At 63.5% G+C, this 222,565-nt stretch carries 222 protein-coding genes, 1 tRNA gene, 2 pseudogenes and 1 riboswitch (2 of these 226 running past the window's edge); of the genes and pseudogenes, 107 read left to right on the top strand and 118 right to left on the bottom strand.

What is annotated here, in order from left to right; all coding sequences use genetic code 11:
* Both AC04SF_RS21740 and AC04SF_RS21735 read right to left on the bottom strand, forming a co-directional pair.
* A protein-coding gene (locus tag AC04SF_RS21740) for a phosphodiesterase (RefSeq protein WP_488479448.1) crosses the window boundary here: on the bottom strand, positions 1-547 show its 5' portion. It extends 227 nt beyond the left edge of the window; 547 of the gene's 774 nt are visible here — the first part of the coding sequence; its start codon is at positions 545-547; its stop codon lies off the left edge, out of view.
* A 71-nt stretch (positions 548-618) separates the two neighbouring features.
* The gene (locus tag AC04SF_RS21735; protein WP_096450866.1) at positions 619-1,407 is read right to left on the bottom strand and encodes a 3-hydroxybutyrate dehydrogenase; all 789 of its coding nucleotides are present in this window, start codon (positions 1,405-1,407) and stop codon (positions 619-621) included.
* Positions 1,408-1,630: 223 nt separating this feature from the next.
* Here AC04SF_RS21735 and AC04SF_RS21730 point away from each other — a divergent pair, with 223 nt between their 5' ends.
* The gene (locus tag AC04SF_RS21730; RefSeq protein WP_488479447.1) at positions 1,631-2,419 is read left to right on the top strand and encodes an acetoacetate decarboxylase; all 789 of its coding nucleotides are present in this window, start codon (positions 1,631-1,633) and stop codon (positions 2,417-2,419) included.
* The gene (locus AC04SF_RS21725) at positions 2,412-3,572 is read left to right on the top strand and encodes a patatin-like phospholipase family protein (RefSeq protein WP_488479446.1); all 1,161 of its coding nucleotides are present in this window, start codon (positions 2,412-2,414) and stop codon (positions 3,570-3,572) included. The genes AC04SF_RS21730 and AC04SF_RS21725 overlap by 8 nt, the downstream gene beginning before the upstream one ends.
* A 427-nt stretch (positions 3,573-3,999) precedes the next feature.
* Here the strand turns inward: AC04SF_RS21725 and AC04SF_RS21720 are convergent, their stop codons facing one another.
* Both AC04SF_RS21720 and AC04SF_RS21715 read right to left on the bottom strand, forming a co-directional pair.
* The gene (locus AC04SF_RS21720; protein WP_488479445.1) at positions 4,000-5,610 is read right to left on the bottom strand and encodes an inorganic phosphate transporter; all 1,611 of its coding nucleotides are present in this window, start codon (positions 5,608-5,610) and stop codon (positions 4,000-4,002) included.
* Positions 5,611-5,717: 107 nt separating this feature from the next.
* Positions 5,718-6,932 (bottom strand): ROK family transcriptional regulator, encoded by a 1,215-nt coding sequence (locus AC04SF_RS21715; RefSeq protein ID WP_202352454.1) that lies wholly within the window; start codon positions 6,930-6,932, stop codon positions 5,718-5,720.
* A gap of 221 nt (positions 6,933-7,153) precedes the next feature.
* Here AC04SF_RS21715 and AC04SF_RS21710 point away from each other — a divergent pair, with 221 nt between their 5' ends.
* From AC04SF_RS21710 to AC04SF_RS21685, 6 genes are all read left to right on the top strand, one after another.
* Entirely contained in the window at positions 7,154-8,392 is a 1,239-nt protein-coding gene (locus AC04SF_RS21710) for an extracellular solute-binding protein (protein ID WP_096450874.1), read from the top strand.
* Between the two features lie 77 nt (positions 8,393-8,469).
* On the top strand, positions 8,470-9,354 hold the full coding sequence (locus AC04SF_RS21705) for a carbohydrate ABC transporter permease (RefSeq protein ID WP_475456611.1): 885 nt from the start codon (positions 8,470-8,472) through the stop codon (positions 9,352-9,354).
* On the top strand, positions 9,354-10,199 hold the full coding sequence (locus AC04SF_RS21700) for a carbohydrate ABC transporter permease (RefSeq protein ID WP_488479444.1): 846 nt from the start codon (positions 9,354-9,356) through the stop codon (positions 10,197-10,199). The genes AC04SF_RS21705 and AC04SF_RS21700 overlap by 1 nt, the downstream gene beginning before the upstream one ends.
* Positions 10,196-11,218: an SIS domain-containing protein gene (locus AC04SF_RS21695; protein ID WP_488479443.1), complete on the top strand. Its 1,023-nt coding sequence runs from the start codon at positions 10,196-10,198 to the stop codon at positions 11,216-11,218. The genes AC04SF_RS21700 and AC04SF_RS21695 overlap by 4 nt, the downstream gene beginning before the upstream one ends.
* On the top strand, positions 11,218-12,156 hold the full coding sequence (locus tag AC04SF_RS21690; protein WP_488479442.1) for a PfkB family carbohydrate kinase: 939 nt from the start codon (positions 11,218-11,220) through the stop codon (positions 12,154-12,156). The genes AC04SF_RS21695 and AC04SF_RS21690 overlap by 1 nt, the downstream gene beginning before the upstream one ends.
* Positions 12,143-13,225, top strand: coding sequence for an ABC transporter ATP-binding protein (locus AC04SF_RS21685; RefSeq protein ID WP_488479441.1), 1,083 nt, complete (start codon positions 12,143-12,145; stop codon positions 13,223-13,225). The genes AC04SF_RS21690 and AC04SF_RS21685 overlap by 14 nt, the downstream gene beginning before the upstream one ends.
* 50 nt (positions 13,226-13,275) lie before the next feature.
* Here AC04SF_RS21685 and AC04SF_RS21680 read toward each other — a convergent pair whose 3' ends face one another.
* Positions 13,276-14,289 (bottom strand): amino acid ABC transporter substrate-binding protein, encoded by a 1,014-nt coding sequence (locus AC04SF_RS21680; RefSeq protein ID WP_488479440.1) that lies wholly within the window; start codon positions 14,287-14,289, stop codon positions 13,276-13,278.
* A 124-nt stretch (positions 14,290-14,413) separates the two neighbouring features.
* Positions 14,414-17,470, bottom strand: coding sequence for an aminotransferase class III-fold pyridoxal phosphate-dependent enzyme (locus AC04SF_RS21675; protein WP_488479439.1), 3,057 nt, complete (start codon positions 17,468-17,470; stop codon positions 14,414-14,416).
* 131 nt (positions 17,471-17,601) lie between these two features.
* Between AC04SF_RS21675 and AC04SF_RS21670 the strand changes: the two genes are divergently transcribed.
* Positions 17,602-18,042 (top strand): Lrp/AsnC family transcriptional regulator, encoded by a 441-nt coding sequence (locus AC04SF_RS21670; RefSeq protein ID WP_095201342.1) that lies wholly within the window; start codon positions 17,602-17,604, stop codon positions 18,040-18,042.
* Positions 18,043-18,074: 32 nt separating this feature from the next.
* On the opposite strand, the gene AC04SF_RS21665 is transcribed toward AC04SF_RS21670, so the two are convergent.
* Positions 18,075-18,608, bottom strand: coding sequence for a TetR/AcrR family transcriptional regulator (locus AC04SF_RS21665; protein WP_488479438.1), 534 nt, complete (start codon positions 18,606-18,608; stop codon positions 18,075-18,077).
* A gap of 145 nt (positions 18,609-18,753) precedes the next feature.
* Here AC04SF_RS21665 and AC04SF_RS21660 point away from each other — a divergent pair, with 145 nt between their 5' ends.
* Entirely contained in the window at positions 18,754-20,094 is a 1,341-nt protein-coding gene (locus AC04SF_RS21660; RefSeq protein ID WP_488479437.1) for an efflux RND transporter periplasmic adaptor subunit, read from the top strand.
* Complete coding sequence (locus AC04SF_RS21655; protein ID WP_488479436.1) at positions 20,091-23,174, top strand: efflux RND transporter permease subunit; 3,084 nt, start codon at positions 20,091-20,093, stop codon at positions 23,172-23,174. Before AC04SF_RS21660 ends, AC04SF_RS21655 begins: the two co-directional genes overlap by 4 nt.
* Before the next feature lie 132 nt (positions 23,175-23,306).
* On the opposite strand, the gene AC04SF_RS21650 is transcribed toward AC04SF_RS21655, so the two are convergent.
* Positions 23,307-23,762, bottom strand: coding sequence for a L,D-transpeptidase (locus AC04SF_RS21650; RefSeq protein WP_183463675.1), 456 nt, complete (start codon positions 23,760-23,762; stop codon positions 23,307-23,309).
* Between the two features lie 277 nt (positions 23,763-24,039).
* Positions 24,040-24,294: a hypothetical protein gene (locus tag AC04SF_RS21645; protein ID WP_488479435.1), complete on the bottom strand. Its 255-nt coding sequence runs from the start codon at positions 24,292-24,294 to the stop codon at positions 24,040-24,042.
* A 184-nt stretch (positions 24,295-24,478) separates the two neighbouring features.
* On the opposite strand from AC04SF_RS21645, the gene AC04SF_RS21640 reads away from it, so the two are divergent.
* Complete coding sequence (locus AC04SF_RS21640; protein WP_488479434.1) at positions 24,479-24,649, top strand: hypothetical protein; 171 nt, start codon at positions 24,479-24,481, stop codon at positions 24,647-24,649.
* Positions 24,650-24,716: 67 nt separating this feature from the next.
* Here the strand turns inward: AC04SF_RS21640 and AC04SF_RS21635 are convergent, their stop codons facing one another.
* A complete protein-coding gene (locus AC04SF_RS21635; protein WP_488479433.1) occupies positions 24,717-25,418 on the bottom strand; it encodes a winged helix-turn-helix domain-containing protein in 702 nt (233 codons plus the stop codon).
* Between the two features lie 45 nt (positions 25,419-25,463).
* Between AC04SF_RS21635 and AC04SF_RS21630 the strand changes: the two genes are divergently transcribed.
* Positions 25,464-26,237 (top strand): response regulator, encoded by a 774-nt coding sequence (locus tag AC04SF_RS21630; RefSeq protein ID WP_202353664.1) that lies wholly within the window; start codon positions 25,464-25,466, stop codon positions 26,235-26,237.
* Between the two features lie 106 nt (positions 26,238-26,343).
* On the top strand, positions 26,344-28,431 hold the full coding sequence (locus AC04SF_RS21625) for a PAS domain S-box protein (protein ID WP_202352445.1): 2,088 nt from the start codon (positions 26,344-26,346) through the stop codon (positions 28,429-28,431).
* Between the two features lie 121 nt (positions 28,432-28,552).
* Here AC04SF_RS21625 and AC04SF_RS21620 read toward each other — a convergent pair whose 3' ends face one another.
* Entirely contained in the window at positions 28,553-28,963 is a 411-nt protein-coding gene (locus AC04SF_RS21620) for a hypothetical protein (RefSeq protein ID WP_488479432.1), read from the bottom strand.
* 496 nt (positions 28,964-29,459) lie between these two features.
* On the opposite strand from AC04SF_RS21620, the gene AC04SF_RS21615 reads away from it, so the two are divergent.
* Positions 29,460-30,662, top strand: coding sequence for an aromatic ring-hydroxylating oxygenase subunit alpha (locus AC04SF_RS21615; RefSeq protein ID WP_488479431.1), 1,203 nt, complete (start codon positions 29,460-29,462; stop codon positions 30,660-30,662).
* A gap of 43 nt (positions 30,663-30,705) precedes the next feature.
* Here AC04SF_RS21615 and AC04SF_RS21610 read toward each other — a convergent pair whose 3' ends face one another.
* A complete protein-coding gene (locus AC04SF_RS21610; protein ID WP_488479430.1) occupies positions 30,706-32,124 on the bottom strand; it encodes an aminotransferase in 1,419 nt (472 codons plus the stop codon).
* Between the two features lie 318 nt (positions 32,125-32,442).
* Between AC04SF_RS21610 and AC04SF_RS21605 the strand changes: the two genes are divergently transcribed.
* The 3 genes from AC04SF_RS21605 to AC04SF_RS21595 are packed head-to-tail and all read left to right on the top strand — an operon-like array spanning position 32,443 to position 35,289.
* Positions 32,443-33,360 (top strand): ABC transporter permease, encoded by a 918-nt coding sequence (locus tag AC04SF_RS21605; RefSeq protein WP_095201332.1) that lies wholly within the window; start codon positions 32,443-32,445, stop codon positions 33,358-33,360.
* Positions 33,357-34,178 carry an ABC transporter permease gene (locus AC04SF_RS21600; protein ID WP_488479429.1) on the top strand — a complete coding sequence of 274 codons (822 nt, stop codon included), beginning with the start codon at positions 33,357-33,359 and terminating at the stop codon, positions 34,176-34,178. The genes AC04SF_RS21605 and AC04SF_RS21600 overlap by 4 nt, the downstream gene beginning before the upstream one ends.
* A 37-nt stretch (positions 34,179-34,215) precedes the next feature.
* A complete protein-coding gene (locus AC04SF_RS21595; protein WP_488479462.1) occupies positions 34,216-35,289 on the top strand; it encodes an ABC transporter ATP-binding protein in 1,074 nt (357 codons plus the stop codon).
* Here AC04SF_RS21595 and AC04SF_RS21590 read toward each other — a convergent pair.
* From AC04SF_RS21590 to AC04SF_RS21570, 5 genes are all read right to left on the bottom strand, one after another.
* Entirely contained in the window at positions 35,253-36,563 is a 1,311-nt protein-coding gene (locus AC04SF_RS21590; protein ID WP_488479428.1) for a flavin monoamine oxidase family protein, read from the bottom strand. The two genes, AC04SF_RS21595 and AC04SF_RS21590, sit on opposite strands and share 37 nt — an antisense overlap.
* Positions 36,560-37,636 carry an extracellular solute-binding protein gene (locus AC04SF_RS21585; protein ID WP_488479427.1) on the bottom strand — a complete coding sequence of 359 codons (1,077 nt, stop codon included), beginning with the start codon at positions 37,634-37,636 and terminating at the stop codon, positions 36,560-36,562. Before AC04SF_RS21585 ends, AC04SF_RS21590 begins: the two co-directional genes overlap by 4 nt.
* A 111-nt stretch (positions 37,637-37,747) precedes the next feature.
* Entirely contained in the window at positions 37,748-38,830 is a 1,083-nt protein-coding gene (locus tag AC04SF_RS21580) for an ABC transporter substrate-binding protein (protein ID WP_488479426.1), read from the bottom strand.
* 49 nt (positions 38,831-38,879) lie between these two features.
* Positions 38,880-39,566, bottom strand: coding sequence for a transcriptional regulator BetI (gene betI, locus AC04SF_RS21575; RefSeq protein WP_488479425.1), 687 nt, complete (start codon positions 39,564-39,566; stop codon positions 38,880-38,882).
* Between the two features lie 6 nt (positions 39,567-39,572).
* Positions 39,573-40,361, bottom strand: coding sequence for a methyltransferase domain-containing protein (locus AC04SF_RS21570; RefSeq protein ID WP_488479424.1), 789 nt, complete (start codon positions 40,359-40,361; stop codon positions 39,573-39,575).
* Between the two features lie 277 nt (positions 40,362-40,638).
* Here AC04SF_RS21570 and AC04SF_RS21565 point away from each other — a divergent pair, with 277 nt between their 5' ends.
* Genes AC04SF_RS21565 through AC04SF_RS21550 form a run of 4 tightly spaced genes read left to right on the top strand, consistent with a single transcriptional unit; the run spans position 40,639 to position 45,321 of the window.
* Positions 40,639-42,258: a phytoene desaturase family protein gene (locus AC04SF_RS21565; RefSeq protein ID WP_488479423.1), complete on the top strand. Its 1,620-nt coding sequence runs from the start codon at positions 40,639-40,641 to the stop codon at positions 42,256-42,258.
* The gene (locus AC04SF_RS21560; RefSeq protein WP_488479422.1) at positions 42,245-43,810 is read left to right on the top strand and encodes a phytoene desaturase family protein; all 1,566 of its coding nucleotides are present in this window, start codon (positions 42,245-42,247) and stop codon (positions 43,808-43,810) included. Before AC04SF_RS21565 ends, AC04SF_RS21560 begins: the two co-directional genes overlap by 14 nt.
* A gap of 3 nt (positions 43,811-43,813) precedes the next feature.
* A complete protein-coding gene (locus AC04SF_RS21555; RefSeq protein WP_488479421.1) occupies positions 43,814-45,073 on the top strand; it encodes an aminomethyl transferase family protein in 1,260 nt (419 codons plus the stop codon).
* A gap of 2 nt (positions 45,074-45,075) precedes the next feature.
* Positions 45,076-45,321: a hypothetical protein gene (locus AC04SF_RS21550; RefSeq protein ID WP_096450932.1), complete on the top strand. Its 246-nt coding sequence runs from the start codon at positions 45,076-45,078 to the stop codon at positions 45,319-45,321.
* Between the two features lie 10 nt (positions 45,322-45,331).
* Here AC04SF_RS21550 and AC04SF_RS21545 read toward each other — a convergent pair whose 3' ends face one another.
* The 4 genes from AC04SF_RS21545 to AC04SF_RS21530 all read right to left on the bottom strand — a co-directional run bounded on the left by AC04SF_RS21545 (position 45,332) and on the right by AC04SF_RS21530 (position 48,397).
* Positions 45,332-46,390, bottom strand: coding sequence for a dipeptidase (locus AC04SF_RS21545; RefSeq protein WP_488479420.1), 1,059 nt, complete (start codon positions 46,388-46,390; stop codon positions 45,332-45,334).
* Positions 46,391-46,537: 147 nt separating this feature from the next.
* Positions 46,538-46,837 (bottom strand): GNAT family N-acetyltransferase, encoded by a 300-nt coding sequence (locus AC04SF_RS21540; protein ID WP_095772167.1) that lies wholly within the window; start codon positions 46,835-46,837, stop codon positions 46,538-46,540.
* A 2-nt stretch (positions 46,838-46,839) separates the two neighbouring features.
* Complete coding sequence (locus AC04SF_RS21535; RefSeq protein WP_488479419.1) at positions 46,840-47,460, bottom strand: alpha/beta hydrolase; 621 nt, start codon at positions 47,458-47,460, stop codon at positions 46,840-46,842.
* A gap of 4 nt (positions 47,461-47,464) precedes the next feature.
* Positions 47,465-48,397: a VOC family protein gene (locus tag AC04SF_RS21530; RefSeq protein ID WP_096450938.1), complete on the bottom strand. Its 933-nt coding sequence runs from the start codon at positions 48,395-48,397 to the stop codon at positions 47,465-47,467.
* A gap of 226 nt (positions 48,398-48,623) precedes the next feature.
* On the opposite strand from AC04SF_RS21530, the gene AC04SF_RS21525 reads away from it, so the two are divergent.
* Positions 48,624-50,189, top strand: a complete 1,566-nt coding sequence (locus AC04SF_RS21525; RefSeq protein ID WP_488479418.1) for an alkaline phosphatase family protein — start codon at positions 48,624-48,626, stop codon at positions 50,187-50,189.
* A 94-nt stretch (positions 50,190-50,283) separates the two neighbouring features.
* Here the strand turns inward: AC04SF_RS21525 and AC04SF_RS21520 are convergent, their stop codons facing one another.
* Entirely contained in the window at positions 50,284-51,588 is a 1,305-nt protein-coding gene (locus AC04SF_RS21520; protein WP_488479417.1) for a PRC-barrel domain-containing protein, read from the bottom strand.
* A 286-nt stretch (positions 51,589-51,874) separates the two neighbouring features.
* Between AC04SF_RS21520 and AC04SF_RS21515 the strand changes: the two genes are divergently transcribed.
* Positions 51,875-52,795, top strand: a complete 921-nt coding sequence (locus tag AC04SF_RS21515) for a diacylglycerol/lipid kinase family protein (RefSeq protein ID WP_488479416.1) — start codon at positions 51,875-51,877, stop codon at positions 52,793-52,795.
* A gap of 29 nt (positions 52,796-52,824) precedes the next feature.
* Here the strand turns inward: AC04SF_RS21515 and AC04SF_RS21510 are convergent, their stop codons facing one another.
* The gene (locus tag AC04SF_RS21510) at positions 52,825-52,998 is read right to left on the bottom strand and encodes a hypothetical protein (protein ID WP_202352430.1); all 174 of its coding nucleotides are present in this window, start codon (positions 52,996-52,998) and stop codon (positions 52,825-52,827) included.
* A 155-nt stretch (positions 52,999-53,153) separates the two neighbouring features.
* On the opposite strand from AC04SF_RS21510, the gene AC04SF_RS21505 reads away from it, so the two are divergent.
* Positions 53,154-54,686, top strand: a complete 1,533-nt coding sequence (locus tag AC04SF_RS21505) for a sensor histidine kinase (RefSeq protein ID WP_488479415.1) — start codon at positions 53,154-53,156, stop codon at positions 54,684-54,686.
* 26 nt (positions 54,687-54,712) lie between these two features.
* On the opposite strand, the gene AC04SF_RS21500 is transcribed toward AC04SF_RS21505, so the two are convergent.
* From AC04SF_RS21500 to AC04SF_RS21490, 3 genes are all read right to left on the bottom strand, one after another.
* Positions 54,713-55,171 carry a hypothetical protein gene (locus AC04SF_RS21500; protein ID WP_096450948.1) on the bottom strand — a complete coding sequence of 153 codons (459 nt, stop codon included), beginning with the start codon at positions 55,169-55,171 and terminating at the stop codon, positions 54,713-54,715.
* Positions 55,172-55,182: 11 nt separating this feature from the next.
* On the bottom strand, positions 55,183-55,509 hold the full coding sequence (locus tag AC04SF_RS21495) for an ElaB/YgaM/YqjD family protein (RefSeq protein WP_069090305.1): 327 nt from the start codon (positions 55,507-55,509) through the stop codon (positions 55,183-55,185).
* Between the two features lie 224 nt (positions 55,510-55,733).
* Positions 55,734-56,495: a Crp/Fnr family transcriptional regulator gene (locus AC04SF_RS21490; protein ID WP_488479414.1), complete on the bottom strand. Its 762-nt coding sequence runs from the start codon at positions 56,493-56,495 to the stop codon at positions 55,734-55,736.
* 80 nt (positions 56,496-56,575) lie between these two features.
* On the opposite strand from AC04SF_RS21490, the gene AC04SF_RS21485 reads away from it, so the two are divergent.
* A complete protein-coding gene (locus AC04SF_RS21485; protein ID WP_096450952.1) occupies positions 56,576-57,025 on the top strand; it encodes a response regulator in 450 nt (149 codons plus the stop codon).
* A 36-nt stretch (positions 57,026-57,061) separates the two neighbouring features.
* On the opposite strand, the gene AC04SF_RS21480 is transcribed toward AC04SF_RS21485, so the two are convergent.
* Positions 57,062-57,613, bottom strand: coding sequence for a sigma-70 family RNA polymerase sigma factor (locus tag AC04SF_RS21480; protein ID WP_096450954.1), 552 nt, complete (start codon positions 57,611-57,613; stop codon positions 57,062-57,064).
* Positions 57,614-57,616: 3 nt separating this feature from the next.
* Positions 57,617-57,820 (bottom strand): NepR family anti-sigma factor, encoded by a 204-nt coding sequence (locus AC04SF_RS21475; protein WP_095201308.1) that lies wholly within the window; start codon positions 57,818-57,820, stop codon positions 57,617-57,619.
* A gap of 224 nt (positions 57,821-58,044) precedes the next feature.
* Between AC04SF_RS21475 and AC04SF_RS21470 the strand changes: the two genes are divergently transcribed.
* The 5 genes from AC04SF_RS21470 to AC04SF_RS21450 all read left to right on the top strand — a co-directional run bounded on the left by AC04SF_RS21470 (position 58,045) and on the right by AC04SF_RS21450 (position 61,509).
* Positions 58,045-58,839 (top strand): response regulator, encoded by a 795-nt coding sequence (locus AC04SF_RS21470; RefSeq protein ID WP_096450956.1) that lies wholly within the window; start codon positions 58,045-58,047, stop codon positions 58,837-58,839.
* 205 nt (positions 58,840-59,044) lie between these two features.
* Positions 59,045-59,209: a DUF1328 domain-containing protein gene (locus AC04SF_RS21465; protein WP_027031438.1), complete on the top strand. Its 165-nt coding sequence runs from the start codon at positions 59,045-59,047 to the stop codon at positions 59,207-59,209.
* Positions 59,210-59,398: 189 nt separating this feature from the next.
* Positions 59,399-60,433, top strand: coding sequence for a sensor histidine kinase (locus AC04SF_RS21460; RefSeq protein WP_488479413.1), 1,035 nt, complete (start codon positions 59,399-59,401; stop codon positions 60,431-60,433).
* Positions 60,434-60,853: 420 nt separating this feature from the next.
* On the top strand, positions 60,854-61,180 hold the full coding sequence (locus AC04SF_RS21455; RefSeq protein WP_488479412.1) for a hypothetical protein: 327 nt from the start codon (positions 60,854-60,856) through the stop codon (positions 61,178-61,180).
* An 83-nt stretch (positions 61,181-61,263) separates the two neighbouring features.
* Positions 61,264-61,509 (top strand): YMGG-like glycine zipper-containing protein, encoded by a 246-nt coding sequence (locus AC04SF_RS21450; protein ID WP_096450964.1) that lies wholly within the window; start codon positions 61,264-61,266, stop codon positions 61,507-61,509.
* 98 nt (positions 61,510-61,607) lie between these two features.
* Here the strand turns inward: AC04SF_RS21450 and AC04SF_RS21445 are convergent, their stop codons facing one another.
* The 4 genes from AC04SF_RS21445 to xylF all read right to left on the bottom strand — a co-directional run bounded on the left by AC04SF_RS21445 (position 61,608) and on the right by xylF (position 66,744).
* Positions 61,608-63,248, bottom strand: a complete 1,641-nt coding sequence (locus AC04SF_RS21445; RefSeq protein WP_488479411.1) for a CHASE domain-containing protein — start codon at positions 63,246-63,248, stop codon at positions 61,608-61,610.
* Positions 63,249-63,399: 151 nt separating this feature from the next.
* Positions 63,400-64,212: an ATP-binding cassette domain-containing protein gene (locus AC04SF_RS21440; protein WP_488479410.1), complete on the bottom strand. Its 813-nt coding sequence runs from the start codon at positions 64,210-64,212 to the stop codon at positions 63,400-63,402.
* Positions 64,213-64,226: 14 nt separating this feature from the next.
* Positions 64,227-65,558: a sugar ABC transporter permease gene (locus AC04SF_RS21435; RefSeq protein ID WP_488479409.1), complete on the bottom strand. Its 1,332-nt coding sequence runs from the start codon at positions 65,556-65,558 to the stop codon at positions 64,227-64,229.
* 145 nt (positions 65,559-65,703) lie between these two features.
* On the bottom strand, positions 65,704-66,744 hold the full coding sequence (xylF, locus tag AC04SF_RS21430; protein WP_488479408.1) for a D-xylose ABC transporter substrate-binding protein: 1,041 nt from the start codon (positions 66,742-66,744) through the stop codon (positions 65,704-65,706).
* A 263-nt stretch (positions 66,745-67,007) separates the two neighbouring features.
* Here xylF and AC04SF_RS21425 point away from each other — a divergent pair, with 263 nt between their 5' ends.
* Positions 67,008-68,255 carry an ROK family protein gene (locus tag AC04SF_RS21425; RefSeq protein WP_488479407.1) on the top strand — a complete coding sequence of 416 codons (1,248 nt, stop codon included), beginning with the start codon at positions 67,008-67,010 and terminating at the stop codon, positions 68,253-68,255.
* A gap of 12 nt (positions 68,256-68,267) precedes the next feature.
* Here the strand turns inward: AC04SF_RS21425 and phoB are convergent, their stop codons facing one another.
* The 9 genes from phoB to AC04SF_RS21380 all read right to left on the bottom strand — a co-directional run bounded on the left by phoB (position 68,268) and on the right by AC04SF_RS21380 (position 80,034).
* Entirely contained in the window at positions 68,268-68,957 is a 690-nt protein-coding gene (phoB, locus tag AC04SF_RS21420; RefSeq protein ID WP_032917568.1) for a phosphate regulon transcriptional regulator PhoB, read from the bottom strand.
* 19 nt (positions 68,958-68,976) lie between these two features.
* Positions 68,977-69,684 (bottom strand): phosphate signaling complex protein PhoU, encoded by a 708-nt coding sequence (phoU, locus tag AC04SF_RS21415; RefSeq protein WP_010911897.1) that lies wholly within the window; start codon positions 69,682-69,684, stop codon positions 68,977-68,979.
* A gap of 25 nt (positions 69,685-69,709) precedes the next feature.
* Entirely contained in the window at positions 69,710-70,513 is an 804-nt protein-coding gene (gene pstB / locus AC04SF_RS21410; protein ID WP_488479406.1) for a phosphate ABC transporter ATP-binding protein PstB, read from the bottom strand.
* A complete protein-coding gene (pstA, locus tag AC04SF_RS21405; protein WP_095201300.1) occupies positions 70,510-71,361 on the bottom strand; it encodes a phosphate ABC transporter permease PstA in 852 nt (283 codons plus the stop codon). Before pstA ends, pstB begins: the two co-directional genes overlap by 4 nt.
* Positions 71,362-71,364: 3 nt before the next feature.
* Positions 71,365-72,348, bottom strand: coding sequence for a phosphate ABC transporter permease subunit PstC (pstC, locus tag AC04SF_RS21400; protein WP_488479405.1), 984 nt, complete (start codon positions 72,346-72,348; stop codon positions 71,365-71,367).
* Positions 72,349-72,416: 68 nt separating this feature from the next.
* A complete protein-coding gene (gene pstS, locus AC04SF_RS21395; RefSeq protein WP_488479404.1) occupies positions 72,417-73,472 on the bottom strand; it encodes a phosphate ABC transporter substrate-binding protein PstS in 1,056 nt (351 codons plus the stop codon).
* Positions 73,473-74,005: 533 nt separating this feature from the next.
* Complete coding sequence (locus tag AC04SF_RS21390; protein ID WP_488479403.1) at positions 74,006-78,193, bottom strand: PAS domain-containing protein; 4,188 nt, start codon at positions 78,191-78,193, stop codon at positions 74,006-74,008.
* A gap of 593 nt (positions 78,194-78,786) precedes the next feature.
* Complete coding sequence (locus tag AC04SF_RS21385) at positions 78,787-79,023, bottom strand: hypothetical protein (protein WP_488479402.1); 237 nt, start codon at positions 79,021-79,023, stop codon at positions 78,787-78,789.
* A 105-nt stretch (positions 79,024-79,128) separates the two neighbouring features.
* Positions 79,129-80,034 carry a DUF2865 domain-containing protein gene (locus AC04SF_RS21380; RefSeq protein WP_488479401.1) on the bottom strand — a complete coding sequence of 302 codons (906 nt, stop codon included), beginning with the start codon at positions 80,032-80,034 and terminating at the stop codon, positions 79,129-79,131.
* Between the two features lie 324 nt (positions 80,035-80,358).
* Here AC04SF_RS21380 and AC04SF_RS21375 point away from each other — a divergent pair, with 324 nt between their 5' ends.
* Entirely contained in the window at positions 80,359-80,574 is a 216-nt protein-coding gene (locus AC04SF_RS21375) for a hypothetical protein (protein WP_096450986.1), read from the top strand.
* Positions 80,575-80,711: 137 nt separating this feature from the next.
* Here the strand turns inward: AC04SF_RS21375 and AC04SF_RS21370 are convergent, their stop codons facing one another.
* The 8 genes from AC04SF_RS21370 to AC04SF_RS21335 form a co-directional block, all read right to left on the bottom strand.
* Positions 80,712-81,083 (bottom strand): hypothetical protein, encoded by a 372-nt coding sequence (locus AC04SF_RS21370; RefSeq protein WP_488479400.1) that lies wholly within the window; start codon positions 81,081-81,083, stop codon positions 80,712-80,714.
* 271 nt (positions 81,084-81,354) lie between these two features.
* Positions 81,355-82,215 (bottom strand): glutathione S-transferase family protein, encoded by an 861-nt coding sequence (locus AC04SF_RS21365; RefSeq protein ID WP_488479399.1) that lies wholly within the window; start codon positions 82,213-82,215, stop codon positions 81,355-81,357.
* A gap of 29 nt (positions 82,216-82,244) precedes the next feature.
* The gene (locus tag AC04SF_RS21360; protein ID WP_488479398.1) at positions 82,245-82,826 is read right to left on the bottom strand and encodes a VOC family protein; all 582 of its coding nucleotides are present in this window, start codon (positions 82,824-82,826) and stop codon (positions 82,245-82,247) included.
* A 903-nt stretch (positions 82,827-83,729) separates the two neighbouring features.
* Positions 83,730-84,119, bottom strand: coding sequence for a hypothetical protein (locus tag AC04SF_RS21355; RefSeq protein ID WP_488479397.1), 390 nt, complete (start codon positions 84,117-84,119; stop codon positions 83,730-83,732).
* 1,125 nt (positions 84,120-85,244) lie between these two features.
* Complete coding sequence (locus tag AC04SF_RS21350) at positions 85,245-85,508, bottom strand: PilZ domain-containing protein (RefSeq protein ID WP_096450994.1); 264 nt, start codon at positions 85,506-85,508, stop codon at positions 85,245-85,247.
* Between the two features lie 174 nt (positions 85,509-85,682).
* A tRNA-Glu gene (locus tag AC04SF_RS21345) sits at positions 85,683-85,757 on the bottom strand.
* 90 nt (positions 85,758-85,847) lie between these two features.
* Positions 85,848-86,255, bottom strand: a complete 408-nt coding sequence (locus AC04SF_RS21340; protein WP_488479396.1) for a VOC family protein — start codon at positions 86,253-86,255, stop codon at positions 85,848-85,850.
* Positions 86,256-86,327: 72 nt separating this feature from the next.
* Positions 86,328-86,711, bottom strand: a complete 384-nt coding sequence (locus AC04SF_RS21335) for a fimbrial protein (RefSeq protein ID WP_096450998.1) — start codon at positions 86,709-86,711, stop codon at positions 86,328-86,330.
* Between the two features lie 24 nt (positions 86,712-86,735).
* Here AC04SF_RS21335 and AC04SF_RS21330 point away from each other — a divergent pair, with 24 nt between their 5' ends.
* Both AC04SF_RS21330 and rpoH read left to right on the top strand, forming a co-directional pair.
* Positions 86,736-87,791 (top strand): RluA family pseudouridine synthase, encoded by a 1,056-nt coding sequence (locus AC04SF_RS21330; protein WP_488479395.1) that lies wholly within the window; start codon positions 86,736-86,738, stop codon positions 87,789-87,791.
* Between the two features lie 189 nt (positions 87,792-87,980).
* Positions 87,981-88,892 (top strand): RNA polymerase sigma factor RpoH, encoded by a 912-nt coding sequence (gene rpoH, locus AC04SF_RS21325; protein WP_019861619.1) that lies wholly within the window; start codon positions 87,981-87,983, stop codon positions 88,890-88,892.
* Between the two features lie 83 nt (positions 88,893-88,975).
* Here the strand turns inward: rpoH and AC04SF_RS21320 are convergent, their stop codons facing one another.
* From AC04SF_RS21320 to AC04SF_RS21305, 4 genes are all read right to left on the bottom strand, one after another.
* Positions 88,976-89,848, bottom strand: a complete 873-nt coding sequence (locus AC04SF_RS21320; RefSeq protein WP_488479394.1) for an MBL fold metallo-hydrolase — start codon at positions 89,846-89,848, stop codon at positions 88,976-88,978.
* Positions 89,849-89,992: 144 nt separating this feature from the next.
* Complete coding sequence (locus AC04SF_RS21315) at positions 89,993-90,652, bottom strand: peroxiredoxin (RefSeq protein ID WP_019861622.1); 660 nt, start codon at positions 90,650-90,652, stop codon at positions 89,993-89,995.
* A gap of 163 nt (positions 90,653-90,815) precedes the next feature.
* Positions 90,816-91,178 carry a cell division protein ZapA gene (locus AC04SF_RS21310; RefSeq protein ID WP_096451008.1) on the bottom strand — a complete coding sequence of 121 codons (363 nt, stop codon included), beginning with the start codon at positions 91,176-91,178 and terminating at the stop codon, positions 90,816-90,818.
* Positions 91,179-91,188: 10 nt separating this feature from the next.
* Entirely contained in the window at positions 91,189-91,461 is a 273-nt protein-coding gene (locus AC04SF_RS21305) for a DUF4164 domain-containing protein (RefSeq protein ID WP_006200774.1), read from the bottom strand.
* A gap of 261 nt (positions 91,462-91,722) precedes the next feature.
* Between AC04SF_RS21305 and tkt the strand changes: the two genes are divergently transcribed.
* From tkt to AC04SF_RS21270, 7 genes are all read left to right on the top strand, one after another.
* Positions 91,723-93,714 carry a transketolase gene (gene tkt / locus AC04SF_RS21300; RefSeq protein ID WP_488479393.1) on the top strand — a complete coding sequence of 664 codons (1,992 nt, stop codon included), beginning with the start codon at positions 91,723-91,725 and terminating at the stop codon, positions 93,712-93,714.
* Between the two features lie 212 nt (positions 93,715-93,926).
* Positions 93,927-94,937, top strand: a complete 1,011-nt coding sequence (gene gap, locus AC04SF_RS21295) for a type I glyceraldehyde-3-phosphate dehydrogenase (protein ID WP_488479392.1) — start codon at positions 93,927-93,929, stop codon at positions 94,935-94,937.
* A gap of 195 nt (positions 94,938-95,132) precedes the next feature.
* Positions 95,133-97,016, top strand: coding sequence for a potassium/proton antiporter (locus AC04SF_RS21290; RefSeq protein ID WP_488479391.1), 1,884 nt, complete (start codon positions 95,133-95,135; stop codon positions 97,014-97,016).
* Positions 97,017-97,173: 157 nt separating this feature from the next.
* On the top strand, positions 97,174-98,370 hold the full coding sequence (locus tag AC04SF_RS21285) for a phosphoglycerate kinase (protein ID WP_488479390.1): 1,197 nt from the start codon (positions 97,174-97,176) through the stop codon (positions 98,368-98,370).
* 127 nt (positions 98,371-98,497) lie between these two features.
* Positions 98,498-99,523 (top strand): class I fructose-bisphosphate aldolase, encoded by a 1,026-nt coding sequence (locus AC04SF_RS21280; protein ID WP_488479389.1) that lies wholly within the window; start codon positions 98,498-98,500, stop codon positions 99,521-99,523.
* Between the two features lie 166 nt (positions 99,524-99,689).
* Positions 99,690-100,427: a DUF899 domain-containing protein gene (locus AC04SF_RS21275; RefSeq protein WP_488479388.1), complete on the top strand. Its 738-nt coding sequence runs from the start codon at positions 99,690-99,692 to the stop codon at positions 100,425-100,427.
* 83 nt (positions 100,428-100,510) lie between these two features.
* On the top strand, positions 100,511-101,224 hold the full coding sequence (locus AC04SF_RS21270; protein ID WP_488479387.1) for an SGNH/GDSL hydrolase family protein: 714 nt from the start codon (positions 100,511-100,513) through the stop codon (positions 101,222-101,224).
* Positions 101,225-101,252: 28 nt separating this feature from the next.
* Here the strand turns inward: AC04SF_RS21270 and AC04SF_RS21265 are convergent, their stop codons facing one another.
* Together AC04SF_RS21265 and AC04SF_RS21260 are read right to left on the bottom strand one after the other, a co-directional pair.
* Complete coding sequence (locus AC04SF_RS21265; RefSeq protein ID WP_488479386.1) at positions 101,253-101,414, bottom strand: hypothetical protein; 162 nt, start codon at positions 101,412-101,414, stop codon at positions 101,253-101,255.
* A 113-nt stretch (positions 101,415-101,527) separates the two neighbouring features.
* Positions 101,528-102,481: a ring-cleaving dioxygenase gene (locus AC04SF_RS21260; protein ID WP_488479385.1), complete on the bottom strand. Its 954-nt coding sequence runs from the start codon at positions 102,479-102,481 to the stop codon at positions 101,528-101,530.
* Positions 102,482-102,790: 309 nt separating this feature from the next.
* Here AC04SF_RS21260 and AC04SF_RS21255 point away from each other — a divergent pair, with 309 nt between their 5' ends.
* From AC04SF_RS21255 to AC04SF_RS21240, 4 genes are all read left to right on the top strand, one after another.
* Positions 102,791-102,958 carry a hypothetical protein gene (locus AC04SF_RS21255; RefSeq protein ID WP_096451026.1) on the top strand — a complete coding sequence of 56 codons (168 nt, stop codon included), beginning with the start codon at positions 102,791-102,793 and terminating at the stop codon, positions 102,956-102,958.
* 84 nt (positions 102,959-103,042) lie between these two features.
* On the top strand, positions 103,043-103,633 hold the full coding sequence (locus AC04SF_RS21250; protein ID WP_488479384.1) for a DJ-1/PfpI family protein: 591 nt from the start codon (positions 103,043-103,045) through the stop codon (positions 103,631-103,633).
* A 66-nt stretch (positions 103,634-103,699) separates the two neighbouring features.
* The gene (locus AC04SF_RS21245) at positions 103,700-104,107 is read left to right on the top strand and encodes a hypothetical protein (RefSeq protein ID WP_488479383.1); all 408 of its coding nucleotides are present in this window, start codon (positions 103,700-103,702) and stop codon (positions 104,105-104,107) included.
* Between the two features lie 72 nt (positions 104,108-104,179).
* Entirely contained in the window at positions 104,180-104,899 is a 720-nt protein-coding gene (locus AC04SF_RS21240) for a helix-turn-helix transcriptional regulator (protein ID WP_095201249.1), read from the top strand.
* Positions 104,900-104,959: 60 nt separating this feature from the next.
* Here the strand turns inward: AC04SF_RS21240 and AC04SF_RS21235 are convergent, their stop codons facing one another.
* The 3 genes from AC04SF_RS21235 to AC04SF_RS21225 all read right to left on the bottom strand — a co-directional run bounded on the left by AC04SF_RS21235 (position 104,960) and on the right by AC04SF_RS21225 (position 107,538).
* Positions 104,960-105,652, bottom strand: a complete 693-nt coding sequence (locus AC04SF_RS21235; protein WP_096451032.1) for a DUF1013 domain-containing protein — start codon at positions 105,650-105,652, stop codon at positions 104,960-104,962.
* A gap of 374 nt (positions 105,653-106,026) precedes the next feature.
* Positions 106,027-106,167, bottom strand: a complete 141-nt coding sequence (locus tag AC04SF_RS21230; RefSeq protein ID WP_006327955.1) for a DUF1127 domain-containing protein — start codon at positions 106,165-106,167, stop codon at positions 106,027-106,029.
* Positions 106,168-106,527: 360 nt separating this feature from the next.
* A complete protein-coding gene (locus tag AC04SF_RS21225; protein WP_488479382.1) occupies positions 106,528-107,538 on the bottom strand; it encodes an NAD(P)H-quinone oxidoreductase in 1,011 nt (336 codons plus the stop codon).
* A gap of 122 nt (positions 107,539-107,660) precedes the next feature.
* Between AC04SF_RS21225 and AC04SF_RS21220 the strand changes: the two genes are divergently transcribed.
* The 3 genes from AC04SF_RS21220 to AC04SF_RS21210 all read left to right on the top strand — a co-directional run bounded on the left by AC04SF_RS21220 (position 107,661) and on the right by AC04SF_RS21210 (position 109,490).
* Complete coding sequence (locus AC04SF_RS21220; protein ID WP_096451036.1) at positions 107,661-107,855, top strand: DUF1192 domain-containing protein; 195 nt, start codon at positions 107,661-107,663, stop codon at positions 107,853-107,855.
* Between the two features lie 92 nt (positions 107,856-107,947).
* Positions 107,948-109,195 carry an MFS transporter gene (locus AC04SF_RS21215; RefSeq protein WP_096451038.1) on the top strand — a complete coding sequence of 416 codons (1,248 nt, stop codon included), beginning with the start codon at positions 107,948-107,950 and terminating at the stop codon, positions 109,193-109,195.
* Between the two features lie 31 nt (positions 109,196-109,226).
* Positions 109,227-109,490 (top strand): ArsR/SmtB family transcription factor, encoded by a 264-nt coding sequence (locus AC04SF_RS21210; RefSeq protein ID WP_027041916.1) that lies wholly within the window; start codon positions 109,227-109,229, stop codon positions 109,488-109,490.
* Between the two features lie 36 nt (positions 109,491-109,526).
* Here AC04SF_RS21210 and AC04SF_RS21205 read toward each other — a convergent pair whose 3' ends face one another.
* The 4 genes from AC04SF_RS21205 to AC04SF_RS21190 all read right to left on the bottom strand — a co-directional run bounded on the left by AC04SF_RS21205 (position 109,527) and on the right by AC04SF_RS21190 (position 111,960).
* Complete coding sequence (locus AC04SF_RS21205; RefSeq protein ID WP_488479381.1) at positions 109,527-109,991, bottom strand: SRPBCC family protein; 465 nt, start codon at positions 109,989-109,991, stop codon at positions 109,527-109,529.
* Positions 109,992-110,002: 11 nt separating this feature from the next.
* Positions 110,003-110,338: an ArsR/SmtB family transcription factor gene (locus AC04SF_RS21200; protein ID WP_488479380.1), complete on the bottom strand. Its 336-nt coding sequence runs from the start codon at positions 110,336-110,338 to the stop codon at positions 110,003-110,005.
* A gap of 5 nt (positions 110,339-110,343) precedes the next feature.
* Positions 110,344-111,000, bottom strand: a complete 657-nt coding sequence (locus tag AC04SF_RS21195; protein WP_488479379.1) for a glutathione S-transferase family protein — start codon at positions 110,998-111,000, stop codon at positions 110,344-110,346.
* Between the two features lie 123 nt (positions 111,001-111,123).
* Complete coding sequence (locus AC04SF_RS21190; protein WP_488479378.1) at positions 111,124-111,960, bottom strand: alpha/beta fold hydrolase; 837 nt, start codon at positions 111,958-111,960, stop codon at positions 111,124-111,126.
* 92 nt (positions 111,961-112,052) lie between these two features.
* Between AC04SF_RS21190 and AC04SF_RS21185 the strand changes: the two genes are divergently transcribed.
* The 3 genes from AC04SF_RS21185 (at position 112,053) to AC04SF_RS21175 (ending at position 113,501) form a co-directional block, all read left to right on the top strand.
* The gene (locus AC04SF_RS21185) at positions 112,053-112,574 is read left to right on the top strand and encodes a winged helix-turn-helix transcriptional regulator (protein ID WP_488479377.1); all 522 of its coding nucleotides are present in this window, start codon (positions 112,053-112,055) and stop codon (positions 112,572-112,574) included.
* 77 nt (positions 112,575-112,651) lie between these two features.
* Complete coding sequence (locus AC04SF_RS21180; protein ID WP_095201240.1) at positions 112,652-112,885, top strand: hypothetical protein; 234 nt, start codon at positions 112,652-112,654, stop codon at positions 112,883-112,885.
* 184 nt (positions 112,886-113,069) lie between these two features.
* Positions 113,070-113,501: a GlcG/HbpS family heme-binding protein gene (locus tag AC04SF_RS21175; RefSeq protein WP_488479376.1), complete on the top strand. Its 432-nt coding sequence runs from the start codon at positions 113,070-113,072 to the stop codon at positions 113,499-113,501.
* A 4-nt stretch (positions 113,502-113,505) separates the two neighbouring features.
* On the opposite strand, the gene AC04SF_RS21170 is transcribed toward AC04SF_RS21175, so the two are convergent.
* From AC04SF_RS21170 to AC04SF_RS21135, 8 genes are all read right to left on the bottom strand, one after another.
* On the bottom strand, positions 113,506-113,907 hold the full coding sequence (locus AC04SF_RS21170) for a hypothetical protein (protein ID WP_064981146.1): 402 nt from the start codon (positions 113,905-113,907) through the stop codon (positions 113,506-113,508).
* 156 nt (positions 113,908-114,063) lie between these two features.
* Positions 114,064-115,017, bottom strand: coding sequence for an agmatinase (locus tag AC04SF_RS21165; protein ID WP_488479375.1), 954 nt, complete (start codon positions 115,015-115,017; stop codon positions 114,064-114,066).
* Between the two features lie 32 nt (positions 115,018-115,049).
* Positions 115,050-115,724 (bottom strand): amino acid ABC transporter permease, encoded by a 675-nt coding sequence (locus tag AC04SF_RS21160; protein ID WP_488479374.1) that lies wholly within the window; start codon positions 115,722-115,724, stop codon positions 115,050-115,052.
* Positions 115,721-116,380, bottom strand: a complete 660-nt coding sequence (locus tag AC04SF_RS21155) for an amino acid ABC transporter permease (protein ID WP_488479373.1) — start codon at positions 116,378-116,380, stop codon at positions 115,721-115,723. Before AC04SF_RS21155 ends, AC04SF_RS21160 begins: the two co-directional genes overlap by 4 nt.
* A 103-nt stretch (positions 116,381-116,483) precedes the next feature.
* Positions 116,484-117,341 carry a transporter substrate-binding domain-containing protein gene (locus AC04SF_RS21150; RefSeq protein WP_488479372.1) on the bottom strand — a complete coding sequence of 286 codons (858 nt, stop codon included), beginning with the start codon at positions 117,339-117,341 and terminating at the stop codon, positions 116,484-116,486.
* 7 nt (positions 117,342-117,348) lie between these two features.
* The gene (locus AC04SF_RS21145) at positions 117,349-117,855 is read right to left on the bottom strand and encodes an Lrp/AsnC family transcriptional regulator (RefSeq protein WP_488479371.1); all 507 of its coding nucleotides are present in this window, start codon (positions 117,853-117,855) and stop codon (positions 117,349-117,351) included.
* A gap of 366 nt (positions 117,856-118,221) precedes the next feature.
* A complete protein-coding gene (gene rpmF, locus AC04SF_RS21140) occupies positions 118,222-118,404 on the bottom strand; it encodes a 50S ribosomal protein L32 (protein WP_008834724.1) in 183 nt (60 codons plus the stop codon).
* Between the two features lie 140 nt (positions 118,405-118,544).
* Positions 118,545-119,306, bottom strand: a complete 762-nt coding sequence (locus tag AC04SF_RS21135; protein ID WP_095201238.1) for a biosynthetic peptidoglycan transglycosylase — start codon at positions 119,304-119,306, stop codon at positions 118,545-118,547.
* A 223-nt stretch (positions 119,307-119,529) separates the two neighbouring features.
* On the opposite strand from AC04SF_RS21135, the gene AC04SF_RS21130 reads away from it, so the two are divergent.
* A complete protein-coding gene (locus tag AC04SF_RS21130; RefSeq protein WP_488479370.1) occupies positions 119,530-120,447 on the top strand; it encodes a polyprenyl synthetase family protein in 918 nt (305 codons plus the stop codon).
* 41 nt (positions 120,448-120,488) lie between these two features.
* Here AC04SF_RS21130 and AC04SF_RS21125 read toward each other — a convergent pair whose 3' ends face one another.
* Positions 120,489-121,412: an SMP-30/gluconolactonase/LRE family protein gene (locus AC04SF_RS21125; protein WP_488479369.1), complete on the bottom strand. Its 924-nt coding sequence runs from the start codon at positions 121,410-121,412 to the stop codon at positions 120,489-120,491.
* Between the two features lie 131 nt (positions 121,413-121,543).
* On the opposite strand from AC04SF_RS21125, the gene AC04SF_RS21120 reads away from it, so the two are divergent.
* Genes AC04SF_RS21120 through AC04SF_RS21110 form a run of 3 tightly spaced genes read left to right on the top strand, consistent with a single transcriptional unit; the run spans position 121,544 to position 125,225 of the window.
* Entirely contained in the window at positions 121,544-123,037 is a 1,494-nt protein-coding gene (locus AC04SF_RS21120; protein WP_096451056.1) for a sugar ABC transporter ATP-binding protein, read from the top strand.
* A gap of 9 nt (positions 123,038-123,046) precedes the next feature.
* Positions 123,047-124,114, top strand: coding sequence for an ABC transporter permease (locus tag AC04SF_RS21115; protein ID WP_488479368.1), 1,068 nt, complete (start codon positions 123,047-123,049; stop codon positions 124,112-124,114).
* A gap of 13 nt (positions 124,115-124,127) precedes the next feature.
* On the top strand, positions 124,128-125,225 hold the full coding sequence (locus AC04SF_RS21110; RefSeq protein ID WP_096451060.1) for an ABC transporter substrate-binding protein: 1,098 nt from the start codon (positions 124,128-124,130) through the stop codon (positions 125,223-125,225).
* Between the two features lie 68 nt (positions 125,226-125,293).
* Here AC04SF_RS21110 and AC04SF_RS21105 read toward each other — a convergent pair whose 3' ends face one another.
* The 3 genes from AC04SF_RS21105 to AC04SF_RS21095 form a co-directional block, all read right to left on the bottom strand.
* Positions 125,294-126,313, bottom strand: coding sequence for a LacI family DNA-binding transcriptional regulator (locus tag AC04SF_RS21105; protein WP_244734438.1), 1,020 nt, complete (start codon positions 126,311-126,313; stop codon positions 125,294-125,296).
* Between the two features lie 48 nt (positions 126,314-126,361).
* Complete coding sequence (locus AC04SF_RS21100; protein WP_488479367.1) at positions 126,362-127,396, bottom strand: L-idonate 5-dehydrogenase; 1,035 nt, start codon at positions 127,394-127,396, stop codon at positions 126,362-126,364.
* Positions 127,397-127,465: 69 nt separating this feature from the next.
* Complete coding sequence (locus tag AC04SF_RS21095) at positions 127,466-128,413, bottom strand: 2-hydroxyacid dehydrogenase (RefSeq protein WP_488479366.1); 948 nt, start codon at positions 128,411-128,413, stop codon at positions 127,466-127,468.
* Between the two features lie 78 nt (positions 128,414-128,491).
* Here AC04SF_RS21095 and AC04SF_RS21090 point away from each other — a divergent pair, with 78 nt between their 5' ends.
* The 5 genes from AC04SF_RS21090 (at position 128,492) to AC04SF_RS21070 (ending at position 133,453) form a co-directional block, all read left to right on the top strand.
* Positions 128,492-129,247, top strand: coding sequence for an SDR family oxidoreductase (locus tag AC04SF_RS21090; protein WP_488479365.1), 756 nt, complete (start codon positions 128,492-128,494; stop codon positions 129,245-129,247).
* Positions 129,216-129,752, top strand: coding sequence for a gluconokinase (locus AC04SF_RS21085; RefSeq protein WP_488479364.1), 537 nt, complete (start codon positions 129,216-129,218; stop codon positions 129,750-129,752). The genes AC04SF_RS21090 and AC04SF_RS21085 overlap by 32 nt, the downstream gene beginning before the upstream one ends.
* Positions 129,749-130,639, top strand: a complete 891-nt coding sequence (locus tag AC04SF_RS21080) for an NAD(P)-dependent oxidoreductase (RefSeq protein WP_488479363.1) — start codon at positions 129,749-129,751, stop codon at positions 130,637-130,639. The genes AC04SF_RS21085 and AC04SF_RS21080 overlap by 4 nt, the downstream gene beginning before the upstream one ends.
* Positions 130,636-130,977: a hypothetical protein gene (locus AC04SF_RS21075; protein ID WP_096451072.1), complete on the top strand. Its 342-nt coding sequence runs from the start codon at positions 130,636-130,638 to the stop codon at positions 130,975-130,977. Before AC04SF_RS21080 ends, AC04SF_RS21075 begins: the two co-directional genes overlap by 4 nt.
* Positions 130,978-131,113: 136 nt before the next feature.
* Positions 131,114-133,453 (top strand): response regulator, encoded by a 2,340-nt coding sequence (locus tag AC04SF_RS21070; RefSeq protein WP_488479362.1) that lies wholly within the window; start codon positions 131,114-131,116, stop codon positions 133,451-133,453.
* Positions 133,454-133,459: 6 nt separating this feature from the next.
* Here the strand turns inward: AC04SF_RS21070 and AC04SF_RS21065 are convergent, their stop codons facing one another.
* The 5 genes and pseudogenes from AC04SF_RS21065 to AC04SF_RS21045 all read right to left on the bottom strand — a co-directional run bounded on the left by AC04SF_RS21065 (position 133,460) and on the right by AC04SF_RS21045 (position 137,466).
* Positions 133,460-134,242, bottom strand: coding sequence for a Stf0 family sulfotransferase (locus tag AC04SF_RS21065; RefSeq protein WP_488479361.1), 783 nt, complete (start codon positions 134,240-134,242; stop codon positions 133,460-133,462).
* Positions 134,243-134,277: 35 nt separating this feature from the next.
* A pseudogene (locus AC04SF_RS21060) lies at positions 134,278-134,828 on the bottom strand (phosphotransferase-like protein).
* Between the two features lie 24 nt (positions 134,829-134,852).
* A complete protein-coding gene (locus tag AC04SF_RS21055) occupies positions 134,853-135,707 on the bottom strand; it encodes a transglycosylase SLT domain-containing protein (protein WP_488479360.1) in 855 nt (284 codons plus the stop codon).
* Between the two features lie 5 nt (positions 135,708-135,712).
* A complete protein-coding gene (gene ispG / locus AC04SF_RS21050; protein WP_095201223.1) occupies positions 135,713-136,963 on the bottom strand; it encodes a flavodoxin-dependent (E)-4-hydroxy-3-methylbut-2-enyl-diphosphate synthase in 1,251 nt (416 codons plus the stop codon).
* A 323-nt stretch (positions 136,964-137,286) separates the two neighbouring features.
* Positions 137,287-137,466: a YdcH family protein gene (locus AC04SF_RS21045; RefSeq protein ID WP_010911953.1), complete on the bottom strand. Its 180-nt coding sequence runs from the start codon at positions 137,464-137,466 to the stop codon at positions 137,287-137,289.
* A 240-nt stretch (positions 137,467-137,706) separates the two neighbouring features.
* Between AC04SF_RS21045 and AC04SF_RS21040 the strand changes: the two genes are divergently transcribed.
* Complete coding sequence (locus AC04SF_RS21040; RefSeq protein WP_091578683.1) at positions 137,707-137,910, top strand: YdcH family protein; 204 nt, start codon at positions 137,707-137,709, stop codon at positions 137,908-137,910.
* Positions 137,911-137,921: 11 nt separating this feature from the next.
* Here the strand turns inward: AC04SF_RS21040 and AC04SF_RS21035 are convergent, their stop codons facing one another.
* On the bottom strand, positions 137,922-138,710 hold the full coding sequence (locus AC04SF_RS21035) for an IclR family transcriptional regulator (protein ID WP_488479359.1): 789 nt from the start codon (positions 138,708-138,710) through the stop codon (positions 137,922-137,924).
* A 171-nt stretch (positions 138,711-138,881) separates the two neighbouring features.
* On the opposite strand from AC04SF_RS21035, the gene AC04SF_RS21030 reads away from it, so the two are divergent.
* The 17 genes from AC04SF_RS21030 to AC04SF_RS20950 all read left to right on the top strand — a co-directional run bounded on the left by AC04SF_RS21030 (position 138,882) and on the right by AC04SF_RS20950 (position 153,813).
* Positions 138,882-139,712: a transporter substrate-binding protein gene (locus AC04SF_RS21030; protein WP_171883346.1), complete on the top strand. Its 831-nt coding sequence runs from the start codon at positions 138,882-138,884 to the stop codon at positions 139,710-139,712.
* Positions 139,713-139,785: 73 nt separating this feature from the next.
* The gene (locus AC04SF_RS21025) at positions 139,786-140,451 is read left to right on the top strand and encodes an amino acid ABC transporter permease (protein ID WP_488479358.1); all 666 of its coding nucleotides are present in this window, start codon (positions 139,786-139,788) and stop codon (positions 140,449-140,451) included.
* Between the two features lies 1 nt (position 140,452).
* On the top strand, positions 140,453-141,103 hold the full coding sequence (locus AC04SF_RS21020; protein ID WP_488479357.1) for an amino acid ABC transporter permease: 651 nt from the start codon (positions 140,453-140,455) through the stop codon (positions 141,101-141,103).
* A 4-nt stretch (positions 141,104-141,107) separates the two neighbouring features.
* Complete coding sequence (locus AC04SF_RS21015) at positions 141,108-141,902, top strand: amino acid ABC transporter ATP-binding protein (protein WP_488479356.1); 795 nt, start codon at positions 141,108-141,110, stop codon at positions 141,900-141,902.
* A 68-nt stretch (positions 141,903-141,970) separates the two neighbouring features.
* Positions 141,971-142,432: a RidA family protein gene (locus AC04SF_RS21010; RefSeq protein ID WP_095201216.1), complete on the top strand. Its 462-nt coding sequence runs from the start codon at positions 141,971-141,973 to the stop codon at positions 142,430-142,432.
* A 25-nt stretch (positions 142,433-142,457) separates the two neighbouring features.
* On the top strand, positions 142,458-143,663 hold the full coding sequence (locus tag AC04SF_RS21005; RefSeq protein ID WP_488479355.1) for an aminotransferase class V-fold PLP-dependent enzyme: 1,206 nt from the start codon (positions 142,458-142,460) through the stop codon (positions 143,661-143,663).
* A 132-nt stretch (positions 143,664-143,795) separates the two neighbouring features.
* Positions 143,796-143,999 (top strand): hypothetical protein, encoded by a 204-nt coding sequence (locus AC04SF_RS21000; protein WP_488479354.1) that lies wholly within the window; start codon positions 143,796-143,798, stop codon positions 143,997-143,999.
* A 37-nt stretch (positions 144,000-144,036) separates the two neighbouring features.
* Positions 144,037-144,576 (top strand): sigma-70 family RNA polymerase sigma factor, encoded by a 540-nt coding sequence (locus AC04SF_RS20995; RefSeq protein ID WP_488479353.1) that lies wholly within the window; start codon positions 144,037-144,039, stop codon positions 144,574-144,576.
* Complete coding sequence (locus AC04SF_RS20990) at positions 144,573-145,481, top strand: anti-sigma factor family protein (RefSeq protein WP_488479352.1); 909 nt, start codon at positions 144,573-144,575, stop codon at positions 145,479-145,481. The genes AC04SF_RS20995 and AC04SF_RS20990 overlap by 4 nt, the downstream gene beginning before the upstream one ends.
* A gap of 184 nt (positions 145,482-145,665) precedes the next feature.
* A complete protein-coding gene (locus AC04SF_RS20985) occupies positions 145,666-146,649 on the top strand; it encodes a sugar phosphate isomerase/epimerase family protein (protein WP_488479351.1) in 984 nt (327 codons plus the stop codon).
* A gap of 51 nt (positions 146,650-146,700) precedes the next feature.
* A complete protein-coding gene (locus tag AC04SF_RS20980) occupies positions 146,701-147,753 on the top strand; it encodes a sugar ABC transporter substrate-binding protein (RefSeq protein ID WP_488479350.1) in 1,053 nt (350 codons plus the stop codon).
* A gap of 96 nt (positions 147,754-147,849) precedes the next feature.
* Positions 147,850-149,373 (top strand): sugar ABC transporter ATP-binding protein, encoded by a 1,524-nt coding sequence (locus AC04SF_RS20975; protein WP_488479349.1) that lies wholly within the window; start codon positions 147,850-147,852, stop codon positions 149,371-149,373.
* 21 nt (positions 149,374-149,394) lie between these two features.
* On the top strand, positions 149,395-150,372 hold the full coding sequence (locus AC04SF_RS20970; protein WP_488479348.1) for an ABC transporter permease: 978 nt from the start codon (positions 149,395-149,397) through the stop codon (positions 150,370-150,372).
* Positions 150,369-151,244 (top strand): MurR/RpiR family transcriptional regulator, encoded by an 876-nt coding sequence (locus tag AC04SF_RS20965; RefSeq protein ID WP_095201206.1) that lies wholly within the window; start codon positions 150,369-150,371, stop codon positions 151,242-151,244. Before AC04SF_RS20970 ends, AC04SF_RS20965 begins: the two co-directional genes overlap by 4 nt.
* Positions 151,241-152,140, top strand: coding sequence for a PfkB family carbohydrate kinase (locus AC04SF_RS20960; protein ID WP_488479347.1), 900 nt, complete (start codon positions 151,241-151,243; stop codon positions 152,138-152,140). Before AC04SF_RS20965 ends, AC04SF_RS20960 begins: the two co-directional genes overlap by 4 nt.
* A gap of 102 nt (positions 152,141-152,242) precedes the next feature.
* Positions 152,243-152,740 (top strand): 5-(carboxyamino)imidazole ribonucleotide mutase, encoded by a 498-nt coding sequence (gene purE, locus AC04SF_RS20955; protein ID WP_202352409.1) that lies wholly within the window; start codon positions 152,243-152,245, stop codon positions 152,738-152,740.
* Positions 152,737-153,813 carry a 5-(carboxyamino)imidazole ribonucleotide synthase gene (locus tag AC04SF_RS20950; RefSeq protein WP_488479346.1) on the top strand — a complete coding sequence of 359 codons (1,077 nt, stop codon included), beginning with the start codon at positions 152,737-152,739 and terminating at the stop codon, positions 153,811-153,813. Before purE ends, AC04SF_RS20950 begins: the two co-directional genes overlap by 4 nt.
* 13 nt (positions 153,814-153,826) lie before the next feature.
* Here the strand turns inward: AC04SF_RS20950 and AC04SF_RS20945 are convergent, their stop codons facing one another.
* Entirely contained in the window at positions 153,827-154,246 is a 420-nt protein-coding gene (locus AC04SF_RS20945) for a lysozyme inhibitor LprI family protein (RefSeq protein ID WP_488479345.1), read from the bottom strand.
* Between the two features lie 232 nt (positions 154,247-154,478).
* On the opposite strand from AC04SF_RS20945, the gene ykgO reads away from it, so the two are divergent.
* The 4 genes from ykgO to AC04SF_RS20925 all read left to right on the top strand — a co-directional run bounded on the left by ykgO (position 154,479) and on the right by AC04SF_RS20925 (position 156,991).
* Positions 154,479-154,604: a type B 50S ribosomal protein L36 gene (ykgO, locus tag AC04SF_RS20940; protein ID WP_006327841.1), complete on the top strand. Its 126-nt coding sequence runs from the start codon at positions 154,479-154,481 to the stop codon at positions 154,602-154,604.
* Positions 154,605-154,713: 109 nt separating this feature from the next.
* Positions 154,714-155,322: a tetratricopeptide repeat protein gene (locus AC04SF_RS20935; RefSeq protein ID WP_202352406.1), complete on the top strand. Its 609-nt coding sequence runs from the start codon at positions 154,714-154,716 to the stop codon at positions 155,320-155,322.
* A gap of 135 nt (positions 155,323-155,457) precedes the next feature.
* Positions 155,458-156,525 carry an alpha/beta fold hydrolase gene (locus tag AC04SF_RS20930; protein WP_488479344.1) on the top strand — a complete coding sequence of 356 codons (1,068 nt, stop codon included), beginning with the start codon at positions 155,458-155,460 and terminating at the stop codon, positions 156,523-156,525.
* 1 nt (position 156,526) lies between these two features.
* On the top strand, positions 156,527-156,991 hold the full coding sequence (locus AC04SF_RS20925) for a hypothetical protein (RefSeq protein WP_488479343.1): 465 nt from the start codon (positions 156,527-156,529) through the stop codon (positions 156,989-156,991).
* A gap of 62 nt (positions 156,992-157,053) precedes the next feature.
* Here AC04SF_RS20925 and pyk read toward each other — a convergent pair whose 3' ends face one another.
* Both pyk and AC04SF_RS20915 read right to left on the bottom strand, forming a co-directional pair.
* Positions 157,054-158,490 carry a pyruvate kinase gene (gene pyk, locus AC04SF_RS20920; protein ID WP_488479342.1) on the bottom strand — a complete coding sequence of 479 codons (1,437 nt, stop codon included), beginning with the start codon at positions 158,488-158,490 and terminating at the stop codon, positions 157,054-157,056.
* Positions 158,487-158,951, bottom strand: a complete 465-nt coding sequence (locus AC04SF_RS20915) for a DUF1036 domain-containing protein (RefSeq protein ID WP_488479461.1) — start codon at positions 158,949-158,951, stop codon at positions 158,487-158,489. The genes pyk and AC04SF_RS20915 overlap by 4 nt, the downstream gene beginning before the upstream one ends.
* Positions 158,952-159,221: 270 nt before the next feature.
* On the opposite strand from AC04SF_RS20915, the gene AC04SF_RS20910 reads away from it, so the two are divergent.
* From AC04SF_RS20910 to AC04SF_RS20900, 3 genes are all read left to right on the top strand, one after another.
* Entirely contained in the window at positions 159,222-160,019 is a 798-nt protein-coding gene (locus tag AC04SF_RS20910) for an N-formylglutamate amidohydrolase (protein ID WP_488479341.1), read from the top strand.
* 11 nt (positions 160,020-160,030) lie between these two features.
* Complete coding sequence (locus AC04SF_RS20905) at positions 160,031-160,339, top strand: DUF1244 domain-containing protein (RefSeq protein WP_096458051.1); 309 nt, start codon at positions 160,031-160,033, stop codon at positions 160,337-160,339.
* A 204-nt stretch (positions 160,340-160,543) separates the two neighbouring features.
* A complete protein-coding gene (locus tag AC04SF_RS20900) occupies positions 160,544-161,719 on the top strand; it encodes an MFS transporter (protein WP_488479340.1) in 1,176 nt (391 codons plus the stop codon).
* On the opposite strand, the gene AC04SF_RS20895 is transcribed toward AC04SF_RS20900, so the two are convergent.
* Positions 161,683-162,591, bottom strand: coding sequence for a LysR family transcriptional regulator (locus AC04SF_RS20895; protein ID WP_488479339.1), 909 nt, complete (start codon positions 162,589-162,591; stop codon positions 161,683-161,685). The genes AC04SF_RS20900 and AC04SF_RS20895 overlap by 37 nt on opposite strands.
* Before the next feature lie 115 nt (positions 162,592-162,706).
* Here AC04SF_RS20895 and AC04SF_RS20890 point away from each other — a divergent pair, with 115 nt between their 5' ends.
* Positions 162,707-163,666 (top strand): SDR family oxidoreductase, encoded by a 960-nt coding sequence (locus AC04SF_RS20890; protein WP_488479338.1) that lies wholly within the window; start codon positions 162,707-162,709, stop codon positions 163,664-163,666.
* A 15-nt stretch (positions 163,667-163,681) separates the two neighbouring features.
* Here the strand turns inward: AC04SF_RS20890 and AC04SF_RS20885 are convergent.
* The 5 genes and pseudogenes from AC04SF_RS20885 to AC04SF_RS20865 all read right to left on the bottom strand — a co-directional run bounded on the left by AC04SF_RS20885 (position 163,682) and on the right by AC04SF_RS20865 (position 171,700).
* A pseudogene (locus AC04SF_RS20885) lies at positions 163,682-163,840 on the bottom strand (DUF3309 family protein).
* Between the two features lie 113 nt (positions 163,841-163,953).
* Positions 163,954-167,130: an efflux RND transporter permease subunit gene (locus tag AC04SF_RS20880; protein WP_488479337.1), complete on the bottom strand. Its 3,177-nt coding sequence runs from the start codon at positions 167,128-167,130 to the stop codon at positions 163,954-163,956.
* Positions 167,131-167,204: 74 nt separating this feature from the next.
* Positions 167,205-168,380, bottom strand: a complete 1,176-nt coding sequence (locus AC04SF_RS20875) for an efflux RND transporter periplasmic adaptor subunit (protein WP_488479336.1) — start codon at positions 168,378-168,380, stop codon at positions 167,205-167,207.
* 891 nt (positions 168,381-169,271) lie between these two features.
* A complete protein-coding gene (locus AC04SF_RS20870) occupies positions 169,272-170,402 on the bottom strand; it encodes a patatin-like phospholipase family protein (protein WP_488479335.1) in 1,131 nt (376 codons plus the stop codon).
* A gap of 209 nt (positions 170,403-170,611) precedes the next feature.
* Positions 170,612-171,700, bottom strand: coding sequence for a citrate synthase/methylcitrate synthase (locus AC04SF_RS20865; protein WP_488479334.1), 1,089 nt, complete (start codon positions 171,698-171,700; stop codon positions 170,612-170,614).
* Positions 171,701-171,793: 93 nt separating this feature from the next.
* Between AC04SF_RS20865 and AC04SF_RS20860 the strand changes: the two genes are divergently transcribed.
* The gene (locus tag AC04SF_RS20860) at positions 171,794-172,933 is read left to right on the top strand and encodes a citrate/2-methylcitrate synthase (protein WP_488479333.1); all 1,140 of its coding nucleotides are present in this window, start codon (positions 171,794-171,796) and stop codon (positions 172,931-172,933) included.
* A 15-nt stretch (positions 172,934-172,948) separates the two neighbouring features.
* Here AC04SF_RS20860 and ftrA read toward each other — a convergent pair whose 3' ends face one another.
* Complete coding sequence (ftrA, locus tag AC04SF_RS20855; RefSeq protein WP_488479332.1) at positions 172,949-173,947, bottom strand: transcriptional regulator FtrA; 999 nt, start codon at positions 173,945-173,947, stop codon at positions 172,949-172,951.
* A 108-nt stretch (positions 173,948-174,055) separates the two neighbouring features.
* Between ftrA and AC04SF_RS20850 the strand changes: the two genes are divergently transcribed.
* Positions 174,056-174,478 carry a rhodanese-like domain-containing protein gene (locus tag AC04SF_RS20850; RefSeq protein WP_488479460.1) on the top strand — a complete coding sequence of 141 codons (423 nt, stop codon included), beginning with the start codon at positions 174,056-174,058 and terminating at the stop codon, positions 174,476-174,478.
* 28 nt (positions 174,479-174,506) lie between these two features.
* Here the strand turns inward: AC04SF_RS20850 and phaR are convergent, their stop codons facing one another.
* Both phaR and AC04SF_RS20840 read right to left on the bottom strand, forming a co-directional pair.
* Positions 174,507-175,118, bottom strand: coding sequence for a polyhydroxyalkanoate synthesis repressor PhaR (gene phaR, locus AC04SF_RS20845; protein WP_488479331.1), 612 nt, complete (start codon positions 175,116-175,118; stop codon positions 174,507-174,509).
* A gap of 81 nt (positions 175,119-175,199) precedes the next feature.
* On the bottom strand, positions 175,200-175,427 hold the full coding sequence (locus AC04SF_RS20840; RefSeq protein WP_202352391.1) for a hypothetical protein: 228 nt from the start codon (positions 175,425-175,427) through the stop codon (positions 175,200-175,202).
* Between AC04SF_RS20840 and AC04SF_RS20835 the strand changes: the two genes are divergently transcribed.
* The 7 genes from AC04SF_RS20835 to AC04SF_RS20805 all read left to right on the top strand — a co-directional run bounded on the left by AC04SF_RS20835 (position 175,414) and on the right by AC04SF_RS20805 (position 183,502).
* Positions 175,414-176,592, top strand: a complete 1,179-nt coding sequence (locus AC04SF_RS20835) for an acetyl-CoA C-acetyltransferase (RefSeq protein WP_488479330.1) — start codon at positions 175,414-175,416, stop codon at positions 176,590-176,592. The two genes, AC04SF_RS20840 and AC04SF_RS20835, sit on opposite strands and share 14 nt — an antisense overlap.
* A 91-nt stretch (positions 176,593-176,683) precedes the next feature.
* A complete protein-coding gene (gene phbB, locus AC04SF_RS20830; protein ID WP_488479329.1) occupies positions 176,684-177,409 on the top strand; it encodes an acetoacetyl-CoA reductase in 726 nt (241 codons plus the stop codon).
* A gap of 172 nt (positions 177,410-177,581) precedes the next feature.
* The gene (locus AC04SF_RS20825) at positions 177,582-177,710 is read left to right on the top strand and encodes a hypothetical protein (RefSeq protein ID WP_488479328.1); all 129 of its coding nucleotides are present in this window, start codon (positions 177,582-177,584) and stop codon (positions 177,708-177,710) included.
* A gap of 409 nt (positions 177,711-178,119) precedes the next feature.
* Positions 178,120-181,563: a helicase-related protein gene (locus AC04SF_RS20820; RefSeq protein WP_488479327.1), complete on the top strand. Its 3,444-nt coding sequence runs from the start codon at positions 178,120-178,122 to the stop codon at positions 181,561-181,563.
* Between the two features lie 15 nt (positions 181,564-181,578).
* Positions 181,579-181,965, top strand: coding sequence for an RNA-binding S4 domain-containing protein (locus tag AC04SF_RS20815; RefSeq protein ID WP_096451148.1), 387 nt, complete (start codon positions 181,579-181,581; stop codon positions 181,963-181,965).
* 247 nt (positions 181,966-182,212) lie between these two features.
* Positions 182,213-182,551, top strand: coding sequence for a ferredoxin FdxA (gene fdxA / locus AC04SF_RS20810; RefSeq protein WP_008873823.1), 339 nt, complete (start codon positions 182,213-182,215; stop codon positions 182,549-182,551).
* A gap of 369 nt (positions 182,552-182,920) precedes the next feature.
* Positions 182,921-183,502 (top strand): CarD family transcriptional regulator, encoded by a 582-nt coding sequence (locus tag AC04SF_RS20805; RefSeq protein WP_010911999.1) that lies wholly within the window; start codon positions 182,921-182,923, stop codon positions 183,500-183,502.
* Positions 183,503-183,578: 76 nt separating this feature from the next.
* On the opposite strand, the gene AC04SF_RS20800 is transcribed toward AC04SF_RS20805, so the two are convergent.
* From AC04SF_RS20800 to AC04SF_RS20790, 3 genes are all read right to left on the bottom strand, one after another.
* The gene (locus AC04SF_RS20800; RefSeq protein WP_488479326.1) at positions 183,579-184,352 is read right to left on the bottom strand and encodes an amino acid ABC transporter ATP-binding protein; all 774 of its coding nucleotides are present in this window, start codon (positions 184,350-184,352) and stop codon (positions 183,579-183,581) included.
* A complete protein-coding gene (locus tag AC04SF_RS20795) occupies positions 184,349-185,029 on the bottom strand; it encodes an amino acid ABC transporter permease (protein WP_488479325.1) in 681 nt (226 codons plus the stop codon). The genes AC04SF_RS20800 and AC04SF_RS20795 overlap by 4 nt, the downstream gene beginning before the upstream one ends.
* A 136-nt stretch (positions 185,030-185,165) precedes the next feature.
* On the bottom strand, positions 185,166-185,939 hold the full coding sequence (locus AC04SF_RS20790; RefSeq protein ID WP_488479324.1) for an amino acid ABC transporter substrate-binding protein: 774 nt from the start codon (positions 185,937-185,939) through the stop codon (positions 185,166-185,168).
* Positions 185,940-186,000: 61 nt separating this feature from the next.
* Between AC04SF_RS20790 and AC04SF_RS20785 the strand changes: the two genes are divergently transcribed.
* The 3 genes from AC04SF_RS20785 (at position 186,001) to AC04SF_RS20775 (ending at position 189,270) form a co-directional block, all read left to right on the top strand.
* Entirely contained in the window at positions 186,001-186,249 is a 249-nt protein-coding gene (locus tag AC04SF_RS20785; protein WP_488479323.1) for a hypothetical protein, read from the top strand.
* 16 nt (positions 186,250-186,265) lie between these two features.
* Positions 186,266-187,129 carry an RNA polymerase factor sigma-32 gene (locus AC04SF_RS20780; protein WP_096451156.1) on the top strand — a complete coding sequence of 288 codons (864 nt, stop codon included), beginning with the start codon at positions 186,266-186,268 and terminating at the stop codon, positions 187,127-187,129.
* A 173-nt stretch (positions 187,130-187,302) separates the two neighbouring features.
* Positions 187,303-189,270, top strand: coding sequence for a caspase family protein (locus AC04SF_RS20775; RefSeq protein ID WP_488479322.1), 1,968 nt, complete (start codon positions 187,303-187,305; stop codon positions 189,268-189,270).
* A 69-nt stretch (positions 189,271-189,339) separates the two neighbouring features.
* On the opposite strand, the gene AC04SF_RS20770 is transcribed toward AC04SF_RS20775, so the two are convergent.
* The 4 genes from AC04SF_RS20770 to thiB all read right to left on the bottom strand — a co-directional run bounded on the left by AC04SF_RS20770 (position 189,340) and on the right by thiB (position 194,469).
* Entirely contained in the window at positions 189,340-190,809 is a 1,470-nt protein-coding gene (locus tag AC04SF_RS20770; RefSeq protein WP_488479321.1) for a M48 family metalloprotease, read from the bottom strand.
* Between the two features lie 258 nt (positions 190,810-191,067).
* Positions 191,068-191,844, bottom strand: coding sequence for a thiamine ABC transporter ATP-binding protein (gene thiQ / locus AC04SF_RS20765; protein ID WP_488479320.1), 777 nt, complete (start codon positions 191,842-191,844; stop codon positions 191,068-191,070).
* Positions 191,837-193,462 (bottom strand): thiamine/thiamine pyrophosphate ABC transporter permease, encoded by a 1,626-nt coding sequence (thiP, locus tag AC04SF_RS20760; protein ID WP_488479459.1) that lies wholly within the window; start codon positions 193,460-193,462, stop codon positions 191,837-191,839. Before thiP ends, thiQ begins: the two co-directional genes overlap by 8 nt.
* A gap of 8 nt (positions 193,463-193,470) precedes the next feature.
* On the bottom strand, positions 193,471-194,469 hold the full coding sequence (thiB, locus tag AC04SF_RS20755; protein WP_488479319.1) for a thiamine ABC transporter substrate binding subunit: 999 nt from the start codon (positions 194,467-194,469) through the stop codon (positions 193,471-193,473).
* 43 nt (positions 194,470-194,512) lie between these two features.
* Positions 194,513-194,627, bottom strand: a riboswitch (TPP riboswitch).
* A gap of 88 nt (positions 194,628-194,715) precedes the next feature.
* On the opposite strand from thiB, the gene AC04SF_RS20750 reads away from it, so the two are divergent.
* The 4 genes from AC04SF_RS20750 (at position 194,716) to AC04SF_RS20735 (ending at position 197,891) form a co-directional block, all read left to right on the top strand.
* Positions 194,716-195,360 carry a thiamine diphosphokinase gene (locus AC04SF_RS20750; protein WP_488479318.1) on the top strand — a complete coding sequence of 215 codons (645 nt, stop codon included), beginning with the start codon at positions 194,716-194,718 and terminating at the stop codon, positions 195,358-195,360.
* Between the two features lies 1 nt (position 195,361).
* Positions 195,362-197,182, top strand: coding sequence for an ABC-F family ATP-binding cassette domain-containing protein (locus AC04SF_RS20745; protein ID WP_488479317.1), 1,821 nt, complete (start codon positions 195,362-195,364; stop codon positions 197,180-197,182).
* 167 nt (positions 197,183-197,349) lie between these two features.
* Positions 197,350-197,592: a type II toxin-antitoxin system CcdA family antitoxin gene (locus AC04SF_RS20740; protein ID WP_056576468.1), complete on the top strand. Its 243-nt coding sequence runs from the start codon at positions 197,350-197,352 to the stop codon at positions 197,590-197,592.
* Positions 197,592-197,891 carry a CcdB family protein gene (locus AC04SF_RS20735; protein WP_488479316.1) on the top strand — a complete coding sequence of 100 codons (300 nt, stop codon included), beginning with the start codon at positions 197,592-197,594 and terminating at the stop codon, positions 197,889-197,891. Before AC04SF_RS20740 ends, AC04SF_RS20735 begins: the two co-directional genes overlap by 1 nt.
* Positions 197,892-197,923: 32 nt before the next feature.
* Here the strand turns inward: AC04SF_RS20735 and AC04SF_RS20730 are convergent, their stop codons facing one another.
* Together AC04SF_RS20730 and AC04SF_RS20725 are read right to left on the bottom strand one after the other, a co-directional pair.
* Positions 197,924-199,618 (bottom strand): hypothetical protein, encoded by a 1,695-nt coding sequence (locus AC04SF_RS20730; RefSeq protein ID WP_488479315.1) that lies wholly within the window; start codon positions 199,616-199,618, stop codon positions 197,924-197,926.
* A gap of 75 nt (positions 199,619-199,693) precedes the next feature.
* Entirely contained in the window at positions 199,694-200,992 is a 1,299-nt protein-coding gene (locus tag AC04SF_RS20725; RefSeq protein WP_096451174.1) for an adenylosuccinate synthase, read from the bottom strand.
* 213 nt (positions 200,993-201,205) lie between these two features.
* Here AC04SF_RS20725 and AC04SF_RS20720 point away from each other — a divergent pair, with 213 nt between their 5' ends.
* Positions 201,206-202,138 (top strand): DMT family transporter, encoded by a 933-nt coding sequence (locus AC04SF_RS20720; protein ID WP_488479314.1) that lies wholly within the window; start codon positions 201,206-201,208, stop codon positions 202,136-202,138.
* A 32-nt stretch (positions 202,139-202,170) separates the two neighbouring features.
* Here AC04SF_RS20720 and serA read toward each other — a convergent pair whose 3' ends face one another.
* The 5 genes from serA to glmM all read right to left on the bottom strand — a co-directional run bounded on the left by serA (position 202,171) and on the right by glmM (position 208,670).
* The gene (serA, locus tag AC04SF_RS20715; RefSeq protein ID WP_488479313.1) at positions 202,171-203,772 is read right to left on the bottom strand and encodes a phosphoglycerate dehydrogenase; all 1,602 of its coding nucleotides are present in this window, start codon (positions 203,770-203,772) and stop codon (positions 202,171-202,173) included.
* Positions 203,773-203,836: 64 nt separating this feature from the next.
* Positions 203,837-205,012: a phosphoserine transaminase gene (locus AC04SF_RS20710; RefSeq protein ID WP_488479312.1), complete on the bottom strand. Its 1,176-nt coding sequence runs from the start codon at positions 205,010-205,012 to the stop codon at positions 203,837-203,839.
* Between the two features lie 202 nt (positions 205,013-205,214).
* Positions 205,215-205,997 carry an outer membrane protein gene (locus AC04SF_RS20705; RefSeq protein ID WP_488479311.1) on the bottom strand — a complete coding sequence of 261 codons (783 nt, stop codon included), beginning with the start codon at positions 205,995-205,997 and terminating at the stop codon, positions 205,215-205,217.
* Between the two features lie 239 nt (positions 205,998-206,236).
* The gene (locus tag AC04SF_RS20700) at positions 206,237-207,070 is read right to left on the bottom strand and encodes an outer membrane protein (RefSeq protein ID WP_488479310.1); all 834 of its coding nucleotides are present in this window, start codon (positions 207,068-207,070) and stop codon (positions 206,237-206,239) included.
* Positions 207,071-207,317: 247 nt separating this feature from the next.
* Positions 207,318-208,670: a phosphoglucosamine mutase gene (gene glmM / locus AC04SF_RS20695; protein WP_096451184.1), complete on the bottom strand. Its 1,353-nt coding sequence runs from the start codon at positions 208,668-208,670 to the stop codon at positions 207,318-207,320.
* 369 nt (positions 208,671-209,039) lie between these two features.
* Between glmM and AC04SF_RS20690 the strand changes: the two genes are divergently transcribed.
* The gene (locus tag AC04SF_RS20690) at positions 209,040-209,876 is read left to right on the top strand and encodes a hypothetical protein (protein ID WP_488479309.1); all 837 of its coding nucleotides are present in this window, start codon (positions 209,040-209,042) and stop codon (positions 209,874-209,876) included.
* A 254-nt stretch (positions 209,877-210,130) separates the two neighbouring features.
* Positions 210,131-210,589 (top strand): hypothetical protein, encoded by a 459-nt coding sequence (locus AC04SF_RS20685; RefSeq protein WP_488479308.1) that lies wholly within the window; start codon positions 210,131-210,133, stop codon positions 210,587-210,589.
* Between the two features lie 349 nt (positions 210,590-210,938).
* Here the strand turns inward: AC04SF_RS20685 and ftsH are convergent, their stop codons facing one another.
* The 12 genes from ftsH to ybgC form a co-directional block, all read right to left on the bottom strand.
* Positions 210,939-212,867 (bottom strand): ATP-dependent zinc metalloprotease FtsH, encoded by a 1,929-nt coding sequence (gene ftsH, locus AC04SF_RS20680; protein ID WP_095201160.1) that lies wholly within the window; start codon positions 212,865-212,867, stop codon positions 210,939-210,941.
* Between the two features lie 122 nt (positions 212,868-212,989).
* Positions 212,990-214,363, bottom strand: a complete 1,374-nt coding sequence (gene tilS / locus AC04SF_RS20675; protein WP_488479307.1) for a tRNA lysidine(34) synthetase TilS — start codon at positions 214,361-214,363, stop codon at positions 212,990-212,992.
* 58 nt (positions 214,364-214,421) lie between these two features.
* Complete coding sequence (gene ybgF / locus AC04SF_RS20670) at positions 214,422-215,534, bottom strand: tol-pal system protein YbgF (RefSeq protein ID WP_488479306.1); 1,113 nt, start codon at positions 215,532-215,534, stop codon at positions 214,422-214,424.
* A 179-nt stretch (positions 215,535-215,713) separates the two neighbouring features.
* Complete coding sequence (pal, locus tag AC04SF_RS20665) at positions 215,714-216,220, bottom strand: peptidoglycan-associated lipoprotein Pal (protein ID WP_095201157.1); 507 nt, start codon at positions 216,218-216,220, stop codon at positions 215,714-215,716.
* 245 nt (positions 216,221-216,465) lie between these two features.
* Positions 216,466-216,843, bottom strand: coding sequence for a four helix bundle protein (locus AC04SF_RS20660; RefSeq protein WP_488479458.1), 378 nt, complete (start codon positions 216,841-216,843; stop codon positions 216,466-216,468).
* Between the two features lie 56 nt (positions 216,844-216,899).
* Positions 216,900-218,210: a Tol-Pal system beta propeller repeat protein TolB gene (gene tolB / locus AC04SF_RS20655; protein WP_488479305.1), complete on the bottom strand. Its 1,311-nt coding sequence runs from the start codon at positions 218,208-218,210 to the stop codon at positions 216,900-216,902.
* A 40-nt stretch (positions 218,211-218,250) separates the two neighbouring features.
* A complete protein-coding gene (gene tolA / locus AC04SF_RS20650; protein WP_096451197.1) occupies positions 218,251-219,408 on the bottom strand; it encodes a cell envelope integrity protein TolA in 1,158 nt (385 codons plus the stop codon).
* 7 nt (positions 219,409-219,415) lie between these two features.
* Positions 219,416-219,868: a protein TolR gene (gene tolR / locus AC04SF_RS20645; RefSeq protein WP_454579258.1), complete on the bottom strand. Its 453-nt coding sequence runs from the start codon at positions 219,866-219,868 to the stop codon at positions 219,416-219,418.
* 10 nt (positions 219,869-219,878) lie between these two features.
* Positions 219,879-220,589 (bottom strand): protein TolQ, encoded by a 711-nt coding sequence (gene tolQ / locus AC04SF_RS20640; RefSeq protein ID WP_475456308.1) that lies wholly within the window; start codon positions 220,587-220,589, stop codon positions 219,879-219,881.
* A gap of 257 nt (positions 220,590-220,846) precedes the next feature.
* Positions 220,847-221,161, bottom strand: a complete 315-nt coding sequence (locus AC04SF_RS20635) for a type II toxin-antitoxin system RelE/ParE family toxin (protein ID WP_488479304.1) — start codon at positions 221,159-221,161, stop codon at positions 220,847-220,849.
* The gene (locus AC04SF_RS20630; protein WP_488479303.1) at positions 221,151-221,426 is read right to left on the bottom strand and encodes a type II toxin-antitoxin system ParD family antitoxin; all 276 of its coding nucleotides are present in this window, start codon (positions 221,424-221,426) and stop codon (positions 221,151-221,153) included. Before AC04SF_RS20630 ends, AC04SF_RS20635 begins: the two co-directional genes overlap by 11 nt.
* Before the next feature lie 96 nt (positions 221,427-221,522).
* Positions 221,523-222,005, bottom strand: coding sequence for a tol-pal system-associated acyl-CoA thioesterase (ybgC, locus tag AC04SF_RS20625; RefSeq protein ID WP_488479302.1), 483 nt, complete (start codon positions 222,003-222,005; stop codon positions 221,523-221,525).
* 57 nt (positions 222,006-222,062) lie between these two features.
* On the opposite strand from ybgC, the gene AC04SF_RS20620 reads away from it, so the two are divergent.
* On the top strand, positions 222,063-222,565 hold the start of the coding sequence (locus tag AC04SF_RS20620) for a glycoside hydrolase family 5 protein (RefSeq protein ID WP_488479301.1). The gene runs 748 nt beyond the window's last position; 503 of the gene's 1,251 nt are visible here — the first part of the coding sequence; it begins with the start codon at positions 222,063-222,065; its stop codon lies off the right edge, out of view.

The following is a 222,565-nucleotide window of genomic DNA, read 5'->3' as shown; positions in this document are numbered from 1 at the left end:
GGACATTGCCGTGGCCCGACAGCACGTCGTGGAAGGCATCGGCGTCGGCGAGCCTGACCTCATCGAGCTCCGGCATGTGTATCCGGAAGGGCGGGTGGTGCATGAACAGGAAGGCTGGGCCGTGCGCTTCCCTGAGCTTTTCGTCCAGCCAGTCCAGCCGCGCCGCACACAGCTTGCCCCCGACCTGGCCGCTGTCCAGCGTGTCGAGTAGGATCAGCCGGCCCTCGCTGCCGTCGAAGGCGCTCTGCACGAACCCTTGCTCGGCCGGGGCCTCGGGAAACATTTCAAGGAAAAGCGCCCGATCGTCATGGTTGCCGAGCATCAGCCGGCAGGGCGGCGACAATCGCGCCAGCCTCTCCCGCAACGCCGCATAGGCGGCGCGCTCGCCATCATTGGTCAGGTCGCCTGAGATCACCACCAGTTCGGCGTCGGCATGGTTCTGGCCGATGTCGGCAAGGCAGGCCTCCAGCCTCGCCAGCGGATCGGAGCCGTACAGCAGGCCACCCGGCGCCATCAGATGCGGATCGGAGAGCTGGATGATTTTCATGGACCTGACCGTACCCTTCCCGCCGGCGCCGCGTGACGCCAGCCGGAAAATGCGACGCCTCGACTGACCCTCTACTGTGCCGTCCAGCCGCCGTCCATCGGCAAGGTCGTGCCGGTGATCTGCCTGGCGGCATCCGAGCACAGGAACAGCGTCAGCGCGGCAAGTTCTTCCACGGTGACGAATTCCTTCGTCGGCTGTGCAGCCAGAAGCACGTCGTGCTTCACCTGTTCCTCGGTCATGCCGCGCGCCTTCATCGTGTCGGGGATCTGCTTCTCGACCAGCGGCGTCCAGACATAGCCGGGCGCGATGGCGTTGACGGTGATGCCGTCCTGCGCAACTTCCAACGCCACGGTCTTGGTCAGGCCGGCAATGCCGTGCTTGGCCGAGACATAGGCCGACTTGAACGGCGAGGCGACCAGAGCATGCGCGGAAGCCGTGTTGATGATGCGGCCCCATTTGCGAGCCTTCATGCCGGGCACCACCGCCTTGATGGCATAGAAGGCCGCGAGAAGATTGATGCGGATGATAGCTTCCCACTTGTCGTCGGGAAACTCCTCGATCGGCGCGACATGCTGGATGCCGGCATTGTTGACCAGTATATCGAGGCTGCCGAATGCCGCCTCGGCGTCATGCACCATGGCGCTCACTGCCGCGCCATCCATCATATTGGCGTCGGAGTAGCGGCACTTGACGCCGAAATCCTTCTCGATGCCCGCGCGCTCCTGCTCGATGGCCGCCGGGTCGCCGAGACCATTGATGGTGACATTGGCGCCTTCGGCGGCGAAGGCGCGGGCGATGGCCAGGCCGATACCGCTGGTCGAGCCGGTGACGAGGGCATTCTTGGAGGACAGGGAACCCATGATGATCTCGCGACAAGTGAAGGAGCTATTGGCGCACATGGTTTGTGCACCGCACCATAACAATGGCATGACCATATGTCATTGCGATTACAATGTTGTGATCCTTTGCGAGCGTCTTGAAGCTGGCACTGGCGCGGCGTGACATGGCACTGTCATGCTGCCGTGCAACATAATCCGCCTGCACGTCTCGTATAGATCGTTCCTGAACCAGTGGGTGAGAAGCTTGGAAATCGCCGATGTCGTGAAGCGCGCCTATGCGATGCCGCTGACCAATCCGTCCTTCCCGCCCGGCCCCTACCGTTTCTTCGACCGCGAATACATCATCATCACCTATCGCACGACGCGCGAGGCGCTCGAGGCCGTGGTGCCGGCGCCGCTGGAAATCGACGAGCCGCTGGTCAAGTACGAATTCATCCGCATGCCGGACTCCACGGGCTTCGGTGACTATACCGAGACCGGCCAGGTTATCCCGGTGAAGTACAAGGGCCAGCATGGCGGCTACGTCCATTCGATGTATCTCGACGACGACGCGCCGATCGCCGGCGGCCGTGAGCTTTGGGGCTTTCCCAAGAAGCTGGCCAATCCCAAGATCGTCCATGAAGGCGAGGTGATCGTCGGCACGCTGCACTATGGCAGCGTCCTGTGCGCCACTGGCACGATGGGCTACAAGCATCGCGAAGCCGATCACGATTCCGTGCTCGCAGCACTTGCCGCCCCCAATTTCCTGATCAAGATCATTCCGCATGTCGACGGCACGCCGCGCATCTGCGAGTTGGTGCGCTATTACCTCACCGACATCGCGCTGAAGGAAGCCTGGACGGCGCCCGCGGCACTCGACCTTCGGCCCCACGTCATGGCCGACCTGGCGAAGCTGCCAGTGCTCGACATCGTCTCCGCCGTCCACTTCAAAGCCGATCTGACGCTTGGGTTGGGCGAGGTCGTCCACGACTATCTCAGTGAGCACAGCCGGCTCGCAACCAGCACAACCCAGCCGGAGAGAATTCGTGCTTGAACGCCACCGAAACAAGGAAGCCGCCGCCACCATCGCGGAAATCTCGGCGCAGTATGACCGCGTCGCCCTGGTGTTCCAGGGCGGCGGCGCGCTTGGCGCCTACCAGGCCGGCGTCTACCAGGCGCTGGCCGATGCCGGCTGCGAGCCGAGCTGGCTGTCCGGCGTGTCGATCGGCGCCATCAATGCCTCGATCATCGCCGGCAACGAACCGAGCCGCCGCCTGCAGCGCCTCGAACAGTTCTGGCAGACCATTTCGGGCCGCAAGATCTGGTCCTACACGCCTGAAGGCGACATCTACCGCGACATCCGCAACCGCACCTCATCCTGGATGACGATGACGATGGGCCAGCCCGGCTTCTTCAAGCCGCGCAATCCCAACCCCTGGTTCGAACAGCCGGGCGCCGAGGGCGCCACCAGCTTCTATGACACCGCCGAATTGAAGGACACGCTGGAGAGCCTGATCGATTTCGACATCCTCAACGACGGCAAGAAGCGGCTGAGCGTCGGCGCGGTCAACGTGCGGACCGGCAATTTCGTCTATTTCGACACCGACAAAGTGCGCATCGGGCCCGAGCACATCATGGCCAGTGGCGCGTTGCCGCCGGCCTTCCCGTCGGTCCGTATCGAAGGCGAGTATTATTGGGACGGCGGCATCGTCTCCAACACGCCGCTGCAATATCTGCTCGACCAGGAAGAGGACCGCTCGTCGCTGGTGTTCCAGGTCGACCTGTTCAGCGCCCGCGGCGTGCTGCCGCGCAGCATGCCCGACGTGCTGTCGCGCCACAAGGACATCATGTATTCCAGCCGCACGCGCCAGAACACCGACAATTTCAAACGCATCCATGGCCTGAAGATGCACCTGCTCGACGCGCTCAAGCGCGTGCCCAAGGACCAGCTGACGCCGGCGGAAGAGGCGCTGATCGCCGACTATTCGGACGCCGGCCTAGTCAACATCGTGCACCTGATCTACCAGCACAAGGGCTATGAAGGTCACGCCAAGGACTACGAGTTCTCCGGCACCTCGATGCGCGAGCATTGGGAAACCGGCCTGGAAGACACGCAGCGCACCTTGCGCCATCGCAAATGGCTGACGCTGCCGGCCAACGCTGACGGCGTTACCATCCACGATCTGCACAGGGAAGATCCGACGTAGACTGGCGAAGCCGTTGCCTCTCTACGGTTCAGTGGTGTGAGCCAGGATTCGTTTGAGGGCCGTCGCCAACGTTTGAGACTGGCCGAGGCTTCTAAACTTCGTCATCCCTGGGCGAAGCAGGAGCGAAGCTCCGTCGCGGAGACCCTGGGATCCATTCCGCGACCTTAGCCTTGGAGTGCGGCGGAGCAGAATTCTGAACCGTGGCGGCGCTCGGTCGCGGCATGGATCCTCGGGTCTGCGCCGCGTCGCTACGCTCCTTGCTTCGCCCGTGGATGACGAAGCGATCGACGTTCTGGCCAATTTCCTAGGTATGTTCCACGTCACCAGAAACGAATACGTCCTCGCCTCTTGAACACAGTGTTCGTTCAAAGAAAGAGGCAGCGCCGGTCGCCGGCGCTGCCTCTTGCTGAGAGCTTGTATGCTCCGCTCAGAACACCTGGCGGAAGACGATGAACAGCGTGAAGGCCAGCGCGATCGAGCATGGCAGGGTCAGAACCCAGGCCAGCAAAAGGTTGCGCACCGTCGACCATTGCAGGCCCGAGCCGTTGGCGGCCATCGTTCCAGCGACCCCCGATGACAGAACATGGGTTGTCGACACCGGCAGACCGAGCCGGTCGGCCATGCCGATGGTCACCATCGCCACGAGTTCGGCCGCCGCACCCTGGCCATAGGTCAGATGGCTCTTGCCGATCTTCTCCCCGACCGTGACGACGATGCGTTTCCAGCCAACCATGGTGCCGAGGCCCAGCGCCAGCGCAACCGCGACCTTCACCCAGATCGGGATGAACTTCGTCGCGTTGTCGACGGCCTTGTGGTAGTCGGTGACTGCCTTCAGGTCGGCGTCCTGCATCGGCAGCAGCTTCTTCTTGTCGATCAGCTTGAGCGCCTCGCCGATCAGGTAGATGTCGTTGCGGGCGTTGCTGACCAGATCGGTCGGCACATTATCGACCGATGCGTAGGGCTGCAGCGAAGCGGTGGTGTTGTGGATGTAGGTCTGCAGCGCAACAGTCGTCTGGTCACTCCAGGTCCGGGTGCGCACGGCATCCTGGACGGCCGCCTTCGCAGCCTTGGCATCGGCGACTGTGACACCGGGCTTCGCATATTTGCCCAGCGCGGTCTCGACGTTGACCGAAGCCGCCTTGTAGGCCTCGAGATAGTTGATGTCGGGCGTACGGTTCAGCGCATAGGCCGTCGGCACGACGCCGATCAGGATCAGCATGATCAGGCCCATGCCCTTCTGCCCGTCATTGGAGCCATGCGCGAAGCTGACGCCGGTGCAGGTGAAGATCAGCAGGCCGCGGATCCACCATGGCGGCGGCGCGTTGCCTTTCGGTGCCTCGTAGAGCGCCGGATTGCGGACCAGCAGTTTCATCGCATAGAGCAGGATCGCGGCGGCGAAGAAGCCGATGATCGGCGACACCAAGAGGGTGATGCCGACATTGGTCGCCTGCGACCAGTCGACGCCGCTGGTGGCGCTGCCGGCCGGGGCCATGAACTGGTTGGCGAGGCCGACGCCGATGATCGAGCCGACCATCGTGTGCGAGCTCGAGGCCGGCAGGCCGAGGAACCAGGTGCCGAGATTCCACAGGATGGCGGCGACCAGCAGCGCGAACACCATGGCAAAGCCGGAGGAGGAACCGACCTGCAGGATCAGTTCGACCGGCAGCAGCGACAGGATGCCGAAGGCGACCGCGCCGCTGGAGGTGAGAACGCCGAGGAAATTGAAGGCGCCGGACCACATGACGGCGAATTCGGCCGGCAGGGAGCGCGTGTAGATGACGGTCGCCACCGCATTGGCGGTGTCATGGAAACCGTTGACGAATTCGAAGCCGAGCGCGATCAGCAGGGCGATGCCGAGCAGGATCCACGGCACGGTCTTGGCCACCGCCAGATCCTGGCTCAGCGCATAGCCGACATAGACGATGCCGACCAGCACCAGCACGCCGAAGGCCGGCAGGAACCACTTGGCGCTGCCCGAACTATCCAGCGGATGATCCGGTCTCGGAATGCCCGCCTCACTGGAAATTATGTCCACCATGTCCCACTCCTATTGCATTGCAGCAAAGAACTGGAAAAGACGCTATGTCCGGTCGATGAACCCTGTGTGACGCCAGAAAGGCCTTTGCCCTCGGCGCCCGCTCTCCCTCATGCAGCGCCGGGACTTGTCTTCAGGATTGCCGAGAACAGCGGATCGAAGGCGCGGCTGATCGGCGCCGCGGCCGCACCAAGCGCGATCGACCAGGGATCGGTGGTGCCAAGCTGAAGGCGAGGCAGCATCCTTCCGGGCCGGTCGGCGATCGACGGCAGCAGCGGGTGCATCGCCTCGACAAGCCGGCGCGCCAGTGCCTCCGGCGCGCCGCTGGTCAGGATGACGGTCTGCGGGTCGAAGATCGTCTCGATGAGATGCACGCTCCAGCGCAGATCATGCGCCGCACCATCGATCCAGGCCATCATCTTCGGATCCCCGGCCAGCACCAGAGCGTTCATCTGTTCGTAGATGTCGCTGTCCGCCGGGTTGAGGCCGAGATGCTGGTAGAGCGAGGCCAGCGAGGCGCGGTGCTCGAGCGGCGTCGAGCCGGGGCCGGCCGGCGCCAGCAGCGCCATGCCGATTTCGCCGGCATTGCCATGGCCGCCGCTGTAGAGTTCGCCATTGAGGATCAGTCCGGCGCCGATGCCGTAGCCGACATAGAGGCAGACCGCGTGGTCGACGCCGTGTGCGGCGCCGACGATGCGCTCCGCCGTGGCGCAGGCAGCGGCATCGTTCTGCAGGCCGACATTCAGCCCCGTGCCTCTGGCCAGCGTCTCCAGCAGCGGAAATTTCTGCCAGGCCGGCATCATCCATTTGTCGTCGGAATCCTTCAGACCGAAAGGGCCGGGCATGGCGACGCCGAGACCGACCAGCCGCTTTTCCGACTGGGCCGAAATGCCGGCCAGATCGCGGCGGACACCAGCGATCAGCTCGAGGATGATCTCGACGCCCTTCGACGGCTCATCGAAAGGCAGGTTCGCCTCGGCCCGCGCCTGCACGCTGCCCATCAGGTCGACGGCGACCGCGCGTGTCAGATGGCGGTCGATGTGCAGGCCGATGGCGAAGGCGCCCTCGGGCACCAGCCGGTAGGGGGTCGACGGCTGTCCTCGGCCCTTGCGCACCGCATCGAGCGCGACGACCAGGCCGTCGCTTTCGAGATCCTCGATGATGTTGGAGACGGCCTGCTTGGTGAGCTGCGTCGCCCGCGCCAGATCGGCCCGCGACAGCGCGCCGTTCAGACGCAGCGCCTCGATCATGACACGGCGGTTGTGCGCGCTGGTGCCTTCCTGGTTGGTGCCGCTTTTGGCGCGGATCGGGCTGATGTCGTCCATCGGCGTTTCCCCTCTTGACTCCATTAGAATATTGATCGACTAATTAAGTCAAGCGAGTTGACTTAATGCGAGCCGACCGACCTAAAACAAGATGGCTAAGGCCCCCAGGCCCATCGCCACTGGTCAGCCGGGTAACCATCAGGTCACGCGACAGCGATCCGGGAAGACGATGCGACAAGCCCGCATTGCCGGCCCGTCAACACCGGAAATGGGAGAAGAAGATGCTTAAGACAATCACCAAAACACTGGTCGGCACGGTCTTCGCCGGAGGACTGCTCGTTCCCCACGCCTTCGCCGAAACGACGCTCAACGCGCTGTTCATGGCGCAGGCCGCCTACAGCGAGGCCGACGTGCGCGCCATGACGGACGCCTTCACCAAGGCCAACCCGGACGTCAAGGTCAATCTCGAATTCGTCCCCTATGAAGGCCTGCACGACAAGACCGTGCTGGCCCAGGGGTCGGGCGGCGGCTACGACGTCGTGCTGTTCGACGTTATCTGGCCGGCCGAATACGCCACCAACAAGGTGCTGGTCGACGTGTCGTCGAAGATCACCGACGACATGAAGAAGGGCGTGCTGCCCGGTGCCTGGACCACGGTCCAGTATGACGGCAAGTACTATGGCATGCCGTGGATCCTCGACACCAAATATCTGTTCTACAACAAGGAAATACTGGAAAAGGCCGGCATCAAGGCGCCGCCGAAGACCTGGGAAGAGCTCGGCGCGCAGGCCAAGATCATCCAGGACAAGGGCCTGCTGAAGACGCCGATCGCCTGGAGCTGGTCGCAGGCCGAAGCCGCGATCTGCGACTACACCACGCTGGTCAGCGCCTATGGCGGCGACTTCCTCAAGGACGGCAAGCCGGACTTCCAGAATGGCGGCGGCCTCTCGGCGCTGAAATACATGGTCGACAGCTACAAGTCCGGCCTCACCAATCCGAATTCCAAGGAATTCCTGGAAGAGGACGTGCGCAAGGTCTTTGAAAACGGCGACGCCGCCTTCGCGCTGAACTGGACCTACATGTACAACATGGCCAACGATCCAAAGGACTCGAAGGTCGTGGGCAAGGTCGGCGTCGTGCCGGCGCCGGGCGTCACCGGCATCAGCGACGTGTCGGCCGTCAACGGCTCGATGGGCCTTGGCGTCACCGCGGTCTCGAAGCATCCGGACGAGGCCTGGAAATACATCGAATACATGACCTCGCAGGCGACACAGAACCAGTATGCCAAGCTGTCGCTGCCGATCTGGGCCTCGTCCTATGACGACCCGGCCGTTACCAAGGGCCAGGAAGAGCTGATCGCCGCCGCCAAGCTTGGCCTGGCGGCCATGTATCCGCGGCCGACCACGCCGAAGTACCAGGAGCTGTCGACCGCTCTGCAGCAGGCGATCCAGGAATCGCTGCTCGGCCAGTCCTCGCCGGAAGATGCGCTGAACACAGCTGCGAAGAACAGCGGCCTCTGAGCAGTTTTCTCCGATCACGGGCGGCCTTGTGCCGCCCGTGCTATGTCTGAAATCATGAATGAAGAGAGGCTGCTCCGATGTCGAGCACCTGGATGACGACCCGTGCCTGGTTGCTGATGCTGCCGCTGCTCGTGGTCATGGTCGCCGTCATCGGCTGGCCGCTGGTCGATACGGTCAACTTGTCCTTTACCGATGCCAAGCTGGTCGGCACCGGCGGCAATTACGTCGGCTTCGACAATTACACCAACATGCTGTCGAGCTCGAACTTTTCGCGCACGCTGGTGACCACGACGCTGTTCGCGGTCATTTCAGTTGCCGCCGAAATGGTGATTGGCGTTCTCGCCGCCCTTCTGCTCAATCAGCAGTTCCACGGCCGCGCCGTCCTGCGCGCCCTGATGATATTGCCCTGGGCATTGCCGACCGTGGTCAACGCCACGCTGTGGCGGCTGATCTACAATCCCGAATATGGCGCGCTGAACGCCGCCTTGACGCAACTGCATCTCATCGACGCCTACCGCTCCTGGCTGGGTGAGCCGGGCACGGCGCTGGCGGCCCTGATCGTCGCCGACTGCTGGAAGAACTTTCCGCTGGTGGCGCTGATCGCGCTCGCCGCCCTACAGGCGGTGCCGCGCGACATCACCGCCGCCTCGCTCGTCGATGGTGCGGGACCATTCAACCGCTTCCGCTTCGTCATCCTGCCCTATCTCGCCGGCCCGCTGATGGTGGCGTTGGTTCTGCGCACCATCGAGGCCTTCAAGGTCTTCGACATCATCTGGGTGATGACCCGCGGCGGCCCGGCCAACAGCACACGTACGCTGTCGATCCTCGTCTATCAGGAAGCCTTCTCCTTCCAGCGCGCCGGCTCCGGCGCGTCGCTGGCGCTGATCGTCACCTTGCTCGTCACCGTACTCGCCGTCGCCTATGCGGCGCTGGTGAGGAAGACCGCCGGGAGTGCCGCCTGATGGAACGCAGGAGTCCCGCCTTCACCATCTTCATCTATGCCTGCGCGCTGGTGCTTGCCGCCATCATCCTGGCGCCCATCGCCTGGCTGTTCATCATGAGCATATCGCCGGCCGCAGATCTCGCCGCCAAGCCGCTGCGCTGGTGGCCGAAGGCAGCCGACTTCTCACGTTACCAGACATTGCTGTCGACGGCTGAAAACAGCGCTGGCGCCGCCTTCACCTCGTCGCTGCGCAACAGCGTGGAGATCGCCGGCATGGCGACGCTGGCGGCCCTCGCCTTGGCGATTCCCTCTGGCTGGGCGGTGTCGCGCACGCCGGCGATCGGCTGGTCGCTGTCGATGGTCATCGCCACCTACATGCTGCCGCCGGTGGCGCTCGCCGTGCCGCTCTATATGGGCCTGTCGCATCTTGGCCTGCTCAACAATGTCTTCGGCCTGGCGCTGGTTTATTTGACCATCCTGGCGCCCTTCACCACCTGGCTGATGAAATCCGGCTTCGATTCCATCCCGCGCGAGATCGAGGCCGCGGCGATGATCGACGGCGCCGGCCTGTTCCAGACCCTGCGCATCATCACGCTGCCGCTGGCAGCACCCGTAATGGCGACGTCAGCGCTGTTTGCCGTGCTGCTGGCCTGGGACGAGTTCTTCTATGCGCTGCTGTTCACCTCCGACCAGCGCGCCAAGACCTTGACCGTCGCCATCGCCGATCTGGCTGGCGGCCGTGTTTCCGACTACGGGCTGATCGCCACCGCCGGCGTGCTGGCCGCTTTGCCGCCGGTGCTGATCGGCCTGGTCATGCAGCGCGCACTGATCTCGGGCCTGACCAGCGGTGGTGTGAAAGGATGACAATGACTGCAACTAAACCCCGGCCGGCCGGACTGGCCGCCATCGACCGCGAAATGGCGCGCCAGCACTCGGACGCGCGTGCTTCGTTCGGGAGCAATGCTGCCATGGCTGCAAACGTTGCCGACTCAATCAGGAAGACCGGGCGTCTGCTGCTGCTCGGCATGGGTGGCTCGCATGCCGTCGGGCGCGCGGTCGAACCGCTCTATCGCGGGCTTGGCATCGATGCGCTGGCACTGCCTCTGTCCGAACAGCTCGGCCAGCCGGTGCCGCTCGCTGGCAGGACGGTGCTTATCACCTCCCAGTCCGGCGAGAGCGCCGAAGTCGTCAGATGGTTTGCCGAGGCCGGCAGCGCTGCCAATGTTTTCGGCTTGACGCTGGAAGGCAGCTCTTTCCTCGCCCGCACCGCGCCTTGCCTGATCGGCGCCGGCGGCACCGAACAGGCCTTCGCCGCCACCCGCAGCCTGACCGTGAGCTTCGCCTTGCATCTGGCCATCATGGCTGCGTTGGGTGAGGACCCAGGCGCCGCGCTTGGCGCGCTGGATCAGCCACAGGACAACGACATCACGCAAGCGCTCGCAGCACTGGAAAAGGTGACGAGCATCGTCACCTCGGGCCGCCGGCTGCAAGGCGTGGCCGAAGCGCTGGCGCTTGGTCTTACCGAACTGTCGCGCCTGCCCTCCTTTTCGCTCGAGGGCGGCCAGTTGCGGCATGGACCGATGGAGATGCTCGGGCCGAAGATCGGTGTCATCCTGTTTCGCGGCAACGACCCCACTGCGGAATTGGTGACGGCGATGGCTCTTTCCGTGGTTGAGGCCGGCGCACCGCTCGTTATCTTCGACGCATCCGGGCAATCGCCGGTCGCGGGCGCGGTCACGCTCTCCTTCAAGCCGGCTTCGGGTCTCGCCGCGATCTTCGCCATGCTGCCGGTGGCGCAGCGCCTGATGATCGCCTTTGCCGACAGCCGCGTCGACAATGCCGGCACGCCCGTGCGCTCCACCAAGATTACCAGGAGCGAGTGATGCGTCCGCTTGCGGTGATCGGCAACGTCAATGTCGACCTGATCGTCGGCCCGGTCGCGCCATGGCCGAAGGCAGGCACGGAAACCGTCGTCGATCATGACGATTTGCGCGTCGGCGGACAGGCCGGCAACACCGGGCTCGCCTGGCAGGCGTTGGGCATTGATTTCGAGATCGCCGCCAATGTCGGCGACGACCAGTTCGGCCGCTGGCTGCGTGAGGCGTTCGGTGCCCGCGCCGACAAATGGCCGGTGCGCCAGGAGAGCACGACGCTTTCGGTCGGCATGACCCATCCCGATGGCGAAAGGACGTTTTTCACCACGCGTGGCCACCTGCCCCGCTTCAGCCTTGCCGACGTATTTTCGGTGCTCGACGGCAAGCGGCTCGCCGGTGGCTATGCGTTGCTGTGCGGCTCCTTCCTCACCGATGATCTCACCCGCGACTACGAGGCGTTCTTCGACTGGGCGAACAGGCACGACATCGCAGTGGCGCTGGACACCGGTTGGCCGATGGAGGGTTGGACCCCGGCCAACTGCAAGGCGGCCCGCACCTGGCTCGCGCGCTGTGACCTTGCCTTGTTCAACGAGGTGGAGACCGTGACCCTGGCGGGCCTGCCCGATCCGGTCGAGGCGGCGCGGCAAATCCAGTCCAGCATGAAGAAGGGCGCGACCGCCGTCGTCAAGCGCGGCCCCGAAGGGGCGATCGCCATCGGCCCGGGCGGAGCGCTGGTCACGGCGACCGCGCCCGACGTCAGGGTCGTCGACACGATCGGCGCCGGCGATGTCTTCAATGCGGCCTTCCTGGCCGCACTGGCGCAGGACCAGACGCTGACCGCCTCGCTTGCGGCCGCAACGCAGGTGGCGTCGCGCGCCATATCAACCTTGCCCCGTAACTACGGCGAACCGATGCATCCAAAGGAAGCCACGCATGAGCGCGCTTGAAATCCGCAACATCCGCAAGAACTACGGCAGTGTCGAAACGCTGAAAGGCATCGACATCGCACTGCAGAGCGGCGAGTTCCTGGTGCTGCTCGGCTCGTCGGGCTGCGGAAAGTCGACGCTTCTCAACATCATCGCCGGGCTCGCCGAAGCAACAAGCGGCGACGTGCTGATCGGCGGCCGTTCGATCCTCGGCGTTCATCCCAAGAACCGCGACATCGCCATGGTCTTCCAGTCCTATGCGCTCTATCCGAACCTGACCGTGCGCCGCAACATCGGCTTTGGCCTGGAGATGCGCGGCGTTGCCGCCGACGAGCGTGAAAAGGCGGTGGCAGAGGCAGCAAGATTGCTGCAGATCGAAGCCCTGCTCGACCGCAAGCCGAGCCAGCTTTCCGGCGGCCAGCGCCAGCGCGTCGCCATCGGCCGGGCGCTGGTGCGCAAACCGCAGGTCTTCCTCTTCGACGAACCGCTCTCCAACCTCGACGCCAAGCTGCGCCTGGAGATGCGCACCGAGTTGAAGCGGCTGCACCAGATGCTGCAGACCACCGTCGTCTACGTCACCCACGACCAGATCGAGGCGATGACGCTGGCGACGCGCATCGCGGTGATGCGCGACGGCAGGATCGAACAGCTCGGCACGCCCGAGGAAATCTACAACGAGCCGGCAACGCTCTACGTCGCCGGCTTTGTCGGCGCGCCGTCGATGAATATGCTTCAGGCTACTGTTGCCGACGGCAAGCTGGCCATTGCCGAGTCCGATGTGCGGATCGCCTTGCCAGCCCGCTATGCGAATGCAGCGCGTGAAGGCGCACGGCTGGTCGTCGGCATCAGGCCTGAGGCGCTGCGCGTGGCGACCGCGCTGACGGGTTTGTCATTGCCCGTGGAGATCGAGGTCGTCGAACTGACAGGCCCCGAACTGGTCACGACGGCCCGGATTGGCACGCAACGGCTGACGGCCTGCCTGCCGCCAAGGTCTCAGGTCGCCAAGGGCGAAAAGCGCAGCCTCACCTTCGATGAGACAGCGCTTCGCTTGTTTGACCCGTCGACAGGCAAGGCTCTGCCGACGGCTTGAGAAAGGCCGCGCACGCCTGAACGACATGCGCGGCTTGGACTATCTGGATGTCAGCGCGCCGGCGGTGCGTACATCAGGCCGCCGGCATTCCACAGCGCGTTGATGCCACGGGCGATTTTCAGCTGGCTGGACTGGCCGAGATTGCGTTCGAACATCTCGCCATAATTGCCGACCTTGGCGACGATGTTGTAGGCGAAAGCGGGGTCGAGCCCGATCTGCTTGCCATTGTCGCCCTCGACGCCGAGGAACCGCCGGATTGTCGGGTTCTGCGATTTCAGCGAGGCTTCCGCATTGGCCTGGGTGACGCCCTCCTCTTCCGCCTCGATCAGCGAGAACAGCGTCCAGCGCACCACGTCGAACCACTTGTCGTCGCCCTTGCGAACAGCCGGGCCGAGCGGCTCCTTCGAGATGATTTCCGGCAGCACCGTGAAGGCGGCGGGATCGGTCAGCTTCAGGCGCTGTGCATAAAGCGCCGAGGCGTCGGTGGTGTAGACGTCGCAGCGGCCGCTGTCGAACGCCTTGATGATGCTGTCGGCGGAATCGATGACGACCGCTTCGTATTTCATCTGGTGGGCAGTGAAATAGTCGGCGACGTTCTGCTCGGTGGTGGTGCCTTGTTCCGCGCAGATCGTGGCGCCTGAGAGCTTGAGCGCGCTGTCGACACCGAGGTCCTTGCGCACAATAAAACCCTGGCCGTCATAATAGGCGGCGCCGATGAAGTGGATGCCCATGCCGGTGTCGCGCGACAAAGTCCACGTCGACTGCCGCGACAGAATGTCGACGGTGCCGGCCTGCAGCGCGGTGAAGCGCTCCTTGGTCGACAACGGCACATAGCTCACCTTGTCGGGGTCGCCGAAAACGGCGGCCGAAACCGCGCGGCAGAAATCGATGTCGAAGCCGCTCCATTTGCCCTGGTCGTCCGGCGCCGAGAAGCCGGCGACGCCTTGGCTGACACCGCAGATGATGGAGCCCCTCTGCTTGACGATGTCGAATGTGTCCGCCTTCGCCGGCGCGGCCAGCGTGGCCGATGCGAGCAAGAACGCGGTGATCAATGCATGTCTCATGGTTTCCTCCCTTGATGAGGCAAAGCCTCTCCTGCCGCCGGCGCGTGACGCGCCGGACGTTTCCCAAAAAGTCGTTGCTCCTGAATTCTGCTCACGCACCGCCGGGGCGGTGCGCAGATATGTCCTAAGCCCTTTCCGCCAGAACCGCCGCCAGCGTCTCGTCGACAACGCCGACCAGATGATCGGCATTGGCCCGGCTGAAGATCATCGGCGGGCGCATCTTCAGCACATTGTCATGCGGCCCCTCGGTGCCGATCAGCACGCCGCGTGCCCTCACCCTATCATTGATGCGGCGGGCAAGTGCTGTCGCCGGCGCCTTGCTCTTGCGGTCCTCGACCAGTTCGATGCCGAGGAAGAGGCCCTGGCCGCGCACATCGCCGATGACGTCATAGCGGTCCTGCAAAGCCTTGAACCGCGCCATGAGATAGTTGCCGATCTCCAGCGCATTGCGCCTGAGCCCGTCCCGCTCGATGACATCGAGCACTGCCAGTCCGGCGGCGCAGGACACCGGATTGCCGCCGAACGTGTTGAAATACTCCATGCCGTTGTTGAAGGAGGCGGCGATCTCTGATGTCGTCACCACAGCCGCCATCGGATGGCCGTTGCCGATCGGCTTGCCCATGGTGACGATGTCAGGCGTCACCCCTTGGGTTTCGAAAGCCCACCAATGGCTGCCGACGCGGCCGAAGCCGACCTGCACCTCGTCGGCGGCGCAAATGCCACCGGCGGCGCGCACCAGCGCGTAGACCTCCGCGAGATAGCCTTCCGGCAGGAACACCTGGCCGGCGACGCTGGGGATCGATTCCGCCAGGAACAGGCCGGGCGCGCGGCCTTGTCTGGCCATATCGGCGATCTGCTCGGCGACGCTTTCGGCGAACCGTTTTGCATGTTCGTCGACCGGCCATTCGGCCGGAGCATGGTAGCTGTCGGGAATGGTCGCCTCGAACACATGCGCTGGGCGCCCCTTGCCGCCCTTGCGCTTGTATTTGTAGGGACTGAGATCGATCAGCTCCTGCGTCGTGCCGTGATAGGCCCAGTCGAGCACGATCGCCTCGCTGCGGCCGGTATGGCTCCGCGCCATGCGCAACATGAGGCTGTTGGCCTCGCTGCCGGAGCAGGCGAAAGACGCCACCGACAGGCCGGCGGGCAGCGTCGCCGTCAGCCGTTCGGCATAGGTGACGATGGCGTCGTGCAAATAGCGCGTGTTGGTGTTGAGCTTCGCCGCTTGGCCTGCGATCGCCTCGACAACGTCGGGATGGGCATGGCCGAGATGGCAGACATTGTTGAAGCAATCGAGATAGGCGCGGCCGCGATCGTCGATCAGCCAGACGCCCTCGCCGCGCACGAACTTGATCGGCTCGGAATAAGAAATCGAGAGATTGGGCAGCAGCGACGCCTTGCGCGCGGCGACGATTTCAGGGCGGGAGCGACCATTTTGGCGAAAGGTCTCTGGTGGAATGCCGGCGAGATCGGCGGCATCCGGAAAGAGTTCCTTCCACACGGCGAGATAACGCTCCTCGCCGACCCCAAGGATGTCGCGAGCGGCAAGGCTGGTATCCGTCGATATCTGGAAATGCAGATGCGGCGCCCAGCCGCCATTCTCGACCGGTGTGCCCATCTCGCCGACAAGCGCACCAGCCTCCAGACAATCGCCGGCCTTCAGCCGACGCCCGGCCTCATGCGCCATATGTCCCCACAAGGTCACGAAGGGCGGACAGCCCTGCGGTCTATGCTCCAGCGCCACCAGGCAGCCATAGCCGAGCGGATCCTCCTCGATCTCGACGCTTCTGACGGTGGCGGCGAGCGGCGTGTAAAGCCGCGTCCCCGCCGGCATGAAAAGGTCGAGGCCGAGATGGTTGGCCCGCCGCGCGCCTTCGACGAAACGCGACTGGAAGATGTCGCTGGTGTAGACCGTGCGCGCTTCGCCCCAAGGGCCGATGCCGAGCGCAATGCCATGCTCGGCGCAATAGGCATCCCACCAGGCGGTGGCCTTTTCGGGCTGCTGCGCCGCCGATGTCACCGTCATCGGATTGTGCGGATCGCCGTAAGGCACGAGCGCCTTGGCAAGCGTCGCCGGATGACGGTCGAGGATCGGCGCGAGCTGCAGGCGGTTTGCCGCGATCCAGCCTGTCACGGCGCGCGCTCCGGGAGCGGCCTCGAAGCCGCAGGCATGGCGCAGGATCGCTGTGGCGAAGCGCCGGTTCATCCTGTCCAGGCGACGCAGCAATCGCCAGGCCGGCGCTTCCGAGATCGACAGATAGGGATTGTCGGCGGTGCGGTCCCTGCGCGCGGCCGACAGCGTCACCGAGGTGACGAGGCGCATCGCGATGAGATCGAACAGCAGGTCGAGCTCTTCCTTCCGCAACGGATATTCCGCATGGAAGCCGGCGGCCAACCGTGCGGCGGCGCCGATCGGATCCTCGGCATCGAGGATGGCATAGGCGCAAGCGACGGCAACCTCGGCGATCAGCACACTATGCAAAGCATCGCCGAAATCGATTAGCCCGGCGACACGCTCGGGTCTTTCGGGATCGACGAGCACATTCCAGTCATTGGCGTCGTTGTGGATCACCTGTGCCCGCAAGGCCGGCAGCCGGGCGGCCACCACGGCATCGAAATGGTCGAGGAACCGTTCCAGCAAAGCACGGTCCTGTTCATCGTCAATGTGGTGGAGGCGTTGCCGCGCGGCACCTGCCTGGCGAATGTCCCAATCGAATGACCGCAGCGCGCCCGGATGAATGAAGCCCTGCAGCGCCCGATCCAGCCGGCCGAGCGCGCTGCCGAGGCTTTCGAGCAGCGCCGGCGTGGTCTGGCTCTCGGCCAGCGGTCGGCCGGGCAGCCACGACACCAGACGCACGGCATGATCCCCGCCGCCAGGCCCCTTGGCATGGGCGAGCGAAGCGCCTTGCACCGTCTTCCTCAGACGCGGCACGGCCAGATCCGGGCTGTTGCGCTCAAGATGATCGAACAATGCCGTCTGGAATTCGCTCTCGACGAGTGGTTCGCTGGCATTGACGATTTTCAGGATCCACAGCGAATGGTCGGGGGCGGTCAGTTTGAAATTCCGGTCGCGCTCGCTGTCGAGCGGCGCGGCGGTGCCGGCGATGCCGAAGTGCCGCATCGCGATATCGACGGCCTCGTTCTGCGAGACTTGAGGTGCTGGGTGTGAAACGTTGGTCATTGGGATTCCGGATCTGCTTTGTCCGAGCTTGGCATGGGTCAAAAAATCGGGCATCCGGCAAAGCGTCGGTTGCGCCGGCACAATGACTGCATTGACCGGCACATTAACGGAGCCGCTTGGAGCGTGACGTCATGAAAGAACTGGACGCCAAGGACCGGGACATCCTCGCCATTCTGTCGAAGGAAGCCCGCATCCCGTTGAAGACGCTTGCGGGGCGCATCGGCCTGTCGCGCAGCGCCACCAGCGAGCGGGTGGCTTCGTTGGAAAAGAGCGGCGTCATCAGAGGTTACCGGGCCGATATCGGTCAGATGGACGCCGGACTGGTCTGCGCGTTCCTGCTGGTCACACTGATCCGCACGCCGTCAATCGGCATTCTCGACCAGTTGGCGCGCTATCCCGAGGTCCGGCGCGTGTCGTCGGTGAGCGGCCAGCTCGATCTCATCGTCGAGGTCGAGGTGCCGTCGATCGACAGGCTCAACACGGTGCGTGACCTCATTGCCACGCTCGGCGGCGTCGAGGACCTGACGACCGCAATTGTCCTGCGCCGGGATATAGAACGCGCCGTGGGTTGAATGCCCGTGACAGCGGTCATTTTTGGCGCCACCTATTTGGCGATCTCCAGCAGGGACGAGACCAGCAGCTCGCGCTCGTCCTTCGACATCACGTCGGAATCGAAGAGGTTCATACTGCGCAGCCCCTCGATGGCGAGATAGCAGACCAGCAGCGATTTGAGGTCTTTCGTCTCGCCTTTCAGCCGTTCGAAAAGCTGCCGCTTGAACGTCTTTATCGGCGTCATGAAATCGGGATCCTCGGCAATCGCCGAAAATATCCAGGAGGCCGAGGGCCGCTTTTCCTCGCAATCATTGGCCGACAGCCTGATATAGACGGCGAGCGGATTTTTGCCATCGTCGCTGCTGCTGGCGGTCTCCAGCGCTTGCTCAAAATCGCGCAGATAGCCCTCGACCAGGCCTTGCATCAACTTGGCCTTGGTCGGGAAGTTGTAGAGCAGCCCGCCCTTCGAAACGCCGGCGCGGCTGGCCACCGCTTCCAGCGACAGGCTGCCTGGCCCGGTTTCCCGGGCGACATCAGCCGCTGCGGCGAGAATTTTCTCGCGCGAATTCGGTCGTTGGGCTCTCATGGCGCCTCCCTTCGCAAGCTTAGGCCCAATTGACAAGACCGTCCAGACGGTACAGTAAAGCCGCCATTATTTGAAATCGGGACCTGCGGTCGATATGTGTCCCGATGTCCGAGCTTCGCGCCGGATTTCGACTGAGGGGACTTCCTTGTTCAAGCGCATACTCCGTATCTTTCTCGTCATTGTCGTCCTGGCTGTGCTCGCCATCGTGGTCGGCGGCATTGTCTGGTTCAACTTCTTCCGCGATGGAATGATCAAGCAGTATTTCGCCACGATGAAGCCGCCGGCGGCGACCGTGTCGACGACCATCGCCAAGCCGTCGAGCTGGACCCCGGGCGTCGAGGCGATCGGTACGGTGCGGGCCGTGCGCGGTGTCGACCTGACGGTTGAGACAGCCGGCATCGTCAAGGAAGTCACCTTCCACGCCAACGAGAAGGTGGCGGCAAATGCGGTGCTGCTGCAGCTCGACGATGCGGTCGAGCGCGCCGATCTCGACGCACAGAAGGCGCAGGCCGCGCTCGACCAGGTGTCGCTGACCCGTGCCATCGAACTGACAAGGCGTGGGGTTGGCTCCGACTCGACACTGGACAGCGCGCGTGCTGCGGCCTCCGCTTCGGCATCCCAGGTCACCAGGCTGCAGGCCGTGCTCGACCAGAAGCAGTTGACAGCGCCCTTCGCCGGCACGGTCGGCATTCCGAAGATCGACCTCGGCCAGTATTTGTCGCCCGGCACCGCGGTGGTGACGCTGCAGGATCTCGACACGATGCGGGTCGACTTCTCGGTTCCCGAACAGCAACTGCCGCTGCTCAAGATCGGTCAAACGGTTCGGCTGGGCCTGAGCGGCGCGGACATGCCGTTTGCCGGTGCCATTCGCGGCATCGACCCCAAGATCGACCCGTCCAGCCGGTTGGTGAACATCAGGGCGGAAGTCGCCAACCCCGAAGGCAAGCTGACCCCTGGCCAGTTCGTGCAGGTGCGTGTCGAACTGCCCGAGGAGCAGAACGTGCTGTCGCTGCCGCAAACGGCGCTGACCACCAGCCTCTATGGCGACTACATCTTCGTGGTGCAGCCGGCCAAGCCCGCCGAGGCCGCCCCGGCCAAGCCGGAAGAAAAAGCAGCCGCCGCGGCCACCGACAAGCCGGCGGACACCAAGCCGGCGGATGCGATGAAGCCGGCGGCTGATGCCATGAAGCCTGCCGCCGATGCTGCAAAGCCAGCGGACAAGGCCGCTTCCGATGCCACCAAGCCGGCAGCTGCCGATCCGGCCAAACCGGCGGCGGAGGGCGACAAGCCCGCGCTGGTACTGTCGCAGGTCTTCGTCAAGCCCGGCCGCCGCAATCAGGGCATGGTCGAGATCGTCGAAGGGCTGAAGGCTGGTGAAGAAGTCGTCACGGCGGGTCAGAACCGTCTGTTCAACGGCATGTCCGTCAATGTCGACAACACGATCGATCCGACCAAATCGGCGAACAAGCAGGCCGACCAGCAATGAGCTTTTCCGATCTCTTCATTCGCCGGCCCGTCCTTTCGACGGTCCTTGCCTGCATGATCCTGCTCTTGGGTTTCCAGGGCATCTTCAACCTGTCGATCCGGCAGTATCCGAAGGTTGACGAAACCGCGATCACCATCACGACGTCCTATCCGGGCGCCAGCGCCGACCTGATCCAGGGCTTCATTTCCGCCCCGATCGCGCGCGCCGTCGCCTCGACCGAGAACATCGACTACGTGACCTCGTCCAGCCGTCCGTCCTCCAGCACCGTGACGGTGCAGATGAAGCTCGGGTCCAACCCCGACGTGGCGCTGACCGAGGTGCTGTCCAAGGTCCAGGGCGTGCGCGGCACCTTGCCGGACGCCTCCAAGGATCCGGTCATCGTCAAGGGCACCGGCCAGCAGTTCGCGATGATGTACATCTCGATGCAGAATCCGAACATGACGAAGGAGCAGCTGACCGAGTATATCGAGCGCGTCATCAGGCCCCGCATGTCGACGGTCGAAGGTGTCGCCGACGTGCAGATCTTCGGCGCCCAGCAATACTCCATGCGCGTCTGGATCGACCCGATCCGGCTTGCCGCGCGCGGCGTGACGGCGGCGGAAGTGCTGGCGGCAATCAACAATTCCAACTTCCTGTCGGCGCCCGGCAACACCCAGAACGAATATGTCGTCTCGTCAATCACCGTGCGCTCGACGCTGCAGACACCGGAGGCCTTCGCCGAGTTGCCGTTGCGCTCGACCGACGGCAATGTCGTGCGGCTGCGCGACGTGGCCCGGGTCGAACTCGGCGCGGAAAATACCGACACCAGGGTCTCCTTCAACGGCAAGCCTGGCACCTTCCTCGCCATCTTCCCGACCCCGGCTGCCAACCCGCTGACCACCGCGGCAGCGCTCACCAAGCTCGTGCCGCAGATCCAGGAAACGCTGCCGAAAGGCATGACGATCGAGGTCGTCTACGACGCGACCGGGCAGATCAGCGCGTCGATCGACGAGGTCTTCAAGACCATCGGCGAGGCGGTTGCCATCGTCGTCGTGGTCATCTTGTTGTTCCTTGGCTCGTTCCGCTCGGTGATGATGCCGATCGTCACCATCCCGCTGTCGCTGATCGGCGTCTGCTTCCTGTTGTTTGCGGTGGGCTATTCGATCAACCTTCTGTCGCTGCTGGCCATGGTGCTGGCGATCGGCCTTGTCGTCGATGACGCCATCGTGGTGGTGGAGAATATTCACCGCCACATGGAAGAAGACCACATGTCGCCAATGCAGGCGGCGTTCAGCGGCATGCGCGAAATTGCCTCGGCCATCGTCGCCATGACCATGACATTGGCCGCCGTGTTCGCGCCTTTGGCCTTCACCGGCGGCCTGACCGGTGCGCTGTTCCGCGAATTCGCGGTGACGCTCGCCGGCTCGGTCGTGCTGTCGGGCGTCATCGCCGTCACCATCACTCCGATGATGTCGGCGCGCCTGTTGAAGGCCGGCACGCCTGGCCGTTTCCAGCGCATTGTCGACGGCATTTTCGCGCGGGTCGAGCATGTCTATGAGCGGGCTGTCACCGGCTCGCTGAACTATCGTCCTTTGACGCTGATCATCGTGCTGGCGCTCGTCGGCGTGACCGGCTTCATGTTCACCAAGACTTCGAGCGAGCTGGCGCCTGAAGAGGATCAGGGCTTCCTGCTCTCGCTGGTGACCGCGCCGACCTATGCGACATCGGACTATACCGAAACATATGTGAACCAGATGCTCGGCCTGGTGAGGGATATTCCCGAAACGCGGGCGCAGTTCTCGGCGGTCGCCTTCGGTGGCACGACAAACAGCGCCTTCGTCGGCTTTGCCTTCAAGGATTGGGCGGAGCGCAAGCGCAGTTCGAAGGAACTGCAGGCCGACATCACGGCCCGTCTCGCCAAGGTGGCGGGTGTCCAGGCCTTCGTCTTCGCACCGCCGACGCTGCCGGGGTCCGGTGGCGGCCTGCCGATCGCCCTGGTGGTGCGCTCGACCGGCGATTCCGCGGAAGTGTATAAGGCTGCCGAGCAGATCAAGAACAAGGCGCAGGCCTCCGGCCGCTTCATTGTCGTGCAGAATTCGATGTCCTATGACTCACCGCAGGTGACGGTAACCATCGATCGCGACCGCGCCGCCGCACTCAACCTGCCGATCGCCGATATCGGCCGGACGCTCACGCTGCTGGTCGGCGGCGCCGAAGTGGCGCAGTTCGACCGCGACTCCAACAGCTACGACATCATCCCGCAGGTGCCGCAGCAATTCCGCGACAACCCCGAACGGCTCGGCGAGTATTTCGTGCGCAGCGTGACGGGTGAGATGGTGCCGCTGTCGGCCGTGGTCAAGATTTCGAACAATGCCTCGCCGGCCGCGATCGAACAATTCAACCAGCTGAATTCGTCGACGATCTCCGCACTGCCGCTGCCCGGTGTCACCACGGGCGACGGTTTGAAAGTCCTCGAGGACATTGCCAGGGAGAGCCTGCCCGATACCTTCTTCATCGACTATTCCGGCCAGTCCCGGCAGGAGAAGGAACAGGGCAACACCATCCTGATCGCTTTCGGAGCGGCCGTCATCGTCATCTACCTGGTGCTGGCGGCGCAGTTCGAAAGCTTCCGCGATCCGCTGATCATCATGATGGCGGTGCCGCTGTCGATCTTCGGCGCGATCGTGCCGCTCAATCTCGGCCTCGGCACGCTCAACATCTACACGCAGGTCGGTCTGATCACGCTGATCGGCCTGATCACCAAGCACGGCATCCTGCTGGTCGAATTCGCCAACCAGCAGCGCGAAGCGCATGGCATGCGGCGGCGTGACGCCATCATCGCCTCGGCCAAGGTGCGCCTGCGGCCGATCCTGATGACGACGGCCGCTATGGCGCTTGGCGTCGTGCCGCTGATCACGTCGAGCGGCGCAGGTGCGGCGGCCCGCTATTCGATGGGCCTGGTCATCTTCACCGGCATCCTGGTCGGTACCATGTTCACGCTCTTCGTCGTGCCCATGTTCTACACCTTCATCGCCAGCAAGGACCTGCCGCATCTTGCGGAAAAGCCTGATCCGAAGCTGATGCCGGCATTGCCGGACTGACAGAAAGCTGAAGAACAAAAAGAGGCCGGGAAAAATCCCGGCCTCTTTTTTTGGCTGCGCTCGATACCGCCGGGATGTTCCGGAGGGAGTCCTGAACGGGCGCGGCAGTCCACCGGCCCGTTCCTCAGCCTGCTACTTGACGATGACGATGCTGGTGTTGGCCGGCCCGAAGGTCTCGACAAGCTGGTAGAAATCGGCGGCATTGTCGGGATGCAGCCGCACGCAGCCATGCGAGGCCGGCTGGCCGAGCCGCTTGATGGCATAGGTAGCGTGCACCGCGTAGCCGCCGCTGAAGAACACCGAGTGCGGCATCGGCGCGTTGTCGTACTTCTTCGAATACCACATCTCATGCATGCGCGTCGGCTTGAACGAACCGGTTGGCGTCACATGCGCCCGGTCGCCGGTCGAAACCTTCCAGGCGAAGGTCGGCCGGCCATCGACCGAGACTTCCATGACCTGCTGTGAAAGCGAGACCCGCGCCACAATCTTGTTGGCGGCGTGCGCTGCGTTGGCGCCGAACAGAAGTGCCGTACCCGTCAGCGCGGCGGCGGTGATGTTGATGAGCTTGGCGGAAATGGTGGTGTGCATGATGTCCCCTCTCTGTCTCTGCCGGTCCGGCCGGCTCCAATTCGATGAGCGGCTTATCGCTGCGGCATGTTTCGGACAGATTTCGCGAAATGCTCGTTTGTGTTTCGATTTTGTTTCCTCTGGTTAACAAACCAAGGGGTCATGGCGGCGTCGATCCCGCTCGCAAGCCGGAACGATAGGCAGAACATGGGTATTTTCTGTGAAACGAAAGTTCGAATTGCCTTAATATGAAAGACTCAAGGGCGATCTCGAAACCAACCTGCAACAAAGCGCAGCTTCAGGCGGCATGATCCGGATACGGGCCGGAACGAAAGTTGACGCAACGAAAGCAGACGGCAACGACCATGGGAACGAAATCGAACACGCGGTCCTGGCTACTCAGGATCAGCATCGCGGCGGCGGCCATCGGCGGCGTCGGCACAGTTGCCGGCGGTCCCGTGGCAAGGCTGGCGACGATGACCTCGAGCGAGATCTCTACCCTGCACGTCGCCCTGTTTTCCGCCTCGGTCTGGATTGTTTCCAGCCTGCGCATCGCCCGATTGAAGGCCCTCTGGCGGGTTGGCCTTCGCTTGCTGGCATTGCGCGGCCCCTCCGGCAACTTGCTGCCGAGAGGACCGAAGGCCCGCGCCGCTGCGGGGGGCTCCGTGGGCGGCGCGGGCACTTCGGGAGTTTCCTGAAGCGACCGGCTTCAAATTTGATTTCTGGGAGTTGGAACGATGAAAACGAAATTCGCGGCCTCGGTGCTTTCCGCACTGCTTTATGCGCAGGGCCTGCTGGGCTTTGCCGCCCTTGCCACCGTGCTCCTCAAGGACCGCTCCGCCCACGCAAACGAACTCGTCATGAGCAGCGACATGCCATCGGGCCCGTCGCTGCTGGTTGTACGCTGAACAGCGGGAGCATCGGTGAATGGAAAATCCGATGCTCAGCCAGAATGACAGCCCAGGCGCGATGCCGTCAGTCGGCGAATTGCTGTGGCGGATCGAACCGGTAGCCGGCGCCACGTATGGTGGTGATGGTCTCGGTGTCGAGCTTGCGGCGCAGCCGCACGATGCGCGAATCGATCGAGCGATCGAAGGCATCGGCATTCTCGGCCGGTGCGGCGGCGATGATGTCGTCCCGCGTCAGCACCTTGCGTGGGCTCGCCAGGAACAGCCTGAGCAGCGCCACCTGACCGGGCGAGAGCTGTTCCTCCGTACCGGAGCGGTGCATGACGATGGCCGATCTCAAATCGACGGTCGCGTTCTCCAGCACGATCAGTTCCTGGGTGCCCCTGCCGCGCCGCGAAAGCAGGCCGCCGACACGGGCGGCGAGTTCCCTGACATTGAGCGGGCTTTCGACGACGTCGGCCGCCCCCAGTTCGAGCGCCAGCACCTTGTCGAGGAGATCGGCGGGCCGACAGATCAGGATGAAATCGGGCCCGTCTTCGCTACCCCCGCCTTGGCCGCCATAGCGCCTGAGCAGGTCCCGCCCTTCCGCCTGGCTGAGACTGTCGCCGACGACGACGACGTCGATGCCTTTGCCCGCCAGCAGCGATTCCGCCTCCCAGGGTTGCCGCGCCTGGCGCACATCATGGCCGCGCCGCTCGAGATGGTCAGCAAGTTCGGTCGCCACCACGTCGGCGACGGAAACAAGCGCGATGACGGCCCGTGCTGCCATGTTTTCCAACCATTCCCTTGCAACCGGATATGAGTGCTGGACATGATGTTTATACCCAATCTACTTTCCACTGAAAGTGGCAGCGAGGGCATCGTGCGGGCAAGAATTGTTATCGTCGAGGACGAGCCCGACCTGAGGGACGCGGTAGCCGAATATCTCGGCGCCGCCGGCTATGATGTGGCGACCGCGGAAACCGCGGCCGCCGCGCGCAGCCTGATCGAGACGAAAGCCTTCCATCTGGCCATTCTCGACATCGCCATGCCGGGCGAGGACGGGCTGTCGCTCGGCCGCTGGCTGCGTTCGAAAATGCCGATCGGCATCATCTACGCGACCGCCGCCGGCACGGCGCTCGACCGCATCGTCGGGCTGGAACTCGGCGCCGATGACTATATCGTCAAGCCTTACGAACTGCGCGAAGTGCTCGCGAGGGTGCGCAGCGTGCTGCGCCGCGTTCCACAGCCGACGGAGCCGCTCGACAGGAAAGCCAGGACGGATCGCCGCTCGGTCGTCTTCGGCCCGTTCCAGGCCGATCTCGACGGCAGGCTGGTCACTGGCGTCAACGGCGCGGTGATCGAGATGGCCAAGAGCGAATTCGACGTGCTGGAGGTTTTCCTGACCCGCGCCAACCGGCTTTTGACGCGCGCCGCGATCTCGGAAGCGATCGGCTTCACCGAGGATCCGGAATCGTCGCGCGCCGTCGACATACGCATCATGCGCCTGAGAAAGAAGATCGAGGCGGATCCGGCCAACCCGAAATTTCTGCGCACGGTGCGCGGCGAAGGCTATATCTTCTCGCTGCCGACCGGCGACAGCAACTGAGCGCCAGACCCACAGGGTTCAGGTTCGCAGCCGCTGCTCGCCGGTCGAATGGGGCCGATCGGATTGGTCCGACCGAACTGGCATGATTTTGGAATAGCGGCTGAAAATGACGGGCGAAGCAACAAGCGCGGATATGCAGGGTTTCAGGCAGGGCGCGGCAATGGCGGCCGTGCGCGTCGTTCGCCGGCTGCGCGAGGCCGGCGACTGGCAGCGCGAGATGGACGGCATACTGGAAACCCTTTGCCGGGCCATCGAGTGCCAGCGCGGCATCCTGTTCCGCTTGCGCGAACTGCCGGGCCAAGGCTTTGCCCAGTCGGTCGCCGCCTACTGGATCGACCCTGACTTCGGCGGCGAACTGGCGTCGCCGACCGTCATCATGCAGTCGATCGTCAATTCGGACCCGCTGCTGGAGCGCGTCGCCGAGGACGAACGGCAAGGCAAGATCTTTGCCGGGCATACGCGCAATCTCGAAGGGTTCCTGAGAACCGATTTCGAAAAGCAGAACATCAAGTCGTTCCTGTCGGTTTCGGTCTTCGCGCACGGCCATCTGTGGGGTACGCTCGCCGTCAATGACTGCGTCGACGAGCGCGAGTGGACCGACGAGGAAGAGGCAACACTGCACATCATCGCGCTCGCCATCGGCGACGCCATCGAACACTCGCCTTCAGACGCCCATGCCAGCGAGGTGATCCGCCGCACCATGCTGCAGGCTTCGCTCGATGCCATCATCGTCATCGACGAGGCCGGGTCGATCATCGAATTCAATCCTGCCGCCGAAAAGATGTTCGGCTTCCAGCGCAGCGACATCCTCGGCAAGGACCTGCTCGACACGGTCGTGCCGGAATACTACCGCAAGGGCTATTCCTCGGGCGCCGACTATATGTCGGGCCGTGGCGCGCCGATGGTCGGCCAGCGGCTGGAAACCGTGACGCAGAATGCCGCCGGCGAGGTGTTCCCGATCGAGCTGACGGCGACCGAGATGCGGGTCGCCGACCGCCGCCTGATCTTCGGCTCGATCCGCGACCTGCGCGACAGGCTGCGCGCCGAGGAAGAGATCAACCGGCAGCGCGAGAAGCTGCACCAGAACGAGAAGATGGCGGCGATGGGCTCGCTGCTTGCCGGCGTTTCACACGAACTCAACAACCCGCTGGCGGTGGTGGTCGCGCAGTCGACGCTGCTGCACGAATTCGCCACCGACCCGCAGACCAAGGTGCGCGCCGAGAAGGTGCGTGCCGCCGCCGAGCGCTGCGGCCGCATCGTCAAGAGCTTCCTGTCGATGGTCCGGCTGCATCCGGCCGCGCAGGCCGAGACCGATCTCAACCAGGTGATCCGCGCCGCACTCGAGGTGACTGCCTATGGCGCACGCTCGAGCGGCATCATCATCGACACTGATTTCGCGCCGGGTCCACTGCTGGCCATGGCCGACGCCGACCACGTGACGCAAGTGGCGGCCAATTTCCTCATCAACAGCCAGCATGCACTGGCCGGGATTGCCGGTGACCGGCTGATCAAGGTGCGGACCTTCCGCAGCGATCGCGGCAATCCCGGCTTCTCGGTCGAGGACAACGGACCTGGCATTCCCGAAGCGATCCGCGGCCGCATCTTCGAATCCTATTTCACCACCAAGCCGGTTGGTGTGGGCACCGGCATCGGCCTGTCGATCTCGAAATCGATCATCGAACGGCACAATGGCAATGTCTGGTTCGAGGAAGTGCAGCCCCGAGGCGCGCGTTTCGTTGTCCAGTTGCCGGCCATTTCGGCGGGCATCGCCACCGCGGGCGAGAGCCAGCCACGCTCGAGCGGCCTGCGTCATGCCCTGATCATCGACGACGAGCCTGATGTCGCGGGCTCCTTGTCCGACATTCTCGAATTGATGGGCATCAAGTCGCGGATCGCGCCAGTCTGGGAATCGGGCTCCGCCACCTTGAGCGGCCACATGCCGCCCGACATCGTCTTTTCGGACCTGCGCATGCCCGGCACATCAGGAATGGCCATCTACCGCGAACTGCTTGCCGAGCGGCCCGAGCTGGCACGGCGTTTCGTGCTGGTCACCGGCGATCTGATCGGCGCCAAGGCGGAGATCGAAGCCTTACCGGCGCAGCAGCGGCCGCAGATCCTGGAAAAGCCGTTCAGCACGCTGGACGTGCGCAGCGTGCTTTCATCCATCGCCGAGCAGACCGCTTTGAAAGGCTAAAAAAGAAGCTCCCGGCCGACTTGCGGCGGGAGCTGAATGGAGCGCTGGAGGGAGCGCTCGGGGAGGTCAGAGCAGGAGCCCGAAGAGGGAACCGATTTTCGGGATCATGCTTCGACAAAAGTCAGAAAATGTTGGGCGTGTTGGTCAGCGGCGCGGCATTGGCGATCATGCGGATCGCACGGGCCTTGTGCGAACCGGACTGCTGGGCGATGGCGCGCAGGCAATCGACGCTCTCGGCACCCCAAGCCTGGCCCTTGCAAGCGAAGTCGAGCGTCGGCATCGGCAGGCGGGCGGTCTTGATTGTCGTCGGCGCCCCGTCGACGACGTTGGCCGGCGGGTTCAACGATGCGAAGGCTGGCCCGACTGTCGGCGTAAACGCCATGCCGATGAAGGCGCAAGCAGCCAGCGCCATGAACATGGCCATGGGGTGGTCGCTGGCGCGTTGGCGCAGGGCCAGTTTCGGGCGGCGGTCAGCGCGCTCCGGAGCCTGAAGGCGGTGCTCGCTGCTGATGGTCTCGACTTTCGCATGCATTGTCTTCCCCTTCGCTGCGTTTCTTTTTGATGATGAAACGAACTTAATCGCACTTTGTAACAGCACGAAATTGGGGCGGATCTGGCAATGTAACCAGATTGAAACGGAACTATCGGGCAAATCCGGGCAGAACCGGTCATTCCGGCTCGCATTTCACCGAGGCGGGCGAATCTCGGGCCGACCCGCCAGGCGATCCCGGCTCAAACGTCTGCCGAACAGCCAATCGGACCGAGCGCTGGGAACCCTTTTTGCCTCCAGCGAGGCGTGTTGTTCCTCCGCCCACACGCTTTGTGAAATCGCGCTTGGATGGCGTTTCGGAAACAAGGGCTAACACCCGGATTCTCCGCGATTTTCCTGGCCGGCCGCTGTATCGAATTCAGTCGAGGGCGATGCCTTGGCCTCGCCACGGAATCCTTCGAATTTTCACAAGCCATTGCATTTCAATGAAAAATATGCTTTTATTGAATGATTATTCAACAAAAAGAAGAGACGTTTTATGAACCCGCACCTCCGTGACGTGGCGATCCCCAACGATTGGGACCGGCGGGGACTACCGGGCTGGAGTTATCATTCCGATGCCCTTCTCGAACTCGAGAAGGAACATGTCTTCCGCAATCACTGGCAGATCGTCGGTCATGTCAGCGACGTCCCGAATGCCGGCGACTACCTGACCATGGACGTGGTCGGCGAACGCGCTTTGATCGTGCGCGGCAAGGACGGCGTCGTGCGCGGCTTCAACAATATGTGCCGCCACCGCGGCAGCCGCGTCGTCGCCGACAGCCAGGGCAATTGCAAGAACGCGCTGGTGTGCCCGTTCCATGGCTGGGTCTACAATCTCGACGGCACGCTGCGCGGTGCCGCGCGCCCGCGCTCTTTCCCCGATCTCGACAGAACCGAGTTCGGCCTGATGCAGCTCGACCTCGAAGTCTGGATGGGCTTCATCTTCATCCGCTTCCGCAATGGTGGGCCGCAGCCTTCGGTCGCCGAATTGATGAAGCCGATCGAGCCAGAATTCGCGCACTACAAGGCCGCCGACATGGTGCCGTCCTGGGGCATATGGAGCCAGAAGACCCCGGTCAACTGGAAGTCGGTGCGCGATGTCGACAATGAGGGCTATCACGTCGCCATGGCGCATCCCGCCCTGCAGGACCTTTATGGCGCCACCTATTTCGACGAGCCCTTCATCAACGGCGTGTCGCGCTCCTTCGCCACCTACAACCCGCATGCCGGCCGCCACTGGAGCGTCAGGAACTACCTCAAGATCGCGCCCGAGCCGGCGCATCTGCCGGACTACCTGAAAAAGGCCTGGGTCTATTACGGCATCTTCCCCAACGCGGTCATTTCGGTGATGCCGGAATCCGTGCAGTTCTATCAGGAGTTTCCGCTGTCGACCGGCCAGACCCTGCTGCGCGGCGCCATCTACCGCTACCGCGATGAAAGCCGCGAACAGGCCGCCGCCCGTTACCTCTCCTTCCGCATCGACCGCGACACCATGTCGGAAGATGTCCAGCTGTCGGTGTGGTCGAACGAATCCATGCTGTCCGAAGCCTTCGAGGGGTTTTATCTTTCTGACCTCGAATATGGCATGCGCACCCATCACGACCATCTGCGCAAGTTGCTGCCGGTGCTCGGCCTGGAAACCGCTCCCGAGGAGAAGGACATGTGGAACCTGAACGACGCGCTGAGGTCGCGGTCGTAGCACCTCTTCCTTCTCCCGGTGAAACGGGGAGAAGGAAGAAACCTCACCCTCGCCACACACCTTCACGGCGCAGATCATCCATGGTCCGCGAAATGCCCTCACGCAAAATGCCGACCATGTCGTCGATCTGCTCGCGCGTGATGATCAGCGGTGGCGACATCACGCACATGTTGATCAGCGGCCGCACCAGCAGGCCGAGCTCATGGCAATGCGCGTCGATGCGTTTGCCGACATCCTTGTCGAGCTGCAGCGGATTCTTGCTTTCGCGGTCGGCGACGCATTCGACGCAGCCCATCAGCCCGGCGCCGCGCACCTCGCCGACCAGCGGCAATTCTTCCAGCGTCTTCAGCTGCGCCTGGAAATAGGGCGCGACCGCTTGCGTGTGGGCAAGCACGCCTTCTTCCAGCAGATCGAGGTTTTTCAGCGCCACGGCGCAGCCGACGGGATGGCTGGTGTAGGTCAGGCCATGGCCGAACATCGCGTCGGGATGGTTCGAGCGGCGCAGTTCCTGCAGCAGCCGCTCCGAGATGATGACGCCGCCGAGCGGAAAGTAGCCCGAGGTGACGCCCTTGGCGAAGGTGATCATGTCGGGATCGATGCCGAACACGTCGCCCGAGGCGAAGACATGGCCGAGCCGGCCGAAGCCTGTCACCACCTCGTCGGAGACATAGAGGATGTCGTTTTCGCGGCAGATCTCGCGGATGCGCTTGAGATAGCCGTCCGGCGGGATGACCACGCCGCCCGATGCCTGCACCGGCTCGCCAACGAAAGCACCGATCTTGTCGGCGCCGACACGGGCGACCGTGTCGCGGAACTGGTCGACCAGGAAATCCGTGAAGGCGGCAAGGCTCATGCCGTGCGGACGGCGGAACGGATCGGGCGAGGACAGCTTGATCACCAGCTCGTCGGCGCCGTCCATCCAGTCGCGGTCGCGCGGGCGGCCGTTGAGCGAGGCCGACAGATAGGTCGAGCCGTGATAGGCGCCGCCGCGCGACAGGATCAGCTTCTTCTCAGGTAGGCCGCGCACATTGTTGTAGAACTGCATGAAGCGCAGCGCCGTCTCCACGGCCGAAGAGCCGCCGGTCGTGTAGAAGACATGGCTGAGATCGCCGGGCGCATGGCCGGCGATGCGCATGGCAAGTTCGGCCGACGGCGCGTTCATCGTGTACCAGGGCGTGTTGTAGGACAGCGCCATCGCCTGGTCGTACATCACCCTGGCGAGTTCCTCGCGGCGGTGGCCGACATTGACGCACCACATGCCGGCAGGCCCGTCGATCAGCCGCTTGCCGGTGTTGTCGGTGATGTAGATGCCGTCGCCCTCGCCGATCAGCGCGCGGGCTTCGGCACCGACGGAACCGGCATAAGGCCAAGGCTGGATGAGATGGCGCTTGCCCAGTTCGACGGCATCGTCATCCCCGGGCGCCGCCATTTCGCTCGCCTTCAGATCTCTCACCGCAGCCATCGTCGTCTCCACATCTCTATCAATTTCTTTCGGACGTCAAATTCAGCGTCAAAGCCCGGAAATGGCGGCTTTCTTCCCCTAATTTTGAATGTCCGTTCAATCAATATCTCAGAAATAGCGCTTGATTTCAATCCACGGATGCGCGCATGATGAAAGAAAGCCGGCAAGCTAGGAACGCGACCAGCAAAAGTGGTCACCGGTTTTGCGTCCGATCGCGTTCCAAGGATAAGTGGGAACAACAGTCGGCGTCAGCACAATGGGATGCCGCATGGCGGAAAAGTCCAAGCCCGCAACCGAGATCACCCCCGGAGTCTGGCAATGACGGCGGCCGCGGAAGGGTCGCCCCCGTTGCGCATGACGCGGGCCAGACGAAATGCCCTTCTGCAATCCGAACCCGTACAGGGTTTCGCCCTGATCAGTCCGACCTTTCTCTACGCCCTTATCCTGCTGGTCCTGCCGATCCTGGTGGTCATCGCCCACTCCTTCTGGACGCAGCACTATCTGACCATCGACCGCACCTTCACGCTGGAAAACTACCGCGTCGCGTTGACCGAGCCGATCTACCGCGATCTGTTGTGGCGCTCGCTCTACATTTCGCTGACGGTCAGCCTGTTCACCGTCATCCTCGCCTACCCCATCGCCTACTACATCTCCTTCCATGGCGGCCGTCACAAGAGCCTGTGGCTGTTCCTCATCACCATCCCGTTCTGGACCAGTTATCTCCTGCGCGTCATGTCGTGGAAGGTCATACTCGGCTATAATGGCGTCTTGAATTCCGGCCTGATGGGCCTCGGCATCATCGACGAGCCGTCGACCGCTCTGCTCTACAATTCGAGCGCCGTCATCATCACCCTCACCCATGCCTGGGCGGCCTTCGCCATCCTGCCGATCTTCGTCTCGCTGGAAAAAGTCGACCGCACGCTGGTCGAAGCCGCCACCGATCTCGGCGATGGCCCCTTGCGCTCGTTCCTGCGCGTGACCTTGCCGTTGTCGGCGCCGGGCGTCATCTCGGCGGCACTGATCGTTATGATCCCGACCGTCGGCGATTATGTCACGCCGAAGCTGGTCGGCGGTAAGGACGGTGTCATGATCGCCAACGCCATCCAGGCACAGTTCGGCAAGGCGGCCAACTGGCCATTGGGGGCCGCCCTTTCCGTCACCACCATGCTGATCGTCACGCTGATGGCCGGCGCCACGGTGCTGATCATCCGCGCTCTGCAGAGGCTGGCACGATGAGGGCGCGGCATTTCCTGTCGGGCGGCTGGCTGTCCGTCTATGCCTTCCTCTATATCGTCTTCCTCTATCTGCCGGTGATCTTCCTGCCGATCTTCTCGGTCAACGTCGCCCCGACACCGAAGTTTCCGCTCACCGGCTTCACCCTGCAATGGTATGCGGACCTGCCGCACACACCGGCCTTGCTCGACGCCGCCTGGAACAGCCTGAAAGTCGGCGTCTGCGCCTCGGTTCTCGCCACGGTGCTCGGCATCCTCGCCGCCCGTTCGATCACCCGCTATCGCTACCCCGGCCGCCGCACCATCAACGGCCTGATCATGGCACCGCTGGTGCTACCCGAAGTGATCGTCGCCATCTCGATGCTGCTGGTGATGCTGCAGCTGGGTCTCAGCCTGTCGCTGTTCACCGTCGTGCTCGGCCATGTCCTGATCTGCATTCCCTATTCGATGACGGTGCTCACCTCCGGCTTCGAGGGTTTTGATCGCAGCCTGGAGGAAGCCTCCTCCGATCTCGGCGAAAGCGCCTTCGGCACCTTCCGCCGTGTGACACTGCCGATGGTGGCGCCGGCGATCATCTCCAGCCTGCTGGTCTGCTTCACCATTTCGCTGGACGAGTTCATCATCGCCTTCTTCCTGACCGGCACCGAAGCGACGCTGCCGATCTACATCTGGGGCCAGTTGCGCTTCGCCTCGAAACTGCCGGGCGTTTTGGCGCTGGGCACGCTGCTTCTGGTTGCCTCTTTCCTGTTGATGACCGTTGCCGAAATCCTGCGTCGCCGCGCGGCCAGACGCACCCAGAACGAGGGAGGCCTCTATGCCTGAACAGCCGCAGATCGAGCGCCCCCAATCGGATCGATCCATGATCGAGATCCGCAACGTCACCCGCAGCTATGGATCGTTCAAGGCGCTTGACGACGCGTCCCTGACCATCCGGGAGGGCGAGTTCTTCTCGCTGCTCGGCCCCTCCGGCTGCGGCAAGACCACGCTGCTGCGCATGATCGCTGGCTTCGACAATCCGACCAGCGGTTCGATCGCGGTCGGCGGCCAGCCGATGGAAGGCATTCCGGCCAACCGCCGGCCGACCAACATGGTGTTCCAGAGCTATGCGATCTTCCCGCACCTCAATGTCGAGCAGAACGTCGCCTATGGGTTGAAGCGGCTGAAGCTGCAGGGCGGCGAGGAGAAGCGCCGCGTTGAGGAGGCGCTGGCGCAGGTGTCGCTGACAGGGCTAGGCAAACGGCTGGCGACAGAACTTTCCGGCGGCCAGCGCCAGCGTGTGGCGCTCGCCCGTGCGCTGGTGATGCGGCCCAAGGTGCTGCTGCTCGACGAACCGCTGTCGGCGCTCGACAAGAAGCTGCGCGAGCAGATGCAGGTCGAACTGCGCCGCCTGCAGCAGGCGGTCGGCATCACCTTCGTGCTGGTCACCCACGACCAGTATGAGGCGCTCGCAATGTCCGACCGCATCGCCGTGATGTTCGGCGGCAGGATCGCGCAGGTCGCCTCGCCCAAGGAAATCTACCAGCGCCCGGTCAACCGTCAGGTCGCCGACTTCCTCGGCGGCATGAACTTTGTCAAGGCCGAGATCGTCGAGGAGAACGGCGCCTCGCTGGTCGTCGACACGCTCGGCTTCGGCCGCGTCAAGACCGACAAGCCGAAGGCTTTCGTACGCAATGGCGGCGCCGCCACGCTGGGGATCCGCCCTGAGCGCCTGCGCGTGCTATGGGACAACGCCACGGCAAAATTCGAGGTCGCCGGTAAGGTGGTCGAACGCCATTATTTCGGCGAGATCACCCACCTGATCGTCGAGATACCAGGGCTGGAAAAGCCACTATCCGTGACCGAAACCAACGATTTCGGCGCCGACGACATTCCGGTCGGCACCCCGATCCGCCTCGCCTACGATCCCGAAGCGCTGGTGGCGATGGGGGACTGAAGATCGGCGATGACCTTGCGCGCGGCGATGCGCCCGGCGACGATCGCACCCTCGACATAGCCCGGGAATGACGGCGACAGTTCCGAAGCGGCGAAATGCACTGGCGGCGCACCCGCAAGAATCGTGCGCTCGGCATCCCTCGCCGTCGCATCGATGATGAGATCGCTGTAGGCGCCGCCGCTCCAGCGGTCATGGATCCAGTCACGCTGGCTGAAATCGACACTGTCGGCTGCGCCTGGGCCAAGAGCAGCCACCAGCCTTGCCGTCACTTCCGCGCGCAACGTCGCATCGCTGAGCGCGCGCCATCGCAACGCCAGCGGCCCGCCGACGAAGACGACAAGCGCGGCATGCTCCGCGTCCCTGCTGGCGTCGCAAGCGAACAGCCCCGGCAGGTCGCGCCACATCACCATGCCGCTCAACCCCCGCTCGCGCCAGAATGGCCGGGGATAGCGCACCAGGATCTTGATCACCGCGCCGCTTTCCCAAACGCCAAGCGCCTGCCTCAGAGAGGGCGGCAAGGCCGGTGCGAAAGCGAGTTTCGCGGCTGTCGCCGGCGGCAGCGCGACCAGCACCTGACGCGCATCGATCACGCCATTGCCGGTGACGACACGAACGCCTTGCGGTCCATGCTCGACGCGCGTGACCGGTTCGCCAAGCCGCACTAGGTCGCCGAGATCGCCAGCCAGGTCCTCGGCCAGCGACTGCATGGTCTCGCGCAGGGAATACTGCAGCTCCGGCACTTCGTTGGTGATACGCCGGTCATTGTCGATCAGGTACCAGAGCGGCACCTTGTCCATCGGCAGGCACCACAGGCCTTCGATCATCGAGCGGAAAGCCGTCTTGGCATCGATGGGATCATGCTGCTGTTCCAGCCAGGCCGCGACGCTCATGCCTTTTATCGACGGGTTATCCGGCTCGATGCCGTTCATGCGCTCGCGGATCGCCATCGCGCCGTAATAGGTCTGCTTGGCGTCCCTGGCCGGCATCGGCGGATGGGTGATGAAATCACCCTCGACATAGGTTTCGACGAATGTCTTGCCACGCGCCTTCGCCAACGCCATCACTTCCGGCATGTCCTCGCACAGGAACTGGCCGCCACTGTCGATGCGCTCGCCAAGTCCGTTGTGGCTGGCTTCGACCCGTCCGCCGACGCGGTCGCGCGCTTCGAGCAGCACGAAATCGATGCCGGCTTGCTTCAACGCAAGCGCTGCAGACAGGCCGGTAAAGCCGGCGCCGACGATGATGACGTCGGTTCTTTCCGGTTCGTTCGTCAATAGCCGGCCTTGATCTTCTCGAACTCGTCGACCATGCGCTTCTTCAGCTCCGGCGCGACCGGCTGCTGGAACAGCGTCTTGTCGAGGAACTTGTCGATGTCGTCGAAACCGCGTTCGGCCAGCACCTTGTGGTCGATCGCGGCCATGCCGGCACTGTTGCCATGGCCGTAGCCGAACGTCGTGACCATGTATTTCGAAATATCCGGCGCATTGACCGCGCTCAGGAAATCATAGGCCTGGTCGAGTTTGCCCGGCGCATCCTTCATCAGCACGTAGCCGCACACCCAGGTCGATATGCCTTCCTTGGTGTCGCGGTTCATGGCGACGGGAACACCTTGCCCGCTCATCGCGATCAGTGTCTGGCCCCAGCCCCAGGCAAGGTCGACCTCGTTGCCGGAAAACGCCTGGTCGATCTCGCTCGAATCGGTCCAGTAAAGACGCACATTCTTGTGCACCTGGCGCAGGAAATCCGATGCTTCCTTGAACTGCGCGTCGGTCATCTTGGTCCAGTCCTTCAGGCCGATGACCAGGCTCGCCAGCGCATAGGCATCGTCGACATTGTCGCCGATGGTGACGCGGCCCTTGAATTTCGGATCGGCCAGGATCCGCAGCGACTTCGCCTCGTCGGCCGTCACATTGTCGGTGCGGTAGAGCAGTGCCGTGTTGCCCCAGTCGAACGGCATGAACCAGGCCTTGCCGTCGGCCGTGGTGGTGAGGTTCTTCATCGCCATGATGCCGGGATTGAGATCCTTCCAGCCGGCAATCCGCGAGGTGTCGAGCGGCTGCAGCAGACCGGCGTCGCGCCATTTCGCCACGCTTTGCGAACAGGGATGCGCGATATCGGTCTTGAAGCCCGCCCGCATCTTCTCGAAGGCTTCATCCTCGTCGCCGAAGAAAGCGAAGGTCGGCTCGGCGCCGTGTTTCGCGGTGTAGGCGGGATGCAGCAGCGGATCCTCGTAACCGGACCAGTCGAACACCACGAGATCGCCGCCGCCTTCCGCCCAGGCATAGGCCGCGCCGGCGCCGATCGTGCAGGCGGCGGCAAGCGCAAGGCGGCGTAGCATTGGCGTCATGGCGAAACTCCCCCCATCGCGAAAAGCTGCAGCGAGGTTAGGAGAAATCATCTGCTTTGGCGAGGGTCGTCCGCTGCACCGAGGCGGCAGCGGACGGACCGTGGAGCGAGCTCAATACCCAGCTTTGATCTTCTCGAATTCGGCGATCATCTTCAGCTTGAGGTCGGACGGGAGCGGCGACTGGAACAGCGTCTTGTCGACGAATTTCTGAACGTCGTCATAGCCCTTCTCCTTCAGGATCGCCTGATCGACGCCGGCCATGCCCTTGGCGTTGGCCTGGCCATAGCCCCAGTCCTTGACCAGCACCTTGGCGGTCTCCGGATCGTTGACGGCGTTCAGATAATCATAGGCCTTGTCGATGTTGCCGGGCGCGTCCTTGAACAGCACATAGCCGCAGACCCAGGTCGAGATGCCTTCACTGGTATCCTTTACGGATTTGATCGGCACGCCGGCGGCGACCGACTGCACCGTCGCATCGTTCCAGGCCCAGGCGAGATCGACCTCGCCACCGCTCAGCAGCTGCACGATGTCGGTGGTGTCGGTCCAGTAGGAGCGGACGTTCTTGTGCACCTGGCGCAGGAAGTCGGAGGCCTGCTTGAACTGGTCGTCCGTCATCTTGGTCCAGTCCCTCAAGCCGATGGCCAGGCTCGCCAGCGCATAGGCATCGTCGACATTGTCGCCGATCGACACCCGGCCCTTGAACTTCGGATCGGCGAATACCCTCAGCGACTGCACGTCCTTGGCGTCGATCTTGGAAGAATTGTAGGTGAGCTGCGTGTTGCCCCAGTCCCACGGCATGAACCACGCCTTGCCGTCATCGGTCGTGGCGAGATTTTTCATCGCCATGATGCCGGGATTGAGATCTTTCCAGCCCGTGATCTTCGAGGTGTCGAGCGGTTGCAAGAGGCCTGCTTCGCGCCACTTCGTCACGCTCTGCGAGCAGGGATGGCCAAGATCGGCCTTGAAGCCGGAGCGCACCTTCTCGAACGCCTCGTCCTCGTCGCCGAAGAAGGCGAAGGTCGGCGAATCGCCGTTTTTCTCGACATATTTCGGGTGGAAGCTGGGGGCTTCATAGCCGGACCAGTCGAACACGATCAGGTCCTTGTCGGCAGCGACGGCGAACGCTGCCACCGAAGCCGCAAGCGCGCCGCCCAGCGCCAATGTCAATGTCAGGCGTCGGCTAAGGTTCTTCATGCTGTTCCATCCTCTTTTTGGTCTTGCCGGTCTTGGCGGCCGGCTGTTGCTAACCGTAATGCTTCGGGAAGGCCGCGGCCAAAAAAGCGTTGGCCGCCTGCAAGGCTGTTTCGCGCGTTGTGTCCTCGGTGCCCATCATCAGCCGCAGCCACAGCCCCTCCAGCATGGCAGACAGCGCCAGCGCCATCACCTGCGGCTCATAACCATACGCGCCGCTCTGCTTGAGCGTCGTGCAGAGATCGATGAAGACCTGCTGGTAATAATTGTCGCGCGAACTGCTCAGCGCCTGATAGGTCGGCCGCGACTTGGCCTCGCCCCAAAAGGCCAGCCAGGCGGCGAGCTTGCGCTTGTTGCAGATCGAGCGGTCGAAATCGGCCCACACCAGTTGCTGCAGCTGCCGCGCCGGATCGTCGCCTGCCTTCTGCAGGGAGGCGCGCCAATGCGCCGAATACTCGTCATACATGTGCTGCAGCGTCGCGATCAGCAGCTTTTCCTTGCTCTCGAAATGGAAGTTGACGATGCCACGCGACAGGCCCGCGCCATCGGCGACATCGGCCATCGTCGTCTCGGCATAGCCGCGCTTGGCCAAGGAATCGATCGTCGCCTCGATCAGCTGCAGCTGACGGACCTCCTTCGAAGCCTTGCGGCCGCGCTTTTCGGCATCGCCCTTTTGCGCCGTTTCGGCGGGAATGTCCCTGGCCTCGGAAATCTTCATGGGTGTGACGGTCTCCAGCATTGCCGGCTATCCAACCGGCCTCCAACCGCGCAGATGAGTGGGACGGTGCTCGCCACTGTCAAGCACCTTCTGCATGGCCTCCCAGGTCTTGATATTCTTGTCGACATAGGCCGCGCCGACCGCGGCCGCGGCTCGGGCGTAGAGCGGTCCCTTGAGCCGCGCCAGTTCGCCGCGCGCTACCTCGCGGTACCAAGGACTACGGTCGCGCACGGTGATGTCGGCAAAGCCGGCGTTACGCATCGCCTGCGCGTAGCGCGCCGGCGAGGCCATGGCGAAGGACAGTCCTTCCGCGGCGACATACGCCTTCATCTCCGGTGACGGTTCGCCGTCATGCGAAATCATCCAGTTGGAAGCGGCAAAGACGCCGCCCGGCTTCAGCACGCGGAAGGTTTCGGCGAACAAGGCGTCCTTGTCAGGCACATGCAGCAGCGCGTCCTTGGAGAAGACGACATCGAAAGAGCGATCGGTGAAAGGCAGTGGCCCGGGTGGCGCCTGGATGAAGTCAGCACGGTCCGAGAGCCCGTGCGCGGCGGCTCGCCGTCTGGCCGCCTCGATCACCGGCTGTTCGACATCGAAGCCGGTGGCGTGGGCGGCGCCATGACGCTCGACCAGATGCAAGGTGATGCCGCCGGCCCCACAGCCGATATCGAGGACCGTCTTGCCCCTCAGCGAAAGCCCTTCGACCACCCGGTCGACCTCTTCGGGTCCGCCCGGCGACAGATAGCCCTCGCCCCACAGCGCCTCGAGGAAGCGGATGGCGGTATCGTCATACTCGGCATCTGCTGTTTCGATCATCAGCCCTCGATCCCCAATCGACGAATGCTCAGTTCGAACGCCGGCAAAGCCTAGCGCATGTCAGGGAAAACGCAACATCATTTGTTGAACATTCATTCAGAATGTCTGGACAGAATGGCCGATGCCGTGCCAAATTCCGCGCATTCGGGAACAGATCACGCAAAAATGAACAGCGGGTCGCACAGAGCAATTCCAGGAAAAGTGTGAGCGGTTTTCCCGGGAAATCGCACAGCGCTTTCCCTTGGGAATTGCTTGGAAACAAAGAGACTGGGCCACAATGAAAGCTTGGGACGCGATCATCATCGGCGGCGGACATAACGGCCTGGTCAATGCCTGCTATCTGCAGCGCGCCGGGCTCGACGTGCTGATAGTTGAGAAGAACGACTGGGTCGGGGGCGCCGCCACCAGCCGCGAGCTGACACCGGGTTTCCTCTACTCCAACTGCTCCTATGTCTGCTCGCTGTTCCGCCCGGAAATCATGCGCGACCTCGAACTGCCGCGCTTTGGCCTGCAGGTCATCTCCTATGAGGGCGGCGCGGTGTTCACTCGCGACGGCGACTATCTCGCCAACTACCGCGACCATGATGCGCACCGGCGCGAATTCGCCCGCTTCTCCAGGCGCGATGCCGAAGCCTATGACCGCTACGCCCGCGACGTGACGCGGCAGTGCCGCTTCATCCAGCCGCTGTTGATGCGCACCGCGCCCGACCCGACCAGCCTCAAGCCGCGCGACCTTGGCGAGCTTCTCTATCTCGGCAAGAAATTCGCCGGCCTGTCGGTGGAAGAAATGGCACTGACATTGCGCTTCTGGACCATGTCGATCTCGGAATTCCTCGACGAGTATTTCGAGACCGATGTCATCAAGGCCAACTTCGCTTTGTCCGGCATCATCGGCACCGCGCTCGGACCGATGTCGCCCGGTACGGCTTACGTGCTGCTGCACCACTATATGGGCGAGGTCGACGGCTCGGTCGGCGCATGGGGCTATGCACGCGGCGGCATGGGCGCGGTCACCAAGGCGCTGGCCGCGTCGTTTAAAGCCTCGGGCGGCACCATCCGCACCGGCGCCGAGGTCGACCATGTGCTGGTGACCAGAGGCAAGGCCAAGGGCGTGGTGCTGGCCGGCGGCGAGGAGATCTACGGCAAACTCGTCGTCTCCAACGCCGACGTGAAGCGCACCTTCCTGAAGCTGGTCGAGGAAAAGGAACTGCCCGACATTTTCCTGCGCCGGGTGAAGAACTTCAAGATCCGCGGCTCCTCAGGCAAGGTCAACATCGCGCTCGATTCGCTGCCGGAATTCCCGGCACTGCCGAAGGACTCGCCGGTCTATCGCGGCGACATGCATTTCACCGATTCGATGGAGCGCATGGAACGCGCCTATGATGACTGGAAGGCCGGGCGCTGGTCGGCCGATCCTTTCCTCGACATGGTCATCCCGACCACGCTCGACCCGACCATGGCGCCGCCCGGCAAGCACTTCATGAGTTGCTTCGTGCAATACGCGCCGCCCAAGGTGAATGGCCGCGAATGGACCGATGCCGACCGCGACGGTTTCGCCGAAAGCGTGATTACGCAAATCGCCGAGTACTCGCCGGGCTTCCGCGACCGCATCGTCCATATGGAAGTTCGCACACCGCGCGAGATCGAGGCCGAGGTCGGCCTGACCGAAGGCAATATTTTCCAGGGCGACCTGACCTTCGACCAGTTGCTGTTCAACCGTCCGGTGCCGGGCTATGCGCAGTACCGCTCGCCGGTCGGCGGGCTCTATATGTGCGGTTCCTCGACCCACCCCGGCGGCGGTGTCATGGGTGCGCCCGGCCGCAATGCCGCCGCCGAGATCCTGCGCGATCTCGCCAAATCCACCTCGCATATGAGCCCTGCCCATGACGTCATTTGATGCAATCGTCATCGGCGGTGGCCACAACGGCCTCGTCGCTGCCGCCACGCTGGCCAAAGCCGGCCGCAAGGTGCTGGTGCTGGAAGCGGGCAGCGAAGTTGGCGGCGCCGCGCGCACCGAGGAATTCGCCCCGGGCTTTCGCGCCTCGTCGGTCGCTCATCTGCTGAACCGCCTGCATGCCGATGTGGTGAAGACGCTGGACCTGGAGAAGCATGGGCTGCAATTTGCCCGCGCCGACTTCCTGCCTTCGGTGGCGCTGTCGAAAGACGGCCCATCACTTATGCTGCATGGTGCCTATGGCGAGGTTCTGACCGGCGCCAGCTCTTCGGAACAGTCGGCCTGGAAGGAATTGCGTGCGCAATTGCTGCGCTATGCCGGCATCCTGAAGCCCTTCCTCTCCCGCCGGGCGCCCGATCTCGCCGGCATGTCGCTGCTGGAGACCGCTGCCCTCGGCCAGACCGCGCTGGCGCTGAAGAAGCTCGGCAAGGAAGACATGCGCGACTTCCTGCGCGTGCTGTTGATGAACGTCGCCGACCTGCTCGACGAGCAGCTCAGGGATGACAGGCTGAAGGGCCTGCTCGCTTTCGACGCGACGCTCGGCAGCCATCTCGGCCCGCGCTCACCGACCTCGCTTCTGGGTCTCTACTATCGCCTGGCTGGCGAGACCGGCGGAGCATCTGGCTCTCAAATGCTGCCGAAGGGCGGCATGGGCGCCGTCGTCGCCGCCGTCCGCGCCGCGGCGGAAAAGGCCGGCGTCACCATCCGCACATCGGTTACCGTAGCAAAAATCATCGTCGAGAAAGGCCGCGCCGTCGGCGTCGCACTCGACACGGGCGAGGAACTGCGCGCCAGGACTGTTGTCTCGGCCATCAATCCGGCGACCACCTTTCTCGAACTCGTCGGCCCGCGCGAGATCGACACCGGCTTCCTGCGCAAGGTGAAAAACATCCGCATGAAGGGCGATGCCGCCAAGCTTCATCTAGCGCTCGACCGGCCGCCGCAATTCACCGGTGCCGATGCCACCGCTCACAAGGGTCGACTGGTCATCGCGCCCTCGCCCGATCATGTCGAGCGCGCCTTCAACCCATGCAAGTATGGCGAATTCTCACCCGAGCCGGTGATGGAGATCACACTGCCCAGCCTTGCCGATCCGACGCTTGCACCCGACGGCGCCTGTGTGCTGTCGGCGGTGGTGCAATACGCGCCCTACGCGTTGAAGGAAGGCTGGGCTGCCGGCAAGCCGAAATTCCTCAAGGCTGTCATGGCGCAGCTTGAGGCATACGCGCCAGGCATCGGCAAGAGCGTCCTCCATGCCGAGCTTCTGACGCCGGCCGATATCGAGGCGCGCTATCGCATGCCGGGCGGCCATTGGCACCATGGCGAGCTACAGGCCGACCAGATGCTGATCTCGCGCCCGGTCTCCGGCTGCTCGGGCTACGACACGCCGCTCGAAGGGCTGTTCCTTGCCGGCGCCGGCTCGCATCCCGGCGGCGGTGTCTCCGGCGCTCCCGGCCTCAACGCCGCGCGACGCATCATTGTGATGAAGGGGTAAGCCATGGCTCAGGCAACCAGGAAGAAGCCCGTTGCAAAGGCAGCCGATGCAGGTGTTTCCGCCCGCATCGCCGCGCAACCCCATTTCCGCACGCTGCGCCTCGGCACGCCGTTCCAGCCGCGCATCGATGCGCTGGCCAAGACCCAGGACTGGTACAATTGGGCCGGCTACCGCGCGCCGCATTCACTGTGGGACGAGGAGCTCGAATACTTCGCCATCCGCAGCCAGGCGGCTTTGTTCGACATCTCACCGATGACCAAATACCGGATCGAAGGGCCGGATGCCGAGGCCTTCCTCGATCGTGTCACGCTGCGCGATATCACCAAGCTCAGGCCCGGCCGCGTCCATTACACGGCGTGGTGCGACGACGAAGGTTTTGTCCTCGACGACGGCACGCTGTTCAGGATCTCACCGATACGCTTTCGGCTGTGCTCACAGGAACGGCATCTGCCGTGGCTGCTCGACAGTGCCATCGGATTCGATGTGACGGTCGAGGAAGAAACCGAGGCCGTCGCAGGGCTCGCCTTGCAAGGGCCAACCTCCTTCTCCGTGCTGCGCGATGCCGGCTTCGCCGGCGTCGACAATCTCAAGATCTTCGACCTAGGCGAGTTCGCCCATGATGGCGGCACTGTCACCATCTCGCGCACCGGCTTCACCGGCGACCTCGGCTATGAACTCTTCGTGCCGACCGACAAGGCGCTGAGCCTGTGGGACCGGCTGATGACGGCGGGCGAGCTGCGCGGCATCCGCGCCATCGGCTACGCCGCACTCAATCGTGCCCGGCTCGAGGCCGGGCTGATCGTCGCCAATGCCGACTTCACCACCGCCGAACATGCCATCCGCACCGACCGCTTGCGCAGGCCCGACGAGATCGGCTTCGGTTTCATGGTCGATCCGGAAAAAGGCCATTTCAACGGCCGCCGCGCCATTCTCGAAGCCCGTGCCAAACGCAAGCTGCGCCATGTGCTGGTCGGGCTGGAGATCGAAGGCAACATCCCGGCCGAACACGCCATCGTCTACTACAAGAAAAGCCAGGAGATCGGCCTGGTCAGCGCCGCCATGTGGTCGCCAATGGCCAAGCGCAACATCGCCATCGCCTCGCTGGCGCGGCCCTATGGTGATACTGTCGTGGAAGACCTCTGGGTGGAGATCTACGCCATGCGCGAGCTGCAGTACCAGAAGCTGATGAAGCGGGCCAAGGTGGTGGCGCGGCCCTTCATCAAACTCGACCGCCGCACCGCCAATCCGCCGGCGGATTTCTGACCATGGCCGACGAAGCGCAGCTGGAGGTCGCCGAGCAGTGGGAGCTGGTCAACACGCCGCTCGGCGAGAAATGGTCCGGCCGCACGCGCTATGCCGCCGCCATGTTCTTCTACAAGCGCGACGAGATGAGTGCCGAGACACTCGAAGTCTACCGCATCTGTGCACGGCTCGATTCAGAGAACCCGCTGCCGATCATCCGCGACCGCGGCGTTGGCAAGGACTGGCTGAAAAGGATGGGTTTCGAGTAGCGCCTGCGCGTTATCCAATGGTTCTTTCGAGCATGCTCAACCAATTGCGGTAAGCGATCTTCTCGATCAGCGCCTGGCCGAAACCACGCGCGGCCAGCGCATCGATCAGTTTCGGCAGGCCGGCGACGTCGCCGATGACGGCCGGGATCATCGCGCCGTCGAAATCCGAACCGAGACCGACGCCGTCCTCGCCCAGCGCCTGCAGCAGGGAATCGACATGGCGCACCATGATGTCGAGGCTGGTGTCGGCATTCATGCGGCCGTCCTCGCGCAGGAAGCCGGTGGCGAAGTTCAGCCCCACCATGCCGCCGGACTCGCGTATGGCGCCGAGTTGCCAGTCGGTGAGATTGCGCGAATGGGTGCAGAGCGCATGCACGTTGGAGTGGGTGGCGACCAGCGGCGCGTCGCTGAGACCGGCGACATCGCGAAAACCCTTCTCGTTGAGATGCGAAAGATCGATCATGATCTTCAGTTCGTTGCACGCCTTGACCAGCGCCTTGCCGGCATCGGTCAGCCCCGGGCCGGTGTCCGGCGAGGATGGAAAGCGGAACGGCACGCCGTTGCCGAAGGCATTCGGCCGGCTCCAGACGATGCCGAGCGAGCGCAGGCCGGCGGCATGCAGCACGTCGAGCATGGTGAGTTCAGGATCGATCGCCTCGACGCCTTCGATGTGGAACACCGCGGCGATCGTGCCTTTGGCCATGGCGTTGCGCACATCGCCGGCAGTGCGGCAGACGGCAAGCGCCCCGGCCCGTTCCAGCCGAAACAGGATCGAGGCCATGGCGATCGTCGAGTTGAGCGCATCGGCGCGCGGCACCTCCGGCGGCAGTGGCTCGCTGTCGCTCGGCGCCAAGGGCACGGCGCTGCGCCTGGCCTTCTCGACGGGCGGTGGGAAGATGGCGAACATGCCGCCAGCGAAGCCGCCCGCCTTGGCGCGCGGCAGGTCGATATGACCGCCCGACTGGCCTTCGACGAACAGCTTTTCGACGTCCCTGTCCTTCGACTGATACAGCCTGAGCAGCGTATCATTGTGGCCGTCGAAGACGGGGACGAGGTCGGTTTCGGTCATCAGGGGATCATTCGGTTCGTTTGTCGGCACGGCGAGATATCATATCTAGGCAAGATATCCGGTCGCGGCAAATGACAAAGCCAGCCGGCAGCGGGGACTGCCCCTTTATCCCCCCGCTGCAACCTATCGATGAGGTGCCTGCGCTTCCTACTGCTTCAGCACGTCAGCCCATTCCGCGTGGCGGCGGAACTGGGCGTTGGCGAACGGGCAAAGCGGGATGATCTTCTTGCCTGCCGCGCGGGCATCCTCCACAGCACGGGTGACGAGCCGAAGCCCGGCACCCTGGCCGCGAAACGCATCCGGCACTTCGGTGTGGTCGATGATGATCTGGTGTTCGCCGATCTTGGTGAAGGTCATCTCGGCCTCGGCGCCACCGGGTCCGCGCAGGACATAGCGCCCTTTCGAGCCGCGGTCTTCCAGTTCGATTTCAGGCAGTTGGTCGGGCATGTCTAAACTCCCTGGGCGACCCCGGCGAAAAGCCGTCGGGCCGCTTCGATTTCATTTGGCCGCACCTCGTGCCCGCCTTCGTGCCATTCCACTGTGACATCGGCACCGTCAGCACGCAAATAGGCCTCGAGCCGCGTCGTCAGGTTCGGCGGGCAGATCGGATCGCGCTTGCCGGCGGTCAGCAGCATGTGGCGACCGGCGAGGCTTCCCTTGACCTGCGGTTCGAACGGGATCAGCGGATGCATCAGCACCGTGGCGTCGAACAGCCCGGGCTCGGCGAACACCACGGACGCCAGTATGTTGGCGCCGTTGGAATAGCCGAGTCCAAGCACCGCCGAGGGTTTCGCCGCTTCGACATGTGCCTTGACGAAGGCCGCCATCTTGCTCGTCCCCCGCGCCAGGTCGTCCATGTCGTAGACACCCTCGCCGGTGCGGCGAAAGAAGCGCGCCGCGCCATATTCGGACACATCGCCGCGCGGCGAGATGATGGTGGCCTGGGGCACGAGATCGCGCCCCGGCGACAGAAGCTGGCTCTCGTCACCGCCGGTGCCGTGGAAGACGAAAAGCATGGGGCCGCCCGGCGAACCGGGCAGCACCTTGTGGATGTAAGCGTCCTTGCTCATGGTCTTAGCCTTCCAGCTTCTGCAGATGCTGTTCGAGATAGGGCCGCAAATGCTGGTGCTGCGTCGGCAGCTTCAGCGCTTCGCCCAGATGCGCGGTGTCCTCATCCCTGTCGAACCCCGGCTCGTTGGTGGCGACTTCGAACAGCACGCCGCCCGGCGTGCGGAAATAGATCGCCCAGAAATAGTCGCGGTCGATCACCGGCGTCACCCCATAGCCCGTATCCATCAGCGCCTTGCGCACTTCGAGCTGCTTGGCGCGGTTCTCGACTGCGAAGGCGACGTGATGCACCGAGCCGGCGCCGAGATCGGCGAAGGCCGCGGTCGGCAGCGATTCGATGTCGACGACATCGGCGCCATTGCCGTTCTTCACGGCGAGCCGCCGGACATTGCCGGATTTGTCGACTTCCTCGTAGCCCATGAATTTCAACAGTTCCTCGGTGGCGCCGCCGTCCTTCAGCCTGAGCGAAACCGAGTGAAAGCCACGGATCGCTTCGTCGGCCGGAACACCGCCTTTCGCCCAGGGCGCGCGGCTATCGGCCTTGTCCTCGACGAGCGCGAAACCGTCGCCGTCCGGGCCGGCAAAGCTGAGCCGCTTCTCACCAAAACTCTCCTCGCGGGAAACGCCGCTCACGCCTTCGTCGGCGAAGCGCTTTTCCCAATAGGCGAGTGTGCCTTCCGGCACGGAGTAGACCGTGGTGCCGACTTCGCCGACCCCGTGACGGCCCTTGCCGATGTTGGGAAACGGAAAATAGGTCATCACCGAACCGGGCGTGCCGGCCTCGTCGCCATAATAGAGGTGGTAGACGTCCGGCGCGTCGAAATTGACTGTCTTTTTGACCCGGCGCAGGCCGAGCTTGTGGGTGAAGAAATCATTGTTCTGGCGCGCATCCTTGGCCATCGAGGTGACGTGATGCAGGCCCTTGATCTGGTCGAGCATGTCTTGCTCCTTCCCTTGGTGTTTCGTGCGGCCCTTGCCGCTGTCCACGCCAATATGAGGACACGACCGATTGCGGCAAAGGCGGCAAACACAGAATGGACTGTGCTGTAAAAGTGAACAATCAAAAGAGATTTGTTCACCAATCGACCAATACGGGCGGTCTTGCGCCCTTGCCGGAAATCGGTTCCATGAGTTGCGTTCGACCATGCAGCGAAAGGTACCACGAGTGACAGGAAAAGCCCGGCGCCCGAATGTTCTCCTGATCACTTGCGATCAGTGGCGCGGTGATTGCCTGTCGGCTGCCGGCCATCCCGTGGTGAAGACGCCGAACGCCGACGCGCTGGCCGCCGAGGGCGTGCTGTTCAAGCGCCACTATGGCGGCGCCGCACCCTGTTCGCCGGCGCGCGCCTGCCTCTACACCGGCCTCTATCAGATGAACAACCGCGTCTGCCGGAACGGCACGCCGCTCGACGCCCGTCATGGCAACATCGCCCAGCACGCGCGCAGCATAGGCTACGATCCGACGCTGTTCGGCTATACCGACGTGTCGCTCGATCCGCGCCTGCTGGCGCCCCGTGATCCAAGGCTGAAAAGCTATGAAGGCGTGCTGCCGGGATTCACGGCGCGCCAGCTGCTGCCCGAGCACCAGAAGCAGTGGCTGTCCTGGCTGAAGCTGCAAGGCATCGATGCCAGCGCCGGATTTCCGGGCATCCACCGTCCCGTCGATGAGGAAAACGACGCCGACGCAGTGACCGAGGCGCCGCCAATCTATTCGAAAGACCATACGCCGGCGGCTTTCCTTGTCGGTGAGTTCCGCCGCTGGCTTGGCGAGCAGGAGCAGGCCACGCCCTGGTTCGCGCATCTCTCCATCATCAGCCCACATCCACCCTTCATCGTGCCGGAACCCTACAACACACAATACGATCCGGCCGACGGCCCGGCTTTTCACCGCGCGGAGAGCTGGCGGGCTGAAGCGCAAAGCCATCCCTATCTCGCCTATGATCTCAGCCGGCAGAAACGCTCGAAGTTCCGCCCTGGCGCCGCGGGCAAAGTCCACGACTGGAGCGAGGATGATTTCCGCCGCATCCGGGCGATTTATTACGGCATGATCTCGGAGGTCGACGCACAGCTTGGTCTGATATGGCAGGCACTCAAAGCTTCGGGTTCGTGGGACGACACCATCATTGTTCTCACCTCGGACCATGCCGAGATGATGGGCGACCATTTCATGCTGGGCAAGGGCGGCTACTTCGACGGCAGCTACCACATCCCGCTGATCATTCGCGACCCGCGACATGGCAAGGCGGCTGGCAGCACGGTCGATCGCTTCACCGAGGCGGTAGACATCTTCCCCACGCTTATAGACCTGCTTGGCGAGGCGCCCGAACCGCATCTCGACGGATGGTCACTCAAACCGTTCCTGAGCGGTGGAACCCCCGCCATCTGGCGTGACGCCGCGCATTGGGAGTTCGACTTCCGCTCGATCGCTGATGGCGAAGCCGAAACGCATTTCGGCATTGCCTCGCGCCAGTGCAACCTGGCTGTCATCCGCACCAGGAAATTCAAATACGTGCATTTTGGCGGCGGCTTGCCACCCTTGCTTTTCAACGTCGAGACCGACCCTGGCGAACTGACCAACCTCGCCACCAGCCCCGCGCATCTGTCCACCCGTCTGGAATTCGCCGAGCGGCTTCTCGCCTGGCGAGCCGAACATCTCGACCAGTCGCTGGCGCTGGCGGAGCTGACGGAAAATGGCGTGGCGGGACATGTGAGCAAGGCAGTACGGGAGTAGGGCAGTAAGGCAGTATGTTTGGATACACCGGCACCGACGCCGCACCCTACTGCCCTACTGCCCTACTGCCCTACTGCCCTACTGCCCTACTGCCCTACTTCACAATCATCCGCTGCTGATCGCGCTTCTCGGCATAGCTGCCCTTGTCATAGGCAGGCTGCGCCTCGAGCTGTTCCTTCGTGAAGGTGGTGTAGAGATATTTCTTGCCGTTCTTGTCGGTCATGAATTTGAGATTATCCAGGCCGACCGCCACTTCCTTCTCGCCGATGCCGAGGAAGCCGCCGACATTGACGATCACCGCATCGGTCTTCTTGTCGGGCGTCAGCACGACATCGCCGATCTCCCCGACCTTGGCGTCATTGGCGCCATAGACAGTCGCGCCCTTCAGATCGTCACCCCTGATCTCACCGACTGGCATCTCGGTCAGCGTCGACTTGTCGATGGCCGCGGTCTGTGTCTGGTCGGGAGCGGTGGCATCGGGGGTCGTAGCAGCAGGGGCCTCAGCTGTTTTATCCGCCGGTGCGACAGCAGGAGCGGCCGGAGCCGGCTCATTTGAAGCCGTCGTTGCCGGCACCGGATCATAGGCCTTGCGGTTGAAATCCGGCTGCGCCTGCAGCTCTTCCTTGGTGGTCTGGGCTACCAGCCAGCGGTCGCCGTTCTTCTCGGCCCACTGCGCCTTGTTGAAGTCATAGGTGACATTCTTGGCGCCGAGGCCGAGGAAACCACCGACGCCGATAACCAGGGATTGCGCCTTGCCCTCTTTGCTCAGCACGATGTCGTTGACGCTGCCGATGTTCTGCGCGTCATCGCCGGTACTGTTGTAGACGGTCTCGCCAATGATGTTGGTGGCAAGGTTGCCATCAGCACGCTTTACCGGCTCGGCCGGAGCGGCGGCAGGAGCTTGTGCAGTATCCGTGGCCGAAGGCGCCGTGGGCGCTGCCGCATCCGTCGAAGCGGCGGGGGCCGGCGCGGGTCCATAGGGCTTGCTGTCGAATTCCGGATGCGCCGTCAGTTCGTCCTTCGTGGTCTGGGCAACCAGCCAGCGGTCGCCGTTCTTCTCGGCCCACTGCAGCTTGTCGTAGTCGAAGGCGACATTCTTCGCCCCGACGCCCAGAAAGCCACCGACGCCAATGACGACGGATTTCGCCATGCCGTCGTTGTCGAAGACGACATCGCTGACCTTGCCGATGTTCTCAGCATCATCGCCGGTACCGTTATAGACGGATTCGCCGATGATGTTGGTGACGATGCTGCCTTCGGCGCGCGGCACCGGAGCGGCTGCGGCAGGCGCCTGAACGGCAGGAGCGTCGGCGGGAGCCGGGGTCGTCGCGGTCTGCGCAAAGGCGCCCGTCGCGATCAGCGTTGCGAGTGCGGTCGTGGCTAAAAGGGTGCGTATCATGATAGTCTCTCCTGGTGCGTGATTTCATGCACGCCGCGCCCGATTGAACCGTCGCTGGGAAGACCGGGCGCGGCATCTCCACGGGTTCACAACGTCGTGACCATGCCGTTGTTCCGACAAAACTGGCGTGGATTTCGCGTTGGAAAAACACGCAGCAGTTGCGACGGCGGCTGGTGAACCCGCGTTGAATTGCACCGTTTGCCAACGGAACCTTTCCCGCATCGGCACGTTTCAGCCTGCGGCTGGGTTCCTCCGGCCGTTTTGGACTGACACAACGGAGCGGGGCATGAAATTTGCTGCGGTGCTGAACCGGGATGGCGGCACCTTGCGCACCACCGACCTCGCCGCCTTCTCCGACAGGATGCGTCAGACGCTGGAAGCCGCAGGCCATTCCTTGAGCATTGATGTGGTTGCCGGCAAGGATGTGGTGGAAGGTCTTGACAGTGCCGCTTCGCGCCGTGCCGTCGATGTCGTGCTGGCCGCTGGCGGTGACGGAACCATTTCAGCGGCGGCCGCAAGGCTGATGGGCAAGAAAAAGGCGCTTGCCATCCTGCCGGCCGGCACCATGAACCTGTTCGCGCGTGGCCTCAGCATTCCGCAGTCGCTCGATGCCGCGCTGAAATCCTTAGCTGACGGTGAGATCATCGCCGTCGACATGGCCACCGCCAACGGCCGGCCCTTCGTTCATCAATTCTCGATCGGCATGCATGCCAAGATGGTGCAGTTGCGCCAAGGAATGGAATTCGGCTCGCGCCTGGGCAAGATCGGAGCTTCGGCCAAGGCGGCGTGGGCGACGATCAAGAACCCGCCGGCGATGAACGTCACGCTCACCATCGGCAAGGCTGAGATGACGGCGCGCATCTCAGGCATCGGCGTCACCAACAATCTGTTCGGCGAAGGCCATTTGCCTTATGCGGACAACCCATCGGGTGGCGTGCTCGGCATCTATGTCACAGTGGCGCAGCAGCGCGCTGAGCTGGTGAAATTCCTCTTCAATGTGGCGCGCGGCAAATGGCGCGACAACGAACATGTCGAAATCCATCAGGCCGATCGCACCGTCCTGAAAATCCATTCCGGCAGCAGAAAGTTCCGCGCCGTCATGGATGGCGAACTGGTCAGGCTCGAGCGTGAGACGACGATCGAAATCCGGCCCGGCGCGCTGAATGTTCTGGTGCCGACCAGCATTGCCGAGGCAAAGGCCGCCTGATGCAATCTCGAACGATGACGGCCGAAAATCTAGCCGCTCGGCGCGCTTCCCTGCTGTGTCGCTGGTGTCTTGGTCGCCTCACCGTAGATTTCGGCGATGCCCCAGGCAGCAAAGGCGAGAAGCAGCGCGGCGATCAGGATGCGCAGGCCGTGCCAGCCCCACCGCCCCTGCCGCGCTTTGTCCTGAGGAATGATCTTGGCCATGGCCGGTCCTTGTCTCGCTCCGCGTCCGTGGGCGCGTTCGGCAAATCACGGTCGGGTAACGGTTCCTCGCTAGGATGGTTCCGGGAATGCCACCTTGTCGTGGGCCGATGGATCGGCAAGACGGCGAAGACCGGCATGGGCATTTGGGGATTGGGGTGAACAGCAAGGTGGAAATAGGGGCGAGCCTGCCGGCCGAGGTGGCGCTTGCGGTCAATGCCGAAGACCGGCTGGCCGTGCTGCATGGGCTCGAAATTCTGGATACGGCGGCCGACCCGGATTTCGACCGCATCAGCAGCCTTGCCGCGGCGGTGATGCAGGCGCCGATCGCCCTGGTCACGCTGGTCGATCTCGAGCGGCAATGGTTCAAGTCGTGCTTTGGTCTCGACCAGACCGAGACCGCGACCGACATTTCCTTCTGTGCCCATGCCATCGCCGCCGGCGACGATCCCATGGTGGTGACGGACGCGACGACGGACCCGCGCTTCAAAGCCAACCCGCTGGTCACCGGCAAGCATCATGTGCGCTTCTATGCCGGCGCGCCGATGGTGGTGGCAGGAGCCAGGATCGGCACGCTGTGCGTGCTCGACCGCAAGCCGCATGCCTTTCCATCGCAGGTCAAGCTCGACCAGTTGAAGACGCTGGCCGGCCTCGCCGCCAGCCTGTTCACCTTGAAGGACGCGACCCGCAACGGCGCCATCGCCGAGGCCGCCCTGGCGCGCGAGGAAAAGCGGCGCGCCATCGCGCTCGACGCGGCCTCGCTTGCCAGCTGGGCGTGGGATATCCGCACCGACATGATCGAATGCGATGTCCGGCTGTCGGAACTGTTCAACCTGCCGCGCTCGACCCGTCTGCGGGCGCGCGACATCCTGACCGCCATCGATCCGCGCGACGTCTACCAGACCGAAACCCGCTTTCGCGATGCCCTGTCCGGCAGCGATGACTATTTCGGCGAATACCGGGTGAAAGGCTTTCATCCGCCGCGCTGGGTGGCGACGCGCGGCCGCGTCATCGAGCGCGACGGCGATGGCAAGCCGACGCTGATCTTCGGCGTCAACTACGACATCTCCGAACGCAAGCTCGGCGACGAGCGGCAACGGCTTTTGCTGCGCGAACTCAACCACCGTGTCAAGAACACGCTGGCGACCGTCCAGGCGCTGGCGACGCAGACCGTGCGTCATGCCCGCCAGCCGAGCGAATTCCTCGAGGCCTTCGGCGCCCGGCTTCAGGCGCTGGGCATCGCCCACAATCTCTTGTCCGACCGCGAGTGGCGCGGCATCGGCATCCGCGAACTCGTGCAGATCGAGATCAGGCCTTTTGACACCGCCGACCAGCCGCGCATCACCATCTCCGGCGCCGACCTCTTGCTGTCGCCCGATCAGGCCGTCGGCCTGGGACTTATCCTGCACGAACTGGCCAGCAACGCGCTGCAATATGGATCGCTGTCGATTGCATCGGGCAAGGTCGACCTCGGCTGGAAGACAGAAGGCAGGAAGGGCCACCGGCGCCTAGTGCTGACCTGGCGCGAAAGCGGCGGACCGGCAGTCGCCCCGCCGCAGCGCCACGGCTTCGGCTCGATCCTCATCCGCCGCAGCCTGGCCAAGGTCATTTCAAGCGAAGTGACGCATGAATTCCGGCCGGAAGGCGTCTTCGCCGAAATATCGATGCCGCTGGAAGATCTGTCCAAGTGACGGGACCATAATCCCGGGCGCCGGCGTTACTTCCCCTCCCCGCCATCCGGATCGTCGGGCTTCACATTCTCGCGGTAGATGGCATAGGCGGCGAGCGCCACGGCCGGGCCTAGAATGACGCCGAGACCGCCTTTTCCCTTGAGCAATGCCGGCAACACGGCGAGTGCGGCCGTGATGCCGATCGCCTTCATGTCGGCGCTGCGCCGCCTTGCCTCGCGGCGGGCGCGGGCGCCGGACATCAAGCGATGGATCAGCAGCACGAGCCCTGCGATCACCAGGAAGCCGACACCGAAACCAAGTGCTGTCGCGAACGATCCATAGCGGGCCGCGGCCCAGATATAAGCTGCCCCGACCAGGAAGCCGAGGCCGCAAAATGCCGCCAGAGCGGCAATCGCATAGACGATGGCCGCCATACGCGCGCGACGTATGGCGGCCACGGTTTCACCCGAGGCGAAACCCGAGAGCAGGGATGCCAGCAGACTCATCTGATGCGGAACTAGCGACGCGCGAGCAGCGCGAAGAGGAAGCCGACGCCAGCGGCGATCGCCAGCGACGTCACCGGCTTTTCGCGGACATTTGCCAGCAACTGCGCCTCGATGTCCTTGGCGCTGCCGCGAAGGCTGTCGAACGCAGCCTCGCCCTGGGCGCGCAGCTGCTCAACGCCCTCGGTGGCCGCGCGGCGGGCGGTGCCATAGCCATGCTCGCCGGTCTTGGCCAACTGCTTGGTGAGCTTGTCGATATCGGCCTTCAACTGACGGATGTCGGCTTCGAGGTCCGAATTTGCCCGCGCCTCGTTGGCGGTCTTCCCTGCGGCGGTTGCCATTGCTTAACTCCTTGTGATTGCTCGATTTCAAACGCGCTTTGCGTCTCAAGGTTCCGGCATCGGGACAAACTAGAGCAACTCCAGGAAAAGTGTGAAACGGTTTTCCGTCCGGAGTTACGTCAAAAAAGATAGAGCAGTTCGCTGTTTCTGTGAAACAGTGACCTGCTCTAGCCGAAAACATGCGCGTGTGCGCCAATCGGCAATCCATGGCGAGAGGTGCGTCTTCAGATCAAGGGGCGACGCCCCTCGCCCAGCCCTTCCCAGCCGGCGAGTTGCTTGAGCCCTTCGGAATCGACGATCTCGCAACCACCATCGCGCCAGAGGATCAGCTTGCGATCCATCAGTTTGCGGATCGTCTTGTTGGTGTGAACCAGCGACAGGCCAAGCGTATCGGCGATGTGCTGCTGCGTGATCGGGATCTGAATGGATCGCTTGCCGTTCAGTCCGACGACTTTGGCACGGCTGCCGATGAAGGCGATAAGATAGGCGGCGCGTTCGATCGCGCTGCGGCGGCCGACGCTGAGCAGGTTCTCGTCCAGCATGCGTTCTTCGCGTGACGCGATCCAGGTGATATCGTAGCCGAGGCTGGGATGGTTGCGGTAGAGTTCGTGCAGATTGTCGCGCTCGAAGACGCACAGCAGCATCGGCGACAGGGCCTCGACGGAATGCTGCATTTCCCCCATGACACTGCCTTGCAGGCCGATGAGATCGCCGGGCATGAGGTAGTTGAGGATCTGTCGGCGGCCGTCCGGCAACAGCTTGTAGCGGAACGCCCAGCCTGACAGCACCGTATAGAGATGGGCGCTGTGGCTCCCTTCCACGAGGACCGTGGCGCCCTTGTCGACCGCCAGTTCCCCGGTCTTGAACTTACTGATGAAGGCGAGTTCCTGTTTTTCGAACTCCCGAAAGACCGGCAAGGGCCGCAACGGGCAATTCTCGCAGGGATACTGTCGGCTGGATAAAGCGCGCCCGTTCTGCCCTGACATTTCGACCCCTCTTCGAAAGCCTGCCGGTCAGCAGGTACCTTTAAACGTTTTGCCGGGAGCGGAGTTCCGGGGTAGAAGGCATGTCTTTTTTAAATGACAACACTCGCAATAGCGATCATGACTCCCGGCGTTTCAAGGAGCCTTCAACTGTGCCCACATTGCTTGACGGATTGCGGATTCTTGTCCTGGAGGACGAATTCCTCATCGCCATGGATGTCGAGCAGCTTTGCCGCGACCATGGCGCCCAGGAGGTGGTGATCGCCCGCGACCTTGCCGAGATCGATGGCCGAAAGGTCGCAACACAATTCGACGCGGCCATCGTCGATCTGATGTTGGGCGGCACCTCGACGCTCGAATTCGCCGCCGGTCTGCGTGAGACAGGCGTCCCTTTCGTGTTCGCCTCCGGCTATTCGGACGCGGACGAGATCAAGGCATCCTTTCCGGGGGTAAGGCTGGTCAGCAAACCGTACTCAGGCGAGGATCTCGTCGAAGCGGTGGCGCTGGCCTATGGACGCGGCTCTCCAGGGTGAGATCGATGCGGCCGCATCGGCTCTCTAGACCTCACGTCAATGCCCCGCCGTCCCCGTAACCTGAGCCGAGATCGCATCGGGACCGTATTCGTCCTCGCCCGAAATCTTCAGGATTTCCTGCAGGCGCGTGCGGGCCCTGCTGACGCGGCTCTTGATCGTTCCGACCGCGCAACCGCAGATTTCGGCAGCTTCCTCATAGGAGAAGCCCGATGCGCCGATGAGGATGATGGCCTCGCGCTGGTCCTCCGGCAATTGCTCGAGAGCGCCACGAAAATCCTTGAGGTCGAGTTGGCCGTGCTGGGCCGGATGCACGGCAAGCCTGGCCGTCATGATGCCGTCGCTGTCCTGCACCTCGCGGCCGCGTTTGCGCATCTGCGAATAGAATTCATTGCGCAGGATGGTGAAAAGCCATGCCTTGAGGTTGGTGCCGGGCTGGAAGCTCTCATGCTTGTCCCAGGCCTTGACCAGCGTTTCCTGGACGAGGTCGTCGGCCTTGTCGGCATTCTGCGTCAGCGACACGGCAAAGGCCCGCAAGCTCGGGATTGCCCCAAGCAGATCGGTCTTGAAGCCTTGGGAGACCGCTGCCATGCCTCAGTCCTTTTTCTGTGCGGGTTCGGCCTGTTCCAGCTGGCTGAGCAACTGGGCAAAGCGATCCGGCACATCGTCGGAGACCAGCTCGTCATAATATTGTTTGAGTTTGCGACCGATTTCGGAGTTCGGCCCGAGCGGATCGCCGGCACCGTTCCGGCGCCTGCCCACGGCGCCAGCCAAAATATCTTTCGTCATGTCCTTCATTTCGCCCTTATATTCCCAGCACTCAGGCCGCTCATATTCAACTCAACACAAGGCCAGCGGCACCCTCGTCTGGTTGCCCATCCCAACGCCAAAACGCCGCTCCCGCCTATTCGTTCCATAGCGGCCGGAACTTTTTCGGAGAATCCGCGTTGTATTAGCGGGGCTTGCAATCAGCTTGACCTGCAATCCGTGCAATCACGTCATTCTGAGGGAGACGTCTTATCATGAGTTTATCCGCCACCATCGCACCGCACCTGCCGTTCCTGCGCCGCTTCTCGCGTGCCGTCTCGGGATCGCAAGAGAGCGGCGACGCGCTGGTCGCTGCGATGCTTGAGGCCATCATCGCCGACGTCGACATCTTCCCCGAGGCATCGAGCGACCGTATCGCGCTCTATAAGGTTTTCGCCAAACTCTTCACCTCGGTGGCCATCCGCGTGCCACAGGAGCAGGCACAATCGGCATGGGAGCAGCGCGCCGCCGCCAATCTCAACGCGATCGCGCCCCTGCCGCGCCAGGCCTTCCTGCTGGTTGCCGTCGAAGGCTTCAGCGAGGACGAGGCGGCCGAGATCCTCGACGTCGGCGACGAGCAGTTCTCCGAGCTGCTTGCCCAGGCAAGCAATGAAATTTCCCGCCAGGTGGCGACCGACGTGCTCATCATCGAGGACGAACCGCTGATCGCCATGGACATAGAGGAGATGGTCGAGAGCCTCGGCCACCGTGTCGTTGGAACGGCGCGCACGCACGCTGAAGCGGTGACGATGTTCGGCAAGACGCGGCCGAAGATGGTGCTCGCCGATATCCAGCTCGCCGACGGCAGCTCTGGCATCGAGGCGGTCAACGAGATCCTGTCGTCAACCTCGGTGCCGGTGATCTTCATCACCGCCTTCCCCGAGCGCCTGCTGACCGGCGAGCGCCCCGAACCGGCCTTCCTGGTGACCAAGCCGTTCAATCCCGACATGGTCAAGGCGCTGATCAGCCAGGCGCTGTTCTTCGACCGCCAGGCGAAGGCCGCTGCATAGGACCGCTTCTTTCCGGCAGGAATACCCGACATCAAAGGCCGTTCGATGCGATGCATCGGGCGGCCTTTTTCGCAACCCGATCCATCAACGGAGAATTTCGAGAGCTCCACTGCGAACCATTTGCAAGCGCCGTCTTTTTCAGCAAAGGGTGGAACAAACCACATCCACCCACGTTTTCCCTGCATCATTCGGAAGGAGATGAACCATGCTTTACTGGGCGCTCGTATTTCTCGTGGTGGCGATCATAGCCGGCGCGCTTGGTTTCGGCGGCATCGCCGGCACATCTGCCGGTATCGCGCAGATATTGTTCTTCATCTTTCTCGCCTTCCTGGTCATTTCGCTGCTGGCCGGCCTGTTCAAACGGGCGTGAGGGCGAACACCTATCCGAGCGAACACTGGAAGCCGCACCCCTCAAACGGTTTCCAGCCACCGCCGGACGGAGCCCTTCAAAAGGCACCGTCCGGCGGACCGTTTTAGGGGACAGGTTTCCGGGAAATTTCATTTGGGAACCCATTCCACAGTGAGCCGTTCAGCCTGAGTTGGGTGGACAGATCGACCGATGCGCTCCAGGACTGCAGATAGAACGGAAGGCGCACGGAGCGACGAAGTCATCGCCCTGCACCCGGCGGAAAGTGGCATGCAGCTGGGCCGGGCTCTTCTCCACGCACTGCACAATGCCGGCATTTCCGTTCTCTATCAGGATCGCGAAATGAAAACCGTATGGGCTCGCAACATGCGCGCGCCCTGGGCTTCGGACAATTCCGACAGCAATGGCATTTTGCCGATGGCGCAGGCCGATCGCATCAGCGCCGCCAAGCGCGATGTGGTCGCGACCGGCAATCCAGAGCGACTTGAGATCAGTGTTCCGGTCGAGAACGGCGTCCGCTGGTTTCAGGTTTGGGTCGATGCCGACCGGGGCGACGCCGGTGACGTGCAAGGTGTCGTCACCACCATGGTCGAGACGACCGAGCAGAAGCGGCGCGAACAGACACTGACAACACTGCTGCGCGAGGTCAGCCACCGCTCGAAGAATCTCCTGGCGATCATCCAGAGCATCGCGACTCAGACCGGTCGCTATTCCGATGGCATCGGCGACTTCCTGACGCGTTTTCGCGGCCGGCTGCAGTCGCTGGCCTCCTCCCAGGATCTGGTGACGTCCTCGAACTGGCGCGGTGCGGCCCTTCATGAACTGGTGACGAGCCAGGTCGGCCGCTACGGGACGAACACGTCGCACGGCCTTCGCTTCCGGGGCGCCAATCCCTATCTCAATCCCAATGCCGCGCTGCATATCGGCCTGGCGATGCATGAGCTCGCCGTCAACTCGGTCAGCTACGGCGCCCTGTCCCGGCCGGATGGATTCGTCGAAGTGACCGCCGATCTCGACACCGCCGCCACTGGCGAGGTCGCCCTGTCGCTGACATGGGCCGAGACCACAGGAGCCAATGGCGGCCGGGGGACTCAAAAGCGTTTCGGCAGCGTCGCGCTGGAGCGGGTGGTGCCAGCGTCGCTCAGCGGAACCGCGAGCCTCGACATCGCGGACGGCCGCCTTGAATACCGCCTTGTTGTCCCGCACAGCAATTTCGAGACGCAGTGAGTGGCCCGCGGCAAGCAACGATCCTTAACCGGCTGTTCACCATAAGAGCGGATGTTGTTTTACCCAGATACCGCTGCAACACCCCGGGTTGCGGCACGGTGTGGGAGGAATGCTTGACAGTCGCCGACATGAACAGACTGGAACAGGCCGCCCGTGTTTCGATGGCGAATTTCAGGATCCCGAAGCATCCGCGGGCCCGCTTTCCCCGCCGCATCACACCTTGCTGTGGGGCGTCGTCCTGGCGGCGGCCGCGACAATTCTACTCATCGGGCTGTTCCAGCTGACCTGACCGAAATGCCCGCTGGCACCAGTGCCGCTGTTTAACCCCTTGCAGCGCTGGCTGTATTCGCGTGTCCACCCCGACCGCTCAGGAACTTTTGGCCGATCTGGGCCGTTATTGTGGCGAGAGGACATGTCGCCATGGAACACATCGCTGCATTGTTGCTCGTCATCGGTTGCAGCAATTCGATGACCGAGTGCCACGAACTGCAGGTGCCAGTCAGCGTTTTCGAAACCGCCGACGAATGCACCGCCGAACGCCCCTTCGCCCTGGGCGACGTACAGGGACAGGCGCAGCATATTGTCGCCAAATGTCTCGCCGTCGATCCCGCGCTCGAGGATGACTATGATCAGATCGTCTGGAATGTGCGTCCCGATGGCAGCCTCGAAGCTTCGCTTGCCATTTCCAGCCTGGTCATGGCATCTAACGCAGTACGCCCAGAAAAAGACTATCCTAGCCAACAATAAATTCGAGCAGCAAAGGCCGTCATTTCGTGCTAAATGGCTGTTGGAGCTTACCAAAGTGTGGACACAAAGTGAGGAGTGACTCTATGCGGAAGATGATTATTGCCATGGTTGCGGTGGCCGCTCTCAGCGGCTGCACGTCGACCGAGCAGGACGTCGTTGGCGGCGGCTTGATTGGCGCCGGTATCGGCGGCCTGGTCGGCGGCGGCAAGGGCGCGCTGATCGGTGCGGCTGTCGGTGCCGGTTCCGGTCTGCTGGTTCGCAAGCTGCAGAACGGCTATTGCCAGTATCGCGATCATCGCGGCCGGATTTACACGGCGCGCTGCAACTAATCCGGCGATAGTCGAAACTTCGATCCGGAGGCCGGCCCGCCGGCCTCCGGATTTTGCATGTATTGGCGTTTGATTGCCATCCGCCTGGCTGTTCGCCGTCAGACTATCAGCGGGATACGTATTTCCACCTTCAGACCATCGGCCTGAAAATCGCGTTTGATCGTGCCACGCAGCTCTCGCGTGACGTTGAGGTCGATCAGCTTGGTGCCGAATCCGGTCTCGGCTGGCGCCTCGACTTTTTTCTTCCCGGCCTCCCGCCAGTTCAGCGCCAGCGTCCGCTCGCGCCCACGCCCTTCCACCGACCAGTCCACCTTGAGCGCCCAGTCGCTCCTGAGCGAATTGGCGGAATTGCCGGCTTCGCCATATTTCAGCGCATTGGTTGCCAGCTCATGGAAGGTCAGGCCAAGCGCCTGCGTGGTGGTCTCGTCGAGCAGGACCTCCGGTCCCGACAACAACCCCGCAGGCAGGTCCTTGCCGAACACCTGGCCAAGCTCGATGCGCAGGAGATCGGCGAGATCGGCCTTCTGCCAGCGCGAGCGCGTCAGCATGTCCTGAGAGGCCGCCATTGCCTGCAGCCTGGCCGAGAAGGACGCCGAGAACTCGTTGACGTCGGTCGCCCGCGAAGCCGTCTGCCGCGCGATCGCCAGCACCCTGGTGATCGAATTCTTGATGCGATGCTTCATCTCCTGCAGCATCAGATCCTTTTCGAGCAGGCTTTTTTCGGTCGTCTCGTGCAGGCGCGATGCCGCCTCATAGGCCCGCTCCTGATAGCGCGCCACCAGCGCGATGGCGCCCGCCGCCAGCAGGCCGAACAGCCCCAGCATCACTGGGATGGCGCGCGACGACGGCTGCGAGAAGGCGCTGGTCGGCCTGAACAGCACCGTCCACGGGCGGCCTGCCACCGTGATCTTGCGGGTGACCAGCAGCCGATCGCCAAAGGCAGAGGCAGGCGGCGTCTCCGACCGGAACAACAGATTGTCGCTGTCCGCCGCCCCGTCATAGATCTCGGTGTTGACCGGCAGCAGCGGCGCGCGGCTGAGTGCGATTTGGAACAGGTCGCGGGCCCGGAAGGCCGCATAGAGAAAGCCCGCGGTCGAGGATCGTGACGCGTTGATGACCTCCGGCGCGGTCTCGACGTTGAGCCGCACGAAGACCAGGAAGCCGGGGAAGGTCTGCGTCGCCCCGGTGCCTTGTCCCAGCTGCACCAGCCCGCTCGCGTGCTGCTGGTCATCGGCCATCGCCTTTTCGATCGCCGCGCGCCGAACCGGTTCGCTGAACATATCGTAGCCGATACTGGCCTGGTTGGACGGATCCAGTGGCTCGAAGAGCATGATGGGTGCGCGCCAGGGCTGCGTCGTTTCCGGATAGACCGGATGGCTGACGCCAAAATCGTGGAGGATGTCGCGCTCGACCGCCGCCTCGTCGCCCGTCTTGACGAGTCCGAGGAAGCCAATACCGCGCAGGCCGGCGAAATTGTTGTCGACATCCAGCGCGTTGAAGAACGCCTTGAACTCGTTCTGCGAGATGTCGCCATTGCGGGCGTCGAACAGCGCCTGCGTCGACCGCAGCAGCGACAAATGCAGGTCGATACGGCTCTCGATCCGGTTGAGCGCATCGTCGGCCGCCGCTTCGAACTTGATGCGGGAGGCCTCCTGCGTCGCGAAATAGGCGAACCCCGCCATGGTCATGCTGATCAGCGCAACGGCGATGAACGCGACAATCGGAAAAAGTTTCTTCAACGGATCATGCGGTCCATGAGCAATACCGGACCTTTATGGGCAAGTCGCCGGGCCAACACAATGGCAAGGCCAAGCCATCGCGATCACTGGCATATCACGTAAGCGGCAACCGGCCATGCCGATCAAGCCCATACCGGGCGGCCGGCAGCCCTCAGGCGGCGATTCTCAGCGCGCCCGGCCCGGGAATGGCACCTGGAGGGCACTTGCCCAGGATGATCATGCCGAGCACCTCGTCCTGGGTGACATCGGTGGTGCGCGCGGTGCCGACGACCTGGCCGTTCTTCATCACGCAGACCCGGTCCGCCAACTCGAACACATCATGAATGTCGTGGCTGATCAGGAAGATGCCGATACCGTCGGATTTGAGCTGCTTGACCAGTTCGCCGACCTGCGCGGTTTCCTGCGGACCAAGGGCGGCCGTCGGCTCGTCCATGATCAGGATGCGGGCGTTGAACAGGATTGCGCGCGCGATCGCCACCGATTGCCGCTGTCCGCCGGACAGCTTGATCACCGGCTCCTTGAAGCGCTGGAAGCGCGGATTGAGCCGGCCCATCACCTTGCGCGCCTCGGCCTCCATCGCAACGTCGTCGAGCGTGCCCCAGCCGGTCATCAGCTCGCGGCCGAGGAACAGATTGGCGGCGGCGTCGACATTGTCGGCCAAGGCGAGTGTCTGGTAGATGGTCTCGATACCGTATTTCTTGGCGTCGCGCGGATTGGCGATCGAAGCCTCCTCGCCATTGACGAAGATCTGGCCGCCGTCGCGCTTGTAGGCGCCGGACAGGATCTTGATCAGCGTCGACTTGCCGGCGCCGTTATGGCCGAGCAGCGCCACGACCTCGCCGGGGAAAAGATCGATCGAGGCATCGTCGACGGCGCGAATGCCGCCAAAGGCGATCGAGATGTTGCGCATGTCGATCAGCGGCGTACCCGTGGGGGCAGTTGCGGGAGCGGTTTTGTCGGTCATGATCGTTTTTCCCCCTAAACCCGCTTGCGATAGACGGTGTCGAGCCACACCGCGATGACCAGCACCGCGCCGACCACGATGCTCTGCAGCGGCGAGTCGATGCCGAGCAACACCATGCCCGACTGCAATGACTGCATCAGCAGCGCGCCCAGCATGGCGCCCATCACCGTGCCGGCGCCGCCGGCGAGCGACGTGCCGCCGATGACAGCGGCGGCGATGACCAAAAGCTCGTCCAGCGTGCCCAGAGCATTGGTCGATGCGTTGAGCCGGGCCGACGAGATCGCCGCGCTGATGGCGGCCAGCACGCCCATGATCATGAACACCTTCATGGTTACCCAGCGTGTGTTGATACCGGCGAGTTCGGCTGCCTCCGGATTGCCGCCGATGGCAAAGACATAGCGGCCGAAACGCGTGCGCTTGGTGATGAAGGTCATGATGATGCCCACCGCCACCGCCATCAGCACCGGTATGGCAATGCCATGCGCGATGAACAGCCCGCCCTCGGGAACGGTAATGCCGTTCTGCTGGGCGTACTGGCGCACGATGCCGATCGGCCATGGATAGGAATTGGCGATCCAGACGGCGCCAAGGATAGCGGCGCAGGCAACCACGCCAAGCAAGGTCTCGGCCCAAACGGGGCGCAGCGGAAAGTGGAACCGCTTGCGCTGCGACCTGCCGTTGAGCAGCATGAAGGCGACCGCCACGCAGGCGACCACACCGACGATCCAGCTGGCGGTGGCGCCGATCGAGCCGCGTGGTCCGCCGCCCATCAACTGAAAGGTTGTGTCGAGCGGCGCGACCGTGCGCCCGCTGGTGATCAGCCACGCCATGCCGCGCCAGACCAGCAGGCCGCCCAGCGTCACGATGAAGGCCGGAACCTCCATATAGGCGATGATGAAGCCCTGGAATGCACCGATCAGGAGACCAAGCACCACGCCGGCCGTCAGCGCGATGATCCAGAGCCAGGGATTTCCAAGCTGGAAACCAACGACACGGATCAGGAATTCAGCCTGCGCCACACCCATGATCATGCCGATCACGCCTTCGACGGATCCGACCGAGAGGTCGATGTTGCGCATGACGATGACCAGCACCATGCCGGTCGCCATGATCGCGACTGAAGAAGTCTGCACCGACAGGTTCCACAGATTGCGCGGCGTCAGGAAAAGCCCACCCGACAGGATGTGGATGCCGACCCAGATGACCAGCAGCGCACCGACCATGCCAAGCATGCGCGTGTCGAGTTCTGTAGCCTTGAGGAACCGTCCAACTGCGCTGAGTTCGGATGCACGCGCCTTGTCCGCCGCCGTGCTGCCGACCGGTTGATTAGAGGTCGTGTCGGTCATGCTATCCTCCCACCGGTTTACCGTCTGGCGCGGATGCCGGAACATGGATGCTATTTGCTTTCCGCAGTCATTTGAAGCGGGAAGCCCCTTGAGAAACGCCGCGGCTTATGGGCCGCGGCGTCGATATCGAACAGTATTGCGCCGTCTAGTTGCAGGCCGCGACGCTGCCGGCGGCGACGCCCGCGCAGACTTCGTCCTTCTTGATCCAGCCGGCGTCGATGACAACGTTGAGATTGTCCTTGGTGATGGCGACCGGGGTCAGGAACAGCGACTTGACGGTGTTGCCGCCAGGCGTCGTGAAGTCCTTTACGCCGGCGATGTCGGTCATCTTCTTGCCGTCGGCCAACTGCGAGGCGATCTCGGCGGCGTTCTTGCCGAGTTCGCGCGCGTCCTTCCACACCGACACGGTCTGGGTGCCGAGCGCGATGCGGTTCAGCGCGGCATGGTCGCCGTCCTGGCCCGACACCGGCACGGTGCCGGCGAGACCTTGCGCCGTCAACGCTGCGACGACGCCGCCGGCGGTACCGTCATTGGCGGCTACCACGGCATCGACCTTGTTGTCGTTGGCGGTCAGGAACTGCTCCATGTTCTTCTGGGCGTTGGCGGGCAGCCAGCCGTCCGTATAGGCCTCACCGACATTCTTGATCTTGCCACTGTCGATGGCCGCCTTGAGCACTTCCATCGAGCCCGAGAACAGGAAGTCGGCATTCGGATCGGAGCCCGAGCCCTTGATGAAGACGTAATTGCCTTCCGGCTTGGCCTTGAACACGGCACCAGCCTGCAGGCGGCCGACTTCCTTGTTGTCGAAGGTCAGGTAGAAGACGTCCTTGTTCTCGATCAGGCGGTCATAGCCGACGACCGGGATGCCTTCGTCCAACGCCTTCTGCACGGCCGGGCCGATGGCCGAGGCGTCCTGCGCCAGGATGATCAGCGAATTGGCACCCTGCGAGATCAGGCTTTCGACATCAGTAAGCTGCTTGCCGGGATTGGACTGCGCGTCGGCGGAAATGTACTTGTCGCCAGCAGCCTCGATCGCCTTCTTCATGGCGGCTTCGTCGGTCTTCCAGCGCTCTTCCTGGAAGTTGGACCACGAAACGCCGATAACCTTGTCCTTCGCCTGCGCGACCGACGCAAGCGTCAGCGACATGGCGACACCCGCCAGGATGGCGGCTGTGAATCCCTTCATGATATTCCTCCCTGCGCCGCGTATGGCGCGACCAAACTGGCCCTAAGGCCGGCACAGAGGCTCTATTTTTTCGAGCCTCGAAAAAACACTGATCCAACACCGGAACGCTGTCAACAACGATTCTGATGGATTTTGATGTCCCCGCGAATTTTTTTCGAGCCTCGGAATAAATAAATGACAGGACGGGCCGCTTCTGCCAGTATTTGACCATGTCGCATGCGGCGTTCGAGGAACCGCGGCGACTGGGGAGGATGTGGGAAAACATGTCGGTCGGAATCCGTCACGACGATCTGCGCCGGCGCAACCGCGCCATGGTGATCGCGGCCGTGCGCCGGGCCGGTCGGCCCTCGCGCACCGAGATCGCCGCGACCACCGGCCTCAGCCATTCGACCATATCGGCGATTTCCTCCGATCTGATCGGTGAAGGCATCCTGGCCGAAGGCAAGCCGAGCGAGGCCGGCTCGCTGAAGCGCGGCAGGCCGCAGGTCGGCCTCGGCCTCAACTCGGAGGCCGCGGCCGTCATGACCGTGGTGCTGTCGCTGAATTTCCTGTCCGTCGCCGTCATCGACTATGCCGGCCAGGTGGTCTCGGAGGAACAGCGCCGGCTGGACACGCTGACCATGTCGCGCGAAGCGCTGATCGGCGAATGCGTCGCCATCGTGCGGCGGCGCCTCGAGGATCCCGATATCGACGTGCGCAGCGTCGCCCGCATCGCACTGGCAATACAGGGCATCACCGACACCGAGGCCCGGGCGATGCTGTGGTCGCCGATCACGCCGCAGACCAACATCGCCTTCGCCGACATACTCGAGGCCGAGTTCGGCATCCCCGCCACCATGGAAAACGACTGCAACATGATGGCGGTGGCGCTGCGCTGGCGCGATCCCGAGCGCTATCGCGACGACTTCATCGCCATCCTGCTTTCGCACGGCATCGGCATGGGCCTGGTGCTGAAGGGCGAGCTGTTCACCGGCACCCATTCCTCGGGCGGCGAGTTCGGTCACATGATCCATCGGCCCGGCGGCGCGCTTTGCCGCTGCGGACGCCGCGGCTGCGTCGAGGCCTATGCCGGCAACTACGCCATCTGGCGCAACGCCAGGCAGCTTGGCGAGGACACCGAGCCGGTCGCCGACGTCAGCGACGCACAGATGCGGGCACTCGCCGCCACCGCACGGGAAAGAGACGGGCCTGAGCGAGAAGCCTATCGCAAGGCCGGCGAGGCATTGGGCTATGGCCTCGGCAGCCTGTTCGCGCTGATCGATCCCGCGCCCGTCGCCATGGTCGGCGTCAGTGCCGCCGCCTTCGACCTGATCGAGCCGGCATTGCGCGAGGCGATCGCGCAGACCGCCGGCGGCCAGCACTCGAAATCGATTTCCTTCGACACCGAACCGAACGAACTGCCGCTGATCCGCGAAGGCTGCGCCATGCGCGCGCTGACCTTCGTCGACCAGGAGATTTTCGCGCCGGGCGTGCAGGCAAGGGCGGGCGGCGTGGGCAAGAACGTGGCCTGAAACCGCTCGCGATCAATCCTCGCGGATCGCGTAGCCCGCGCCGCGAATGGTGCGGATGACGTCGGGCATGCGGCCATTGTTGACCGCCTTGCGCAGGCGGCCGACATGCACGTCGACGGTGCGCTCGTCGATGTAGATCGTCTCGCCCCAGACATTGTCGAGCAGCTGGCTGCGCGAGAACACGCGGCCGGGATGGCGCATCATGAATTCGAGCAGGCGGAACTCGGTCGGCCCAAGCCGTATCTCGCTCTTCTTGCGATAGACCCGGTGCGATTCGCGGTCGAGCACGATGTCGCCGACCTTGAGCACGCTGGACAGCACTTCCGGCTTGGCGCGGCGAAGCAGCGCCTTGACTCTTGCCATGAATTCCGGCGTCGAAAACGGCTTGACCAGATAGTCGTCGGCGCCGGTGGAAAGTCCACGTACACGGTCGCTTTCTTCGCCCCGCGCGGTCAGCATGATGATCGGCAGCCGCTCGGTCTCGGGCCGCATTCGCAGGCGCCGGCAGAGTTCGATGCCGGACACCGCAGGCACCATCCAGTCGAGCACCAGAAGGTCGGGCACGTTCTCCTGGAGCCGGATTTCGGCTTCGTCGCCGCGCGGCACCACCTCGACCTGGTAGCCTTCGGATTCCAGATTGTAGCGGAGCAGCACCCCCAGCGGCTCCTCATCCTCCACCACCATGATGCGTGGCGCGATCATCGACTGGTTACCCCTGCGCTCAGGCTGCCGGCGCTGACATCGCCGTCTCGTCCTGTTTTGGACGATTGGCGGGCAGCTGCGTGCCGGTCAGGACATAGTACGCATTCTCGGCGATGTTGGTCACGTGGTCACCGATGCGTTCGAGATTCTTGGCGCAGAACAACAGATGCGTGCAGGCCGTGATGTTGCGCGGATCCTCCATCATATAGGTCAGCAGTTCACGGAAGACGGAGGTGTATTTGACGTCGATACGTTCGTCGTCGGCGCGCAACTTCGCCAGTGCGGCGGCATCGCGCGCCGCATACTCCTCGATCACGCCCTGCACCTGGATCAGCACCAGCTGCGCCATGGCGTCGATGGAATGCGACAGGTCGCGCGGCGTGGCGCTGAGACCGACGGTGCCGACGCGCTTGGCGATGTTCTTGGCAAGGTCGCCGATGCGTTCGAGGTCGCCGGCCATGCGGATCGAGCCGACTACATGACGCAGATCGTCGGCCATCGGCTGGCGCTTGGCGATCAGCGTGATGGCACGGTCGTCGAGTTCGCGCTGGCGCGCGTCCATGATCGCGTCGTCGGAGACCACGCGCTGGGCCAGCGCATTGTCGGAATTCAGCAGTGCCTTGGTGGCGCCGCCGACCATCGAGCCGGCGAGGTCGCCCATGTCGCTGATCAGCCTGCTGATCTGTCCGAGATCCTCGTCGAAGGCTGCGACTGTGTGTTCGGCCATGATCCTGGTCCTCGTATGCGTGCGATCAGCCGAAGCGGCCGGTGATGTAGTCTTGCGTGCGCTTCTCGCGAGGCGACGTGAAGATCTTCTCGGTTTTGTCGAACTCGACCAGTTCGCCCAGATACATGAAGGCGGTCTGCTTCGACACGCGCGCCGCCTGCTGCATGTTGTGGGTGACGATGACGATCGTGTACTCGGCTTGCAACTCGTCGATCAGCTCCTCGATCTTGGCGGTCGAGAGCGGGTCGAGCGCCGAGGCCGGCTCGTCGAGCAGGATGACTTCCGGCTTCACCGCCACGGTGCGGGCGATGCACAGCCGCTGCTGCTGGCCGCCCGACAGGCTGAGGCCGCTGGCGTTGAGCTTGTCCTTGACCTCGGTCCACAGTGCCGCGCGCTTCAGCGCCTGCTCGACACGGCCGTCCATCTCGGCCTTGCTGATCTTGTCATAGAGCCTGACGCCGAAAGCGATGTTCTCGTAGATCGACATCGGGAACGGCGTCGGCTTCTGGAACACCATGCCGATCTTGGTGCGCAGCAGATTGAGGTCCTGCGAACGGTCGAGAACGTTCTGGCCGTCGAGCAGCACCTGGCCCTCGGCGGTCTGCTTGGGATAGAGCTCATAGATACGGTTGAAGACGCGCAGCAGCGTCGACTTTCCGCAGCCCGAAGGGCCGATGAAGGCGGTGACGCTGCGCTCGGGCAGCGACAGCGTGATATCCTTCAGGGCCTTCGACTGGCCATAGTAGAAGTTGAGGTTCTTGACCTCGATCTTGGCCTTGGCCACCGCCTCGGCGGCGATCGTCATGTCTGGAGACAACATCTGGCTCATTTGTCCTCTCTGCGTCCGGTCAGGCTGCGCGCAAAGATGCTGAGCGCGAGAACCGTCAATGTGATGATGAGTGCACCGGTCCAGGCCAGCTGCTGCCATTCCTCGTAAGGGCTGAGAGCGAACTGGAAGATGGTGACAGGCAGGCTGGCCATCGGCGCGTTGAGATTGCTCGACCAGAACTGATTGTTCAGCGCCGTGAAAAGAAGCGGTGCGGTCTCGCCGGAGATGCGCGCGATCGCCAGCAATATGCCGGTGACGATGCCGGAAAGTGCCGCGCGGTAGGCAACCGAGCGGATGACCACCCAGCGCGGTGCGCCGATCGCGGTGCCGGCTTCGCGCAGGGCGTTGGGCACCAGATTGAGCATGTCCTCTGTGGTGCGCACCACGACCGGGATGACCAGGATGGCAAGTGCTACGGCACCGGCGATCGCCGAGAAATGCCCCATTGGCCGCACCATCAGCTCATAGACGAACAGGCCGATGATAATCGACGGCGCCGACAAAAGGATGTCGTTGATGAAGCGAACCACGGTGGTGAGCTTCGAGAAGCGGCCATATTCCGCCATATAGGTGCCGGCCAGCACGCCGATCGGCGTGCCGACGATGATGCCGATGATGGTCATCACGATGCTGCCATAGATGGCGTTGAGCAGGCCGCCGGCATCGCCGGGCGGTGGCGTCATTTCCGTGAAGACCGAGAGGGAGACGCCGGCGAGGCCCTTGTAGAGCAGGGCGCCGAGGATCAGCGCCAGCCAGGCAAGGCCGATGCCGGCGGCGACGACGCACAGCGTCATCATCACGCCATTCTTGCGCTTGCGGCTCTGGTGAAGCGATGCGGCTGTCGACATCGGTCAGGCTCCGGTGCGGGCGTCAATGCGCATCAGCATGTAGCGGGCGATGGCAAGGATCATGAAGGTGATGACGAACAGGATCAGGCCGAGCGCCACCAGCGAGGAGGTATAGAGATCGCCGACCGCTTCGGTGAATTCGTTGGCGATGGTCGCCGAGATCGTCGTTGCCGGCGCAAACAGCGATGTCGAGATGCGGTGCGCGTTGCCGATGACGAAGGTCACCGCCATGGTTTCGCCGAGCGCACGGCCGAGCGCGAGCATGACGCCGCCCATGATGCCGATGCGCGTGTAGGGAATGACGACCCGGCGCGTGACTTCCCAGGTCGTGCAGCCGATGCCATAGGCCGATTCCTTGAGCACCGACGGCACCGTATCGAAGACGTCCTTGGTGATCGAGGTGATAAAAGGCAGGATCATGATGGCCAGGATCATCGCCGAGGTCAGCAGGCCGATACCGTAAGGAGGGCCGGCGAACAGGCTGTTGAGGCCCGGAATGTCGTGGAAGACGCTGATGATGAAAGGCTGCACCGTCGTCTGCAGGAACGGCGCCAGCACGAACAGGCCCCAGATACCGTAGATGATCGAAGGGATGCCGGCCAACAATTCAACCGCCATGCCGATCGGGCGTCGCAGCGGGCGCGGGCAAAGCTCGGTGAGGAAGATGGCGATGCCGATGCCGAGCGGCACGGCGATCAGGATGGCGATGGCCGAGGTGATGATGGTGCCGTAGATCGGCGCCAGCGCGCCGAACTTCTCCGTCACCGGATTCCAGCTTTCGCTGGTCAGGAAAGAGAAGCCGAAGGTCGACAGAGCTTGCCATGAACCGGCTACCAGCGAGATCGCAACACCACCGAGCAGGACCAGAACCAGTATGGCTGCGGCGCGGGTCATTCCGTGGAAGATCGAATCGGTCAGCGCGAACCGTCGAACGGTGGCGTCGCGCGAACCTCTAACGGCTGGCAAGGCTTCCTGGACAGCGCTCATGTCAAGCTCGGCTCTTTCAAGTTGATGGGAAAAGGAGCGCCGCGGGCGCGGCGCTCCTTCGGAGGATATTACTCGCCGGCATAGACGGGCTTGCCGTCGGCCTGGATGTCGGCCTTCCACGAAGCCTTGATCAGGTCGACGACGCTGTCGGGGATCGAGACGTAGTCGAGCGCCTTGGCGGTTTCCTTGCCGTCCTTGTAGGCCCAGGCAAAGAACTTCAGCGCTTCGCCGGTGGCAGCGGCATCATCCGGAGCCTTGTGGATCAGAACCCAGGTCGAAGCAGCGATCGGCCAGGTGGTGTCGCCAGGCTCGTTGGTGATGATGACGTTGAAGTTCTTGGCAGTCTTGAAGTCGGCATTCGAAGCGGCAGCGCCGAAGGATTCGAGCGACGGCTCGACGACCTTGCCGGCTGCATTCAGCATCTTGGAGTAGGACAGGTTGTTCTGCTTGGCATAGGCGTATTCGACGTAACCGATGCCGCCGTCGGTCTGCTTGACGGTGTTGGCAACGCCTTCGCTGCCCTTGGCGCCGACGCCCGTCGGCCATTCGACGGCGCTGTCCGAACCGACCTTGTCCTTCCAGTCGGGCGAGAGCTTCACCAGATAGTTGGTGAAGTTGAAGGTGGTGCCCGAGCCGTCCGAGCGATGCACGACGGCGATCGCGGTCGACGGCAGGGTGAGGCTGGGGTTCAGCGCCTTGATCGCGGCATCGTCCCAGGTGGTGATGGCGCCGAGATAGATCTGGGCGAGGGTCTTGCCGTCGAGAACGAGTTCGCCCGGCTTGACGCCGGTGAGGTTGACGATCGGCACGATGCCGCCCATCACCATCGGGAACTGCACGAGGCCGTTCTTTTCCAGATCGGCGTCGGACATCGGCTTGTCGGTGGCGCCGAAGGTCACGGTCTTGGCGATGACCTGCTTGATGCCGCCGCCGGAGCCGATCGACTGGTAGTTGAGGCCGATGCCGGTATCCTTCTTGTATGTGTCGGCCCACTTGGCGAACACCGGATAGATGAAGGTCGAGCCGGCGCCGGAAAGGTCAGCTGCCATTGCTGCGGAAAGGGTGAAGGTAGACGCTGTAGCCATTGCAATCGCAACGGCCGCTGAGCGGATGAAATGTCTCATGTGGCCTGCTCCTGTTCGGAAGATGGTCTCTCGGCGCCATTCCTAACCAGCGCCCGCTGAGGCCAATAGACTTGGATTATTACAGTCGCATGACAGTTTCATGTCAGCCCGGTAACGCGTCGCGGGCACTCGAAAAGGCGGCGGCGTCGGGCGGTTGCGGCCCGATCCGAGTTTGCCGCGGGAATCAGGGGCTTGAGCCATCCGCCGGCTGCAGCCGCCGCCGGATTCGGCGGGGCTTTCCCAGGTGAAGAAAATCCGGACGGGAGCGCGTTGCTCAAGGCCAGAGCGTGTCGTGGCCGGGCCATCGCCAAAAACAGGTCCGTTGGGGTAGGTTGACGCTGTCTCTTGCCGGCGGTCGCTGCTCCCGCCCGTAACTGCAAGGGCGGAATTCGATTTTGCTATTGTTCCGGCTCGGCGCCGCCTTTGGTATGGTGCGATCGCACCATAGGCATTGCACGCAGCGGTAGCAGCAAATCGGCGATTGATTCCCTCGGCTTGCCTCTTCCGATCCTTGGGACCGGGCGACGCGGGTGCTATCCCGCGTTGCGCTGGACCTGGCGGCTGGCGCCGAGCCAGCGCTCGACTTTCTCCAGCAAGGCCCTGGGGCTGATCGGCTTGGGCAGGTAATCGTCCATGCCCGCCTCCAGGCAGCGTTCGCGATCGCCCTTGAGCGCATGCGCGGTGACGCCGACAATCGGCACATGCGTGCCGGTTTCCTGCTCCAGTTGGCGGATCGCGGCCGTCGCCTCGAGCCCGCTCATCTCCGGCATCGACACATCCATCAGGATCATGCACGGATTGAGCTTGCCGAAGGCGTCGAGCGCCTTGCGGCCATTGCCGACGATCTCGAAACCATAGCCGGTCTCGCCGAGTATCTGGGTGAAGACCATCTGGTTCACCTCATTGTCCTCGGCCACGAGTATATCCAGCCTGTGCCCGCCACCGCCCGTGGCAGGCAGCCTCGGGCGAACCGGCGGCGGCTGCAATTGCGCGCGTTGCTCAGACAGCGCCGCCGGCGGCCGCTGGGGAGCATCGAGCCTCTCGGTCGCAAGCTGCTGGACCGGACCGTCCGTGGTGTGGCGATGGCGCTGGATGGTCGCCACCAGCGTCTCCAGGAGCACGGAGGAGCGCGCCGGCTTGATCAGCTGGGCGTCGATGCCGAGATCGCGGTAGCTGGTGTTGGCGAGCGATTGGTCGACCGAGGTCAACATGATGATCGGCGTGTCGGCAAGGCCTTCGGTGTTGCGCACGATGCGCGCCATTTCGGCGCCGCTCATCTCGGGCATCTGGTAGTCGAGAACGACGCAATCGACGGGCACGCCATAGGCGGCGGCGGCGATCAGCACCTTGAGACCCTCGGCGCCGCTTTCGGCCGCACAGGAATCGAACGTCCACGAGGTCATCTGCTCAGTCAGGATGGCCCGGTTGACGGCATTGTCGTCGACGATCAGCACGCGTGAGCCCGTCACGTCCACCGGCATGATGCGCTGCCCGTTCTGCTGTCCCGCCCTGGGCAGCGTCACGGTGAACCAGAAGGTCGAGCCCTTGCCCTCGGCGCTCTCGACGCCGATCTCGCCGCCCATCAATTCGACCAGCCGTGAGGTGATGGCAAGGCCCAGCCCGGTGCCCTCGTGCCGCCGTGTCGAGGAGGTATCAACCTGGCTGAATTTTTCGAACACCAGTTTCAGTTTTTCCTCAGGGATGCCGATACCGGTGTCGGTGACCGAGATCGTCAACCTGGTTCCGGCGGGGACCCTCTCGCCGGTCACATCGACGAGCACATGGCCTTCATCGGTGAATTTCACCGCATTGCCGAGCAGGTTGGTGACGATCTGCCTTATGCGCCCGACATCGCCGATGAACAGGCTTTCGAGCCTCGGCTCGACGCGCACGATGAGTTCGAGGTCCTTTTCCTTGGCCCGCGTCGACACCAGCGTCGCCACATCCTCGATCGCCTCGGCAAGATTGAAGGGCGCCGGATCGAGCACCATCTGGCCGGCGTCGATCTTGGAGAAGTCCAGGATGTCGTTGATGATGGTCAGGAGCGCGTTGCCCGACTTGACGATGATGTCGGTGAACGTCTTCTGTTTCGGATCGAGATTGGATTTGGCCAGCAGTTCGGCCATGCCCAGCACGCCGTTCATCGGCGTGCGGATCTCATGGCTCATATTGGCGAGGAATTCCGACTTGGCGCGGTCGGCGAGCACGGCGCGCTGGCGCGCCTCGCTGAGTTCCGCCTCGCGCATCTTCAGTTCCGTGATGTCGGTGGTCGATCCGATCAGGTAGAGCGAACCGTCCGACGCGATCATCGCGCCCTTGCGCGCGAACTGATGCCTGACGCTGCCGTCGGGGAGTGTCACGCTCTCTTCGATCTCCTGGGTGTCGCCGGTGCGCAGCACCGCCAGATCGCCGGCCACAAAAGCCTCGCCATCCGGCCCGAAAATCTCGATGTCGGTCTTGCCGATCGCATCTTCCCTGCTGAGACCGGTCAGATCGCACCAGCCCTTGTTGACATAGAACTGCCTGAGGTCGGAGCGCTTGGCGTAGATCGACACCGGTACATTGTCGATCAGGCTGCGGAACACCTCGTTCTCGCGCATGCTCTCTTCCAGAGCCCGCTCGCGCGCCTTGACGTCGGTGATATCGGTGCTGGAGCCGACCAGATGCACCGATCCGTCAATGGCCACCAGGCGGCTCTTGCGCGTCATCAACTGCCGCACCGTACCGTCGCGATGGGTGACGGGCTCCTCGACCTCGAGGCCCTTGCCGGTTACGACGACCTCGGTGTCGTCATGGCTGTAGCTTTCCGCGTCTTGCGTGCCGAACAGCTCGCGGTCGGTCCGGCCGATGACGTCTTCCTTGGCAAGGCCCGTAATCGCGCACCAGGCCTTGTTGACGAATTCGATGCTCAGATCCTGCGCCTTGATGAAGGCGGCCACCGGCAGCTCGTCCATGACATGCCGGAACAGATCGATCTGGCGCATCGAGTCGCGCAGCGCCGCCTCGCGGCTCTTGATGTCGGTGATGTCGACGCGCACGCCGATAAACGTGCCGTCCTCGGTGCGCATGTCGTAGACTTGGTACCAGCGACCATCGGCATTGAGGCGCTCGTAGGACGAATTTGGCAGATGGTAGCGCGCCAGCACGCCGTCGGCCCAGCGTTCGGTGTCGACGTCGTAAAGCTTGTCGAGCTCGGGATCGCCACACGAGCGGAAATAGCCGACCGCATGGCCGAACTCCAGCGCCTCGCGGAAGCTACAGCCGGGCTGCCAGACGGGCTTCAGCGCCGGCAGCGAGTCCTGCAGCTTGCGGTTGGCGAAGACGAACTTGTCGTCGCGGTCGTAGATGATGACGCCGGCCGGCAGCGATTCCAGCACGCTGGCGAGATGCTTGCGCGCATCCTGTGCCTCGGTCTCGCGGCCCTTCATGTCGGTGACGTCGACATAGGAAATGAGCCGCTTGTCGCCAGGCAGCGGTGCCAGCGATGCGACAAGCGTGCGCCCGTCATTGTGCGGCAATTGTCGGGAGCCGGCGATGCCGGCCCTGATTTCGGCTTCGCGCTCGGCGGTGTGGCGTTGCCAGGCAGCGTCGTCGGCGCCGAAAGGGTCGATGCCGCGGCTGGCTTCCATCAGCTCGCGGAAGGCCGAGCCGATGCCGGCGCGGTCGGGATCGATCCTCCAGAAATCATAGAAGGCGCGATTGATGACTTCGGCACGCATATCGGCATCGAGGACGAGAACACCAATCGGCATCTCGTCGACCATGGTGCGCAGATTGACGAATGTCTCGGCGATCTTGGCGTTGGCGCTTTCGATCTCGGCATCGCGACGCTTGAGTTCGGTGACCTCATAGTAGGTCAATAGCCGCTTGCCACCGGACAGCGCCGTCACCGAGAACATCATCGTCCTGCCGTTGGCATGGACAAATTCGCGTGGCGCGACGGAGCCGGCGCGAATCTCGTCGATACGGGTGGCGAGGTAGCGCTGCCACGGCTGTTCGTCGATGTCGCCATAGATGCCATTGCGGCGGTTGAGTTCCATCAACTGGCTGAACGGAGCGCCGACGGTCACGGCATCCTCCGGAATCCTCGACAGGTCGCGATAGGCCCTGTTGACGATCAGTGTGTCGAGCTTGGCATCGAGAAGCACGACGCCCATGTGCATGGCGTCCATCGTCCGTTCCAGATCGGCAAGATGCCGGTCTGGTTCGCTGCCCGACAATGGGTTCTGCTCCACGGTCTCGAAGGCGCTGGCCAGTGCCGTGACGTTGCGGCCTATGCCGCGATAGCCGACAAATTTTCCTTCGCCGTCAAACCTTGGAAAGCCTGACGTCAGCACCCAGCGGCAGTCGGCGCCGCCTCCCTTCAGCTCGTAGACGAAGTCGCGAAACGGCCGGCGTGCCTGCAGATCTTCCAGATGCGCTGCCGCGCTGTGGTTGCCCTTCAGGACCGGGCTGAGGAAATCGAAGCGGAACCGGCCAAGCACATCGGCCGGATCGATGCCGGTGGCCGCCTGGTAGGTGGGGGAAAGCCAGGAGAACCGCAGTTCGGCGTCGGTCTCCCAGACCCAGTCCGAGCCTGCCTCGACCAGTTGGCGAAGCGCGTCGGTCGAATCCATATCTGCGCAATCCATGTCCGCGCATGGTGACGCATCGCCGCGATGCACCGCCATGCCAAGCCCACGCTTGCCGCGCGCGCCGATTGCTTCGTCCGCTTCCGCCATGCTGTCCCCACCCCGAAAATCAAGGCCGAACCCTCCCTCCGCGGTTCGTCGGCGGAATGTGCCCGAGAAGCATTAACGATCCGCTAACCTTAACGGCGCAACCACCGCGTTCCTCCTGCGTTATTCAGTCCGGTTGTCGGGCGGACCAAGGCCGCGTTATAAGCCCGTGCAGGGGTGTTGCTTATGATCGGACGGATAGGGCCTTTCTTGCTGGGCGTGGTGCTGCTTTTTGGCAGTGGCTGTTCGCGCAGCTATGACGGCACGGTGATCATTCCGCGGCCGCTCGACGCCAGGCGCTTCTGGGACCGGCCGCCACCCAATATCGACTACGCCCCGCCGGCCGACAGCGGCGCCTTTCCAGTTCCGCCACAGCCGCCACCCGGACGACTTTCTGACCGCAGGGTTTTGAGGCCTGCCGTGCATAGACGGCACCAGACGAGATTTTCGCCGCCGCCTCCCCCGCCCTCGGACTCGGATTCGCAAAAGCAATTGGCATGCAGGAACGTGAGCGCGCCAGGCCAACGGGTTCGCATGGTCTGCGAATAGGAGCAATTCAGGGAAGCTGCCCGCCAGAGCCTCACAGAGGACAGGCCCTACAGCGATGCCGCGCCCTTCTTCGGTTCCTTTGCGCCCAGCTTGTCGAGCGCAAGACGAACCTGGCGCAGATCGTCCTGCCAGCCGTCATCGTCGCTCATCGGGCTCTCTGACGCGGCCCGCTGCAGGCCGCGCGCCTCGGATTCGATCTCACGCAGTTCGGCGATCTTCTCGTCATTGGTCAGGGAGCCGTCTTCGACGATCTCCAGAACCCGCATTTCCCTGAACGTGGCCATGGCGTCTCTCCTGGCTGGTGTCGATCACAACGCCGGGAGCACGCCGCTGTTCCAGTCAGATCAGGCTCGTAGCCCTGCAAGCGGCAGCATCGTCGCAACCAGTGGTCATTCAGCCGGGAAGAAGGCCGGGCCGACCACGCGCACCGGCCGCTTGCCGGCCGCGATCGACTGCAGTTGGGCGACACCTGCGGTCTCTGTGCCGGATTGCGGGATCGCCGCGACGTTGCCGAAATCTGGCTTTGGCTGTGGCAAAGGAATGACGGCGTTGGTCATGTTTGTCGGCGTCACCGTCCTTGCCCGCAATTCGGCAACGCGCTGGTAGTAGCGCTTGACATCGCAGGCCTTGAAATTGGCGTCGTCGCGGTAGCGGAAAGCCGACGGCAGTTCGGTATAGGGTTTGCGCGTATCGAGCGCGACCATCTTTTCGGTTTCAAGACTGGCATCACTGAGCGTGTAGAGATCGACGGCCGGATCATCGCAGATGTAACGGCACTGATCGGCCATATCCTTGACATCGTCGCTGCCAGCAAATTGCGACTTTGGCGCGGGGAAGAAATAGCCATCCGACAGGCGCACGCAAAACAGCATCGCATTGCCGGCATAGATCGCTCCGCCGGACTGGGTCTTCGGCGCCGGGCGCTCCTTCGCCCCGGACGTGCAGCCGAGCGCCGCGAGCCGCGCCTGCAGGCCCGAAATGTCTCGGCCGGAATTGGATGCGGCCGCCATCTGGCGCTGCACCTCCGTGCGGTTTCTGGTAAGGTCGGCGCACGCATTGAAGAAGCCGCCCGTGGCGCTTTGCGCTGTGCATCTGCGTTGCCTTTCCAGGCCCTGGATCGCCGCAAGCTGGCGGCGCAGCTGCGCCAGTTCGGGGCTCGTGCCCCCACCGCGGCCGCCAGAAAGCAACTGACCTCTGATCGCGCTGCAACTATCCGCATAGGAAGACGCCGTACCGAGTGCAGAGGAAACCACCGTCACCAGCGCGATCATCATGAGAGACCAGATACGGATCATCGGGACAACATTGTCCTTGTTGCCGACGGACCGGCATCACATTCTTTCGACTTTGGTAATCTTCGACTAAATGAGCTATATCTAATACTATAAGAGTTATGACCTAAGACAGACCTTCATCTATTGTAATAGAATGACCCCTGTAAATTCGATATTACATTTTTATTTCAAGATTGAGACGAACCGGAAAACAAATGCGGCCAGTCCGGCGGCTGTCGAAAGCGCTTGGCCACAGGCTCTGGCGAACGATCAATCCGGCGTTACCGGCACCTGACCTTGAAACCTTCGCCTGACTGCCGCGTTGATGGGCAGAGGAGAACGCAGATGTCGATCCACTTCACGGTATCGGAACTGACAAGAAACATTTTCCATTCTCTCGGGCTGGATCACGAGCGCGCGCCACGACCGCTCAATCCCGAGCAAAACCTGTTGCTTGAGTGCTATCTGGCCGGACAGATCCCGGAATCGGCCTGGAGCGACTACGTGTTCGAGACACCGGATCTGGCACGGCATGCCGAGGTTCGGCGCCTGAGCCATTGAGCAATTGGTTATGGAAGCCGGCCTGGCGGAGGCGCAAGCCTTACCAGGCAATCTGTCCGAAAGCTTTCCCTCGCCCATGGACGTCAGGGACATACAGTCAATTGCCTCCCTTTCTCGCGGAAAGGTCGGCAAGATAGCTATTTCTTCGGAGAAACCAGTTGCAACGTGAAGACGTTGCCGCCAATGCCTTGCGCCAAAGCCGATGAAAAAGGCAGGGGCGTGCAATTCTTGACGGCGGCAATGGCCGCGTCGATGAACGCCTTCCGCGCCTTGTCATCGCCGGCGACCTTGGCGGCGGTTGGCCGTGGCGGACCAATCAGAGAGCCGTCGCGTTTGAAGCTGAAGCTCAGGGTTACCGTCGAATTCCCGGCGTCCGCCGGCGGTGTCCAGCACGCTTGGATCGCGTCCCCGACATCATCCATTGTGTTGAGCGTCGCGGCTTGCGAAGGGAGGAGCGTCCCAGCCAGCATTCCACCGGCGATCATCAGCATTGCCGCCACGCATTTCATCGCAAGCCCTCATCTCACTCCAGGTCGGCATTCCAAGCCGAATCCGTTGGAAGCGATGTTAGAGCCAGCGTCGGCGATGACAATATCCCGATGCGAAAAGTTGATGCTCTGGCGTTGGCTGATCACCGTTGCGCGATGTGCCGGCACAAGGCCCGAAAAAAGCAAAAAGGCCGGCACGGAGCCGACCTTTCCTTCCACCGATCGTGCGCCAGTACATCCGTGGTCGCGCGGTGAATTCCTGCCAGTAGACAGGGCTTTGGTTAACGAACCCTTAAGCTGAAGCCTTTGCCTGCGACCTCACATAGGCGATGTAGCCACGCACGTCGCCGGCCGGCTCGGAGTAGGCCTTGCCGAGCTTCTTCTCGATTGCCGCCATATACTCCTTCGCCCATTTGGGCAGCGGGTAGTCGATGACCGCCAGGAACTCGAGCGTCGCCGCCAGCCTTATGTCGGCGATCGACGGGTTCTTGCCGCCGATGAACGGCTTGCCGTCCCTGAAGAAGGAGTGGAAGACTTCGAGCGGCTCGGCGATCGCGGCCATCGCGGCCTTCTGTGCTTCCGACTTCTTGTCGGGATGAGCATCGCTGTGGCCGACCTCGCCGGCATATTGCGGGAACCCCAGCGCCGGGTAGGTCGCGCGCGCCACATAGGGGTAGAGCGTGCCGATCAGGTAGAACATGGCGCTGTCAACCATCGCCCGCTTGGCCGGCGCCTTCGGATAGAACTTCTCCAGCCCGTGCTTGTTGGCGAGGTACTGCATGATGGCGCAGCTTTCCCACAGCACGCCCCTGGGCAACCCCTTGTCCTCGATCATCGGTGTCAGATGCGCCGGATTGCGTGCCATATATTCAGGCGAACGCGTGTGGCCCCAGGCGTCGGTCTCGGCGGCGTCGAACCCGGCCGCGCGGGCAAACACCCGCACCGTCATGTTGTTGACGCTCGGCTTCAGCATGCTGAGCTTCAGCGCCGGCTTTTTCGCCGGCTTGGCCTTGGCGGTCTTCGGCGCCGACTTTTGGGCAACGGCTTTCGCGGTTGTCTTCACCGCCGGCTTCGCCGCCACTTTTGCCGTAGCGGCGGCTTTCGGCTTTGCCCGGGCAGCCGATTTCCCAGCGTTCTTCACTGTCTTTGCCATTATTATCCTCCCTGTGTTTTTGTTGGCCGTCAGTATGGATTCTTCGGCGTCCGGTCGTCCGACAAGGTCGCACGCGAGCTCTCGACAAGCGCCTGGATCGCGTCGGCGAGATGCACCTCGGCAATGTTGTAATTGCCGCGTCCGACACGCAGCCTGTGCGCCTGCATCAGCACGTCCGCATGGGTGAAACCCGCCGGCGGCTCGAAGCGATAGGAGGCGAGTTCGATCAGCAGGCCAAGCGGATCCTCGAAATAGATCGAATCCATGAAGCCGCGATCCTTGACGCCACTGTGCTTGATGCCGCGCTCATCGAGCCGGGCGACTGCCTGCAGGAAGGTGACACGCGACACCGCAAACGCGATGTGGTGGACGCAGCCCGGATCCGTCGGCGTGCGCCGCTTCTGCGGCGTGCGGCTCTCATCGGTGAAGACGGTGATCAACCGGCCGTCGCCCGGATCGAAATAGAGATGGCTTTCGCTGGCCTTGTCGAGGTTGGGCTGCTCGAAGATGAACGGCATGCCGAGCACGCCTTCCCAGAAATCGATCGAGGTCTGGCGCCCGGCGCCGACCAGCGTGATGTGGTGAACGCCCTGCGCTTGCAGCTTCTGCATTGGCCTTCTCCCCGTGGCCTCGATTGCCCGTCAGGATCCGCCTGGCATCCGGCATTCTCTGTGCCGCTTGAGCCGTGCCTCGAAATCCATGACGTGATGCTAATGCAATCGGCCCCGCCGCGCCAGCGGCGAGCCCTATCGTTGCAACGGTGAAACCGCTCTTGGCCGTAAAAGCCTGCAGGACGTATCCAAGAGATGGCGGACGCGATCGCAATGCGGAAGCCGCCCTCATCGCGTCCTTATCGAAGCGGCGGCTACGCGACGGCCTTGAGCTCAGCTTCCACCAGCATCCCCAGGCCGCCACATTCGGCGCACGCGATGGTCTTCCCCGGGCAACTGATCTGGTGCGTCCCTTGCGGGCAGCAATGCCCTTTCGACGCAGACCATCTCGAGCAATCGAAAACCTTGCCGCCGCCATGGCAGCGCGAGCAAATCATCTTCTCTGACGCCATTCCAACTCTACCCAACCCAAAATCCACGTAGCCGCGGATGCTACCCCCGCGCCGTAAGTAACAGGGATCGTTGCGCTTTCAAGCGTCGCGGCCTGACTTAAATTGGGGGTATTCGGGGCACGCGGGCCGCCGCGCTTTCGCGGGCCTCGCCAATCCCTCCCGGCCAAACGCGATCCGCACGGGTGCGTGCCCGAGTGTTGTCCAGGCCCTCTCTACGCGCTGAGAGGATGGCCACGAAATGGATAGGGCTGTTTCCTTCATCTGTTCGGCCGATGCGCCATCTCATCCTGAGGACTACATTGAAGATGATCCTACGGATCAATGAGTAGTCCGAAGCCAGTCCCCTTTTGCGGCTACTCCAAGGGCCCCGCTTGACTCCCGGTCGGCGGGGCTTTCCGTGCAGTCAACAGGACGACCTTGCGGCGTAACAGCGGTTGGTCGCGCAGCCCGATCAAAGATTGAAGACGTGCGAAGCGGTCAGCCCGGCCAGCAGCACGCCCGCAAGGAGAGCGATGATCGAGGCGAGGAACCAGCGCAGCGTGACCTGATAGACCGGCTCGTCGTCGTCGCGCGGGAGCAGCGAACGCCACAGTGCGACGAGTTGCAGGACGATAGCGAGCGCGAGCAGGAGCGTCGCCAGGATCGAGGCAGCCGTCCATCCGCCATCAGCTTCGAAATTCCAATACCGCAGGAAGAGGAGCGAAAACCCCAGCAATACGGTGATCGCCGAGATCACACCCTGTCGGTAGCCGGCGGGCAAGGGAACTCTGCGCGCCTCGATTGCCTGAAGACCCGGCTCGATGGCCTCATCGGGATCCTGACGCTTGGGTGGGTCAATCATGAAGGCAACATCTATCTTGGCGGGCCCTTGGACGTCGGCGCAGGTCTTGTTCGATCGATACGACCGAGGAAGCCTTGCGGGCTGCCATCTTCATCCGTGCGCCTTCCTCGCGCAAGGTGAACGACTTGAAACGATCGACAGCTGGGAGTCCGACCAGACACATGGTTGACGCGCCTGTTCAAATTGATTCTCTCGGGGATCGGGGTTTTACAAGCCTGTCGCCCGCGCCCAACTGTGCACCGGGCCTCGGTGCCAAGTCCTTGAGCCTTCATCACAACGAAGGACGACATGCGTAGCCAGCCATGGAATCCATTCTGAGATATTCGCGGAGAATTTCTAAGGTGGAAGCAGTAGGCCTTTACCGTTGCCCAGGAAATCCGCCCTTCGCCTGCATCCTGGAGAAGGCCAAATGCAATTACATGGCCCAGGAAGCCTACCGCGCTGGTGGGCTCAAGCCGGACTTTGACGCATTGCCGTGGGAAGCTGACTACAGGGCAGCAAAACAAAAGGCCTAGGAGCGAAGACCTGCTCTATGTGCCCTTTTTCCCAGAAATCGCACCGACTCGCAAACTGCAGTTCATTAGCGTGAACTTAATTAGGTCCGCGAAATTTTAACGAATCGTTGACCGCGCTGTCCTATTTTGGAACAGCGCGGTCAACCCCAACCTGACCGCGCAGGCGGCTCCGGCAATCCAGCCCCCGCCGCACTGTCGGAGCCGCTACCACACTCGTCTAGAATACCAGCAATGGTTGAATCAACAGTTACCGCACGTGCTTTCCAGTGCGCTGTCCCAAACATTAGACTTTGATGAAAAGGGTGGGCATGCGCTGGCTGGTTAGCCAGCCCCTATCAAGTACATCAAGAGACCCACAATGGCGGCTACCGACGCTCCGCTGATAAGCAACGGCAGGCGGCGGCGCTTGCCTCGTTTGACTGGCCTTCCGTCTGCGGCGGCATAGGCACTGTAAATGAGCCGGCCGTCCTCTCCGAACCGATCGCTATTTGGGTAAGCCTTTTTTGGCTTAGATCCCGGTCGAAGTATTCCATGGCCTAGCCCCGGATCACGATCCTTGCCGGCAGTTTAGAGCTGTCCTCTTAGCCACAGCCGTTGTCCGCATCCTGTTTCAATAGATCTGCACACCAAGCCGCTCGTTTTTTCTCCACCGCACGACGGCTCGATATCTAGCGTCATCCGCGGGGATGTGAAGAACGAACCGGTCAGGAATAACCACGCCCGGATCCACTCGTAACTCGGCACCGTGAGCGTGCTGATTTCTGACGGAGCACCGGATGGTCGCATCTTCAGTGATGATGGTCCCGTCTTTTAGGACAGCACTCCGAGGATGCGAGCGCCGCTCAATTGGCGGATCGTCAGGGCCGCTGCTCATGGTCTCATTCCTCGAAACACCGCGATTCATTTAGCTTGCGCTGAAATAGTTCCCAAAACCAAAAAGCCCGCCGGCCGGAGCCATCGGGCGAATGGGGCGTATGCGGCTCGATGGGTGCAAAAATGCCCCCCACGGAAGGCATATTTGACGGTTTTTGCAGGTGCTTGAAATCTCTGGTACGCCCAAGGGGAATCGAACCCCTGTTCCCGCCGTGAGAGGGCGGTGTCCTGACCGCTAGACGATGGGCGCGTTCAAGAACCGGCGATATAGGCTGACGGCTGGGAAAAAGCAACTGGGGTTCGACGGCTTTACTGCAGCGAGGGAAAAGCAGCCCACAGGTTACCGCTTGGGCTCGATCAGGTCCCAGAGATTGCCGTGAAGATCGGCGAAAACCGCGACCGTGCCATAGGGCTCGAAACGCGGCGCCTCGCGGAATTCGACGCCCTTTGCCAGCATCGCCGCATGGTCGCGGGCAAAGTCATCGGTTTCGAGGAACAGGAAAACCCGGCCGCCGGTCTGGTTGCCTATGCTTTGCCTTTGCGCCTCGTCGGACGCCTCGGCCAAGAGCAGCCTGGCGCCTTGCCCGTTGGCCGGCGCGACCGTGACCCAGCGCTTGCCGCCACCGAGATAGACGTCTTCGAGAAGCAGGAAACCCAGCAGCCCGACATACCAGGCGATCGCCTCGTCATAATTGGCGACGACCAGCGCCACGGTTGCGACACGGCGATGTTCGGCGAAGCCTTTCATGCCTGAGGCCTGTTCATTGGTTGCGGTCGGTCATTTCTGCGACAAACTTGTTTGTCGTAGTGTTGCGGCCGGTCATTTGTTGCGAATGGCGAACTGGCCGATCAGACGGCGCTCTGCGATATCGTAGACGAAGATCGCACGGCCGCCGTCGGCGAGCTCGGCGTCGATCGAGATGCGGTTGCCGGACAGCGACTGGCTGACCACTTTGGCGCCGACCGGCAGCACGATGTCGCCGCTGAGCGGCTCGCCGGCGGGTGCCTGGATATCGCCGGCCAGTTGCGCACTTGTGGGCGGAGCGTTGCGCGCTTTGTAGACAAGGGCCCCGATCACCACCATAAGGGCGACAAACAGCAGGCCGAGATTGATGCCCATGAAGCGGATGAGCTTCTTGCGCACCTTTTCAGCTTCGGCGTCGAGCGGCTTCTCCTGGTCTTCGTCGGCAATCGGGCTGGCCATGGCAAAACATTCCGGAATTTTTCAATGAGCGCTCATAACGAAGAGGCCCCTGAATTGATAGAGGACCAATTCATCGCGGCAGCGCCCACCGTGCTGGTGGCGGGACCGGATGCGGCTGGCCAGCGCCTCGACCAATGGCTGGCCGCCAGCCTCGGCCCTGATATGTCCCGCAGCCGCGTGCAGATGTTGATCAGGCAAGGCGCGGTCTCTATTGACGGCAAGCCGGTCGACGAAACCAAGCGCAAGATGAGCGCGGGCGAAAGCGTATCGGTTGCCATGCCGGAGCCCGAGCCGGCCGCGCCTGCGGGAGAAAACATCGCGCTCGACGTGCTCTATGAGGACGACGCACTGATCGTCATCAACAAACCGGCCGGGCTGGTCGTCCATCCCGGCGCCGGCAACTGGACCGGCACGCTGGTCAACGCGCTGATCCATCACTGCGGCGACAGCCTGTCCGGCATTGGCGGGGTGCGCCGCCCGGGCATCGTGCACCGTCTCGACAAGGAGACCAGCGGCGTCATGGTGGTGGCCAAGACCGACCGCGCCCATAAGGCGCTGTCGGAAGCCTTCGCCGATCACGGCCGGACCGGCGATCTCGAACGCGCCTATCTGGCTTTGGTCTGGGGCATACCACAGAGGCCGACCGGAACAGTCGATGCGCCGCTCGGCCGGGCCGCCGACCGGGTGCGCCGTGCCGTGGTGCCGGAAGGCCGCGACGACGCCCGCCATGCCGTCACCCACTTTGCCGTCCAGGAGCGTTTTGGCGAAAAACAGCAGGAGTTCGCCACGGCAAGCCTGGTCGAATGCCGGCTGGAAACCGGCCGCACCCACCAGATCCGTGTCCACATGGCCCATATCGGCCACCCGGTGATCGGCGACCCCGATTACGGCCAGGCCTTCCGCACCAAGACCAACCGGCTGCCGGAACCGCTGAAAAATCAGGTCAAGGCATTTTCCCGGCAAGCTTTGCATGCCTGGCTCCTTGCATTTCGCCATCCCGATACCCATTTACCCATGAGGTTCGAGGCGCCGATACCGGGGGACATGGAGGAACTCGTCGGCGGCTTTCGCAATCTCTGAACCAGCCATCAAAAAACCTGACTGGCATTGTTCACTTCAGCGTGACACACTGTTTCGTGTTGAACAAATGTCTGTCTTTTCTGGTTTTGTTCCTGTATATACGTGACGTCGCGAGCGAGCCTTTGGGTGCTCGCGTCACATGCCCGCCGCGTTTCGGGGGCATCACTCCAATAGAGAGGGGGCGCTATCATGGCCCAGTCATTACCCAGTATCGTTTCCGGCGAAGGTGGCCTCAGCCGCTATCTGGAAGAAATCCGCCGCTTTCCCATGCTTCAGCCGCAGGAAGAGTACATGCTCGCCAAGCGTTATGCCGAGCATGAAGACACCAGCGCTGCGCACAAACTCGTCACCAGCCATTTGCGGCTCGTCGCCAAGATCGCCATGGGCTATCGCGGCTACGGCCTGCCGATCGGCGAGGTGATCTCGGAAGGCAATGTCGGCCTGATGCAGGCCGTCAAGAAATTCGAACCCGAGCGCGGCTTCCGCCTCGCGACCTACGCCATGTGGTGGATCAAGGCCTCGATCCAGGAATACATCCTGCGCTCGTGGAGCCTGGTCAAGATGGGCACGACCGCCAACCAGAAGCGGCTGTTCTTCAACCTGCGCAAGGTGAAGGGCAAGATCCAGGCGCTGGATGACGGCGACCTCAAGCCCGACCAGATCGCCGAGATCGCCACGCGGCTGAACGTTTCCGAAGCCGAAGTGGTGTCGATGAACCGCCGCCTGTCCGGCGACGCTTCGCTCAACGCGCCGATCCGGGCGACGGAAGGCGAATCCGGCGAATGGCAGGACTGGCTGGTCGACGACCACGAAAGCCAGGAAGAGATGCTGATCGAGCAGGACGAGCTGGAAAACCGGCGCGGCATGCTGTCAGGCGCTCTTGCCGTGCTCAATGAGCGCGAGCGGCGCATCTTCGAGGCCCGTCGCCTCGCCGAGGAGCCGCTGACGCTGGAAGAGCTGTCGGCCGAGTTCGACATCAGCCGCGAGCGCGTGCGCCAGATCGAGGTGCGCGCCTTCGAGAAGGTGCAGGATGCCGTCAAGGCCGCCGCCAAGCGCCAGACCCAGGCGCTGCGCACCATCGAGGCCCAACCGGCGGCTTAAAGCCAGGTTCGGCAACAAAATGAAAAAGGCGGCGCCAGGAAACTGGCGCCGCCTTTTTCGTCCCTGGCCGCCGAGTTGCGACCTCAAAGCGAGTCCAGAGGAAACTTCAGATACCGCCTTCCATTGGCTTCCGGTTCCGGCAGCCGTCCGCCATTCATATTGACCTGCAGCGCATGCAGGATCAGCCTCGGCATCGGCAATGTCCGGTCGCGCGCCTCGCGCAGCGCCACGAACTCGGCCTCGCTGTGGGCGGCAACGAGATGGATGTTCGTTGCCTTCTGCGCGGCCACCGAGCTTTCCCACAAGGGCTCGCGGCCGCCGGCCTGATAGTCATGGCCGACGAAGATTCGCGTCTCGTCGGGCAAAACCAGTATGTCCTGGATCGAGCGCCAAAGCCGGGCGGCACTGCCGCCGGGAAAATCCGCCCGCGCCGTGCCGCTGTCGGGCATGAACAGCGTGTCGTGCACGAAGGCGGCGTCGCCGACCACATAGGTGATCGAGGCCAGCGTATGCCCGGGTGAGAACAGCACTTTGACCGGAAGGCTGCCGATCGCAAACGTCTCGCCTTCCCTGAACAGCCTGTCCCACTGCGAGCCGTCGGCGGGAAAATCCGGCCAGTTGTAGATCACCTTCCACAGCTTCTGGACATCGACGATCCTGTCGCCGATCGCTATCAACGCCCCTGTCTTCTGTTTCAAATAGTGCGCTGCCGAGAAATGGTCGGCATGCGGGTGGGTGTCGAGGATCCACTCGAGCTCCAGCCCGCTTTCTCCGATGAAATCGAGCACCGCATCAGCGCTCTTCGTAGCCGTTGCGCCGGATCTCTCATCGAAGTCGAGGATCGGATCGATAATGGCGCACCGCTTCGTCGCCGGATCGGTGACGACATACTGGATGGCCCCGGTCGGCTTGTCGTAAAACCCCCTGACCATTGGCCTGGCCAAAGCTACGTCCACTTCCGGCTCCCTCACCCATCGCGGCAGGAACGATTTTCTCTACCGGCACCCATTGTGAGTATGGTTGTCCACCCCGGCGAGCCAGTCAAGCATGACTTGGCTCACAGGGGCGGAAAAGCCAGAAACTGTTCCGATAACGCTGTTTCAGGCGGAGGGCTGCTTGGTCTTCCTCAGATAGGGCAGGATGGTCTCGAAGGCGCCAAAACGCTTGATCGCATCCTCGTTGGAAACGGCGGCGGTGATGATGACGTCCTCGCCCTGCTTCCAATTGGCCGGCGTGGCCACCTGATGCTTGGCGGTGAGCTGCATGGAATCGACCGCGCGCAGGATCTCGTCGAAGTTGCGGCCCGTGGTCATCGGGTAGGTCAGCACCAGCTTGATCTTCTTGTCCGGCCCGATGACATAGACCGAACGCACGGTGGCGTTGTCGGCGGGTGTGCGGCCTTCCGAGGTCTCGCCGGCGCCGGCGGGCAGCATGTCGTAGAGCTTGGCGACCTTGAGGTCCTTGTCGCCGATCAGCGGATAGTGCACCGTCTGGCCGGTCGCCGTCTTGATGTCGGCCTGCCATTTGTCATGGCTTGCAACCGGATCGACAGAGATGCCGATGATCTTGACGTTGCGTTTCTTGAACTCACCTTCCAGCCCGGCCATGGTGCCGAGCTCGGTCGTGCAGACCGGGGTGAAATTCTTCGGGTGGCTGAACAGGATCGCCCAGCCGTCGCCAATCCAGTCGTGAAAGCTGATCGTCCCTTGCGTGGTCTCGGCGGTGAAATCCGGCGCGATATCGTTGATGCGAAGGCTCATGGTTCCTACCCCTGTGAATGCCGCGAGTTGGCGGGCTCCCACCTTTTATCACTCCCTCGGCGACGTTCAAAACGGTGAGGTCGCCCGGCAGCGGTGCAGGCCGCGAAAAAATTTCGCCTTTTCTTGGGGAATGTAGAAATTTCGCTGTCGGCGTCGGTAATGTCTAGGATTTCACCGCCAGCGACGTCGCCAGATCTTCCATGCGCTGCGCCAGCGCGCCAAGCGCGGTGGTCAACACGCTGTCGCTCTTGTCGGCCTTGGTCAGCGCCTCGTCGCGCGTCTTGCGCAAGGTCAGCACTTCGCTTTCCATGCCCTTGACGCGTTTCTGCAGTTCCGAGAGTTCGTCCATCACCATGATGCCGGCCATAACGGTCAGCCGCTGGTCGCCGATCTCGCCGAAGGAATCCTTCAGGTGAGAGACATAACGATCGAAGCGTTCGGCGAGATCGATCAGATGCTCTTCCTGACCCTCGTCGCAGGCCATGCGATACTGCTTGCCGTCGATTGAAACCGTGACCTGTGCCATGGGCCAGCTCCTATCTGTCCAACACGGCGCGGATGGTTTCCATGGCGGTCACCAGCCGTCGCGATACTTCCTTGTTGGCGTCTTCCAGCCGTTCGGCGCGCGCTTCGGAATTGTCGAGTTCCTGCGCCAACCGGGAGCGGTCGGCATTCATCCGCTGCACTTCGGCCTCGGCTTCCGAGTAATCGCGTTCATGCTCCAGCTTGGCCGCGACGGCGTTTTCCAGCCCCTCGATGGCCTTGCCCAGCCTGGCGATGACTTCCTTGAGCGTGGTTTCCCCGGTCATGGCCTTCGTCCTGTGCCCTGCCCATCACCGAATCGTTCGCGTTCAGAACGCGTTATCTCGGAAACATTAGGCACCGGGTGAAGGCAACGTCAACAAAGCTCTCGCGACTGTCCCCTGCTAACGCTAATGTAGGCCCGCCGCCAGCATCACAAGACCGGCAAATCTGCACCCGATTTGTTGACTAAAAGCCCGCGCCTGCTATGTGTCGCGCACCCTTTTCAAGGCTCTCCCAAGCCCCAAACCCCCACCTTTGGAGGAACCATGACGTCGCGTGAACAACATGACCGGATGGCCAATGCGATCCGCTTTCTCTCCATGGATGCCGTCGAGAAGGCCAATTCCGGCCATCCCGGCCTGCCCATGGGCTGCGCCGACATTGCCACGGTGCTGTTCACCCGCTTTCTGAAATTTGACGCCAAGGCCCCGCATTGGCCCGATCGCGACCGTTTCATCCTGTCGGCTGGCCATGGCTCGATGCTGCTCTATTCGCTGCTGCATCTGACCGGCTACGAAGACATGACCCTCGACCAGATCAAGCACTTCCGCCAATTGGGTTCGAAGACGGCAGGCCATCCCGAATACGGCCATGCCACCGGTATCGAGACGACGACCGGCCCGCTCGGCCAGGGTCTCGCCAATTCGGTCGGCTTCGCGCTCGGCGAGCGCATCATGAACGCCGCCTTCGGCAACGACCTCGTCAGCCACTACACCTATGTGCTGGCCGGCGACGGCTGCCTGATGGAAGGCGTTTCCCAGGAAGCCATCGCGCTGGCCGGGCATCTGAAGCTCAACAAGCTGATCGTCTTCTGGGACAACAACAACATCTCGATCGACGGCCCGGTCTCGCTCGCCGACAACACCGACCAGGTCGCCCGCTTCCAGGCCTCCGGCTGGAACGCCAGCCACATCGACGGCACCGATCCGGAAGCCATCGCCTACGCCATCGAGGCCGCCCGCCATTCCGACAAGCCGACGATGATCGCCTGCAAGACGACCATCGGCTTCGGCGCCCCGACCAAGGCCGGCACCAACAAGGCGCACGGCTCGCCGCTCGGCGCCGACGAGATCGCCGGTGCGCGCAAGTTCTTCAACTGGCAGTCGCCGCCCTTCGAAATTCCGGCCGACATCCTCGACGCCTGGCGCACCGCCGGCAAGGCGGGCGCCACGCAGCGCGCAGACTGGGAAGGCCGCCTCGCCAAGGCCGAGCCGAAGCTGAAGGCCGAGTTCGAGCGCCGGCTCAGTGGCAAGCTGCCGTCCAATTTCGACGCAGTCATCGCCGACTACAAGAAGAGGCTCTCGGCCGACAAGCCCAAGGTCGCCACCCGCAAATCGTCGGAAATGGCGCTGGAAGTCATCAATGGTGCGGTGCCGGAAACCATCGGCGGCTCCGCCGACCTGACCGGCTCCAACAACACCAAGACCAGCCAGACCAAGAACATCACGCCGGACGATTACGGCCAGCGCTATGTGCACTACGGCATCCGCGAGCACGGCATGGCCGCTGCCATCAACGGCCTGACGCTGCATGGCGGCCTCATCGCCTATGGCGGCACCTTCATGTGCTTTTCCGACTATGCCCGCCCGTCGATGCGGCTTTCCTCGCTGATGGGCATCCGCTCGATCTTCGTCATGACCCATGATTCCATTGGTCTGGGCGAAGACGGCCCGACCCACCAGCCGGTCGAGCATCTGGCGGCCCTGCGCGCCATCCCGAACCACAATGTCTTCCGCCCGGCCGACGCGGTGGAGACCGCCGAATGCTGGCAGATCGCGCTCGAATCCGAAAAGACGCCGTCGACGCTGGCGCTGACCCGCCAGAACCTGCCGACGGTACGCACCGAACACTCGGCCAAGAACCTGAGCAGCCAGGGCGCCTACGAACTGGCCACGGCCAACGGCGAGGCGGCGGTGACGATCTTCGCCACCGGTTCCGAGGTCGAGATCGCGCTCGGCGCCCGCGACTTGCTTGAAAAGCACGGCCACCCGACCAGGGTCGTCTCGGTGCCTTGCTTCGAACTGTTCGACAAACAGAGCGACGACTATCGCAAGAAGACGATCGGTAACGCGCCGATCAAGATGGCAATCGAGGCCGGCATCCGCCAGGGCTGGGATCACCTCATCGGCTCGGATGGCATCTTCGTCGGCATGACCGGCTTCGGCGCCTCGGGCACGATCGAGCAGCTCTACCCGCATTTCGGCATCACCGCCGAGGCGGCGGCCAAGGCGGCGGAAGCCCGCCTGCACGCCAAGTAAGGCTGTGCATGCCGCCCAAAACTGCGTCGCGGTTTTGGGGATAGCGGCAGCACAAAACAAAAATGCTCCGGCGAAACCGCGCAAAGCGATTTCGCCGGACTGGCCCAACCTAATCGATTTAAATTCATGTCGCTGCGGCTGGATTCTTTGCCCATCCGCCGCTATGAAGCTGCGGACCCATCGTCAGCCTTCCAGCTCCCAGGGAGAGAAAAATGACTGTCAGAGTTGCCATCAACGGATTCGGCCGCATCGGCCGCAACATCCTGCGCGCCATCCACGAATCCGGCCGCAAGGACATCGAGGTCGTCGCCGTCAACGATCTCGGCCCGGTCGAGACCAATGCGCACCTGCTGCGCTACGATAGCGTGCACGGCCGTTTCCCGCATGAAGTAAGCGTCGATGGCGACCAGATCACCGTCGGCAAGGAAAAGTTCAAGGTTACCGCCATCAAGGATCCGAGCCAGCTGCCGTGGAAGGAACTCGGCGTTGACATCGCGCTCGAATGCACCGGCATCTTCACCGCCCGTGACAAGGCCGCCGCGCACCTGACCGCCGGCGCCAAGCGCGTGCTGGTCTCGGCACCTGCCGACGGCGCTGACCTGACCGTGGTCTACGGCATCAACCACGACAAGTTGACCAAGGACCATATCGTCATTTCGAATGCGTCCTGCACCACCAACTGCCTGGCGCCGCTGGCCGCCGTGCTGCATGAGACGGTCGGCATCGAAAAGGGCATGATGACGACGATCCACTCCTACACTGGCGACCAGCCGACGCTGGACACCATGCACAAGGACCTCTACCGCGCCCGCGCCGCCGCCCTGTCGCAGATCCCGACCTCGACCGGTGCGGCCAAGGCAATCGGCCTTGTGCTCCCCGACCTCAAGGGCAAGCTCGACGGCATCTCGATCCGTGTGCCGACCCCGAACGTCTCGGTCGTCGACTTCAAGTTCATCGCCAAGCGCGCCACGACGATGCAGGAAATCAACGAGGCGGTCATCGCCGCCTCCAACGGCAAGCTGAAGGGCATTCTCGGCGTCACCCATCACCCGAATGTCTCGATCGACTTCAACCACGATCCGCGGTCGTCGATCATGGCGCTCGACCAGACCAAGGTGATGGACGGCAACTTCGTTTCGGTGCTGTCCTGGTACGACAATGAGTGGGGCTTCTCCAACCGCATGGGCGACACCGCGGTCGCCTTCGGCAAGACCATCGCCTGATCGCGAACCCATCTTCTCGACACTTGAAACGCCCGGCTTCGCCCGGGCGTTTTCATTTGCCGGAGCAGCAACGCAGTACTGTCCGAAAATCAGCGGCTTCAGCCAAAAAACCACCCTCCCGCCTTGCACTGGTCATGCCTTCGCCTCACTCTCCCTTGAATCGGAAGACAGAGGAATTCTAGGGGCAAATCACGGATGGAGCATGCGATCTATCTCGTTACGCTGGTTGGCACGGCGCTTGTTGTCGCCGCCGCGTTTTCGAGCCTGATCGCTTTCCGCTTCGGCGCCCCTCTCCTGCTGCTCTTTCTCTGCATCGGGCTCGCCACCGGAACCGACGGCCTTGGCATCGAATTCGACAATGCCCGCATCGCCTATTTTGCCGGCTCACTGGCGCTGGCGGTCATCCTCTTCGATTCCGGTTTCGGCACGCCGCTTAACGCTTTGCGGCAGGCAGCGGGGCCGGCGCTGTCACTGGCGACCTTCGGCGTGCTTCTCACCACCGGCCTGTTCGGCGCCGCCGCCCACTACCTGCTCGACCTCAGCTGGCTGGAATCCTTCCTGCTCGGTGCCGCCGTCGCTTCGACCGATGCGGCGGCGGTGTTCTTCCTGCTGCGCGCCGGCGAGATCAATCTGCGCGAGCGCGTGCGCTCCACGCTCGAAGTGGAATCCGGCACCAACGACCCGATCGCCATCTTCCTCACCATTACCCTGGTCGAGATCATCGCCGCCCACGCCAATCCCGAAGCCAATGTGCTCGCCACCAGCTTGATCCTCGGCTTCCTCGTCAATATGGGCCTCGGCGCCATTGTCGGCGTGCTCGGCGGCCTTGCCATCGTGCGCCTCGTCGACCGGCTCAATCTCGACCATGGCCTGCTGCCGATCTTCGTGCTGACGCTGTCGCTGATGATTTTCGCCGCAGCCGGTGCGATTGGCGGCTCGGGCTTCCTGGCGGTCTATATCGCCGGCCTCATCGCCGGCAATTCCGACATCCGCGCCGTCACCATCCTCAAGCGCTTCCAGGACGGCATGTCGTGGCTGGCGCAGATCATCATGTTCCTGATCCTCGGCCTGTTCGCCACCCCCTCGCAATTTCCGGCGATCATGGTGCCGGCGATTGCGCTTGGCCTGTTCCTGATGTTTGTCGCGCGGCCAATCGCCGTCTGGCTCTGCCTGATCCCGTTCCGCCTGCCGCGCCCCGAAGTCGCCTTCGTCTCCTGGGTCGGGCTGCGCGGCGCGGTCTCGATCCTGCTCGCCATCACGCCGCTGCTCGGGGGGCTGGAGAATGGCCGCACCATCTTCAACGCCGCCTTCATCATCGTTCTGGTCTCGCTGGTCATCCAGGGCTGGACCGTCGGCCCGCTGGCGCGTCGCCTTGGCCTCATCGTGCCGGCGCGGCTGGGACCGCTGGACAAGGTCGAGCTTGAACTGCCCGGCTCCGCCCATCACGAGCTTCTCGCCTATCGCGTGGCGCATGGCAGCCCGGTGGCGCGCGGCGAGCGCATTCCACGCTGGGCACGGCCCTCGCTGGTGCTGCGGGACGGCCGCTCGATGCGCTTCCAGGATATGGGTCGGCTCGCCGCGGGCGACCAGGTCTACATCTTCGTGCCGGACCGCTATCCGCGCCTGCTCGACAAGCTGTTCGCCAGCCGTGCGGTGGTCGACCCGGAAGATGCTGATTTCTTCGGCGCCTTCGCCGTCGACCCGGCGCGCTCCGCCGCCGAACTAGAAGCCGCTTACACACCGGGCCTGACCGAGGCGGAGCAGAAGCTCACCGTCGGCGCGCTGGTCACGGCGCGGCTTGGCGGCCATGCCGAATATGCCGATCGCGTGCTGATCGGCTCGATCGAGCTGATCGTCAGGGATGTCGACGACAAGGGCCGGATCACGGGTCTCGGCCTCTCCTTCGAGCCGACCGCGCCGGTGGCGCGGGTGCCGGTCTTCCTGAGCGCCGGCGAGATGGGCGACCGCCTCAGCGCCTTCATCCGCAACTGGCGCAAGCCGACCGAGACGCAGGGGGAAGCCGCTCAGGCGGATGCTCCCCCTGAACCGCCGGTCGAGAAGGCAACGACCGGGAGCTGACAAGGGCGATCGTTTGCCTCGCCGCATCCTCACGGCACGATCTTCACGGACTATGTCCCCGCCCGCCTCAAAATTTCGCACCGCACCGCGGCCAAAGCCTTGCATCGGCGTTGGCGCGGGGTATGGTCCCGGCGATTTTCCGAGGAAAGGGACCGGCATGGCTGCCTTCAAGACACTAGACGACATCGGCAACATCAGCGGCAAGCGCGTGCTGGTGCGCGTCGACCTCAACGTTCCCGTCGCCGACGGCAAGGTCACCGACGCCACCCGCATCGAACGCATCGCGCCAACCATCGCCGAACTGTCGGGCAAGGGCGCCAAGGTCATCCTGCTTGCGCATTTCGGCCGGCCCAAGGACGGCCCCTCGCCCGAATTCTCACTAGAGCCGATCGCCAGGGCGACGGCGCAGGTGCTCGGCCGTCCCGTCGGCTTTGCCTCGGATTGCGTCGGCGACACAGCGGGAAGTGCTGTTGCCGCCATGAACAAGGGCGACGTGCTGCTCCTGGAAAACACCCGGTTCTACAAGACCGAGGAGAAGAACGATCCGGCCTTCACCGAAAGGCTCGCCGCCAATGGCGACATCTTCGTCAACGACGCCTTTTCGGCGGCGCACCGCGCCCATTCCTCGACGGAGGGACTGGCGCGTCTGTTGCCCTCCTTCGCCGGCCGCACCATGCAGGCCGAGCTCGAGGCGCTGGAGAAGGGCCTGGGCAACCCGGTCCGCCCGGTCGTCGCCATCGTCGGCGGCGCCAAGGTCTCGACCAAGATCGACCTGTTGATGAACCTGGTGAAGAAGGTCGACGCGCTGGTCATCGGCGGCGGCATGGCCAACACTTTCCTTGCCGCGCGCGGCACCGATGTCGGCAAGTCGCTGTGCGAGCATGACCTGGCCCCCACCGCCAAGCAGATCATGATCGAGGCGGCCGAGGCCGGCTGCGCCATCATCCTGCCGGTCGACGGCGTCGTCGCCAGGGAATTCAAGGCAGGTGCTGCCTGCGAGACGGTCGCCATCTCGGACGTGCCGGCCGACGGCATGATCCTCGATGTCGGCGAAAAGACCGTGACGACGATCGGGGAGTGGATCGACCGCGCCGCGACATTGGTCTGGAACGGCCCGCTCGGCGCCTTCGAGATCGAGCCGTTCGATCACGCCACGGTTGCCGCGGCAAAACACGCTGCCGCGCGCACCAAGGCCGGCAAGCTGGTTTCCGTTGCCGGTGGCGGCGATACGGTGGCGGCGCTCAACCATGCCGGTGTCGCCGACGACTTCACCTATGTCTCGACCGCCGGCGGCGCCTTCCTGGAATGGATGGAAGGCAAGCCACTGCCCGGCGTCGATGTGCTGAAGAAGTAGGCCCCGGCGGGATCGACGACGCGGCGGACGGCGCCCGAAACTTTCAATCGATTCGAGCTTTCCGATGCCATTCCTTTGGCGGTAGACTTCCGTTAAGCGCGGAACGAACCCCTCCAGGAGAAGCATGATGAGCGAACGTCTCGAAGACATTGCCGCCGCGATCGTGGCCAACGGCAAGGGCCTGCTGGCCGCCGATGAAAGTTCCGGCACCATCAAGAAGCGTTTCGACGTCATCGGCGTCGAATCGACCGCCGACAGCCGTCGCGACTATCGCGAGATGATGTTCCGCGCCAAGGACGCGATGACGAAGTACATCTCCGGCGTCATCCTCTATGACGAGACCATCCGCCAGAAGGCCGCCGACGGCACGCCGCTGGTCGACATCATCAAGGCATCAGGCGCCATTCCCGGCATCAAGGTCGATGCCGGCGCCAAGCCGCTGGCCGGCTTTCCCGGCGACACCGTCACCGAAGGCCTCGACGGCCTGCGCGAACGGCTTGCCGACTACTACAAGCTCGGCGCCCGCTTCGCAAAATGGCGCGCGGTGATCGACATCGATAACGGCAAGGGCGTGCCCTCGGCCAACTCGATCAATTCGAACACCCATGCGCTCGCCCGCTATGCGGCGCTTTGCCAGGAAGCCGGCATCGTGCCGATCGTCGAGCCGGAAGTGCTGATGGACGGCGCCCACAACATCGACACTTGCTACGAGGTTTCCAAGGCGACGCTGATCAAGCTCTATGATGAACTCCATGCGGCCGGCGTCGTGCTCGAAGGCACGATCCTCAAGCCTAACATGGTGCTGTCGGGCAAGAAGTCGGGTACTGTGGATAGCCCCGAAAAGGTCGCCGAGATGACGATAAAACTGTTCCGCGAGACGGTGCCGGCGGCAGTGCCGGGCATCGCCTTCCTCTCCGGCGGCCAGGAGGACGAGGAGGCGACCGCCAACCTCAACGCCATCAACGCCATCGGCCCACACCCGTGGAAGCTGACCTTCTCCTATGGCCGTGCGCTGCAGGCCGCCCCGCAAAAGGCGTGGAGCGGCAAGACCTCGAACGTCGCCGCCGGCCAGGCCGCCTTCACTCATCGCGCCCACATGAACTATCTGGCGGCGCTCGGAAAATGGAAGGCGAGCCTCGAACAGGCCGCCTGATCCCAGCTCTTTCGTCTTCTTCGAACCCGGGCCAATGCGCCCGGGTTTTTTGTTGCCTGCGGATTTGGGGGAAGACCTCCTCATTCCTATTTCCTCTGGGCGTTGCCGGCGATGTCGGTTTGCGCCCATCCCGAACGTCCTTGGGATGAGAGACAGGGAGAGGTTCATGCATCGCAACAAGGTCGTTTCACGCGAAGACTGGTTCCAGGCGCACAAGGCACATCTGGCCCGCGAGAAGGAACTGACGCGGCTTCGCGAGCGCGTCGCGGCCGAGCGGCGTGAATTGCCCTGGCTGAAGATCAGGAAGGACTATGTCTTCGAGACCGAACAAGGGCCGAGGAAACTGGCCGATCTGTTTGGCGCAAACAGCCAGCTGATCGTCTACCACTTCGTGTTCGCGCCGGGTTCCAATCATCATTGTGAAAGCTGCGCCTTCGTCGCCGATCATATGGACGGCGCCAACCAGCATCTTAGGCATCATGATGTGTCGCTTGTCGCCGTATCGCGGGCGCCGCTCGCCGAGCTCTTGCCCTACAAGCAGCGCATGGGCTGGAAGTTCGACTGGGTGTCTTCCTATGCCTCGGACTTCAACTTCGACATGCAGGTGTCCTTCACCGACAAGCAGATCGCATCCGGCGAAGCGGTCTACAATTTCGAAACACCGGTGCTGACGTCGAAAGACCTGCCCGGCACCACTGTCTTCCACAAGAGCGAAACCGGTGACCTTTTCCTGACCTTCATGTCACGCGCCCGCGGCAGCGAACAGTTCATCGGCGCCTATCAATATCTCGACATCGCACCGAAAGGCCGTGACGAGACCGGTCCTTACAGGACCTCTATGGACTGGGTGCGGCTACACGATGAATATGGAAACAGGTCGCGACAGGACGACGTATACCCCTAGGGCACCGGCCAGCGATGCGAGTATCCGTTCACGGCGGACGAAACATGCGCTAAGCCTGCCGCAGATCATTCCACGGTATCGCCATGCGTTTCCCCGCCCTTCTCACCTGGCTCGCCTTTCCCGTTTATGTCTGGCAGGGGCTCGGCGTTCGCCGCCGCACCTCGCGCATGCTACCGGCACAGGGGCCGGTCATGCACGAGATATCAGGCAAGGCGCCTGATATCGCGCTTCTGGTGCTGGGCGACTCCTCCGCAGCCTCGGTCGGCATCGGCAATTCGGAAAACGGTCTGGCCGCGCAACTCGCCGTGCTGATTGCGCAGCGTACCGGTTGCGCCGTGCGCTGGCGCGCCGCCGGCTTCAATTCGGCGACGTCAGGCCAGATCCGCGACCATGTCCTGCCCAATCTGTCGGCCGATCCGTGGACGCATATCGTGCTTGCCATCGGCACCAACGACACCAAGAATTTTCACTCGGTGCCGCGCTTCAAGAAGGAGTTCGGCGGTTTGCTCTACGCGCTGCGCGCCAAATGGCCGGAGGCGCGCGTGGTGTGGTCGCCGGTGCTCGAATTCACGCGCGCACCGGCCATGCCGCCGCTGCTCGGCAAGATCCTCGAAATCCGCGCCACCGCAATGAACCGGATGGGTGAACGCCTCTGCCTGGAGCGCGGCGCAGTGCCGGCGCCACGCCTGCCGATCACCAATCCTGAAGAGGGTTTTGCTTCTGACGGGTTCCACGCCTCGGAGGCAGGTTACCGCGCCTGGGCGGAACACCTCGTCGACCAGGTGCTCGCCGGCTGAACACCGACAGCCGATGCGGCCTGCTGGCTTATGTCAAATGCCCGAGCACGGCGGCCAGCGAGATCGCGGCCATGGCGAGCAGCGCCAGCTTCCAGAAATCGCCGCGTCGCTTGAGACCGGGCCAGCCGATCGGTTTGATCAGCTGGATGATCATGAAACCAATGATCACAAGGGCGAGGAGTTTCGTCATGCCGCCTTTGACCAGCAACGCCGGCGCCTGTCAAAGCGGTTCGTTCGGTCGCTGACAAACAACAGGCGCCGCGATCCCGAACCGGAATGCGGCGCCCGCCTTTAGGGAGCGGTCTACCTCAGCGGCTTGAGACCGGCCTCGATCGAGGCGCGCTTCGGTTCGAGGAACGGCGGCAGGGCCAGGCTTTCACCCAGCGTCTCCAGCGGCTCGTCGGCGGTGAAGCCCGGCCCGTCGGTGGCGATCTCGAACAGGGTGCCATTCGGCTCGCGGAAATAGAGCGAGCGGAAGTAATAGCGCTCGACCTCGCCGCTCGACGGCAGGCGGAATTCGGCCAGACGGGCGGTCCATTGATGCAGCGTCTCCTGGTCCGGCGCCCTGAAGGCCACGTGGTGAACCGCACCAGCGCCTTGCCTTGCTGGCGCCAGGCCGGGCTGCACGGCGACATGAAGCTCCGCCGCCGCCCCACCGGCGCCCATTTCGAAGACATGGACCTGACCCTCGCCATCCGGAGAGGCATAGTCGCGGACCTTGCGCATGTTCATCACCCGGGTCAGCACCGCTTCGGTGTTGGTGATGTTGGGGACGCTGATGACGATCGGCCCGAGCCCGCGGATCTGATGCTCGGCCGGCACCGGGCTTTGCGCCCATGGATGGCTGCCGCCCTTGCCACCATCGCTGATCAGCCGCAGGCGCTGGCCTTCGGGATCCTCGAAATCCAGGCTGGGATAGCCGCCAATGTCGGCAATCTCTCCTGTCACGATGTTTTCGGCGGCAAGGTGCTGCTTCCACCAGGTAAGGCTCTCCAGACTGCCGACCCGGAGACTGGTCCGCGCGATGGAGTGGGTGCCGCGCCGTTCGCGGCCAACCGGCCAGTCGAAGAAGGTAAGGTCGGTACCTGGCGTCGCTTCACCGTCGGCATAGAAAAGGTGGTAGGCCGATGTGTCGTCCTGGTTCACCGTCTTCTTGACCAGCCGCAGGCCCAGTACCCTCGTGTAGAAGTGAAGATTACCCGGCGCATTGGCGGTGATGGCGGTCAGATGGTGGATTCCTGTCAGTTGCAGGCTCATGGTCGTCTCCCTGGTTTTGGGGAAGAATTTTCTCCCTTCATATCAGAACTGCGGTCACGCCGCTGAAGGTCGCCTATCCTGACGATCCGTCGCCGTATGATGAACAACACCGCACATATTGTCACGCCTATGGTGAACAATACGGCTCCTCGGCTTGCTGCAGCAAAGGCGCGACGGCATCGAAAAACAAGGCTTTCCCTTAGGAGAAGCGCCGAGCGCAACTATCGCTGAGCGCCTGACATCCTCCTGACAGACTGCTGTCAGGAGGGGTGTGCGATAGTGTCTCCATCAAAAGAGAGGAGACTGGTCATGAACGGTTACACCATTTTGCGCGGCATGCAGCACTATGTCGGCAAGGTTCGCACCATGCGCAACGAAATCCGCACCCAGCGTTTCATGAACTCGCTGCCCGCGGACATCCGCAAGGATATCGGCTGGCCGGATATGTATGCGGAACGTCGCTCCCACGGCAATTGAGGCGAATTTTTCGACGTCGATATTGGACATGGGCGCGCCAATGCCCAGATATGGCTACGGCGCGCCGAGGGATGGAGCGAGCTTATGCCCGATCAGAAGACAATCGGCTTCCTTTTCATCGAAGGTTTTGCCGACTGGGAATATGGGCTGCTTGCGGCCTCGGCGGTCGAATGGTTCGGCGCTCGCGCCGTTTCGTTGACGCCCGAAGGCAAGCCCGTGACCGGAATCAGCGGTTTTCGGCTTACGCCCGACCGTTCGGTCGGTGTCGAAGAGAATGCTGATCTTGACGCAGTCGCCATCATCGGTTCCGACCAGTGGGCGGGCAAGACGCCGCCGGATGTCGCCCAACTGCTCAATACCGTGGCAGCGCGCGGCGGTGTGGTTGGCGGTATCTGCGCCGGCACGCTGGCGCTGGCCCGGGCCGGCATGTTCGAAAGCGCCAGGCACACCAGCAATGGCCGCGACTGGATCAACGGCCATGAAGCCGGCTATGCTGGCGCCAGCAACTATCAGGACGTGCCGCACGCGGTCGCCGACGGCAAAATTGTTTCCGCTCCTGGTTCGGCGCCCGGCACCTTTGCCCTTGCCTTTCTGAACACACTCTATCCCGACCGAGCCAGCGATCTCGCACAGATGCGAACGCTGTTTATCAGGGAATATGCTGAAGCCTCCTGACAGTATGCTGTCAGGAGGCGCATGCGATGGTGGGATAATGCGCATGGCCGGCCGAGAGGACGATCGATGAAAAGTTGGAATGACAGGCTGAACACGCCTGGCATCAACGGCGTGAAACCGACGCCGCGCACTGTGGGTGACGTGGTCGAGGGCCAGCCGATGCTGGTGCCGACCGCTCGCCAGGTTGACGATTTCATCCGCTCGATTCGCGCAGGCGTCGAGATGGATATCCGTGCGTTGCGCACTGCCCTTGCCATCGAACACGGCGCCGAAGTGACATGCCCGGTCACAACAGGCTATCATCTGCGCACGGTTGCCGAAGCCGCCAGGGAAGACTTGGAGCGCGGCATGACGCTGAGCGACGTCGCCCCCTTCTGGCGCGTGCTCAATGCGAAGACGCCGACAACGAAGAAACTGTCCTTTGGCGCGGAGTTCGTTGCCGCTCAGCGCAAGCGCGAAGGACTGAAACCGTAATGCATGTCATCTGCAAGTGGGCCTGGTTCCGGGGCCACGGCATGCATAGAGATAAAACTGGGGAAGCAAACGATGCGCCGCGCCGACAGGCTCTTTCAGATCGTGCAGCATCTGCGTGGTGGCCGTCTGGTCACCGCCCAGAAGCTCGGCACGTGGCTCGAGGTTTCCGAGCGAACGATCTATCGCGACATAGCCGACCTGCAGTCGACTGGGGTGCCGATCGACGGCGAGGCCGGTGTCGGCTACATGATGAGGGAAGGTTTCGACCTTCCGCCGCTGATGTTCACGCGTGACGAGATCGTGGCGCTGGTTGCCGGCGCTCGCATGGTGCGTGCCTTTGGCGGTGCCGCCATGGCACGCGCCGCCGACGAGGCGCTGGTCAAGATCGGCGCCGTGCTGCCCGACGCCGAAAAGGACCGCATCGCCCGCACCGAGATTCACACACCGATGTGGGTGGTGAGCGACGCCGCCCGCGAGGCGATCGACCTGATCGAGCGCGCGGTCGAAAAACGTCAGGTGCTGACCATCGACTATTGCGACGAGGCCGGCCGCGGCACCGCGCGCGACATCAGGCCGCTCGGCCTGTGGTTCTGGGGCAAGGTGTGGACGCTGGTCGCCTGGTGCGAGATGCGCGACGACTTCCGTGCCTTCCGCATCGACCGCATCGCCTCGGTGGTGATCGCCGGCCGCATCTTCAAGCCGGAGCGCGGCAAGCAGCTCGCCGACTTCTACCGCGCCGTGGAGCGCAGCGAGGACTATGGCATGGCGCCGGACCGCGTGGCACGAAGCTGAGACGACCGGACCACAAAAAAGCCCGCTCGAAGCGGGCTTTTTTGATGAGTTCGCGACACCTTACTCTTCGTCGGTGTCGGGGGTCTTCGACTTCAGCGCCGAGAGCTTGGCGAACACGGCGTTGGCGTCGAGTTCGGCATCCTCGTCCTTCGGCTTTTCCGGAGCCGGCACCAGGCGCTCGGTCAAGGCCGCCGGCAGCAGCGTGTCGCCGACCGGCTGCGCCTGCTCGCGGCCACGCGAGGCGCGGTTGACTTCCATGTCGAGGTCGATCTGCGAGGCGAGACCCAGCGTCACCGGGTCCATCGGCTGCAGATTGGCCGAATTCCAGTGCTTGCGTTCGCGGATCTGCTCGATCGTCGACTTGGTGGTGCCGACGAGACGCGAAATCTGCGCGTCCTTGAGTTCAGGATGGTTGCGCACCAGCCACAGGATGGCGTTCGGCCGGTCCTGGCGCTTCGACAGCGGCGTGTAGCGCGGACCCTTGCGCTTGGATTCCGGCACCCGCACCTTGGGGTCGGAAAGCTTCAGGCGCTGGTTCGGGTCCTTCTCGGCGCGCGCGATCTCGTCGCGGGTCAGCTGGCCGGTCATGATCGGGTCCATGCCCTTGATGCCTTGCGCCGATTCGCCGTCGGCGATCGCCTTGACCTCGAGCGGATGCAGCCCGCAGAACTGCGCGATCTGCTCGAACGAGAGCGCGGTGTTGTCGACCAGCCAGACGGCGGTCGCCTTGGGCATCAGCAGCGTATTGGCCATTTAAAAAATCCTTCTCGTTCGCCCGCGTTCCCGCGCGGGCGGTGGTTTAGAGCCACCAAAATGGGAAATTCGCGGCCTGTATAACCGTTCCCTTGCTGTTTCGCAATGTTTTTGGACGCGCGGTCGCCCCGACGCGTTCCGGAGCCGGCAAGCGCATTCGAATGCCTTGACCTCAGCCAAGGGCCCGGAGCTTTTGAGCAGGACACAGAAGCGCTGCGCGCGCTCCTTGAATAGGCGGGCAATCGGCCGGCCCCCCAAAAAAGACAAAACCCGCTGGACAAGGTCCAGCGGGCTCGGAACCGGAAACGGGAAACGTCTGCGACGGCTCTACTTCTCAACACGTGCCCGGCCCCGCGGCCGGGTCGTGCTTGATATCAGATCGCCTGACGGGCGATCCGTTCGATGTCGGCGCGGTTGATGCCGAGATCGTTCAGCTGACGAGCGTTGAGCTTGTTCAGTTCACGCACGGTCTCGTTGTACATGCGCCAGTTACGGAAAGCGCGGATCGGGTTCATGGTAGTCCTCCTGATGGGGTGTTCGTTTCGATGCTGCACAGATAGTGATCATCGATGGGGACTTGAACGGCCGATTTTGCATAGCAATGATGCAAATGCTGCATTGCACCATTAAGCCTCTGTTCATCTCGTAGGCAGTCCTCGGCTCGGGACGTGTCGAGATCAGGTCAGGCCGAGTCGAAAATGATGGCTGCCGGGGTCGCCCTTGCGACGAGCGGAGCGTACTTAAGTACGTGAGCACCGGCCTGCGCCGGCCGTAGCCTGAACTGCCACGACCACTCATGAGTGCTTCGGCCGGCGAAGGCCTGAAGCTCAGGAAGCCATCATTTGCAGGCCGGTCTGACCTGAAATCGGCACGTCCTAACCGACGTCGAGCACGATCTTGCCGATATGCTCGCCCTCCTCCATCCGCTCATGCGCGCGCCAGGCATCGGTGAGCGGGTAGATCATGTCCATGACAGGTGCCACCTTGCGCGTGCCGAGCAGCGGCCAGACCTGCGTCTCCAGCGCCGCCGCGATCGCCGCCTTGAACTCGACGGTGCGCGGCCGCAGCGTCGAACCCGTATGGGTCAGCCGCTTGACCATGATCTTGGAAAAATCGGCGCTGGCGACGGCACCGGCCTGCACCGCGATCTGGACGATGCGACCCTCGACGGCGGCGGCCTCGTAGTTTCGCTGGACATAGTCGCCGCCGACCATGTCGAGGATGACATTGGCGCCCTTGCCGTCCGTCGCCTCCTTGACCGCCTTGACGAAATCCTCCTCGCGATAGTTGATCGCGCGGTCGGCGCCGAGCTTCAGGCAGGCATCGCATTTTTCCTTGGATCCGGCGGTGGTGATGACATAGGCGCCAAAGGCCGAAGCCAGCTGGATCGCCGTCGTGCCGATGCCGGACGAGCCGCCATGCACCAGCAGCGTTTCACCCTTTTTCAGGCCGCCGCGTTCGAACACATTGTGCCAGACGGTGAAATAGTTTTCCGGTACCGCCGCCGCTTCCGTATGCGTGAAGCCTGCGGGCAGCGGCAGCACGCTGCCGGTGTGAACCTTGACATATTCGGCATAGCCGCCGCCGGGTGTGAGCGCACAGACCCGGTCGCCGATGCGCCAGCGCGATATCTCGTCACCAAGGGCTGCCACTTCGCCCGAGACTTCGAGGCCCGGCAGGTCCGATGCGCCGGGCGGCGGCGGGTAGGCGCCCTTGCGCTGTTGCACATCAGGGCGGTTGACGCCGGCGGCATGCACCTTGATCAGGATCTCGCCGGGGCCGGGTTGCGGCACGTCGCGCGTCTCCGGTTTCAGCACCCGTGGGCCACCCGGCTCCGAGATTGCGATCGCCGTCATCCTCGCCGGAATTTTCTGTCCGCTCGCCATGAAGTTTCCCGTCTTTCCTCGCCGCATTCTTACCGGCTGTTTGCATCCACACCCTTGCCCTATGTATGCTCATTGCCAAATCAGGCAAATGGCCAATCTGGTGTGGCGGAGGAGGAGCAGCGATGGCGATCTTCGACGACGAACCCAAGAAGAAAGCGCGTCCGCACGAGATCGGGCAGGATCTGTCGCTGCTTTCCGTCGGTGAACTGTCGGAGCGCATCGGCATACTGCGCGAAGAAATCGCCAGGCTGGAAGCCGAGCTCAAGGCCAAGGACAACACCAAATCGGCCGCCGAGGCACTGTTCCGCCGCGGATAGTGGACCGGGGCGGGACGGCTCGCCGCTGAAAAGCCGGAATGCGACTGTCTTCAGACCCTGCCACCCCTTTCAGAGTCCAGCCGGATCAAAAAATGCTCGCATCCTACCGACCGATCCTCTCCCTGCTTCGCGGCACTGCCTTTCTGCTCGCGGCATCGGGTCTGCACGGGCTGCTGTTGCCTCTGCGCGGCCAGGTGGAAGGGTTCTCGACCGCATCGCTCGGCCTGATGGGCACCGCCTGGGCCGGCGGCTTCGTCACCGGCTGTTTCTTCGCGCCGCGCCTTGTGCGCCGCGCCGGGCATGTACGCGCCTTCGGCGCCTTTGCCGCGTCCGGCGCCATCGTGGCGCTGCTCACCGGCCTGATCATCGACGAATATGTCTGGATCCTGTTGCGCGCCTTCACCGGCTTCACCATGGCCGGCGCTTTCATGGTCATCGAGAGCTGGCTGAACGAGAAGGCCACCAACGAGAACCGCGGCACCGTCTTCGGCCTCTATATGATGGTCACCTACGCCTCGATCATGGGCGGACAGATGATCGTCGCCGGCGGTGATGTGAAATCGGCGTCGCTGTTCATGATCACCGGCATCCTGTTCTGCCTGTCGCTGATCCCGACCGCGGTTTCTTCGGCATCACTCCCCAAGCCGCTGCAGGACGTCAAGCTCGACGTCAAGGGGCTCTACGCCAACTCGCCGGTGTCGGCCGTCGCTTGCCTGTTGGTCGGTATCGCCAACGGCGCCTGGGGTACGCTGGGTGCCGTCTACGGCGCCCGTATCGGCATCTCGACGCCTGAGATTGCCCTGATGATGAGCTTGGTGGTGGTTGCTGGTGCCGCGATGCAGCTGCCGGCCGGGCGCCTGTCCGACAAGACCGACCGCCGTTTCGTCCTGGCCGGTGCCGCTTTTGGCGCGGCGTTGGTCGCACTCCTGGTCTTCCTCTTCGAGCCGCGCTCCGCCGTCTTTGTCATCGTCTTGACCGCCGCTTACGGCGCCTTCGCCTACACGCTCTATTCAATCGCCGTGGCCCATGCCAACGACCACGCCCGTGCGGAGGATTTCGTCAAGGTGTCGGGAGGCTTGCTGCTGCTTTACGGCTTCGGCACCATGATCGGCCCTTTGCTGGCAGCGGCGCTGATGGGCTGGATGCGCCCGGAGGGACTGTTCCTGGCGACCGCCTTCGCGCATCTGTCACTGGCCGGCTACACGCTGCTGCGCATCAGCCGCCGCGCTCCGGTGCCGATCGGCGATCGCGACGCCTTCAAGACGCAGCCGGCCGACCGCTCGGTGACGCCGGAAGCATTGCGGCTTGATCCAAGAAGAAAAGCAGAAGCAGACAGTTGAGATTCGAAGAACTTTGCCTCACAAATGAGGCATGATGTTTTCCGACGCCTTCATGGCGATCGCCGACCCCAATCGGCGCCACCTCCTGGAAGAACTTCGACGCGGTCCGAAGACCGTCAACGAGTTGGCGGCCGGCTTGCCAGTCTCACGCCCGGCCGTATCGCAGCATCTGAAAGTGTTGCTCGACGCCGGACTGGTCAACGCCAAGGCTGAAGGCACGCGGCGTGTCTATACGGTAAGCAATTCCGGCTTCCTGAAGCTCAACATCTGGCTCGATCAATTCTGGGAAGCTTGATCTTTTCGCCCTTTATCATCGACATCGCCACGACGATCAGGCTTGTATTTTCAGGAAGGCGCCGAGCGCATCGAGCAGTTCGCCTGTCCCATGCTCACGCGTGGCTGAGGTGTCGTGGCCGTCGAGGAAGGCGCCCTGTTCTGTCATCACCAGCCGCGTGCCCCCCGCTTCGGCTACCAGCTCGATCGTCGCCAGTGACACAGAGACGCGGGTTTGATCGAACAGCAGCTCATAGCTGTAGACGATGCGCTGGTCCGGAACGATGTCCTGATAGACCGCGTTGAAGAAATGCATCTGCCCATCGCTCGGGCATCCCGCATTGGCCTCCTTACCCCCGACACGGAAGTCCATGTCATGCCGGCTGGGCATCGGGTCATGGGGATCGACGAACCAGCGCCGCTTGGCCTCAGGATTGCTGAACGCGGAGAAGACCCTTGCGGGCGCCGCCGGATAGAAGCGCTCGACGACGAAGGTGGAATGGACGACGGATCGTTGGCTCACAGAGGTTTCCTTCATGTTTCGTCTTTGGTTTGCGCCAGAAAATCGCCAAGCCGATCCAGCCGGCGTTCCCAGACGAGGCGCCGTTCGTTGATCCAGTGCTCGGCCGCTCTTAGCGCCTTGGGCTCGATCTGGCAGGTGCGCACGCGCCCCAGTTTTTCCGAGCGTACGAGGCCGCTCGCTTCCAGCACGTTGAGGTGCTGGACGACGGCCGACAGCGACATCGCCAGCGGCTCGGCCAGCTGGCTGACCGAGGCGGGGCCACGCGACAGCCGGTCGACCATCTGCCGCCGCGCCGGATCGGCAAGCGCCTGGAACATCAGGTCGAGCTGGGCGGGATCGTGCAGCATCGCGGTCAGCCGTTATTGTACGGGAAGAACTTGAAGTAGGGCTGCGCCTCCTCGATCACCCTGGCGAAGGCGGCGCGCTGCAGCAGCCGGTCGTGATAGCGTTTCACGGCCGGATATCTGTCGCCGAACGGCTCGACCTTGTTGGCATAGAAGAGCGCGGGCGACGCCGCGCAATCGGCCAGGCTGAAGGCGTCGCCCACCGCCCAGTTCCTCGACTGCATCTCTTGTTCGACGATGGCGTAGGAATTGCGCAGCTGGCCACGCGCCTGCTCGACGCCGAACGGATCGGTCTTGTCATGCGGCCGCAACCGGTCGCCGACGATCTTCTGCATCGGCTCCTGCACATAGAAATCATAGAAGCGGTCGGCCTGGCGGACCGCCAGCGCCGCATCGATGTCGGCGGGAACGAGTTCGACCGACCCCGGATAATGCGCGGCCAGATATTCCACGACGATGGTCGATTCCAGCACTGTGCGGTCGCGTGCATCATCGCGCAGCGCCGGCATCTTGCCGGTCGGTGAAATCTTCAGGAAAGCCGCGCGCGAGTGTTCGTCGCCAAGGTCGACGATGACCGGGTTAAAGGCCGTGCCGTTCTCATAGAGCGCGATCAGCGGCTTCCAGCAGAAAGAGGCCAGGGGGTGGAAATGCAGCGTCAGGGACATTCTTTGCTCTTCTGTTTGATGGTTCGTCGATGGGCGGGAGATATGCGCCCGCCAAGTCAATACTGAAGCGCTTACTTAACTATTGCGACATGCCTTGTCCGTCAAGACCGACCCCATGAAATCTCAATTGGACCTGATATGCGAGACGATGGCGGCTTCGATGTCGGGCCAGTCTTTCGGATGCAGTTCATGGCCGCCGCCCGCGACGCGAAGGAGTTTTGCGCCGGTGACCGTTTTGGCCAGCGCCTCGCCGTGCTCGACCGGAAAGATCGGATCTGATGTGCCATGGATGACCAGCAGCGGCGCCGCCATCTCCGGCAAGCGGCCCCTCCATACATCGCCACCCTTGAGCGAAAAATGATTGGTTGCGCTCAGGAACCCGCCGGAGCGGTCGTAATCCTGCTCGATGAAGGCCCGCATCCGGTCCTCGTCGAATGGATGCGCGGTGCTGGCGATCGCCCGCGCATCCTTGACTACGAAATCGATCACCTGGCCGTGGTCCGACCAGTCGACATCGGCGCTCGCGGCCGAATGCTCGATATAGGCGTCGGTCGTCTGTGGCAGATGCGAGGTGTCCATTCCCACCGGCGAGCTGCTGATCACCGTCAGCGACGCGACGCGGGAGGAATGCTTGAGCGCCACGAGCTGCGCGATCATGCCGCCCATCGACATGCCGGCGACATGCGCCTTGCCGATGCCATGGCTGTCGAGCACGCCAACTGCATCGTCCGCCATGTCGTCGAATGTGTAGGGCGGTTTGCCCGGCGGATATTTGGTCGAGCGGCCGGTATCGCGATTGTCGTAACGGATCACGTACAGGCCGGCATCCGCCAACTCCCGGCAAAATGCCTCCGGCCACCACAGCATCGAGGCCATCGCGCCCATGATCAGCAGCAGCGGAGGATTTTCAGGGTCGCCGAAGGTTTCGGATATGATCTCGGGGCGATTGATCGTCGTCATCACAAGGCCTCCTCATCTGCTTGCATTTTGCAATCGGTTGCACCATAATAAAACTGATACGATAATGCAACCGGTTTTGTGGAGAGAATCGAATGAGCCTCGATCGCCGGTCCGGCTGCCCGATCAACCTGTCGCTGGAAGTGTTCGGCGACCGCTGGAGCCTGATCATCCTTCGCGACATGATTTTCGGCGGCAGGCGGCATTTTCGCGAACTGCTCAACGGCTCAATGGAAGGCATTGCCTCCAACATCCTTGCCGACCGGCTGAAGCGGCTGATGGAACTTGGCATGCTGACCAAGGCCGACGACCCATCGCACAAGCAGAAAGCGATCTACAGCCTGACCGAGATGGCCATCACGCTGGTGCCGATCCTGGCCCATCTCGGCGCCTGGGGCCGGGTCTGGCTGCCGACCACCGAGGAACTCTCGATCCGCGCCGAGCTCCTGGAGAAGGGCGGCCCGCCACTATGGGAGAAATTCATGGACGAGTTGCGCCATGAGCATCTGGGTATGCCACTCGACACAGCGTCCGGCCCTTCTGTCCGCGCGACCCTGCAGGCCGCCTATCAAGCCGTGGTCGCCGGCAAGGCTCTCGTCGCCAGCCCGGCCGCGTAACCAACTATTTTCCCCCGTTGAGAGCCCGGCTCTGCTAGAACAAGCGGAAACCACAATTCACGGGATTGGATAAGGTCTTGGTTGAGAACTCTCGGGATGCTGCCCGCGCGCGCGCCGATTTGCGCTTCAAGAAGCAGGAAGAGGCGGCGACCGTCCGCCAGAAGGCGATGGCGGAATATGCCGCCGAGAGCGACGCCCGCAAGGTCAAGACCGACAAGCTGAGGGCGCTCCGGCTCGCCAAGGAAGCCGAAGACCTCGCCAATGCGCCGGCAGTGCCCGCCAAGAAACCTGCACGCGCCAAGAAGAAATAACGCGCCGCTTTCAAACTAGCCCGAACCGGCCGGCGCTGCTCGCCTGCTGATACAGCCGTTCGACGGCGCCACCCGGGCAGCGGCCCTTCGTTCCACCGCTTCACGAGAAGCAATTTCAACCGAAAACGGGATTGCTTCGGCCGGCTGGCCGCCGATGATTGTCCCTTTCCAACAGGAGATTGCCATGACCGCACTGCCGCTCGAAAAAGCCCGGCAAATCATCGATGCCGCCTTCGCCAAGGGCGCCGATCTCAAGCTCAAGCCGCTGGGCGTCTCGGTGCTTGACGCCGGCGGCCATCTCGTCGCCTTCCAGCGCCAGGACGGTGCCTCGTTCCTGCGCCCGCAAATGTCGGCCGGCAAAGCCTATGGCGCGCTGGCCATCGGCATGGGTTCGCGCAAGGTCGAGGCCTTCGCCAAGGAGCGCCCGCATCTGGTTGCCGGCATTTCCGACGTGTCGGGCGGACGCGTGCTGCCGGTGGTCGGCGGCGTGCTGATCCGCGACAAGGCCGGCACTATTGTCGGCGCCGTCGGCATTTCAGGCGACACCTCGGACAATGACGAGACCGCGGCCATCGCCGGCATCGAGGCCGCCGGCTTCACCGCCGATCCGGGCTGAGTTCTTAGTTGAGATTGATGTCCCGGCTTGCCGATCGCATCGACACCGCGAACCCGGCCATCACATCGAACAGCGCGATGATCATCAGCGTGAAGAAGATGGAATGCGCCGCGCCCTTGACCAGCAGGAACTCGACCAGGAAAGCGACGAAGACCAGCGTCGACAGGAGATGGTCCATGATCGAGGCGCTGGTCGTGCGCGCCGACTTCACCATTTCGAGGAACAGGAAGATCAGCCCGATCAGTATCATCAGGTCGCCGAGCGTCATCGAAAACACCCCGCCCGACATCATGCGGAACGAGAAGATCTCGCTCGCCCAGGGATCATCACCACCGCCGAAAATTCCGAGCAGGCCGAGATTGTAGAGAATGAAAGGCACGATCAAAAGCGGGACGGCACCGAACATCTGGCGTCTCCATATGGGGGCACCTTCTGTAGAATGCGCCACAGGCACGCCGTCAAGATTTTTCGTAAAAAGCCGCAAACACGGTCGAAGACCGGATGCAACAACCATGTCAGCCGGTTTGCCCGGCTGACATGGAGCAAGCGTGAGATAGCGGGCTCAGCGCTTGAAGTAACCGGCGCGCACGGCGGCGCCGATGACGTTGAGGATGATATGGCCCGCCGTCATCGAAGTGATATCGTTGACATCGCGCGCCGGTGCGATCTCGACGATGTCCATGCCGACGAGACGGCCCTTGCCGACCAGCCCCTGGATCAGCTCGATCGTCTGTCGGTAGCTGATGCCGCCCGGCTGCGGTCCTTCCACCGCCGGCATGACCGCCGGATCCAGTCCGTCGGCGTCTATGGTGAGATAGTAGCGGCCGCCGTCGGGAATGCGCTTCAGGAGCGCGGCGGTGCCGATGTCCTGCCATTCATTGGTGGTGATGATGTTGGCGCCGTAGGCGCGGGCCGCCTCCACCTCCTCGGTGCGCGCACTGCCCTGGCCACGAACACCTACCTGGAAGATATCCTTGATATGCGCCATCTCCGAGGCCCGGCGGATGGTGCTGGAATAGCCCTCCTTGACGCCGTTGACATTGTCGCGCCAGTCGAGATGGGCGTCGAGCTGCACCAGCGTGATCGGCCCTTCGCGGTCGAGCGCCCGGAAGATCGGGATCGGAATGCCATGGTCGCCGCCGATGGTGATCGGCAGCGCGCCGGCGGCGAGGATCTTGCGGATCGCGGCTTCGGCTCGACCGTAGTGCCCAACATGATCGGCGGCATTGCCGGGCACGTCGCCGACATCGACCACCTTGATGTCCTGGCCGGCGAAGACCGGCCCGCCGATGTCGAAATCATAGCGGTCGAGCGACTGGCTGATGCGCTGCGAGGCGCGCCGCACCGCCGTCGGCGCATTGGTCTGGTCGTTTATCAGCTCGTCGATCGTGTAGGGATCGCCATAGGGCATGCCGATGATGGCGACATCGGCCTTCAGCGTGTCGAGATCCTCGACCAGTGGGAAGTTCAGGAATGTCTGGAAGACATCGCGCGGCGCGGTGGTGAGTTTGGACATGGGGTCTCCTCTCGTGTTGAAGGCTTTTTGGATCAGGCGCCACGGCGGGGTGCGAGATGCGGCTGCAGCCTGTGCTCCAGGCTGCGCGAGATCGCCGCCACAAGGGCGGTCAGCCCCCAGTACAGCAATGCGATGGCGGTGAAGATCTCCACCGGCGAGAAGGTGCGGCCGATGATGTTCTGGGCCATGTAGGTGAGTTCGGGCACGGTGATCGCCGACAGGATCGCCGATTCCTTGATCAGCGTGATGGTGAGGTTGGTGGCCGCCGGCAGGATATAGCCGAGCACCTGCGGCACGAGGATTTTTCGGAATATCGTGAGGTAGCGCAGCCCCAACGCATAACCTGCTTCGACCTGGCCATAAGAGATGGACTGGATCGCGCCTCTGATGATCTCGGCGGAATAGGCGCTGGCATAGGCCGACAGCGCGCCGATCGACACCGCCACCGGCGAAAGCCGGATGCCTAACATCGGCAAGGCGTAGAACAACAGGAAAATCTGGATCAGGAACGGAATGTTGCGGAAGATTTCGACATAGGCCGAGACGATTGCCGTTGGCAGCCGCCCGCCCCGCAGCCTGACCAGCGCCAGCACGACGCCAAGCGCGAAGCCGAGCGGCAGCGACACAGTGCACATCAACACCGTGTTGCCAAAACCTTTGGCCAGGATCTGCCAATTGTCCGCGATGACGGAGAAGTCGAACGTCATGCGCGCGCCCCTTTCGCCTTGCGCTCCAGATGCCGGGTCAACAGGCTGCAGGAGAACAGCACGATGAAATACAGCACCGCCGCGACGCAGAACGCCTCGACCGGTCGGTAGGTGACGTTCATGATGTTCTGCGCGGTGCGGGTCAGCTCGACCACGGCGATCACCGACAGGATGGATGACGCCTTCACCAGCATGGTGAACTCGTTGACCATCGGTGGAATGATGGCGCGGAACAGCTGCGGCATGATGATCTTGAACCAGGTCACCACCGGCTTCAGGCCAAGCGCCTTGGCCGCTTCATACTGGCCGGCGGGAATGCGCGTCAGCCCGGCCCGCAGGATCTCGGCGACGAAGGCCGCACTGTTGAAGCTGAGCGCCAGCACACCCGCTAGCAGCGGCGGCAGATCGATGCCGACCAGGCCCGGCAGCACATAATAGACGACGAAGATCTGCACGATCAGCGGCGTGCCGCGGATGAAGCTGGTGTAGAGCGCGCCGATCCAGCGGAGCACGCGCCAGTGCGACCGGCCGCAGGCGAGCAGGCCGAAGCCGATCAGCGTGCCGACCAGGAACCCCAGCAACGAGACACCGAGTGTGATGCCGGCGCCAGTCAGGAATTGCGGCAGGAAGGTCAGCGTCTTTGAAAAATGGAACATTTTTCAACTCGAACGGAGGAGCATCGTCTGGCGTCGGCGCGGGCGATAGCCGCGGCAACTCATCGCTCACGCCGCGCCAGACCCGTTTAAGGCTCGAAAGAACTCAGAGCGCGCCGGGCGGCAGATAACCTTCGGCAGGCGTCTTCATCTCGAAACCAAACCATTTCAGCTGCAGTTCCTTCAGCTTGCCGCTGTCCTTCAGCTCGCCGATCTTGGCATTGATGAATTCGCGCAAATCCTTGTCCTCTGGCCGCACCACCCAGGACAGATAGGAGAATTCGCCGATCGAGCCGACCACTCTGTAGGTGTCGGGGACGTTCTTCATCAGCACCGCCGCCGAAGGCGAGGCGATGACAATGGCATCAACTTGACCGGAGGCGAGAGCGACATGCGTCTCGGGGAAGGAGGTGAACAGTTTCAGTTCGCCGACACCCTTGCCGCCCTTGTCCTTGAGCTCCTTGTCATAGGCCTCGATGATCGGCTGCACGGAGGAGGCAAGCTGCGTCGCCACCACCATGCCGTTAATGTCTTCCGGCTTCTTGATGCGCTCCTCGTCGGCGCGCACGACGATGACGTTTTCGAACGAGCCCGTCGGCCGCGTGTAGGCATATTTCGCCGCTCGCTCGGCATTGATGCCGGTCGACGTCGCCATCAGGTCGAACTTCTTGGCCAGCAAGCCCGGCAGCAGCCCCTGGAACGGCAGGTTGAGCTGGTCGAGCTTCACACCGAGCTGGCTGACGACATAGTCGAGAATGTCCTTGTTGTAGCCGACTATCTGGCCGTCGCGGACGAACTCGAACGGCTCGAACGCGGCCTCGGTACCGACGACGATGGTGCCGCGCTGCTTGATCTGGTCGACAAGCCCATCGGCATGAGCGGCGGATGCGAAGGACAGGAAGAGCGGCGCGGCGGCAAGCAGAGACAGGACGCGGCGGCGCGATGCGGAAAAGAACTCACCCATTTTTTTGTTACCCTCTTTTTTCTTCGGTTTTGCTGCGCTGGTAAGCCCGGCCCGAGTGCTTGAACACGCGGCCGATCATGTAGCTCTCGGAATCCTTGATCCCGGGAACGTTCGCCAGTTCGCCGACCAGGAAGTCGTGCAGGCTGGTCGTCGACGGCAAAGTGAGCTGGATGATGATGTCGAACGGTCCCGTCATGGCGTAGACGCTGTCGACGAACGAGTACTCGGACAGTCTGCGGGCAACGCTGATGATGTGTTCGCGGTCGACATCGAGCCCGACAATGGCCGCGATGCCGACATCGCTGCGCAGGGGCCGCACGACCGCCTGGATGCAGATATCCGGGTCCTCGAGTACACGCGCCATTTTGCGCCGCACCGTCGCTTCGGTAACGCCGATGCGCTTGGCGATATCGACGCTCGACATCCGCCCGTCGACCTTGAGCTGGGAAAGCACCGCCTGTTCGGTGTCGTCGAGATCACTCGTACTGACGAAATCCCACATGTAATTCCCCATTTATGTCGATTTCCGACTAATATTTTGAAAATTGCATAAGAAATCGTCACATGCAAGCCCATGCAGATCGGAAAACATCGTGCTCTGGATGACGGCTGCGCAACCCGGGTGGCGAGCAGTTCGATTTAGGGAAGTTCGATTTAGGGAAAGTCGTGTCGGCCGGTATCAGCCTGTGAAGGCCCGCACAGACAACTGGCCGGCCTTGCCTGGAGGATGCGCGGCGAAACCATGCGCAACAGGATCAAGCCGGGAGGCGCCGACGATGCCGGCTGAGATGCGGGAGGCAGCGAGCCATCGGACCGCCAAACGCAAAAGGACCGGCCAGAGGCCGGTCCTTTGTAACTCAAACCTTGGGAAAAGCTGGTCTCAGCTTTCCTTGGGGGTCAGCACCTGGCGACCGCGATACATGCCGGTCTTCAAGTCGATGTGGTGCGGGCGGCGCATTTCGCCGGAATTCTTGTCCTCGACATAGGTCGGGGCCTTGAGGGCGTCGGCCGAGCGGCGCATGCCGCGCTTGGACGGAGAGGTTTTGCGTTTCGGAACGGCCATGGATATGCTCCACTACATGGTCAAAAGCCCCGCCCGCCCTCGTGAAAGGGCCATGTCGGGGCCTAAATCTGAGAAAGTCGGGTGCCTATACACGCCCTGTGCCGTTTTGGCCAGCGCTACCATGAACTTTTTTGTGCCGGCTATTCGAGACAGCCGACATAAGCACCGGAACGACCTGCCCTGCGCTCTATCAGATTGGCGAGCCGTCTCAGGCCCGGCCCGGGCTTTGCCGGATTGCGGGCGATCGGATTGGGCAGGGTGACGGCAAGAAGTGCGGCCTGCCGGCGCGACAGCTGTTTTGCCGAAATGCCGAAATGATGCTGTGCCGCTGCCTCGATGCCATAGATGCCCGGCCCCCATTCGGCGATGTTGAGATAGATTTCCATGATGCGGCGTTTCGACATCACGGCGTCGAAATAGACAGCCAGCGGCAGTTCGACGACCTTACGCACCGAGCCCAGCGGGCGCGACCAGAGAAAAAGGTTCTTCACCGTCTGCATGGTGATGGTCGAGGCGCCGCGCGTCGCCTCGCCGGCCAGCGCATCGTCGACGACGCCGCGCAATTCGCCGAGATCGACACCGCGGTGAAAGCAGAATTGCCCATCCTCCGACATGATGACCGAATGGGCCAATACCGGCGCCACATCGTCGATCGACACCCAGCGCCGGTCATAGCCGGAGAAGGTCGCCAGATCCTTCAGCATCAGCGTCGACACCGGATGCACGAAGGACGGCAGGTAAAGGAAGGTCAGCACCGTCGGAATCAACGCCAGTACGGCGGCCACGACGATACCGCGCCGGACCCAGCGCCTGAGATTGCGGCGGTTCACGCCTCGCGATCTCGTCGCCATGTCCAGCTTTTCGGTTTCATGATCGACGATCGGTTCCGCCAAGCCGCCCAACCCGTGCCAGAGAGCTCGTTTTGAAACGCGCTCCTGTGAGTCATATGACGGCGTTTTTCGAGAACCGGAGCGGAGCGTACATTTGAGTACGTCAGCACCGGAAGCGCAGAAAAAGCCTTCAGATGACCGCAGGAGTAGAGTTTCCAAACGGGCTCTTACTGCTCCGGCATAATGGCGCTTGCCTTCTTGCGCAACGTCTGAGTGTCGGCTACCGGTCCCGGCCATGACGAATGACGACGAAATGGCGTTCGAAATGGCGCTCATCCGGCGGGCGGCAGCCGTCGAGGTGCTGCTGCGGCGGTTGCTCGACGACCGCCCGCTTTCGGGCGAGATCGCGCGGCCCGACCGGCTGATGGCGGCAATGCGCCATGGCGTGCTGAACGGCGGCAAGCGCCTGCGCCCGTTCCTGGTCATGGAGAGCGCCGCGCTGTTTTCCGCCGATGGCGAAGCCGCACTTCGCGTGGCGGCGGCACTTGAATGCGTGCATTGCTATTCGCTGATCCATGACGATCTGCCGGCGATGGACGATGATGATCTGCGCCGCGGCCAGCCGACCGTGCACAGGGCCTTCGACGAGGCAACCGCCATCCTGGCCGGCGACGCTTTGCTGACGCTGGCCTTCGACATCATCGCCGATGAGGCGACCGTGCTGCCGGCGGAGCGGCGAGCTGCTCTGGTGCTGGCGCTTGCCCGGGCCGCCGGCGCCGGCGGCATGGTCGGCGGCCAGAAGCTCGACCTCGAAGCCGAACAGACACCGCCCGACGAGTCCGGCATCATAAGGCTGCAGGCGATGAAGACCGGCGCGCTGATCCGCTTCGCCTGCGAGGCCGGCGCCATCATTGCCGGCGCTCCCGCCGAGGATCGCGAAAGGCTGGCCGAGTTCGGCTCGGCGATCGGCCTTGCCTTCCAGCTTGCCGACGACCTGCTCGACCTGACCGCCGACGCCAGCCAGATGGGCAAGGCGACCGGCAAGGACGCCGCCGCCGGCAAGGGAACGCTGGTGGCGCTGCACGGCGCGAATTGGGCGCGCAGCCAGCTGCACGGCCTTGTCGGCCAGGCGCACGCGCTGCTCGAGCCCTATGGCGACAGGGCAGCGCTGCTGAAGGAAGCCGCGACCTTCGTCGCGACGCGCAACAGCTGAGTTCTGGATCTGGACTTGCCTGCCTGGCAGGACAGGCAGGGCTATCCCCGCCCCGCGCCATTCGCCACGACATATACCGCGTAGAGCGACTGTCGCGCCGTGATGAACAGGCGGTTTCGCTTGGCGCCGCCGAAAGTGAGGTTCGCCACCGTCTCCGGGATGCGGATCTTGCCGATCATCGTGCCGTCGGGGTCGAAGCAATGGACGCCGTCGCCGGCACCTGCCCAGACGCGGCCTGATAGATCCACCCTGAACCCATCGAACAAGCCGGCTGTGCAGGTCGCCAAGACGCCGAGCTCCTTGAGCGCGCCGCTCTCGATGGCGAACTTGCGGATGTGCCGTGGCCCGCCCTTCTGGTGCGTGACGCCGGTGTCGCCGACATAGAGGATGGTTTCGTCCGGCGAGAAGGCGAGGCCGTTGGGCTTCGCCATCGTCGAGACGACGCGTGTCACTGCGCCCGTTGCAGGGTCGGCGCGGTAAACGTGGCAACCCTCGATCTCCTGCTCGGCGCGGTCGCCCTCATAGTCGGTCGCGATGCCGTAGGGCGGATCGGAAAACCACACCGTGCCGTCCGAACGCACCACCACGTCGTTGGGCGAATTCAGCCGCTTGCCCTCGAAGCGGTCGGCGATCACCGTGATCGACCCGTCATGCCCGGTGCGGGTGACGCGCCGCGCCCGGTGCTCGCAGGTGACCAGCCGCCCCTCAGTATCGACTGTGTTGCCATTGGCATTGTAGGCCGGTGCGCGAAACACCGAGACGGCGCCGCTGGTGTCGTCGTAGCGCATGATGCGGTCATTCGGGATGTCCGAAAACACCAGATACCGCCCGGCCGCGAACCAGGCCGGACCCTCCAACCAGCGCCCTCCGGTCCACAGCCGCTCGACCGCCACATGGCCGACGAAGCAGCTCTCGAACCGCTCGTCGAGAACCTCGAAGCCCGCGCCTTCTATATCTGCGAACATGCCTCGCCCTCCACGAAACCGGTCTATCGATAGCCCTCGCGGCGAGCCATTTTCAAGACTTGACCTGCAAAAATGTTAGCGATAACATCGACGCCAATTCAGTCCGTTTGCTTGGCTTGGGAGGGCCATAGATGCGGCCCAAGCTCATCGAATTCATTGACATCTCCAAGCGCTTCGGCGGCACCCTGGCGTTGAAGTCGGTCTCGCTCGACATCCACGAGGGCGAGATCGTCGCGCTGCTGGGCGAGAACGGCGCCGGCAAGTCGACGCTGATCAAGACGCTGGCCGGCATCTACAGGCGCGACCAGGGCGCGATCCGCTTTCGCGGCGAGGACTATCACCACCGCCCGCCCCGGCCCAACCAGCCGCAGAAGGTCGCCTTCATCCATCAGGATCTCGGCCTCATCGAATGGATGACGGTGGCAGAGAATGTTGGCATGGCGCAGGGTTTTTCACGCCGCTCGGGCCTGATCGACTGGCGCGACACCGAGCGTCGTGCCGAGCGCGCGCTGGCGCTGGTCGGCTGCGCCTTCGATCCGGCGACGCGCGTCCAGGATCTTTCCCGCACCGAGAAATCGCTGGTGGCCATCGCCCGCGCGCTCGCCACCGAAGCCGACGTGCTGGTGCTCGACGAGCCGACGGCAAGCCTGCCGGCGGATGAGGTCGAACGCCTGTTCCAGGCGCTGCGGCCGTTGCGCGAGCGCGGTGTCGGCATGATCTATGTCTCGCACCGGCTGGACGAAGTGTTCCGCATCGCCGACCGTGTCGCCGTGATGCGCGACGGCCGCATGGTGGCGGTCAAGCCCGTCACCGAGACGACGCCGCAGGAACTGGTCGATCTCATCGTCGGCCGCCCGGCGCATCAAATGTTCGCCAAGTCGCGCTGGCAGGACGGACCCGAGCGGCTGAAGGTCGAGGATCTGCGCTGCGGTAGCGTCGGTCCGGTTCGCTTCGAGGCGCGATCGGGTGAACTGCTCGGTCTGGTCGGCCTGCGCGGCGCAGGACAGGAGGCGGTCGGCCGCGCGCTGTTTGGCGCCGAGCCTTTCGACGGCGCTGTTTCGCTCGACGGCAAACGCCTCGATCTGTCCTCGGTCGGTGCGGCCCTTGCCGCCGGCGTCGGCCTGATCGCGCGCGACCGCACCGAGGAGTCGGTGGCGCTGTCGCTGTCCGTGCGCGAGAACATGTACCTCAATCCGTCGGCGGTCGGCCGCGGGCTCTTCTCCTTCATGAAGCCGGCGCAAGAGAGCGAGCTGACGCGGGAACTCGGCGCGCGCCTGGGGCTGAGGCCAAACGACCCGCATCTGCCGATCGAGGCGCTCTCCGGCGGCAACCAGCAGAAGGTGGTCGTCGGCCGCTGGCTAGCGACGGGCCGCAAGCTGCTGATCGCCGAGGATCCGACGGCGGGCGTCGATGTCGGCGCCAAGGCAGAAATCTACCGACTGATCGCGGCGGCCGTCGAGGCAGGGCTGGCGGTCATCGTCGTGTCCACGGATTTCGAGGAGGTCGCCCATATCTGCCATCGCGCCCTTGTCTTTTCGCACAACCGCATCGTGCGCGAACTGGCCGGCGATGCCCTGACGACGGCGGCGCTCATCCATGCCGCCTCCGTGTCCGAAGCCGCCTGAGGAGGATCCATGAACTCGATCAAATCGACGGCGCTGGAGCCGACCCGCTCGGAACTCTCCGGGCTGAGTTTTGGCCAGAAGGCGGCGCGCTATCTGCCGGTCTACGGCCTGCCGATCCTGACGTTGCTGCTTATCCTGCTGTTCTCGCTGCTCTTGCCGCGCACCTTCCCGACACTGCTCAATTTGCGCTCGATCATCTCCGACAAGGCGATCATCGCGCTCTTGTCGCTGGCGGCGATGATCCCCATGGCTTCGGGCCGCATCGACCTGACGGTCGGCTACGGCATTGTGCTCTGGCATATATTGGCTATCAGCCTGCAGACCGCCTTCGGTGTCCCCTGGCCGATCGCGGTGCTCATCGTCATCCTGCTCGGCGTCGTTACCGGCTTCATCAACGGCCTGCTGGTCGAGGTGGCGCGCATCGATTCCTTCATCGCCACGCTCGGCACCGGCACCGTGCTCTATGCCTTGGCCATGTGGTACACGGGCGGCCGCCAGGTCGTCGGCATGCTTCCCGACGGCTTCCTCGCCCTCAACGGCACGATGCTGTTCGGCCTGCCGATCACCGGCTACTACGTGATCGTCCTGGCGCTGGCGATGTGGCTTGTGCTCGAATACATGCCGATCGGCCGCTACCTCTACGCCATCGGCGCCAACCCCAAGGCCGCCGCGCTCAACGGCATACCGGTGCAGAAATTCGTCATGGGCGCCTTCGTCGCCTCCGGCGCGCTGACCGCGCTGGGCGGCGTGCTTCTCGCCTCGAAGCTACGGATCGGCCAGGCCAGCGTCGGCCTCGAATATCTGCTGCCGGCGCTGGTCGGCGCCTTCCTCGGATCGACCACCATCAAGCCCGGCCGCGTCAATGTCTGGGGCACGATCATCGGCGTCGTCATCCTCGCCGCCGGCATTTCCGGCATCCAGCAGTTCGGCGGCTCGTTCTGGGTCGAGCCGCTGTTCAACGGCGTCACCTTGCTCGTCGCCATCGGCATTGCCGGCTACGCGCAGCGCCGCCGCGGCGCGGTCGTGCCGCCTCCACCAGCCACCAGCCAACCAACAAAGACAAATGACTATGCTTAATGGGAGAAGAAACATGCATCGCAGAACAGTCCTTCAGCTCGGCGTCGCCTGCTTGGCGCTCGGCATCGCCTCGACCGCGCTGGCCGACCCGATGGCCGACGCCAAGGCCGTCGTCGACAAATATGCCAGCAAGGTCGACAAATGGGACGGCCCGACGACCGGACCGAAGGGCGCCGCCGGCAAGACCATCGTGGTGCTTGGCGCCGACATGAAGAACGGCGGCATACTGGGCGTCACCAAGGGCGTCGAGGAAGCAGCGGCGGCTCTCGGCTGGACCGTCAAGACGCTTGACGGCGCCGGCTCCATCGGCGGCCGCACGGCGGCTTTCGGCCAGGCGCTGGCGCTTAATCCCGACGGCATCATCATCAACGGCTTCGACGCCGTCGAGCAGAAGCCGGCAATGGAGCAGGCGAAGGCGGCCAAGATCCCAATGGCGGCATGGCATGCGGCACCGACGGTCGGTCCGATCGACGATCTCGGCATCATCGCCAACGTCTCGACCGATCCGATGGAAGTGTCGAAGGCGGCGGCCGACTGGGCCTTTGTCGACGCCAAGGGCAAGCCTGGCGTCATCATCTTCACCGATTCCACCTACCAGATCGCCATCGCCAAGGCGGACCGGATGAAGAAGGAGATCGAGGATCTCGGCGGCAAGGTGCTCGAATATGTCGACACGCCGATCGCCGAGACTTCACAGCGCATGCCGCAGCTCACCACCTCGCTGCTGCAAAAATATGGCGACGCCTGGACCCATTCGCTGGCGATCAACGATCTCTATTTCGACTTCATGGGCCCGTCGCTGGCGGCTGCCGGCAAGTCGGGCACCGACGCGCCAATCAATGTGGCGGCGGGCGATGGTTCCGAATCCGCCTACCAGCGCATCCGCTCCAGCCAGTTCCAGAAAGTGACGGTGGCCGAGCCGCTGAACCTGCAGGGCTGGCAGCTCGTCGACGAGCTCAACCGCGCCATGGCCGGCGAGAAATGGTCGGGCTACATCTCGCCGCTGCATGTGGTGACATCGGACAATGTCGAATTCGACGGCGGCCCGGACAACCGCTTCGACCCGGGCAACGGCTATCGCGACCAATACAAGAAGATCTGGGGCAAGTAAGCTCCGCGGCACATAAACGGGCAACGGCCGGCGGTCATCCCGCCGGCCGTTGCATTTCTTCCAAAAGTTCAAGCCGTGTGGCGCACGATCACCTTGGGCGTCATGCCCACCACCACCCGGTCGTCGGCCGCGCGGCGATCGTTGAGCAGGTCGAGCACCAGCTCGGCCACCCTGACACCGATCTCATGTGCGCCGACATCGATCGTGGTGATCGAAGGCACCGACTGCTCGGCGAGGTCATAGGCGCCGAAGCCGGCAATCGCGACGTCCTCGGGGACGCGGATGCCGCGTCGCACGCATTCCATCAGCGCGCCGAAGGCCGAGAGGTCCGACACGCACATCACCGCCTGCGTGTCCGGCCAGCGCGAGATCATTTCGACCATGGCGATGGCGCCTTCGCGCATCGAAATCGGCGGCACGCCCGAGGCGATGACGCGCGACGCGTCGAGGCCTCTATCCTGCAGCGCCGCCACGAAGCCGCGCCGGCGATCGAGGCCGCGCGTGTCGCGCGATGTATCGCCGCCGATGAAGCCGAGCCTCGAATAGCCACGCGCGACGAAATGGTCGACCATCAGCCGCCCGGCCTCGGCGTTGGAGAAGCCGACGACGTGACCGATCGGATCCTCCGGCAGGTCCCAGGTCTCCACCACCGGCACGCCGGCATTCTCCAGCATCTTGCGGCAGCGTGGCGTATGCCGGCCACCGGTGACGATGATCGCTTCCGGCCGCCGCCTGAGCAACTGGCCGACCAGCCGCTCCTCCTCCTCGACATTGTAGTCGGTGAAGCCGAGCAGGATCTCCAGCCCGCTGTCGCGCAGGCCCTCGGTCATGCCGCGCACAGTGTCGGCGAAATTGGCGTTATTGATCGAAGGGATCGTCACCGCGACGAAACCGGACCGGCGCGACGACAGGTTGGCGGCGATGCTGTCGAAGACATAGCCGAGCTCGTCCGCCGCCCTTATGATCCGGTCGCGCGTGTCGGCGCTGATGGAGGTATCGCGTTTGAAGGCGCGCGACACTGTCATTGTCGAGACGTTGGCGCGATGCGCGACATCGGCCATGGTCGGGCGTTTTGACGAAGGCTGCATGGCCATACGTTATCGATATCACTGCGGAATGCAACGCGCCGCCGCGGCTCACGAGAAGGCGATCTGGACCTTCATCGCCTGGCTGCGGTCATTGGCGAGTTCAAAGCCGGACAAGGCTTCGTCGCAGGCCACGGTGTGGGTGATCAGCGGCTTCACGTCGATCAGTCCCTTGCGCATCAGCTCGACACCTACGGCGAATTCCGGATGGAAGCGGAACGACCCGTTGATCGACAGTTCCTTGGTGGTAACCGCTGACATCGGCAGGGCCATCTCAGCGCCGCCGAGGCCTAGCTGGACGATGGTGCCGCGCGGGCGCAGCGCCGCGATGCCTTGCGCCAGCGCCGCGGCGGCCCCCGAGCATTCATAGAGGATGTCGAACGTGCCCTTGTCGGCGAGATGGGGGGCGAGCCCTTCCGGGTCGATCCGCGTGTTGATCGTCTTGTCGGCCCCGGCCCGGACCGCCATCGCCAGCGTAAAATCGGTGATGTCGACGGCGACGATCTCGGCGGCGCCGGCACGCCGTGCGCTGAGGATAGACAACAGGCCGATCGGCCCGCAGCCGGTCACCAGCACGCGCTTGCCCAGCATCTCGCCCGCCCTGCGCGTCGCGTGGAGACAGACCGCCAGCGGCTCGGCCATCGCCGCCTCGCCGGCGCTCAACCCGTCCGCCGGCACGCATTGCAGCGCGTCCGCCACCAGCATTTCGCGGAACGCGCCCTGTATATGCGGGAATGGCATGGCGCTGCCGTAGAAGCGCATGTTGAGGCACTGGTTGTGTATCCCTTCGCGGCAGTAGCGGCAGCTGTAGCAGGGCCGCGACGGCGAGACCGCGACCAGCTGGCCAGGCTGCAGCCCGCCGACGCCGGACCCAAGCTTTTCGATGACGCCGGAGACCTCGTGGCCGAGGATCATCGGCTCCTTGAGCCGCACCGTTCCGAAGCCGCCGTGATTGTAATAGTGCAGGTCGCTGCCGCAGATGCCGCCGGCGGCGAGACGCAGCAGCACCTGGCCCGCTCCCGGCTTCTCGGCCGGGCGGTCCTCGATGCGCAAATCCTTGGCGGCATGGATGACGATCGACTTCATGGCAGGCGAGCTCCTCGGGCAGGTCCAGGAAGGCTGTGCAGCGTTTCCCTCCGGAGTTGAGATTAGGAGTTAAAGCACCGGCGTGAGCAGCGGCTGGCCGGCAAAATGGGCGGCGAGGTTGTCGCGCACAAGCTTGCCCATCGCCTTGCGCGTTTCGACCGTGCCCGACGCATGGTGCGGCTGCAGCAGCACATTGTCGAGCGCCAGAAAACGCGGATTGAGTCTGGGCTCGCCTTCGAAAACATCGAGTGCGGCGCAACCGAGTGTCTCGTTCTCAAGCGCGTCGAGCAGCGCATCCTCGTCGATGTTGGAAGCGCGCGAAATGTTGATCAGCATGCCGTCCTCGCCGAGTGCCGCGATCACATCCTTATTGACGATGTGGCGCGTCGCGGGCGACGCGGCAAGCGTCACGAACAGGAAATCCGAACGCTCGGCCAACATGACCGGATCGGCGATGAACTCCCAGCTCGGCGCGAAATCCTTGCGTGTTGGGCCCGAGTAGGCAATGTCCATGCCGAAGCCGGCGAGGCGTTTGGCCACTTCGTGGCCGATGCGGCCAAGACCGAGCACGCCGGCCCGCCGCCCCCAGACGCGGCGCTGCAGCGGGTAGAGCCCCTTGGCCGCCCAGCTGCCGTCGTGCACCCAACGTTGCGCCCCCACCACGCCACGCGAGAGGGCGAGCATCATGGCGATCCCGAGATCGGCGACATCGCCGGTCAGCACATCGGGCGTGTTGGTGACACGCACGCCCCGTTCCCGGCATGCCGCGAGATCCACCGCGTCGAAACCGACGCCATAGACGCTCACGACCTCGAGCGAAGGACAGGCCGCGATCATGGCCCGGCTGGCGCCGAGTTCTCCGCGCGTGGCGATGGCGCGTATCCGCGGCCCAACCTCGGCGAGGAAGGACGGCTTGTCGGCTGCATCGAAATAACGGTGGACAATGAAGGCCTGGTTGAGTGGCTCCTCGTCCCACGCTGGATAAGGTCCAATCTGAAGGATGTGAGGCCGCTGCATCGGTATTCGCTCCAATTGACTTGACAGCAATGTTATCGATAACATAACAACATTCAACGACGAGAGGCAATCGGGAAAATGTCGTCCACTCTGTTCGATCTCACGAGGCGCACGGCGCTCGTCACTGGCTCCTCCCAGGGCATCGGCTTTGCGTTGGCCAAGGGCCTGGCCGAAGCCGGCGCCAGGGTGGTCCTCAATGGCCGCGACGCGACAAAGCTCACCGCGGCGGCGGCACGGATACCAGGGGCGCGAACACTCGTCTTCGACGCAACCGACCATGCAGCGGTCCGCTCCGCCATAGACGGTTTCGAGCTCTCCGGCGGGCAGATCGACATACTGGTGAACAATGCCGGCATGCAGTTTCGCGCGCCGCTCGAAGATTTTCCCGCCGATGCGTTCGAGCGCTTGCTGCAGACCAATGTCGCCAGTGTCTTCCATGTGGGCCAGGCGGTCGGACGCCACATGATCGGCCGCGGCCGCGGCAAGATCATCAACATCGCCAGTGTGCAGACCGCACTCGCTCGCCCGGGTATCGCACCCTACACCGCGACCAAAGGCGCGGTCGGCAACCTGACCAAGGGCATGGCGACCGACTGGGCCAAACATGGTCTGCAATGCAACGCCATTGCACCGGGCTATTTCGACACACCGCTCAATGCTGCCCTTGTCGCCGACCCTGACTTCAGCGCATGGCTCGAAAAGCGCACACCGGCCGGCCGCTGGGGCAAGGTCGAAGAACTGGTCGGGGCCTGCGTCTTCCTCGCTTCCGACGCCTCGTCCTTTGTCAACGGACATGTCCTCTATGTCGATGGCGGCATCACAGCGTCGATCTGATCCGCCGCGCCGCATGATCATCATGGGCGTTGCGGGGTCGGGCAAGACAACGATCGGCGAAGCGCTGGCTCGCGCGATCTCGGCGACCTATGTCGATGGCGACCAGCTGCATCCGGACGCCAACATCGCCAAGATGAGCGCCGGCATTCCGCTTGTCGACGCCGACAGGTGGCCGTGGCTGGCAAGGGTCGGCGAAACCCTGAGGCCAGGCACGATACCCATCATCGTCGGCTGCTCGGCGTTGAAGCGCGCCTATCGTGATTTCATCACCGAACAGGCCGGCGCACCGGTGCTGTTCATCTATCTCGACGGTTCGCGCGAACTGATTTCTCGTCGCATGCGCGAACGCACCGGCCACTTCATGCCGACAAGCCTGCTCGACAGCCAGTTCGCGACGCTGGAGATACCGGGCAAGGACGAGAATGCAATCAGTGTGGTTATCGACGCGCCGCTCCAGGAGATTGTCGCGGACATAACAACGAAATTCGAGGAGCGGCCGTCATGACCAGCAAAGTCGCATTGATTGGCGCCGGCGCCATGGGCGGGGCGATCGGCGAGCGCCTGCTCGCCACCGGCAATCGCCTCGCCGTGTTCGATCTCGACAAGGTCAAGGTCGAGGCGCTGGTCGCCAGGGGCGCGACCGCCATGGCGAGCGCGGCCGAGGCCGCCGGTGCGTCCGATTATGTCATCCTCAGCCTCAATTCGGCGGCGATCGTGCGCCGCGCAGTGTTCGGTGACGGCGGCGTGACGGCTGGAGCGAAGCCTGGCTCGCTGATCATCGACATGTCGTCCATCGACCCCGATGCGACGCGCCAGCTCGCCGCCGACGCAAGCGAGAAGGGTCTGCGCTGGGTCGACAGCCCGCTCTCGGGCGGCGCGCCGAAGGCGCTGACCGGTGAATTGACACTGATGGCCGGCGGCGAGGCCGAGGACGTCGCGGACGCCCACAAGGTGCTGCGCGACGTCGCGGCCAATTACACCCATATGGGCCCGGCCGGCACCGGCCAGACGACCAAGCTGATCAACCAGGTGCTGTGCGCGCTGAACTTCATGGCCGTGGCGGAGGCAACGCGGCTGGCGCTGGATGCCGGCGTCGACGTGCTGAAGATCCCCCAGGCGTTGAAGGGCGGCCGCGCCGACAGCGCCATCCTGCAGGAATACCTGCCGCGCTTCGCCACCCGTGACTACCGGCGCACGGGCCGCATCGACAATATGGTGAAGGATCTCAATGCCGCGCAGGATCTGGCGCGGCGCACGCATACGGCGATGCCGCTGACAGCCGTCTGCGCCGAAGTGCACAGGCTGCTGACGGCTGCCGGACTGGGCGACGAGGATCAGGCCGCATTGATGGAATTTTTCCGACGCAACGACGACCAGGAGAACCGGACATGATCACGCGTTATGCGCTGTTTGAAGGCAAGGTGAAGGACGGGCAGACCGCGGCATTCCGCCAAGCTGTCCTCGACACCGTGCTGCCAAAGTGGAAGGCGTTTCCCGGCGCGCTCGACGTGCGCGTCAGCTTCGCCGAAAAGCGTGATGACGGCGCACCGGAATTCCCGCTGATCCTGGCGATCAACTACCGCGACATGGCAGCCGTCGACGCGGCCCTTGCCAGCCCCGTCCGCGCCGAATCGCGCGCCGCGACCGAAGCGGTCCTGGCCAGATATTTCGAGGGCCGCATCCACCATCACGTCACGATCGCCAACGAATTCCCCCTGGCCGCAGCGTAGTGGCATCGCCGGTTCCGGCCCCGGTTCGCTTCCTGGCGGGCCGTCTCAGCAATCGGACAGGCGCGCCAACGAAATCTTAATGTAAATGAAGCGTAATCCCGGTCGTTAAAATAATGCGTATGTGTTGGGGTTGCGCATGCCGGAATATTCTTCCTTCATCCGGTTTGTCCGGATTCGCTATCTTTCAGGATTGCTGATTTTCGCGCTGGCTTCCACGGCCATCATGTTTGCGCTCAACCGTGTCAATTCCTTCCGTCATGAGGTCGATGCGCTGAGCAGCAACCTCGTCGTCTTCACCCGCGACCTGCGCAACGCGACCAGCTTCGCCGAGACGACGGGTTCGGCCTGGCGCAACGAAACGCGTGACGCGCTGACCGCATCGGCGCGCGACCATTCCGAACGTCTGACCAGCGAGATCGACACGCTGACCGCCCAGTTCGCCGCGCTGCGCTCGCGCCTGTCGGCCAAGACCATCAACGAACTCGAAACCGCCTCGGTCAACGGCGACCTGTTCTGGTCGGCGCACGATATGGTGCGCAATTTCAACCTGATGTCGATGGCGCAAAAGGCCGATGAATGGAGCTATCGCGAGATCCGCAACCAGAACGATCTGTTTGTGCAGCCGATGCTGGTCCGTGTCCGCACCGCCATGGATGAAGAGCGCCATCTGGCCGACGCATCCAGTGACCGGTTGCTGTTGTGGGCGAGCGGCCTGTTGTTCGGCGTCCTGGCCATCGTCGCCTTCTGGATCTTCCGGCCGATGGAGCAGGCGATCCGCCGCGCCTTTGCCCAATCGGCCGAGTCCCTGTTCAAGGCCGAGGCCGCCGATCGCGCCAAATCCGAATTCCTGGCCAATATGAGCCACGAGATCCGCACGCCGATGAACGGCGTGCTCGGCATGGCCGAACTCCTGGCCAAGACCGAACTGACCCCGCGCCAGAAGACCTTCACTGACGTCATCGTCAAATCCGGCAATGCGCTGCTCACCATCATCAACGACATCCTCGATTTCTCCAAGATCAATGCCGGACAGCTCACCCTGGACCCCGCTCCTTTCCGCCTCACCGAAGCGGTCGAGGACGTGGCGACGCTGGTCTCGGCACGCGTCGCCGAAAAGAACCTCGAACTGATCGTGCGTGTCGATCCGCGGCTGCCGGCCCATGTCGTCGGCGACGCCGGCCGCTTCCGGCAGATCGTCACCAACCTGGTCGGCAATGCGGTGAAGTTCACCGAGAAGGGCCATGTGCTGATCGACGTCGGCGGCGAGACCGTCAACGATGTCGTCCAGCTCAGGCTGCGCGTCGAGGACACCGGCATCGGCATCCCGGCCGAGAAACTGCAGAACGTCTTCGAGAAATTCGCTCAAGTGGATGGATCCTCGACCCGGCGTCACGAAGGCACCGGCCTTGGCCTTGCCATCGCCGCCCGCCTCGTCGACCTGATGGCCGGCAAGATCGGCGTCGAGAGCGAGATCGGGCGCGGTTCCGTCTTCTGGTTCGCGGTGCCGCTGCCCGTGCATCATGCCGAGGCGCGCGACGCGATCGTGCCGGTGGACGTCACCGGCGCGCGCGTGCTGGTCATCGACGACAATCCCGTCAACCGCGAAATCCTGCTCGAGCAGCTCAGAAGCTGGAGTTTCGACTGTGCCGCCGCCGAAAGCGGCGCGGTGGGGCTCGCCTTCCTCGATCGAGCCTGCCAGCTGGGCGCCAGCGTCGACTGCATCATCCTCGACTACCAGATGCCCGGCATGAATGGCGCCGATGTCGCCCGGGCGATCGCCGCCGACAGCCGGCTGTCGGCCATCCCGATCGTCATCCTGACCTCGGTCGACCAGGTCGATTTCGGCAAGATGATCATCGATTTCGGCATTGCCGCGCACCTGACCAAGCCGGCGCGCTCAGCGGTGCTGCTCGGTACGGTCATCTCGGTCATCCAGAAGGCCCGTTCGCAGGTCGGCAAGGCGCAGTTCATCCGTGAGCCGGTCCAGCCGATGCCGCAGCCGGCTCCACCGGCCTTCACCGTCATCCGCGGCCCCGCCATACCGGTTGCCACCGCGCCGGAATCGGCCGTCACACCGAACGGTCCGATCGACATCCTCATTGCCGAGGACAACGAGGTGAATCAGCTGGTGTTCGGCCAGATCCTCAACGGGCTCGGTCTGAGCTACCGCATCGCCGGCAACGGCCGCACCGCGGTCGAGATGTACCGGTCGCTGCATCCGAAACTGATCCTGATGGATGTCTCGATGCCCGAAATGAACGGCTATGAGGCGACCCGCGCCATCCGGACGATCGAGACCTCGTCGGGCGGCCACATCCCGATCATCGGCGTCACCGCGCACGCGCTCAAGGGCGATCGCGACAAGTGCATCGAGGCCGGCATGGACGATTATCTCCCCAAGCCGGTTTCGCCCGACCGCCTCGGCGCCAAGATCGGCACATGGCTCAGCGAAACGGTGGTGGCCAAGACGGCCTGATCCCCGTCACTGCGTCAGGCCTGCCGCGTCCAGACGGTAGCGGCGCATCCAGTCGAGGCTTGTCTTGTCGGCGAGCCTCGCAACGCCCGGCCGCACATCTCTAGCATTCGGAGGCTGAACGCCGAGGGCCTCGCAGACGGCTTGCAATGTCGCCGCCGGGTCGGCGGAAAGATGCTCATAGCCAATCCGCAGCGGGGTCAGGCCTTGCGCCGCGAACCAGGTAGTCCAGGCTTTATCATAGGCTTCGAGCTCGGCGAGTTCGCCTTTGATCCGCTCGAAATCATAGTGCGGTTCTTGCGCCGGCGCGACCCTTTCGATCTCGGTGCCATCGGGAGCGATGTGCCAAAGGCCGGTCTGCTCCGCCTTGATCAGCGAGACAGCCTGCGCAAGCTTATTCTCGCGCGACAGGTGGATGTAGAGGATACGGCCAAAGGCCTTTGCGAAACGCGCTGTGTCCGACGCAAGCCCGGGGAAAATCCGGTCGAGGATTGCCGAAAGCTCATCCAGGTTTTCGCGCATCAGGCGCAAACCGAAGACGCCCGTTCCGCCCTTGCCGGCGGCGATCGCCGCATCGAGATAGGCAATGTTGAATTCAAGCTCGCCCATCGTGTCGCGGCCGGGCAATTTCCACTCCTGCGCCCACTCCGCCACATCCTGCCGCCGATAGAAGGAATGCGGATCGCCTGATGTCCCGGTGGCTGCCAGGAGCTTGCACAGCAAAGTGCTGCCGGTTCTCGGCGTACCGCAGATAATGTAGGCGTCGAACATCCAGCTGACCTCGTCGTTCATCGCAGGCAGGGCGACCCCGGCCGGTCCGCCGTCGCCTATAGTCGAAATTGTTGCTGGATGCGACGGGCACATTCGAGCGGTGTGAACCGGTCGGTGTCGACTTCGAGGTCGTAGCATATGCCCTTGTGCACGCGCTCATACTGCCAGCGCGCCAGCCCCGGCAGCCTGTCCGCGCGCTGGGCTTCGCGGGCTTCCAGAACCTCCAGCGGCGCCATGACGCCGACCAGATGGAGATCGAAGGCCGACAGCAGTTCGACATAGTCCGACACTTCGCCGCTGCACGCCACGTCGTCGATGATCAGGTTGTTGCCCTGCCCCGCCATGGCGGCAATGGCGTGGCGCATGCCGCGCAGGGTCTTTTCGCCCACCGGTCCGGTCCGGATCACGACCGACGGCTTGCCGTCGCGTTGAACGGTTTCGTAGGAGAAACCATCGGCATGGTCCTGCAAGGCATCGGGCAGCATTTCGAGAAAACTGTCCATCTGACATGCAGGAACGGCGCGGCGGTTATTGTCTGCAACGCCCTGGCGATCGAGCTTTTGCCGGCACTGCCGACGCCGTTGAGAAGAACGATCCTGGCTGTCATCGTCAAACGCCCTCTCGGATCGGACTACCGGTTGCGCACCACCACGCACGCCCCGCCGACGCTCTGCAGTTTTTGGCAAATGACATTGGCGGCGGCACGATCGTCGATCCCGATCCTGACCGCATAGATGCCGCGCCGGCCGATCGGCGTGCGCACCCGGCTGACCACCGGGTCATGGCCGGCGAGCAGCGCTGGAAACCGGCTCCTCACCCTGAGCCACTGGCTGACTGCCGCACTGCGGCGGAAATTGCCGGCCACCTGTACGCCCCAGGGTTTGACGTTGATCGAAGCCATCGCAACGGTCTGCGACATGATGACAGGCAGCTTGCGGCAGGCGACGGCAAAATCCGCCTTGGCATCGAGCGGCTCGATCTTTCCGGCATAGGCGGGGTCAGTGAACTTGTCGACCGGCTCGCCCATGACATCGAAAACATAGCTCTCGGTCTCCATCGGCAGGAAGCCGCCCGAGCCAAGCCAGCGCGACACCCGGCTCTCACCGGCATTGTAGGCGGCCGCGGCCAGACCAAGATTGCCGTAGCTGGTCTTCATTTCGGCGAGATATTTCGCCGAGGCCGGGATCGCCTGGTTGATGTCGAAGGAGTTTTCGAGCCCCCGCATCTTGGCGGTGCCCGGCATGAACTGGGCGATGCCTTCGGCGCCGACGGGGCTGACGGCATTGGGATCGAAACGGCTTTCCTTCCAGATCAGCCTGGCGAAGAAATCCCGGGGCAGGCCGTTCTGATCGGCATGCGCCTGGATCAGGTTGCAGACCTTGTCGATCAGCCGCTGCTTGGCCGATTGCGGTGGGTCGGCCTGAACGAGTGTCGACCAGGCCAGCCCGCAAAGCAAAATCAGCGTTGCCAAGAGGAAACGCTGCATCGCGGCTACTCGGCCGCGGCCTTGCCGCGACCGAACCGTTGCTCGATGTAGTCGGCGACCATTTTCTCGAAATCCGCCGCGATAGACGGCCCACGCAGCGTCGCCGCCTTCTTGCCGTCGACGAAGACGGGCGCCGTCGGCGTCTCGCCGGTGCCGGGCAGCGAAATGCCGATATCGGCATGTTTGGACTCACCCGGTCCGTTGACGATGCACCCCATCACCGCGACCTTGAGATTCTCGACGCCGGGGTATTTTTCGCGCCACACCGGCATGTTCTTGCGCAGATCCGCCTGGATGTTCTGGGCGAGCTCCTGGAACACGGTTGAGGTCGTGCGGCCGCAGCCGGGGCAAGCGGCGACGATCGGCACGAACTGCCTGAAACCCATGGTCTGCAGCAGTTCCTGCGACACCTGCACCTCGCGCGTGCGGTCGCCATTCGGCTCCGGCGTCAGCGAGATGCGGATGGTGTCGCCAATGCCTTGCTGCAACAGGATGCCCATGGCGGCGGACGACGCAACGATGCCTTTCGAACCCATGCCGGCCTCGGTGAGGCCGAGATGCAGCGCATGGTCGGAGCGGGTGGCAAGCTCGGTATAGACTGCGATCAGGTCCTGCACGCCGCTGACCTTGGCCGACAGGATGATCTTGTCGCGGCCAAGGCCGATCTCTTCGGCCATCTCGGCCGACAGGATCGCCGACTGCACGATCGCCTCGCGCGTCACTTCCTGCGCCGTCAGCGGAAAACCCTTGTCCTGGTTGTCGTCCATCAGCCGGGTCAGAAGCTCCTGGTCGAGCGAGCCCCAGTTGACGCCGATGCGCACCGGCTTGTCATGTTTGATCGCCATTTCGACGATCGCGGCGAACTGCCGGTCCTTCTTGTCCTTGAAGCCGACATTGCCGGGATTGATGCGGTATTTCGCCAGCGCCTCGGCGCAGGCCGGATGGTCGGCGAGCAATTTGTGCCCGATATAATGGAAGTCGCCGACCAGCGGCACGTTGATGCCAAGCCGCTGAAGCCGCTCATGAATGCGCGGCACGGCTGCGGCACTCTCGTCGCGGTCGACGGTGATGCGCACGATCTCGGAGCCGGCGCGATGAAGTGCCGCGACCTGCGCGACTGTCTGGTCGATGTCGGCCGTGTCGGTGTTGGTCATCGACTGCACGACAACCGGAGCGCCGCCACCGACGACCACGCCACCGACATCGACGCCGACCGAGGTGCGGCGGGGGAAGGGAAAGGAAAAATATCCGGTCATGCCGGCAGCCTTTTGTCTCTGGGGCCTTGCCCGTCCATTTGGACGCGCAAGCACTCCCCGGGGGCCGATGCGCTGAAGTCCGGGCATGAGGTGGAGGAGCAAAGATGGCTTGTCAATGGCGACAGGTCGCCACTGGCAGCAATTGATCCCGGCCGGGGGCATGAAACAGGGCATGACCCGGCGATGGCCGAGGTGCAAAATGGATCTGAAGGATATTAGCTGCGGCTTATGACTTGGCGCTAAAAATCAAAACCCGACATACCGGCGGCGATTGCCGCCGGCAAGGAAGAAGACCGCATAGTGGCGGCTATGTCAGTCGGGCATCAATGCGTGGTCGGTTGCGCTTTCAGTTTCTCAATCGCATCCTTGAGTGCCAGCTTGCGTCGCTTGAGATTCACGATTTCGAGGTCGTCCACCGACGGGTGGTTCATCGCGTCATCGATTTCACGTTCGATGTCGCCGTGTTTCCGCTGCAACTCATCAAGATGGGAAGCAAGAGACATGATTGGTTCTCCCTTTCATGGTTTCCTCGATTGCTGCCGTCAAGGCGCGTCCACCGCAGGCTCGCTTCTGTGACGGCACAATGACACTTTGCCACCTTCCGACTGCGATGTCGAATGCTGCTTGGTAGCATTCCACGACAAGGTGAAATGTGATATGGGCTGCGCGCCGGTGGCAGAAATTGCCGCCCCCGCCCAATCAGGCCCAGCTTTTGGGCGCCGCAGACGTGCAGACGGTAGAGAATGTCCGATCAGGAACAGGCCGATATTCGCCTCGAATTTTCCCGGCTGAAGCAGGAACACGCCGATTTCGATGCGGCGATCAACGCGATGATCGCCACCAATTGCGACCCGCTGCAGATCCAGCGCATGAAAAAGAAGAAGCTGGTGCTCAAGGACCGGCTGATGGCGCTGGAAGACAAGATCATTCCAGACATCATCGCCTAGCCGTCTCTCGCCTATCCGCCGATCGAAAGCCTGGCCGCGCGGTCGCGCAGCAGGCCGATGAGGTTGCCTGTCCGTTCCTCGGACGTATCGATGGGAACCACCAGGCACATGGTCGCCTCCACTTTGCCCGGCGCTGAAAACACCGGCACGGCAAGACATTTCGTGTAGGCATCGACGAGGCCCGAGGTCACGCAGTAGCCGGTCACCCCAGCCTTGGCGATGTCGGCGATGAAATCGTCGAGCCGCAGCTTGCGGCCGTCGGGCAGCACCAGATCGTCTTCCGACACCATGGCTTCGATCTCGGCCTTCTCCAGTCCCGCCAGCAGCAGCCGGCCCGATGCGGTCCAGGGCAGCGGTATCTGCAGACCGGTGGCGGAGCTGATACGGAACGGCCTGGTGCCGGGGCTGGAATGGACGATGGTGTAGCGGCCGCTCTGCAGCATGCACAATTCCGAGGTCTCGCCGGTTTCCCGCGACAGGTGGTCGACCTCCTGGCGCCCGCGCCGCAGTAGATCATTGCCGCGCACATAATCCATCCCATAGAGATAAAGCTTCTTGCCGAAATAGACGCGGTTGCCGTCGCCAGCCATTTCCAGCAGGCCGGCATCGACCAGCGATCGCACCAGCGTGTAGGTGGTCGAACGCGGGGCATTCACCCCCTTGGCAAGGTCGCCAATGCCGATCGCCCGCTGCGTCGTGTGCAGAAAGTCCAGGATCTCGAGCACCCGGTTGAGGCCCTTCTCGCGGGAGGCCGTCGTCTTTTCGTCGGCCGAAACGGCCAAGGCATTGCCATCTTGCATTGTCGATTCCTGGTGCTAGTATCTGTCTTGTACAGGATACATGCGTCTCTTGTAAGAGACAATCTTATGATAATCACCGTCGCGTGTATTGCCTGTGCGTAGGGGAACACAACACGAAAGGAGGTCGCCGTGAACGACACATCCGGAAGACGTGATTTTCTGAAATTGGGAATGGCGGGACTGGCGACGGCCGGCGTGCTGGCAACCGTCGATGCCCAGAAGGCCGCCGCCCAGGCCGCATCCGACAGCCTGCTGCGCACCGTGCTCGACCGCGGCAAGTTGATCGTCGGCACCGGCAGCACCAATGCGCCGTGGCATTTCGAGAACGATGCCGGCGAACTGGTCGGCATGGATATCACCATGGGGCGCATCCTGGCCAAGGGCCTGTTCGACGATCCGACCAAGGTCGAGTTCGTCATGCAGGATCCGGCGCAACGCATCCCCAATGTCACCACCAACAAGGTCGACATCACCATCCAGTTCATGACGATGACGGCGCAGCGCTCGCAGTTGATCAACTTCACCCGACCCTACTACGTCGAAGGCGTTGCTTTGCTGACCCTGCCCACCGCCGAGAACAAGACCTTCGACAAGCTGCTTGCCGGCGGTTCGGCGACGCGCATCTCGATCCTGCAGAATGTCGATGCCGAAAGCTCCGTCCACTATGCCCTGCCGCAGGCGCAGGTGTTGCAGATCGACACCCAGGCCAACGTGCTGCAGGCGCTGGAATCCAAGCGCGCCGACGCGGCCGCCGTCGATCTGTCCACCGTGCGCTGGCTCGCGTCGCGCAATCCGGACAAATATTTCGACGCCGGCAAGAGCTGGTATTCGATGCTCTACGGCGCGGCCTTGCGGCAAGGCGATCTCGACTGGCTGACCTTCGTCAACCAGACCTTCACCATCGCCATGTTCGGCCATGAATCGGCGCTCTACGATGCCGCCTTCAAGGATTATTTCGGCCAGGAACCGCCGGCGCGCCACCCCGGTTTCCCGGTCATCTGATCCCGGATCGCGGAAGGGCGGCATTCCAGCCCTTCCGCAATCCATTCGACGCCCTTCACACTGAGGCGGACGCATGGGCTATGCCCTCAATTTCAACCTGATCTGGCGGCATTTCGACAAGCTGTGGGGCGGACTGCTGCTCAGCCTCGAGCTTGCCGTGATTTCGATCGCCATCGGCACCGTCATCGGTCTGGTGCTGGCGGTCTGGTATGTCTCGGCCGGACGCGTCGTGCGCGCGATCATCGCCGCCTATGTCGAATTCATCCGCAACGTGCCGCTGATCCTGCTCGTCTATCTCGTCTTCTACGGCGTGCCGACCGTGGTCGACCTGGCCTACAGCGCGCCGACCTCTTTCGTCCTGACGCTGTCTGTCTATAGCGGTGCCTATCTGGTCGAGGTGTTTCGCTCGGGCCTCGAAGCCGTCCCGCGCGGCCAGCTCGATGCCGGCAAGGCGATTGGCCTGACGCCCTGGCAGAGGCTCATCCATGTGCGCCTGCCGACCATGCTGCGCATCACGCTGCCGGCGCTGTCCAACACCTTCATCTCGCTGTTCAAGGACACCTCGATCGCCTCCGTCATCTCGGTGCCCGAACTCACCTTCGGCGCCCAATGGATCAACTTCAACACCTTCCGCATCGTCGAGGTCTATCTGGTCACGACGGCGATGTATCTGCTGACCGGCTACATCCTGCTTTTCGCGCTCAGGCTCGTCGAGCGCCGGTTCAGGGCGGCGCGCTGACATGGCAAGCCAGATCCTCTACGCCCTGCCTTTCCTCGCCAAAGGCTTCGCCGTGACCCTTTGGGTATCGCTGCTGGTCGTCAGCCTGTCGCTCATCGCCGGCGTCCTGCTTGGCGTCGGCCTGGTCTACGGCCCCGCCCCCTTGCGCTGGGCGGTGCGCATCTTCAGTGACACCATTCGCGGCATTCCGATCCTGGTCTTGATGTTCTTCGTCTATTACGGCCTGCCTGCGATCGGGCTGCATCTGCCGTCCTTCTGGGCCGCCGTTCTGGCGCTGACCCTGTTCAAGACGGCGCAGGTCATCGAATACCTCAGGGGTGCGGTCGGCTCGATCCCAAAAGGCCAGTCCGAGGCCGCGATGGCGATCGGGCTGACCTTCCGCCAACGGCTCACCTACGTCATCTTTCCGCAGGCATTCAGGCGCTTCCTGCCGCCCTGGATCAACGGCGTCACCGACGCGGTCAAGGGCAGCGCCCTGGTGTCGCTGCTCGGCATCACCGATTTGATGCAGGCCATCAACCAGGTCATCGGCCGCACCTATGAGGCGATGCCGCTCTATATCCTCGGTGCGCTCATCTATTTCGCGGTCAACTACGCGCTCTCGCTCGCCAGCCGGCGGCTCGAGCGGCGTTTTTCTTTCATTCGGGAATAGCATGATGTCCGACGCTGCAAATGCCAGTCCCGCCCTGCTCGACGTGCACGATGTCTCCAAGGCCTTCGGCTCCGTCGAGGTGCTGCGTTCCGTTAGCCTTCAGGTGAACCGCGGCGAGGTGGTGACCGTCATCGGCCCCTCGGGCAGCGGCAAGACCACGCTGCTGCGCTGCGTCAACTTCCTCGAAAGCTATGACTCAGGCTCGATCCGCATCGACGGCAAGGAGGTCGGCTACCTCTCAGCCGGAACGCACCAGCGCCGCAGCGAACGCGACTTGGCCAGTATGCGTGCCGAGACCGGCATGGTGTTCCAGAGCTTCAACCTGTTTCCGCATCTGACGGCAGCCGGCAACATCATGCTGGGCTTGACCAAGGTGCGGGGCAAGAGCGCGACCGAGGCACGCCAGGCCGCCGAACACTGGCTCGGTCGCGTCGGCCTTGCCCATAAGGCTGACAGCCTGCCAGCCGAACTCTCCGGCGGCCAGCAGCAGCGCGTCGGCATCGCGCGTGCCGTGGCCATGGAGCCAAAAATCCTTTTGCTCGACGAGATCACCTCGGCGCTCGACCCCGAACTGGTCGGCGAGGTGCTGGCCGTGGTGCGCAGCCTCGCCGAGGACGGCATGACCATGCTCATGGTGACGCACGAAATGGCCTTCGCCCGCGACGCTTCGAGCCGCATCGTCTTCATGGCCGATGGTGGCGTCAGCGCCGTCGGCCCGCCCAAGGAGATCCTCGCGGCGGAGACCAGCAACGAGCGCCTCCGCACCTTCCTGGCGCGCTTCCGCGCCTCGCATTTTTGACATTGGACGGCCGACGCCGCCCATTTTGAACATCGGATGGCTGAAGCCATCCAAGGGAGCCTTCTTCCATGACACCTTACATCCGGCTCGCCGAACTCGGCCTGACGTTGCCCGAGCCGCCGACGCCCATCGCCAACTTCGTCACCCATGCAGAGAGCGGGCGATTGATCTTCCTGTCCGGACAGGGGCCGCTACGCGCCGACGGCACGCTTTGCACCGGCAAGGTCGGCGAGGATGTCACCGTCGAGCAGGCTTACGAGCATGCGCGCCTGACCGGCCTCAACCTGCTGGCCGTCATGCATGCCGCCGCCGGCGATCTCGGCCGCATCGTGCGCGTCGTCAAACTGCTCGGCTTCGTCAACGCGACGCCGACCTTCAGCGACCATCCGAAAGTGGTCAATGGCTGTTCAGACCTGTTCGCCGATGTGTTCGCTGATATTGGCGGCCATGCCCGCTCGGCGATCGGCGTCGGTTCGTTGCCCGGAAACATCACTGTCGAAATCGAGGCGGTCGTCGAGATCGCCGCCTGATCTGCCACTTACGGGATTTGCTGACATGAAAACCACTTCCTCCGCCGGTTCCAACACCACCATCCGCGAACGGTTGGGCTTGCGGCCGATCATCAACGTATCCGGCACCATGACCGCGCTCGGCGCGTCGATCATCGTCCCGGAAGCAATCAGCGCCATGGCCGAAATGGCCTCGCAATGGGTGGAGATGGACGACCTGCAACGTGCCGCAAGCACAGTCGTTGCGCGCCTCACCGGCGGCGAGGCCGGCTTCATCACCGCTTGCTGTGCCAGCGGCATCACCATGGCGATCGCCGGCGCGATGACGGGAAACAACCTGCTCGCCATCGAACGCCTGCCCGATGATACCAGTGGCCTCAAGTCGGAGGTTGTCATCCAACTTGGCCACATCGTCAATTACGGCGCCCCGATCGACCAATCGATCCGCGTCGCCGGCGCCAAGGTGGTGCCCGCCGGCACGGTCAGCGTGACGCAGGACTATCATGTGCGCGAAGCGATCAACGACCGCACGGCGGCTGGCCTCTATGTCGTTGCCCACCACACGGTGCAGTACGGCATGCTGTCGCTGGAGGAATTCTGCGAAATCTGCCACGCCAAGGGCGTGCCGGTGATCGTCGATGCCGCGTCCGAATATGATCTGCGCGGGTTCCTGGCGCGCGGCGCCGACGTCGTCATCTACAGCGGCCACAAATTCCTGAGCGGGCCGACCAGCGGCATCGTCACCGGCCGCAAGGATCTGGTGCGATCAGCCTATCTCCAGAACCGCGGCGTTGCCCGCGCGATGAAGGTTGGCAAGGAAAGCATCGCCGGCACCATGGCGGCACTGGAAGCTTGGGAAAAGCGCGATCACGCCGGCATACGCAAGCGCGAGGAGGCTGCGCTCAATCTCTGGAAAGACGCTTTGCAGGGGCTGCCGGGCATCTTTGCCAAGATCATTCCCGATCCAACGGCCAATCCGCTCGACCGGCTGCAGATCTTCGTATCGCCGGAAAGCCGCTTCAGCGCCGCCGGCCTCACCTCGGCGCTGGCCGCGGGCTCACCGCCGATCATCGTGCGCAACCACGAGGTCGAGCGTGGCCACTTCTTCCTCGACCCTTGCAACCTGCATCCCGGCGAAGCGGAGATCGTCGCCGAACGCCTGCGGGCCACACTTACCGCGAAGGACCGCCCGGCCGATGCGATGAAAGCCGCACGCAAGGATTCGTCTGGCGTCTTGAAGTGGCCGGACTGAGCGCCAAGTCAACAGCCCCAAACACCAGTGATCACGCGACTGTGATCAGCCGGATTTGCGGGCGGCGGGAATAAACCGTCTCCGCGACAGGTCTGCTCGGCATACGCCACGTCTGGCGTTGAGGAGACCGGCATGCCGCATCATTGCAAGGACGGCGAATACGGCTACGGCGTCGGCCGTGGCTATACGCTGGGCAGCATGAGCGTCGTCAGGCTCTCCTTTGTGGCGCTTGACACCGGTGACGCAGATGAATTCACTTTCAGCAAGGCAGGTGGTTCTGCCTGTTCCCGGGGGCTTTGGCCCTGCGAGCAGCGCAAGGTCGCCGTCGCATCTTGAGGCGGCACGGCCCGGAGTATCGGATCATGGTGCTGCTTTGAGCGAGAGGGCCCTGGCAGAGCGCTTCAACCAAGTGGTGCTGCCGCATCTCGGCGACGCGCTGGCGCTTGCGCGCTGGCTGACCGGCAATGCCGCCGACGCCGAGGATGTCGTCCAGGACGCCTGCATCAAGGCGCATGCCGGCATATCAGGCTATGCCGGCGGCAACCCCCGCGCCTGGCTGCTGACCATCGTGCGCAACACCTCCTACACCTGGATGGCACGCAACCGGCCGCGCGCCATGATGGCCGTCGGCGACCTCGGCGATCTCGACGACATGGCCGCCGCACACGGCACCAGCCTGCCGGACGAGGACGGCCCGGAGGCGAGCCTGATCGCCAGGGCCGATACGGCGGCACTCGAGGCGGCGATCGCAGCCCTGCCGCAGCCGTTTCGCGAGACGCTAGTGCTGCGCGATATCAATGGCCTCAGCTACCGCGAGATATCGGCCATGCTTGCCGTGCCGATCGGCACGGTCATGTCCAGGCTGGCCCGCGCCCGTGGCCTGCTGGCGTCTGAACTGGGGAGAGCGTCATGACGCACGACGACGGACTGCCCAATGATCCCGAAGGTATCAGACTGATGATCCATGCTCTTGTCGATGGCGAGCTTGATGCGGCGGCCGCACTTGCCGTGGAGCGGCGCATCGCCGCCGACCCCAAGCTTGCCGCGGAGCACGCCCGCATTGTCGCCTTGCAAGGCGCGGTCAGCCGTTTGCCGCGCCCCGATGTCAGCGACGCGTTTCGGGTCCGCATCGCGTCGATCGGCATGACGGGCGCCAAACGGCAGGAACAAGCCGAGACGGCCGAGCGGCAGCGGGGCACGCCATCGGCATTGCCGGGATTGATTGCGGGTGCTGGCGGCGGCCAGAGACGAGAAGCCGGAACACGTCCTTCCCAGGCGCGGCCATCGCCAAAGGCACGCCGCTTCGGTTCGTTCGACTGGCGCGCCATGGCCGCATCGATCATGATCAGCGCGGTGCTGGCCAGCGGGGCGACGCAATGGGTAATGCAGAGCGGCGTCGATGATGGCTTTGCCGCGGCGGTCGCCAGTGGTCATCGCCGCAGCCTGCTTGCGGCGAGCCCGATCGACATCGTCTCGTCTGACCGCCACACCGTCAAGCCATGGCTCGACGCCCGCATTGGCGTCTCGCCGCCGGCACCCGACCTTGCCCAGGACGGCTTCGCGCTGATCGGCGGTCGGGTCGAGGTGATATCAGGCCGGCCGGTGCCGGCCCTGGTCTACCGCCACCGCGAGCACCTGATCACGCTGGTCGCCGAGCCGCAGCAGGGCGGCAAGACCACCAAGCCGGACGACCTTTCGTCCGGCGGCTTCTCGATGGTGCACTGGAGCGACGGCGCCTTCTCCTACTGGGCGATCTCGGACATGGAGCGCCCCGAACTCGACGACTTCGTCGCCCGCTTCCGCAAAGCGGCGGTGTGACGGCAATCCTGCCCCGTTGTTGATCCTATCGCTCTGAGGCAGTCGCCCGACGGGGAGGCTGCCGGCGCGCCCGTGCGCTCAGCCCCGGCTGCAAGCCATGTCAACGGCCTCGTGGACTTTCTCAAAATAATAACTTTACAAATATTCGTATTTGTGTGAAGTCATGGCGACTTAAGGATCGCCCATGACAGCCAATCGTTTCGCCACGCGCCTGAATTCCTTTGCCTCGCGGCCGCAGGCCGAATGGCCTGATCTTACCGGCAAGCCGTCGCTGATGCAGATGGCGGCGCGCGCCGCCAAGGTCGAGGGGCTTACCGATCTCGACCTCAACTTTCCTGACCATGTCAGTGAAAAGCCTGCGGAAATCGCCCGCAAACTAGGCGATCTCGGGCTTTCCATCAATGGCTTTGCCATGCGCTACTATTCCAACCCCGCCTTCAAGCTCGGCGCCTTCACCAATCCCGATCCGCTGGTGCGCCGCGAGGCCATTGACCTGACCAAGGCCGGCATCGACGCCACGCGTGAAGCCGGCGCCAGCCTGATGACGCTGTGGCTGGGACAGGATGGCTTCGACTATGCCTTCCAGGCCGACTATGTGACGCTCTGGCAACACGAAATCGATGGAATTCGTGAAGTCGCCGCACATGATCCCGGCTGTCAGATCAGCCTGGAGTACAAACCCAACGAGCCGCGGTCCTATTCGCTGATGCCGGATGCCGCGACCACCTTGCTGGCGATCCGCGAGGTCGGCCTTCCCAATCTCGGCGTTACCCTCGACTTCGCCCATGTGCTCTATGCCGACGAGCAGCCGGCCTTTGCCGCCGCCCTCGTCGCCCGGCACAGCAAGCTTCTGGGCGTGCATCTCAACGACGGCTACGCCAAGCGCGACGACGGCCTGATGGTCGGCGCCGTGCACACGCTGCAGACGATCGAATTGTTGCGCCAGATCCGGCGCGACGGCTACGCCGGCGCCATCTATTTCGACACCTTTCCCGACATGACCGGGCTCGATCCGGTGCGCGAATGCGAAGTCAACATCGCCACCGTCAAGCGCATGCTCGGCGTCGTCGAGCGGCTCGACCAGGACAACCGTCTGTCATCCGCCATCGACCGCCAGGACGCGGTCGCCACGCAGGCCATCGTCCAGGAGATCATGCTCGGGGCCTGACCGCCGAAGCTGCTCAACCACACCGCCGTTTTCAAACCAGGGAGGAAGACAATGAAGTTTCTGCTAGCCGCCGCCACCGCCACGCTGATGGCGCTCGCCATCGCGCCGGCCTTTACTGCCGATCTTGCGCCGCTCAACTCAGACACCGAGAAGGATCGCATCGACTGGTCGCAGCTCGAAGCGAAGTTTGGCGCTTTCCCCAAGCTGCCCGCAGGCACCAAGGCGGGCGCCGTCTCCAAGACGCTGACCAATGAATACTGGCGCTCGCTCGGCGAGGGCTACAAGGCCTTCGGCGACAAGGTCAGCGTTCCCGTCGTCTACCAGGCGGCTCAGAATGAGGGCGACCAGCTCGGCCAGCTCACCATCGCCGAAGGCCTGGTGACGCAGGGCTACAACGTCCTGCTCGTCTCGCCGCAGACCGATTCTAACCTGCAGCCGATCATGGAACAGGCCAAGGCCGCCAACGTGCCTGTGGTCAACGTCAACGACGCCGTCATCCCGCAGGCCGAGCACTATGTCGGCAATGTCCAGCGTGACAATGGCGTGCGCGTCGCCAAGTGGTTCATCAAGAACCGGCCGAATGGCGGCAAGGTTGCCATCGTCGAGGGCCAGGCGGGCGTCTATGCCGCCGTCCAGCGCACCGACGGCTTCAAGGCCACCATCTCCGAGGGCGGCAAGTTCCAGGTCGTCGCCAGCGTGCCCGGCAACTGGGATCGCCAGACGTCCTATGACGCGGCCACCAACATCCTGCAGCAACATCCCGACCTGATCGGCTTTTATGCCAACAATGACGGCATGGCGCTGGGCATCGTCGAGGCGGTCAAGGCCGCCGGCCTGCAGGACAAGGTCGCCGTGTTCGGCACCGACGGCATCTCCGACGCCTACGCCTCGATCCGCGCCGGCGAACTGACCGGCACGGTCGACAGCTTCCCGGTGCTGACCGGCGAGGTGGCGCTTGAAGCGGCGTTGCGCCTCGTCGCCGGCCAGAAGCTGCCGCGCGTCGTCGCCACGCCACAAGCGCTGATCACCAAGGACAATGCCGACCGCTATTCCGGCCCCGATGCACGCAAGGCGCTGCTCGAGGACGCGGCCGCCGGCCAGTAGGGCATCGCCCCTATCCCTAGGACAAAGGCGGGGCGGCGGGTGCCGGCCAGGGCGTTTCGCTCCCGGCTGGCACCCTTGCCCGCGGAACAGGATCCCATGTCATCCCGGCTGCAATTCGACGGCATTTCAAAGGACTTTCCGGGCGTGCGGGCACTGAGCGACGTGTCCTTCTCGATCGGCGCCGGCGAAATCCATGGCCTGCTCGGCGAGAATGGCGCCGGCAAGTCGACGTTGCTGCGCATCCTGTCGGGCGTCTATCGGCCAAGCGCCGGACGCGTGCTGATCGACGGCGTGCCGGTGGCGCTCACCAACCCGGTCGCGGCGCGAGCCGCCGGGATCGCCATGATCCACCAGGAACTGCAGCAGGTGCCACGCCTCAGCGTCGCCCAGAACATGTTCCTTGGCCATCCGTTGACGCGCGGCGGGCTCTTCGTCGCCAGACGCGAGCAGGAGCGCCGCGCCGCCTCGGCCCTTGCCGCGCTCGATGCCACCATCGATCCGGCGGCTCCGCTCGGCAGCTTGAAGGTGGCGCAGCGGCAGATCGTCGAGATCGCCCGCGCGCTGCTCGACCGCGCCCGAATCGTCGCCATGGACGAGCCGACATCCAGCCTGACGCCGAGCGAGTTCGAGCGGCTGGCCGAAGTCATCAAAGGCCTCGCTCGCGACGGCGTCGCCGTCGTCTATGTCTCGCACAAGTTGGACGAGGTGTTCGGCATCTGCCGGCGCGCCACCATCATGCGCGACGGCGTCGTCATCGAGTCCGCCGATCTGCCAGGGGTCTCCGAACAGGCCGTGGTGTCGATGATGGTCGGCCGCGAACTTGCTCAGGAAGAACACCGCTCCCACGCCACCAGGGATGTCAGGCTCGGCGTGCGCCGGCTGTCCTCGCCGAAGGTCCGCAATATCTCCTTCGACCTCCATCGCGGCGAGGTGCTGGGCATTGCCGGCCTGGTCGGCTCGGGCCGCACCGAGCTGCTGCGGCTGCTCGCCGGCGCCGACCGCGCCTCGTCGGGCACCGTCGAGATCGACGGCAAGGCAGTCCGGCTGTCCAGCCCGCGCGATGCGATTGCCGCCGGCATCGGCCTGGTGCCGGAGGAGCGCAAGCGTGAAGGCATCGTGCCGCTGCGTCCGGTCACCTCCAACATGGCGCTCGCCTCGATGGGCGTCTTCGCCAGGCACGGCGTCATCGACCACGCCAGGCTGAGGCGCGTGGCGGGGGAGAAGATGAAGCGGGTCAATCTCAGGCCCTTCCTGCTCGACCGGCCTATCCGCCTGTTCAGTGGCGGCAACCAGCAGAAGGCGATCATCGGTCGATGGCTGGCAGCGGGAACGCGGATCCTGCTGTTCGACGAGCCGACGCGCGGCATCGATGTCGGCGCCAAGGCGGAAATCTACCATCTGATCGAAGAGCTCGCCGCTGAAGGCCACTGCGTTATCGTCGTCTCTTCCGAACTTCCCGAGGTGATCAGGCTCGCCGATCGCGTGCTGGTGATGCGCGAGGGCGCGATCGCCGCCGAGCTCGACCGGGCAAGCCTCAGCGAGCAGGCGATCGCCGCGCACGCCATACCCCAGTCGCAAGGCCCAGCCGGCCGGTCAGGCGCGCAAGGAGCCGGCGCATGAAAAAGAAGAACAGGATTGCCCATGTCTGACCTATCGCAAGCTGTACCGGCGCGGCCGGGCGCTGCCATCCTGCACCGCTTTTCCATGCGCGACGCCGGCACGCTGATCGGCCTTCTGGTGATCCTCGCTGTCTTCGGCGCGCTGGTGCCGGGCTTCTTTGCCGAGCGCAACCTGATCAATATCCTGCAGCAATCAAGCATCAATGCCTGCCTGGCGCTGGGCATGACGCTGGTCATCATCTCCGGCGGCATCGACCTGTCCGTCGGGCCGACCGCAGCGCTCTCGGCCGTCATCTCGGCCTCGATGCTGGTTGCCGGCGTGGCGTTTCCGCTGGCCATCGCCGCGGGCTTCGTCATCGGGTTGCTCTGCGGCCTCGTGAATGGCGTGCTGGTCGCCTATGTCGGGCTGCAGCCCTTTATCGTCACGCTGGGAACGCTGAGCACCTACAGGGCACTGGCGCTGATCTATACCGGCGGCAATCCGGTGCTCGGCCTGCCCGCCAGCTTCCGCGCCGTCTTCAACGGCTCGCTGTTCGGCCTGCCGCTGGCGGTCATCATCGTCGCCTGTGTGGCCGCCATCGCCTGGATCGTGCTGAAGAAGACGCCGTTCGGCGAATATCTGCTGGCCGTCGGCGGCAATGAGGAGGCGGCCTACATTGCCGGCGTGCCGATCGCCCGCACCAAGATCGCCGCCTACATGATTTCCGGCCTGCTGGCCGCTCTTGCCGCGCAGATCCTGATCGGCCGGCTGGGTGCGGCCGAACCCATTCTCGGCAATCTCTGGGAGCTCGACGCGATTGCCGCGGCGGCCATCGGCGGCGCATCGCTGATGGGCGGCAAGGGCAGCATCGTCGGCACCATCCTCGGCGCCGTCATCCTCGGGGCCATGCGCAACGGTTTGACGCTGATGAACGTGCAGTCCTTCTATCAGCTCTTGGCAACTGGTCTTATAATCCTCGCCGCGATGCTTATCGATCGTGTGACGAGGGGGCGTGGATGACCTTGAGCGGGCTGGACCTGAAAGCGGTAGGACCGCGCATCCGCATGATGATGCCGCATCTCACCCCGCTGGAAGCGAAGGTGGTGGAAACCGTCTTCGGCCGGCGCGGCTTCGATGAGACGATCCCGCTGAAGCAGATCGCCGAGGAGTCCGGCGTGTCCGAGGCGATGGTGGTCAAGATCGCCAAGAAGCTCGGCTTCTCCGGCTATCGCGACTTCCGCACCGCCGTCTATGAATACAGCCGCCTGCCGACGGCCGAGATGCATCAGGAACTGTCGTCCGACGACAGTTCGGCCGAGATCGTGCAAAAAGTGTTCCGCACCTCCATCCAGGCGCTGGAGGAGACGCTCGCCATCCTCGATATCGAGGATTTCGACCGTGCCGCCGAGCTGCTCTTCCGGGCGAAGAACCGTGATTTCTATGGCGTCGGTGGTTCGGCGCAGATCGCACGCGACGTCTCGCACAAATTCCTGCGCATCGGCATCCGCGCATCGGTCTACGACGATTCGCACATGATGCTGATGTCGGCCTCACTGCTCGGCGCTGATGACATTGCCGTCGGCTTCTCGCATTCAGGCAATACGTCGGCGGTCATCGACGCCATCCAACTCGCCCGCAAGAATGGCGCCCGCACGCTGGCCATCACCAATTACGACAACTCGCCGCTGGCCCAGATCGCCGACATCGTGCTGTGCTCGACCGCGCAAGGCTCGCCGCTGATGGGCGAGAACGCGGCGGCGCGCATCGCCCAGCTCAACATCCTCGACGCGCTGTTCGTGGCGGTGGCGCAACGCGACTACCAGGCGGCGGAGCGCAATCTCGGCCGCACCATGTCGGCGGTGACATCGAAACGAAAAGACCGGGGCTCATGAGGCCATCGACAACCCCGCTCGTCACTGTCTTCGGCAGCCTGCATTACGACATCATGGTCGACGCCCCCGACCGCCCGCGCAAGGGCGAGACGGTGACCGGCCATGCCTGGCACCCGAAATGCGGCGGCAAGGGCGGCAACCAGGCGGTTTCAGCAGCACGGGCCGGTGCGAGATCCGCGATGATCGGCGCCGTCGGTGACGACGATTTCGGCCGCGCGCTGCTGGCCAATCTCGATCGCGGCGGCGTCGACCGCAGCTTCGTGCGGGTGGCGCCGGGCGCCGGCTCCGGCATGAGCGTGGCGATCTTCGACGCAGGCGGCGATTATGGCGCGGTGATCGTCTCGGGCAGCAATCTCACACTGGGCGACGCCGACATTGCCTCCGCTTACAACATGATCGCCCAGACTGCGGTGCTCCTGTTGCAGAATGAAGTACCGGAATACGCCAGCTTTGCGGCCGCGCGTGCGACGAAGGCGCAAGGCGGCCGCGTCGTGCTCAACGCCGCCCCGGCGCGCAAACTCTCGGGCGAATTGATCGCGCTGGTTGACATCCTTGTCGTCAACGCCATCGAGGCGGAATTCCTGGCCGGCGTGTCGGTGGTCGAAACGCTCGACGGCGCCGCGCAAGCGGCGCGGCTTCTGACCGATCTCTGCCCCGTGGCGATCGTCACGGCGGGCGGCGAGGGCGTCGCCTGCTGCGACAGGACCGGCGAGGCCTTCGCTCTTCCCGCCATCCCGGTCAAGCTTGTCAGCACCCATGGCGCGGGCGATGAATTCGTCGGCGCGCTGGCCGCGGCACTTGCCCGTGGGCAGGACATACGGGCGGCCGTCACCGCCGCCAACGCCGCGTCGGCCCTGCTGGTCTCGACGCCCGAGGCCGAGCGTCAAAGCCTCTAGTGGGCCGGTTTCCGCCTTGCCGGACTGCAAGCAGGCCTGCCTATCCTTGCGGCCTCGCGCGAATTCCGCTAAGGCGCGCCTTTGTCGCCGGGGAGCAGAAGCTTGAACGACCAACGCGCCGACGTCGCCATCATCATGGGCAGCCAGTCCGACTGGGCAACGATGCGCCAGGCGGCCGAAACGCTGGAGGCGCTGGGCGTTCCGCATAAACGGCTGATCATCTCCGCGCATCGCACGCCTGACAGGCTCTATGACTTCGCCAAGGGTGCCAAGGCCGCCGGCTACAAGGTGATCATCGCCGGTGCTGGCGGCGCAGCGCATCTGCCTGGCATGACGGCGGCAATGACGCCGCTGCCGGTGTTCGGCGTGCCTGTCGAATCGAAGGCGCTGTCGGGACAGGATTCGCTGCTCTCGATCGTCCAGATGCCGGCCGGCATTCCGGTGGGCACACTGGCCATCGGCAAGGCCGGTGCGGCCAATGCGGCCCTGCTGGCCGCCGCCGTGCTGGCGCTCTACGACGACAAGCTTGCCCAGCGCCTGGATGCCTGGCGCGCCTCGCAGACCGCCAAGGTCGCCACTGAGCCGACGGATACGCCGTGAGCCTGCCCGCCGGATCGACCATCGGCATCATTGGCGGCGGCCAGCTCGGCCGCATGCTGGCAATGGCCGCCGCGCGCCTCGGCTACCGCACCATCGTGCTTGAGCCGCAGGCGGATTGTCCGGCGGCACAAGTCGCCAACCGGCAGATAACGGCCCCCTATGACGACCCGGTCGCCCTTGCCGAACTGGCGGCGGCAAGTTCCGTCGTCACCTACGAGTTCGAGAACGTGCCGGTCGCGGCGGCAGAAGCGCTTGCCGCCAAGGTTGCGGTCTATCCGCCGGCGCGCGCGCTTGACGTGGCGCAGGACCGGGTGAGCGAAAAGACATTCCTCAACGGCATCGGCATCGCCACCGCCGGGTTTCGTCCGGTCGACATCGACGAGGAACTGACGGCGGCGCTGAAAGCGTTCGGCGGCAGCGGCATCCTGAAGACACGGCGCATGGGCTATGACGGCAAGGGCCAGCGCGTCTTCCGCAACATGGAAACGGGCGGTTTTGCCGGCACCTGCGAGGCGATGGGCAATGTCCCGCTGATCCTGGAGGCCTTCGTGCCGTTCGAGCGCGAGATTTCGGTGATAGCCGCGCGTGGGCTGGACGGCACGGTGGCCGCCTACGATCCGGCCGAGAATGTCCACCGCCACGGCATTCTCCACACTTCGACGCTGCCGGCCAATGTCAAACCCGAAACGGCTGAGGCGGCGCGGGCGGCGGCGGCGAAAATCCTGTCGGCGCTCGACTATGTCGGCGTCATCGGCGTCGAATTCTTCGTGCTGGCCGACGGTTCGCTGCTGGCCAACGAGATCGCCCCGCGCGTCCATAATTCCGGCCATTGGACCGAAGCCGCCTGCATCGTTTCGCAGTTCGAGCAGCACATCCGCGCCGTGGCCGGCCTGCCGCTCGGCTCCCCGGATCGCCATTCCGACTGCGTGATGGAGAACCTGATCGGCGACGACGTGTTGCGTGTGCCGGCCCTGCTCACTGAGCCCGATCTGATGCTGCATCTCTACGGCAAGGCCGAGGCGCGGCCCGGCCGCAAGATGGGCCACTTCACCCGCATCAGCCCGCGTACTTAATTCGCCTACGAGCCTATTGCACCTCGTCGCTGTCCTCGTCGGAATTGGCGCAGCTCGCATCGCCTTCCTCGCAATTGGCTGACGCGGCGAGCTGCTTGATGCGCTCATTGGTCAGCCTGGTCAGGCATTGTGAAACCTCCATCGCGTGGATGGAGCCGCCGGCGCTGGCGGCGGTGGTGTGCGCGCATTCGGCGTCACGGAAGGCGATCCAGGCGCGTTGTGCCGCCTGCAGCAATCTTTTGCTGTCGGCATCGTCGGAACTGATCAGGTTCTGATAGGCCGCATTGAGCCTGGCGTCCGCGGCCTGATAGTCTTCGCCGGCGCAGATGTTCATCATCTGCTGGCTGTCGTCGGAGCGGTCGCATTCCTGCGCGCGTGCAACCGATGCTCCCGCCAGCAAGACAAGGCAGGCAGACAGGAATATTCGGCGCATGGTCATCCCCCAAATCACTTGAAACCAAGGCATCATCCCAGCCCGCCTGGGACCGTGCAATGCCGAGGGAGCCGACATGGCGGATATTTGATGATATGGGGGTGTGGAGCACGCTTGCGGTTGACACGGACAAGGCTCCTCGTTTATGAGCCACCCACCGTTGAAAAGGCGCGTCTTCTGGCGCGCCTTAAAATTTCGACCCGGGACCGGGTCCACACCGACAGGCAAGACCATGAAGATCAAGAATTCGCTCAAGGCGCTCAAGGCGCGTCACCGCGACAACCAGCTGGTTCGCCGCAAGGGCCGCGTTTACATCATCAACAAGACCGCCCCGCGCTACAAGGCGCGCCAGGGCTGAGCTTTCGGCCGGAGGCTTTTCGCCTCCGCCCATTGATGCTTGTCGGCCTGCCGACCTTCTCGCGCTAAAATCACTTTGCTGTTCCGCCGCCCGGGACTAGGATCGGGCGATGCGGATTCTTTTTGCATTTTTGATAGCTCTCCCTGTTTCCGGCGCAATAAGCGTGCCGGTCTGGGCCGCGGACGATCAGCCCGCAGCGCCGGCTGCCCCGGAGGCTCCCGCCGCGCCGATGACCAAACAGGCCCGGCTCGACAAGCTGTTCTCCGACCTCAAGCGCGAACGCAACGAAAAAGCCGCCGAACGCATCGCCGGCAACATCTGGAGCGAATGGTTCCAGTCCGGCAGCGCCTCGATCGATCTGATGATGCTGTGGTCGCAAAAGGCGATGGATAACCAGAAATTCGACGTCGCGCTCGATTTCCTCGACCAGGTGGTGACCTTGCAGCCGACCTATGCCGAAGGCTGGAACCGGCGCGCCACAGTGCATTTCATGATGAAGAACTACGGCAAGTCGATGGCCGACATCGACCGCACGCTGCAGCTCGAGCCGCGCCATTTCGGCGCGCTGTCGGGTCTGGCGCAGATCATGGCACTGACCGGCCACAAACAGTCGGCGCTCGAGGCTTGGCAGAAGGTGCTGGCCATCTACCCGATGATGCGCAGCGCCCAGGACCAGGTCGCGACACTTTCCGAAGAGCTTGCTGGCGAGGGAATTTGATCCCTGAAGGGAGTAAGGGAATAGAGCAGTAAGGCAGTAGGGGTACCTCGGAACACTCACCCTACTGCCCTACTGCCCTACTGCCCTACTGCCCTCCCCCAAAACCAATCCCGGCCCACCTCCGTATATCCCCGCATGAACCTGATCTACGCCGCCTTCGCCTTCCTTCTCGCATTCATCCTTGTCCTGGTCGGCATCACCCGTGCCGGCTCGTGGCTTATCGAGCGTCGCTATCAGCCGATCGGAGAATTCGCCGATATCAACGGCGCCCGTATCCACTATGTCCACATTCCGGCACCCGCCAATGCGGAGCTGCCAGCGATCGTCTTCATCCACGGTGCCAGCGCCAATCTCAGGGATCAGATGCTGCCGCTGAGGCCACTGCTCGAGGGCCGGGCCGAGATGCTGTTCTTCGACCGGCCGGGTCATGGCTGGTCGGGGCGCGGCCCTGGCAACAATGAGGATCCGTCGGCGCAGGCCGCCACCATCGCCGCCCTGATGGACCGTCTTGGCATCAAGAAGGCGATCATCGTCGGCCATTCCTTCGGCAGCGTGGTGACGGCGGCTTTCGGCCGCGAGCATGCCGACAAGACGCTCGGTCTCGTCTTCCTGGCGCCGGCAACTCATCCCTGGCCGGGCGGCGCGACATCCTGGTACTACGATCTGACCACCGTTCCGGTGATCGGCCGGCTGTTTTCCGAGACATTGACCTATCCGGCCGGAACGCTTCAGATGGCCGATGCGACGACCTGCGTGTTCTCACCCAACAAGGTGCCGGACAACTATCTCAACACAGCCTCGATTCCGCTGGTGTTGCGGCCTGCAGCCTTTCGCGCCAACGCCGCCGACGTCGCCGGGCTCTATCGTTATGCGCTTGGCGCCGCACCGCACTACAACCAGATCACCGCGCCGACCATCGTCATCTCCGGCGACCGCGACAAGGTCGTCTACGCCCATATCCATTCCGTCGGCCTGGTACGCGACATCTCGGGCGCTGAACTCGTCTGGGTACACAATCTCGGCCACAAGCCGGACTGGATCGCCGCCGACCTCGCCGTCGGCGCCATCGAGAAGGTCGCCGGCAAGGATATCGACCTGGAGGCGATGGCCAGGACGGTCGAGGCGCGGATCGCCGGCGATGCCTATGGTGCCGGCAGATGCGCCGACATCAAGGAGCCCAAGGCCGAACTTGCGCCGACCTGACATGTATGTCCTCAAGCATGGCATAAAGAGAAATCCGGAGAGACGATGGGCGCTGCCGGATCGCATCTTCTTCGGTTACGGCGCATGCCACATTCTTGCAGGTGTTTTCCTCAAGCATCGCCCTCTTAAAGGATTTCATGCAGAACGGATCATTCCGGCCGAGAGCTTCGCGGGAAACCATATCTACGTGACGAACGGCGTCATCGCTTTCGACTACCACAGTTACTCCGGCCGCGACCGCCTCCTGGACCATCATCGAAGGGGCTGGGCCTCCCACAGCGCCGGTTGGCACTGCACGATCGAGAAGGTCGATTTCAACTTGCTCGACACGGCCGAATTAAATCAGCGCAAGATGCTGGGTCCGGATCAGTATCTGTATGACGCCGTTCTCCGTGCGCGCCGGTTTCTTCAACGCATAGACCACGCTGGAGCTGCGGCAAGAGCGCTCAGGATCGCGACGGCTTGAAGCCATTCGGGCCGCACTCTTGAAAGGCGCTCGGCCAATGTTTCCGTGAAGGATGAACCGCTCTAACGGCTGCCTTGCGTTTCCGACCCGACATAAGCGATGCGCAGCATGTTGGTCGAGCCGGGTGTCCTCAGCGGCACGCCGGCCGTGATGATGACGCGGTCGCCCGGCTTGCCGAAGCCTTCTTCCAGTGCAATGCGGCACGCGCGATTGACCATGTCGTCGAGGTCGATGGCATCGGGCGAGACGACGCAATGCGTGCCCCACAAAAGCGACAGCCGCCGCGCAGTGTTGAGGATCGGCGACAGCGCTATGATCGGCACCTGCGGCCGTTCGCGCGCGGCGCGCAGCCCGGTGGTGCCGGACGCCGTGTAGGTGATGATCGCCGACAGTTTCAGCGTCTCGGCGATCTCGCGGGCGGCCAGTGAAATGGCGTCGGCGCCTGTCGCTTCCGGCTCGGAGCGCTGGGCGTTGATGATGCCGGCATAGGTTGGGTCGGTTTCGACCTTGGTGGCGATGCGGTTCATCATCGCCACGGCCTCGACCGGATAGGCACCCGCAGCCGATTCCGCCGACAGCATGATGGCGTCGGCGCCCTCGAAGACGGCGATCGACACGTCGGAGACTTCGGCGCGGGTCGGCACCGGGGCCGTGATCATCGATTCCAGCATCTGCGTGGCGACCACCACCGGCTTGCCGGCGCGGCGCGCGGCGCGCGTGATTTGCTTCTGGATGCCGGGCACGGCTTCCAGCGGCATCTCGACGCCGAGATCGCCGCGGGCAACCATCAGCGCGTCGGACAGCTCGATGATCTCAGCCAACCGGGCAACGGCCTGCGGCTTTTCGATCTTGGCCATGATAAGCGCCCGGCCGCGCGCGATCTTGCGCGCTTCAGCCAGATCTTCGGGGCGCTGCACAAAGGACAGCGCGATCCAGTCGACGCCCGTGGCGAGCACCGCGTCGAGGTCCTTGCGATCCTTCTCGGTCAGCGCGCCGACCGGCAGGTCGGTATCGGGCAGGCTGACGCCCTTCTTGTCGGAAATCGTGGTGCCGGCGACGACGGTGCAGGTGATCGACTTGCCGTCGCTCTTCACGGCCTTCAGCTCTAGCTTGCCGTCGTCGATCAAAAGACGGTGACCAGCCTCGACCGAACTCAGGATTTCCGGATGCGGCAGGTAGACCCTGGTCGACGTGCCGGGCTCGGGATTGTCGTCGAGCGTGAAGGTCTGGCCTGGCGTCAGCACTTCCTTGCCATTGGCGAACTTGCCGACGCGCAGCTTGGGCCCTTGCAAATCGGCAAGGATGCCGATCGGCCGGCCGACCTTTTCCTCGACGGCGCGGATACGGCCGACCAGCGTGCGCATCAGCTCGTGGTCGGTATGGCTCATATTGATGCGGAACACATCGGCGCCCGCTTCGAACAATTTCTGCAGCATCTCCTCGGAGGAGGATGCCGGACCGATTGTGGCTAGGATCTTGACCTTGCGGCTGCGTCTCATTGACTATTTGTTCCCGGGGCGGCTGGTGCGCCTCCCGTTGCGGGCTCATCGGTCAGCTGGACCATCCAGCTTGCCTGCTCGCCCGTGTCATATTCCTGAAATCCGGCGCGCTGGAAGCCCCGGGCGACGCAGTCGTTTACGCCGGCGATCTTGAACTCTTTTTCAGCCACGCACATGTTGATCGGGCCGTCCCAGCGTCCACCGCGCTCGGCGTCTTCTGCATAAAGATAGTAAAACCTTGATGACAGCGGCCCTTCGATCAACGTCTTGCAGCTCGATCCTTCGATGTGCCACCAGCCTTCGGTGATCCAGCCGGCCTTGGCGCGATAGCCGATGCCGACGCCGACCAGGTTCTGCGTGGCGTTGCAGACGCGGAAATCGGCGCGCGCCGGCGAGGCCATCACCATCGCCGACAGGCCAACGGCCACGGTCAGGAACGGCAAGGCAAAGGCAGAGCGCATGCGCTGCCTGCCGGCGGAACCCATCCGAAAACCCCTCAAGAACCACATCTGCATCTCTCTGCGCCCCTTTTCGGAAAAGTCCGGGCGCATGTCAACGCGCCGTTTTGACCAATTCCAATCGATTTAGGAAGGCTCCCGGCGCACTATCCGTCGCCCCTCGCCAGATTTCAGCGGAAACCTTGGCCAAACAACGGCATTGCGCACACGTCGTCTTCGTGGAATGACGATAGCACCCTCCCCGGAAGCCAGCGAACAGACCATTTCCCGCCAATGACCCGATCCACAGTTTTCGCGCCTTTCGACATTGTCGAGGGCGACCGCAAGCGGGGCATCGTGCTTCTGGCCGATCATGCCCGCCGCGACCTGCCCGAGGACTATGGCAGCCTCGGCCTGCCCGCGGCAGAATTCGACCGCCACATCGCCTATGACATCGGCGTTGAAATGGTGACGCGTGAACTCGCCGGCTTGCTCGACGTACCGGCGGTCATCGCCAATTTCTCGCGGCTGTTGATCGATCCCAATCGCGGCGAGGACGATCCGACGCTCATCCGCCAGCTCTATGACGGCACCGTGGTGCCGGGAAACTATCCCATCGCGCCAGAGGAGCGCGAAAGGCGGCTCGACCGCTTCTACCGTCCCTACCACGACGCGGTCGGCGCCATGATCGCCTCGGTGGCGCAGGCTTCCGGCCAGGCGCCGTTCATCTTCTCGGTGCATTCCTTCACGCCGGCCATGCAGGGCAAGCAGCGGCCCTGGCATGTCGGCATCCTGTGGGACAAGGACGACCGGGTGGCGCGGCCGCTGATCGACATGCTGGCCGAGGACAAAAACCTGATCGTCGGCGACAATGAGCCCTATGACGGCGCGCTGCGCGGCGACACCATGTTCAAACACGCCATCATCAACGGCTACGCCCACGCGCTGATCGAGATCCGCCAGGACCTGATAGCGGACCAGAAGGGGGCGATCGCCTGGGCCGAGCGTCTGGCGCCGATCGTTGACGCCATCGACCGCCGTCCCGATATACATGTCGTGAAGATGTTCGGCTCGCGCACCGGGCCGCTATGACGGAGGTTTCGATGACCGAACTCAGCGACGAGCAGAAGCGCGACTTCGAGGCCGCCGCCTTTCGCCGGCTGGTCGAGCATCTCAGGGAACGCAGCGACGTGCAGAACATCGACCTGATGAACCTCGCCGGCTTCTGCCGCAACTGCCTGTCGAACTGGTATCGCGAAGCGGCCAATGCCGAGGGCGTCGATCTAAGCAAGGACCAGTCGCGCGAGATCGTCTACGGCATGCCCTATGCTGAGTGGCAAGCGCTCAACCAGACCGAAGCGTCGGATGCCAAGAAGGCGGAGTTCGAGGCCAGGCGGCCGAAGGATCATTGAGCACACGCCGGCGGGCATTGCCGGCCAATACCACGCGCCTTCGAGGGGCGTTTTCGCTAATCTCCAACCTAGGGAAGCTCGCCAACAACGATGTCGGTTCTATTTCGGCCTTTGGTCCAAGCACTTCCTCAAGTCCAGTTCTTGACTACGAATTGAATCGATCTAATTTGCCGCGCAAAGCCAATTTCGGACCGGATTCGCCTTATGAACGCGCAAAGCGCCATGCAGACTGCCATTCGCGGACGATGGGCCGTGGCCGCCATTTTCCTTGCCAATGGCTTCCTGACCGGCAGCTGGGCGCCGCAGATCCCGGTGTTCCTGACCCGGCTCGATATCTCGAAATTCACGCTTGGCCTGCTGATCCTTTTGTTCGGCGCCGGCGCGGTCACCGCGATGACCTGGTGCGGCCACCTGATCTCGAAACATGGCTCGCGCACCGTGCTGCGCTGGTTCGGTCTTTGCGGCAGCCTCGGCCTGCTGGTGGTGGCGCTGGCGCCCAACGTGCCGCTGGCGGCCATCGCCATGTTCATCTTCGGCGGCTCGATCGGCGGCATGGATGTCGCCATGAATGCCAATGCGGTGGTGGTCGAGCGAAAATTGTCCCGCGCCATCATGTCCTCCTCGCACGGCTTCTGGAGCCTCGGCGGTTTCGCCGGCGGCGCGCTTGGCGGCTTTGCCATCCAGCACTACGGCCACCTCGCCCATGCCGCGGTGGTGACCGTGCTTGCCTTCGCGGCGATCGCGACTGCCGTCGGCTACCTCATCGCCGAGGACAGACCGCAAGCGGCCGAGCATCATAAATTCACGCTGCCGGCAAACCCGCTGGTCTACCTGATCGGCCTGATGGCGCTTCTGACGATGGTCTCCGAAGGCGCCGTGCTCGACTGGGCGGCGCTGTATCTCAGGCAGGAACTTGGCGCCGACCTTGCCGTCGCCGGTCTTGCCTACGCCGCCTTTTCCGGCGTCATGGCGATCATGCGCTTTTTCGGCGACGGCGTGCGCAACCGTTTTGGCGCGGTGACGACGCTGCGCGGCTCGGCCATTGTCGCCGCCGCCGGCATGCTGGTTGCCGGCCTGTCGCCGTCGCCCTGGCTCGCCATCGCCGCCTTCGCCCTTTGCGGCTTCGGCATCGCCAACATGGTGCCGATCATATTTTCGGCCGGCGGCAACCAGGAAGGCATCTCGTCGGGCACCGGCATGAGCGTCGTCACCACAATGGGCTATTCCGGTATTCTGGTGGCGCCGTCGGCGATCGGTTTCGTCGCCGAACATTCCAGCTTCGGGCCGATCTTCATCGCCATGTCGGTGCTGCTGATCGTCGTCTTGCTGATGGCGGGGCTCGCTCAGCGCGCCGAATTCGCGCCCGCCCCCGCCGAATAGCGTTTCAGGTCCTCATGGAGAAAATCCGCCACGCGGCGGATGCGCACGCTGCTGCGCACATCGCGATGCATCGCCAGCCACACCGGCAGGCTTGGCAGCGGCAGGCCAGGCAGCACCTTCTCCACCAGCGGATCGCGATCGGCCAGCGGCTCCTGGCCAAGACCGATGCCGTTTCCCGCCCGCACCGCCTCCCAGAGGACGATCTGGTTGTCTGCCCTGAAGCGGAAACTGCCACGGGTGACAGGGATGCCATGCTGGACAAAGCCCCTGATCATCTCGTCGCTGCGGTCGAAGCCGATCAAGGGGTGATCGACGAGGTCCGCCGGCCCGAGCGGGCGGCCGCGCCTCTCGAGATAGGAAATGGCCGCGCAGGCGCAGAGTGGGATATCGCAGACCTTGCGCGCCACCAGTTCGTTCTGCGCCGGCTTGACCATCCGGATAGCGATGTCGGCGTCCCGGCGCAACAGGTTCTCGACCTGGTTCGAGGCAACGATCTCGACCTCGATGCCGGGTTCCTCGATGCCGAGCCGCGCCATCATGGCGGGCAGCGCATAGGCCGCCACCACCTCGCTGGCGGCAATGCGCACCGTGCCTTCGATAGCCTCGACCGAGCCCAGCGCCAGCCGTGAGAAGGCGCTCGCCTGCTCGCTGACCGCCTTGCCGCGCTCGAACAGCGTGGCCCCGGCTTCCGTCAGCGCATAGCCGCTCCGCCCCCGCCTGAACAGCGTGACGCCAAGCGCCTGCTCCAGCTCGCCGATGTGTCGGCCAAGCGTCGGTTGGCTGGCCGACAGTTTTCGCGCCGCGGCCGACAGGCTGCCGGTTTCCGCCACCGTGACGAAGCTCTTGATCAGGTTCCAGTCGATGTCATCCATTCAATAATGAATATCAAACCTGCATCCATGGTCAATTTCAATTCATCGATGAGGCAATCATATTCGCCCTGCAAACACCGACACGGACTGCAACCACCAGCCAGGAGAACTCAAAATGACTAAGATCGCAATTCTCGGCGCCAATGGCCGGCTCGGCCGCGTGGTTGCCAAAGCCTTCATCGACGCGGGCTTTGATGTCCGCGCCATCACCCGCACCGGCAAGGTGCCGGTCGAGCTCGAAGGCGCCACCGCGGTTGCCGGCGATGCGCTGGACCGTCAATCGCTCATCCGCGCCACCGAGGGTGTCGATATCATCTTCAACGGTCTCAACCCGATCTATACCGACTGGGGCAAATGCCTGCCGATGGCCGAAAGCGTCATGGCCGCCTGCCATGCCAACAATGCGCTGCATCTCTTTCCCGGCACGGTCTACAATTACGGCTCGCCGATGCCGGCAGTGATCACGGAAGACACGCCGTTCCATCCAACGACAGAGAAGGGCCGCATCCGCTGCGCCATGGAGGATCTGTTCCGCCGCGAGGCCGACGCAGGCCGGGTGCGCACCATTCTGCTGCGCGCCGGCGATTTCTTCGGCGGCACCGGCAGCGGCTCCTGGTTCGACCTGATCGTCGCCGCCAAGATGAGCAAGGGGGTCTACACCGCGCCCGGCCCGGCCGATCTGGTGCACGAATGGGCCTACCTGCCGGACTTCGCCGTGGGTTTCGTCGCACTCGCCAAGAATCTCGACAAGCTCGGCTCCTATGAGGCGCTGAACTTTCCGGGCCATGCGGTCATCGACCTGCAGATCAAGGCCGCCGCCGAGAAGGCGCTTGGCCGGCCGCTGAAGATGACCTCGATGCCCTGGTGGGTGCTGCGCGCCGGCAGCCCGTTCGTGGCGATGTGGCGCGAAATCGTCTCGATGTCCTATCTGCGCTTCGAGCCGCACCAGCTGGCCTCGACGCGGCTGGAGGGCATCATCGGCGAAATCCCTCACACGCCACTGGATCAGGCGGTCGCCGAGGCCCTGGAGGATATCGGGATCGCCACCGTGAGCGGCGTTTCGAAAGCTGCCTGAAGGCGGCGCGCCAGCTCAAAGCCGGCCCATCAGCAGCAACACCAGAATCACCACCAGCACCACACCAAGAATGCCCGACGGTCCATAACCCCAGGAGCGCGAATGCGGCTAGGCCGGCACCGCGCCGATGAGGACAAGGATCAGGACAATGATGACGATGGTGGTGATTGGCATGAGACTTCCCCGCGCATTGTTTCAGGGCAATGTCTTCACATTGCCCGGGGGGAACAATGCAAAAGGCCGCCCGGTTGTTCCGGGCGGCCTTTGCCGTTCAGATCGGGGTCTGTCTATTCGGCCGCCTTGGGGAAGGCGATCGCGGGTTCTGCGCCGGCATCCACAGTCGGTGCGTCCGACGAGATCTCGCCCTTGCCGCGCCGGAACAGCCGGCTGATCAAGCCGCGCCTTGCGCCGGGCTTGACCTTGGCGCGGGTGAACACCATCAGCATCGACGGAGTCACCACCAGCGTCAGCACCGTGGCGAAGGACAGGCCGAAGACGATCGCCGAGGACAGCGAAATCCACCACTGCGTCGACGGCGCGTTGATCGTCGTCTCGTGATGGAAGATTTCCAACCCGAGTCCGAACGCGATCGGCAGCACGCCGAGAATGGCCGACACCGCCGTCAGCACCACCGGTCGCGCGCGCTCGCGGCAGGTCTGCAGCACCGCCTCCATCTTGTCCCAGCCTTCTTCACGCAACCGGTCATAGGTGTCGATCAGCACGATGTTGTTGTTCACCACCACGCCGGCCAGCGCGATGACGCCAATACCCGACATGACGATGCCGAACGTCTCGCCGGTTATCAACAGCCCGAGGAACACGCCGATCGTCGCCATGACCACGCAGGACAGCACCAGCCAGACGCTGGTGAACTTGTTGAACTGCGCCAAAAGCACCAGGAAGATCAGGAAGATCGCCGCACCGAAGGCCTTGCTGAGGAAGGCGCTGGCTTCCGCGCTGTCCTCGTTCGAGCCGGCCAGCTTCCAGCGGATGCCGCTGCCGAGATTCATGTCGGTGACGGCCTGGGTGACCTCCTGCTGCACGGCGGCGACCTGGGCGCCGGCGGCGACGTTGGCCTGCACCACCACGGTGCGGGCGCCGTCGATGCGGTTGAGGATGCCGACGCTCGGCTTCGCCTTGCGGACGACGAAGTTCGAAATCGGCACCGATCCTTGTGAGGTCTGCACCCTGAGCTCGTCGAGCGTCGACAGCGTGCGCCGATCCTCCGGCAGACGCAGCCGGATATCGACCGCCTTGTCGGCGCCGGCAGGCCGGTATTCGCTCAGCTTCAGACCGTTGGTGACAAGCTGCACCACCGTTCCGACCGAGGTCGGGCTGATGCCATATTGGGCAGCCTTGGCGCGATCGACCTCGAGTGCCCAGTCGACGCCGGGCGGCGGCAAGCCATCGGAAATGTCGATGACGCCGGGCACCTTGGCGATACGCGCCGCCACGGCACGCGCCTTCTCGTCCAACCCCTTGGGATCGACGGCCGAAAGCCTGATCTGGATCGGCTTGCCGGTCGGCGGGCCGGCTTCCGGCACGCGCACCTCGACGTCGACGCCGGGAATGCCCGCCATGACGCCACGCAGATCGTTCAGGATATCGTTCGCCGATTTGCGCTCGCGCCAGTCGATGAATTCGTACTGGATGACGCCGACGACGTCTTCGGGCACGTCCTGGCCGCCGCCATCGGACTTGCCGACGCGGGTATAGACCGACTTCACGCCTGGCCAGCCGAGCAGCCGGTTTTCGGCAATCTTGGTCGCCGTGTCCATTTCGGCCAGTGAGAGGTTGCCGCGGGCATGCACATAGAGCAGGCCGTAGTCGGGCTCGACACTCGGGAAGAACTCGACGCCGGCGCCATACTTCGAATAGCCAACGAAGATGCCGGCCAGCAACATGACGGTGAGCACCATCACGGTGATGGGGAAGCGCACCGCCTGCTTGACGACAGCCATGTACCAGCCGTCGCGATTGTCATCGGCGTGATGCTCCGGCGCCTTGGCGAAGATCGCGCCCAGCGTCGGCGCGAAGACCAGCGCGTAGAGCATCGAGGCCGACAGCGTGACGATCAGCGTGATCGGCATGTACTTCATGAAGTCGCCGATGATGCCGGGCCAGAACAGCAGCGGCGAGAAGGCGGCGATGCGCGTCATCGTCGCCGCTATGACCGGACCGGCCATGCGCTTGGCGGCAAGCGCGAAGGCTTCCTGTTTGGGCATGCCCTCGCTCATTCGTCGTTCGGCAAACTCGGTGACGATGATGGCGTCGTCGACCAGCATGCCGACTGCCAGGATCAGGCTGAACAGCACGATCATGTTGATCGTGTAGCCCATCATCGCCAGCAAAAGGATGCCGATCAGGAAGGACGACGGGATGGCGAGGCCAATGAGCAACGAGGCGCGGCCCGACAGCGCGTAGAGGATGACGATGAACACCAGGATGACGGCGATCATCACATGGTTCTGCAGGTCGCCGAGCAACTGGTTGACGAAGACCGACTTGTCCTGCGTGTAGGTGACATGCATGCCCTCGGGCATCGTCTTGACGAAGGTATCGGACACCTCCCGCACCTTGGTGAGCGTGTCGATCAGATTGGCGCCGATGCGCTTCTTCACCTCGATGGCGATAGCCGGCTTGCCGTTGAGGCGCGTGATCGTTGTGGCGTCGGCGAAGGTCGAGCGTATCGTCGCGATGTCCTTGGCCTGCACCACGGCATTGGGGCCGGCAACCACCGGCAGCGCCGCCACATCCTCCGGCGTCTCGATCAGCGACGGCACCTTGACGGCGTATTTGCCCTCCGACCCTTCGATGTTGCCAGCGGCGACCAGGCTGTTGGAAGCACCAACGGCGCCAATCAGCTGGTCGAGCTGCAAGCCGTAGGACGACAGCTTCATCGGATCGATGACGACTTCGACGAGATCGTCGCGCGAGCCCTGGAGCGAACCTTCGAGAACGCCGGGCACTTCCTCGATACGGTCACGCAGTTCGCGCGCGGCGGCAGCCAGCACGCGTTCCGGCAATTCGCCGGACAAGGTGACGACGAGCACCGGGAATTCGGAAATGTTGACCTCGGTGACGACAGGCTCCTCGGCCGCCTGCGGCAGGTCGGCCTTGCCGTCCTGCACCTTGGAACGCGTATCCTGCAGCGCCGTCGCCAGATTGGTTTGCGGCTGGAACTCGACCAGCACATAGCCCCCGCCCTGGAAGGCGGCCGAGCGCATTTCCTTGAGGCCTTTCAGGCTCTTCAGCTTGCTTTCCATCGGCCGCAGCAGAAGGCGCTCGGAATCCTCCGGCGAAATGCCTTGATAGATCAGGCTGACATACATCATCGGAATCGGAACGTCGGGTTCCGCTTCCTTCGGTGTCGACTGATAGGCGACCCAGCCTGCAATCAGCAGGAAGACCAGGACCGAGATGGTCAGGCGGGCATTGTTGATTGCGAGTCTGACGATATCCATGACTTCTGCCTGCTGTTGATTTCGGCGAACGGACGGTCGTCGCCGGGCCAAGGCCCCGCGCCGGCGCCCCTGCGCTACTGCGTCCCAGCGGTGGCTTCGCCGATCAGCTTGTTGATGGTCGCTTGGTCGGCCTCGACCGGCTTGACCTCATCGCCTTCCTTCACCAGCTCCTGGCCGGCGACGATGATGCGCGCATCGACCGGGATCCCGCCAAGCACGAGACCGGTCGGCGTGTCGTCGACGAGGTCGATCGGGAAGAACGCCACTTTGTTGTCCTTGCCGACGGCGCGGATGCCCAGATCGCCCTTGTCGCCGAGCGTCACCACCGAACGGGGCAGCAGGACAGCATCGGTCGGCAATGCGCTGAGCTGGATTTCCGCCGTCATGCCGGCCGGCACCGAGCCATCGCCATTGGGGATGGCGACCTCGATACGGAAGGTGCGGGTCGCCGACGACGCGTCGCGGCTGATGTAGCGCACGGTGCCTTCGACGGTCTGGCCGCTGACCAGCCGCACATTGGCCTTGTCGCCAAGCTTGAGATAGCCGAGGTCGCGCTCGCTGATCTCGCCACGCGCGATCACCGGATCGAGCTTGAGGATGGTCGCCACCTCGCCGCCCTGCATGACGGAGCTGCCGAGTTCCACCGGCACCCGGTCGATGACACCGTCGAACGGCGCTTTCACTTCGTTTCGGTCAAGCTCGGCCTGCGCGGTATCCAGCTGCGACTGCGCCAAGGTCAGATTGGAGCGGGCGGTGTCAAGCTGCAACTTGGGCAGATTGCCTGATTTCATCAGCCGCAGCGACGCGTCCAGTTCTGCCTGGCGCTGAGCCACGAGTTGCTTGGCATTGTCGACCATCGAGATCTTTTCCTCGGCCGCCAGCATCAGCACCAGATCACCGGTCTTGACGTGATCGCCTTGCTTGACCGGCAGCTTGTCGATGACGCCGGCGACGCGGGTGGCAAGCACGGCGCGCTTGTCGGCCTCGGTCAGCCCGGAAATGCGGATGGCGCGCGCATAGGTCTTGCGCGGTGGCGTCACCACGGCAACCGTGCGCAGCGGCGTCTTCGGTTCGGCTTCCGCCGTCTTCGGCTTGCTCGCATCCGGCGCCTTGCCCTGCTCGACTTCGGCCGCCTTGGCCCTGTTGGCCGCTACGCTGCCGACCGATGAGAATTCGCCTGTCCCCATCCACGCCGCGAAACCAATGAGCACAACAATGGCTGCAAGCTTGTGAAACCTGATTTTAGGCATCGTCATTTTTCCACTGCGGGTTCGGCCAGCACCGCGCCTTCATGACGCGGGCGCGTCGCCGATATGGGTGCGCGCCTGACCGTGTTCAATTTGCCGTGATAGGCGAGCGTGCTTCTACATCAAAGTTGCACTGCAATATAGTCCGAAAGTTGCAGCAGCATTGCGTAGCCGGGCAAGGTGTGGCCGCCGCGAAACTGTTCTCGACTTGCTAAAATACCGGTTCAGCGGACTTGCAGCCGGCTGATGATCTGCCCTCCCAAGACCAGTCCCGAACGACCGATCCGTCATTGCCGACAAGCAACGCGATGCTCGTCGAAATACCGGCGTCATCACCCACCGGACTATTTACCCTTGATGCGGATTTTGACCGACTGGCCAGATCACTTTCGGTCAACGAAGGACATCAAGCTCCAGCGACGTGTCGCCTGACCAATACATTGGAATTGCTCGGAAAATGTCACGATGTGCCAATCAGGCGGAGATTGCCCGAGGCCGGTTCGTTGATATTGAACCCGGCGTCGGGAGCGTCGGCACCCCACGGCACTGGAGCGTCTGAGATCGGGGTGGCCCCCGGTTCGCGAGGTGACGCGAACACGGTGCGGCTGCGGAAGCTCAGGCCATTTTCCGTGTCAATTCGCAGGACTGGTGTCGATCGTTCCGCTCACGATTTTCCAGCCACACTGTCCGACCGCGCTCGGCATCGTGGGAATGTTGGTGGCAGCAGGCGTCAGCATGATGAAGCTTCCTCCACACGCGAAGGTTGTCGCCTTGCCGGATCGCCCCACCCGCTATTCCGATTTCCGGAAGACCTCGCTGATGGTCTTGATCGATCCGGAGATAGCCGGGCAGCGGCTGACCAGATCGGCTATTGCTCCTTCGGCGCCGGCGGGTTCAGGCCCGGCGGCGCTCCGCTTCTGGGTTCTTGCGTGCGGCGAGGAACTCCTTGACCCGGCGGCCCGGTGCGGGACCGCGCACCGGTTTGTAGCCGTCATCGAGTTCACCGGAGAGATCGAGCGTCGGCCGCTTACCGACCGCGTCGTAATTCTCGTCCAGCCAGTCGCTGGCGGCGGTGCGGCCGAGATCTCTGAGATAGGTCAGGAACGCCCATTCAGCATTGACCTTCGACGATGCCGACAGGTCCTTGAACGCCTCGTCGGCATCGATGCGGTGCATGCGGATGTCGCGGTACTCGCCATGCGGCAGCCGGCCGGCGGCGATCAGTTCCTTGACGAAGGCGATCGAGCGGAATTCGCGCAGCAGCCCGGCATTGAAGGTGATTTCGTCGATGCGATTCTGTATCTCGTTGGCGCTCCTGGGCGTTCCCTCGCGCACCACCGGATTGATCTGCACCAGCAGCACATCCTCGGTCGCCGCCGTCTTGAAAAACGGGAACAGCGCCGGGTTGCCGCCATAGCCGCCATCCCAATAGGGCACGCCCTTGATCTCGACGGCGCGGAACAATTGCGGCAGGCAGGCCGAGGCCATCACCGTGTCGAGGTCGATCTCGCCATCGGAAAACACCCGCAACTGTCCGGTCTCGACATTGGTGGCGGAGATGAACAGCTCCATCGACTTGCAGGCACGGACATTTTTGAAGTCGATCTCCTGCTGCACCACGTCGCGCAGCGGATTGAGGCCGAGCGGGTTGGCGACATAGGGCGAAAACACCCGCGACATGGTGTCGAAGACGACGTAGCCCGGCGTGTTCTCGATCGACCAATTGCCCCAGGCGACATCCCACGGCATGCGCTGCACCGGACTGAACCGGCCTTTCGCCGCCACGGCGCGCCAGAAATCGTCGAGCTTCTTGCGCGCGCCCTCGACCCCACCGCGCACATATCCGTCGGCCAGCGCCACCGCGTTCATGGCGCCGGCGCTGGTGCCGGACACTGCTGCGATCTCCAGCCTGCCATCCTCCAGCAGGCGATCCAGAACGCCCCAGGAGAAGGCGCCATGCGAGCCGCCGCCCTGAAGCGCGATGTTGATCTTCTTCTTTTCCTCCGCCTTGCCGTTCTTCGTCATGGCGTTCCTGTCATGCTGATGCGCCAGCCTGCCCCAACGTCATTGAAGGAAGCAGTCATTGGCGGCCTATGTTGCAGTGCAGCATATAAGGACGAACCAAGGCAAGAACACGAACACGGTCGCGTGATCACATGAAATTTCGGTCATACGAAAAAGGCCTCTCCACCCAATGCGGAGAGGCCTCAGATCTTTAGAAACAGAAATGAACTTCAGGCAACCAGGTCCGGCACCGGACCAACATAGTGCGATTGCGGCCGGATCAGCCGCCCCGTCGTCTGCTGCTCGCGCGCATGGGCAATCCAGCCGGAAACGCGCCCGGCGGCGAAGACATTGCTGAAAGCCTGTGGCGGAAAACCCGCCGCTTCCAGCACCAGCGCGGTGTAGAATTCGACATTGGTCTGCAGCGCGCGCTGCGGCTTGGCGATCCGCAGCACCTCGAGCGCCGTCTGCTCGACCTTTTCGGCGAAGGCCAGCCGGCGGCCGGTCTCGCCCTCGCCGCCCAGCTGTCGCACCACCGCCTTCAGCACATCGGCGCGCGGATCGCGCACACGGTAGATGCGATGGCCGAACCCCATGATCCGCCTGCCCTGCGCGATCTCGTTGCGCAGCCAGCCGGCCGCATCGCCATGCGCCTTGATCGCGTCAAGCATCTCGATCACCGGGCCGGGTGCGCCGCCATGCAGCGGCCCCTTGAGCGCGCCGAGTCCGGCCAGCACCGACGAGGTCAGGCCGGCCAATGTCGAAGCGACGACGCGCGTGGCGAATGTCGAGGCGTTGAGGCCGTGGTCGCAGACCGTCACCAGATAGGTGTCGAGTGCTTTTGCCAATGCCGGCGACGGGACGGAACCCCTCAGCATCCGCAACATGTCGGCGGCATGACCGGCCTTGCCGTCCGGCGCGATCGGCTGCTCGCTGCGCTGCAGGCGCAGCAGCGCCGGCGTCAGCACCGCCGGCGCCGCGATCAGCCGCAAAGCGTCCGTCAGCGTCTCGCCATCCGGCAGCAGCGCCATACCGGCGCGCATGGCGCTGTAGATTTCAAGCGGCGCCAGCAAGGACAGCGAAGGTTGGAGCCGGTCGAACACCTCGACACGCGCCTCGCCCAGTCTCACCGCCAGTTCGGCATCGCCAGGCAGATCCTCGAAGAAGCCATCCAGCAACAGGCGAACAACCTGCGGATAGGTCCATCGGCCGGCCAGTTCCGGCAACGAATGACCGCGGATCGTCAGGCGGCCGCCCAGACCATCCACGTCGGACAGCACGGTTTCCGCCGCCACCACATCATCGAGCCCATTCGCCATAGCCTTGTCTCCTTGAAGCTTTTCCGGATCGGAGATAAGGCTGGGCAACACAAGCATCAATCTTGATCAATAGAATCAATATCAGAGCCAAAGATGTCTGAATGGTTGTCACGGGAAGAAGCGCTGGAGAGGCTCAAGGTGCGGCCACAGACGCTCTATGCCTATGTCAGCCGCGGCCGCATCGGCATGCGTCCGGATGAGGCCGACCCGCGCCGCAGCCAGTATCGCGCCGACGACATCGCGGCGCTGGCAACACGCCGGGCGCGCGGACGCAGCCCCTCGGCCATCGCCGAAAGTGCCATTGCCTGGGGCGAGCCGTCGATCGCAACGGCGATTTCCACAGTCTGGCACGGTCGCCTCATCTACCGAGGGCAGGACGCCGTTTCGCTCTCCAAATCGGCGACTCTGGAGGAAACCGCCACTGTGCTGTGGAGCCTGGCTGAACCGGTGGCTTTCAAGGCGCCGTCGTCGCAGACACCTCATCCAGTCGGCCGCGCCTCGGCCTTTGCACAGCTTGCCTTGCTTGCCAGTCAGGGGAGGCCTTCTCTTGGACGCAGCGCCGCCTCGCTGTGCACCGAGGCCGCGCAAACGGTGGGAGCGCTGGCTCAGTCGCTGGGCGCCGCAGCCGGCAAAGAGCCCGTCCATCTGCGGCTGGCGCGAGGCTGGTCGGTGGATGATGCCGGCGCGGAAGCCATACGGTGCGCCCTTGTCCTGCTTGCCGATCATGAACTCAACGCATCGACCTTCGCTGCCCGCGTTGCGGCCTCGACCGGAGCCTCGCCTGCCGCATGCCTGCTGGCGGGCCTGGCAACGCTGTCCGGCCCGCGCCATGGCGGCGCCGGCGAGGCTGTGATGCAGCTCGCCGAGGATGCCGCAAGACACGGCGCCGATGCAGCGATCCGGCGCTGGCTCGGCCACGACCGGCCATTGCCGGCATTCGGCCATCCGCTCTATCCCGACGGGGATCCCCGTGCCACCGCACTTTTGGCCGCTATCCCCGTCGACGAGACACTGCAGCAGTTGGAAAAGGCCGCAATTGCCATGACCGGCACGCGGCCGAATATCGACTTCGCCCTGGCTGCGCTGACACGCAGTCTCGGCTTGCCGCGCGATGCGCCGTTCCATCTGTTCGCGCTGGGACGCAGCGTCGGCTGGGCCGCGCACATGGTCGAACAGATCGTCAGCGGCAGCATCATCCGGCCACGCGGCCGCTATGAGGGACTATTGCCCTGACGGCGTGCGAAGTCGTCAGGCGGAGTTGGCATTGGTCCCGAACCGCGCCCGATAGGCGGCGGGCGTGGTGGCGAATTGCCGGCGGAAGTGATGCCGCAACGTCGCCGTCGCGCCAAAGCCGGCCGTCTCGGCAATGCGCTCGATCGGCAGGCTCGTGTCTTCCAGCAGCATGCGCGCCCGCGAAAGCCGCTCCGAAAGCAGCCAGCGGGCCGGCGTGACACCGGTCGCGGCGGCGAAGCGGCGCAGAAATGTTCGCTCGCTCATTCCAGCCAGGCCGGCCAAAGTGGCAACAGAATAGTCGGCGGCGATGTCAGCGCGCATTCTGTCGATCAGCGGCCCGAGCCGGCTGCGTTCGTGCGGCTCCGGAACGGAACTCTCGACATACTGCGCCTGGCCGCCATCCCGATGCGGCGGCACGACCAGGCGGCGTGCCACCATGTTGGCCGCCTTGGTGCCGAAGTCGCGCCGGACCAAGTGCAGGCACAGATCGATGCCGGCCGCGCTGCCGGCCGATGTCAGCACATTTCCCTCATCGATGTACAAGACGTCAGGAACCACGGTGATGTCCGGGTACATCTCCCTCAGCCGCTCGCTGTAGCGCCAATGCGTGGTTGCCTTCTTGCCTGACAGCAGCCCGGCCGCGGCAAGCACGAAGACGCCCGAGCAGATGGACAGGATGCGCGCGCCCCGCTCATTGGCCTTGCGAAGCGCTTCGATCAGCAAGGGCGGCACTGGACACTCCACACCGCGCCATCCCGGCACGATCACCGTGCCGGACTCGCCGATCAGGTCAGGTCCGCCGTCGGCGACGATGCGTACACCGCCCATTGCGCGCATTTCGCCGGCGTCGATGCCGGCGACTGCGAAACGGTACCAATCCGCACCCATCTCCGGCCTGGGCAAGGCGAACATCTCGGCCGCCACGCCGAACTCGAACGTACACAGCCCGTCATAGGCGACAGCAACGACAAGCCGATTGGGAGGGAGCGGTTTGGCAGGCGGCATATTTGGCATGATCTTGACGATATATGGCAAAGCTGCCAGCTGCAATCGCCTGGCTCGGTGCGCTACCTCAGCTCCATCAAAAGTGATGGAGACCAGCCCCATCAGAGATGGAGACCCATAATGAGCTATGTGACAGACATTCCGGCGGCAGCATCGGAAATCGCCCGGGACCATTTCCTGCACCGGCTTTCCGTCGAGACCGACTGTTCCGACGTCGCCGCGACCCTGCGCGCCGGCGAGCCGGACTTTGTGCTTCTGCATGTGGTCGGTTCGCCTGATGCCTATGAGCGCCGCCATGTACCCGGCGCGCTGCATCTGCCGCACCGTGAGATATCGGCCGAGCGGATGGCAGAATGGCCGGCAGGCACGCTGTTCGTGGTCTATTGCGCCGGCCCGCATTGCAATGGCGCGGACCGGGCGGCGTTCAAGCTGGCCAGCCTCGGCCTGCCGGTCAAGATCATGATCGGCGGCATAACAGGCTGGCAGGACGAAGAGCTGCCTTTCGCCTCAGGCAAGGAGCCTGGTGCTCTGCGGGCGTGATCCGAACGCGTAGCCGTGCCTTACCGGCTCACGACATCGTGTCGAGCTTGCGCTGCATCGCCGCGATCTGGTCCTTCAACTGCTGCAGATCGTCGGACTTCTCCGGCGGCGCATCCTTCCTGGCCGGTTCGGCGGGAGCCGCGGCCGGCGCCGAGCCTGTGGGGGGGAAAGGCGTGAACAGCCGCATCGCGTTCTGGAACATTTCCATGTTGCGGCGTGTCTGTTCTTCCAGCGCCTTGATCGGCGTCGCAATTTTCATGACGTCCAGCGGCGACTTGCCGATTGCGCCCTTCATCTGCTCGCGAAACCGCTCCTGCTCCTTGGAGAAAGCGATCATCGACTGTTCGAGGAAGCTCGGCACGATCATCTGCATCTGGTCGCCGTAGAAGGCGATCAGCTGGCGCAGGAACGGGATCGGCAGCATGTTCTGCCCATCCTTGTTCTCCAATTCGAAAATGATCTGGGTCAGCACCGGATGCGTGATGTCGTCACCGGTCTTGGCGTCCTGGACGGTGAACTCCTCGCCTTTCTTGACCATCTCGGCCAGATCCTCGAGCGTCACATAGGTGCTCGTCCCCGTATTATAGAGGCGGCGATTGGCGTATTTCTTGATAATGATCGGATCGTCTTTTGCGGCCATCTGCATCCTCCCCGGACACCGGCGCGCCTGAGTAAGCAGCCGGTAACGATTGCGCCCTTTTCGAGGATATGCGCAAAAGCCTCATAATTCCAAGCAGTTTGTGCAGTGCGGGATCACATAATGCTGCATAGCAGGCAAAATATGCTGCGCAGCAGCGGCCAGCCTGCCGGCACGGCGACGCGTGACCTGCTTGGCGCGCATGGGCGCCATGCCGATTTCCGGTTTGACTTGGGGTTGGGAAAGGGCAAGAAAAGTCCTCAACGACAGAACAACACCTTGAAGTCTGGAGAAGAAAATGTCCGATTCCATCGTCATTGCCAGCGCCGCGCGCACGGCCGTCGGCTCCTTCAACGGCGCTTTTGCCGCCACCCCGGCTCATGAACTCGGCGCCGTCGTCATCAGGGAGCTTTTGTCGCGCGCCGGTGTCGAGGCCGCCGAGGTCGACGAGGTCATCCTCGGCCAGGTGCTGACCGCGGCTCAAGGGCAGAACCCGGCCCGCCAAGCCTCGATCATTGCCGGCCTGCCCAAGGAAACCACCGCTTGGGGTCTCAACCAGGTTTGCGGCTCGGGCCTGCGCGCCATTGCGCTCGGCATGCAGCAGATCGCCACTGGCGACGCCAAGGTGATCATCGCCGGCGGCCAGGAATCGATGTCGCTGTCGCCGCACGCCGAGCATCTGCGCGCCGGCGTCAAGATGGGCGACTACAAGATGATCGACACCATGATCAAGGACGGGCTGTGGGATGCCTTCAACGGCTACCACATGGGCAACACCGCCGAGAACGTCGCCCGCCAGTTCCAGATCACCCGCGACGACCAGGACCAGTTCGCGCTGGCCTCGCAAAACAAGGCCGAGGCCGCGCAGAAGGCAGGCAAGTTCAAGGACGAGATCGTCGCCTTCACCATCAAGGGCAGGAAGGGCGACACGGTCGTCGACCAGGACGAATACATCCGTCATGGCGCCACACTGGACGCCATGACCAAGCTGAAGCCGGCCTTCGACAAGGATGGCACGGTGACCGCCGCCAACGCTTCCGGCATCAATGATGGTGCTGCCGGCGCGCTGCTGATGAGCGAAGCCGAAGCCGCAAGGCGCGGCATCACCCCGCTGGCGCGCATCGCGTCCTGGGCAACCGCCGGCGTCGATCCAGCGATCATGGGCACCGGACCCATTCCGGCCTCGCGCAAGGCTTTGGAAAAGGCCGGCTGGTCGGTCGGCGATCTCGACCTTGTCGAAGCCAACGAAGCCTTTGCCGCCCAAGCCTGCGCCGTCAACAAGGACATGGGCTGGGATCCTTCGATCGTCAACGTCAATGGCGGCGCCATCGCCATCGGCCACCCGATCGGCGCCTCGGGCGCCCGCATCTTCAACACGCTGGTCTACGAGATGCGCCGGCGTGGCGCCAAGAAGGGCCTTGCCACGCTCTGCATCGGCGGCGGGATGGGCGTCGCGCTCTGCGTGGAAGCGCTCTGACAAAAACTGAAGATGGGCGGCGCGAGCCGCCCGTTTCCTATCCAGTGCCTGCTAAGCCCGACAACAGGGCGATTTCAAAAAGGGGAAATGCATGACCAAGGTTGCAATCGTCACGGGTGGATCGCGCGGCATCGGCGCGGCGATCTCGATAGCTTTGAAGAACGCCGGCTACTCGGTTGCCGCCAACTATGCCGGCAACGACGAGGCGGCGGCGAAGTTCAAGGCCGAAACCGGCATTCCGGTCTACAAATGGTCGGTCGCCGACTATGACGCTTGCGCTGCCGGCATCAAACAGGTCGAGGCCGACCTCGGCCCGGTCTCTGTGCTGGTCAACAATGCCGGCATCACCCGCGATGCCATGTTCCACAAGATCACCCGCGACCAGTGGAAAGAGGTCATCGACACCAATCTGTCCGGCGTTTTCAACATGACGCATCCGCTGTGGAACGGCATGCGCGAGCGCAAGTTCGGCCGCGTCGTTACCATCTCCTCGATCAACGGCCAGAAGGGCCAGGCCGGCCAGGTCAATTATTCCGCCGCCAAGGCCGGCGATATCGGCTTCTCGAAGGCGCTTGCGCAAGAGGGTGCTCGCGCGGGCATCACCGTCAACGTTATCTGCCCCGGCTACATCGCCACGGAGATGGTCAAGGCGATCGACGAGAAGGTGCTCAACGAACGGATCATCCCGCAGATCCCGGTCGGCCGCCTCGGCGAGCCGGAAGAGATCGCGCGTTGCGTCGTCTTCCTCGCTTCCGAAGATGCCGGCTTCATCACCGGCTCGACCATCACGGCCAATGGCGGCCAGTACTTCGCCTGAGACGTCCAGCGGCTTCAACCCGTGACGAACGGACCGGGAAACCGGTCCGTTTCCAATTGACGCCCAGGAGCCAAAACGCCTCACCGCGGCGCGATGACCCAATCCGGCACGCAAAGGTTAATGGCGACAGCGGCGTCTGTGCGAACCCTGTGGCCAAGCCTGTGGATTGTCGGTGGATAAGCTGTTCACAACACAAGATATTGAGGGAACAAAACGGGAAAATAGCTTCGGCGCTGCTTTGTCGCCGATTCGTTCCGGCTTTGAGCAGAAGTTAACGTTAATGGCCCGGAATCCGCTGTAGCTGCTTAACGCTCAGTTCAGAAAGATTAACAATTTCATAATCTTGAGCGGCGGACGCCGGGTCGCTGCCCTCGTTGCCCGGCAAAGGTTAAGGGCAGAGATCGCCCAGCATAAAACGGGCCAGTTCGACGATTCAGCATGTGGTGAGACTCATGGTCACAAAATCCATATGTAGCCGTGAACAAAAGCTGAATCTGAGCGAGTCGCCGATTCGTCGCTGATTCGTTCCAGACTCGTTCCATCAGTTAAGCAGCAGCCAATTTAGCGCCAGACAGAGTTGCCCTTCGAGCCGCCGGTGGAACATTCCGCTTTCGCTTCGCGCCCGAAATCCCTATGTGTCGCCTGTCATACGCGCCAGTTGAGGCACGCTCCCGACAACCAGAGGCCTGAAAGCCCATATTTCCGAGCCGATGAACATCCAGCCCAAACACACCGAGCCGCTGATCCTGTCGGGCCGCGACGTGACCGCCGTGCTTGGGCCGACCAACACCGGCAAGACCCATCTCGCCATCGAGCGCATGGTGGCGCATGAGACCGGCATCATCGGCCTGCCGCTCCGGTTGCTGGCCCGGGAGGTCTACACCCGCGTCTGCGAAAAGGTCGGTGCCCACAAGGTGGCGCTGATCACCGGCGAAGAGAAGATCCAGCCGCCAGGCGCCAAATATTCGGTCTGCACCGTCGAAGCCATGCCGCGCGAGACCGACGCGGCCTTCGTCGCCATCGACGAGGTGCAGCTCGCCGGCGACCTCGAGCGCGGCCACATCTTCACCGACCGCATCCTGCATCTGCGCGGCCGCCAGGAAACGCTGCTGCTGGGTGCAGCCACCATGCACGGCATCCTGCAGCGCCTGCTGAAGGGCGTCTCGGTGGTGACGCGGCCGCGGCTGTCGCACCTGGCCTATGCCGGTTCGAAGAAACTAACCCGCCTGCCGCGGCGCACCGCGATCGTCGCCTTCTCCGCCGACGAGGTATATGCCATCGCCGAGCTGATCCGCCGCCAGCAGGGCGGCGCCGCCGTCGTGCTCGGGGCGCTCTCGCCGCGCACCCGCAACGCCCAGGTGGCGCTGTTCCAGTCGGGCGATGTCGACTATCTCGTCGCCACCGACGCCATCGGCATGGGCCTCAACCTCGATCTCGACCATGTCGCCTTCGCCCAGAACCGCAAATTCGACGGCTACCAGTATCGCAATCTGACGGCGGCCGAGCTTGGCCAGATCGCCGGCCGCGCTGGCCGGCATCTGCGCGACGGCACCTTCGGCGTCACCGGTCAGGTCGACCCGCTCGACGAAGACCTGGTCAAGAAGATCGAGAGCCATGATTTCGATCCGGTGAAGGTGCTGCAGTGGCGCACCGCGCATTTCGACTTCGCCAGCCTCGATGCGCTGAAGCGCTCGATCGAGACCAACGCACCGGTCGAGGGCCTGACGCGCGCGCTGCCGGCGGTCGACGCACAGGCGCTCGAATATCTCTCCCGCGACGGCGACATCCGCGCTCTCGCCACCGATGCCAAGCGCGTGGCGCTGCTTTGGGAAGCCTGTGCTCTGCCTGACTACAGGAAGATCGCGCCGGCCCAGCATGCCGACCTCATCGCCTCGATCTACATGGATCTTGCCCGCCACGGCCATGTCGACGAAAACTACATGGCCGAGCAGGTGCGCCGCGCCGACACCACCGAGGGCGACATCGACACGCTGTCGCACCGCATCGCCCAGATCCGCACCTGGACATTCGTGTCGAACCGGCCCGGCTGGCTGGCCGATCAGGCACACTGGCAGGAAAAGACGCGCGAAATCGAAGACAGATTGTCGGATGCGCTGCATGAGCGGTTGACGAAACGCTTCGTAGACCGCAGGACTTCCGTCCTCATGCGGCGCCTTAGAGAAAATACCATGCCTGAAGCCGAAATTAGTCCTACCGGAACCGTCCTTGTCGAAGGCCATCATGTCGGCGAGTTGCAAGGGTTCCGCTTCACCGCCGACCAGACCGCCGGCGGCGAAGACGCCAAGGCCGTGCGAACGGCCGCGCAAAAGGCGCTGGCCGCCGAATTCGAGGCGCGTGCCGAACGTTTTGGCGCCTGCGCCAACGGCGACCTGGCGCTCGGCTCGGACGGCACGCTGCGCTGGATCGGTGCGCCGATCGGCACGCTGGTCTCCGGCGAAGACGCGCTGAAGCCGCGCCTGGTGTTGCTGGCCGACGAACAACTGACCGGCCCGGCGCGCGACAAGGTCGCCGCGCGTGCCGAACGGTTCGTCAATTTCCAGATCGAGTCGCTGCTGAAGCCGCTGGTCGACCTGAAGAACGCCGACCAGATTTCCGGTATCGGTCGAGGCATAGCCTTCCAGCTGGTCGAGAATTTCGGCCTCATCAACCGCCGCGACATCGCCGAGGAGATGAAGTCGCTCGACCAGGAAGGCCGCGCGGCACTGCGCCGGCTCGGCGTGCGCTTCGGCGCCTACCATGTCTTCGTGCCGGCGCTGATCAAGCCGGCGCCTGCCGGGCTGGTGACCTTGCTGTGGGCGCTGAAGAACGACGGCAAGGACAAGCCTGGTTTCGGCGACGTGGTCCACGCGCTGGCGTCGGGCCGCACCTCGGTAGTGATCGATCCGGCCTTCGACAAGGCCTTCTACAAGCTTGCCGGCTACCGCAATCTCGGCCGCCGCGCCGTGCGCATCGACATATTGGAACGGCTGGCGGACCTCATCCGTCCGGCGACCAACTGGAAGCCCGGCCTCGGCCAGCGTCCGGACGGCGCCTATGATGGCCACTCCTTCATGGTGACGCCGCCGATGATGTCGATCCTCGGCGCCACCGCCGACGACATGGAAGAGATCCTGAAAGGTCTCGGCTACCGCGCCGAGCCGAAGCCGGCGACCGAAGTCAAGGCTCGGCTCGAGGCGCAGGACACTGCCGCACGCGAAGCCGCTGCAGCAAAGCTTGCGGCGGAAGAAGCCGCACGCGCCGAGCAGGCCAAGGCGGCGGAAGCCGCGGCAACGGATGCAGCCGCCGAAGCGGCGGTCGAGGGTTCGGAGCCGGCTGTTGCCGAGACCGCCATCGAAGCGCCGGCCGAAGCCATCGCGGAAGTGGCGGCGGAGCCCGTCGCGGAGGAGCAACCGGAAACTCCGGCCGAAGCCGTGGAAGAGCCCGCTACAGAGGCCGCTGTTGCCGAAGTGGCTGCTGCCGAGCCAGAGGCGGAAGCCATTGCTGACGTCAGTGTCGCTGAGGGCGCCGACGCCCTAACCTCCCCCTCGATGGGGGAGGTCGCGGCGCGAAGCGACGCGGGTGGGGGTGATGGCGCCAACGATTCAGGCAGTGCTGACGGTACCGCCGCTCCCCCCACCCCGGCGCTGCGCGCCGACCCTCCCCACGAGGGGGAGGGTGAAGTGGCCGAAGCGCCCAAACCGATCCTGCTGTGGCGCCAGGGTCGTTTCGAACAGCGCCCCCGTCATCACGAAGGTCGCAACAACCGCCAGCGCAACGGACAAGCGCGCGGCCGAAACAATGCCCCCACCGATGCCGCCGGCGCACAGGCCACGGCTGCTCCCGGAGAACGTCCCGAGGGACGACGCGATGGCGCCGGCAAGCCGCGCTTCGATCGTTCGAAGTTCAAGCCCAAGCCGCAAGGTGAAGGCGAACAGCGCCGCGACGGCCGCCCGCAAGGCGAACGTCCCGAGCGCCGCGAAGGCCGTCCCGACTGGAAGGGTGGCCGGCCCGAGGGCAAGGGTGGTCCCGATCGCGGCAAGGGCGGCGCAAAGCCGGCCTTCCAATCAAAGCCGCGCGAGGAACGTCCAGTGCGCTTCGACCCGGATTCGCCCTTCGCCAAGCTTGCCGCCTTGCGCGACCAGCTGAAGAAGTAGGCTCGGTGTGGTTCGATGGTTGCTGAAGGCCGCCAGCGCATCGACAAATGGCTGTTCTTCTCGCGCGCGGTGAAATCGCGCTCGCTGGCGGCGAAGCTGGTTGTCGCCGGGCGGGTGCGCATCAATCGCGACAAAGCAGCGCAGGCCTCCGATCTGGTCAAGCCGGGCGACGTGCTGACCATCACGCTCGACCGCCGCATTTTCGTCTGGAAGGTGCTCGGCGCCGGGGTCAGGCGCGGCCCGGCTGAGGAAGCCCGCACCCTCTATGAGGACATGTCGCCCCCGCCGACGCCGAAGGGCGAGGTGCTTCCCGATGCCATCCCGGCGCTGCGCGAGGCCGGCAGCGGCCGCCCGACCAAAAGAGAGCGCCGGCAGACCGACCGTTTGCTTGGCGAAGAGTGAGACCTGCCGGCTCTAAAGTGAGCCGATCTCAGGCCAACGGCGGACGCGCGACGGAACGGAACCCGGCAAACAAGCCGCTCCACGCGACATCGCACGCCCTTGTCGCGCCTGCGGCCTGGAATGCCATTCCTGAAACGCCGAAGCCGACGGGCATCGCCACCCTTGCAAGCGATGGGCAAAGGCGTTACCTCACGGAAAAAGCCCAAGAAAACTGGCCCATTAAGCTGGGACATCCCGGAGCCGACCGATGACCTATGTCGTGACCGACAATTGCATCAAGTGCAAATACATGGACTGCATCGAGGTCTGTCCGGTCGACTGTTTCTACGAAGGCGAAAACATGCTCGTCATCCATCCCGACGAGTGCATCGACTGCGGCGTCTGCGAGCCCGAATGCCCCGCCGACGCGATCAAGCCCGACACCGAGCCCGGTCTCGACAAATGGCTGCAGATCAACACCGAATATGCCGAGAAATGGCCCAACATCACCGCCAAGAAGGAACCGCCGGCCGACGCCAAGACGTTCGACGGCGAGGCCGGCAAGTTCGAGAAATACTTCTCGGCCGAGCCCGGCGAAGGCGATTGACAATACAGCCGTAAAGGCTTGTATGACGCAGCGTAACGGGCACACTGGATTAACCGCCTTGACAGGCGGCGATTGGTTGTGGCCTTCGCTTATGCAGCAAAACCTTGATTCTTCCGACTTTTTGTGTTACATCAGCCAAACATGCCGGTGACACAACGTCGATTTATGGCGCAGACGCCCCAAATCACTGAAAGGTGAAAATCCCATTCCGGACCAGAGCGATCTGGGCCAGGCGGTCGCAGTTCGTGCGGTTTGCCGGTCCCGGCCTTTCCGGTGGGTTCATCTGTTGTGCGGCTAACGATCGGTTTCCCCGGTCGCACGAGTTCAGCCGGCACCGCCGCCGGCCCACAACAAGGAGTTCAGGGCGTAATGGCAACGATCACCCCACAGAAGAAGTCCACTGGTGCGCGTCATGGTTTCAAGACCGGCGAATACATTGTCTACCCGGCGCATGGCGTCGGCCAGATCGTGTCGATCGACGAGCAGGAAGTGGCCGGCCATAAGCTGGAACTGTTCGTCATCGACTTCCAGAAGGACAAGATGCGCCTGAAGGTGCCGGTCGCCAAGGCGACCTCCATCGGCATGCGCAAGCTGTCGGAAGAGGACTATGTCGAGCGTGCGCTGAAGGTCGTGCAGGGCCGCGCCCGTGTCAAGCGCACCATGTGGTCGCGCCGTGCCCAGGAATATGATGCCAAGATCAATTCCGGCGACCTGATCTCGATCTCGGAAGTCGTGCGCGACCTCTATCGCGCCGACAACCAGCCGGAGCAGTCCTATTCCGAGCGTCAGCTTTACGAGGCGGCACTCGACCGCATGGCCCGCGAGATCGCGGCCGTCAACCGCATGTCGGAAACCGAAGCCGTGCGCCTGATCGAGGTCAACCTCAACAAGGGCCCTAAGCGCGGCGCCAAGGCCGACAATGAGGAAGCCGAGCAGGAAGAAGCTGCCTGATCTTTTGAGCCTATAAGTTCACGAAAAACCCGGCCTCGCGCCGGGTTTTTTGTGTCTCAGACAAGGTAAGGGCCGCCTACGCCTGGCCGCCACCCTCCTTCTCCGCCTCCTGCTTCAGCGTCGCGATGAACCGCTTCGTCCGTTCACGCTCCGGATTGCCGAACAGCACGGCGGATGACCCCTTCTCGACGATGACGCCGGCATCGAGGAACACCGCTTCCTGCGCGATCTTGGAGGCAAGCCGCAAATCATGCGTCGCCATCACCATGGTCGTGCCTTCGCTGGCAAGCTTGCCGAGCACGTCGACCACCTCTTGCGCCAGTTCCGGGTCGAGCGCCGAAGTCGGCTCATCGCAGAGCAGCACCTTTGGCGACGGCGCCAAGGCGCGGGCGATCGCCACGCGCTGCTGCTGGCCGCCCGATAGTGTGGCCGGCCAGGCATCGGCCTTGTGCGCCATCCCGACCTTTTCCAGCAGAGCGAGCGCCCGCTCGCGCGCCTTCTCCGTCGGCCATTTCAGCACCGTCACCAGCCCTTCCATGACATTCTCGATCGCGGTGCGGTGCGGGAACAACTGGAAGTTCTGGAACACCATGCCAGTCTGCAGGCGCAGCCGCCTGATGTCGGAGGCCGGCACCTTGACGCCCGGACGAAACTCAAGCGTCTCGTCGCCGATCCGCACCGTGCCCGAGGTCGGGATTTCCAAGAGGTTGATGCAGCGCAACAGCGTGCTTTTGCCGCCACCGGAGGGGCCAACCAGCGCGGTGACGCTGCCTTCGGCGATGGCGACGGTCACGCCCTTCAGCACCAGATTGTCGCCGAAGCGCTTCTCGATATCGGTGAGCCCAATCATGCGCGTGCCTCCAGGAAGCCGCCATAGCGGTTGAGCCTGTCCTCCAGCCGCGTCTGCAAGGCCGACAGCACCGAGCTCATCGCCAGATAGAGGATCGCCGCCTCGACATAGAGGATCAGCGGCTCATAGGAGGTGGCGACGATACGCTGCGCCGCCTGGAACATTTCCGGCACGGTGATGGCGGCGGCCAGCGATGTGTCCTTGACCAGCGAAATGAAGGTGTTGGAGAGCGGCGGCACCGCGACGCGTCCGGCTTGCGGCAGGATGGTACGCCTCATCGCCTGGCTCCAGGTCATGCCGATCGAATAGGCCGCTTCCCACTGGCCCTTCGGCACCGAGCCGATGGCCGCGCGGATGATCTCCGACGTGTAGGCGCCGATGTTGAGCGTGAAGCCGATCAACGCCGCCGTGAAGGCGTCGAGCAGAATGCCGACCGACGGCAGGCCGTAAAAGATCAGGAACAGCTGCACCAAAAGCGGCGTGCCGCGGAAGATCCAGACATAGAAGCGCACGACCGCGACAAGCGGCTTCGGCCCGAACAGCCGGCCGAGCGCTGCGCCCAGTCCGACGGTCAGCCCGAAAACGAACGACAACAGCGTCAACGGCACGGTGAAGATCAGCGCGGCCCAGAGCAGCGAAGGCAGCGACTCCAGCATCAGTTGCAGCCAGTGCGACACGAAAGACCCTCCAGGATGGTCGAGACGGCATCATTGAAACGCGAACGCGGGCGCCATACCACGACAAAAGCGGCGAGCCGTCAAAAGACGCTCGCCGCTGAGTGTTTGCGGGACCGTGGCCGGCCCACTCGAAAAGTTACTTCGAAACGTCCTGGCCGAAATAGGTATCGGCGATCTTCTTGTAGGTGCCGTCGGCCTTGATATCGGCCAGTGCCTTGTTGATGGCCGCGACCAGCTCGGGATCGCCCTTGCGCACGATAACGCCGGAATAGTCGGCGTTTTCCTCTTGCGCGGCGATCTTCACATTGGCGTCGGGCTTGTGCTTCTTGAAGTCGAGGAACGACAGGCTGTCATTGATCGTGGCGTCGGCGCGGCCGGTGAGCAGCAGCTGGATCGACTGATCGAAGCCGTCGGTGCCGACGAGTTCCGCGCCGTTCGTCTCGGCCAGCTTGCCGAAGTTGGAGGTCAGCGACTGCGCTGCCTTCTTGCCCTTGAGATCGGCGAAAGTCTTGATGTCGGTGTTGTCGCCGCGCACGATCAGCACCGCCTTGGAGGCGATGTAGGGATCAGAGAAAGCATACTTGGCCTTGCGGGCGTCGGTGATGCCAACTTCGTTGATGACAGCGTCATAACGGCTGACGTCGAGGCCGGCGATCAGACCGTCCCACTTGCCTTCGAGGAACTCGACCTTGACGCCGAGCTTGTCGCCGATTGCCTTGGCGATTTCGACGTCGAAGCCGACCAGGGCGCCGGAAGCGTCATGATAGGTGAAGGGTGCGTAGGTGCCCTCGGTGCCGACCTTGAGGGTCCCGGCCTGCTTGATCTGGTCGAGATTGGCGCCAGCGTGGCCAGCGGTGACCGCCAGGGCCTGCAGCGTTCCGGCGACGATAAGCGACTTGAGCCATTTCATTTTTTTGTGATCCCGTCCTTGGCCTGATGTCAGGCTTGTTGTGAGGACTGGAAAATGACAGATGCCGGTCGAAAGAATAAGGAACCAGATTTCAAAAACAAAGAAGTCCAGAAACCAAATTCTCCAAAAGCGATTTTTCGCAGCGTTTGAGGACTCCCGGCAACCGCATCGAAATCGCCCGGACGGCATCGCTCGCCTGCCCGCGCCAGCGGAACCTTTCTCGCGCATGGCAGTTTTGGCTGTTCTAGGGCGCGACGCCGCAATTTCAACCGGTGCCCTGCCAGTTCGTAACGTCGGCTATATCGCCTGAGCCAGGGGAGCGCCTCATGATGGAAGACACGGCAGGACGGATCATGGTCCGCGCGGCAATGAAGGCTCCCTACCTCGAACGCGATGAGGAACATCGGCTGGCCTTGCTCTGGAAGGAAGACAACGACCAGAACGCGTTGCACTGCATCACCGTCGCCCATATGCGGCTGGTCATTTCCATGGCCTCGAAATTCCGTCATTACGGCTTGCCGCTTGGCGACCTGATCCAGGAAGGCCATGTCGGCCTGCTGGAGGCCGCCGCCCGCTTCGAGCCCGAGCGCGAAGTGCGGTTTTCGACCTATGCGACATGGTGGATCCGCGCCTCTATGCAGGACTACATCCTGCGCAACTGGTCGATCGTGCGCGGCGGAACGAGTTCGGCGCAGAAAGCCCTGTTCTTCAATCTGCGACGCCTGCGCGCCCGGCTGGCGAATGGCGCGGAGCCGCTCTCCAACACAGCGCTCTACCACGAGGTGTCGGTTGCGCTTGGTGTCTCCGAGGCTGATGTGGCGATGATGGATTCACGGCTGTCCGCGCCCGACTCCTCCCTGAACGCGCCGCTTGCCGATGATGCGGGCGCCACCGAGCGGATGGATTTCCTGGTTTCGGACGACCCCCTGCCCGACGAGATCGTCGGCGACAAGATCGATGTCGCGCGTCGTTCCCTCTGGCTGAAAGCGGCTCTCGCTGCCCTCAACGCCCGGGAGCTTCGCATCATCGAGGAACGCCGGCTGACCGACGAAGGCGCCACGCTCGAAGCCCTCGGCGAAACGCTGGGCATTTCCAAGGAACGCGTCCGCCAGATCGAGGCGCGCGCCATGGAAAAGCTGAAGCTGGCGCTGGTGAAACAGAACCCGGAATTTCTGGCGACGGCCGCCTGACGGCAATAGAACGATTCGAGATTTAAAATATAAGATTTATCTTAAATAAAATATGTCGCTGTAGCGGGGGATTCTATTCTTTTTAAGCTTGCGGATTGTGATTTCTCTAAAAGATCCAGGCATGGCAAAAAGCCTCTTTGGGCTACCAGACCATAACAAAGGTGGGTTTTGCCATGCTGAAACGCTACTCGTTCCTTGCGGCCTTGATTATCATGAGCCTCTCGACGCTCGACGCTCGCGCCGATCGAAGGATTGCGCTGGTGATCGGCAATTCGCAGTACCAGCAAATCCCGGCGCTCAAGAATCCGGACAAGGACGCCGAGGACGTTTCGAACACGTTCCGGCAGGCCGGCTTCGACGTGTTCGTCGCCAAGGACGTGACCAAGCTCCAATTCGAAGAGAAGTTCCGCAACTATCTGGCCGCCGCCGACGGTGCCGATCTCGCCGTCGTCTATTATTCCGGCCACGGCTTTCAGATCGGCGGCGAGAATTTCCTGATCCCGGTCGATGCGTCGCTGAAGGATGCGGCCGACATGGAGGTCCAGACAATCAGGCTTGACGACGTGCTGCAGCAATTGCGCACGAAGTCGAAGATCCAGATGATCATCCTCGATGCCTGCCGCAACGATCCGTTCCCGCGCAAGGACTACTGGCTGCGCGACCAGTTGATCGTCTCCGGCGGCACCGGGCTCGCGCAGGTAACCGGCTCGCAGAATGCGCTGATTGCCTTTGCCACCGAGCCCGGCGCTGTCGCTTATGACGGGTCCGGCGATCTTAGCCCCTTCTCATCGGCCTTTTCCCGCCGCGCGCTGGCGCCGAACCAGGAAATCCGCGCCGTCATGGCGGCCGTGCGCCGCGACGTGGTCAAGGCGACCAATGGCAGGCAGGTTCCGTGGGAGAATTCCTCGCTGATCGACGATGTCGTGCTGATGCGCAAGGCGGAGCAACCGGCGCCGCCGGCGCCCGACGCCCAGCAAAGCCAGCAAGTGGCGGAGCGCGGTATCCAGGCCGCCGCGGCCGCCGAAGCTATCGAGAATCGCGACATCAGCGTCCCGGTCGGCGTCGGACCGGTTGCGCTGAAGCTGGATTTTCCGGCCAAGGATGTTTCGACCAGCCTCAAACTCGCCGGCTATCCGGCAGTTGGAACGCTGTCCCTGCCGGATCGCGTCCTGTCGCCACAGTCGAGCCTGATGGCCGCTGAAGTCGGCCAATTGCGCTACGAGCCGCAGATCGGCTCGGCGGCTCCCGTCGAGATTGGCTTTCAGATCCGCGCCGGCGACGCGTCCAAACAGGCGACGACGAAGCTGTCGCCGAGCGTCGACCCCTGCGACCAGGCCGCCGGCGAGCCGCTCGACCTGCAAGGCGTCGGCCCCGGCCGGTTACCGAACGAGATTGCAGGCGGCGCGGTCGTGGCTTGCGAGGCGGCGGTGAAAGCCTATCCCGATGTCGCCCGCTTCCGTTACGAACTCGGGCGGGCGCTGCTGGCCGCCGGCAACATCGACGAGGCCAGGAAGGCCATCCAGGAAGCGTCCGACAAGGGACACGTCCGCGCCGTCTACGAGCTCGGCTACCTCGCCTCCTCGGGAATAGGGATGCCCGTGGATGCCACGCAAGCGAATGGTCTCTATTCGCAAGCGTCCGACAGGGGCGACCCCTACGCCATGAGCGCGTGGGGCCGCGCCCTGTTCAATGGCGTCGGCGTCCAGCGCGATACCGGCAAAGGGCTTGACCTCATGCTCACGGCAGCAGCGATGGGGCATATCGGCGCCATGAATGATCTTGCGATGATCTTCAAGGAAGGCCGCAATGGCGTGCCCGCCGATCCGGCCCGTGCCTTGGCTTTCCTCAAGGCCGGCATCGAGCGGCAAGAGGCCTATTCGATGGGCGTTCTCGGTCTTTCGCCCGGGCCAAGCACGCTGACGGTCGCGGCGTGCACGCCCAAGGTGGTGACGAAAATCATCACTAAGATAAAGGTGATCCGTACACCTGTGCCAAAAGCGCCGCCGCCGAAGATCGGCAAACCAAAGGCTCCGATAGTGCCAGGCGAAACCGGATCAGCGCCCTGGCGTGGCGGCAATAGCGGCGACCACGACCACAACACCGGCGGTGGCAATACCGGCGGTGGCAATACTGCCGGATGAGCCACGCCATCGCCGCACAAGCAGTGTCGAAACTGACTATTCCGCAGCGGCCTGAACGCCGACGCCGACTTACTTGTCGGTGACGATCTTGACCTTGTCGCCTGCCGAAACCGCAGCCCCTGGCGACAGCGCATTGAGCACCCGGAACAGGTCGAGCTTGCGGTCGACGCCGACCATCTGCGCGGCGAGTGAGCCCATGGTCTGGCCCGGCTGCACGGTGAGCACACGGATATGCAGCGGCTTCAAGGCCGCCTTTTCCGCAGGACTGAGGATACGAAACGACCCGCTGACCGAGCGCGCCACCGTCTCCAGCGAGGAGCTGGCCGACGGCGCCGCGGTCAGCAGCCGGTAGACCTGACCGCCGGCGCGGATCACCGCGATATCGAACTGCCAGCCTTCCGCGCCGGCATGCGCGGTCGCGGCCTCGTTGCCGTTGATGGTTTCCTGCTTGACGGTGCTGTCGTCGAGACCGGCCACCCAGCCGCTTCTGATGTAGTCGGTCAAGGCGCGGTTCTTGTCGATCGAGACGCCGTCGAAGCGGATCGCAATGTCGCCCGGCCCCGTCGCCGTCACCGCCGCCGCCGAATTGTCGATGATGAAACCGTCCGGCACCGTGAAGGAGACGCCGAGGCCCGGATGCAGGAAGGTCTCGCCGCGCACATAGCCTTCTTCCGGCGTATCGCCATAGAGCAGGCCGTCTATGCCGGCGAGGAAAGAATCGCGGTCGCGCGTGCCGACCCCGGGCATGCCGAACTGGCGGGCGTGACGCTGCGCCAGGTCGATACGCTGTGGCGTGTTGGGGTGCGTCGCCAGGAAGTCGAGGCTGGCATCGGTGGCACCGCTGATCGAGCGGAAGTCGGTATAGGCCGACATCGATTGCAGGAAGCGGCCAGCGGCATAGGGATCGTAGCCGGCTTCGCCGATCGACTTGATGCCGATGGCATCCGCCTCCAGCTCCTGGTTGCGCGAGAACTGCGCCAGCCTGAGCTTGCCGCGGATCAATGCCGCCTTGGCGGTCGGGCTGTCGCCGAGCACATCCGAGACCACCTTGGTCGCCAGGCCTTCCTCGGCCTCCAGTTGCTGACGCTGCAGGCCGTGATTGGCGGTGACGTGGCCCATCTCATGCGCGATGACGGCGGCGAGTTCCGACGAATCATTGGCGAGCGCCAGCAGGCCGCGCGTGATGTAGAGATAGCCGCCCGGCAGTGCGAAAGCGTTGACGTTCGGCGAATTGAGAATGGTGATGCGATAGGTCTGGGTCGGGTTCGCTGACACCACGGTCAGATTGCCGACCACCTTGGCAACCATGCGCTCGAGCTTGGGATCGGAATACTCGCCGCCATAGGTCGCCAGGATGCGCGGATGCTGCGCCTTGGCGAGTTCGGCAAGCTTGTTGTTGGCGCCGACATTGTCGACCGTGATCGGCCTGTCGGACGGCTGGAAGCCGGACTCCTGGACTTCCGGAGGCGTGAACATCTGGCAGCTTGCCAAGGCCACGGCAAAGCCGGCCAGCGCCAGAAAGCGCGCCAGGGGGTTCATTCGTAGCTTGTCAACGCCGATCGCCAGAACGGCTTCCTTTCAGGTCCCGGCGCATGACCACGAAAATCGGGGGCGATCCTCGGAACCCATCATGCGCTAAAAACAAACTTCTACAGCATCCGTCGCGCGTCCCTCGGGGCGTGCGGCGGATGCTGTAGGCAAATCACGGCTTGTGCCGACCAGTAGGGCGGACCTAGCCACACTACTTCTGCCATGGCAAGCAAGCGCCCCATCGCCTGTAGTCGGTTTGACCGTAAATTATGTCGGCTTCCGGGCAATATCTCGTGATACCGCATTCCCGGCACTTTCACCGACGTAGCGCCGGAACACCTCTGGCCCCGCCCCGGCAAAGAAATCGTCCGCGCTGCCGGTGGCGGCGACTGCACCATTGTCCAGAAACACCACGTTCTGGCCGATTCGGTGGGCATCCTGAGGTTGATGCGTGACGAACAGCACTGTCATACCACGTTCGGCATGCAAGCCGGCAACCAGATCGAGCATGTCGTCGCGCAAGGCGGGTCCGAGCGAGGCAAAGGGCTCGTCGAGCAGAAGCACCGGGCGATCGCGCACCAGCACACGCGCCAGGGCGACGCGTTGGCGCTCACCACCGGACAGTTCGCGCGGTAGGCGTTTTTCCTTGCCGGCAAGGCCGGTGCGCTTCAACGTCTCGGCGATGGCGCTTCGATCGGCTTCGGTCAGCCGCAGCGATGGCGAGCGGCCGAGCCCGACATTCTGCTCGACTGAAAGATGGGCAAAGAGATTGTTTTCCTGGAACACCATCGACACCGGCCGCGCAGCTGGCGGCGCGGCGCCGACATCGGCCTCGCCGATCAGCACTCGGCCGGACTGCGGCGTCTCGAAGCCGGCGACCAGGTTGAGCAACGTCGACTTTCCCGAACCGCTCGGCCCCATAATGGCGGTGATTTCCGCCGCGGCGAACGCGACATCGAAGGCGAGCGGCGCCTCGCCATAGCTGAACGAGACCTTATCCAGCCGTACCGAAACGCCCTTCCTGTCCACCGCCCCGTCAGACATTACGGACCTTTTCCCTTCCCAGCCAATCCGCAGCCAGCACCAATGCGAGGCAGACCAGGCCAAGCAACAGCGCCAGGCCGGCGGCGTCCTCGGTGCGGTAGCTGCCCATGCGCGCCAGGAGAAGGTAAGGCAAGGTCTGCACGGAATCACTGCCGAACAGCGCTATGACGCCGAGATCGCCAAGCGACAGCGCCATGGCGAAAGCAAAGGCTGTGGCGAGCGGACGGCGCAGGGATGGCCAGTCGACCAGCCGTAGCCTCGCCCAGCCGGAGATCCCGAGTTGCGCGCAGAGCCGCTCATGACGCTCGCTCGCCGCGTCATAGGCAGGGCGAACGGCACGCAATGCAAAGGGCATCGCCATGACCGCATTGACGGTAACGACCATGACCGGCGCGATGGCAAAGACGTCGCCGACGTGGCGCAGCAACAGGAACCAGCCGGCGCCGATGACGATCGGCGGCACGACCAGGACAAAGCCGGCGCCGGTATCCGTTGCATGTTCGAGCAATGTCCTTGGACTGGCGCGGCGGCTCAGCGCCAGCGCCCTACGCGCCATGGTCAATGCCAGCGACAGCATCACCGAAAGCAGCGCCGACAGGAAGGCGAGCACCGCACTGGTCAGCGTCGCTTGCCGGACAGTCGCCTCGCCGGCAAGCCGGCCGAGGTCGGCGCCCAAGCTCGCAACTACGGTCGCGGCCATCGGCCCGACGACGAACAGCAGCGCCAGCACGATCAGCGTGGCGTTCACTGTGGTCTCGGTCCCGTTGACGGAGAGATAGCGGCGCGGCGCCACCGGCAGGTTGGTATCGCCGACGACATTGGCGCCAAGCCGCGTCAGCGCCAGCACCACGATGAAGGTCAAGGCGATCTGCAGCACTGTCAGGGCGACGGCACGCGCCGGATCGAAATCGAAGCGCAGCGCCTGATAGATGCCGACCTCCAGCGTCGTCGCGGCCGGCCCACCGCCCAGCGTCAAAACGATGGTGAAGGAGGTGATGCAGAGCATGAAAACCAGCCCGGCGACGCCGGGCAAAGCAGCGCGTAGCGTCGGCCACTCGATCAGCCGGAGCGCCGGCCGCGCGCCCATGCCAAGCTGGCTGGCCAACCGCCACTGGTCGGCAGGAATGGTCTGCAGCGCCTCGAGGAACAGCCGCGTCGCCAACGGCAGGTTGAAGAAGACGTGGGCGACGAGAATGCCGGACAGGCCATAGATACCTGGCCAGCCCTGGCCGCCGACGGCGCTGAACAGGCCGGCAAAATAGCCGGCGCGGCCGTAAAGCGCCAGGATGCCAAGCGCCGCGACGATCGCCGGCAGCGCCAGCGGCACGGCGAAGAGCTGCAGGATGAAAGCGCGGCCGAAAAAACGCGGATGCCGCGACAGCGCGCGTGCTACAAACAGGGCCGGCCCGACAGAAAGCAGAGTCGAAAGGATTGCTTGCCAGAGCGTGAAGCGCACGACCCGTAGCAGGTAGGAATCGAAGGCTGCCCAGGCGCCCGAGAAGTCGTGGGCGCCCTCGACCAGTAGCCCGGCAAACGCGCCGCCGATCAGCAGCGCGATTGCGGCAAGGGCGATGATGCCGGCGGTAATGCGGGGATCCGTTGGACGCGCCGGCGCCATCGCGTTGCCTATTTGCTCATCACCGCCAGCCATTCATCGACCCAGGCCTTGCGGTTGGCCGCGACCTCTTCGGGGCTGAACAGCAAGGTCTTGGTCGGCTTGACCAGCTTGTCGAAGGCCGGGTTGAGCGGCTTGTCGGTCTTTCCAGCCGGGAACATCCAGTTGGTCTCGGGGATGGCATCCTGGAATTTCGGGCCGGTCATGAAGGCGATGAATTTTGCCGCCAACGGGTTCTTGGCGCCGGTCGTGGTGATGCCAGCGACCTCGATCTGCAGATACTCGCCTTCCTCGAAGGAAGCCGCCTGGTAGCGCTGCGTGTTCTCCGCGACCATGTGGTAGGCCGGCGATGTTGTGTAAGACAGCACCATCGGCGCCTCGCCCTTGGTGAACAGGCCATAGGCCTCGCTCCAGCCCGGCGTCACGGTGAGCACCTTTGTCTTGAGCTTGGCCCAGGCTTCCGGCGCCTTGTCGCCATACACCGACTTCACCCACAACAGCAGGCCGAGGCCGGGTGTTGAGGTGCGCGGATCCTGGATGACGATCTTGTCGTCGGCACTGCCTTCGACCAGCTCCTTCAGGCTCTTGGGCGGCGTCTTCAGCTTCTGCGTGTCATAGACGACAGCGAAATAGCCGTAGTCGAAGGGCACAAACGTATCGTCGGTCCAGCCGCCCGGCACGTTGACATCGGAGACCGCACCATGCGGTGCGAACAACCCGCTGGCCTTCGCATCGGCGGTGAGATTGGTGTCGAGGCCGAGCACGATATCGGCCTTGGTCGACGCCCCTTCGAGCTTGACGCGGTTGAGCAGCGCCACGCCATCGGCGACCGAGACGAACTCGACATCGCAGCCGCATTCGGCCTCGAATTCCTTCTTCACCACGGGGCCGGGACCCCAGTCGGCGGTGAAGCTCTCATAGGTGTAGACGGTGAGCTTGTCCTTGGCCAAGGCCGGCCCGGATAGCGCCACGACCATGGCGGAAACAAGAGAGTATAAAAGCGTGCGCATCGGCGCCTCCTTCGTTCGAATTGAAAGGAATTGAGGCGTCGGACTGTCCGAAACGTCTAATCCCTCCGCCGGTACAAACCGGATCAGGTTCAGCGGGTTGGCGAGATTGCCTCTCAGCCGGTCCGCGAAGATCGCGTCCGGCACCCCGTTAGAGCGTTTCGACACATAGGCCCGGCCGAGGAACCGCGCAAGTGGCAGTTTGCCGGCCTTCCGTTTCCGCTGCCGGGCTGGTACAGGCCACCAGATATGAGCACATTCACCATCCTGCTTGGCGGCGATCTCATCCGCACGCCCCGGCTCGACCGCCATGTCGAAGGCTCGCGCGTCATTGCCGCCGACGCCGGCATCGGCCATGCGCGGCTGCTCGGCCTTGTGCCGGAACTGTGGGTGGGCGATTTCGATTCGGTTCCGGCCGATCTCCCCGCCGACCTCGCCGCCGTGCCTCGCCGGACCTTCCCGGCGGAGAAGGACAAGACCGACGGCGAACTGGCGGTCGCCGCAGCCCTCGAGCGCGGCGCGACTCGTCTTGTGCTGGCGGGTGCGTTCGGCGGCAAGCGTGCCGACCACGCCTTCCTGCATCTGGCGCTCGGCCTGCGGCTGGCCGAGGCCGGAACGGATGTGCTGCTGACCAGCGGCGCCCAGGAAGGTATCCCCCTGCTGTTGGGAACGGCCGGCTTCGACTATGCCGACGGCACGCTGTTTTCGATCCTCGGTTTTTCCGAGCTTGCCGGCCTGACCGTCACCGGCGCGAAATGGCCGCTGAACCAGGTCGAGGTGGCCTTCGGTTCGTCACTGACCATCTCCAACGAGGTTCGGGGCCGCCTCGAGATCGCGCTCGGCCACGGCCGCGCACTGCTGCTCGCGCATCCGTATCCACTACCTGAAAGCTGACATGGCCCCGCCCCTTCTCAATCTCGACGGGATAAAACTGACCTTCGGCGGCACGCCGCTGCTCGATGGCGCCGCCTTGACGGCTTCGGCCGGCGACAAGATTGCCCTGGTCGGTCGCAATGGATCCGGCAAGTCGACGCTGCTCAAGATCGCCGCCGGCCTGATCGAACCGCAGGAGGGCGAGGTGTTCCGTCAGCCTTCGGCGACCGTCCGCTATCTGCCGCAAATGCCAGACATGGACGGTTTCGCCACCGTGCGCGCCTATGTCGAGGCGGGGCTGGGGCCTGCCGACGATCCGTACCGCGCCAGCTATCTGATGGAGCATCTCGGTCTCACCGGTGAGGAGCGGCCGGGCGATCTCTCCGGCGGCGAGGCGAGGCGCGCCGCCCTGGCCCGTGTCATGGCGCCGGAGCCAGACATTCTGCTGCTTGATGAGCCAACTAACCATCTTGATCTGTCCGTCATCGAATGGCTCGAAGAGGAGCTCGTGCGCACCTCATCGGCGCTCATCGTCATCTCGCACGACCGCCGCTTTCTCGAGCGCGTGTCGCGCGCCACTGTCTGGCTCGACCGGGGCCAGACCCGCAGGCTGGACAAGGGTTTCGGCCATTTCGAGGAATGGCGCGACCTGGTTCTGGAAGAGGAAGAGCGCGAACAGCACAAGCTCGGCCGCCAGATCGTGCGCGAGGAACACTGGCTGCGCTACGGCGTGACGGCGCGGCGCAAGCGCAACATGCGCCGGTTGGGCGAGTTGCAGACCATGCGCCAGCGCTTCCGCGGCCATCGCGGTGCCGAAGGCAACGCGACCATGGTGGCGAGCGACGCCGCCGAATCCGGCAAGCTGGTGATCGAAGCGAAGAACATCGAGAAGAGCTTTGGAGACCTCACCGTGGTCAAGGGTTTCTCGACCCGCATCCAGCGCGGCGACCGCGTCGGCCTCGTCGGGCCGAACGGCGCCGGCAAGACGACGCTATTGAAGATGCTGACCGGCGAGATGAAGCCGGATGCCGGCTCGGTGCGGCTCGGCACCAATCTTGAGATCGCCACGCTCGACCAGAAGCGCGAGGCGGTCGACCCGCAGGAGACGCTGGCGCAATACCTCACCGACGGGCGCGGCGAAAACCTCGTCATCAACGGCGAACAGCGCCATGTCGTCTCCTACATGAAGGACTTCCTGTTCAAGCCGGAGCAGGCGCGCACGCCGGTGCGCGAACTGTCCGGCGGCGAGCGGGCGCGACTGATCCTGGCGCGCGTGCTGGCGCGGCCGGCCAACCTCCTGGTGCTCGATGAGCCGACCAACGATCTCGACATGGAGACGCTGGAACTGCTGCAGGAACTGGTCGCCGGCTTTGCCGGCACCGTCATCCTGGTCAGCCACGACCGCGATTTCCTCGACCGCACCGTAACCAGCATCATCGCGCCGGACGGCGGCGGCCGCTGGGTCGAATATGCCGGCGGCTATTCCGACATGCTGGCGCAGCGCGGCGGCACAAGGCTCGACGACCGCAAGGTGCGCACCAAGGCTGAAGCCGGCGATGCACAGTCGCCAGGCAAGAGCGAGCCGGCAGCCCCGAAAGGCGCAGCGAAGAAGCTGTCGTTCAAGCAGAAATTCGCCCTGGAATCGCTCCCCAAGAAGATCGAGGCGGTGACCGCGTCGATCTCGCGGCTGGAGAACAACATCGCCGACCCGGCCTATTACGAGCGCGATCCGGCCTCGTTCCAGAAGACCATCGCCGCCCTCGACAAGGAGCGCGCGACGCTGGCGGCGCTCGAGGAAGAGTGGCTGGTGTTGGAGATGTTGCGCGAGGAGATGGAGGGGTGAGGAGCGTTCGGCCGTAGGCCGATCAAACGACAACGACTTTGTCTGTTGAAGCGACGATCGGTGAAAGCCCGGTTCGCCTTCAGGCAAAGCTCACCCGAAACCGTTCACTCGATTATTGCCTCAGTGCGGGAATGCGCATACATTATGCGCATGTTGCGGAGGCTATTATGCGTAAGATTGCCCTGAATGCGATCCGGCAGCCAGCCAATCTGTCGATCGATTCGAACCTCATGAGGGAAGCCAAGGGGCTGGACGTGAATGTCTCACGCGCCGCGGAAGCTGGCATCGCGGAGGCGGTGGCGGCTGAAAAAACGCGGCTGTGGAAGCTTGAGAACCGGGCCACGATGGACGCCTGGAACGACTACGTCGAAAAGAACGGCATCCCCTTGGAAGAGTACCGGCAGTTCTGATGCCCCGCTATGATGTCTTCGCCGGTCGGATCGAAGGCAACTATCTGCTCGACGTTCAATCCGACCTGCTCGACCATTTCAAGACGCGGGTAGTCGTCCCGCTGCTGCCGGTCGCAGCGGTGCCGCCGCCAATGCGAAAGCTTCATCCGATCTTCGAGATCAATGGCCGGAAGCTGGTCATGGCAACACACCTGATTGCCACCATTCCGGCAAGCGAATTGGGGGAAAGTCGGCTGAACCTGACAAAGCACCACGACGACGTCGTCGCCGCGCTCGACATGCTGTTCCAGGGCTTCTGAACGAAGGCGACAGCCGAGCGAAACGCCCATCGTCAGCCTGCCGTCTTGGCCTGCCAGGCCTTGATCGCCTCGTCGAAGACCTTCTCGCCGGGAATGCCTTTTTCCATGGTCAGCAGCGCCCGCCGTCCGGTCTTGTAGACCACCGGCACATCGATCCAGTCCTGGCCGCGCAGCAAGGTCATGTTGGCGTCCTCGTCGGCCTTGGTGTCGTTGAGCGCAACGAGGAAGAAGCCGTCGGCGATCTTGGCCGGAATGCCGATCAGCGGGCTGCCGGCATCCTGCTCCGAACTCTTCATGGCGACCCGCAATATGTTGTCGACACCACCGCCCTCGAAACCGTCGGGCGTCAGGAAGATCATCTCGATGATGTGGCTGGCCGGCAGCGTCTGGTCGGTGTTGCGGCGGATGGTCATGCGCAGCTGGATGTCCTTGCCGGGAATGGTCGCCTCGGCGCGGATCGCCGGCTCGGGCGGCAGGTCGCCGCCGGGCGATTCCTGCACCAGCGACCAGACGATGCTGCCGGGCTCGGCCGAACCCTGCGCCGTGCTGGTGCGCTCCTCATAGAAGATCGCCTTCTGGCCGACCGGCACCGAGCTTGCCGTCGCTGGAGCGGCGGCCGCCGGTGCTGCGGGCGCAGCGCCTGTAGGTGCTGCCGGCGGCGTGGCGGCAGCATCGGCCGGCGCCGCCGGTGCGGTTCCGTTAGCAGGCGGGGTTGCGGCGGGGGCGGTGCCTGCCGCAGGCGCAGTCGCCGCAGGCGCAGGTGCGGCTGCGGCTGGTGCCGCCGCGGCCGGCGCGGCTGCAGCCGGTGGCGGCGCGGCCGGCGCATTCGTCGCCGATGGCGGCGTGGTCAGCGCGGCGACGGATTCCCCCTCGCCTATGCCGGTTTGTCCACCGGCCGGGCCGGGGTCGGTCTCGCCGCCTTCAGGCGTCAGCCGCTGCGTGAATTTCGTCGCTTCGGCGCCCGCTGCAGGTGCCGGCGGCGTCGCCGCCGCGTCGGTCGCCGGCTTGGCCGGTGCCGGTTTCACCGGTTCGGTCTTGGCAACAACCTTGCTGCCGCCCAGGCCCAGCATCTTGCCGAAAGCATCCTTGTTCAGCCAGATGCCATAACCGCCGCCGGCAACGACCAGCAAGGCAACGACCGCGGCGATCAGCCCGCCATAACTGCGCTTGCGCTCGGCCGGACGCAGGCGCTGGAACGTATCAGCCGCCGCCGGCTCGTCGTCATTCGGGAAAACATCGGCGCGGTCATCGTCCTGGTCCGTATCCATGCCCGGCAAGGCATGGTCGGCAAGGTCGGGGGCTACTGGTTGCACCGGCACAGGCTTTTGCCAGCTTGGCTCGACCTTGGCGGCGGGCGGCGGCGCGGGCCGATAGGGCTCGGGCTTCGCGACTGGCGGCGCCGGCCACGCCGGCTCCGCCTTCACCGGCTGGCGCGTGTGGCTCGGCTGGTTCTTGTTGCGGTCGATCGAGGAAAAGATGTGTTCCAGCTCGGCAAGCGGATCCGTTTCCGGCACGCTCTTGGCATAGTCGCGCTCGACGCTGGCAATGGCGTCTTCCAGCGAGCGCTTCTGCTTGGCTATGACCTCGGCGGCCAGCGGCGGCGAATATTCCGCGAGCTTCTTTGCCAGCGCGGAACGGGCACCATCGTAGGTCCGTGTGCGCGTTTCGGGCGTCGGCTCGCCGTATTTGTCGAGCGCCTTTTTCAGAACAGCAACGAAATCTGCCATGCTTCAGTCGACCTGTATTTTGCTTCCGCGCCGGCCCCCGCAAATCAGCCGCTATGCCCGGAAAGGCTTCAGAAACTAGTCTTGAAACGGATCGGTCACAAGTATCGTGTCGTCCCGTTCCGGGCTGGTGGAGAGGAGGGCGACCGGCGCACCGATCAACTCCTCTATGTATCGGACATATTTGACGGCCTGGGCCGGAAGATCGTTCCAGCTGCGCGCGCCGGCGGTGGTGCCTTTCCACCCTTCCAGCGTCTCGTAGACCGGTTCGACACGGGCCTGTGCGCCCTGGCTGGCCGGCAGATAATCGATCATCTCGCCGTCGAGGCGATAGCCGGTGCAGACCTTGATCTCGTCCAGCCCGTCGAGCACGTCGAGCTTGGTCAGCGCGATGCCCTTGATGCCGTTGACGGCGACGGCCTGGCGCACCAGCACCGCGTCGAACCAGCCGCAGCGGCGCTTGCGCCCGGTAACGACGCCGAATTCATGGCCGCGCGTGCCGAGGAACTCGCCGATCTCGTTTTTCTGCTCGGTCGGGAACGGACCTTCGCCGACGCGCGTCGTGTAGGCCTTGGTGATGCCGAGCACATAGCCGATGGCGCCCGGACCGACGCCGGAGCCGGCGGCGGCCTGTCCGGCCACCGTGTTGGACGAGGTGACGAACGGATAGGTGCCGTGGTCGATATCGAGCAGCGTGCCTTGCGCGCCCTCGAACAGGATGCGCTCACCGGCGCGGCGCTTGTCGTCGAGGATCTTCCAGACACGGTCCATATAGGGCAGGATCTCATCCGCGACCGAGGTCAATTCCGCCATGATCGCGTCATGCGTGACTTCGCCATGGCCAAGCCCGCGGCGCAGCGCATTGTGGTGCGTCAGCAGCCTGTCGACCTTCAGGGGAAGCGTTTCCAAATCCGCCAGATCCATCACCCGCACCGCGCGCCGACCCACCTTGTCCTCATAGGCGGGACCAATGCCCCGGCGGGTCGTGCCGATCTTCGTCCCGGAATTTGAGGCGGCGTCCTCACGGAATCCGTCCAGCTCCCGGTGCAACGACAGGATAAGCGCTGTGTTTTCGGCTATTTTCAGGCGATCCGGCGTCACGTCGACACCCTGCGCCTTGAGCTTCGCCACTTCCGCCACGAAAGCATGCGGATCGAAGACGACGCCATTGCCGATGATGGACAGCTTGCCCTGCCGCACGACGCCGGACGGCAACAGCGACAGCTTGTAGACCTTGCCGTCGACGACCAGCGTGTGGCCGGCATTATGGCCACCCTGGAAACGCACCACGACATCGGCACGCTCCGACAGCCAGTCGACGATCTTGCCCTTGCCTTCGTCGCCCCATTGCGAGCCGACGACCACCACATTGGCCATGTTTCTTTTCCCTTGAGACGCCGCCGAGCGGCTTGGATATGGTTCGAAACGACAGGCCTCTATAGCGTCAAGACCTCGCGAGTGCGACCTTTCTTTGCCGCCGAAAATGCCCTGAGGCACAACAATTTTCGGCTTTGACATCATTTACTTGGACAGGCGGGGGCAATAGGCCGGCAAACACCGCAGCGCATCCGCCGCGGCCGGAATCCCGCGATGCATCGACACGCCTACTTATTCCTGCTGCTCACCACCTTGCTGTGGGGCGGCAATTCGGTGGCCGGCAAGCTCGCGGTCGATCATGTCTCGCCGATGATGCTGGTCTTCCTGCGCTGGATGCTGGCGGTGGCGATCCTGCTGCCGATCGGCTGGCGCACGATCCAGGAGGACTGGCCGGTGGTGCGCAGGCACTGGCTCGTTCTGGCCGCACTCGGCGCCAGTGGCTTCACGCTGTTCAACACCATCTTCTACACGGCGCTCAATTACACGACCGCGATCAACGTCTCGATCGAACAGGCGGCGATGCCGATCCTGATCATCGTTGCCAATTTCATCTTCTTCCGGCTGCGCGTGAACTGGGCGCAGATCGCAGGCGTCGTGCTGACCATTGCCGGCGTCATCCTGACCGCTTGCCACGGCGACCCGCGCCGGCTGCTGACACTGGAACTCAATTTCGGCGACGCCATCATGCTGGTGGCGGTCATCCTTTACAGCGGCTATTCGGTCGGCTTGCGGCTGAAGCCGGCGATGCGCTGGCAGAGCCTGATGCTGGCCATGTCGATCGCCGCGCTCATCACCTCGCTGCCCTTCTTGCTGTGGGAGGTCGCTGCCGGCAAGGTCATCGTGCCCGACGCGCGCGGCTGGACGGTCATCGTCTACACCGCGATCGGCGCGTCGGTCATCTCGCAGATAACTTACATCAGGGGCAACGAACTGATCGGCGCCAACCGCGCCGGCCTGTTCATCAATCTGGTGCCGATCTTCGGCACGCTGCTTTCGGTGCTGATCGTCGGCGAGACGTTCCAGCTCTATCAGGCACTGGCGCTTGTGCTCGTGCTGGGCGGCATCGGTCTCGCCGAATACAGCGGGCGCAAGATGGCGATGACCCCGCCGTCAAGGCGCGCTGAGCAGCAAGAAGGCGCGACATAGGCCGCACCTTCCGATCTTGGCAAAAAGCCGGATCAGATCCCGCCCACGTCGAACTGCAGCCGTTTGGCCGAGTCGATCGACTTGTGCGCCCGTACCTGCTCCAGCACTTTTTCCGGGAATGGCGCGTCGAGATAGAGCAGCGCGATGGCGTCGCCGCCCGGCCGGTTGCGGCCAAGCTGGAAGTTGGCGATGTTGACGCCGTTTTCGCCGCACACCGTGCCGAGCAGGCCGATGATGCCGGGCGCATCGGCATTGGTGGTGTAGAGCATGTGCTGTCCGACCTCGGCGTCGAGGTTGATGCCCTTGATCTGGATGAAGCGCGGCTTGCCGTCCGAGAAGCAGGTGCCGGCGATCGACCGCGTCATGTGCTCGGTCTTGACGGTGAGCTTGATGTAACCGTCGAAGACGCCCGACTTGTCGCGCTTGACCTCGGCGACGATGATGCCGCGCTCTTTCACCATGATCGGCGCTGACACCATATTGACGTCGGCGACCTGCGGCCTGATCAGCCCGGCAAGGGTGGCACTGATCAGCGCGCGCGTGTTCATCGTCGCCGTCGAGCCGTCGAACAGGATCTCGACCTCCTTGATCGGATCCTCGGTGACCTGGCCGACAAAGGCGCCGAGCACTTCGGCGAGCTTGACGAAGGGCTTCAGCCGCGGCGCTTCTTCCGCCGTGATCGACGGCATGTTGATGGCGTTGGAGACCGCACCCTTGATCAGATAGTCGGCCATCTGCTCGGCGACCTGCAGCGCGACATTCTCCTGCGCTTCCGCCGTCGAGGCGCCGAGATGCGGTGTCGCCACCACGTTTTCCATGCCGAACAGCGCGTTCTGTTCGGCCGGTTCGACCTCGAACACGTCGATGCCGGCACCCGCCACCTTCCCGCTCTTCAGCGCCGCGATCAGATCGGCCTCGACGACCAGCCCGCCGCGCGCGCAATTGATGATGCGCACGCCGTTCTTCATCTTGGCGATTGCCGCGGCATCGATGATGTTGCGCGTCTTGTCGGTCAGCGGCGTGTGCAGCGTGATGAAGTCCGCGCGCGCGAACAGCTCGTCGAGCTCGACCTTGTCGACGCCGAGCTCCTCGGCACGCTTGTCCGACAGGAATGGGTCGAAGGCGACGACATGCATCTTCAGGCCGACGCCGCGCGTCGCCACGATCGAACCGATATTGCCGCAGCCGATGACGCCCAGCGTCTTGCCGGTGATCTCGACCCCCATGAAGCGGTTTTTCTCCCACTTGCCGGCATGGGTCGAGGCGTTGGCCTCCGGGATCTGTCGCGCCAGCGCGAAGATCATCGCGACCGCATGTTCGGCCGTCGTGATCGAATTGCCGAAGGGCGTGTTCATCACGATGATACCCTTGCGGCTCGCCGCCGGTATATCGACATTGTCGACGCCGATGCCGGCGCGGCCGATGACCTTGAGGTTCGGGGCGGCGTTGATCAGCTTCTCGGTGACCTTGGTCGCCGAGCGGATGGCGAGGCCGTCATACTGGCCGATCACTTCGAGCAGCTTTTCCTTGTCCTTGCCGAGGTCGGGCAGATAGTCGACCTCGACGCCGCGATCCTTGAATATCTGCACGGCGGTGGGAGAAAGTTTGTCAGAGACGAGAACGCGGGGCGCCATGGCGGCCTCCTTGAAATGGGGATTGATCCGGGAATGGGCGGCCCGCAGGCCGCCACGGAAAGTCTCAGGCCGCCGCCTTCAGCGACGCCTTCTGCGCGGCGAAGGCCCAGTCGAGCCAGGGCAGCAGCGCTTCGAGATCTGACGTCTCGACCGTCGCGCCGCACCAGATGCGCAGACCGGGGGGCGCGTCGCGATAGGAACCGATGTCATAGGCGACGCCTTCCTTGTCGAGCGCCGAGACCAGCCCCTTGGCGAAAGCCGCCTGCCCGTCGGCGTCGAGCGCCGCCACATCGGGATCGGTGAAGGACAAGCAGACGGACGTGTTCGACCGCGTCGCCGGATCGACTGCGAGATGGCCGAGCCATGACGACTTGTCGACAAAACCGTCGAGCACGGCGGCATTGGCATCCGCTCTGGCAATCAACGCATCGAGGCCGCCGGCCGACTTCGCCCATTGGAGCGCGTCGAGATAGTCCTCGACGCACAGCATCGACGGCGTGTTGATGGTCTCGCCCTTGAAGATGCCTTCGATCAGCTTGCCGCCCGAGGTCAGGCGGAAGATTTTCGGCAGCGGCCATGCAGGTTTGTAGCTCTCCAGCCGCGCGACAGCGCGGGGCGACAGGATCAGCATGCCGTGTGCGCCCTCGCCGCCAAGCACCTTCTGCCAGGAGAAGGTGACGACATCGAGCTTTTTGAAATCGAGCCTCTGCGCAAACGCGGCCGAAGTGGCATCGCAGATGGTCAGGCCGCCGCGCGCGGCAGGAATGAAATCGCCGTTCGGCACGCGCACGCCCGATGTAGTGCCGTTCCAGGTGAAGACCACGTCACGGTCGAAGTCGATCTTGGCCAGATCCGGCAGGTCGCCATAGCCGGCCTCGAGCTTACGCACGTCTGGCAGCTTCAACTGCTTGACCACATCGGTGACCCAGCCGGAGCCGAAGCTTTCCCAGGCGACCATGTCGACGCCGCGCTCGCCAAGCAGCGACCACAGCGCCATCTCGACGGCACCTGTGTCCGACGCCGGCACGATGCCGATGCGGTAGTCGGCGGGAACCTGAAGGATTTCGCGCGTCAGCTCGATCGCCTGTTCGAGCTTGGTCTTGCCGATCTTGGCGCGATGGGAACGGCCGAGCGCGGCATTTTCGAGCGCCTCGACCGACCAGCCGGGACGTTTTGCGCAGGGACCTGAGGAGAAATTGGGGTTTGCCGGACGGAGTCCGGGCTTCGTATGCGTCGTCATCGTGGTCTATCCTTCCAGATAGTGGCCCCTCGTTGGGGAGGGGTGGCCCACGGACGGCGATATGCGTTCAGGCGTCGGGCGTCAAGAGGAAAGTTTTTGTCGCTGCCGGGATACCGGCGAATCCGTGATCAGGATCGCGTGATTTCAAACGCAAACGGCGGACCGCAGGGATCCGCCGCCAAAATGCTGATCTATCCCGGGCCTACCAGAGATCGTAGCGTAGCCCGACCTTGACCTGGTGATTGCTGATTCCCTTCTTGAGCGGAAAGGAGGTCAGGCTCTCGGCCGTCACATACTCCGCGCTCGGGGCGGAAAAATACTGATAGCCCAGATCGACGGAAACATTCTTCGTCACCTGGTAGGCAAGGCCCGCATTCAGCGTATAGGCGAGGGAATATTTTGTCGCATTGTCCTGCACGCTGAAACTGTTGGCGGGGACATTATTATCCGTGTAACTCGCCGAAAGCTTGTGCGTGCTGCGGACGACCCCGATGCCGGCGCCGAGATAAGGCGTGATTCCGACATATGTGCCGAGATCGACATAGCCATTGAGTATCCCCGAGAAGGCATAGTTCTTCAGCGATCCCGATCCCTGGGTCGGAAATGTCGGCAGTGCGACGACGGCTGAATCGTCATAGCTGAAGCTGGCGTTGTTACCCGGCAAATAGCCGAAGTTGAGATCGGCGCGGAGGTAATCGTTGAAATGATATCCGAAGCCTACGCTCGCGAAATATGCGTCTTCGCTCTCACCAAAGCTTTCATTGTTGATCGTTGACGGGAAGGTGAAATCCCCATTTTTGAAGCTCTTCTGCACCAGATAGGAGACGTCGCCGCGCAGATACCAGCCGGAGCCGACCTCGACCGGCACATAGTCGGGGGCCTGGTCGGCGTAGATCGGCGGATCGTAGTCGGCGGCGAATGCCGGTGTCAGCGGCAAGAGGCCGAGTCCGGCAAGCGCCAGCACAATACGCGATGTGAGTGTCATGGTCCCGACTCCCGGATTTGGCGACACCTGCAATCAACACGGCAGCCATCGTTTCAGAAAGCATTGTTAACCATAGTGGTTAAGTCACAGTTAAGGCTAACAGAGCGTTAGCGAATTCATTTCAGCTAATGCAGACGCCCTAAATTGACCTTGCTTTCCAAACACTTCATTGGCGACAGCTCGAACGAAAACCGCCCGGTCAAGCCGGGCGGTTCGAGACCATTCGAGGATGGAAAATCTTACTTGGTGTAGATCGGCTCGGGCTCGGGCTGGTAGGCCACGACGGGGGCCGCGCAGCCATTGTTGCCGCCGAACTGATAGCGCAGGCCGCCGCGTACCTCGTGCGTGTTGATGCCACGGTCGAAGCCTGGGCCGGAGCTGGTCACATCCCATTCGAACATGCGGCCGCCCTGGATATGGGAGAAGCGGTAGCCCGCATCGAGGATGATCTTGTCGGTCAAGCAGTATGAGGCACCGGCCATCAGAGCATAGGCGAAGCGCCAGTTGGATGCTCCGGGGTTGGTCTCGGTGGTGTTCGGGTCACTGACAGTATCCCACTTGACGTGCGCGCCACCGATACCGGCGCCGACATAAGGCGTGATGCCGTGCCAGGTACCGATGTCGACATAGGCGTTGGCGAGCAGCAGGAAGGCGCTCATCTTCGACACTTCGGTCGAGGTCGAGACGAGATCCGAGGTACCGCCGTTGAAGTTCGACTTGAACCAGTAGTCGGCGGTCACGTCAGCGCGCAGATGATCGCTGATCTTGTAGCCGACGCCGCCGCCGAGCGAGAAGCCGCCCTTGAGCTTGCCGTAGTCGAAACTCTTGCCGCCGGGCGTGACCGAGCAGTTACAGGGATCGACGGTGTAGGTCATGTAGTCGATGCCGCTCACATAAGACTTGTGATAGTCGAGGTCGCCACGGATATACCAGCCGCCAACGTCGACCGGCTGCTCGTAGACCGGCGGCGGTGCTTCTTCGACCTGCGGCTCAGGCAGGTCGGCTGCGAACACTGGCCAGGCCAGGCCCGCGAACAGCAGCGCGAACAGGGCCTTTCTTGCTGTATTGAACATGCTTGTCACCCCTAGGAACCCTCGGAACGCGATCGCGTCCGAATGAGATTGGCTTTCAAGCTTGGATAATGAATTGGAAAAGTTAAAAGGCGTTTAACCCTGTCGATTAACCACGAATCTCTAAAATTCGAAGGATTCGGGGATGATTTCGACAGTCTGAGGTCAGTTCCCGGCCAACAAAAAAGCCCGCCGGAAGGGCGGGCCTCGATGCAATCAGCGGCGTGGCGTGCCGCGGGCGCGCCGGAGATCAGGCGGCGCTGCGGGTCTCCGAAATGACCTCGACGATGTCGTTGACGACGGCCTCGACCAACTGCGGATCGTCGCCCTCGGCCATGACACGGATCAGCGGCTCGGTGCCGGACGGACGGATGACCAGCCGCCCGGCCTTGCCGAGACGGTGGCGTGCATCCTCGATGGCGGCTTTGACCGGAGCTTCCTCGAGCGGCTTGCCGCCGGCGATACGGACATTCTTCAGGAGTTGCGGCACCGGTTCGAACTTCTTCGACAGTTCGCTGACCGGACGGCCCTGGCGCTTGATGCAGGCCAGCACCTGCAGCGCCGATACGAGGCCATCGCCGGTGGTCGAGAAATCCGATAGCACGATGTGGCCCGACTGCTCACCGCCGACATTGAGCCCGTGCGCACGCATGTGCTCCACGACGTAGCGGTCGCCAACCTTGGTACGGTGCAATTGCAGCTTCATGTCGCCGAGGAAGCGTTCGAGGCCGAGATTGGACATGACCGTCGAAACCACGCCGCCGCCGGCAAGCCGTCCACTCTGGTGCCAGGACTCGGCGATCAGCGCCATGATCTGGTCGCCATCGACGATCGTGCCATTCTCGTCGACGATGACGACACGGTCGGCATCGCCATCGAGCGCGATGCCGATATCGGCGCGCACTTCGTGCACTTTCTTCTGCAGGCCGGCCGGATGGGTCGAGCCGCATTCCTTGTTGATGTTGAAGCCGTTCGGTTCGACATTGATGGCCACGACCTCGGCGCCAAGCTCCCACAGCGCCTCGGGCGCCACCTTGTAGGCGGCGCCATTGGCGCAATCGACAACGATCCTGAGGCCCGAGAGCGACATCGAGCGCGGCAAGGTGCGCTTGGCGAATTCGATATAGCGGTCATGCACGCCGTCGACGCGCTTGGCGCGGCCAAGCCCGTCGGAATCGGCGAGTGCCAGATCTATATCCTTGTCGAGCATGCTCTCGATGCGCTCTTCGATCTCGTCAGAGAGCTTGTAGCCGTCCGGCCCGAACAGCTTGATGCCGTTGTCGTAATAGGGGTTGTGCGAAGCCGAGATCATGACACCGATATCGGCGCGCAGTGAACGCACCAGCATGGCAACGGCCGGGGTCGGGATCGGGCCGAGCAGGAACACGTCCATGCCTGCGGCGCAAAGGCCGGCCACCATCGCATTCTCGATCATGTAGCCGGAAAGCCTGGTGTCCTTGCCGAGAACGACACGATGGCGGTGGCTGCCACGCTGGAACGAAAGGCCGGCGGCCATGCCGACGCGCATGGCGATTTCAGCGGTCATCGGAAACTTGTTGGCGCGCCCGCGAATGCCGTCGGTGCCGAAGTAATTTCCTGCCATGCTAGTTGGAGTCCCTGACGGTTCTTTTGCCGGCATCTCATGCCACAATTGGCCGATGCGCCATGATCACATTGTGTGATTATATGTTACCAATCCTTAGAAAATCATTGTTGTGCGCTGCACACAACAAGGCCGCAACCCAACATGCTGGCACTGTGGCACGGCAATATACCAGTTCTGCGAGCTATTCGGCGCAGCTGCACGCGGAAAATCTTGTTTTCAACCCGGTAAGGGACAATGATTTCATCACCTTATCGGGAGAACCGAGCTTCCGGCGATATATACCTCACTTAGCATCTGGCGCAACCGATCGTTGAGCGTTATTGATTCGCCGGGACGTATAATGGGCTGCTGCAACGGAGAAACGCTATGCTCATCCACCGACTTGCCACTTTGACCGGCCTTGCCGTAGCGACGTTGTTCCTGGCTGCGCCAGCCAACGCGTTGACCATGGCCGAATGCAGCACGAAGTATAACGCCGCCAAGGATGCGGGGACACTTGCCGGACAGACCTGGAACCAGTTCCGCAAGGCACAGTGCGGCACCGACGCCGCGGCCACCACGGACACCAAGCCGGCAACGACCAAGGCTGCCGAAACCAAGCCGGCCAAGGCCGCCAAGCCTGCGGCCGCGGCGGCCGACAGCACGGCCAAGGGCCTGACGGCCAAGGAATGCAGCGCCAAGTACCAGGCGGCAAAGGCCGCCGGCACGTTGAACGGCATGAAGTGGAACGACTTCCGCAAGGCTGAATGCGCCGCCGGCGCATCCGCCGCCGCCGACACCACCAAGCCGGCAACCACCAAGGCCGCCGCGGCTGCCGCCGACGGCAAGGGCCTGACGATGGCCGAGTGCAGCGCCAAGTACCAGGCTGCCAAGACGGCCAACACGCTGAAGGGCCAGAAGTGGAACGACTTCCGCAAGGCCGAATGCGGCGCCGCTGCCTCGGATGACGACAGCGTGCCTGCTCCGAGTGAAGCAAATTACACCAAGGAGCCGGCAAAGCCGACGACGGTTGCGCCCAAGGGCGTCACCTTCCCATCCGCGATCTCGCCGAAATATGCCAGCGAGACCCCCGGAAAGGGCCGCATGCATACCTGTCTCGACCAGTACTATGTCCTCAAGGACGCCAATGCGCTTGGCGGCCTGAAGTGGATCCAGAAGGGCGGCGGCTTCTACAGCCTGTGCAACGCCAAGCTGAAAGGCTGATCGCCTAGTTATTCGAAGAAGGAAGGCCCGCGCATCGTGAGATGCGCGGGCCTTTTTGTTGCGCGTTTGTTGCGCGCGAAGACGCTTGCGGCTCCGCTCGCATCTGCATGTGTCGGGAGCGACCGGCATCATCAACCCGCCCACACTTCCCACCGGCAGGCTTTATGAGTAGCTCGCAAAGATTCCGATTGAACATATACGGAACAAACAGTATACAAAAAGACATCGAACTCACTATCAACCAGGAGGGTCTTATGTCCAGTTTGAAGTTGGCGGTATTGGCTGTGACGGCATTGGTTGCGTGGGGCGTCGCCCCTGCAAGCGCACTGACGATGAAGGAATGCGGCGAGACCTATCGGGCAGCCAAGGAAGGCGGCACTCTGAACGGCATGGACTGGGCCGCTTTCCGCAAGGAGAAATGCGCGACGTCCGCTGCGGAGAGTGTCAGCTCGGACGCCGTCAAAACCGCGCTGCAGCCGAAAAAGGAAAACGGCGCGGCGGTCGCCCCCACTGTAGCGCCGGCGGGCGTGACATTCCCGACTACCCTCGCTGCCGAGTTCAAGACCGAAAAGCCCGCGAAGGCGCGGATGAAGACCTGCCTGCAGGGTTATCACGGCAACAAGGAGGCGGGTACGTTGAACGGCCTTCGCTGGATCCAGAAGGGCGGCGGTTATTACAGCCTGTGCAATGCGCGGCTGAAAGCTGAATCATAAAAGTCGAATACAGCAGATAAACAATTCACCGTTTTTCCTGCAGACGTTGGGCCGTCATCCTCGGCTTGTCGCGAGGATCTGCTGTCGGGCGACATCTGGGCGCCGGTATGAGTTGGCAACCGCCAACTCGGTTGCGTTGGCAGGTCCTCGCGACAAGCCGAGGATGACGCTCCAACGTACGTCCGGTGCGTCTCCTGAGGCAATGTCGCCCAAAAGTGGTTCAGTTTTGGGGACAACGACATGCATAAAAACAAAGACTTGAAGCGCGTCGCCTGAATCCCGTCGGGAATAGCGTCAAACGAAATAGTAGAGCGCTTCTGCGTTCGGTGAAACGGTGAACCGCCCTGGTCTAGCTCGACGGCTGTGGCTCCATGCCGCCTTCGGGCTCTGGGCCCTTCTTGCGGCGGCCGCCGGACTTCGGCACGGCCGAGCCACGGCTGGGCGGCGTGTCGTCGCCAAGGTCGCGCGCCGGCTTCTCGCCGGCGATCAGCTGCTTGATCTCGTCGCCCGACAGCGTCTCGTATTCGAGCAGGCCCTGGGCCAGCGCGATCCATTCCTTCTTCTTCTTGGTCAGGATGGACTTTGCCGTCGAATAGGCCTCGTCGATCAGGCGGCGCACTTCGGCGTCGATGATCTGCGCGGTCTCTTCCGAGATGTTCTGCGTACGCGCCACCGAATGGCCGAGGAACACCTCCTCCTGGTTGTCGCCATAGGCGACGTGGCCGAGCTTGTCGGAGAAGCCCCAGCGCGTGACCATGGCGCGCGCCAGCTTGGTTGCCTGCTCGATATCGGAGGAAGCGCCCGAGGTGATGTTCTCCTTGCCGAACTTGAACTCCTCGGCGACGCGGCCGCCCATCATGATTGCGAGGCGCGAGATCATGTACTTATAGCTCATCGAATAGCGGTCGCCTTCCGGCAACTGCATGACCATGCCGAGCGCCCGGCCACGCGGGATGATGGTGGCCTTGTGCAGCGGATCGGCCGACGGCACGTTGAGCGCCAGTATGGCGTGGCCGGCCTCGTGATAGGCGGTCAGCTCCTTCTCGGCCTGGGTCATGGCCGACGAACGGCGCTCGGCGCCCATCATGATCTTGTCCTTGGCGTCCTCGAACTCGGCCATGGTGACGAGGCGCTTGTTGCGCCGCGCCGCCATCAGCGCGGATTCGTTGACCAGGTTCATCAGGTCGGCGCCGGAGAAGCCCGGCGTGCCACGTGCCACGACCTTGAGGTCGACATTGGGCGCCAGCGGCACGTTGCGCACATGCACCTTGAGGATCTTCTCGCGGCCGACGATGTCGGGGTTCGGCACCACCACCTGGCGGTCGAAACGGCCCGGCCTGAGCAGCGCAGGATCGAGCACGTCGGGGCGGTTGGTGGCTGCGATCAGGATGATGCTTTCGTTGGATTCGAAACCATCCATCTCGACCAGCAGCTGGTTCAGCGTCTGCTCGCGCTCGTCATTGCCGCCGCCGAGGCCGGCGCCGCGATGGCGGCCGACGGCGTCGATTTCGTCGATGAAGATGATGCAGGGGGCATTCTTCTTGGCCTGGTCGAACATGTCACGCACGCGGCTCGCGCCGACGCCGACGAACATCTCGACGAAGTCCGAACCGGAAATGGTGAAGAACGGCACGTTGGCTTCGCCGGCGACCGAGCGGGCGAGCAGCGTCTTGCCGGTGCCGGGAGGGCCGACCAAAAGCACGCCGCGCGGAATCTTGCCGCCGAGGCGCTGGAACTTCTGCGGATCGCGCAGGAATTCGACGATCTCTTCCAAATCTTCCTTGGCCTCGTCGACGCCGGCGACATCCTGGAAGGTGACGCGGCCATGCGCCTCCGTCAGAAGCTTGGCTTTCGACTTGCCAAAACCCATCGCACGCCCGGATCCGGACTGCATCTGGCGCATGAAGAATATCCAGACGCCGAGGATCAGGATCATCGGCAGCCACGAGATCAGGTAGCCGAACAGCGAATTGGAACCGTCGGTCTCAGGCCGCGCATTGATGGTCACGTTCTTGTCCTGCAGCCGCGAGACCAGCTGGGGATCGCCGGGCGAATAGGTCTGGAAGCTGGTGGAATTGTCGGTGTAGGTGCCGGTGATGCGTGCGCCCGCAATGGTCACCGTCTTGACCCGGCCGGCCGCGACATCCTGCAGGAACTGCGAATAAGGCACATCGCTCGAAGCCCCGCGCGTCTGCGGCGTCTGGAACAGATTGAAAAGCGCGATGAGCAGGACCGCTATGATCGCCCAGAGCGCGAGATTGCGATAGTTCGGATTCATCAATTGTCCCGTTGGCGTCCGCACGCGGACAGCATCATGAGAGGAAACTTGGGCCTAACATAGGGAGAGCGTCTCCCCTTGCCAAGCAGAACAGCACGTCTGGGTTAAGCTTTCGACCACCATCAATCGGCACTGTGGCCGCGCAATGGCGGAGCGGGAAGCGGTGACGCTCCGATCAGCCCTGCTGCGGCCCGCGCCGGCGCCAGATCGAAGGACGGCAGGAAGCGGGCAAAAGGCGACACGACCGGCCGTACCGCGAACCCTGGCGACCCCGGTTCGCCCTGCGGCAGACGAGGATTTTCAAGGGCTTGCCGCGATGCCGGTTCCGCAGCCAAAGCGGCGCGCATCAGGCTCGCCGGAGTTTCTCCATCATCGACCGCCAGCCGCTTCGCTGCTGCCGCACCCAACGGAGCGATCAACAATACGCCTGACCTGTCGTTCAATGTGATGTGGCGGCGGCCGTCCCACACGGTGTTGTCGGCGACCGTGGCAGCCTGCGGCAAACCCCGCGCCTCGCGGCGCATGAAGAGGCCGGCACGCCGGAAATCGACCACGGTCCGCGACAATGTGGCGCAAAGAAATCCGGCCTTCAGCCGGCCGAACAATGCCTCGCTACGCGCCTGGTCCGGCAGAAAGGCAACGCCGCCGGCGGTGCCCAGCAGGATACGCAACGCGTAGATGGCCGCCCGATTGTCGTCCACGGTCAGCAGAGCGGGATCGAGGCGGATGAGGCCGATGGCTGGCTGGCTGGCGAAGCGATGGATCAGATCGGCGGCGCCGGCGCCAAGCTGCCTGCGTTCGACGGCGGCCTGCCCGGCGAGCAGCAGCACATCCTCGATACGCCCGACAGTTTCGCCGGCAACAGCGGCGCGCACACGCGGCCGCTCGAAGGCCTCGTCGATATTGGTCGGATCATCGGCCCAGCCGACATGCTCACGCCGCAAGAAATCGCGAAGCGCCGAGCGCCGCGTGCCCAGAAGCGGGCGAACGATCCACTCGCGCCAGTCATAAAGGGTGGCCGGCGCCATGCCGGCAATCCCGCGGCCCGCCATGAAGGCAAACTCTCGGCCCTTATCCCGCGCCTGCCGCATCAGCACCGTCTCGGCCTGGTCGTCGGCGGTGTGGCCGGTCACGATCAGGCCGATGCCTTCCGCGCGCGCCGCCTGTGCCAGCAAATGGTAGCGCGCTTCCCGCGCCGCCGCCGGCAGACCAGTCGATGGTTTGCTTCCGGCCCAGACCAGGGTGCGGTGGGCAATGCCACGCTCCAGGCAAAGCTTCGCTACAGCTTGCGCCTCGGCTGCCGAGCCCTGCCGCAAGCCATGGTCGACCGTCGCTGCCAGCAGCTTCGCGGACGGCGCGGTTCGGTCGAGATGCTGTTTGAGAAGAAGAAGCAGGGCGGTCGAGTCGCTGCCGCCGGACACGGCCGCGACGGCGCCGTGGGTAAAATCGATATGCGAAAAAAGTCCGGTCGAAAGATCAGGCTCGGTGTCGAGCATCAACGCATGTCGACCAAAAGTGGTCCCAGCTTTGGGAATAAGACATGCCTAGGAAAAATCAGCACGCAGCCAGAGCCTTCTCCTGCTTGACGCGTTCCTTGAGTGCATTGGAGATATCGGGGTAGCGCTTGCCGACTTCGCTGAAGGTGGCGCAGGCAACATCGTGCTGCTTGAGACCGACCAGCGACACGCCGAGCTTCAACAGCATGTCGGGCGCCTTCTTGGCCTTCGGGTAATCCTTGCTGGCGGCGAGGAAGACTTCGGCTGCGTCGCGGTATTTCTGCTGGCCAAGCAGCGATTCACCCAGCCAGTAATGCGCGTCCGCCGTCTTGGCATCCTTGGGGAAGCGTGAGATATGATCGCGGAAACCCTGTTCGGCGGTGCTGTAATCGCCCGACAGGATGAACTGATAGGAATTGCGGTAGAGCTCTTCCGGGTCCTTGGTGGAAGGCAGCGCCGCGACGATCGTGCCACTGGACTTGCCGGCCTTGGCCGGTGCCTTGGTGGCCGGGGCAATATCTTGCGTCGGCGCGGTCGACTGGGTGTTGCCGCCGGCATCGATCACATTGCCGTTCTTGTCGACGGTGATGGAACCAAAGGTCTTTTCTGGCGCGCCGGTGCCCGGGATCACCTTGCCTGGATCGCCATCAGGTGATTCGACGATGACGTCCTCGACCGTCTTGCCCCCAGAGGATGCAGCAGCGCCGGCATCGGCGGGCGCGGCACCGGCATCGGCCGGTGCCTGCGTTGCCGGGACCGCGGCCATGTCGGTGTTGGTGTCAGTGGTTGCGTCGGACTTCTTCTTCGGCGCCGCTGGCGCCTGTCCGCCCTGCGAGCCGCCTTCCAGTTGCTGGAAGCGGAACTCGTTGTCTTCCTGCTGCTTGCGGATTTGCTCCTGCATCTGCAGGACCTGGAAATTAAGTTCCTCGATCTTGCCGTTCATCTGGCGCAGTTGGTCTTCCAGGCTTGTGACGGCAGTAGGATCGGACTGCACCATCTGAACCTGATCCGGGTTCTTCTTTTCACCGAAGAGCTTCGGCAATTCGATGCTGGGCAGATGGAAGGAAAACCCGCTGTCGGTTGATTGCCCCGTGCCGCTAGCCCCCAGGGCTGTGACGCCTGAAAGGAGCAGCAGCGCAAGCGTGCCGCCCAGAACCGATCTCAAATGCATGTGCCTCTCGCCGTGTGTCGTTGGTCTGTTTCGCGCCTTCCAACCAGAGTGGGACCAGCCAAGCGCCCTCGGCTCATAGCAGGGCGCGAGACTTCGGCCAAATTTTGTTTCGGACACCCAGATATGAAAAAGGCGGCCCGGAGGCCGCCTTTCGCGAAGCTGTGTTGTATTTTTGCCGATCAGGAACCGGCGCCGCTGAGCGTGGTGACGGCGCGGCGGTTCTGCGACCAGCAGGAGATGTCGTCGCAGACAGCGACCGGACGTTCCTTGCCGTAGGAAATCGTCTTCAGGCGGCTGGAGGCGACGCCCTTGGAGACCAGGAAGTCGCGGGTGGCGGCGGCGCGGCGGGCACCGAGCGCCAGATTGTATTCGCGCGTGCCGCGCTCGTCGGCATGACCTTCGACGACGATGGCGTACTGCTTGTACTGGTTCAGCCACTGCGCCTGGCGTGAAAGCGTCTGCTGTGCGTCAGCCCGGATCGAGGTCGAGTCCGTGTCGAAGAAGATGCGGTCGCCGATGTTGACGGTGAAATCCTGCGCCGAACCGGGCGTTGCGGCACCGGCGCCGTTGAGGCCAAGGTCCGCGGCGTTGTTCGGCGTCTTCTTCGAGGCGCAACCGGTGATGGCGAGCATCGCCACCAGCGCGATCATGGCCGGGTTTCTGGTAAGTGCTGCGATACGGCCCATGCCGCCTCTCCTTCGTATTTCGAGTGATCGTATTCGAGTGATTTCGTTGATCACCCAGTAACCACGTTTGGGTTAACCGGCATTCAAGAAACACGGTTAAAAATTGGTTTAGCTGCCCGCCCGCAACCTCTTGATCCAAGGCCACAGTTGGCGCGGACCCTAGGCGGAAATACGGCCAAAACGCGACGAAGGCATGGAAAGTGAGGAATTGAAGAACTGGGGAATTGAAGAAAAGAAGCGACAAATCACTTCAGCTTCTCCCTCAGATTCACCAGCATCCCATAGATCTGGGCATAGGATTGCAGCCATTCATCCAGTTGCGCCTGCGTGATGTACCCAAGGTCGAATGCGTAAGAAATCCACGTCTCGACCTCGCTGCATGACCCCAGGGCCATCGAGATGAATCGCGCGAATTCGGCCTTGGAGGGGGCCTGCTTGGCAAATCCTTCAGCCAGATTGGCGCAGATTCCCTTGCTGGAACGACGCAACTGATCGGCCAGTGCATATTGCTCAATCCTCGGAAAAGCGAGCGTGGCCTTATGGACGCCAAGAGAAACCACATAAGCCCGCTTGTAGACCTCCAGGTCCCTGGCCCGTTGAATGTAGCTCCCCACCTTCTCCATCACTTCAATTCTTCAATTCCCCAGTTCTTCAATTCCCCAGTGCCTCAATTCCCCTGCTATTCCAACAGCGGCGACCAGGCCGGGTCGGACGCGAAATTCGAGGTCGGGATTGGCTGTTCGTTGCGGCCGGTGAGGTCGACCGAAACCAGCTTCGGGCCGCCATTGGAGTCGCGGAAGAACATCAGCACGCGGCCGTTCGGCGCCCAGGTCGGCCCTTCCTGCTGGAAGCCGGACGACAGGATGCGCTCTCCCGAGCCGTCCGTCTTCATGACGCCGATCTGGAATTCGCCGCCGGTCTGCTTGGTGAAGGCGATGAGATCGCCGCGCGGCGACCACACCGGCGTCGAATAGACGCCATCGCCGAAGGAGATGCGGGTCTGGCCCGAGCCGTCGGCGCCCATCACATAGATCTGCGCGCGGCCGCCGCGGTCAGAGGTGAACACCACCTTGCTGCCGTCAGGCGAATAGGAGGGCGAGGTGTCGATGGCGGTCGAGTTGGTCAGCCGCGTCGTCGAGCGGCTGCGCAGATCCATGGCGAAGATGTTGGAATTGCCGTCGTCGCGCAGCAGGCTCATGATCACCTTCTGGCCGTCGGGCGAGAAGCGCGGCGCGAACGTCATGCCCGGGAAATTGCCGACCAGTTCGCGCTGCCCGGTCTCGATCTGCAGGAGATAGACGCGCGGCTGGCCGCTTTCATACGACATGTAGGTGATTTCCTGCCTGTTCGGCGAGAAACGCGGCGTCAGCACGATCGAGCGGCCATCCGAGAGATAGCGGACATTGGCGCCGTCCTGGTCCATGATAGCCAGGCGCTTCTTGCGCGCATTCTTGGCGCCGGACTCGTCGATGAACACCACGCGCGTATCGAAATAACCCTTCTCGCCGGTCAGCCGCTCATAGATGGCGTCGGCGATGATGTGGGCGACACGACGCTGGTTGGCATCATTGGCGAAGAACTGCTCGCCGGCCATCTGCTGTCCCGCAAAAGTGTCCCAAAGCCGGTACTGCGCGCGGATGCGGCCATCGGCTTCCTTGCTGACACTGCCGGTCACCAGCGCCTGGGCATTGATCACCTTCCAGTCGTCGAAGCGGGGGGCTGCGTCCGGGTTTGAGATCTTCTCGATGAAGGCGCTCTTGTCTATCGGCGCGAATAGGCCGGAACGCTTCAGATCAGCAGTGACGATCTGGGATATCTGGGCGCCAAGCGCGTCGCCACCCTGGAAATCCGTGATGGCGATCGGCAGCGGCTCGACATTGCCCTTGTTGACGTTGAGCTCGACGAGCGCCCATGCCGGCATGGGGATTACGGCCGTCATGCCCAGCGCCATGGCTGCAATCGTCAGGAGCGGCTTGAGGAAAGATCTCATATCTTCTCGCTTCTCTTCTCTGATTGGGTTGACGCCAGGCCTAAAGGCCGAGCATCTCCCTTGGATCGAAAGTGACCCGGATGTCGTTCCAGATATCCTGTTTGCCGGCAGGAACCTGCAGGCCGGCCACGTCGCATTTCTGAACCGCGCGAACCGCGCTTTCATCGAACTGCCGGTTGCCGCTCGACTTTTCGACGGACGGGCGTCCGTCGAGCTTGCCGGAGTTGTCCAGGTTGAAGCGCACGACGACGACGAAATTTTCCGAGCCTTCCAGCCCGACCGGCAAGGTCCAGCAACCGCCCAACTGGCTTTCCAGGGCGCCCTGCTCCGACTTCGACAACTTCTGGCCCTGATCCTTGTCGCCGCCGAGCGAGGCCTGCTGTGTCGAGCGCTTGGCGCCGCCGCCGGATGGCTTCTGCTTGTCGAGGAGAGCGGAGATCTCGGCAGCGTTGAACTGCTTGTCGTCGGATTTCGGTTTCGACGAGGCTTCCTTGACCGGCTTGTCGGCATCCTTGCGTTCCGGCGCCTTGGCGCTTTCAGCCTGGGCCGGCTGCGGCTTCGGCCGTGCCTCAGGTGCCGGCGCCGAACTCGGCAATTGCGTCTCTTCGGTCGGCGGATCCTTGGCTATGGCCTCGGCGACGGCATCCGGCTTGACCTCGGGCGTCGGATCTATTGCCGCGGTCTTGTCCTGCGGCGGCGGGGTCGGCGCCGGCTTGGCCGGCGTCGGCTTGGGCTCGGTCTGCTTGACCGGCTCGGGCTTGACCTCTTCCTTGGGCGTCGGCGCCGGCGCCACTTCCGTCGCCGGAATGGGCTTCGGCTTTTCCTGCGGCTTCGGCACGTCCTCGGTCTTCGGCTTTTCTTTCGGAGTCGGCGCCGGCGGCGGAGCCGAGGTCGTGTCGACCGGCTTCGGTTTGGCCTCCGGCGTTATCGGCTTGTCGGTGTCGACGCTGTTTTCGCCGATCTTCTGCGAAGCCGGCACGATGTCCGGACGCTGCGTCGGCAGCGGCGCCGGCTTTTCATGCATCACGGCCTTCTTGTCGCCCTGCAGCGTCTGCGCAATGGCTTCCATCGGCACGATATCGACCGCGACGGACTCGACATCGGCGGACGGAAGCGCTGCCGGCGCCGACAGCGTGAACAGGCCGAAGGCCAGCACCGCCGTATGTAAGATCACCGATGTGGTGAGGCCGGTCTTCATCTCGCGTCTATTGATCCTGTTCCTGCAGCGAAACCAGGCCGATATTCTTGTAGCCGGCGGCCGAAATGCGGGCCATCACCTTCATTGCCGTGCCATAGTCGGTGGACTTGTCACCACGGATGAAGATGCGCTCCTCGTAGCCGGTCTTCGAGATCGCCTGTAGCTTGGCCACCAGCTCCTCGATCGGGATCTCGGTTTCCTGCAGGAATATCTTGCCCGTGGCATCGATCGAGACGGTGATCGGCTGCGTATCGGCATTCATCGCCTTGGCCTGCGTGTCAGGCAGGTCGATCGGCACGCCGACTGTCAACATCGGTGCCGCAACCATGAAGATGATCAGCAGCACCAGCATCACGTCGACCATCGGCGTGACGTTGATCTCGGACATCAGCCCATGGTGGCGGCCGCGCCGCCTGTGGCCGCGCCCGCCGCGTCCCGCCATGCCTACGGACATACCCATCAGCTACTCCTCAGGCCTTCGGCGCGACTTTTTCATCGATTTGGCGCGAGAGTATGGCGGAGAACTCGTCGGAGAACCCTTCCATGCGCACCGCGATCTTGCTCGCGTCCGATGACAGCTTGTTATAGGCGATGACGGCCGGGATGGCGGCGAGCAGGCCGATGGCCGTCGCCAGCAGCGCTTCGGCGATGCCGGGCGCAACCACCGCGAGGCTGGTGTTCTTGGAGCCGGCAATGGCCTGGAAGGAGGTCATGATGCCAATGACCGTGCCGAACAGGCCGATGAAGGGGGCTGCCGACCCCGTGGTGGCGAGGAAGCCGAGGCGGCCCTCCAGCTTCTCCATCTCGCGGGTCAGCGCAAGGTCCATCGCCTTGTCGATGCGGGTCTGCAGCCCGAGCGGGGTCTTGGCGCCCTTCTCGAAGCTCTTCTTCCACTCGCGCATCGCGGCGACGAAAATGGCGCCCATGCCGCTGGTTTTACGGTCGGCAAGGGTACGGTAGAGCTCTTCCAGCGATTGCCCGGACCAGAAGACTTGCTCGAAGCGGTTCAGCGCCAGCCGCATGCGGCCATAGGCGACCAGCTTGTCGATGATGATCGCCCAGGTCCACACCGAGGCGCAGAGCAGCCCGATCATGACCAGCTTGACCACCCAGCTGGCCTGCATGAACAGCGCCCAAATCGACAATTGCGCGCCCGGGTCGGCGAGTGCGATATTTTCCATCGTTACGTCCTTAAGATTTCCGGGCGAAGCTGGCGGCTGGCCCCTGGCATCCCTTGTGGTCGGTTCGCACGAAGCTACCGGACGCCCCAAACCGTGCCGTTAGCGGCCTTTTCAGGGCAAATATTGGTGAAAGGAAGGCGCTGGATGGCGCCAATCTTCACCAATCTCTTCATGAACCGTTATGGTTAAGGATGGGTTAGTGAATAAGGCGCGGCGCATTGCCGCGCCTGGTGACGAGATCGATGCGCTTCCATTGCTTAGGAGTCCGTCTCATCCACGTGATCCGTGGGGTAGTCCTGCCCGCCATGGAGGACACGCAGGATGAGCACTTGCTCTGCGTCGACCCGGAACAGGATCGACGCGCGCCGTTCAAAGCCGACGACGCGGACTCCGGGGCCGATGGCGTCGCGAACGGAGCCGCGTTCCGGAAACGTCGATAGCGCCATGCACGCCGCCTCGATGCGGTCGATATAGGCGCCGGCACGCGCGGCACCGTTTTCCTGTTCGATGTAATTGTAGATGGCAAAGAGGTCGGAGCGCGCCGAAGGTCTGAAAACGACCTTATGCGTCACGCTTGGCGACCTTCATGCGGTCTGCATGGTGCTCGCGCAACTCCTTGAACACGTCCTCTGCCGGGATATCCGGGCGCGGATCGTCGAGCGCCTCCTGCACCTTGGCTCGCATGACGGCGGCGATGACTTGCTCCTCGCGATCAAGAGCGCGAAGCGCGGCACGCATGACTTCGCTCGCGGAATCGTACGCTCCCGACGCCAGGCGGGCGTCCAGGCTGCTTTGCTGGCGGCCGAGCGTCACACTTATGGGTTTGCTGGTTCTCATGGCGAATGCTTCCTTGTCCTACCCGTTGTAGCACAAGGTATGACACTGTCATACTACTTTCGGACGCTTACAAGCTCGGCTATCGGGCAAATCCGCTCAACCAGCCGAAACACCAGACTTGGGCATGAAGGCCGCGACCCATTCCTTGGGAAAACGCCTCGGCCGGCCGTTCTCGCCGATGATCGCCGCCTCGACCTTGGCTTCGACCAGCACTTCGTCGCCGCGCTTGAGCTGCTGGGCCATGAAGATGCGCGCGCCGGAAATGGTGTCGGTGCGGGTGTCGACGGTCAGGATGTCGTCGATGCGGGCGGGGATGCGGAAGTCGATCTCCATGCGGCGCACCACCCACACGATCTTCTCGCCGTGCTTGCCGTCGGCGAGTTCCGTGTGATGCACGCCGGTGAGCCTGAGATAGTCGGAGCGGCCACGCTCGAGGAATTCCAGATAGCGCGCGTGGTAGACGACGCCGGAGAAGTCGGTGTCGGCATAATAGACCCGCGCCATCAGCCGGTGGCCGAACGCCGTCAGCGCGCCGGAAAGCCCCGCCAGCAGCGTCGCCGATTCACCATGATCGCCCATTGCGCTTCCTTTTTCAGTCTCGACGAGGCACCAGTTCCGCGCGTGACATGGCATCGGATGGCACTGTTGACGGCGATGATCAAGCGTTTGATGGCGGCGCTGCTTGTGCTGATGGTTTTGGCTTGGCCCGGCCAGGCGGCGACTTTTACGATGAAGCGCGGCCTCAATCTCGACCAGTGGGTCACCTGGCCCGGCGAGGACCAATGGGGCGACGCCAAGGCGATCCTGCCCTATCCGGAATGGCGCAAATTCCTCAAAGACGACGACCTTAAGGCGCTGAAGGAGGCTGGCTTCGACTTCCTGCGCATGCCGGTCGATCCCTCACCCTTCCTGTCCGACCAGACAACGGCGTTGCGTGACGACCTCTATGCCGGCGTGCTGGACTCGGTGCGCATGATTAACCGCGCCGGGCTAAAGGTGATCGTCGATATGCACCTGATCCGGGCCGGCGGCAGCCGTAAGATCGGCATGGCTGAGGTGATGGGCGATCCGCAGACCTTCGACCGCTACGTCGACATGGTGCGCAAGATGGGTCGCACTTTGGCCAGCGAAGATCCCAG

It is taken from the genome of Mesorhizobium sp. CNPSo 4671 (assembly GCF_057784245.1).
The sequence above is the reverse complement of the archived record's forward strand: the minus strand, read 5'-3'. Positions and strand labels throughout refer to the sequence as shown.

Bases quoted from the DNA above. Each gene is read 5' to 3' on its own strand.
- tolA (WP_096451197.1), bottom strand. From the start codon at position 219,408: ATGAAGACCGGCCTCACCACATCGGTGATCTTACATACGGCGGTGCTG.
- AC04SF_RS21650 (WP_183463675.1), bottom strand. From the start codon at position 23,762: ATGCACACCACCATTTCCGCCAAGCTCATCAACATCACCGCCGCCGCG.
- AC04SF_RS21220 (WP_096451036.1), top strand. From the start codon at position 107,661: ATGGCGATCTTCGACGACGAACCCAAGAAGAAAGCGCGTCCGCACGAG.
- AC04SF_RS21270 (WP_488479387.1), top strand. From the start codon at position 100,511: ATGCGTTTCCCCGCCCTTCTCACCTGGCTCGCCTTTCCCGTTTATGTC.
- AC04SF_RS21255 (WP_096451026.1), top strand. From the start codon at position 102,791: ATGAACGGTTACACCATTTTGCGCGGCATGCAGCACTATGTCGGCAAG.
- tkt (WP_488479393.1), top strand. From the start codon at position 91,723: ATGACGTCGCGTGAACAACATGACCGGATGGCCAATGCGATCCGCTTT.
- AC04SF_RS21125 (WP_488479369.1), bottom strand. From the start codon at position 121,412: ATGTTCGCAGATATAGAAGGCGCGGGCTTCGAGGTTCTCGACGAGCGG.
- ftsH (WP_095201160.1), bottom strand. From the start codon at position 212,867: ATGAATCCGAACTATCGCAATCTCGCGCTCTGGGCGATCATAGCGGTC.
- AC04SF_RS21000 (WP_488479354.1), top strand. From the start codon at position 143,796: ATGCCGCATCATTGCAAGGACGGCGAATACGGCTACGGCGTCGGCCGT.
- AC04SF_RS21710 (WP_096450874.1), top strand. From the start codon at position 7,154: ATGCTTAAGACAATCACCAAAACACTGGTCGGCACGGTCTTCGCCGGA.
- AC04SF_RS20910 (WP_488479341.1), top strand. From the start codon at position 159,222: ATGACCCGATCCACAGTTTTCGCGCCTTTCGACATTGTCGAGGGCGAC.
- AC04SF_RS21330 (WP_488479395.1), top strand. From the start codon at position 86,736: ATGAGCGCTCATAACGAAGAGGCCCCTGAATTGATAGAGGACCAATTC.
- AC04SF_RS20875 (WP_488479336.1), bottom strand. From the start codon at position 168,380: ATGCCTAAAATCAGGTTTCACAAGCTTGCAGCCATTGTTGTGCTCATT.
- AC04SF_RS21565 (WP_488479423.1), top strand. From the start codon at position 40,639: ATGAAAGCTTGGGACGCGATCATCATCGGCGGCGGACATAACGGCCTG.
- ybgF (WP_488479306.1), bottom strand. From the start codon at position 215,534: ATGCATTTGAGATCGGTTCTGGGCGGCACGCTTGCGCTGCTGCTCCTT.
- AC04SF_RS21635 (WP_488479433.1), bottom strand. From the start codon at position 25,418: ATGGCAGCACGGGCCGTCATCGCGCTTGTTTCCGTCGCCGACGTGGTG.
- AC04SF_RS20690 (WP_488479309.1), top strand. From the start codon at position 209,040: ATGCTCATCCACCGACTTGCCACTTTGACCGGCCTTGCCGTAGCGACG.
- AC04SF_RS21175 (WP_488479376.1), top strand. From the start codon at position 113,070: ATGACCGCACTGCCGCTCGAAAAAGCCCGGCAAATCATCGATGCCGCC.
- pstA (WP_095201300.1), bottom strand. From the start codon at position 71,361: ATGTCGACAGCCGCATCGCTTCACCAGAGCCGCAAGCGCAAGAATGGC.
- AC04SF_RS21630 (WP_202353664.1), top strand. From the start codon at position 25,464: ATGTTTATACCCAATCTACTTTCCACTGAAAGTGGCAGCGAGGGCATC.
- AC04SF_RS20890 (WP_488479338.1), top strand. From the start codon at position 162,707: ATGACTAAGATCGCAATTCTCGGCGCCAATGGCCGGCTCGGCCGCGTG.
- AC04SF_RS21700 (WP_488479444.1), top strand. From the start codon at position 9,354: ATGGAACGCAGGAGTCCCGCCTTCACCATCTTCATCTATGCCTGCGCG.
- AC04SF_RS21515 (WP_488479416.1), top strand. From the start codon at position 51,875: ATGAAATTTGCTGCGGTGCTGAACCGGGATGGCGGCACCTTGCGCACC.
- AC04SF_RS21355 (WP_488479397.1), bottom strand. From the start codon at position 84,119: ATGATTGACCCACCCAAGCGTCAGGATCCCGATGAGGCCATCGAGCCG.
- AC04SF_RS20945 (WP_488479345.1), bottom strand. From the start codon at position 154,246: ATGCGCCGAATATTCCTGTCTGCCTGCCTTGTCTTGCTGGCGGGAGCA.
- AC04SF_RS21695 (WP_488479443.1), top strand. From the start codon at position 10,196: ATGACAATGACTGCAACTAAACCCCGGCCGGCCGGACTGGCCGCCATC.
- AC04SF_RS20735 (WP_488479316.1), top strand. From the start codon at position 197,592: ATGCCCCGCTATGATGTCTTCGCCGGTCGGATCGAAGGCAACTATCTG.
- AC04SF_RS20975 (WP_488479349.1), top strand. From the start codon at position 147,850: ATGTCATCCCGGCTGCAATTCGACGGCATTTCAAAGGACTTTCCGGGC.
- AC04SF_RS20770 (WP_488479321.1), bottom strand. From the start codon at position 190,809: ATGAACCCCCTGGCGCGCTTTCTGGCGCTGGCCGGCTTTGCCGTGGCC.
- tilS (WP_488479307.1), bottom strand. From the start codon at position 214,363: ATGCTCGACACCGAGCCTGATCTTTCGACCGGACTTTTTTCGCATATC.
- AC04SF_RS20775 (WP_488479322.1), top strand. From the start codon at position 187,303: ATGCTGAAACGCTACTCGTTCCTTGCGGCCTTGATTATCATGAGCCTC.
- thiB (WP_488479319.1), bottom strand. From the start codon at position 194,469: ATGCGCACGCTTTTATACTCTCTTGTTTCCGCCATGGTCGTGGCGCTA.
- AC04SF_RS21560 (WP_488479422.1), top strand. From the start codon at position 42,245: ATGACGTCATTTGATGCAATCGTCATCGGCGGTGGCCACAACGGCCTC.
- AC04SF_RS21360 (WP_488479398.1), bottom strand. From the start codon at position 82,826: ATGCAGAAGCTGCAAGCGCAGGGCGTTCACCACATCACGCTGGTCGGC.
- AC04SF_RS20895 (WP_488479339.1), bottom strand. From the start codon at position 162,591: ATGGATGACATCGACTGGAACCTGATCAAGAGCTTCGTCACGGTGGCG.
- thiP (WP_488479459.1), bottom strand. From the start codon at position 193,462: ATGGCGCCGGCGCGTCCAACGGATCCCCGCATTACCGCCGGCATCATC.
- AC04SF_RS21615 (WP_488479431.1), top strand. From the start codon at position 29,460: ATGAACCCGCACCTCCGTGACGTGGCGATCCCCAACGATTGGGACCGG.
- AC04SF_RS20900 (WP_488479340.1), top strand. From the start codon at position 160,544: ATGAACGCGCAAAGCGCCATGCAGACTGCCATTCGCGGACGATGGGCC.
- AC04SF_RS21215 (WP_096451038.1), top strand. From the start codon at position 107,948: ATGCTCGCATCCTACCGACCGATCCTCTCCCTGCTTCGCGGCACTGCC.
- AC04SF_RS21380 (WP_488479401.1), bottom strand. From the start codon at position 80,034: ATGATCCGTATCTGGTCTCTCATGATGATCGCGCTGGTGACGGTGGTT.
- AC04SF_RS21425 (WP_488479407.1), top strand. From the start codon at position 67,008: ATGTCGGTCGGAATCCGTCACGACGATCTGCGCCGGCGCAACCGCGCC.
- AC04SF_RS21340 (WP_488479396.1), bottom strand. From the start codon at position 86,255: ATGAAAGGCTTCGCCGAACATCGCCGTGTCGCAACCGTGGCGCTGGTC.
- AC04SF_RS20915 (WP_488479461.1), bottom strand. From the start codon at position 158,951: ATGCGCTCTGCCTTTGCCTTGCCGTTCCTGACCGTGGCCGTTGGCCTG.
- tolR (WP_454579258.1), bottom strand. From the start codon at position 219,868: ATGGGTATGTCCGTAGGCATGGCGGGACGCGGCGGGCGCGGCCACAGG.
- AC04SF_RS21160 (WP_488479374.1), bottom strand. From the start codon at position 115,724: ATGACGTTCGACTTCTCCGTCATCGCGGACAATTGGCAGATCCTGGCC.
- AC04SF_RS21130 (WP_488479370.1), top strand. From the start codon at position 119,530: ATGACGAATGACGACGAAATGGCGTTCGAAATGGCGCTCATCCGGCGG.
- AC04SF_RS21655 (WP_488479436.1), top strand. From the start codon at position 20,091: ATGAGCTTTTCCGATCTCTTCATTCGCCGGCCCGTCCTTTCGACGGTC.
- ykgO (WP_006327841.1), top strand. From the start codon at position 154,479: ATGAAGATCAAGAATTCGCTCAAGGCGCTCAAGGCGCGTCACCGCGAC.
- AC04SF_RS21595 (WP_488479462.1), top strand. From the start codon at position 34,216: ATGATCGAGATCCGCAACGTCACCCGCAGCTATGGATCGTTCAAGGCG.
- AC04SF_RS21485 (WP_096450952.1), top strand. From the start codon at position 56,576: ATGTCTTTTTTAAATGACAACACTCGCAATAGCGATCATGACTCCCGG.
- AC04SF_RS20935 (WP_202352406.1), top strand. From the start codon at position 154,714: ATGCGGATTCTTTTTGCATTTTTGATAGCTCTCCCTGTTTCCGGCGCA.
- pal (WP_095201157.1), bottom strand. From the start codon at position 216,220: ATGGGCCGTATCGCAGCACTTACCAGAAACCCGGCCATGATCGCGCTG.
- phoB (WP_032917568.1), bottom strand. From the start codon at position 68,957: ATGATCGCGCCACGCATCATGGTGGTGGAGGATGAGGAGCCGCTGGGG.
- AC04SF_RS20705 (WP_488479311.1), bottom strand. From the start codon at position 205,997: ATGACACTCACATCGCGTATTGTGCTGGCGCTTGCCGGACTCGGCCTC.
- AC04SF_RS21055 (WP_488479360.1), bottom strand. From the start codon at position 135,707: ATGCAGCGTTTCCTCTTGGCAACGCTGATTTTGCTTTGCGGGCTGGCC.
- AC04SF_RS20860 (WP_488479333.1), top strand. From the start codon at position 171,794: ATGTCTGAATGGTTGTCACGGGAAGAAGCGCTGGAGAGGCTCAAGGTG.
- rpmF (WP_008834724.1), bottom strand. From the start codon at position 118,404: ATGGCCGTTCCGAAACGCAAAACCTCTCCGTCCAAGCGCGGCATGCGC.
- AC04SF_RS21610 (WP_488479430.1), bottom strand. From the start codon at position 32,124: ATGGCTGCGGTGAGAGATCTGAAGGCGAGCGAAATGGCGGCGCCCGGG.
- ybgC (WP_488479302.1), bottom strand. From the start codon at position 222,005: ATGGGCGATCATGGTGAATCGGCGACGCTGCTGGCGGGGCTTTCCGGC.
- AC04SF_RS21375 (WP_096450986.1), top strand. From the start codon at position 80,359: ATGTCGATCCACTTCACGGTATCGGAACTGACAAGAAACATTTTCCAT.
- AC04SF_RS20980 (WP_488479350.1), top strand. From the start codon at position 146,701: ATGAAGTTTCTGCTAGCCGCCGCCACCGCCACGCTGATGGCGCTCGCC.
- AC04SF_RS21480 (WP_096450954.1), bottom strand. From the start codon at position 57,613: ATGGCAGCGGTCTCCCAAGGCTTCAAGACCGATCTGCTTGGGGCAATC.
- AC04SF_RS21690 (WP_488479442.1), top strand. From the start codon at position 11,218: ATGCGTCCGCTTGCGGTGATCGGCAACGTCAATGTCGACCTGATCGTC.
- AC04SF_RS20870 (WP_488479335.1), bottom strand. From the start codon at position 170,402: ATGACGAAGAACGGCAAGGCGGAGGAAAAGAAGAAGATCAACATCGCG.
- AC04SF_RS20925 (WP_488479343.1), top strand. From the start codon at position 156,527: ATGTATGTCCTCAAGCATGGCATAAAGAGAAATCCGGAGAGACGATGG.
- AC04SF_RS20700 (WP_488479310.1), bottom strand. From the start codon at position 207,070: ATGTTCAATACAGCAAGAAAGGCCCTGTTCGCGCTGCTGTTCGCGGGC.
- AC04SF_RS20745 (WP_488479317.1), top strand. From the start codon at position 195,362: ATGGCCCCGCCCCTTCTCAATCTCGACGGGATAAAACTGACCTTCGGC.
- pstB (WP_488479406.1), bottom strand. From the start codon at position 70,513: ATGAGCCAGATGTTGTCTCCAGACATGACGATCGCCGCCGAGGCGGTG.
- AC04SF_RS20720 (WP_488479314.1), top strand. From the start codon at position 201,206: ATGCATCGACACGCCTACTTATTCCTGCTGCTCACCACCTTGCTGTGG.
- AC04SF_RS21390 (WP_488479403.1), bottom strand. From the start codon at position 78,193: ATGGCGGAAGCGGACGAAGCAATCGGCGCGCGCGGCAAGCGTGGGCTT.
- AC04SF_RS20815 (WP_096451148.1), top strand. From the start codon at position 181,579: ATGGTTGCTGAAGGCCGCCAGCGCATCGACAAATGGCTGTTCTTCTCG.
- AC04SF_RS20740 (WP_056576468.1), top strand. From the start codon at position 197,350: ATGCGTAAGATTGCCCTGAATGCGATCCGGCAGCCAGCCAATCTGTCG.
- rpoH (WP_019861619.1), top strand. From the start codon at position 87,981: ATGGCCCAGTCATTACCCAGTATCGTTTCCGGCGAAGGTGGCCTCAGC.
- AC04SF_RS21500 (WP_096450948.1), bottom strand. From the start codon at position 55,171: ATGAGTCTGCTGGCATCCCTGCTCTCGGGTTTCGCCTCGGGTGAAACC.
- AC04SF_RS21385 (WP_488479402.1), bottom strand. From the start codon at position 79,023: ATGGCCACGTTCAGGGAAATGCGGGTTCTGGAGATCGTCGAAGACGGC.
- AC04SF_RS21720 (WP_488479445.1), bottom strand. From the start codon at position 5,610: ATGGTGGACATAATTTCCAGTGAGGCGGGCATTCCGAGACCGGATCAT.
- AC04SF_RS21715 (WP_202352454.1), bottom strand. From the start codon at position 6,932: ATGGACGACATCAGCCCGATCCGCGCCAAAAGCGGCACCAACCAGGAA.
- AC04SF_RS20805 (WP_010911999.1), top strand. From the start codon at position 182,921: ATGGCAACGATCACCCCACAGAAGAAGTCCACTGGTGCGCGTCATGGT.
- AC04SF_RS21120 (WP_096451056.1), top strand. From the start codon at position 121,544: ATGCGGCCCAAGCTCATCGAATTCATTGACATCTCCAAGCGCTTCGGC.
- AC04SF_RS21080 (WP_488479363.1), top strand. From the start codon at position 129,749: ATGACCAGCAAAGTCGCATTGATTGGCGCCGGCGCCATGGGCGGGGCG.
- xylF (WP_488479408.1), bottom strand. From the start codon at position 66,744: ATGAAGGGATTCACAGCCGCCATCCTGGCGGGTGTCGCCATGTCGCTG.
- AC04SF_RS21190 (WP_488479378.1), bottom strand. From the start codon at position 111,960: ATGACGACGATCAATCGCCCCGAGATCATATCCGAAACCTTCGGCGAC.
- phoU (WP_010911897.1), bottom strand. From the start codon at position 69,684: ATGGCCGAACACACAGTCGCAGCCTTCGACGAGGATCTCGGACAGATC.
- AC04SF_RS20785 (WP_488479323.1), top strand. From the start codon at position 186,001: ATGCCGGTCGAAAGAATAAGGAACCAGATTTCAAAAACAAAGAAGTCC.
- AC04SF_RS21600 (WP_488479429.1), top strand. From the start codon at position 33,357: ATGAGGGCGCGGCATTTCCTGTCGGGCGGCTGGCTGTCCGTCTATGCC.
- AC04SF_RS21040 (WP_091578683.1), top strand. From the start codon at position 137,707: ATGTCCGATCAGGAACAGGCCGATATTCGCCTCGAATTTTCCCGGCTG.
- phbB (WP_488479329.1), top strand. From the start codon at position 176,684: ATGACCAAGGTTGCAATCGTCACGGGTGGATCGCGCGGCATCGGCGCG.
- AC04SF_RS21490 (WP_488479414.1), bottom strand. From the start codon at position 56,495: ATGTCAGGGCAGAACGGGCGCGCTTTATCCAGCCGACAGTATCCCTGC.
- AC04SF_RS21030 (WP_171883346.1), top strand. From the start codon at position 138,882: ATGGCGGGACTGGCGACGGCCGGCGTGCTGGCAACCGTCGATGCCCAG.
- AC04SF_RS21275 (WP_488479388.1), top strand. From the start codon at position 99,690: ATGCATCGCAACAAGGTCGTTTCACGCGAAGACTGGTTCCAGGCGCAC.
- AC04SF_RS21435 (WP_488479409.1), bottom strand. From the start codon at position 65,558: ATGACCGACACGACCTCTAATCAACCGGTCGGCAGCACGGCGGCGGAC.
- AC04SF_RS21170 (WP_064981146.1), bottom strand. From the start codon at position 113,907: ATGTTCGGTGCCGTCCCGCTTTTGATCGTGCCTTTCATTCTCTACAAT.
- AC04SF_RS21625 (WP_202352445.1), top strand. From the start codon at position 26,344: ATGACGGGCGAAGCAACAAGCGCGGATATGCAGGGTTTCAGGCAGGGC.
- AC04SF_RS20905 (WP_096458051.1), top strand. From the start codon at position 160,031: ATGACCGAACTCAGCGACGAGCAGAAGCGCGACTTCGAGGCCGCCGCC.
- AC04SF_RS21150 (WP_488479372.1), bottom strand. From the start codon at position 117,341: ATGGGTGAGTTCTTTTCCGCATCGCGCCGCCGCGTCCTGTCTCTGCTT.
- AC04SF_RS21090 (WP_488479365.1), top strand. From the start codon at position 128,492: ATGTCGTCCACTCTGTTCGATCTCACGAGGCGCACGGCGCTCGTCACT.
- AC04SF_RS21530 (WP_096450938.1), bottom strand. From the start codon at position 48,397: ATGCTCGACCAGATCAAGGGCCTGCATCACGTCACCTCGATGGCCAAG.
- AC04SF_RS21520 (WP_488479417.1), bottom strand. From the start codon at position 51,588: ATGATACGCACCCTTTTAGCCACGACCGCACTCGCAACGCTGATCGCG.
- AC04SF_RS21310 (WP_096451008.1), bottom strand. From the start codon at position 91,178: ATGGCACAGGTCACGGTTTCAATCGACGGCAAGCAGTATCGCATGGCC.
- AC04SF_RS20970 (WP_488479348.1), top strand. From the start codon at position 149,395: ATGTCTGACCTATCGCAAGCTGTACCGGCGCGGCCGGGCGCTGCCATC.
- AC04SF_RS21020 (WP_488479357.1), top strand. From the start codon at position 140,453: ATGGCAAGCCAGATCCTCTACGCCCTGCCTTTCCTCGCCAAAGGCTTC.
- AC04SF_RS21280 (WP_488479389.1), top strand. From the start codon at position 98,498: ATGAGCGAACGTCTCGAAGACATTGCCGCCGCGATCGTGGCCAACGGC.
- pyk (WP_488479342.1), bottom strand. From the start codon at position 158,490: ATGAGACGCAGCCGCAAGGTCAAGATCCTAGCCACAATCGGTCCGGCA.
- AC04SF_RS21335 (WP_096450998.1), bottom strand. From the start codon at position 86,711: ATGGCCAGCCCGATTGCCGACGAAGACCAGGAGAAGCCGCTCGACGCC.
- AC04SF_RS21015 (WP_488479356.1), top strand. From the start codon at position 141,108: ATGTCCGACGCTGCAAATGCCAGTCCCGCCCTGCTCGACGTGCACGAT.
- pstC (WP_488479405.1), bottom strand. From the start codon at position 72,348: ATGAGCGCTGTCCAGGAAGCCTTGCCAGCCGTTAGAGGTTCGCGCGAC.
- AC04SF_RS21620 (WP_488479432.1), bottom strand. From the start codon at position 28,963: ATGCATGCGAAAGTCGAGACCATCAGCAGCGAGCACCGCCTTCAGGCT.
- AC04SF_RS21495 (WP_069090305.1), bottom strand. From the start codon at position 55,509: ATGGCAACCGCCGCAGGGAAGACCGCCAACGAGGCGCGGGCAAATTCG.
- AC04SF_RS21315 (WP_019861622.1), bottom strand. From the start codon at position 90,652: ATGAGCCTTCGCATCAACGATATCGCGCCGGATTTCACCGCCGAGACC.
- AC04SF_RS21095 (WP_488479366.1), bottom strand. From the start codon at position 128,413: ATGCAGCGGCCTCACATCCTTCAGATTGGACCTTATCCAGCGTGGGAC.
- AC04SF_RS20930 (WP_488479344.1), top strand. From the start codon at position 155,458: ATGAACCTGATCTACGCCGCCTTCGCCTTCCTTCTCGCATTCATCCTT.
- AC04SF_RS21605 (WP_095201332.1), top strand. From the start codon at position 32,443: ATGACGGCGGCCGCGGAAGGGTCGCCCCCGTTGCGCATGACGCGGGCC.
- AC04SF_RS21115 (WP_488479368.1), top strand. From the start codon at position 123,047: ATGAACTCGATCAAATCGACGGCGCTGGAGCCGACCCGCTCGGAACTC.
- AC04SF_RS21475 (WP_095201308.1), bottom strand. From the start codon at position 57,820: ATGAAGGACATGACGAAAGATATTTTGGCTGGCGCCGTGGGCAGGCGC.
- AC04SF_RS21535 (WP_488479419.1), bottom strand. From the start codon at position 47,460: ATGAGCAAGGACGCTTACATCCACAAGGTGCTGCCCGGTTCGCCGGGC.
- AC04SF_RS20985 (WP_488479351.1), top strand. From the start codon at position 145,666: ATGACAGCCAATCGTTTCGCCACGCGCCTGAATTCCTTTGCCTCGCGG.
- AC04SF_RS21290 (WP_488479391.1), top strand. From the start codon at position 95,133: ATGGAGCATGCGATCTATCTCGTTACGCTGGTTGGCACGGCGCTTGTT.
- AC04SF_RS21200 (WP_488479380.1), bottom strand. From the start codon at position 110,338: ATGCTGCACGATCCCGCCCAGCTCGACCTGATGTTCCAGGCGCTTGCC.
- AC04SF_RS20790 (WP_488479324.1), bottom strand. From the start codon at position 185,939: ATGAAATGGCTCAAGTCGCTTATCGTCGCCGGAACGCTGCAGGCCCTG.
- AC04SF_RS21640 (WP_488479434.1), top strand. From the start codon at position 24,479: ATGAAAACGAAATTCGCGGCCTCGGTGCTTTCCGCACTGCTTTATGCG.
- AC04SF_RS21025 (WP_488479358.1), top strand. From the start codon at position 139,786: ATGGGCTATGCCCTCAATTTCAACCTGATCTGGCGGCATTTCGACAAG.
- AC04SF_RS21155 (WP_488479373.1), bottom strand. From the start codon at position 116,380: ATGTTCCATTTTTCAAAGACGCTGACCTTCCTGCCGCAATTCCTGACT.
- AC04SF_RS21550 (WP_096450932.1), top strand. From the start codon at position 45,076: ATGGCCGACGAAGCGCAGCTGGAGGTCGCCGAGCAGTGGGAGCTGGTC.
- betI (WP_488479425.1), bottom strand. From the start codon at position 39,566: ATGCTGGAGACCGTCACACCCATGAAGATTTCCGAGGCCAGGGACATT.
- AC04SF_RS20630 (WP_488479303.1), bottom strand. From the start codon at position 221,426: ATGAGAACCAGCAAACCCATAAGTGTGACGCTCGGCCGCCAGCAAAGC.
- AC04SF_RS21265 (WP_488479386.1), bottom strand. From the start codon at position 101,414: ATGACGAAACTCCTCGCCCTTGTGATCATTGGTTTCATGATCATCCAG.
- phaR (WP_488479331.1), bottom strand. From the start codon at position 175,118: ATGGCCGCAAAAGACGATCCGATCATTATCAAGAAATACGCCAATCGC.
- AC04SF_RS21670 (WP_095201342.1), top strand. From the start codon at position 17,602: ATGAAAGAACTGGACGCCAAGGACCGGGACATCCTCGCCATTCTGTCG.
- AC04SF_RS21350 (WP_096450994.1), bottom strand. From the start codon at position 85,508: ATGAGCAGCGGCCCTGACGATCCGCCAATTGAGCGGCGCTCGCATCCT.
- gap (WP_488479392.1), top strand. From the start codon at position 93,927: ATGACTGTCAGAGTTGCCATCAACGGATTCGGCCGCATCGGCCGCAAC.
- AC04SF_RS21085 (WP_488479364.1), top strand. From the start codon at position 129,216: ATGTCGATGGCGGCATCACAGCGTCGATCTGATCCGCCGCGCCGCATG.
- AC04SF_RS20965 (WP_095201206.1), top strand. From the start codon at position 150,369: ATGACCTTGAGCGGGCTGGACCTGAAAGCGGTAGGACCGCGCATCCGC.
- AC04SF_RS21165 (WP_488479375.1), bottom strand. From the start codon at position 115,017: ATGTCCAAACTCACCACCGCGCCGCGCGATGTCTTCCAGACATTCCTG.
- AC04SF_RS21240 (WP_095201249.1), top strand. From the start codon at position 104,180: ATGCGCCGCGCCGACAGGCTCTTTCAGATCGTGCAGCATCTGCGTGGT.
- AC04SF_RS21110 (WP_096451060.1), top strand. From the start codon at position 124,128: ATGCATCGCAGAACAGTCCTTCAGCTCGGCGTCGCCTGCTTGGCGCTC.
- AC04SF_RS21665 (WP_488479438.1), bottom strand. From the start codon at position 18,608: ATGAGAGCCCAACGACCGAATTCGCGCGAGAAAATTCTCGCCGCAGCG.
- AC04SF_RS21005 (WP_488479355.1), top strand. From the start codon at position 142,458: ATGAAAACCACTTCCTCCGCCGGTTCCAACACCACCATCCGCGAACGG.
- AC04SF_RS21105 (WP_244734438.1), bottom strand. From the start codon at position 126,313: ATGCAGCCTTCGTCAAAACGCCCGACCATGGCCGATGTCGCGCATCGC.
- ftrA (WP_488479332.1), bottom strand. From the start codon at position 173,947: ATGCCAAATATGCCGCCTGCCAAACCGCTCCCTCCCAATCGGCTTGTC.
- AC04SF_RS21145 (WP_488479371.1), bottom strand. From the start codon at position 117,855: ATGGGGAATTACATGTGGGATTTCGTCAGTACGAGTGATCTCGACGAC.
- AC04SF_RS21250 (WP_488479384.1), top strand. From the start codon at position 103,043: ATGCCCGATCAGAAGACAATCGGCTTCCTTTTCATCGAAGGTTTTGCC.
- AC04SF_RS21685 (WP_488479441.1), top strand. From the start codon at position 12,143: ATGAGCGCGCTTGAAATCCGCAACATCCGCAAGAACTACGGCAGTGTC.
- AC04SF_RS21460 (WP_488479413.1), top strand. From the start codon at position 59,399: ATGCGCTCCAGGACTGCAGATAGAACGGAAGGCGCACGGAGCGACGAA.
- AC04SF_RS21705 (WP_475456611.1), top strand. From the start codon at position 8,470: ATGTCGAGCACCTGGATGACGACCCGTGCCTGGTTGCTGATGCTGCCG.
- AC04SF_RS20685 (WP_488479308.1), top strand. From the start codon at position 210,131: ATGTCCAGTTTGAAGTTGGCGGTATTGGCTGTGACGGCATTGGTTGCG.
- AC04SF_RS21540 (WP_095772167.1), bottom strand. From the start codon at position 46,837: ATGCCCGACCAACTGCCTGAAATCGAACTGGAAGACCGCGGCTCGAAA.
- AC04SF_RS21570 (WP_488479424.1), bottom strand. From the start codon at position 40,361: ATGATCGAAACAGCAGATGCCGAGTATGACGATACCGCCATCCGCTTC.
- AC04SF_RS20750 (WP_488479318.1), top strand. From the start codon at position 194,716: ATGAGCACATTCACCATCCTGCTTGGCGGCGATCTCATCCGCACGCCC.
- AC04SF_RS21470 (WP_096450956.1), top strand. From the start codon at position 58,045: ATGAGTTTATCCGCCACCATCGCACCGCACCTGCCGTTCCTGCGCCGC.
- AC04SF_RS21580 (WP_488479426.1), bottom strand. From the start codon at position 38,830: ATGAAGAACCTTAGCCGACGCCTGACATTGACATTGGCGCTGGGCGGC.
- AC04SF_RS21070 (WP_488479362.1), top strand. From the start codon at position 131,114: ATGCCGGAATATTCTTCCTTCATCCGGTTTGTCCGGATTCGCTATCTT.
- AC04SF_RS21585 (WP_488479427.1), bottom strand. From the start codon at position 37,636: ATGACGCCAATGCTACGCCGCCTTGCGCTTGCCGCCGCCTGCACGATC.
- AC04SF_RS20835 (WP_488479330.1), top strand. From the start codon at position 175,414: ATGTCCGATTCCATCGTCATTGCCAGCGCCGCGCGCACGGCCGTCGGC.
- AC04SF_RS21370 (WP_488479400.1), bottom strand. From the start codon at position 81,083: ATGAAATGCGTGGCGGCAATGCTGATGATCGCCGGTGGAATGCTGGCT.
- tolB (WP_488479305.1), bottom strand. From the start codon at position 218,210: ATGAGATCTTTCCTCAAGCCGCTCCTGACGATTGCAGCCATGGCGCTG.
- AC04SF_RS21210 (WP_027041916.1), top strand. From the start codon at position 109,227: ATGATGTTTTCCGACGCCTTCATGGCGATCGCCGACCCCAATCGGCGC.
- AC04SF_RS20780 (WP_096451156.1), top strand. From the start codon at position 186,266: ATGATGGAAGACACGGCAGGACGGATCATGGTCCGCGCGGCAATGAAG.
- AC04SF_RS20820 (WP_488479327.1), top strand. From the start codon at position 178,120: ATGAACATCCAGCCCAAACACACCGAGCCGCTGATCCTGTCGGGCCGC.
- AC04SF_RS21045 (WP_010911953.1), bottom strand. From the start codon at position 137,466: ATGTCTCTTGCTTCCCATCTTGATGAGTTGCAGCGGAAACACGGCGAC.
- AC04SF_RS21510 (WP_202352430.1), bottom strand. From the start codon at position 52,998: ATGGCCAAGATCATTCCTCAGGACAAAGCGCGGCAGGGGCGGTGGGGC.
- AC04SF_RS21735 (WP_096450866.1), bottom strand. From the start codon at position 1,407: ATGGGTTCCCTGTCCTCCAAGAATGCCCTCGTCACCGGCTCGACCAGC.
- AC04SF_RS21075 (WP_096451072.1), top strand. From the start codon at position 130,636: ATGATCACGCGTTATGCGCTGTTTGAAGGCAAGGTGAAGGACGGGCAG.
- AC04SF_RS21230 (WP_006327955.1), bottom strand. From the start codon at position 106,167: ATGAACCCGATCCGCGCTTTCCGTAACTGGCGCATGTACAACGAGACC.
- AC04SF_RS21545 (WP_488479420.1), bottom strand. From the start codon at position 46,390: ATGACCGAAACCGACCTCGTCCCCGTCTTCGACGGCCACAATGATACG.
- AC04SF_RS20660 (WP_488479458.1), bottom strand. From the start codon at position 216,843: ATGGAGAAGGTGGGGAGCTACATTCAACGGGCCAGGGACCTGGAGGTC.
- AC04SF_RS21245 (WP_488479383.1), top strand. From the start codon at position 103,700: ATGAAAAGTTGGAATGACAGGCTGAACACGCCTGGCATCAACGGCGTG.
- AC04SF_RS21285 (WP_488479390.1), top strand. From the start codon at position 97,174: ATGGCTGCCTTCAAGACACTAGACGACATCGGCAACATCAGCGGCAAG.
- AC04SF_RS21645 (WP_488479435.1), bottom strand. From the start codon at position 24,294: ATGCGCAGGCTGGAAACAATCCAGACCGAGGCGGAAAACAGGGCGACG.
- AC04SF_RS21235 (WP_096451032.1), bottom strand. From the start codon at position 105,652: ATGGCCAATACGCTGCTGATGCCCAAGGCGACCGCCGTCTGGCTGGTC.
- ispG (WP_095201223.1), bottom strand. From the start codon at position 136,963: ATGACCGGATATTTTTCCTTTCCCTTCCCCCGCCGCACCTCGGTCGGC.
- AC04SF_RS20800 (WP_488479326.1), bottom strand. From the start codon at position 184,352: ATGATTGGGCTCACCGATATCGAGAAGCGCTTCGGCGACAATCTGGTG.
- AC04SF_RS21225 (WP_488479382.1), bottom strand. From the start codon at position 107,538: ATGGCGAGCGGACAGAAAATTCCGGCGAGGATGACGGCGATCGCAATC.
- AC04SF_RS20730 (WP_488479315.1), bottom strand. From the start codon at position 199,618: ATGGCAGATTTCGTTGCTGTTCTGAAAAAGGCGCTCGACAAATACGGC.
- AC04SF_RS21260 (WP_488479385.1), bottom strand. From the start codon at position 102,481: ATGAGCCTGCAACTGACAGGAATCCACCATCTGACCGCCATCACCGCC.
- AC04SF_RS21195 (WP_488479379.1), bottom strand. From the start codon at position 111,000: ATGTCCCTGACGCTGCATTTCCACCCCCTGGCCTCTTTCTGCTGGAAG.
- AC04SF_RS21680 (WP_488479440.1), bottom strand. From the start codon at position 14,289: ATGAGACATGCATTGATCACCGCGTTCTTGCTCGCATCGGCCACGCTG.
- AC04SF_RS21465 (WP_027031438.1), top strand. From the start codon at position 59,045: ATGCTTTACTGGGCGCTCGTATTTCTCGTGGTGGCGATCATAGCCGGC.
- glmM (WP_096451184.1), bottom strand. From the start codon at position 208,670: ATGGCAGGAAATTACTTCGGCACCGACGGCATTCGCGGGCGCGCCAAC.
- AC04SF_RS20840 (WP_202352391.1), bottom strand. From the start codon at position 175,427: ATGGAATCGGACATTTTCTTCTCCAGACTTCAAGGTGTTGTTCTGTCG.
- AC04SF_RS21035 (WP_488479359.1), bottom strand. From the start codon at position 138,710: ATGCAAGATGGCAATGCCTTGGCCGTTTCGGCCGACGAAAAGACGACG.
- AC04SF_RS21555 (WP_488479421.1), top strand. From the start codon at position 43,814: ATGGCTCAGGCAACCAGGAAGAAGCCCGTTGCAAAGGCAGCCGATGCA.
- AC04SF_RS21450 (WP_096450964.1), top strand. From the start codon at position 61,264: ATGCGGAAGATGATTATTGCCATGGTTGCGGTGGCCGCTCTCAGCGGC.
- AC04SF_RS21365 (WP_488479399.1), bottom strand. From the start codon at position 82,215: ATGGCAAAGACAGTGAAGAACGCTGGGAAATCGGCTGCCCGGGCAAAG.
- AC04SF_RS20865 (WP_488479334.1), bottom strand. From the start codon at position 171,700: ATGGCGAATGGGCTCGATGATGTGGTGGCGGCGGAAACCGTGCTGTCC.
- serA (WP_488479313.1), bottom strand. From the start codon at position 203,772: ATGGCGCCCCGCGTTCTCGTCTCTGACAAACTTTCTCCCACCGCCGTG.
- AC04SF_RS20960 (WP_488479347.1), top strand. From the start codon at position 151,241: ATGAGGCCATCGACAACCCCGCTCGTCACTGTCTTCGGCAGCCTGCAT.
- AC04SF_RS21100 (WP_488479367.1), bottom strand. From the start codon at position 127,396: ATGAAGTCGATCGTCATCCATGCCGCCAAGGATTTGCGCATCGAGGAC.
- AC04SF_RS21675 (WP_488479439.1), bottom strand. From the start codon at position 17,470: ATGACCAACGTTTCACACCCAGCACCTCAAGTCTCGCAGAACGAGGCC.
- AC04SF_RS20880 (WP_488479337.1), bottom strand. From the start codon at position 167,130: ATGGATATCGTCAGACTCGCAATCAACAATGCCCGCCTGACCATCTCG.
- AC04SF_RS20990 (WP_488479352.1), top strand. From the start codon at position 144,573: ATGACGCACGACGACGGACTGCCCAATGATCCCGAAGGTATCAGACTG.
- AC04SF_RS20710 (WP_488479312.1), bottom strand. From the start codon at position 205,012: ATGACGACGCATACGAAGCCCGGACTCCGTCCGGCAAACCCCAATTTC.
- pstS (WP_488479404.1), bottom strand. From the start codon at position 73,472: ATGAGACATTTCATCCGCTCAGCGGCCGTTGCGATTGCAATGGCTACA.
- fdxA (WP_008873823.1), top strand. From the start codon at position 182,213: ATGACCTATGTCGTGACCGACAATTGCATCAAGTGCAAATACATGGAC.
- thiQ (WP_488479320.1), bottom strand. From the start codon at position 191,844: ATGTCTGACGGGGCGGTGGACAGGAAGGGCGTTTCGGTACGGCTGGAT.
- AC04SF_RS21010 (WP_095201216.1), top strand. From the start codon at position 141,971: ATGACACCTTACATCCGGCTCGCCGAACTCGGCCTGACGTTGCCCGAG.
- AC04SF_RS21185 (WP_488479377.1), top strand. From the start codon at position 112,053: ATGAGCCTCGATCGCCGGTCCGGCTGCCCGATCAACCTGTCGCTGGAA.
- tolQ (WP_475456308.1), bottom strand. From the start codon at position 220,589: ATGGAAAATATCGCACTCGCCGACCCGGGCGCGCAATTGTCGATTTGG.
- AC04SF_RS21065 (WP_488479361.1), bottom strand. From the start codon at position 134,242: ATGAACGACGAGGTCAGCTGGATGTTCGACGCCTACATTATCTGCGGT.
- AC04SF_RS21305 (WP_006200774.1), bottom strand. From the start codon at position 91,461: ATGACCGGGGAAACCACGCTCAAGGAAGTCATCGCCAGGCTGGGCAAG.
- AC04SF_RS21440 (WP_488479410.1), bottom strand. From the start codon at position 64,212: ATGACCGACAAAACCGCTCCCGCAACTGCCCCCACGGGTACGCCGCTG.
- AC04SF_RS21455 (WP_488479412.1), top strand. From the start codon at position 60,854: ATGGAACACATCGCTGCATTGTTGCTCGTCATCGGTTGCAGCAATTCG.
- AC04SF_RS20725 (WP_096451174.1), bottom strand. From the start codon at position 200,992: ATGGCCAATGTGGTGGTCGTCGGCTCGCAATGGGGCGACGAAGGCAAG.